The sequence below is a fragment of the Streptomyces sp. NPDC002935 genome, from assembly GCF_040611295.1.
In the GTDB taxonomy this organism is placed as follows: domain Bacteria; phylum Actinomycetota; class Actinomycetes; order Streptomycetales; family Streptomycetaceae; genus Streptomyces.
The window spans coordinates 1-170,228 of record NZ_JBEXNW010000020.1; the positions used below are offsets into that span (position 1 = coordinate 1).

At 69.5% G+C, this 170,228-nt stretch carries 164 protein-coding genes and 9 pseudogenes; 94 read left to right on the plus strand and 79 right to left on the minus strand.

The window, feature by feature from the left end:
- Both ABZX90_RS25555 and ABZX90_RS25560 read right to left on the minus strand, forming a co-directional pair.
- The coding region (locus tag ABZX90_RS25555; RefSeq protein WP_355208410.1) for a transposase at nt 1-272 on the minus strand (272 nt) is incomplete at its 3' end.
- A gap of 214 nt (nt 273-486) precedes the next feature.
- The gene (locus ABZX90_RS25560) at nt 487-1,140 is read right to left on the minus strand and encodes a nuclear transport factor 2 family protein (protein ID WP_355208413.1); all 654 of its coding nucleotides are present in this window, start codon (nt 1,138-1,140) and stop codon (nt 487-489) included.
- Between the two features lie 291 nt (nt 1,141-1,431).
- Between ABZX90_RS25560 and ABZX90_RS25565 the strand changes: the two genes are divergently transcribed.
- Both ABZX90_RS25565 and ABZX90_RS25570 read left to right on the plus strand, forming a co-directional pair.
- Nucleotides 1,432-2,070, plus strand: a complete 639-nt coding sequence (locus tag ABZX90_RS25565) for a TetR family transcriptional regulator (protein WP_351131382.1) — start codon at nt 1,432-1,434, stop codon at nt 2,068-2,070.
- Nucleotides 2,071-2,154: 84 nt separating this feature from the next.
- A pseudogene (locus tag ABZX90_RS25570) lies at nt 2,155-2,310 on the plus strand (transposase); the annotation flags it as partial.
- 268 nt (nt 2,311-2,578) lie between these two features.
- On the opposite strand, the gene ABZX90_RS25575 reads toward ABZX90_RS25570, so the two are convergent.
- From ABZX90_RS25575 to ABZX90_RS25605, 7 genes are read right to left on the minus strand one after another with little or no spacing between them, the layout of a single operon-like run.
- Complete coding sequence (locus tag ABZX90_RS25575) at nt 2,579-4,234, minus strand: thiamine pyrophosphate-dependent enzyme (RefSeq protein ID WP_351131380.1); 1,656 nt, start codon at nt 4,232-4,234, stop codon at nt 2,579-2,581.
- Between the two features lie 19 nt (nt 4,235-4,253).
- Nucleotides 4,254-5,081: an MBL fold metallo-hydrolase gene (locus ABZX90_RS25580; protein WP_351131379.1), complete on the minus strand. Its 828-nt coding sequence runs from the start codon at nt 5,079-5,081 to the stop codon at nt 4,254-4,256.
- 19 nt (nt 5,082-5,100) lie between these two features.
- A complete protein-coding gene (locus ABZX90_RS25585) occupies nt 5,101-6,096 on the minus strand; it encodes a sugar phosphate isomerase/epimerase family protein (RefSeq protein ID WP_355208418.1) in 996 nt (331 codons plus the stop codon).
- Nucleotides 6,097-6,098: 2 nt separating this feature from the next.
- Nucleotides 6,099-7,013, minus strand: coding sequence for a myo-inosose-2 dehydratase (iolE, locus tag ABZX90_RS25590; RefSeq protein ID WP_351131375.1), 915 nt, complete (start codon nt 7,011-7,013; stop codon nt 6,099-6,101).
- Nucleotides 7,010-7,534 carry a hypothetical protein gene (locus ABZX90_RS25595; RefSeq protein WP_351131374.1) on the minus strand — a complete coding sequence of 175 codons (525 nt, stop codon included), beginning with the start codon at nt 7,532-7,534 and terminating at the stop codon, nt 7,010-7,012. Before ABZX90_RS25595 ends, iolE begins: the two co-directional genes overlap by 4 nt.
- A complete protein-coding gene (locus ABZX90_RS25600) occupies nt 7,531-8,643 on the minus strand; it encodes a ferritin-like protein (protein ID WP_355208422.1) in 1,113 nt (370 codons plus the stop codon). Before ABZX90_RS25600 ends, ABZX90_RS25595 begins: the two co-directional genes overlap by 4 nt.
- Nucleotides 8,640-10,565, minus strand: a complete 1,926-nt coding sequence (locus tag ABZX90_RS25605; RefSeq protein ID WP_355208425.1) for a GMC family oxidoreductase — start codon at nt 10,563-10,565, stop codon at nt 8,640-8,642. The genes ABZX90_RS25600 and ABZX90_RS25605 overlap by 4 nt, the downstream gene beginning before the upstream one ends.
- Nucleotides 10,566-11,664: 1,099 nt before the next feature.
- On the opposite strand from ABZX90_RS25605, the gene ABZX90_RS25610 reads away from it, so the two are divergent.
- The 6 genes and pseudogenes from ABZX90_RS25610 to ABZX90_RS25635 all read left to right on the plus strand — a co-directional run bounded on the left by ABZX90_RS25610 (nt 11,665) and on the right by ABZX90_RS25635 (nt 19,614).
- Nucleotides 11,665-15,585 carry an ATP-binding protein gene (locus ABZX90_RS25610; RefSeq protein ID WP_355208428.1) on the plus strand — a complete coding sequence of 1,307 codons (3,921 nt, stop codon included), beginning with the start codon at nt 11,665-11,667 and terminating at the stop codon, nt 15,583-15,585.
- 120 nt (nt 15,586-15,705) lie between these two features.
- Nucleotides 15,706-17,544 (plus strand): glycoside hydrolase family 15 protein, encoded by a 1,839-nt coding sequence (locus tag ABZX90_RS25615; protein WP_351131366.1) that lies wholly within the window; start codon nt 15,706-15,708, stop codon nt 17,542-17,544.
- Between the two features lie 85 nt (nt 17,545-17,629).
- The gene (locus ABZX90_RS25620) at nt 17,630-17,983 is read left to right on the plus strand and encodes a TIGR04141 family sporadically distributed protein (protein WP_355208680.1); all 354 of its coding nucleotides are present in this window, start codon (nt 17,630-17,632) and stop codon (nt 17,981-17,983) included.
- Nucleotides 17,902-18,514: pseudogene (locus ABZX90_RS25625) on the plus strand (SigB/SigF/SigG family RNA polymerase sigma factor); the annotation flags it as partial. The gene ABZX90_RS25620 and the pseudogene ABZX90_RS25625, both read left to right, overlap by 82 nt.
- Before the next feature lie 125 nt (nt 18,515-18,639).
- Nucleotides 18,640-19,017, plus strand: a complete 378-nt coding sequence (locus ABZX90_RS25630; protein WP_189280303.1) for a nuclear transport factor 2 family protein — start codon at nt 18,640-18,642, stop codon at nt 19,015-19,017.
- Between the two features lie 75 nt (nt 19,018-19,092).
- Nucleotides 19,093-19,614 carry a transposase family protein gene (locus ABZX90_RS25635; RefSeq protein ID WP_351131363.1) on the plus strand — a complete coding sequence of 174 codons (522 nt, stop codon included), beginning with the start codon at nt 19,093-19,095 and terminating at the stop codon, nt 19,612-19,614.
- Here the strand turns inward: ABZX90_RS25635 and tnpA (ABZX90_RS25640) are convergent.
- The gene (tnpA, locus tag ABZX90_RS25640) at nt 19,577-20,005 is read right to left on the minus strand and encodes an IS200/IS605 family transposase (protein ID WP_351131362.1); all 429 of its coding nucleotides are present in this window, start codon (nt 20,003-20,005) and stop codon (nt 19,577-19,579) included. The genes ABZX90_RS25635 and tnpA (ABZX90_RS25640) overlap by 38 nt on opposite strands.
- A 23-nt stretch (nt 20,006-20,028) precedes the next feature.
- Here tnpA (ABZX90_RS25640) and ABZX90_RS25645 point away from each other — a divergent pair, with 23 nt between their 5' ends.
- Nucleotides 20,029-21,267: an RNA-guided endonuclease TnpB family protein gene (locus tag ABZX90_RS25645; protein ID WP_355208433.1), complete on the plus strand. Its 1,239-nt coding sequence runs from the start codon at nt 20,029-20,031 to the stop codon at nt 21,265-21,267.
- A 149-nt stretch (nt 21,268-21,416) separates the two neighbouring features.
- Nucleotides 21,417-21,734 carry a hypothetical protein gene (locus ABZX90_RS25650; RefSeq protein ID WP_355208683.1) on the plus strand — a complete coding sequence of 106 codons (318 nt, stop codon included), beginning with the start codon at nt 21,417-21,419 and terminating at the stop codon, nt 21,732-21,734.
- A gap of 172 nt (nt 21,735-21,906) precedes the next feature.
- Here the strand turns inward: ABZX90_RS25650 and ABZX90_RS25655 are convergent, their stop codons facing one another.
- Complete coding sequence (locus ABZX90_RS25655) at nt 21,907-22,578, minus strand: TetR/AcrR family transcriptional regulator (RefSeq protein ID WP_351131359.1); 672 nt, start codon at nt 22,576-22,578, stop codon at nt 21,907-21,909.
- 156 nt (nt 22,579-22,734) lie between these two features.
- On the opposite strand from ABZX90_RS25655, the gene ABZX90_RS25660 reads away from it, so the two are divergent.
- From ABZX90_RS25660 to ABZX90_RS25705, 10 genes are all read left to right on the plus strand, one after another.
- Entirely contained in the window at nt 22,735-23,688 is a 954-nt protein-coding gene (locus ABZX90_RS25660; protein WP_351131358.1) for a fumarylacetoacetate hydrolase family protein, read from the plus strand.
- Nucleotides 23,689-23,783: 95 nt separating this feature from the next.
- Entirely contained in the window at nt 23,784-25,700 is a 1,917-nt protein-coding gene (locus ABZX90_RS25665; RefSeq protein ID WP_355208437.1) for an acyl-CoA synthetase, read from the plus strand.
- A 70-nt stretch (nt 25,701-25,770) separates the two neighbouring features.
- The gene (locus ABZX90_RS25670; protein ID WP_351131356.1) at nt 25,771-26,121 is read left to right on the plus strand and encodes a DoxX family protein; all 351 of its coding nucleotides are present in this window, start codon (nt 25,771-25,773) and stop codon (nt 26,119-26,121) included.
- A 178-nt stretch (nt 26,122-26,299) separates the two neighbouring features.
- The gene (locus ABZX90_RS25675) at nt 26,300-28,066 is read left to right on the plus strand and encodes an FAD-dependent monooxygenase (protein WP_351131354.1); all 1,767 of its coding nucleotides are present in this window, start codon (nt 26,300-26,302) and stop codon (nt 28,064-28,066) included.
- A gap of 108 nt (nt 28,067-28,174) precedes the next feature.
- The gene (locus tag ABZX90_RS25680) at nt 28,175-29,320 is read left to right on the plus strand and encodes a VOC family protein (protein WP_351131353.1); all 1,146 of its coding nucleotides are present in this window, start codon (nt 28,175-28,177) and stop codon (nt 29,318-29,320) included.
- Nucleotides 29,317-30,996, plus strand: coding sequence for a bifunctional 3-(3-hydroxy-phenyl)propionate/3-hydroxycinnamic acid hydroxylase (locus ABZX90_RS25685; RefSeq protein WP_351131351.1), 1,680 nt, complete (start codon nt 29,317-29,319; stop codon nt 30,994-30,996). Before ABZX90_RS25680 ends, ABZX90_RS25685 begins: the two co-directional genes overlap by 4 nt.
- A gap of 387 nt (nt 30,997-31,383) precedes the next feature.
- Nucleotides 31,384-31,746: a YciI family protein gene (locus ABZX90_RS25690; protein WP_355208442.1), complete on the plus strand. Its 363-nt coding sequence runs from the start codon at nt 31,384-31,386 to the stop codon at nt 31,744-31,746.
- Between the two features lie 126 nt (nt 31,747-31,872).
- Entirely contained in the window at nt 31,873-33,009 is a 1,137-nt protein-coding gene (locus ABZX90_RS25695) for a DUF6596 domain-containing protein (RefSeq protein ID WP_355208445.1), read from the plus strand.
- A gap of 262 nt (nt 33,010-33,271) precedes the next feature.
- Nucleotides 33,272-33,916 (plus strand): GAP family protein, encoded by a 645-nt coding sequence (locus tag ABZX90_RS25700; RefSeq protein WP_351131348.1) that lies wholly within the window; start codon nt 33,272-33,274, stop codon nt 33,914-33,916.
- 234 nt (nt 33,917-34,150) lie between these two features.
- Entirely contained in the window at nt 34,151-34,744 is a 594-nt protein-coding gene (locus ABZX90_RS25705) for a hypothetical protein (RefSeq protein ID WP_351131346.1), read from the plus strand.
- 164 nt (nt 34,745-34,908) lie between these two features.
- On the opposite strand, the gene ABZX90_RS25710 is transcribed toward ABZX90_RS25705, so the two are convergent.
- Together ABZX90_RS25710 and ABZX90_RS25715 are read right to left on the minus strand one after the other, a co-directional pair.
- Nucleotides 34,909-35,718, minus strand: a complete 810-nt coding sequence (locus ABZX90_RS25710) for a hypothetical protein (protein ID WP_355208449.1) — start codon at nt 35,716-35,718, stop codon at nt 34,909-34,911.
- Between the two features lie 104 nt (nt 35,719-35,822).
- Complete coding sequence (locus ABZX90_RS25715; protein ID WP_351131343.1) at nt 35,823-36,989, minus strand: transposase; 1,167 nt, start codon at nt 36,987-36,989, stop codon at nt 35,823-35,825.
- A 17-nt stretch (nt 36,990-37,006) separates the two neighbouring features.
- Here ABZX90_RS25715 and tnpA (ABZX90_RS25720) point away from each other — a divergent pair, with 17 nt between their 5' ends.
- Nucleotides 37,007-37,435, plus strand: coding sequence for an IS200/IS605 family transposase (gene tnpA / locus ABZX90_RS25720; protein WP_355208452.1), 429 nt, complete (start codon nt 37,007-37,009; stop codon nt 37,433-37,435).
- 442 nt (nt 37,436-37,877) lie between these two features.
- On the opposite strand, the gene ABZX90_RS25725 is transcribed toward tnpA (ABZX90_RS25720), so the two are convergent.
- Both ABZX90_RS25725 and ABZX90_RS25730 read right to left on the minus strand, forming a co-directional pair.
- Nucleotides 37,878-38,741 (minus strand): HD domain-containing protein, encoded by an 864-nt coding sequence (locus ABZX90_RS25725; RefSeq protein WP_355208455.1) that lies wholly within the window; start codon nt 38,739-38,741, stop codon nt 37,878-37,880.
- Entirely contained in the window at nt 38,699-39,031 is a 333-nt protein-coding gene (locus ABZX90_RS25730; protein ID WP_355208458.1) for a PadR family transcriptional regulator, read from the minus strand. Before ABZX90_RS25730 ends, ABZX90_RS25725 begins: the two co-directional genes overlap by 43 nt.
- A 181-nt stretch (nt 39,032-39,212) precedes the next feature.
- Between ABZX90_RS25730 and ABZX90_RS25735 the strand changes: the two genes are divergently transcribed.
- On the plus strand, nt 39,213-40,439 hold the full coding sequence (locus tag ABZX90_RS25735; protein ID WP_355208460.1) for a hypothetical protein: 1,227 nt from the start codon (nt 39,213-39,215) through the stop codon (nt 40,437-40,439).
- A gap of 156 nt (nt 40,440-40,595) precedes the next feature.
- Here ABZX90_RS25735 and ABZX90_RS25740 read toward each other — a convergent pair whose 3' ends face one another.
- The gene (locus tag ABZX90_RS25740; protein ID WP_351131337.1) at nt 40,596-41,603 is read right to left on the minus strand and encodes a DUF2278 family protein; all 1,008 of its coding nucleotides are present in this window, start codon (nt 41,601-41,603) and stop codon (nt 40,596-40,598) included.
- A 503-nt stretch (nt 41,604-42,106) separates the two neighbouring features.
- Here ABZX90_RS25740 and ABZX90_RS25745 point away from each other — a divergent pair.
- The gene (locus tag ABZX90_RS25745; RefSeq protein ID WP_355208464.1) at nt 42,107-42,889 is read left to right on the plus strand and encodes a hypothetical protein; all 783 of its coding nucleotides are present in this window, start codon (nt 42,107-42,109) and stop codon (nt 42,887-42,889) included.
- A gap of 361 nt (nt 42,890-43,250) precedes the next feature.
- Here the strand turns inward: ABZX90_RS25745 and ABZX90_RS25750 are convergent, their stop codons facing one another.
- Both ABZX90_RS25750 and ABZX90_RS25755 read right to left on the minus strand, forming a co-directional pair.
- A complete protein-coding gene (locus ABZX90_RS25750; protein WP_355208467.1) occupies nt 43,251-44,219 on the minus strand; it encodes an alpha/beta hydrolase in 969 nt (322 codons plus the stop codon).
- Between the two features lie 98 nt (nt 44,220-44,317).
- Entirely contained in the window at nt 44,318-44,635 is a 318-nt protein-coding gene (locus ABZX90_RS25755; protein WP_351131333.1) for an antibiotic biosynthesis monooxygenase, read from the minus strand.
- A gap of 143 nt (nt 44,636-44,778) precedes the next feature.
- Here ABZX90_RS25755 and ABZX90_RS25760 point away from each other — a divergent pair, with 143 nt between their 5' ends.
- Both ABZX90_RS25760 and ABZX90_RS25765 read left to right on the plus strand, forming a co-directional pair.
- Nucleotides 44,779-45,684, plus strand: coding sequence for an AraC family transcriptional regulator (locus ABZX90_RS25760; RefSeq protein WP_351131332.1), 906 nt, complete (start codon nt 44,779-44,781; stop codon nt 45,682-45,684).
- Between the two features lie 153 nt (nt 45,685-45,837).
- Nucleotides 45,838-46,587: an SDR family oxidoreductase gene (locus ABZX90_RS25765; RefSeq protein WP_355208472.1), complete on the plus strand. Its 750-nt coding sequence runs from the start codon at nt 45,838-45,840 to the stop codon at nt 46,585-46,587.
- A gap of 75 nt (nt 46,588-46,662) precedes the next feature.
- On the opposite strand, the gene ABZX90_RS25770 is transcribed toward ABZX90_RS25765, so the two are convergent.
- The 3 genes from ABZX90_RS25770 to ABZX90_RS25780 all read right to left on the minus strand — a co-directional run bounded on the left by ABZX90_RS25770 (nt 46,663) and on the right by ABZX90_RS25780 (nt 48,588).
- Complete coding sequence (locus ABZX90_RS25770) at nt 46,663-47,244, minus strand: TetR/AcrR family transcriptional regulator (protein ID WP_351131330.1); 582 nt, start codon at nt 47,242-47,244, stop codon at nt 46,663-46,665.
- Nucleotides 47,245-47,370: 126 nt separating this feature from the next.
- Nucleotides 47,371-47,652, minus strand: coding sequence for an alpha/beta fold hydrolase (locus tag ABZX90_RS25775; RefSeq protein ID WP_355208474.1), 282 nt, complete (start codon nt 47,650-47,652; stop codon nt 47,371-47,373).
- Nucleotides 47,653-47,700: 48 nt separating this feature from the next.
- The gene (locus ABZX90_RS25780) at nt 47,701-48,588 is read right to left on the minus strand and encodes an SDR family NAD(P)-dependent oxidoreductase (protein ID WP_355208477.1); all 888 of its coding nucleotides are present in this window, start codon (nt 48,586-48,588) and stop codon (nt 47,701-47,703) included.
- A gap of 303 nt (nt 48,589-48,891) precedes the next feature.
- On the opposite strand from ABZX90_RS25780, the gene ABZX90_RS25785 reads away from it, so the two are divergent.
- Both ABZX90_RS25785 and ABZX90_RS25790 read left to right on the plus strand, forming a co-directional pair.
- The gene (locus tag ABZX90_RS25785) at nt 48,892-49,455 is read left to right on the plus strand and encodes a hypothetical protein (RefSeq protein ID WP_355208480.1); all 564 of its coding nucleotides are present in this window, start codon (nt 48,892-48,894) and stop codon (nt 49,453-49,455) included.
- A complete protein-coding gene (locus ABZX90_RS25790; RefSeq protein ID WP_355208483.1) occupies nt 49,452-50,387 on the plus strand; it encodes a hypothetical protein in 936 nt (311 codons plus the stop codon). The genes ABZX90_RS25785 and ABZX90_RS25790 overlap by 4 nt, the downstream gene beginning before the upstream one ends.
- A 307-nt stretch (nt 50,388-50,694) precedes the next feature.
- Here the strand turns inward: ABZX90_RS25790 and ABZX90_RS25795 are convergent, their stop codons facing one another.
- Nucleotides 50,695-51,354: a DUF1707 domain-containing protein gene (locus ABZX90_RS25795; RefSeq protein ID WP_351131324.1), complete on the minus strand. Its 660-nt coding sequence runs from the start codon at nt 51,352-51,354 to the stop codon at nt 50,695-50,697.
- 644 nt (nt 51,355-51,998) lie between these two features.
- Between ABZX90_RS25795 and ABZX90_RS25800 the strand changes: the two genes are divergently transcribed.
- A complete protein-coding gene (locus tag ABZX90_RS25800; protein WP_355208486.1) occupies nt 51,999-52,418 on the plus strand; it encodes a hypothetical protein in 420 nt (139 codons plus the stop codon).
- A 12-nt stretch (nt 52,419-52,430) separates the two neighbouring features.
- Here the strand turns inward: ABZX90_RS25800 and ABZX90_RS25805 are convergent, their stop codons facing one another.
- Nucleotides 52,431-54,605: a tetratricopeptide repeat protein gene (locus ABZX90_RS25805; RefSeq protein WP_351131322.1), complete on the minus strand. Its 2,175-nt coding sequence runs from the start codon at nt 54,603-54,605 to the stop codon at nt 52,431-52,433.
- Nucleotides 54,606-54,797: 192 nt separating this feature from the next.
- Between ABZX90_RS25805 and ABZX90_RS25810 the strand changes: the two genes are divergently transcribed.
- From ABZX90_RS25810 to ABZX90_RS25840, 7 genes are all read left to right on the plus strand, one after another.
- Nucleotides 54,798-55,346, plus strand: a complete 549-nt coding sequence (locus ABZX90_RS25810) for a GNAT family protein (RefSeq protein ID WP_351131321.1) — start codon at nt 54,798-54,800, stop codon at nt 55,344-55,346.
- Between the two features lie 186 nt (nt 55,347-55,532).
- Nucleotides 55,533-55,904 (plus strand): zinc ribbon domain-containing protein YjdM, encoded by a 372-nt coding sequence (locus ABZX90_RS25815; protein ID WP_355208490.1) that lies wholly within the window; start codon nt 55,533-55,535, stop codon nt 55,902-55,904.
- Between the two features lie 153 nt (nt 55,905-56,057).
- Nucleotides 56,058-56,399 carry a metalloregulator ArsR/SmtB family transcription factor gene (locus tag ABZX90_RS25820; protein ID WP_355208493.1) on the plus strand — a complete coding sequence of 114 codons (342 nt, stop codon included), beginning with the start codon at nt 56,058-56,060 and terminating at the stop codon, nt 56,397-56,399.
- A complete protein-coding gene (locus ABZX90_RS25825; RefSeq protein ID WP_355208496.1) occupies nt 56,396-58,123 on the plus strand; it encodes a SulP family inorganic anion transporter in 1,728 nt (575 codons plus the stop codon). Before ABZX90_RS25820 ends, ABZX90_RS25825 begins: the two co-directional genes overlap by 4 nt.
- Nucleotides 58,120-58,530 (plus strand): pyridoxamine 5'-phosphate oxidase family protein, encoded by a 411-nt coding sequence (locus ABZX90_RS25830; protein WP_351131316.1) that lies wholly within the window; start codon nt 58,120-58,122, stop codon nt 58,528-58,530. The genes ABZX90_RS25825 and ABZX90_RS25830 overlap by 4 nt, the downstream gene beginning before the upstream one ends.
- Entirely contained in the window at nt 58,530-58,955 is a 426-nt protein-coding gene (locus ABZX90_RS25835) for an ATP-binding protein (RefSeq protein WP_351131314.1), read from the plus strand. The genes ABZX90_RS25830 and ABZX90_RS25835 overlap by 1 nt, the downstream gene beginning before the upstream one ends.
- Nucleotides 58,956-59,014: 59 nt before the next feature.
- Nucleotides 59,015-59,407, plus strand: coding sequence for an STAS domain-containing protein (locus ABZX90_RS25840; protein WP_351131312.1), 393 nt, complete (start codon nt 59,015-59,017; stop codon nt 59,405-59,407).
- 230 nt (nt 59,408-59,637) lie between these two features.
- Here ABZX90_RS25840 and ABZX90_RS25845 read toward each other — a convergent pair whose 3' ends face one another.
- Together ABZX90_RS25845 and ABZX90_RS25850 are read right to left on the minus strand one after the other, a co-directional pair.
- Complete coding sequence (locus tag ABZX90_RS25845) at nt 59,638-60,459, minus strand: 2-phosphosulfolactate phosphatase (RefSeq protein ID WP_355208501.1); 822 nt, start codon at nt 60,457-60,459, stop codon at nt 59,638-59,640.
- A 12-nt stretch (nt 60,460-60,471) separates the two neighbouring features.
- Entirely contained in the window at nt 60,472-60,657 is a 186-nt protein-coding gene (locus ABZX90_RS25850; RefSeq protein ID WP_351131310.1) for a hypothetical protein, read from the minus strand.
- A 214-nt stretch (nt 60,658-60,871) separates the two neighbouring features.
- On the opposite strand from ABZX90_RS25850, the gene ABZX90_RS25855 reads away from it, so the two are divergent.
- Complete coding sequence (locus ABZX90_RS25855; RefSeq protein WP_351131385.1) at nt 60,872-61,222, plus strand: metalloregulator ArsR/SmtB family transcription factor; 351 nt, start codon at nt 60,872-60,874, stop codon at nt 61,220-61,222.
- A gap of 117 nt (nt 61,223-61,339) precedes the next feature.
- Here ABZX90_RS25855 and ABZX90_RS25860 read toward each other — a convergent pair.
- The 3 genes and pseudogenes from ABZX90_RS25860 to ABZX90_RS25870 all read right to left on the minus strand — a co-directional run bounded on the left by ABZX90_RS25860 (nt 61,340) and on the right by ABZX90_RS25870 (nt 65,098).
- Nucleotides 61,340-62,193 (minus strand): annotated as a pseudogene (locus ABZX90_RS25860) (IS5 family transposase).
- Nucleotides 62,194-63,383: 1,190 nt separating this feature from the next.
- A complete protein-coding gene (locus tag ABZX90_RS25865; RefSeq protein ID WP_351131306.1) occupies nt 63,384-63,758 on the minus strand; it encodes a hypothetical protein in 375 nt (124 codons plus the stop codon).
- 251 nt (nt 63,759-64,009) lie between these two features.
- Entirely contained in the window at nt 64,010-65,098 is a 1,089-nt protein-coding gene (locus ABZX90_RS25870) for a transposase (RefSeq protein WP_355208504.1), read from the minus strand.
- A gap of 55 nt (nt 65,099-65,153) precedes the next feature.
- Here ABZX90_RS25870 and ABZX90_RS25875 point away from each other — a divergent pair, with 55 nt between their 5' ends.
- Nucleotides 65,154-65,372, plus strand: a complete 219-nt coding sequence (locus ABZX90_RS25875) for a hypothetical protein (protein WP_355208507.1) — start codon at nt 65,154-65,156, stop codon at nt 65,370-65,372.
- Complete coding sequence (locus ABZX90_RS25880) at nt 65,369-66,976, plus strand: cation acetate symporter (RefSeq protein WP_355208510.1); 1,608 nt, start codon at nt 65,369-65,371, stop codon at nt 66,974-66,976. Before ABZX90_RS25875 ends, ABZX90_RS25880 begins: the two co-directional genes overlap by 4 nt.
- 175 nt (nt 66,977-67,151) lie before the next feature.
- On the opposite strand, the gene ABZX90_RS25885 is transcribed toward ABZX90_RS25880, so the two are convergent.
- The 5 genes from ABZX90_RS25885 to ABZX90_RS25905 form a co-directional block, all read right to left on the minus strand.
- Nucleotides 67,152-67,883 (minus strand): DUF6585 family protein, encoded by a 732-nt coding sequence (locus ABZX90_RS25885; RefSeq protein ID WP_355208513.1) that lies wholly within the window; start codon nt 67,881-67,883, stop codon nt 67,152-67,154.
- A gap of 321 nt (nt 67,884-68,204) precedes the next feature.
- Nucleotides 68,205-68,747 carry a hypothetical protein gene (locus tag ABZX90_RS25890; RefSeq protein ID WP_355208516.1) on the minus strand — a complete coding sequence of 181 codons (543 nt, stop codon included), beginning with the start codon at nt 68,745-68,747 and terminating at the stop codon, nt 68,205-68,207.
- 393 nt (nt 68,748-69,140) lie between these two features.
- Nucleotides 69,141-69,917: an ABC transporter permease gene (locus tag ABZX90_RS25895; RefSeq protein ID WP_355208519.1), complete on the minus strand. Its 777-nt coding sequence runs from the start codon at nt 69,915-69,917 to the stop codon at nt 69,141-69,143.
- Nucleotides 69,914-70,876 carry an ATP-binding cassette domain-containing protein gene (locus ABZX90_RS25900; RefSeq protein WP_355208522.1) on the minus strand — a complete coding sequence of 321 codons (963 nt, stop codon included), beginning with the start codon at nt 70,874-70,876 and terminating at the stop codon, nt 69,914-69,916. Before ABZX90_RS25900 ends, ABZX90_RS25895 begins: the two co-directional genes overlap by 4 nt.
- A 16-nt stretch (nt 70,877-70,892) precedes the next feature.
- Nucleotides 70,893-71,561 (minus strand): DUF4097 family beta strand repeat-containing protein, encoded by a 669-nt coding sequence (locus tag ABZX90_RS25905; RefSeq protein ID WP_355208525.1) that lies wholly within the window; start codon nt 71,559-71,561, stop codon nt 70,893-70,895.
- Between the two features lie 245 nt (nt 71,562-71,806).
- On the opposite strand from ABZX90_RS25905, the gene ABZX90_RS25910 reads away from it, so the two are divergent.
- Together ABZX90_RS25910 and ABZX90_RS25915 are read left to right on the plus strand one after the other, a co-directional pair.
- Nucleotides 71,807-72,541 carry a helix-turn-helix domain-containing protein gene (locus tag ABZX90_RS25910; protein WP_355208528.1) on the plus strand — a complete coding sequence of 245 codons (735 nt, stop codon included), beginning with the start codon at nt 71,807-71,809 and terminating at the stop codon, nt 72,539-72,541.
- A gap of 324 nt (nt 72,542-72,865) precedes the next feature.
- Nucleotides 72,866-73,327 carry a hypothetical protein gene (locus tag ABZX90_RS25915; RefSeq protein WP_351131299.1) on the plus strand — a complete coding sequence of 154 codons (462 nt, stop codon included), beginning with the start codon at nt 72,866-72,868 and terminating at the stop codon, nt 73,325-73,327.
- 214 nt (nt 73,328-73,541) lie between these two features.
- Here ABZX90_RS25915 and ABZX90_RS25920 read toward each other — a convergent pair whose 3' ends face one another.
- Complete coding sequence (locus ABZX90_RS25920) at nt 73,542-74,201, minus strand: hypothetical protein (RefSeq protein WP_355208531.1); 660 nt, start codon at nt 74,199-74,201, stop codon at nt 73,542-73,544.
- Between the two features lie 285 nt (nt 74,202-74,486).
- Nucleotides 74,487-75,524: a WYL domain-containing protein gene (locus ABZX90_RS25925; protein WP_355208534.1), complete on the minus strand. Its 1,038-nt coding sequence runs from the start codon at nt 75,522-75,524 to the stop codon at nt 74,487-74,489.
- 174 nt (nt 75,525-75,698) lie between these two features.
- Between ABZX90_RS25925 and ABZX90_RS25930 the strand changes: the two genes are divergently transcribed.
- The gene (locus ABZX90_RS25930) at nt 75,699-76,121 is read left to right on the plus strand and encodes a VOC family protein (protein WP_355208537.1); all 423 of its coding nucleotides are present in this window, start codon (nt 75,699-75,701) and stop codon (nt 76,119-76,121) included.
- 210 nt (nt 76,122-76,331) lie between these two features.
- Here the strand turns inward: ABZX90_RS25930 and ABZX90_RS25935 are convergent, their stop codons facing one another.
- On the minus strand, nt 76,332-76,847 hold the full coding sequence (locus ABZX90_RS25935) for a YceI family protein (RefSeq protein WP_351131290.1): 516 nt from the start codon (nt 76,845-76,847) through the stop codon (nt 76,332-76,334).
- Between the two features lie 155 nt (nt 76,848-77,002).
- Between ABZX90_RS25935 and ABZX90_RS25940 the strand changes: the two genes are divergently transcribed.
- From ABZX90_RS25940 to ABZX90_RS25965, 6 genes are all read left to right on the plus strand, one after another.
- Nucleotides 77,003-77,518 (plus strand): MarR family transcriptional regulator, encoded by a 516-nt coding sequence (locus tag ABZX90_RS25940; protein ID WP_351131288.1) that lies wholly within the window; start codon nt 77,003-77,005, stop codon nt 77,516-77,518.
- Between the two features lie 268 nt (nt 77,519-77,786).
- Nucleotides 77,787-77,957 (plus strand): hydrophobic protein, encoded by a 171-nt coding sequence (locus ABZX90_RS25945; protein ID WP_328557713.1) that lies wholly within the window; start codon nt 77,787-77,789, stop codon nt 77,955-77,957.
- A 332-nt stretch (nt 77,958-78,289) separates the two neighbouring features.
- Nucleotides 78,290-78,640, plus strand: coding sequence for a PRC-barrel domain-containing protein (locus tag ABZX90_RS25950; RefSeq protein ID WP_355208541.1), 351 nt, complete (start codon nt 78,290-78,292; stop codon nt 78,638-78,640).
- Nucleotides 78,641-78,942: 302 nt separating this feature from the next.
- Nucleotides 78,943-79,392, plus strand: a complete 450-nt coding sequence (locus ABZX90_RS25955) for a spore-associated protein (RefSeq protein WP_351134774.1) — start codon at nt 78,943-78,945, stop codon at nt 79,390-79,392.
- Between the two features lie 380 nt (nt 79,393-79,772).
- A complete protein-coding gene (locus ABZX90_RS25960; RefSeq protein WP_351134772.1) occupies nt 79,773-80,135 on the plus strand; it encodes a hypothetical protein in 363 nt (120 codons plus the stop codon).
- A gap of 459 nt (nt 80,136-80,594) precedes the next feature.
- On the plus strand, nt 80,595-81,491 hold the full coding sequence (locus ABZX90_RS25965; protein WP_351134771.1) for an NAD-dependent protein deacetylase: 897 nt from the start codon (nt 80,595-80,597) through the stop codon (nt 81,489-81,491).
- Between the two features lie 159 nt (nt 81,492-81,650).
- On the opposite strand, the gene ABZX90_RS25970 is transcribed toward ABZX90_RS25965, so the two are convergent.
- Entirely contained in the window at nt 81,651-82,649 is a 999-nt protein-coding gene (locus ABZX90_RS25970; RefSeq protein WP_355208546.1) for an Lrp/AsnC family transcriptional regulator, read from the minus strand.
- A gap of 274 nt (nt 82,650-82,923) precedes the next feature.
- Here ABZX90_RS25970 and ABZX90_RS25975 point away from each other — a divergent pair, with 274 nt between their 5' ends.
- Nucleotides 82,924-83,769: an alpha/beta fold hydrolase gene (locus tag ABZX90_RS25975; RefSeq protein ID WP_355208549.1), complete on the plus strand. Its 846-nt coding sequence runs from the start codon at nt 82,924-82,926 to the stop codon at nt 83,767-83,769.
- Nucleotides 83,770-83,923: 154 nt separating this feature from the next.
- Here ABZX90_RS25975 and ABZX90_RS25980 read toward each other — a convergent pair whose 3' ends face one another.
- Entirely contained in the window at nt 83,924-84,247 is a 324-nt protein-coding gene (locus ABZX90_RS25980; RefSeq protein ID WP_355208552.1) for a hypothetical protein, read from the minus strand.
- 847 nt (nt 84,248-85,094) lie between these two features.
- Here ABZX90_RS25980 and ABZX90_RS25985 point away from each other — a divergent pair.
- Nucleotides 85,095-86,600 (plus strand): FG-GAP repeat protein, encoded by a 1,506-nt coding sequence (locus ABZX90_RS25985; RefSeq protein WP_355208555.1) that lies wholly within the window; start codon nt 85,095-85,097, stop codon nt 86,598-86,600.
- A gap of 183 nt (nt 86,601-86,783) precedes the next feature.
- Nucleotides 86,784-87,350 carry a hypothetical protein gene (locus tag ABZX90_RS25990; RefSeq protein WP_351134761.1) on the plus strand — a complete coding sequence of 189 codons (567 nt, stop codon included), beginning with the start codon at nt 86,784-86,786 and terminating at the stop codon, nt 87,348-87,350.
- Between the two features lie 264 nt (nt 87,351-87,614).
- Here ABZX90_RS25990 and ABZX90_RS25995 read toward each other — a convergent pair whose 3' ends face one another.
- Complete coding sequence (locus ABZX90_RS25995; RefSeq protein ID WP_355208558.1) at nt 87,615-88,391, minus strand: hypothetical protein; 777 nt, start codon at nt 88,389-88,391, stop codon at nt 87,615-87,617.
- Nucleotides 88,392-88,858: 467 nt separating this feature from the next.
- On the opposite strand from ABZX90_RS25995, the gene ABZX90_RS26000 reads away from it, so the two are divergent.
- The 7 genes from ABZX90_RS26000 to ABZX90_RS26030 all read left to right on the plus strand — a co-directional run bounded on the left by ABZX90_RS26000 (nt 88,859) and on the right by ABZX90_RS26030 (nt 96,766).
- Complete coding sequence (locus ABZX90_RS26000; RefSeq protein WP_355208561.1) at nt 88,859-89,347, plus strand: sortase; 489 nt, start codon at nt 88,859-88,861, stop codon at nt 89,345-89,347.
- Between the two features lie 88 nt (nt 89,348-89,435).
- Complete coding sequence (locus ABZX90_RS26005; RefSeq protein WP_355208563.1) at nt 89,436-90,122, plus strand: class F sortase; 687 nt, start codon at nt 89,436-89,438, stop codon at nt 90,120-90,122.
- A gap of 190 nt (nt 90,123-90,312) precedes the next feature.
- The gene (locus ABZX90_RS26010) at nt 90,313-90,567 is read left to right on the plus strand and encodes a LapA family protein (RefSeq protein ID WP_355208566.1); all 255 of its coding nucleotides are present in this window, start codon (nt 90,313-90,315) and stop codon (nt 90,565-90,567) included.
- A 278-nt stretch (nt 90,568-90,845) separates the two neighbouring features.
- Nucleotides 90,846-90,983, plus strand: coding sequence for a hypothetical protein (locus ABZX90_RS26015; RefSeq protein WP_351134751.1), 138 nt, complete (start codon nt 90,846-90,848; stop codon nt 90,981-90,983).
- Nucleotides 90,984-91,032: 49 nt separating this feature from the next.
- Complete coding sequence (locus ABZX90_RS26020; RefSeq protein ID WP_351134749.1) at nt 91,033-92,769, plus strand: MOSC and FAD-binding oxidoreductase domain-containing protein; 1,737 nt, start codon at nt 91,033-91,035, stop codon at nt 92,767-92,769.
- A gap of 278 nt (nt 92,770-93,047) precedes the next feature.
- Nucleotides 93,048-95,198, plus strand: a complete 2,151-nt coding sequence (locus ABZX90_RS26025) for a DUF4139 domain-containing protein (protein WP_355208570.1) — start codon at nt 93,048-93,050, stop codon at nt 95,196-95,198.
- 8 nt (nt 95,199-95,206) lie between these two features.
- Complete coding sequence (locus ABZX90_RS26030; protein ID WP_355208573.1) at nt 95,207-96,766, plus strand: mucoidy inhibitor MuiA family protein; 1,560 nt, start codon at nt 95,207-95,209, stop codon at nt 96,764-96,766.
- 116 nt (nt 96,767-96,882) lie between these two features.
- Here the strand turns inward: ABZX90_RS26030 and ABZX90_RS26035 are convergent, their stop codons facing one another.
- On the minus strand, nt 96,883-97,410 hold the full coding sequence (locus ABZX90_RS26035; RefSeq protein WP_351134743.1) for a GNAT family N-acetyltransferase: 528 nt from the start codon (nt 97,408-97,410) through the stop codon (nt 96,883-96,885).
- Nucleotides 97,411-97,458: 48 nt separating this feature from the next.
- Nucleotides 97,459-98,217 (minus strand): DUF5995 family protein, encoded by a 759-nt coding sequence (locus ABZX90_RS26040; RefSeq protein ID WP_355208577.1) that lies wholly within the window; start codon nt 98,215-98,217, stop codon nt 97,459-97,461.
- Between the two features lie 168 nt (nt 98,218-98,385).
- Between ABZX90_RS26040 and ABZX90_RS26045 the strand changes: the two are divergent.
- The 3 genes and pseudogenes from ABZX90_RS26045 to ABZX90_RS26055 all read left to right on the plus strand — a co-directional run.
- Nucleotides 98,386-98,585, plus strand: a pseudogene (locus ABZX90_RS26045) (transposase); the annotation flags it as partial.
- Between the two features lie 55 nt (nt 98,586-98,640).
- On the plus strand, nt 98,641-99,201 hold the full coding sequence (locus ABZX90_RS26050) for a winged helix-turn-helix domain-containing protein (RefSeq protein WP_355208580.1): 561 nt from the start codon (nt 98,641-98,643) through the stop codon (nt 99,199-99,201).
- 23 nt (nt 99,202-99,224) lie between these two features.
- A complete protein-coding gene (locus ABZX90_RS26055; RefSeq protein ID WP_351131870.1) occupies nt 99,225-99,677 on the plus strand; it encodes a transposase family protein in 453 nt (150 codons plus the stop codon).
- Nucleotides 99,678-100,096: 419 nt separating this feature from the next.
- On the opposite strand, the gene ABZX90_RS26060 is transcribed toward ABZX90_RS26055, so the two are convergent.
- The 3 genes from ABZX90_RS26060 to ABZX90_RS26070 all read right to left on the minus strand — a co-directional run bounded on the left by ABZX90_RS26060 (nt 100,097) and on the right by ABZX90_RS26070 (nt 102,329).
- On the minus strand, nt 100,097-100,507 hold the full coding sequence (locus ABZX90_RS26060) for a hypothetical protein (protein ID WP_351131871.1): 411 nt from the start codon (nt 100,505-100,507) through the stop codon (nt 100,097-100,099).
- A 96-nt stretch (nt 100,508-100,603) separates the two neighbouring features.
- Nucleotides 100,604-101,149 carry a hypothetical protein gene (locus ABZX90_RS26065; RefSeq protein WP_351131873.1) on the minus strand — a complete coding sequence of 182 codons (546 nt, stop codon included), beginning with the start codon at nt 101,147-101,149 and terminating at the stop codon, nt 100,604-100,606.
- Nucleotides 101,150-101,339: 190 nt separating this feature from the next.
- Nucleotides 101,340-102,329: a YdcF family protein gene (locus ABZX90_RS26070; protein WP_351131874.1), complete on the minus strand. Its 990-nt coding sequence runs from the start codon at nt 102,327-102,329 to the stop codon at nt 101,340-101,342.
- A gap of 288 nt (nt 102,330-102,617) precedes the next feature.
- Between ABZX90_RS26070 and ABZX90_RS26075 the strand changes: the two are divergent.
- A pseudogene (locus ABZX90_RS26075) lies at nt 102,618-102,817 on the plus strand (hypothetical protein).
- Here ABZX90_RS26075 and ABZX90_RS26080 read toward each other — a convergent pair.
- The 7 genes from ABZX90_RS26080 to ABZX90_RS26110 form a co-directional block, all read right to left on the minus strand.
- Nucleotides 102,807-104,240, minus strand: a complete 1,434-nt coding sequence (locus ABZX90_RS26080) for an aminobutyraldehyde dehydrogenase (protein WP_351131875.1) — start codon at nt 104,238-104,240, stop codon at nt 102,807-102,809. The pseudogene ABZX90_RS26075 and the gene ABZX90_RS26080 overlap by 11 nt on opposite strands.
- Entirely contained in the window at nt 104,233-105,552 is a 1,320-nt protein-coding gene (locus ABZX90_RS26085; RefSeq protein WP_355208585.1) for an FAD-dependent oxidoreductase, read from the minus strand. Before ABZX90_RS26085 ends, ABZX90_RS26080 begins: the two co-directional genes overlap by 8 nt.
- 30 nt (nt 105,553-105,582) lie before the next feature.
- Nucleotides 105,583-106,653 carry an ABC transporter ATP-binding protein gene (locus ABZX90_RS26090; RefSeq protein WP_351131879.1) on the minus strand — a complete coding sequence of 357 codons (1,071 nt, stop codon included), beginning with the start codon at nt 106,651-106,653 and terminating at the stop codon, nt 105,583-105,585.
- 2 nt (nt 106,654-106,655) lie between these two features.
- Nucleotides 106,656-107,546 carry an ABC transporter permease gene (locus ABZX90_RS26095; RefSeq protein ID WP_351131880.1) on the minus strand — a complete coding sequence of 297 codons (891 nt, stop codon included), beginning with the start codon at nt 107,544-107,546 and terminating at the stop codon, nt 106,656-106,658.
- The gene (locus tag ABZX90_RS26100; RefSeq protein ID WP_351131882.1) at nt 107,543-108,439 is read right to left on the minus strand and encodes an ABC transporter permease; all 897 of its coding nucleotides are present in this window, start codon (nt 108,437-108,439) and stop codon (nt 107,543-107,545) included. The genes ABZX90_RS26095 and ABZX90_RS26100 overlap by 4 nt, the downstream gene beginning before the upstream one ends.
- 3 nt (nt 108,440-108,442) lie before the next feature.
- Nucleotides 108,443-109,567 (minus strand): spermidine/putrescine ABC transporter substrate-binding protein, encoded by a 1,125-nt coding sequence (locus tag ABZX90_RS26105; protein WP_355208590.1) that lies wholly within the window; start codon nt 109,565-109,567, stop codon nt 108,443-108,445.
- Nucleotides 109,568-109,759: 192 nt separating this feature from the next.
- Nucleotides 109,760-110,935 (minus strand): aromatic ring-hydroxylating dioxygenase subunit alpha, encoded by a 1,176-nt coding sequence (locus tag ABZX90_RS26110; protein ID WP_351131885.1) that lies wholly within the window; start codon nt 110,933-110,935, stop codon nt 109,760-109,762.
- A 426-nt stretch (nt 110,936-111,361) separates the two neighbouring features.
- On the opposite strand from ABZX90_RS26110, the gene ABZX90_RS26115 reads away from it, so the two are divergent.
- The 8 genes from ABZX90_RS26115 (at nt 111,362) to ABZX90_RS26150 (ending at nt 119,460) form a co-directional block, all read left to right on the plus strand.
- The gene (locus ABZX90_RS26115; protein WP_351131887.1) at nt 111,362-111,769 is read left to right on the plus strand and encodes a hypothetical protein; all 408 of its coding nucleotides are present in this window, start codon (nt 111,362-111,364) and stop codon (nt 111,767-111,769) included.
- Complete coding sequence (locus ABZX90_RS26120) at nt 111,766-113,016, plus strand: NADH-ubiquinone oxidoreductase-F iron-sulfur binding region domain-containing protein (protein WP_351131888.1); 1,251 nt, start codon at nt 111,766-111,768, stop codon at nt 113,014-113,016. The genes ABZX90_RS26115 and ABZX90_RS26120 overlap by 4 nt, the downstream gene beginning before the upstream one ends.
- Before the next feature lie 51 nt (nt 113,017-113,067).
- Nucleotides 113,068-113,259 (plus strand): ferredoxin, encoded by a 192-nt coding sequence (locus ABZX90_RS26125; protein WP_351131889.1) that lies wholly within the window; start codon nt 113,068-113,070, stop codon nt 113,257-113,259.
- A gap of 1 nt (nt 113,260) precedes the next feature.
- The gene (locus tag ABZX90_RS26130; RefSeq protein ID WP_351131890.1) at nt 113,261-115,315 is read left to right on the plus strand and encodes an acetate--CoA ligase family protein; all 2,055 of its coding nucleotides are present in this window, start codon (nt 113,261-113,263) and stop codon (nt 115,313-115,315) included.
- 90 nt (nt 115,316-115,405) lie between these two features.
- Nucleotides 115,406-116,578 carry an acyl-CoA dehydrogenase family protein gene (locus ABZX90_RS26135; RefSeq protein WP_351131891.1) on the plus strand — a complete coding sequence of 391 codons (1,173 nt, stop codon included), beginning with the start codon at nt 115,406-115,408 and terminating at the stop codon, nt 116,576-116,578.
- A 38-nt stretch (nt 116,579-116,616) separates the two neighbouring features.
- Nucleotides 116,617-117,792 carry an acyl-CoA dehydrogenase family protein gene (locus ABZX90_RS26140; protein ID WP_355208596.1) on the plus strand — a complete coding sequence of 392 codons (1,176 nt, stop codon included), beginning with the start codon at nt 116,617-116,619 and terminating at the stop codon, nt 117,790-117,792.
- Between the two features lie 106 nt (nt 117,793-117,898).
- Entirely contained in the window at nt 117,899-118,801 is a 903-nt protein-coding gene (locus ABZX90_RS26145) for a 3-hydroxybutyryl-CoA dehydrogenase (RefSeq protein ID WP_351131894.1), read from the plus strand.
- 47 nt (nt 118,802-118,848) lie between these two features.
- Nucleotides 118,849-119,460, plus strand: coding sequence for a TetR/AcrR family transcriptional regulator (locus ABZX90_RS26150; RefSeq protein WP_351131895.1), 612 nt, complete (start codon nt 118,849-118,851; stop codon nt 119,458-119,460).
- Between the two features lie 72 nt (nt 119,461-119,532).
- On the opposite strand, the pseudogene ABZX90_RS26155 reads toward ABZX90_RS26150, so the two are convergent.
- Nucleotides 119,533-119,666, minus strand: a pseudogene (locus tag ABZX90_RS26155) (VOC family protein); the annotation flags it as partial.
- 198 nt (nt 119,667-119,864) lie between these two features.
- On the opposite strand from ABZX90_RS26155, the pseudogene ABZX90_RS26160 reads away from it, so the two are divergent.
- A pseudogene (locus ABZX90_RS26160) lies at nt 119,865-120,374 on the plus strand (DDE-type integrase/transposase/recombinase); the annotation flags it as partial.
- 136 nt (nt 120,375-120,510) lie between these two features.
- Entirely contained in the window at nt 120,511-120,804 is a 294-nt protein-coding gene (locus ABZX90_RS26165; RefSeq protein WP_351131896.1) for a PRC-barrel domain-containing protein, read from the plus strand.
- Nucleotides 120,805-121,100: 296 nt separating this feature from the next.
- On the opposite strand, the gene ABZX90_RS26170 is transcribed toward ABZX90_RS26165, so the two are convergent.
- Nucleotides 121,101-121,994, minus strand: a complete 894-nt coding sequence (locus ABZX90_RS26170) for a PIG-L family deacetylase (RefSeq protein WP_351131898.1) — start codon at nt 121,992-121,994, stop codon at nt 121,101-121,103.
- A 196-nt stretch (nt 121,995-122,190) separates the two neighbouring features.
- Between ABZX90_RS26170 and ABZX90_RS26175 the strand changes: the two genes are divergently transcribed.
- Together ABZX90_RS26175 and ABZX90_RS26180 are read left to right on the plus strand one after the other, a co-directional pair.
- Nucleotides 122,191-124,497, plus strand: a complete 2,307-nt coding sequence (locus tag ABZX90_RS26175; RefSeq protein WP_355208601.1) for a helix-turn-helix domain-containing protein — start codon at nt 122,191-122,193, stop codon at nt 124,495-124,497.
- An 810-nt stretch (nt 124,498-125,307) separates the two neighbouring features.
- Nucleotides 125,308-126,312: a hypothetical protein gene (locus ABZX90_RS26180; protein ID WP_355208604.1), complete on the plus strand. Its 1,005-nt coding sequence runs from the start codon at nt 125,308-125,310 to the stop codon at nt 126,310-126,312.
- Here the strand turns inward: ABZX90_RS26180 and ABZX90_RS26185 are convergent.
- Nucleotides 126,309-126,434: a hypothetical protein gene (locus ABZX90_RS26185; protein WP_351131904.1), complete on the minus strand. Its 126-nt coding sequence runs from the start codon at nt 126,432-126,434 to the stop codon at nt 126,309-126,311. The two genes, ABZX90_RS26180 and ABZX90_RS26185, sit on opposite strands and share 4 nt — an antisense overlap.
- A gap of 407 nt (nt 126,435-126,841) precedes the next feature.
- On the opposite strand from ABZX90_RS26185, the gene ABZX90_RS26190 reads away from it, so the two are divergent.
- The 3 genes from ABZX90_RS26190 (at nt 126,842) to ABZX90_RS26200 (ending at nt 128,662) form a co-directional block, all read left to right on the plus strand.
- Nucleotides 126,842-127,699, plus strand: a complete 858-nt coding sequence (locus ABZX90_RS26190; RefSeq protein WP_355208607.1) for a hypothetical protein — start codon at nt 126,842-126,844, stop codon at nt 127,697-127,699.
- A 319-nt stretch (nt 127,700-128,018) separates the two neighbouring features.
- Nucleotides 128,019-128,246, plus strand: coding sequence for a hypothetical protein (locus tag ABZX90_RS26195; RefSeq protein ID WP_351131906.1), 228 nt, complete (start codon nt 128,019-128,021; stop codon nt 128,244-128,246).
- Nucleotides 128,246-128,662 (plus strand): hypothetical protein, encoded by a 417-nt coding sequence (locus tag ABZX90_RS26200; protein WP_351131908.1) that lies wholly within the window; start codon nt 128,246-128,248, stop codon nt 128,660-128,662. The genes ABZX90_RS26195 and ABZX90_RS26200 overlap by 1 nt, the downstream gene beginning before the upstream one ends.
- Before the next feature lie 42 nt (nt 128,663-128,704).
- Here the strand turns inward: ABZX90_RS26200 and ABZX90_RS26205 are convergent, their stop codons facing one another.
- From ABZX90_RS26205 to ABZX90_RS26215, 3 genes are all read right to left on the minus strand, one after another.
- Nucleotides 128,705-128,908 (minus strand): hypothetical protein, encoded by a 204-nt coding sequence (locus tag ABZX90_RS26205; RefSeq protein WP_355208611.1) that lies wholly within the window; start codon nt 128,906-128,908, stop codon nt 128,705-128,707.
- An 86-nt stretch (nt 128,909-128,994) separates the two neighbouring features.
- The gene (locus ABZX90_RS26210) at nt 128,995-129,255 is read right to left on the minus strand and encodes a hypothetical protein (RefSeq protein WP_351131911.1); all 261 of its coding nucleotides are present in this window, start codon (nt 129,253-129,255) and stop codon (nt 128,995-128,997) included.
- Between the two features lie 308 nt (nt 129,256-129,563).
- Nucleotides 129,564-129,797, minus strand: a complete 234-nt coding sequence (locus ABZX90_RS26215) for a DUF5302 domain-containing protein (protein ID WP_351131912.1) — start codon at nt 129,795-129,797, stop codon at nt 129,564-129,566.
- Nucleotides 129,798-130,757: 960 nt separating this feature from the next.
- Here ABZX90_RS26215 and rph point away from each other — a divergent pair.
- Nucleotides 130,758-133,373: a rifamycin-inactivating phosphotransferase gene (gene rph, locus ABZX90_RS26220; RefSeq protein WP_355208614.1), complete on the plus strand. Its 2,616-nt coding sequence runs from the start codon at nt 130,758-130,760 to the stop codon at nt 133,371-133,373.
- A gap of 228 nt (nt 133,374-133,601) precedes the next feature.
- Nucleotides 133,602-134,477, plus strand: a complete 876-nt coding sequence (locus tag ABZX90_RS26225) for a DUF817 domain-containing protein (protein ID WP_355208617.1) — start codon at nt 133,602-133,604, stop codon at nt 134,475-134,477.
- Between the two features lie 16 nt (nt 134,478-134,493).
- On the opposite strand, the gene ABZX90_RS26230 is transcribed toward ABZX90_RS26225, so the two are convergent.
- From ABZX90_RS26230 to ABZX90_RS26245, 4 genes and pseudogenes are all read right to left on the minus strand, one after another.
- Complete coding sequence (locus tag ABZX90_RS26230; protein ID WP_355208619.1) at nt 134,494-136,083, minus strand: PQQ-binding-like beta-propeller repeat protein; 1,590 nt, start codon at nt 136,081-136,083, stop codon at nt 134,494-134,496.
- A gap of 261 nt (nt 136,084-136,344) precedes the next feature.
- Nucleotides 136,345-136,860 carry a hypothetical protein gene (locus ABZX90_RS26235; protein WP_351131917.1) on the minus strand — a complete coding sequence of 172 codons (516 nt, stop codon included), beginning with the start codon at nt 136,858-136,860 and terminating at the stop codon, nt 136,345-136,347.
- Nucleotides 136,861-137,160: 300 nt separating this feature from the next.
- Nucleotides 137,161-137,487, minus strand: a complete 327-nt coding sequence (locus ABZX90_RS26240; protein ID WP_355208622.1) for a cupin domain-containing protein — start codon at nt 137,485-137,487, stop codon at nt 137,161-137,163.
- Nucleotides 137,488-137,656: 169 nt separating this feature from the next.
- A pseudogene (locus ABZX90_RS26245) lies at nt 137,657-137,995 on the minus strand (DUF742 domain-containing protein); the annotation flags it as partial.
- A 788-nt stretch (nt 137,996-138,783) separates the two neighbouring features.
- Between ABZX90_RS26245 and ABZX90_RS26250 the strand changes: the two are divergent.
- The gene (locus ABZX90_RS26250) at nt 138,784-139,236 is read left to right on the plus strand and encodes a hypothetical protein (RefSeq protein WP_355208625.1); all 453 of its coding nucleotides are present in this window, start codon (nt 138,784-138,786) and stop codon (nt 139,234-139,236) included.
- A 34-nt stretch (nt 139,237-139,270) separates the two neighbouring features.
- The gene (locus tag ABZX90_RS26255) at nt 139,271-139,837 is read left to right on the plus strand and encodes a hypothetical protein (protein WP_351131921.1); all 567 of its coding nucleotides are present in this window, start codon (nt 139,271-139,273) and stop codon (nt 139,835-139,837) included.
- A 42-nt stretch (nt 139,838-139,879) separates the two neighbouring features.
- On the opposite strand, the gene ABZX90_RS26260 is transcribed toward ABZX90_RS26255, so the two are convergent.
- Both ABZX90_RS26260 and ABZX90_RS26265 read right to left on the minus strand, forming a co-directional pair.
- On the minus strand, nt 139,880-140,050 hold the full coding sequence (locus ABZX90_RS26260) for a hypothetical protein (protein WP_351131923.1): 171 nt from the start codon (nt 140,048-140,050) through the stop codon (nt 139,880-139,882).
- 15 nt (nt 140,051-140,065) lie between these two features.
- Entirely contained in the window at nt 140,066-140,833 is a 768-nt protein-coding gene (locus ABZX90_RS26265) for a hypothetical protein (protein WP_355208629.1), read from the minus strand.
- A gap of 312 nt (nt 140,834-141,145) precedes the next feature.
- Between ABZX90_RS26265 and ABZX90_RS26270 the strand changes: the two genes are divergently transcribed.
- A complete protein-coding gene (locus tag ABZX90_RS26270; protein WP_351131926.1) occupies nt 141,146-141,691 on the plus strand; it encodes an AAA family ATPase in 546 nt (181 codons plus the stop codon).
- Between the two features lie 187 nt (nt 141,692-141,878).
- Here ABZX90_RS26270 and ABZX90_RS26275 read toward each other — a convergent pair whose 3' ends face one another.
- Nucleotides 141,879-142,814, minus strand: a complete 936-nt coding sequence (locus ABZX90_RS26275; RefSeq protein ID WP_355208632.1) for a LysR family transcriptional regulator — start codon at nt 142,812-142,814, stop codon at nt 141,879-141,881.
- A 133-nt stretch (nt 142,815-142,947) separates the two neighbouring features.
- Between ABZX90_RS26275 and ABZX90_RS26280 the strand changes: the two genes are divergently transcribed.
- From ABZX90_RS26280 to ABZX90_RS26295, 4 genes are all read left to right on the plus strand, one after another.
- A complete protein-coding gene (locus ABZX90_RS26280) occupies nt 142,948-144,228 on the plus strand; it encodes an MFS transporter (protein WP_351131930.1) in 1,281 nt (426 codons plus the stop codon).
- A gap of 211 nt (nt 144,229-144,439) precedes the next feature.
- Nucleotides 144,440-146,674 carry a helix-turn-helix domain-containing protein gene (locus ABZX90_RS26285; protein WP_355208635.1) on the plus strand — a complete coding sequence of 745 codons (2,235 nt, stop codon included), beginning with the start codon at nt 144,440-144,442 and terminating at the stop codon, nt 146,672-146,674.
- Nucleotides 146,675-146,776: 102 nt separating this feature from the next.
- Nucleotides 146,777-147,475 carry an alpha/beta hydrolase gene (locus ABZX90_RS26290; RefSeq protein WP_355208638.1) on the plus strand — a complete coding sequence of 233 codons (699 nt, stop codon included), beginning with the start codon at nt 146,777-146,779 and terminating at the stop codon, nt 147,473-147,475.
- Nucleotides 147,476-147,615: 140 nt separating this feature from the next.
- The gene (locus ABZX90_RS26295; protein ID WP_355208641.1) at nt 147,616-148,458 is read left to right on the plus strand and encodes an alpha/beta hydrolase; all 843 of its coding nucleotides are present in this window, start codon (nt 147,616-147,618) and stop codon (nt 148,456-148,458) included.
- Between the two features lie 153 nt (nt 148,459-148,611).
- Here ABZX90_RS26295 and ABZX90_RS26300 read toward each other — a convergent pair whose 3' ends face one another.
- From ABZX90_RS26300 to ABZX90_RS26310, 3 genes are all read right to left on the minus strand, one after another.
- The gene (locus tag ABZX90_RS26300) at nt 148,612-150,183 is read right to left on the minus strand and encodes an N-acetylmuramoyl-L-alanine amidase (protein WP_355208644.1); all 1,572 of its coding nucleotides are present in this window, start codon (nt 150,181-150,183) and stop codon (nt 148,612-148,614) included.
- Nucleotides 150,184-150,306: 123 nt separating this feature from the next.
- On the minus strand, nt 150,307-151,056 hold the full coding sequence (locus tag ABZX90_RS26305; protein WP_355208647.1) for a D-Ala-D-Ala carboxypeptidase family metallohydrolase: 750 nt from the start codon (nt 151,054-151,056) through the stop codon (nt 150,307-150,309).
- Between the two features lie 73 nt (nt 151,057-151,129).
- Nucleotides 151,130-151,528: a hypothetical protein gene (locus ABZX90_RS26310; protein ID WP_355208650.1), complete on the minus strand. Its 399-nt coding sequence runs from the start codon at nt 151,526-151,528 to the stop codon at nt 151,130-151,132.
- Between the two features lie 170 nt (nt 151,529-151,698).
- On the opposite strand from ABZX90_RS26310, the gene ABZX90_RS26315 reads away from it, so the two are divergent.
- Both ABZX90_RS26315 and ABZX90_RS26320 read left to right on the plus strand, forming a co-directional pair.
- Nucleotides 151,699-152,706, plus strand: coding sequence for a helix-turn-helix domain-containing protein (locus ABZX90_RS26315; RefSeq protein WP_355208686.1), 1,008 nt, complete (start codon nt 151,699-151,701; stop codon nt 152,704-152,706).
- Nucleotides 152,707-152,733: 27 nt separating this feature from the next.
- Nucleotides 152,734-153,072 carry a hypothetical protein gene (locus tag ABZX90_RS26320; protein WP_351131941.1) on the plus strand — a complete coding sequence of 113 codons (339 nt, stop codon included), beginning with the start codon at nt 152,734-152,736 and terminating at the stop codon, nt 153,070-153,072.
- A gap of 107 nt (nt 153,073-153,179) precedes the next feature.
- Here the strand turns inward: ABZX90_RS26320 and ABZX90_RS26325 are convergent, their stop codons facing one another.
- The gene (locus ABZX90_RS26325; RefSeq protein ID WP_355208654.1) at nt 153,180-154,292 is read right to left on the minus strand and encodes an ABC transporter substrate-binding protein; all 1,113 of its coding nucleotides are present in this window, start codon (nt 154,290-154,292) and stop codon (nt 153,180-153,182) included.
- A gap of 102 nt (nt 154,293-154,394) precedes the next feature.
- Complete coding sequence (locus ABZX90_RS26330; protein WP_351131945.1) at nt 154,395-155,120, minus strand: TetR/AcrR family transcriptional regulator C-terminal domain-containing protein; 726 nt, start codon at nt 155,118-155,120, stop codon at nt 154,395-154,397.
- A 158-nt stretch (nt 155,121-155,278) separates the two neighbouring features.
- On the opposite strand from ABZX90_RS26330, the gene ABZX90_RS26335 reads away from it, so the two are divergent.
- Complete coding sequence (locus tag ABZX90_RS26335; protein WP_355208657.1) at nt 155,279-156,397, plus strand: NAD(P)/FAD-dependent oxidoreductase; 1,119 nt, start codon at nt 155,279-155,281, stop codon at nt 156,395-156,397.
- Between the two features lie 291 nt (nt 156,398-156,688).
- Here ABZX90_RS26335 and ABZX90_RS26340 read toward each other — a convergent pair whose 3' ends face one another.
- The 3 genes from ABZX90_RS26340 to ABZX90_RS26350 form a co-directional block, all read right to left on the minus strand.
- Entirely contained in the window at nt 156,689-157,411 is a 723-nt protein-coding gene (locus tag ABZX90_RS26340) for an alpha/beta hydrolase (protein ID WP_351131947.1), read from the minus strand.
- Between the two features lie 670 nt (nt 157,412-158,081).
- Nucleotides 158,082-158,318, minus strand: coding sequence for a hypothetical protein (locus tag ABZX90_RS26345; RefSeq protein WP_355208660.1), 237 nt, complete (start codon nt 158,316-158,318; stop codon nt 158,082-158,084).
- 12 nt (nt 158,319-158,330) lie between these two features.
- On the minus strand, nt 158,331-158,720 hold the full coding sequence (locus ABZX90_RS26350) for a RidA family protein (protein ID WP_351131960.1): 390 nt from the start codon (nt 158,718-158,720) through the stop codon (nt 158,331-158,333).
- Between the two features lie 374 nt (nt 158,721-159,094).
- On the opposite strand from ABZX90_RS26350, the gene ABZX90_RS26355 reads away from it, so the two are divergent.
- Nucleotides 159,095-159,622, plus strand: coding sequence for a hypothetical protein (locus ABZX90_RS26355; RefSeq protein WP_351131948.1), 528 nt, complete (start codon nt 159,095-159,097; stop codon nt 159,620-159,622).
- 50 nt (nt 159,623-159,672) lie between these two features.
- Entirely contained in the window at nt 159,673-160,329 is a 657-nt protein-coding gene (locus ABZX90_RS26360) for a DNA alkylation repair protein (protein ID WP_355208689.1), read from the plus strand.
- A 253-nt stretch (nt 160,330-160,582) separates the two neighbouring features.
- On the opposite strand, the gene ABZX90_RS26365 is transcribed toward ABZX90_RS26360, so the two are convergent.
- From ABZX90_RS26365 to ABZX90_RS26380, 4 genes are all read right to left on the minus strand, one after another.
- Nucleotides 160,583-161,584, minus strand: a complete 1,002-nt coding sequence (locus ABZX90_RS26365) for a zinc-binding dehydrogenase (RefSeq protein ID WP_355208663.1) — start codon at nt 161,582-161,584, stop codon at nt 160,583-160,585.
- Between the two features lie 206 nt (nt 161,585-161,790).
- Nucleotides 161,791-162,240 carry an NUDIX hydrolase gene (locus ABZX90_RS26370; protein ID WP_355208665.1) on the minus strand — a complete coding sequence of 150 codons (450 nt, stop codon included), beginning with the start codon at nt 162,238-162,240 and terminating at the stop codon, nt 161,791-161,793.
- A gap of 210 nt (nt 162,241-162,450) precedes the next feature.
- Entirely contained in the window at nt 162,451-163,209 is a 759-nt protein-coding gene (locus tag ABZX90_RS26375; RefSeq protein WP_351131951.1) for a hypothetical protein, read from the minus strand.
- A gap of 417 nt (nt 163,210-163,626) precedes the next feature.
- Nucleotides 163,627-164,772: a serine hydrolase domain-containing protein gene (locus tag ABZX90_RS26380; RefSeq protein WP_355208668.1), complete on the minus strand. Its 1,146-nt coding sequence runs from the start codon at nt 164,770-164,772 to the stop codon at nt 163,627-163,629.
- A 174-nt stretch (nt 164,773-164,946) separates the two neighbouring features.
- Between ABZX90_RS26380 and ABZX90_RS26385 the strand changes: the two genes are divergently transcribed.
- Together ABZX90_RS26385 and ABZX90_RS26390 are read left to right on the plus strand one after the other, a co-directional pair.
- Nucleotides 164,947-165,549 (plus strand): helix-turn-helix transcriptional regulator, encoded by a 603-nt coding sequence (locus ABZX90_RS26385; RefSeq protein ID WP_351131953.1) that lies wholly within the window; start codon nt 164,947-164,949, stop codon nt 165,547-165,549.
- A gap of 43 nt (nt 165,550-165,592) precedes the next feature.
- Nucleotides 165,593-166,564 (plus strand): hypothetical protein, encoded by a 972-nt coding sequence (locus tag ABZX90_RS26390; RefSeq protein ID WP_355208692.1) that lies wholly within the window; start codon nt 165,593-165,595, stop codon nt 166,562-166,564.
- Here the strand turns inward: ABZX90_RS26390 and ABZX90_RS26395 are convergent.
- Complete coding sequence (locus ABZX90_RS26395) at nt 166,546-167,769, minus strand: transposase (protein ID WP_355208695.1); 1,224 nt, start codon at nt 167,767-167,769, stop codon at nt 166,546-166,548. The genes ABZX90_RS26390 and ABZX90_RS26395 overlap by 19 nt on opposite strands.
- Before the next feature lie 80 nt (nt 167,770-167,849).
- On the opposite strand from ABZX90_RS26395, the pseudogene tnpA (ABZX90_RS26400) reads away from it, so the two are divergent.
- Nucleotides 167,850-168,137: pseudogene (tnpA, locus tag ABZX90_RS26400) on the plus strand (IS200/IS605 family transposase); the annotation flags it as partial.
- Here the strand turns inward: tnpA (ABZX90_RS26400) and ABZX90_RS26405 are convergent.
- Nucleotides 168,082-168,525 carry a hypothetical protein gene (locus ABZX90_RS26405; RefSeq protein WP_355208671.1) on the minus strand — a complete coding sequence of 148 codons (444 nt, stop codon included), beginning with the start codon at nt 168,523-168,525 and terminating at the stop codon, nt 168,082-168,084. The pseudogene tnpA (ABZX90_RS26400) and the gene ABZX90_RS26405 sit on opposite strands and share 56 nt — an antisense overlap.
- Nucleotides 168,526-168,725: 200 nt before the next feature.
- A complete protein-coding gene (locus tag ABZX90_RS26410) occupies nt 168,726-169,106 on the minus strand; it encodes a VOC family protein (protein ID WP_355208674.1) in 381 nt (126 codons plus the stop codon).
- Between the two features lie 641 nt (nt 169,107-169,747).
- On the opposite strand from ABZX90_RS26410, the gene ABZX90_RS26415 reads away from it, so the two are divergent.
- Nucleotides 169,748-170,228, plus strand: a 481-nt coding sequence (locus tag ABZX90_RS26415; RefSeq protein ID WP_355208677.1) for a glycoside hydrolase family 19 protein, incomplete at its 3' end; no start/stop codon positions are given.

Below are 170,228 nucleotides of genomic sequence, written 5' to 3' on the forward strand. Positions count from 1 at the left end.
AAGTTCCGGTAAGCGGTGTCCAGGTCGCGCAGGGACTGCTGGAGGATCACCGCCGAGACCTCGCCGAGCCAGGCCCGTTCGGGCGTCTTCTTCGCAGCCGTGAGGTTCTTGGACAGTTCCGCCGAGGTGACGAACCCCAGCCCCGCCGCCCGGGCCTCCTCGCGGACGCGCAACGCATCGTTGAAGACGACCCGCGCACACCCGAACGCCCGCGCCAACGCCATGCGTTGACCGGCACTCGGGTACACGCGGAACGAGTACCGGAGCTGCACAGCGATCACCCTATCGCTGGCCTATGTCGCCACGACTCGCAGCAGAAGCGCCCGGACTGAGCGCGGGCATCCGCGGGCGCGGGTGGACAGTACGGACCCGTGCCCACCGCCGAGGTTAGAGCAGTCCAGAGATGCGATTCACCCCCGGCCTGAAGGCCGGGGCACTCTCGCAAGATCAGAGGTAGGAGTCGGGCTCACCCGCCAGTTGAGCGGGTCAGTGCTTGTTGACGGCCGAGGCCCAGTCGAAGTCCACGCCCATGTCGGAGTACATCTTCGAGTACCCGACGAAGCAGTTGAACTTCTCGACCTTGCCGTTCTTCAGGTACCAGAAGTCGGCAGTCGGCGCGTCGACCTTGTGGCCGTTCCCCTTGACGACGCCGCCCGTCGGCGACGGGAGTTGCCCATCGAACGTGCCCTGGATCGACAGCTCAATGCTGATCACGTCGCCGTTCACGGTGATGCGCTTGAGGTCACGGTGAACATTGGAGAAGAGGCCCTTCATGTAGGGCAGCACGTTACCGAGCGCCTTCCCCCGATAGGCCTGGCCGGCGACCATGTCGTTGAAGACGCCGTCCTTGGCGAAGCTGTTGACGAACGTCGGGACGTCGATGTGGCTGCCCTCCGCCACGTAGTAATCGCGCAGGACGACCGCGAGGTTGGCCTTCTCGTGCTTGGTCAGGTGGCGGTCGGTGAGCGGCAGCTTCGCCAGTTGGCGTGCGGTCAGGGTCGGGGCGGCCGTGTCGCTGTGGACCGCTGCCCCGTTGTGGGCGGGGCTTGCGGCCTGTGACGGCACAGCGGCGATGGAAAGACCACCCAGGACAGCTACCGCGGCCGCGGCGGTGATCGACTTCCGGCTGAGCAGCTTCATGTCGTGTTCCTCCAGGTTGGTACGCAGGATTCGAGATCCGTCGCAACGGTCTCTGTCGCGCTCTTAGTAATTCAAACGCTCGCTTAACATTATGAACGGCAGTGTGGACTGTCAAGCCATTGTTTGAATTCTGTGGTCGCGCAGCCACGGGGGTATGCGTACCCGACCGCGTCGCGGCTGGTCAGGCCGGGTCTGCGACAGTGATCCGGGCCGGTGCGGCGACCGACGTCCGGCCTCGATCCGCGAGGCGACTGTTGACAATGTACTCAAGCATACGCTTAAGTACATTGCATGATACGGGCGGAAAAGACGGACCTACGCCGGGAGGCCGGTCAGCGCACACGGGACGGCCTCCAGACGGCCGCCCTGGAGCTGCTCGCGCAGCGGGGCCAGGAGGGCGTGACACTCCGCGAGATCACAGATCGCGCCGGAGCCAACGTCGCTGCGGTGAGTTACCACTTCGGGTCGCTGAAGAAGCTGTGCGACACGGCGATCGAGCACGCATTGGAACGGTATCTGGACGACAAGATCCTGGAACTCGATGCCCTCGCCTCCACTGCGACACTCCATGAGGTGGCGGCGGCGTTCGCCCGGCCGATGGTGCGCGCACTGGCGGCCGGAGGGCAAGACCTGGACGTGATGCGGACGGTGGCGCGCGTCGGCATCGATCCGCCCCAGGGGTGGGATCGGCTGGACGGCAAGTTCGACCGGAGTCGCCGGGGGGTCGTCCGGGTGCTGGCCCCGAACCTTCCCGGAGTCGAGGAGGAGGAACTGATCTTCCGTACGCGATGCGCGGCCGGCCTGCTGAACTGGCTCGCGCTGGCACCCATCGGCACCGAGCTCGCCGCCCTGTCCGCCGAGCAGATCGAGCGGCAGCTGGTCCCCGTGGTGGCCGGGGCGTTCCGCGGGGACGCCGCCGTCGGCCGCTGACCAGGCCAAAGGCCACCGGAATCCAGACAACTCAAACGACTGGCTGCCAAGGAGGCGGGTGGCCCCTCCCTCGCCCAACTCCGTTGGCTGAACTGCATTGAGGCCCAGTTCACCGCCCTGCACTACTTCGCCCTCGACGGCACCGAGGGCAGCATGATCCGCCGCTACATCATCTGGCGGAACGAGCACGCCGCCGACGAACGGCTACGTGAAGTAGTCCACAGGGCGAACGTTGCCTGATGCGGCACTAGTGTCCTGCGCCGAAGGGGAGTACATCGAGAACCAGAAGCGCCCGCTGTAGACGGCTGAGGCCACGACAGTGCAGACCCATGCACGCGCCCGGGTCAGAGCAGTCCAGAGAAGCGCTTCCTCCCGGGCGTGAACGCCCGGGGTTCCGCGCTAGATCATGCTGAACCCTCATGATTCGGGCCTGTTGAGACGTCGCCAGCAGATGAGGCTGCAGGCCAGGGATACGAATGCGTCGTCATTCCTGCCCTTGTTCGTGCTGCTACTGGGCCTTCCAGTTCGCGTTGTCGGGGATCGTTTTTTGCGGCACTCGTACCTGGATGATGGACGGACCGCTCGAGTTCTGCAGTGCGCCCGTCACGGCCTCCCCCAGTTCGCCGTACGTGCCGACTTCCCACCCGCGGCAGCCGAAGACATCTGCCAGCATGCTGTAGTTCCACCGGTGCAGCTCGCAGGGCTTGTAGAACGGCTCGTCGGAGTGGAATACCGCTGCATCGGCGAGCCACTGCTCCACGGCGTAGACGCCGTTGTCGAGGACGAAGATGATCGGATCGAGCCCCAACCGGGTCTGGGTCGAGAGGCATTGGGCGGTCATCTGGAAGCCGCCGTCACCCGAGAAGACGATGACTCGTTGGTCGGGACGCTTTGCCAGGCAGATACCCGTCGCGGCCGGTGCGCTGTAGCCGATCGACGAGTAGGACGACTGGACGATGAACCCTCCGGGGCTGGGCACATCGAGCAGCAGGCTCCCGAAGTAGTTCATGCTCGCGTCGGCGCCGACGATGGTGTTCCTGTCGACGTACTGCTGGATGTAGTCGTAGAACCCCTGGTACGTGATGACGTCGGCCTTTTCCATGGTCGGTGCGCTGCGGGCCGGGATTTCCGGCAGCTTCCGCTGCTTGGGCGCGATCTTTTCCGCCAGGATGCCGTCGATGAGGTGCTCCAGCGCGACCTGTCCGCCGAAGTAGGTTCCGAGCTTGACCGCGTCGAACGACGCGAATGCGGTCTTGCCGTAGTCCGGGTCCCAGCCCAGCGAGTTGATGTCCGTCAGCCACACGCCGAGGGCCAGTACGAAGTCGGACGTGTCGGCCAGATCCGTCACGACCTTGGATGAGGCCTGGCCGTCGAGCACACCGGCGAACAGCGGGTCGTCTTCGGAGAGGACGGCCTTGCTGAGGAGTTCCGTGACGAACGGGACGTTGAGTTGCTGGATCAGGCTCATGGCCTTGTCCTGGAGGCCGAGTCGGTCGATCTCCACGCCGAGCCAGATGAGGGGGTTCTCGGCGTTTTCGAGCTTTGCGCAGATCTGTGCGACCGATTGTTCCAGGCTGGTCTCGTCCGACAGGACCCTGACCGGCTTGAGAACGCCCTCCGGCGGCGTGCACTCCAAGTCGACCATGTCCTGGAGGAGTTCGATGTAGATCGGGCGCCGTTCGCTGATGCACCGGGTCAGTGCGTAGTCGATCAGCGTGGGCGCGAGGTCGGGGTTGTCGATCCGTATGGCTGCCACCGTCAGGTGCTCGAACGACTGGAGATCTGTTTCGCGTCCGCTGATGAAGTGATGTGCGCTGAAGCCGGTCTGTTCGAAGGTGATGGTCTTCTTGACGCTCGGTGTGCCGTTGATCAGTACGAGCGGTACCTTCTCGACGTAGGCGCCGGCGACCGCGTTCACGGCGCACAGTGCGCCTGCGGAGTAGGTGACGCAGAGGGCGCCGATTCCCCTCAGTCTCGCGTATCCGTCTGCCGCGTAACCGGCGTTCACCTCGTTGACTTCCTCGATGATTTGCGTGCCGCTCGGCGCGACGTACCGGTTCAGCCATTCGATCGAGTAGTCTCCCGCGATGGCGAACAGGTGCTCCAGCCCCAGTTGGCGGAGCCGGTCCACCAGGTACTGTCCTACAGTGCAGCCCTCGTTCATGGTTGAAGCACCTCCGTGGTCAGTAGTCGCTCGCGCCGCCGAACAGCCGGGGCATGTATATGTCGAAGATCCCCGGGCACTTGCGTTCCGGATACCGCTGCAGCATGAAGCTCTTGAAGGCGTCGCCGGTCAGCCCGTCACCGATCGCCTGCCGGGCGGCGGAAAGGTACTCGATGTTGCGGGCGACTTCGTTCTTGTCGGCCGGCAGGCCGTGGCCCGGCATGAACAACTCGTAGTCCGACACCAGCATTTCCTGCAGTACCCGAGTCCAGTGGTCCATGTGTTTCGTCAGGTACAGATGGGTGCCGCTGTAGATCAGATCCTGAGTGAAGTACACGCCTATCTCAGGAAGCCTGATGGTGAGGTCGTAGTCGATCTCGGTATCCGTCACCCGGTCGAAGACGTACCTGACCCCGTCGATCTTCTCTTCGCCGGGACCGGCGACCTGTTCGGGAACGACTATGCGCTGCGGGGCGAGGTCACCGAGTTTCCAGTGGTCGCTTCTCGAGTCCTCACCGTGCTCCTGGATGAACGTCATGGTTTCGGGCAACGCGTAGACCGTGATGTCGCTGAACGCCGTCCCCAGACCGAACCAGTGGTCGGGGTGCCGGTGCGAGAGGTACAGCCTTTCGATCGGCTTGCCCAGGCTGTCCGCGTAGTCCCTGAACGCCCTCGCGTAGGGGGCGAGGAACTGCCCGTCGACGAGAACCAGTTGGTTCCTGGTTTCGATGATGTGTGTGGCGTTCGCGATGTTGCTGCCAGCGAAGGACGCGACGAAGGTGTGAATACGGACGTCGCCCGTCTGCTTCACGACCATGCTGATGGGATCCGACACCTGAGCGAGCACGGGAGTCCCCTTTCCGGGATTAGGCGGTCTTCTCTCGCAGCTCCTCCAACGCGGCCCTCGCGACGTCGTAGGCGCTGTCCCTGCCGGGCACCGGGTCGTCCTCGCCGGGTCGCCAGAAACGCCGGCGTGCCATGCGCATGGAACTGTCGAACGGCGGGATCGCGTTGAACACTTCGATCAGGTACGGCCCGCGATACACCGGCTCGATCTCGTTCGAGAGGATGTCCCACGGGATCCAGCTGTCCTTCACCGCCCCCCGGTCGGGTGCGGAGATGTGGACGTAGTAGAGCCGGTCCTGCCGTACCGCTCGCGCGACGTTCTCCTTGAGGACCGACGGGCCCTGGCTTTCCATCACGACCTGCGCGGTGTCGACCGTCACGCCGCCCTGCGGGTGCTCGAGGCCCTCGAGGAAGTCCAGTACCTCCGAGACCATGTTGGGCGGCGGGGTCTCCCAGCTCTTGACGGGCTCGACGGCGAGCTTCACCTCTCGCGCCGCGGCGTACTCCAGCAGCTCCTCGAAGACGGAACGCGCCGCGTCGTAGCGCGGCTTCATCCAGTCCTGCAGGGCGTCGCTCCAGATCGGCTCATCGGTGTCCGTGACCGGGAAGACCCCGTAGGGGTAGATGAACGGCCCGGACATGATCGAGTCGCCGCCCAGGACCTGTGTGATGTCGACGCGTGACTTGAGGTAGGACAGGGCCTGCCCGCGCTGCTCCTCGTAGGGTGACGTCGGGTCGAAGGTGCGCGTGGTCCCGACGTTGGTGGTGAACTTCACCTCCCCCAGCCCTGCCCGGTCGAATGCCTTCTTGAGGCCGGCGTAGCGGTCGACCTCGAGCTTGTGATCGACGGTCGTGGGCTGGGCGGCGATGTGCACGTCGAAGCCGTCGTAGCCCATGTCGGTCAGGGCCTTCAGGTGATCGATGAGCACCCGGCTGTACTGTGCGTCCTGTGGCCGCAGATCAGCCGTGAACATGAAGAAGCTGAAGAATACGTCTCGTCCGATTTTCGCGTTCATGGTCACCAGCCCAGGACGTCGGCGAGGTAGGCACGGGCCTTCTTGGCGTACTCGAGCGGGACGGCCTTGTTCGGATCCTGCTCCGCTTCCACGACCAGCCACCCCTGGTAATCTGCGGCGGCCAGCACGTCGAAGATGGGCCGGAAGTCGATCCCGCCGTCTCCGGGCACGGTGAAGACGCCGAGCTCGATGCCCTCCTGGAACGACAGGCCTTCTTCCCGCACCCGGTTCACGACCTCGGGCCGGACGCTCTTCAAGTGGACGTGGCCGATGCGGTCGGCGTAGGCCCGGGCCAGGTCCAGCGGATCGTCGCCGGCGAAGGCGATGTGGCCGGTGTCGAGCAGCAGGTGGACCAGCTCGGGATCGGTCGAAGCCATCAGCCGGTCGATGTCGGCCCGTGTCATGACGCCGGTGCCCATGTGGTGGTGGTAGCTGAGCTTCATCCCGGCCGCGCCGGCGATCTTGCCGAGCTTGTCCAGGCCCGAAGTCAGGGCGTCCCACTGGGAGTCGGTGAAGACCGGGCGGTTGGCGAACACGTCCACGGGAAGCAGGTGCGACGAAGCGCCGAACTCGGCCACGACCAGCTCGGTCCCGCCCAGGGCCTTGATGTGGGCCAGCGTCTCCTCGAAAGCGGTGATCGTCTTCTGCCGCATCTTGTCGATCGTGAAGTACGTGCTCGTCCAGGGCTCGGACACCCGCAGGCCGCGCAGATCGAGGGCGGCCTTGAGCTCGGCGGCGTCCGAGGGGTACTTGTGCCCGAGACTGCAGCCCTGGAAGCCGGCGAGCGCCATGTCGCTCACGGCCTGGCCGAAGGAGATGCCGGCGTCGATGGCGGGGAAGTCGTCGTTCCACCACAGGGTGCAGCAGACGCCGAGCTTCACCTTGTCCGGGCTGAGACGGTCGACTGTGTCGGTCATCTTGTCGCCCCTTTCAGGTAGCGGTCCGCGATGCGCGGTGGCTTGGCCCAGGAGCCGTATCCGGGTGCCTTGGCACCTGGAGGATTGGCCCCGATGGCCCGCCACAGCAGCCCTTCCTGGTAGGCGGCGGTGGTGACCGTGGAGGTTTCTGCCGCCGGTTGGGCCCCGTAGCGGTCGGTCCACTCGGATGGCAGCGCGTACCACATCCCGGCGTACCAGAGCTTGATCACGTTGCGGGCCACCGGGCCGAGCCGGTCGTCGCTGAAGATCCGGTGGCGCAGGGCCCGGTCGTACAGATCCCGGTCGAGTGGGGTCCGGGCATGGCTTGCGGCATCTCCGGCCGCGTCGGCCCGGGCTGCCCGGTGGGCGTCCAGGAGGGCGGTGACGACCTCGTCGCCGCAGGCGGCCCGCACTTTCGCCAGATAGTTGTGGGCCATGCCGGTGCCGAGCAGATCGGTCTCCTCGAAGGCGGTGAGGTCGACCGACAGGAGGAGGAACTTCTCGAACGACGGGGCGGTCATCGCGTCACCGTCCGGGTTGTCTCGTCGGCACCGGGTGAGCCTTGCGGATCGGGCCCGGCCGCGGCCGGAATCTCGAAGGTGGGACCGGCGTGCAGGCCGCGGCTGCCCGGCAGGGGGTGGCACACCAGCCGGTTGAACCCGTCGCGCAGGCGGAACATCTCGCAGACGCCGTCCTGCAAGGCGCCTGGCTGCCCGTTGAACGCCTTCGTGAGCAGGGCGAGAAAGGCCCCGTAGTCGGCGTTGAAGTCCCGGGCCACACGGGCGAGTTCCGATCCTGCCGGGTAATCGGCCAGCCGGACACTCGTCTTCACCTTGTACACATCGTCCCAGGAGATGCTCAGCGAAGGCCCCGTAGGTGCGTCGGGGTGGTCGCCCACCTGGTAGTAGCGCCCGAGCTGGAGCTGGCGGAACCGGTAGTAGTGGGCCAGCTCCCCGTCCGCGTCGTATATGCCTGAATCGAGGCCCTCGCCCTGGCCGGCGATGAAGCGGAGCGCCTGCTGGGCCGATTCCAGGTCGGAGACGGCGATCAGCGCCCCGCCGCCGGAGTAGAAGTACTCGGGCCCCATCTGACGGGCCGGATCCCCGCGGAAGAGCGCGGGGTCGTTGGCCGCCACCTTTTCGAGCCCTTCGATGATCTCCTCGTAGAACTCGCCGATGCTGTAGAAGCGCATCTTCTCGTCCGTGGGGCTGGAGACCAGGAACCGGGTCGTGCGGTCCGGTGTCTTCAGCAGCCGCGAGTCGGCGCTGGGGGCCTTGCCCGGCCGCTCGATCTTGCAGAATGTCTCCACCGCCTCGGGGGAGAAGGGCCGCAGGTCGACGGTGAAGTCGTCCTCCCCGTCCGGCAGATAGGCCGGATAGGACGGCACGAACCCGGGGCCGGTCAGGTCGGGCTCCCCGCCGATGGCGTTCAGGACGTTGGCGACGAGGGTCAGGTGCAGCATCTCCTCCACCGCGGTCACCCGGATGATGTGGGCGGCATCGGAGTTGGTGCTGGAGTGTATGGAGTAGTACGCGGTCAGGTACGGCGGGATGGTCGCGTGCTCGAGCGACATCGCCGCGTTCAGGTAGCTGACCAGGTCGTCACGGTTCTCGATGGTCGACGCGATCATGAGGCCGCCTCCCCTGAGGTCGGCGCTGCGTCGCGCCGGTCGGTGATGTTGATCGGTGCGGTCTCGGAGTCGAGCTGGGTCAGCATGGCCCGGACGCTGCGCAGGCACAGGGCAGCGAGGGTGAGCGTCACGTTCGAGGTGCCCACGGTGGGCATGCTTCCCCCGCCGACCATGTAGAGGTTCTCGTGGTCCCAGCACCGCTGATCCGCGTTGACCACGGAGGTCGACGGATCGCGGCCCATCACGTGGGTGCCGGCGAGGTGGTTGCCCCCGCGGATCTCGTACCCCTGGCCGTCGTGGGCGGCGTAGCCCCAGAAGTTCGGGTCGTACGCGGTATGGTCCTCGGCCCCCAGACGGGCGAAGATCCGTCTCGACAGCTGCCGGGCGTACGCCACCCCCCGCATCGTGTACTCGGGGACGTTGTAGGTGAGGACGGGCCGCATGTTCCCCAGCTTGTCGGTGAAGTCCGGGCTCACGGTGACCCGGTTGCTCGGGTCGGCGGGGACCTCGACCATGAACGCCAGCTGCAGCTGGCGGGACACCCGGTCCACCAGGCCCTGGCGCAGGGACTGGCCGTAGCGGCCATCGGAGTCCACCAGGCCGACCAGGTCGCTCATCGGCGCGCCCCGGGCCCAGCCCCAGCCGTCGTTGTGGATGTCGACGGTGAACGCCGCCTGGCGGCTGCGGAAGCTGCCCCCGCGCAGGTCGGTGATGCCGCCCGTGCAGATCGTGCCGCGGAAGGTGCCGGCCACCTCCGGCAGCAGGCCCCACGCCAGCAGATAGGCGTGGTCCATGAAGTTCCGCCCCATCAGGCCGTTCGAACCGCGCAGGCCGGAGGCCAGCATCAGCCGGGGGTTCTCCACCGCGTTGGCTGCCAGGACGAACAGCCGGCCGCGGGCTCTCATCGTGGTGAAGCCGGGGCTGTCGGGCCGGTCGTAGCGGCGGTACTCGATCTCGGTCACCCGGTGCGTGTCCTCGTCGACGTGCACCTTGTGGGCCACCGCCTGGGCCACCAGGTCGACCCGGCCGCTCTGCAGGGCCACGGCGAGGGTCTTGCCGGCGTTGTACTTGGCCTGCACCGGGCAGATGGGCACGCAGTTGTTGTTGCCCTGGCACCGCTCGCCGACCTCGACCTGGTACGCGCTCACCGCCCCTCGCGGCACATAGCCCTGCCCGCCGTCGTAGGCCGGGTTCGGTATCCCGTTCCGGCCCTGTGGGAACGGCCGGACCCGCAGCTTTCGCTGCTCCCCGTCGAGTTCGACCGGCATCCCGTCGACGTCCTTGGCGACCATCCGGTCCAGGTAGGACAGGGGCAGCCCCTTCATGGGGAAGACGTAGTCCTCATCGAAGGAGATCCCGAGGTAGGCCTGGTCCTCCACGTCGGCGGAGACGCCGATCTCGCGTTCGGCCTCGTTGTAGTACGGGGCGAGGTCCTCGTAGGTGAGCGGCCAGTCCGCTCCCTCGCCGTAGAGCGTCCGCATCCGGAAGTCCTCGGGCAGCATCCGCAGTGCCTTGCCCTCCCAGTGCATGGTGGTGCCGCCGAGGACCCGCGTATAGGTGGTGTCGGTGGCGAAGGGCCCGCTCTGGACGATGTAGGCCGAGGCGTCGGGCTCACCCGGGGTGATGCGCCGCGCGTCGGTGCCGCGGGGCATCGGGGCATTGGCGACGGCCGGGTAGGGGGCCTGGTTGTCCTTGCTGACAGCCGAGTAGAACCGGTCGAGGTAGCGCTCGTAGCCCCTCAGGGTGAGGTCTTCGGCCGGGCCCGCTTCGAGGAGCAGCACCCTCCTGCCGGCCTGGCTCAGTCGCAGGGCGACAAGGGCGCCGGAAATCCCGCCGCCGACGATGACGGCGTCGTAGAGAACCTCGCCCGCCGCCTCGGGGTCGGTGCGATTCGCCGCCCCCTTGGGAAACTTCGCGTACATGGGACGTCACTCCTCCGCTGCCAGGCGCTGCCGGGACCGGCGTGGCGGCCGGGGTTCGAGTCGGTCGGCCGCGCTCACACGGCCTCGGCCCGGGCGCGCATGGTGGACAAATGGGCGGCGTCCTCGTCGATGCCGGGGCTCAGGGCCGGGACGGACGGGGCCGCGGTGATGCAATCCGGTTTCGAGTTTGAACTCCGTTGACTTCCGAGCAAATCCATCGAATCCGGTCGTCGGTCGGCGTCCTGAATCACGCGGATGGAAAGGGTCAAAACCGAGTGCGTCCATGGGCTGCCGCCACGGGTATGTGTGGGATTCCTGCGCGAGCGAGCCGATAGCACCGGTGGCGATCGCAACGCGCTGAACGTCGTCCTTCTCAGGCAACACGGCGCAAGAGAGCGCAGATTGTTCATAGAGACTTCGATGGTCAGGCTGCGAGTCGGTGTCGCTGCTGGTGACACGGTGCGCAGACCACTGCCGCGTCACCAACGATACGCGGGAACCCCCAAGATCGCCGAGTGGGCCGCGGGCGACGCGTGGGGGCGACCTGAATGAGCATCAGAAATCCTTGTCTGTACACGAGTTCCTGCGCGGCGCGGTGTCACCACGGCGCCCTGCACGCCCAACACGCCCACACTGCCCACCTGGTGGAAGTCCGCCACGCCCACTGCCTGGTAACGATCAGAGGCAATCAGCCGGCTCTCGCCGCCCAACTGCGCCCCCCGCCCTGGAAAGACCGCCTCGTGCCGCACCGCGGCAAGGGCGAAGCGCTGCCGGCTCGGATGTCGGTCGCGCCCCTGCCCGGAGAAGGTCCCCGGCCCGTACGCCCGGGCTCCGCGGGAGGCCTCCTCCGCCCGGCCGGCGGCCGTGTTGCGGTCTCCCCCACCAGTGCTTTCATGGAATTGAAGGCATCTGTGCGGATATTCGCGAGGCACATGCCCCGATGCGGGGCGGCGATATCGCGCTGTAGCGGTGGGGAGCGGCGAACGCGCCTGTGATGCGTGCCGCCACGAGGACAGCTCTCTGGTTTCCATTGTGCGCCCACACTCGGCGCTCGTACGACGTCCCGCCCATGATGTGCAGCGCGGAGGGAGCTGACCTCATGCCCACCAAGGTGATCCGCCGTCCGGAAGGCAAGGAACGGCCGCACAACGCCCCCTGGTACACGTTGTATCCGAGACGGTGGTGGTCCCGGCTCTCGGGGGCAACGGGCAGAAGATGGCGCAGGTTCAGGACGGAAAGGGAGGCGCACAGGAGCATCGCCGCAGCTCGTAGCTGGCGCCCCGGGTTGTTTTCCCTCGGCCCCCTGCTGCGCATATACGCTTTCCTCGGGACGGCCCTGCTTTTCATTTGGGTGGGACTGTCCGTTTATGATTTCGTGGAGAATGATGAATCACAGTTCCATAGCGTGCTGGATTCCCTGTGGTTCGACGCCGTCAACCACATCGTGGGCCCTGTCCTGACGGGCTCCCTGCTGCTGACATTCTTCCTTCTCTACTGGTACCACAGGACCAAAAAGCCGCTCGTCGACAAGGCGCGTACGCGTCCACATGATCTGGTCCCCACGGCCGGAACCCTCGTCAACCGGATCGTCGGGCGCCACGAACTGTCCCAGGTGATAGCCCAGACACTCCGCAATCGGAAAACCCGGAAGCCTTATCTGCTCGTCGGCGGCGTGGGTGTCGGCAAGACAGCCGTTCTGGTGGAACTCACTCGGATGCTGGCACAGCAGTCCGCCGTTCCCGTGCCCATAAGTCTGCGCGACATGAAGGGCAACGGTGAACTCGACTTCGAGGAAATGGCACGGCGCCGCTTCGCGGAAGAAGCGGACCAAGGAGTGCTCGCCGGCAGCAACATCGACAAGACGTGGCGGCAGCTGAGACTCGACGGCAAGGTCGTCGTCATCGCCGACGGCCTGGAAGAGGCCCTTCTCGACGAGAAGTACCAGGAGGACCGCGACAACATCATCCGACGGGCGATAGAGCGAGCGGATCGCCAGAAGCTGCCCCTGGTCATCGCCTCGCGCCCGCACACACCGCTGGAGGGTACCCGGGCCGCGATCGCCGATATGGAACCGTTGAGCGAGGAAGCGGCCCTGGAATATCTGATAGGGGAACCCGGCGAGCTGGACGAACGCCGCCTCGACTGGGTGGTGGAGACCGCCCAGGTGGTGGATTCGCCGATCTATCTACGGATCGCCCGTCTGCTGCAACAGCGCGGACTGCTGGACCACCTCACCCTCCGTGACGAAAACGACCGCCTGGACACACGCAGCAACGACTGCTCCACTCTCCGGCTCGGGTTCCTCAACACCTACCGTCAGGCCATCGAAGACGGCCGCATATTCGACGATGTGGTGATGGACCGCGGGGAACGTCGGGAGACCATGTGGGTCATGTCGGCACTGGCCTGCCTGGGACTGTTGCAGGACAGTATCGAGGTGACGTTCGACGACTTCGTCAGCGCACACGTGGACGACCTCCGTAACCGCGCGCAGCCTCAGAGCAATCAGCAGGAACCGTCGGGCGGTGCCCACCAGCACGGGACCCGCCTTGCCCTCTCCCCCGCGCAACGCGACGCGATCTGGGACGTACTGAGTCGAAAGATCGGCGCATCATCGCCCTGGCTCAACACCCTGGACTACCCCAACGAGTGCCGGACCGAGTTGGCGAGACACACCGCCAACGGACAGCTCCTCGGACTGGTGTACGGCCGCCAGAACAAGGTTCGGTTCCCGCACAGCATCCTCCAGGCGTATCTGGGTTATCGCCTGCTGAGGGAGGTGCCGGACGACAAGATCGACGCGGTCGTCGAACCGGCGCTTCACAGCCCGGGTCCGTCCCGGGAACTGCTCATCGCTCTGGTGCTGCTCTCACGTCACCGGGCAGGTCCCCTCACCACCCGGCCGGCCACCGGGCCGCGCACCACTGCTCATGCCCAGAGCAGCAATGGAACGCCGCCCCAGAGCAGTAATGGAACGCCGCCCCGGAGCAGCAACGGAACGCCGCCGTCGAGACTGACCAAGGTGCTCAGCAATGCCGGCGGCGAACCGGCACGACGCAAAGAACCTCGACCTGGACGCCGCAGCCCTCTGGACCTGATCTCACGGCACCGGGCAGACCCCCTCACCACCCAGTCGGCCACCGGGCCGCGCACCACTCCCCGCGCCCAGAGCAGTAACGGAACGCCGCCCCGGAGCAGCAACGGAACGCCGCCAAGACTGGCCGAGCTGCTCAGCAATGCCGCTGCGAACCGGCACGACGCAAAGTACTTCGACCTGTACGCCGCAGCCCTGGAAATAGACGGCGTCGATCCGGCGCCGATACAGGACAAGCTGGCCCAGGACCTCGATGAACAATGGGCGAAACTCGATATCAGAGGCGAGCAGCGGACCATCGAGGGTGCGAAGCTGAGGTTGGTGCGGAACTTCGGAGCTGCTCTGCGGGAACGGGACCGTCGCAGAAAGGGGAGCAATCCCCGCTCAGGACGCTCAGGACAGGAGCCTGCACGACCAACTCTTCCCTACAAGCACCTCTTCCAGATCGGCACGCATGAGCCCTCTCATGCCGTCCGGATCGCGATCGCCCATCAAATTGCTGCCGGTGGCGATGCGGCCTTCCAGGATCTGCGCACGGAATTCCCCCTCGGATCCGATCCCATATCCCAGTACCTGGATAAGATCCGTGACGCCAAGCAGAAACTCGACCGCGACTACACCGCTTGGCTCAAGGAAGAGGATTCGGGCCCTGCTGCCGACCCGGGGGCGGCGCAAAAAAGACAGCGCAGGCATGACCGGATCGTGGAGGAGTACGAGCGGAGCCGCACCACATGGTGGCGCCACTTCACCCTCCGGGCCTGGCTCGTTCCCATGATCGTCGGGTCTGTCTCCGAAAAATACCGTGACGAGGCCAAGGAACGGCTGAGTATCTGGTTGCGCAACCTGACCACCGAAGCCGGACAGCAGAACCCGCCCATGCCACTGTCCTTGGAGAACGCTTTGGCCCAGGGCTTCAAGAACGCGGCGAACCGCAGGAGAAGGCACCCGGACGCCTACGAAGAGACCCGGGCCTACATGGTGAAGCAGGCGGAGAAGATGCTCACCTGCAGCCGCTACTGGTACACGCAGCTGAGTCTGCTTCATGCACTGTGCCTGTGGGAGCTTCCCGACACCATCGGACGCACCACCGGGTCCGGTGCGGCGAACCGGCGGCGGAACCAGCCCACATCACCGGCCGCCAACCTCACGACGAACGGCGACATGGCATCCAGCGGTCCCATGGAACCCATCAGGTCGGTCACCCGATGGCTCGCGATGGCGGGCAGTGCACACGAGAAGACCCCACCCCACATCGGCGCCGCACACGAACGCCATGCCGAAAAGGTCCTCCACCCGTTCATCGCCGAAGCCGGCGATCTGGTGACCCTGGCCCTGGAGACAGGACACCCCGAGCGGTTCATCTGGATCGACGAGAACGGAGCCAGCGACAACGTCGGTTCCACCCCGGCCGATCCGGAGCGCTACCGCAAGCACAACCTGTGGATCGCCCCGTCCGTCGGCTGGAGCAGCCTGCACCCTCGAGCGCAACGCCTTCTCGCCGACGTCCTGGTCATGCTCAACCTCACCGAGGGCACCGGGAGCCCGGACGACATCGAGGAACGTCTGGAACTCGCGAACAAGAACAACCTCCCGCACTGTCTCACCCACGACCGCAGCCTGCTCCACCCCGAACGCAGTGTCGGCCGGGCCGACAGGGACGCGTCTCACACCACCTGCATGTCCCCGTGCGAGTTCCGTCTGTGCCCCTATCCCCCCCAGGCCGGAAACGCACAGGCGGAGATGGCAGAGCTGTTCTGCCGACAGCAACAGTCGCTCCTGCACAGCCGCTTCCGCTGGCACCTGCCGGCCGTCAGCCGGCACACCGCACCCTGGGTCAGTGTCCCCGTCAGGAAGTTGCACGCCTTCTGGGAAGAAATGGCCAACCGGAACCGCAAGACCACCGACGGGGACGAACACCTTCTTTGACGAGCTGTTCGCCCGGCTCGGCCCGTCGCATCCCGGCCGACGAGCACCAGCGGGCCCCCACGGCTCAGGCTGATCGAGGAGGTACGGCCGGGTGAATCTCACACCGAAAGGGGCGCCCCGATGGACGGCTACCCACTGATCGAGAACCACGGTCTCATCGGCGATCTGCAGACCGCCGCACTGGTGACCACCGAGGGCGCGGTCGACTGGTTCTGCTCCCCACGGTTCGACTCACCGAGCGTCTTCGGGGCACTGCTGGACAAGGACAAGGGCGGTCACTGCACGGTCCGGCCGGCGCAACTGCCCCATGCGACCAAGCAGTTGTACCTGCCCGGCACGGCGGTCCTGGTGACCCGGTTCATGACCGAGGCGGGCGCCGGTGAGGTGGTCGACTTCATGCCCGTGACCGGTACGACGGTCACCTCCCGCCACCGGCTGGTGCGTCTGGTCCGCTGTGTGCGCGGCAGCATGACGTTCCAGGTGGAGATCGCCCCGCGGTTCGACTACGGACGCAGCAAGCACGAGGCGCACATCACCCAGCACGGAGCGGTCTTCGCCTCGGAGGACGGCACCGAACTCACCATGCACCCCATCCGTGAACCGGAGGACGAGCAACTCCTCGACGTCCTCACGGACCAGGACGGCGACCTGCACATGTCGGTGACACTGCAAGCCGGTCAACAGCGCGGGCTGGTCCTGGAGATGGACGCCGACGGGCCACCCACCGAGGTCCGCCTGGACGCATACCAACGGCTCTTCGACCAGACCGTGACGTTCTGGCGCTCCTGGCTGGCGCAGTCGCGCTACACCGGGCGCTGGCGCGAGATGGTGGAGCGTTCCGCGATCACGCTGAAGCTCATGACCTTCGCACCCAGCGGCGCCGTGGTGGCCGCCCCGACGACGGCTCTCCCGGAGCAACTGGGCGGCGAACGCAACTGGGACTACCGCTTCACCTGGATCCGCGACGCCTCCTTCTCCGTGTACGCCCTGCTGGGGCTGGGCTTCACCGAGGAGGCCCAGGCGTTCATCGCCTGGCTGAGCGACCGGGTCAAGGAACGGGCCGGCAACAGCGGGAACACGGGCCCGCTCAACGTCATGTACAAGGTCGACGGCTCGTCCGACCTGGAGGAACAGACCCTCGACCACTGGGAGGGCTATGCGGGCTCCGCGCCGGTACGGATCGGCAACGGCGCAGCCACGCAGCTCCAACTGGACATCTACGGCGAGGCCCTGGACAGCATGTACTTCGCGCACCAGCACGGATTCCAGATCGGGCACGCGGGATGGACCTCCATGCGCGAGGACCTGGACTGGCTGGCCGACCACTGGGACCAGCCGGAGGAGGGAATCTGGGAGACCCGCGGCGGGCGCCAGGACTTCACCTACGGCCGGGTCATGTCATGGGTGGCGTTCGACCGCGCCCTGCGCCTCGCCGAGTCGAAGGGCTGGCCGTCGGCGAACGGACGGTGGCGGACCGAGCGGGACGCCGCCTACGAACAGGTCATGGCCAAGGGGTGGAGCGAGGAACGGCAGGCCTTCATCCAGCACTACGGCAGTGACGTACTGGACTCCTCGCTGCTGCGCATGGGGACGGTCGGGTTCGTCAGCCCCGAGGATCCGATATGGGCCTCGACCCTGGACGCCATCGATCGGGAACTGGTCAGCGACAGCCTCGTCTACCGCTACAACCCGGAGGCGTCGCCCGACGGCCTGCGCGGCTCGGAGGGCACCTTCTCGCTGTGCACGTTCATGTACGTCGAGGCCCTCGTCCGGGCGGGCCGGACGGACCAGGCACGGCTGGTGTACGAGAAGATGATGGGGTACGCCAACCATCTGGGCCTGTACTCGGAGGAAGTCGACCTGACGGGCCGTCAACTCGGCAACTTCCCACAGGCGTTCACGCATCTCGCCCTCATCGACGCGACCCTCGCCCTCGACAAGGCGCTCGACGGACGGTAACCCGGGCCCGGTTCACCCGGCCGGCGACGCGGGCCCGAGGAGCGCGAGCGTGTCCTCCTGCCCGGCGGCGACCAGCTGCGCGTCGGTGACGGATTCCAGCCGCCCGTCGCGCATCGACCTGGAAGTCGAACCCAGGGCTCTGCTCTCCGACCTGCGGACCATCGCCAGGATCTGCCGGGAGGACATCCCGCAGCAGGTGCTGGAGTTCACTGACCACGCCGTGCCGGTCGGCGACGCGACGACCCTCGACGCGCTCGAGCGGGCTCTGGACGACCGGCTCGGCGGGCCCGCCGACGCGCGGATCGCCGTCAGCGTGCCCCCGGATGCCCGTCCGCCGCACGCCGAGGCCACCACTTCGTCCGGTACGCGGCGGCGCGCTTTCGCAGCCGCAGCCAGGACGAAATGGAGGACATCGTCCAGGTCGGCGCGATCGGGCTGATCAAGGCCATCGACCGGTTCGAGCTCACCCGCGAAGTGGAGTTCACTTCCTTCGCGGTCCCCTACATCGTCGGTGAGATCAAGCGCTTCTTCCGCGACACCTCGTGGGCCGTCCACGTCCCCAAGCCGCCTGCAGGAAGCCCGCGCTCGGCCGCATGCCCGCGGTTAAGGAACTCTCCCAACTGATGTGCCTGAGCGAGGAGGAGGTCACCGAAGCACGTTTCGCTTCCAACGGCTACAACTCCGCTTCTCTGGACGCCGCCATCAGCTCCAGCGACGACGGCGAAGCCGCCCTGGCGCACTTCATCGGCACCGACGACCACGCCCTCGAACTCGTCGAGGACTTCAACACGCCGGCCCCCATGATCGCTGAACTCGACGACCGCGAACGGCACATCATCCACATGCGGTTCGTCGACGAACTCACCCAGGCCCAGATCGGCGAACGCCTCGGCCTCTCCCAGATGCACGTATCCCGCCTCCTCAACCGCACCTCACCAAACTCCGCGAAGGCATGCTCACCACCGACTGACCTCGCTCGTTCACTGACGACATTGGGATCTATTAGCGGCAGAGCGGCTGCTTGAGGGGCGACGTGCCGGGTCGCCTCTGGGCTCCCAGGGCCGGGGTGTCAGTGGTTCATGCAAGGGTGCCCCCATGGAACCTTCGGGAGTGATTGAGGCATTGTGGGATCGGATCCAGGCGCGCGATTGGTCAGGTGTCGCCGACTTGGTCGCAGAGGACGTCGTGGTCGAGTGGCCGGTCAGCGCGGAGCGCATCGTCGGCAACAAGAACTTCGTCGCGGTGAACAGCGAATACCCGGGGGGCTGGTCGATTCGGGTGCTGCGGATCGTGGCTGACGGCAGCGAGGTGGTCTCCGAAGTCGAGGTGCCGCATGACGAGTTCGGCGTGTTCCGCGTGGCCTCGTTCTGGACCATCCAGCAGGGACGGATCGTGCGTGGCCGGGAGTACTGGACGAGTGTTGGGGCTGATCCGCGCCCGGAGTGGCGGGCGGCTCTGGTTGAGCCCATGTGAAGCGGTTGCCGCTCGCAGCGACGTTCCGGCTGATTTGGTCGTGCCGTAGCAAGGGCCATGCGGGTTGGGTGAGTTGTGAAGCTGACCTGGGCCCGCGCGGCCTGCTCCCATCCTGCCCTGTCTGGTGTCTCCCGCGCACACTTCGGCGAGTTGTTCGCCGAACTCGCCGCCCCGTGGGAGGCCGCGCGGCAGTCCGGACTTCGCGAAGCCCGAGGTGGGGAACGCCGCAGGGCGGCCGGCGCCGGGCGCAAGCCGAAGCCGGTCCTCTGCGACCGGCTGCTTCTTGCCCTGGTGCACCTGCGCCATCAACTGCCGCACGAGGTCCTGGCCGAGCTGTACGGCGTCGACCGCTCGACCGTCTCGACGGCGATTCGGCAGGTGCGGCCGTTGCTTGCGTCCCGGGGCTTCGCAGTGCCCGACCGGCCTGGAGTGCGGCTACCTCTGATCTTGCGAGAGTGCCCCGGCCTTCAGGCCGGGGGTGAATCGCATCTCTGGAATGCTCTGACCTCAGCCGTGGGCATGGATCCGCACTGCTGCCCGCGCCCATGGCTGCCTGTGCTCAGTCCGGGCGCTTCTGCTGCGCGATGTAGTCCTTGACCACTTGGAGTGGCGCGCCGCCGCATGAGCCCGCGAAGTACGAGGGTGACCAGAACCGGCCGTGCATGATGGCCCGGTTGACCCGGCCGGTGAACTCCGCGCGCAGCCGGCGGGAGGAGACGCCCTTGAGGCTGTTGACCAGGCTGGCGAGTGCGACCTTGGGCGGGTAGTGCACGAGCAGGTGGACGTGGTCCGTTTCGCCGTTGAACTCCTTCAGTTCCGCGTCGAAGTCCTCGCACACCTTGCGCATGACCTCTTCGCAGCGCGTCAGCATCTCCTCATCGAGGACGCCGCGCCGGTACTTCGTGACGAACACCAAGTGCGCGTGCAGGTTGTGGACGACTGTTCGGCCCCTGCGGATATCGGGGTTTGGTTCCCATCGTGGCGCCATAGGCCAAGGGTAAAGTGACCGCTATGCAGCTTCGGTACAGCTTCCGCCTGTACCCGAGCGCCGGTCAGCGCAGCGCGTTGGCGCGGGCGTTGGGGTGTGCGCGGGTCGTCTTCAACGACGCGTTGCGTGTCCGTGAGGAGGCCCGCGCGGCGGGGCTGGGGTTCGTCACCTCGGCGGAGCTGTCCAAGAACCTCACGGCTGCGAAGAAGACACTGGAACGGGCCTGGCTCGGCGAGGTGTCCTCGGTCGTGCTGCAGCAGTCGCTGCGTGACCTGGACGCCGCGTACCGGAACTTCTTCGACGGCCTCAAGGGCAAACGCCCGCGCATGGGCGCGCCACGTTTCAAGTCGAAGCGGGACAACCGGCAGTCGCTCCGGTTCACCGCGAACGCGGCCTGGCGGATCACGGTCGGTGGGAAGCTGCGGCTGCCGAAGATCGGCGACGTTCCGGTGAAATGGTCCCGCACCCTGCCCTCGGCCCCGTCGACAGTGACCGTGGTCAAGGACAGTGCGGGCCGATACTTCGCCTCCTTCGTGGTGGAGACCGACCCTGCCGCCGACCTCGACCACATGCCGGCCACCGACGCCGTGGTGGGCGTGGACCTCGGTCTCACGCATTTCGCGGTCCTGTCCGACGGCACGAAGGTCGACAGCCCGCAGTTCCTGCGCCGCGCCGAGAAGAAACTGAAGAAAGCCCAGCAGACGCTGTCCCGCAAGGAAAAGGGTTCCAGCAACCGGAACAAGGCCCGGCACAAGGTCGCCCGCGCACACGCCCGCGTGACCGACGCGCGCCGCGAGTTCCACCACCGGCTCTCCACCCGGCTGATCCGCGAGAACCAAGCGATCGCCGTCGAGGACCTGTGTGTCAAAGGACTCGCCCGCACCCGCCTCGCCAAGTCCGTCCACGACGCCGGCTGGTCGGCATTCGTGACCATGCTGGAGTACAAGGCCGCCCGGTACGGGCGGCAGTTCCACCGGATCGACCGCTTCGAGCCGACCTCCCAGGTGTGCTCCGTGTGCGGCGTGAAGGACGGTCCCAAGCCCCTCAACGTCCGCGCCTGGACGTGCGGAGCGTGTGGGGCCGTCCTGGACCGGGACATCAACGCGGCCGTCAACGTCGCCAAGGCCGCCGGACTGGCGGCAACAGCCTGTGGAGCGCAGGTAAGACGGGCACCCGTGCCCGCACAGCGCAGCGAAGCAGGAACCCACCCGAAGCAACCCACACGCCTTGTGCGGGAGCAGGCGGGAATCCCGGGCCTTTAGGCCCGGGAGGATGTCAAGGACACTGGAGGACGTCTTCGCCTACGCCGAGGCCGAGGACGGCTCGACGGCGCCGAGACCAGGTCAGACGCCCGCGGGCGGGCCGACCCGGGCGGCGGGCCTTCGTCTCGGGCAAGCGCCGACAGAACACGATCAAGACCACCACGTTCAGCGACAGGCAGGGCCGCATGCTGCTGTCCGGGGTGGTCCGGCCCGGCCGGATGCACGACCAGACGGCCCTGCGCACCGAGGGCTTCGCCGAACAGCTCCGACTCAACCCCTCGGTGATGTCCCAGGTCGACGCCGGGTACGCGGGGCTGGCCAAGGAGTTCCCCCGCCAGGTCACCGCCCCGCCCAAGAAGCCGAAGAACGACGCGTGCGACGGTGACAAGCGGGCCTGGCACGAGGCGCGGCGGCACCAGTCCTCAGCCCGGATCTGGTCTGCCGTGATGGACGTGCCCGCAGGGTGAGCCGGACCCCCGTGGGTGTGAAAGGAGCTCGCTCGTCGAGGTGATCATGCTTATGCGGCCGTATGCGGATCGGTGCCGGGGTGGTTGGCCCGGCAAGATGCGACAGACGCTGACGGCGCCGGCCGCAACCGTGCCGCGTCGGCCTTTCCCTCATCTATCACCGTCGCCCATCTCAGGTGGCGGCGGGTAGCGAGGGCAGGGGCCGGGTGGCGATCTCCTGTGCCTCGGCGCGCGTCATGCCGAACATGCACAGAAGACGGAAGGCCAGTTGGTCGGTGACGCACTCCGCATCGAGGTCGGGGCCGGCCTCCAGGAGGTGTAGCACGCCGAGCAGGGCGCCACCGGCCATGGCGACCGCAGTGTGTGCCTCGTCGATGTCCAGCCGTCCGTTGTCGGCGGCCGCCTGCAGGTCCCGCATGGCTCGCGGGGCCAGGCCGCTGTCGGAGGTCAGGTAGGCCATGCCGGTGCGCACGAGAATTCTGGCGATCTGCGGGTGGGTGCGCTGCAGGCGGCCGGTCAGCCGGACGCTGGCGGCGAAGATCTCCGCCGGGTCCTTCAGGCCGCCCACGACGGAGTCCAGAAGTGCGCCGTGTTGCTCCAAAGTGAGGGCGACTGCGGCGTCGAACAGCTCGTCCTTGCTGGTGAAGTGGTTGTAGAAGGAGCCGAAGCCGACGTCCGCCGCCTCGGTGATCTCCTGGATGCTCACGTCGGTCCGCCCCTGCGCGGCCAGAAACCGCTGCGCGGCGGCGACCAGCGCGGCTCGCGTGCGCGCCTTGCGCCGGTCCAGGCGATTTGGCGCGCGGGTGGGCGTCCTGTGGACCCCGCCCTGTCGGTCGGTACTCATCGCCCCACCTTACCCGGTAGATCAGTTCTGATTATTACATCAGAACTGATAGTGATTGACGATGATGTCATCTGGGCTGATTCTTTCATCACTAGTGACCGGAGGTTGCTCGCGGGAGCGATCCGGTCGATGCCTGTCCAGGACTCAGGAGAGCCGATGAGTATCCAGGTCGTCCGCACCACAGACGGCTGGTGGGTGGAGAGCAGCGAAGGACGGCTGCACCGCGTGGACACCGAAGCGGACACCACCGGCGGCCTGCTCGCCGACCGCTTGGCCGTGCAGGAGGCGGCCGCCCGCGCCGCGGCCGACCCCGACGCGGGGCTTTCCACTGGGGAAGCCGAGCTGCTGTCGCCCGTCACCACCCCCTGCCGAGTGGTGGCGCAGATGGTCAACTACCGTTCCCACGCGGTGGATTCCGGATTCGACCCGGACACCGTCCCCCCTGCCTTCTTCCGCAAGGCCTCCGGGTCCGTCAGCGGGCCCTACCAGGACATCGTGCGTCCGCAGCACGTGCGCTTCCTGGACTATGAGGTGGAGCTCGGGCTGGTGATGGGCACAAATCTCCCGGTCGGCACCGAGGTCACCGACTCCACCCTGGCGGAGTACGTCGCCGCGCTGGTCGTCGCCGACGACGTCAGCGCCCGCGACCTACAGCTGCCCAAGACCCAGTTCTACGAGTCCAAGTCCTACCCCACCTTTACCCCGCTGGGCCCTCGGCTGCTCCTGGTCGACGCCGACGACCTGGCCCGCCTGCCGGACCTGCGGCTCACGCTGAAGGTCAACGAGGCCACCCGGCAGGACCGCACCACCATGGACATGATCGTCCGGCCCGCGACGGCGCTCACCCTGCTGGCCCGCTTCCAGACCCTGCAGCCCGGTGACGTCCTGCTCACCGGAACGCCTGGCGGCACCGCGCTGAAGTCACCGGGGAAGCTCCTGGCCACGCTCGCCGCCCTGTTGCCCCCGCACAAGCGCTGGCAGAAGTTCTTCGCCCGCCAGCAGGCGAACCCCGACTACCTCAAGGACGGCGACATCGTCACAGCCCGCATTGCGAGCGACGACGGCGTCCTCGACCTCGGCGAGCAGCGCACGGTCGTGCGCGCCCGCTGAGACTCCCGGGACCCCCGCCCGGGCCGGCCGGGCCCGGCATCCCCGTACCGGGCCCGGCCACTTGACCCCATTCCTCACCCTGCAAAGGCGCACCGGTGACATTCACACCCACCGACCTGCTGTGGCCCCTCTGCGACAGCCCCGCAGACCTGACCGCCGTCGAGGCCGTCCCGCTGCGTGATCGCGGTCTTCCCGCCACCACCTACGATGCCCTGCTCCGCGCTGCCCGCCTGTGGCCCGACCGTCCGGCCATGGCGGTGCTCCCGGATGCCGCGCGCTTCCTGCGACCCGTCTGCGTGACCTTCGCGCAACTGCACGACCAGGTGCATCGCACCGCCAACCTGCTGCGCTCGCTCGGCGTCACCCGCCGCGCCGCCGTGGGTCTGCTCGCGCCGAACACCGTGGAACTCCCCGCCGCCCTGCTGGCCGCGCAGGCCGCGGGCATCGCCGCCCCGGTGAACCCGGGCCTGGCGTCCGAGCACGTCGAGCAGCTGTTGCGGCGCGGCGGGGTGCGCGTGCTCGTCGCCGCCGGTCCGGAACTGGACGCGCAGATGTGGGCCACGGCCCGGCAGGTCGCCGCCTCGCTGCGCCTGGACGCGCTGCTGGCCATGGCCCCCACCATGACCGACGGCCCTGCTCCCGCTCTGGAACCCATCGAGGGCATACGCGTGGGCTATCTCGCGGAGCTGGCCGCCTCCCACCCCGCCGACAAGCTGGTGGACATCGAGCCCCCGACTGCCGACGACCTGGCCGCCTACTTCCACACCGGCGGCACCACCGGGACTCCCAAGCTGGCCGCACACACGCACGCCAATGAAGTAGTCGACGCCTGGTCGGTGGCCGCCAGTATTCCTCTCGCCGAGGACTCGGTGATGTTCGCGGCGCTGCCGTTGTTCCACGTCAACGCCCTGATCGTCACCCTGCTCGGCCCGTTGCTGCGTGGTCAGCAGGTGGTGTGGGCCGGGCCGTTGGGCTACCGCGATCCCGAGCTGTACGGAGTGTTCTGGAAGCTGGTGGAGCACTACCGCATCGCCGCCATGTCGGCAGTGCCCACCGTGTACTCCGTCCTCGCTCGCGTCCCCGTCGACGCGGACATCTCCAGCATGCGGTTCGCCGCCGTCGGCGCCTCCCCGCTGCCGCCCGCCATACGGGAGTCCTTCGAGGAGCGCGCCGGCGTCCCGCTGTGCGAGGGCTACGGGCTGACCGAGGCGACCTGCGCCTCCGCTCTCGGCCTGCCCGGTCACACCCGGCCCGGCACCGTCGGCCGGCGCCTGCCCTACCAGCAGGTCAAGACTGTGCGGATCGACCCGGACACCGGCGAGTGGCACGACCTGCCGCCGGGCGCCACCGGGGTCCTCGCCGTCAGCGGCCCCGTGGTCTTCGCCGGCTACGTCGCCGAGCACACCGCCCACGGGCCACGACTGGAGACCGATGGGAAGATCCGCGCCGGCTGGCTGGACACGGGTGACCTGGCCCGCATCGACGCCGACGGCTTCATCCATCTCGCCGGCCGCGCCAAGGATCTGATCATCCGCGGGGGCCACAACATCGACCCCGCCGGGATCGAGGACGCCCTCCTGGCCCACCCCGAGGTCACCGCCGCCGCGGCGGTGGGCCGCCCCGACCCGCACGCCGGCGAGGTGCCCGTCGCCTACGTCACCCTCACCCCCGGCGCGCACGTCGACCCGGCCGAGCTGCTCACCTGGGCCACCGAACGGGCCCCGGAGCGCGCCGCCGCGCCACGGGAGGTGATCGTGATCGACGCCATCCCGCTCACCGCGGTCGGCAAGCCCTACAAGCTCGGCCTCCGCCTGGACGCCACCCGCCGCGCGGTCCTGGCCGAACTGGCCGCCCAGGGCGCGCCCTGCGACCCGGAACGGATCGTGTGCCGGCCGCACGACGGAGAGGTCCGCGTCACGGTACCCGCCCCTGCCGACGAGGGGGAGCGGCGCAACGTCACCGCAGCCCTCGACCGGTACGTCCTCAACTGGCAGTACGCCTCCGGCACATGACCTGACCTGGGCCGCAGCGACCCGCTTCCGGATCGCAGCACACCAACCCCCGCCCACAGAGAGAACCCCCATGAGCACCACTACCACCATCCTGGCCGTCGTCCTCGCCGCACTCTTCCTCCTGGTGGGGTCGGCCAAGCTCGCGGCAGTCCCCGCGATGCGGCAGGCCGCGGCCCACGTCGGCATGACCACCACCCACTACCGTGTGCTGGGCGCCTTGGAGGTGGCGGCCGCGGCCGGGCTGCTGGCCGGCCTGCGGAACTCCGGGTTCGGTGCCGCCGCCTCAGTGGGCCTGATCCTGCTCATGGCCGGCGCCGTCGTCGTACACCTGCGCAGCGGCGACCCGGCCGCCCGCTGCCTGCCGGCCGCCGTCGTGGGCGCTCTGACCGCAGCCCATCTCGTCCTGTTGGCCGGCGGCTAGCAGGCCCACACCCCGTGGCCGCGCCGTCAGCAAGCGCGGCCGGGACCGCCCGGCCGCAAGCGCCCTGTCCGGCAGCCACCACGCCGTCGACCGGACAACGCCCATGCGCTGTTCCCCCGCTTCTCCTGAGCCGTCCCCTGCCATTGGCCCCGAGCCGCGACACCTCACGGAGTCACCCATGAACGACATCGACGTGCCCGTCCTCATCGTCGGCGGAGGCGGTGCGGGACTCACCGCCTCCATGCTGCTCAGCCGTATCGGCGTCGAGTCCCTGCTGGTCACCGCCTGGCCCAGCACCTCTGTCCTGCCCAAGGCCCATGTCCTGAACCAGCGTGCCATGGAGGCCATGCGCGACGCCGGCGTGGCCGACACCATCTACGCCGCCTCCACCCCGGCCGAGCAGATGTCCCACACCGCCTGGTACGTCGGCCTGACCGGCGACCACGAGGACTACGGCCGCCGCGTCGCCAAGATGGAGGCATGGGGGGCCGGCGGGGACTCCGCCGAGTGGCTCGCGGCCAGCCCCGAGCGGCAGGCCAACCTGCCCCAGATCCGCCTGGAGCCGGTCCTGCGCGCCGGCGCCGAGGAACTCGCGCCCGCCCGGGTCCGGTTCCACCACGAGGTGACCGAACTCGCCCAGGACGACGAGGGCGTCACCGCCACCGTCACCGACCGCGACACCGGCGAGACCTACCGGGTGCGGGCCCGATACCTGCTGGGCTGCGACGGCGGCCGTACCGTCGGACCCGCCATGGGCATCGTGCAGGAGGGCGTGCGCGACCTCGCCCGCGTGGTCTCCTTCCACATCTCCGCCGACCTGTCCCAGGTGGCGACCGACCCCGACGTGCTGATCCGCTGGCTGTGGCTGCCCGACCTCGGCATCCCGGGCGTGCTCGTGCCCATGGGCCCCGACCACTGGGGCCCCGAGTCCGAGGAGTGGGTCTTCCACCTCAACTACGGGTCCGAGGACGGCCGCGCGCTGGACGACGAGTCCGTACTGTCCGACCTGCGCACGGCGCTGGGGCTGGACGAGGAGCAGCTGACGGTCCACATGATCTCCCGCTGGTCCCTGGAGGGCGTGGTCGCCGACCGCTACCGCGCCGGCCGCGTCCTGATCGCCGGGGACGCCGCCCACCGCCATCCGCCCACCGGCGGCCTCGGCCTGACCTCCGCCATGCACGACGTCCAGAACCTCACCTGGAAACTCGCCGCTGTCCTGAACGGCCATGCCGGCGACGCCCTGCTGGACACCTACGAGCCCGAGCGGCGCCCGGCGGACGCCGCCAACGTCCAGCGCTCGCTGGAAAACGCCATGAACCACATCGCGATCAACGCCCTCTTCGGCGGCGGGCCGCAGGCCGGCGAGGAGGAGAACTGGCGGGAAGCCCGCCGCCTGTGGAGCGAGGACCCCGCCGACACCGACTTCCGCCGCAGCTTCCTGGCCACCGTGGCCGCCCAGTCCATGGAGTTCAACGAACTGGGCGTCGAGTTCGGCTACATCTACGATTCCGCGGCCGTCGTCCCGGACGGCACTCCCGCATCCGTGAACCCCGACCCCGTCCGCATCTACCAGCCCGCCGCCCGCCCCGGGCACCCGCTGCCCCACGCGTGGCTGGAGGACCTCGACGGCCATCGCGTGGCCCTGGCCCGTCTGGTCCGTCCCGGTCGCTTCCTGCTGATCGCAGGAGAGGACGGTCAGGCCTGGTGCGAAGCCGCAGAGAAGATCGCCGCGGACAGCGGGCTGCCGCTGGACGCGATCCGGGTCGGCCATGTGCACGGCGACTACCGGGACCTGCGTTCCACCTGGACCGCCGCACGCGGGCACACCCCGCACGGCGCTGTCCTGGTGCGCCCGGACCGCTTCATCGGCTGGCGCGCCCATGGCACGGCCACCGACCCGGCCGCCGAACTCACCACGGCACTCGACACCCTGCTCGCACGGTAGGAACCGCTCACCTGCCGTGCCACCCGGCCCGCCGATCGCCGCCGCAGCCGGCGGGCCGGGTCCCACCCTCACCCCCAGAGGCCGTGGAGCCACAGGAAGGGAATCCCCATGAACGACCCGACATCCAGCCCCGTCCCCACCGCCGACGCCCACCAGGGACTGCACAGCGAACAGGGTGCCCTGCGCGGCGAGCACCCCGGCCGCGCGGCCCAGCCCGTCATCAAGGTGGCCGACCTGGCCTGGCTGGAGTTCACCAAGCCCGACCTGGACCGCGCCGAGACCTTCGCCCGCGACTTCGGGTTCTCCACCGCCGCCCGTACCGACGACACCCTCTATCTGCGCGGCGCCCTGGCCGGCCCCCACTGCCTGGTGATCCGCCGCGGCCCCACCTCCCGGTTCATCGGCCCCGCCTTCCAGGCCGCCGACGCCGCCGACCTCGACCGGCTGGCCCACGCCACCGGCCACAAGGTCCGGCCCCTCACCGAGTACGGCGGAGGCCGTGCCGTGGATCTGCTCGACCCCTCCGGCATCCCGGTCCGCGTCGTACACGGCGTCACCGAGGAGCCGGCACAGCCCCTGCAACAACCCCTCGTCCTCAACACGGGCACCGCCGCCGCCCGCATCAACGCCACCCAGCGTCCTCCTCGCCGGCCCTCCCAGGTGCAGCGCCTGGGGCATGTGGTGCTCTCCACCCGGGTCTTCCGGCGGGCCCTGGACTGGTACCTGCAGCACCTCGGTCTGATCGTCAGCGACTTCCTCTTTCTGGACGGGCAGCGCGACCGCGGCCCCACCATGGCCTTCATCCGCTGCGACCGCGGCAGCGAACCCGCCGACCACCACACCCTGGCCATGCACCTGAGCCCCGACACGGGCTATGTCCACTCCGCCTATCAGGTCGCCGACCTGGACACGCTGGCCGCCGGCGGCGAGTACCTGCGCGAACGCGGCTACCACCACTCCTGGGGCATCGGCCGGCACATCCAGGGCAGCCAGATCTTCGACTACTGGCGCGACCCCGACCGCTTCATGCTGGAGCACTTCGCCGACGGCGACGTCTTCGACGACTCCCTGGATCCCGGCTGGGCCGCCATGTCCGCCTCCGGCCTGGCCCAGTGGGGCCCGCCCGCCACCCGGGACTTCCTCGGCACCAGCCCGTCGCCGGGTGCGCTCCTGCAGGCGATCTCCGCGCTGCGCGAGGACAACGAAATCGACCGTGCCCGGCTGCTGGGCCTGATGAAAGCTTTGAGCAAGTGAGCGCCGACGCCGGTGAGCGTGTGCCCGTCGCAGTGATCGGTGCCGGGCCCACCGGGCTGACCGTCGCCACCCTGCTCGCCCGCCACGGCGTGCCGGCCCTGGTCCTGGAGCGCCACCGCGCCCCGTACTCGTTGCCGCGCGCGGTCCACCTGGACGACGAGGTGCACCGCATCCTCCAGGCCGTCGGCATCCATGAGCCGTTCAGCGCGATCGCCCGTCCCGCCCGCGGCATGCGCCTGCTGAGCGGCTCGCACCGAGTGCTGGCCGAGTTCCTCCGCGACAACCCCGACGGATGGCACGGCTTTCCCCAGGCCAACATGTTCGACCAGCCGGAACTCGAACAGCTGCTCAGGGACAACCTCGAGAAACACCCCCTGGTCACTCTGTGCGGAGGCGTCGAGGTCACCGCCGTGACCAAGCCCCCGCACAGCGGCGCCCCGGTGCAGGTGACCTTTCGGGACGAGGACACCGGAGTCTCCCGCACGATCCTGGCCGACGCCGTCCTGGGGTGCGACGGCGCCGGCAGCATGGTCCGCGCCTCCATCGGCTCTCGGATGCAGGACCTGGCCAGGCCCCAGCAGTGGCTGGTCGTAGACGTCCGCTGCAGCCTGCCGCTGCCCGCCTGGGACGGCGTCCACCAGATCTGCGACCCGCAACGGGCTGCCACCTACATGCGCGTCGGTGAGGACCGCTACCGCTGGGAGTTCCGGCTGCGCACCGGTGAGCAGCCGGAGGAGCTCACCGACCGCGAGCGTCTGCTCGCGCTGATCGCCCCCTGGACGCGAGGCATCCCCGCGGACGAACTGCACGTCCTGCGCACCGCCTCCTACACCTTCCGCGCCCAGGTCGCCGACCGTTGGCGCAGCGGCCGCGTGTTCCTGCTCGGTGACGCCGCCCACCTCACACCTCCCTTCATCGGACAAGGAATGGGCGCCGGTATGCGCGACGCCCACAACCTCGCCTGGAAACTCGCCCGAGTCCTCACCGGCCACGCAAGTGAGGCCCTGCTCGACACCTACCAGGTGGAACGCCATCACCACGCCCGGCAGTTGATCCGCACCGCTGTGGCCATCGGCGCTGTCATGACCGGCGGTGGAAAGGGCACCGCACTGGCCCGCACTGCCGTCCTGCCTGCCCTCTCCCGCCTGCCGGGCGCCTCCGGCCTCGTACTGTCCGCCGTCAGCCCGCCGCTGAGACCAGGCCCCCTGGTCGGCTCCCGCCGCCTCGGTCACCCGCGCCCCGGGACGCTGTGCCCCCAGCCCCTCGTCCCCGACTCGGACGGCATTCCCCGCCTGTTGGACGACCTGCTCGGCGAGGACTTCGCGCTCCTGGCCACCGCGCCGCCCGGTCCTGCCCTGGACGCGCTGGTACGAGCGCTGGACGCCCGCGTCATCCACCTGCACGACCCCCGGCGACAACAGCCCGGCACGGGCGGCGTCGCACACCGCGGCGATCCGGGCACCGGTGCTCTGGTGCGGTGGATGGGCGGCGCGGGGGCCGTCCTGCTCCGCCCCGACCGTGTCGTCCTCGGCACCGCGGCCCGGCCACGCCCCGGCAGCACGTGCGGAGACGACCTGGCGGCCGCCGCGGCGGCCTGGGCGCCCTTGCTGTGCAGCGGCGGCCGTGCGGCCCGAGGCGCCGCGATCGTGGCCACGGAATCTCGCGACGGCGGCTGAGTCCGCATCGCGCAGGAGCTCCCGGTCAGTACTGGACGTCCACTCGCCGGCCAGATCGGCAACGCGCAGAAGGCGTTCACCCGCCGGTACCGGCTGTTCATCGGGCCTGGGCAGGAATGCTCTGTCCGCACGGGAGGTCACCGCGCCGCAACCTCCGTCTCCCCCGGCGAAACCGGTCATCCGGTACAGGCCAGACGCTGTCCTCCTTGTGATACCAGTGGACCCGAGCGGGGCCGGCCGCAGCAACGGGGGGCGGATCCAAGCCCTCCGCGCAGATCGTCACGTTGCGGGGTACCGGCCGAAGAAGTTTTGACCAGGGTTGTCGAATCCGGGCCGGCCGTTCGACGTAAGGGCGTGAGGCAACAACCAGTCGGAAGGACAGCCGCCATGGCTCAGTACGCGATCCTCATCTACGCGAAGGACCCCGTCGACGAGACCGAGGTCGTTCCCGGGGCGCGGGAGGCCCATGACCGCCACTTCGAGGACATGGTCAAGTCCGGGACCCTGGTCGCGGCGTTCGCGCTGCAGCCCGCCGCCGACACCGCGACCTCGGTCCACGGCGACGTGGTGACGGACGGCCCCTTCATTGATGCCAAGGAGGTCATCGCCGGCTTCGCCGTCATCGAGGCGCCCGACCTGGACGCCGCGCTGAAGATCGCCCGGGCCAGTCCCGCCACCCAGCAGGGCGGCGGTGTCGAGGTGCGGCCCGTCGAAGGCGGCTTCATCTCGGATCGCCCCGCTACGGCATGACGCCTCCGGCAGACGTCGAAGCTGCGGTCGCGGACGCGCACCGACGCGGGTGGGCCCTGGTGCTCGCCGCGACGGCGCGCGTCGTGCGCGACCTGGACCTGGCCGAGGAATGCGTGCAGGAGGCGTATGCCGCGGCCCTGGCGGCCTGGGCCCGCGACGGGGATCCCGGACAACCCGGCGGCCTGGCTCACCACCGCGGCAAAGCGCCGCGCGACGGACGCAGTGCGGCGCGAGCGGACGTTGCGCTCGAAACTCCCGCTGCTGCTGGAGCCCGTGGAGGCGGAGGCCGAGGTGGCCCTCGACGAACCCGCCGTCGAGCCGCAGGACGTGGTACCGGACGAGCGGTTGCGGCTGATCTTCATGTGCTGCCATCCGGCGTTGGCGCAGGAGGCGCAGGAGGCGCTCACGCTGCGGCTGGTGTGCGGGGCGACGACCGCCGACATCGCCCGGGCGTTTCTGGTGGCGGAGCCGACGATGGCCGCCCGAATGACCCGGGCGAAGAAGAAGATCTCGGCTGCGCGGATCCCCCTCCGGCTCCCTGGAGCTGCTGAGCTGCCGGATCGGCTGCGCGCGGTGCTCGGCGTGGTCCATCTGCTGTTCACCGCCGGGCACACCGCGCCGTCCGGCGCGTCGCTGGTGCGTACGGACCTGGTGGATCAATCGCTGCGGCTGGCCCGGATGCTGCGGGAGCTGATGCCCGACGAGCGAGAGGTGCGAGGGCTGCTCGCCCTGCTGCTGGTCACCGACGCCCGGCGCGCCACCCGGGTCGATGTCGACGGTCGTCTGCTGCGTCTGGAGGACCAGGATCGATCGCTCTGGGACCGTTCGGCGATGGCCGAAGCACACGACCTGATCGTGGACGGGCTGCGCGGCGGGCGGCCGGGCCGCTATGTGCTGCAGGCGGCGATCGCCTCGCTCTACGCCGAGGCGCCGTCCTTCGGCCAGACGGACTGGCCGCAGATCGTGACGCTGTACGACGCGTTGCTGTCGGTGTGGCCCTCACCGGTGGTGGCGTTGAACCGCACGGTGGCGGTGTCGATGGTCTCCGGGCCGGCGCAGGCGCTGGAAGAGGTCGTGGAGTTGGAGATGGGCGGTCGACTCGCGAGATACCAGTACCTGCCTGCGATCAAGGCGGACCTGCTGCATCGGCTGGGCCGCTCGGAGGAGGCCTCGATCGCCTACCGCCAGGCGCTGGCGTTGACCGGGAACGACGCCGAGCGCGAGTTCCTGGCCGAGCGCCTCGCCGGTCCGCATCGGGCATAGGTACCAGGCTCTGGCAGAAGTACCGAGCTCTCGGCTGCCGGTCCTCGCCCGAGGCCGGTCGGAATCCGGAGGACCGGGAGCAGCGACTCGGCTGCTCATCGGCCTTGCTGTCGAGGTCGTGGGCGTGGCCTGCTTGACCGGCCGGTCCGCCCCCTGCAGGGTCGGGATGCGCAGCAGCGCAGCAGCGCCGCGCGATTCTGCCGACCTGCCCGCTCGTTCACAGGCGGCAGACGACCCCCGATACCCAGGAGCGACTGACCCGATGGTCCTCGACCTGCTCGTGATCGGCACGGCCATCACCCTGGGGCCTTTGCACAACAGCGCCTTCATCCTGCTGCTCTCCTCGCGGCGCGGCGTCCGCCAGGGCCTGGCGTTCCTGCTGTCGTGGCTGGCCAACCTGGTTGCGGTGATCGCCTGTGTGGTGCTGCTGACCGGCGGTCAGCCCCCGGCCCGTCACAGCGTGCCCTCGACCGCCTCGATCGCCGTGAAACTCGCCATCGGCGTGGTGCTGGTGCTGTACGGCGCGCACCGGCGCCGTCGGCCGCCCCGCCCGCACGGCCCGCCGCGCTGGACCGCCCGGATCGACAACGCCTCCCCGGCCACGGCAGCCGGCCTGGCATGGCTGCTGCAGCCCTGGGCGATGGTCGGCGCCGGCGCCGCGACCGCCGTCGACGCGGACCTCTCCACCCTCTCCGACTGGCTCGCCCTGACCGGCTACTGTCTGCTGGCCACGCTCAGCCTCATCGTCATGGAGATGTACACGGTCTGGGCGCCCGCGGCCGCCAACGCCCGGTTGAACGCCCTGCGCACCTGGCTGGAGCAGCACCAGGAGCAGCTGATCGTCACGCTCTCGCTGCTCGTCGGGCTGTGGCTGACGGCCCGGAGCATCTACGATCTGGTCGCCTGACACGGACGGGGAGACAGGCGTGCGGGTCGGCTCCGGGTTTCCTGAGGTCCGGGCCTGCCCTGCCGGGGCCGCCCGGCAGGATGCCGCTCGGGAAGGGACGCGCTGCCGGCCGGTGGTCCGCGCGGCCGGCCGGGTGCGGGCCATCCGGGCGAGGCGCCTGGCTCGTACGGCATGGTGCCCGGAACTGCGGATCCCCTCTGCGGATGCTGGTGCCTCCCCCCGCAGGAGAAGCCCGTGAGTGATCCCAGCCCCCGTGTGACCCCGAGGCCGGCATCCGTCGCGGCAGGCGATGACATTCCCGCTCCCGGGGTCATCGGCATCGGACTCGCCGCGGTGCTGACGTTCTCGCTCGCCCAGGGCTCCTGGCAGTGGTTCGCCACCTACATCGGGGTGACGCTCCTTGCGGTGATGATCGCCTTCCATCGACGGGCGCAGTGGACGCCGGACATCCGCTCGGCGTACATGCGCGGCCTGGTCGCGTACGCGCTGGTCGTCGGCTTGTGTGTGGCGATCGCGCTTGCGCCCTTGCTGCAGCGCCGGGCCTGGCTGTTCCCGATGCCGGACACGCGCAGCGGGTGCGAGCTGATGGGCAGGTACGAGGCCCTCCATGTGAGAGCCACGCTGGGGAACCTGGCCGGCAGTGACGGTGCCGCCCTGGCGTTCGCGCAGGAGGCCCGGGCCGGCAATACCGTTGCCGAGTGCCTGTCGGCCACGACGACTCTGTGGCTGCCCGCGTACGGGCTGGGGGTGGCGGTGCTGGTGGGGTCGGTTGCGTGGTTCCGTGACCGAGCCCGGGTGCGGGCCCGGCCCGGGCCCGTCGGCTACTGAGGTTTTCGGTTCTGGGTGATGTCGTGGCTGCGTCGCGGTGAGTCCGTCTCGGCGATGGAGCCGTCCGGCACGCCGGGCTGGTGCTGCGTGCGTTTCGAGCGGGTGGCGGCCGGTGCGTCGATGCCCGTCCGGTGTGCACGAGGCAGTGGGCTGCCTCGGCAAGTTCAGGCGCTCTCGCTCTCCCGGTAGTTCATGAACCAGTGGGTGTCGAAATAGCGGGCCATCGTGAACGGGTGGTGCGGGTCGATGAGGATGCGGCAGACGAACTCCGCGGCCTGGCAGTCGAAGGGGAAGTGCTCGCCGTCGAAGGACTGGACCACGACGGGCCAGCGGTCGGGGTCGTCGCCGTCGGCCCTCCAGCAGTACAGGTCCTCGTGCTCCGTGCCCGCCCAGATGAGCAGCCCGTCTTGCCTGAGATGCGTCCACGGCTCCTGGTTCAGGTCCAGGAAAGCGTCGAAGGCGCCCTGGCCGAATGTCTCGACCATGCGCTTGTAGTCGCTCGGCAGCGCGGTGCCCAGGCGCGACTCCATCTCCGCCCAGTCCACGTCCGGCCGCCGGGCGGGCTGCGTCCAGCCGGTGATCCCTCTGAGCCGCTCCATCCAGTCGACGTCCTCGTTCTCCTCCGGAGCGACCGCCAAGGGTTCTGGCACCTCCCTGTGAGCGACCGCCAGCACCGGCCGCTCGGCCCCCTCGGCGTCCCGCGCCGTACCCGTGCCGACCCACTGATCCCCGTACGCCCACGCCCGGATCTTCACGGCCCGGTCCTCGAAGGGGACGAGAAGAGCCGCGCCCCTGGACTCGTCGAGCGTCGGATCGGTGAAGCCGTCGAGGACGAGGGTGCGCGGGGCGCCGTACCTGTCGGCGAGCAGGTCGGTCAGGTCCTGCGGGTCCAGGTCGCCGGGCAGGTACGTGTAGCCGTCGCCCGGGCCGAGTTGGGCCAGCAGGTCGTTGACGGTCTCTTGCGTGAGCTCCATGGCGGACAGTGAAACGCACCGCAGTCAACTTGACCCGGCTGTATACGACCGGGCTTGGAGGTAGGGCACCACTGGTTGTGGTGTGGCCTCCTCCGTCCAGACACCTAGGAAGGTGCCGGGACGCGTGACTCACGCCCCGCAATCCACACAGCCTCACCGCGAGCGGCGATGTTGTGGGAAGCATTCCGGTCGGCGTGGGCAACGACCCCGCACTTCCGGCAGATGAAGAGGGCCTGGTCGACCCGGTTCTTCTTCTCGATGTGATGACACTCGGCGCATTCCTGGCTGGTGTACGCCGGATCGACGTACACCAGCGGGACGCCTGCCCGGCGTGCCTTGTACTCAACGAACTGCCCGAGCTGGTGGAAGGCCCAGGAGTGGAGCGTGACCCGTTGGGGCTTGCGGAGCCGTACCCTCTGCCGGATTCCGCCCAGGTCTTCCAGGGCGATGCCGGACGAGGTGCGTTCAGCCTCGGTCACGATCTGTTTCGCGATGGTGTGGTTGACGTTCGCGGCGTGCCGCGCTTCCTTGCGGCGCCGGTTCTTGAGCCGTCGCCGAGCGGACTTGGTGCCCTTGGCCTGCAACTTCTTCCGCAGGTCGAGCTGCCGGTCACGGTGCCGGTTCAGGCCGCGACCGGCCGCCCGGTATCCGGTGGACGTGGTGGCGATGTTGGTGATGCCCAGGTCCACACCGATGAACTGGTCGGGCTCGTACTGCTCGGCCTGGGGAACCTCGCACACGGCGATCAGATAGAAGACGCCGTCACGTTCGAGCAGGTCCGATTCGCCCTTGCGGTACTCCCGTAAAGTTTTGAGCGCGTCCGGGGAGCAGACGAACCGGACGTTCTTGAGCCGTCCGGCGGTGGTCCAGATCGAGACGGTCTGTGCGTCGTACTGCCAGGACAGGCACCGGTCGTCAAACGGGTGCGCGGCCTCGGGGCGGAAGGCGACCGGCTTGGACTCGGCCTTCTTCCGGCGCTTCGAGCCGGGCTTGCCGAGGTTCCCCGCCCGAAGGTTCGCCCGCAACGCGGTGTAGGCGTCCACGACTTTCTTGATCGTGTGCTGCGCGGCCTGTGCTCCGAGACCGGCCGCTTTCAGCTCGGCGTAGGTGTGCTTGCGCAGCTCGTACTCGCGCGGCACACCACGGGCGAAAGCCACCTCCGACACCCAGTTGGCCCGGTCGTTGACCGTGTGCAAGGTCGCGCCGACAGCGGATGCCTGCGCGGCATCCGGCACCAGTTTGACTTGCACGACGATCTTCACCTGGGCCATCGTACTACAGTTGATCTATGTCACCACGATGGGAACCAAACCCCAATATCCGTAGGGGTCGCACGGTCGTCCACACTCTCCATGCTCACTTGGTCTTCACTCCGAAGTACCGGCGCGGGCCGTTCACCGACGAGATCCTGCGACGCTGCGAGGAAGTCATGCGAGGCGTCTGCGCCGACTTCGAAACCGAACTGGTCGAGTTCAACGGCGAGAAGGATCACGTCCACCTGCTCGTGCACTACCCGCCCAAGGTCTCGGTCTCCAAGCTGGTCGGTTCCCTCAAAGGCGTCTCCGCCCGCAGACTCCGCCAGGAGTACCCCGACCACATCCGCAAGTACCTGTGGGGCGCGCACTTCTGGTCACCCTCGTACTTCGCGGCGAGCTGCGGCGGCGCCCCGCTCAGCATCATCAAGGAGTACATCGAGAACCAGAAGCGCCCGCTGTAGACAGCTGAGGCCACGACAGTGCAGACCCCTGCACGCGCCCGGGTCAGTCAGAGCACGGGTCAGACCCGCCAGCGGCGTCACCACGGACATCATCACTGTCAGAGCAATCCAGAGATGCGATTCACCCCGGGCGTGAACGCCCGGGGTTCCGCGCTAGATCATGCTGAAGGGGCCGCGTGTCACAGACCTTCTCCCTCCGGCGAAATCACGGACCTCGAGGGCTGTTCCGGCTGAGGCGGCCCGGCGCTCCTCCAAGCCTGGATCAGATGCGCCAGGCGTCGGGCGGGGGTGTCACTGGGCCAGAACAACACGGCCCCGGCCAGGGCGAGAAGCCCGGCGCACAGTGCCACGGTCATCCAGGCTGGCAGACCACCGCCGACGAAGGCCATCGCGCATGCGGCCGCCGCGGCTCCGAGCACGCTTCCAGCACGGGCGAGAACGCTCACCATGCTTGCTCCTTCCCGACGGGGCGCCGCAGCGTCACCGACAGGCGTGGTGTGTGCCACAGCACGCGGAGGGTGTAGCGGGCGCGAGTCCGCCGGGTGGGGTGGGCCGCCAGTTCGGCGGTCCATTCCTCTTGCCACCGGGAGCGCTGACGGGAAGGCAGCAGCAGCGCCAGGAGGGCCAGTGTCCGTCCGGTGACAGCGTAGGAGGCAACCGGGCTGCGAAGAACGGCGGAGGCCAGGTCGTGCAGTTCGCGGCTGACGTGGTCGAGGCCCGCTGCGTGTGCCAGCGGGGCGAATACGTCGACGGTTTCGCGGGCCTTGCGATGGCGGGTGGCCTGGGACAGGAACGCGATGGTGCGCATGTTGTGCAGCCGGTCGGCGAGTCGGATGGCCAGCACGGCGGCCTCGAACGATGGCGCACTGCCAGGTACTTCCCGGGTGGCGGCCGAGGGCGACAGGTCGAGCGGGGCGGCCGGAATCGCCCGCAGGAGGTCAGCGATGTACGGGCCGAACAGCTCGGCTATGCGTTCGGGCGGGCAGGCGGTGTCCTCGAGGTCGTGCAGCAGGGCGGCGCACACCACGTCGGGCGGCATGCCGCAGTTTGCAACGATGGCGGCGACGGTCACGCAGTGCGTGAGCACCGGGGCTCCGCTGCGGCGGAGATGGCCCTGGTGCCACCGAGCGGCCTCCGCATAGGCCCGCTGAAGCAGCACCGGATCTGCGGCGGGATGGTGGACTCGGACGCTCGCCAGCAGATCGTCACAGGACGGGCAACGATCCCCGCGCCTGCTGCGCCACGTCCGTAACCGCGCACCGTTCATGACACTCCCCCGTCCGTGGCCGGGCGGGCCGCCGCCCATCCCGGCAGCGGTTGCTTGCGGGACCGGTAGGCACGTGCCAGGGCGTCACGGGCCTGCTCGGCGCCGTCGTGTGTGATCCGGTAGAAGCGCCGCCGCGGCCGGCCCGCCTGCTCGTGCACCGCCGGGTCCTCCCAGGTGCTGTCCACCCAGCCGGCCTGTTCCAGACGGGCCAGGATCGGATAGATCGTGCCCGACGGCAGTCCCGCCAGCTCGCACAGCTCCAGGCCGTAGCGCTGCCTCGCGGGGTCCTCCAGCAAAGCCCGCAGGACCAGTTGGGTCTGCAGGGTCATCCGCAACGTCACCATACTCGTACTCTACATAGCCTATATATGGTCTGTCTAGAGACATGTGCAGGCTGTTGCAGCCGCCAACACGGATACCCAGAGACCCAGTCCAGGCACGCACTTCTTGACGTGCACCTGCTGGCTTTCCGTCCTACGCTGAGGAGGGGAGTCTTTACTGGAGGTCGGGATGACCAATGGGAAAGCTTTCAACGGTTCAGAAAGCACGAAAAAACCCAGAGGGAGCGTCGCTGTCTTCATTCTCCTGTGGGTCGCTTCGCTCATACTCAGGCGCACGCCGGCGCCAGGTCAACCGAAGCGCGATCACTTCTACGAGCCGACCCAACGAAAGAACGTGGCTCAGCTCCCCAAATTACCTAAGGAGCTGTTCAGGACTCATAGAACAGCCTGGCGCGAGCGAGCTGCCGCACGCATTCTCTACCTGGAACAGCAAGCAGATCGCGAGAAGTGTCGAGCAGTAGAGGACCGAGCTGAGCAATGTCAGCGGGAAAAGACACTGGAGGGGATCGCGCGGCAACTGGAAGAGGCAGGCAACGCCATCTCCGCGCGGCGCCGCCTCTTCTCGGGAGCCGCGGCTCTCGAGAGGACCTGGGCCAATGTACGTGCGACCGACGTGATGCTGCTCAGGCTGTGTTCGGAAGAAGACCTGCCCGGCCGAAGCGCCGACGTGCTGAGCCACGTTGAACACCATCTTCGCCCGGCCGACCCGCTTCGGGTGAAGGTGGAGGCGGTCACGGAGCGCATGGGGGCGAAAGGACCGCTGCCGGGAGACCGCGAGCTCCTCGTCCTCGCTCTGGGCGCCTCTTATAATGCGCTGGATGCCGAATACAGCAGAGTTCGCAGCCTCAGCCTGATTCTGCGGATTGCGACCTTCTTCGTTCTCCTCGGTGCGGGTGGGCTCGCAGCCTGGGGCTGGTACTGCCCCGATTCACTGAACATGTGCTTCCTCCCTGAGGGAAAGAAGTTCGCCGCATGCCCTTCCGGGGAGGTTCTCCTGAACCCGAAAAGCGTTCCGAGTGACTACGCCCAGCGAGTCGACGTTCTCGTCATCGAGGCGGCAGGACTGGCTGGTGCGGCTCTCACGGTCATTGCGTCTCTACGCCGGATTCAGGGGACGAGTACTCCTTATATGCTGCCGCTGTCGGCAGCCCTGTTGAAATTCCCCACCGGGGCTCTGACCGCGTTCATAGGAGTGCTGCTCATCAGGGGTGCGTTCATTCCCGGTCTGAGCGATCTGGATTCCAGCCCGCAGATAATGGCCTGGGCCGTCATTTTCGGCGCTTCCCAGCATCTCGTGACCCGCTTCGTCGACGCACGGGCCCGCGAGACGCTGTCGGACGTGGGACGCCCGCCCCCTGACCCGGAACCGGACGGCTCCAAGACCCCGAGGCCCTGAAGCCGTCAGGTCGTCCGCCGTGGCGTTATCGTCCGCGGACTGCCCCCGCGCCATAGAGACGTCCGGTGCGCCCTGGCCTGATGACCCTGGGCAGGGTGCCCCGCCGACCCAGGCCGACGGGGCGTACCGGTTGTGGATCCTTGCGGGTTGATGGTGTCAGAAGGTGATGGTTTGACCCTCGCGCTGGGCTTGTCGCGCGGTGTAGGAGACGCCGTGGACTTTGAGGCCGTCGGGGTCGAGGAGGGTGATGGTGCCGCCTCGGTTGCCGAGGTGGAATCCGTTGCTGGCAGGGACGGCAAGTGCGGCGCCGGGCGGGAGTGGGCTGGCGGGGAGGACGATGGCCTGTCGGTTCTGGTCAGTGAGCTGCCAGCCCTGGAGGTTGATGGGGGCAGGTGAGGTGTTGAGTACGGTGACGGTCTCGGCTTCGGGCGCCGGGCCAACGGGATTGACCAGTGCAGCCATGATCCGCAGCGGTTCCTCACGGCTGCTGGGGCGGGGCGGCGCGGTGTGGATGGGGTGACCGGTGGTGTCGTCTGTGTGCCAGGCCTGGGACTGGAAGGCCAGGAAGACGGCGACCCAGCGGTTTTCGGCGGGCAGGTGCAGGAGCAGGGCGCCGTCCTGCCAGACCCCGTTGTCGGATTTGAAGCGCCCGCTGCTGCCCTGGTTCATGTGGATGTCGTGGACGCCGTTGCCGGGCCGGAACCCGAACACCTTGTCGGCCTTGTCCGTCTCGGGACCCCATCGCTGCCCGAAGGCGTAGACGGCGGCGGTGGAATCGGCGATGACCCGCTGCACGTAGTGGTCGAGCAGGTCGGCCAGGTCGTTGTCGGCGCCCGGAAGATCGGGCGGGAGCGTCCGCATCGAGGCGGGATCGAAGAGGTTGCCGCGGATGAAGTCGACGCTTGCGGTGCCCGGCTGCGACGGCAGGGCGTTCCATCCGCTGCCGGCCGGTGGGAGCAGCTCCGTCAGGGGATGGTGGAAGTTGTCGTCGGCCAGGTAGAGCAGCTCTGAGGGGGCCTGCTGGGACTCGACGTTGACCGCGGCCCGGTAGTGGGTACCGGCGTCGTCGGTGAGGTGGATCTGGTAGTGCGGGGTGTCGCTGGATCCCTCCCGGCGCCGGTCGACGGCGCGAGCGGCCAGCACACCGTATTTGTTCAGCGGCATGGGTCATCCTCCGAATGTGATGGGAACGGCACGGCCCGGCGTGGGTCGTGCCAGTGGGAGCGGCTTGGTGCAGGATTTGCCCGCTGCGGTAGCGGAGCAGCGGGGCCTTGCCGACCGCCGTCCACTTTTGGCGTTATTCCCGGCCTTGCCCTGGTGGGACGGCCCATCGTCGATGTTCACCCGCCCGGTGTGCGGTTCGGAGCATGGCCATGGCGCCCAGCATCACGGCGGTGACCGGGGGCGGCCCGACGCGGCCGAACTGGAACGTCTCCCCCTCGCCGCCGTCGGCGACGGCCGGGCCGAGAGCCCGTCCCCGGTGTACCGGACGGATTTGAGTGCACCGTGACGGTGGACGACCGCACCGTCGAATTCGCCGACGCGGAGCGCGGCGCAGGACGAACTGGTCGGCCGCGTGCTCCGGGAGGGCGAATAGACGGCGCCACTCGTCGGCCGAACCGGTGACGCATAGTACAAGGCCCCATATGTCATGCGATAACAGCACCATGGCAGAGACCTCGACGGCCACGGCCGCGGAAATCAAGATCAGCTTTTTCGGGGACCAGGCCCGGGAGGCGAGCGCTGCGCTCGAGCTCCAGGACGGCGAGGGCCGCAGTCGCGCCATCTATTTCTGGGACAGCCCGAGGATGGGCAGCGACGGCATCTCGCTGCCCTTCCTCGACCGCGGGGTTATCTTCCGCCTGCGTCTGGACGACGGGGACCACGAGTCCAAGCGCGAAACGGACATGACCGTCAAGCTGCGGCCGTGCCCGCCGCTACCGCCCGACTGGCAGAAGAACCTCAAGGATGAGGACGAGGACTGGGAGTTCACGATCGAGGAGGACCGAACCGGTCCCGCCTTCACGCCCGTGCTGTCCGCGTCGCTGCAGGCCGACCGGAAGGTCGAAGCAGAACTTGTCGAGTCGGCGCTCAGGCCCGAGCGCGGGGCACTGGACCAGCTCCTCGCCAAGCCGCACCGCCACCTCCTGCACGATGCCGTCGGGCTGGAGAAGGGCGACCTCAAGGATCTGAGGGCGCTCGGCCCGGTGCGCGCTGTCAAGTGGAAGCAGGATTGGGACACTCTGCCCCGCTCCGTGGCCATCGAGGAGTGGACCACCAAGGACCTGCGCTTCCTCGAGGTCTCGGTGCGTACAAGCATCGCCGACGCGGCCGAGGCCGAGAAGCTGCTCGAACAGGCCCTGCGAAAGCGTAACGTCGGCCTGCCGCGAAGCGGCGAGACCAAGACCCGGGCCGTGATGACCGCCCTTGCCCACGGCCTGGCGCTCTGACGACGCCGCGCCGGGATTCCGTGACCAACTGCCACTTTCCCGAAACCCAGGTCAAAGCGGGCGGCTTTGAGTCGCTCCTCGAGGGTGCGCATGTTGGCCGTAAGGGCGTCTGGCCATGCCCGCGTCTGCGCAACGAGTCCGGGGCCGGTGACACCGCGGTCCTGGACAGCGAAGCCGACGACATCGACGCCGGGCAGACGCTGTCCGCGACGGCGGCCGCGCAGTCCCAGGCGGAGACCACCTCCGCGGAGGACGCTGACCCGCCCCCGTGCCGCCACGGCGCCCTCGTATCCGTACCGCGCGGGGCACCGTGGCGTGATCACTGTCGGGGCCTCGAGAACGGGCTGAGGCGCCGGCCGCGTCATGCGGTGCGGCTGGGGTGCAGAAGCCGTGCCAGCCAGTCGGTGCGGGTCCGGCGGGCTGTGGCGGAGATGGGTGCCTGCGGGTACAGGGCGTCGAAGCCGTGGAAGCCGCCTGCCCAGACGTGGAGTTCGGCCTGTCCGCCGGCCGCCCAGATACGGGTGGCGTAGTCGGTGTCCTCGTCGCGGAAGACTTCGGCGGAGCCGGTGTCGATGTAGGTGGTGGGCAGGCCCGAGAGGTCGTCGGCCAGCGCGGGCGAGACGTAGGGGGGTATCTCGTCGGGGGTGAGGTCGCCGAGGACGGCGCGCCATCCGAACGCGTTCATCTCGCCGGTCCAGACGCCGGGCACGCCGGAGTACTGGCGGCTGGAGACGCTGGTGTTGCGGTGGTCGAGCATGGGGCAGATCAGCACCTGCGCGGCGATCGCCGGGGCGTGGAGGTCGCGCGCCAGCAGGGTGAGGCCGGCGGCGAGGCCGCCGCCCGCGCTGGCGCCGGCGACGATGATCCGGGCGGGGTCGATGCCCAGTTCGGCGGCGTGTTCGGCGATCCAGAGCAGACCTTGGTAGCAGTCGTCGACCAGGGTGGTGCCGGTGACTTCCGGTGCGAGCCGGTAGTCCACGGAGACGACGACGGCGCCGAACTCGTCGAGCCACTCCAGCGGGATGTCGATCTGCGAGAAGCGGTCGCCCATGACCATCCCGCCGCCGTGGATCCAGTAGACGCAGGGCGCTGCGGCGGTGCGGCCGGGGTGCGCGGGGCTGAAGACCGACAGGCGGATCCGGGCCCCGTCCTTGGCCGGCACGGTGATCTCGCGCCGGTCGGCCTGCCGGTGTGCGAGGAGCGTGTCGACCGGTGCCGGGGGGAGCCGGCGCAGTTGCGCGAGCGTTTCCGGGGTGAGCTGGGACATGAGGGGCATGTCGGCCAGCAGCTCGCGGAGTTCGGGGTCCAGGGCGGGGCGTGCCGGGGTCATGGTCGTGGGCCTTTCGTGGGGTGGTGCCGGGGCGGTCGGGCGGGGCGGGGGTTTCGCGGGAGGCCGAGGCGGCGGGAGGGCGGGGGCCGGTGCGGGGTTCAGAAGGCGGCCTTGCCGCGGACCGGGACGTAGTCGGTGTACTCGGACTCCTTGGCCAGCAGCCCGTCGACCCGGGCCACGATGGCCTGGGCGGCGTCGCCGGCGAAGACCCGGTGGTGGTCCTCCTCGCTGGTCCACCCTTCGCTGACATGGACGACGTCGGGGTCGGACGCGGAACGGGAGACGAGGTAGAGGACGCAGTGTTCGCTCGCGCCGGGGCTGCCCTCGTCCAGACCGCTCAGCAGCAGGTCGACCAGCTGGTCGCCCCTTCCGGTCCTGGCGGTCAGGGTGGCGTTGAAGCCATAGGTGGCGATCATGGAATTCTTCTTCCTCGTGGTGGAGTGCGGTGATTCCATTGAATCGCTCTGACCTGCGGAAACGTTAGAACGATGCTCGCTCGTACTTGCATGATCCTCGCGGATCAGGGAGTGCAAGGGTGGTGGGGTGCTGCAATGGAGGCATGTGCCTCGAAGAGCTCCGCACCCTCCTGGCCCGGCACGCCCGGCCCGACTGGACCACCGCCATCGACGGCGTCCTCATCTCGAAGGTCGACCGGCCGGATCCGCCGGCGCCCTCCATGTCCGGCACGGTGCTGGCGGTCATCGCCCAGGGCGCCAAACGCCTCGCGCTGGGCGGGAGGGTCTACGAGTACGGCCCCGGCCAGTACCTGGTCGCCTCCGTCGACCTGCCCGTCACGGGGCAGTTCACCCAGGCCGATCCCGCGCAGCCGGCCCTCGGCTTCGGCCTCACTCTGGAGCCGTCCGCCGTCGCGGAAGTGCTGCTGCAGGCCGGGCCGGGCGACCTCTCCCGCGCCGGCGCGGGCACTCCGTCGGCAATCGCCGTCAGCGACGCTTCGGCCTCGCTGCTCGATGCGGTGGTCCGGCTGCTGCGCCTGCTCGACGAACCCCGCGACCGGGCCGTACTCGCGCCGCTGGTCAAGCGCGAGATCCTGTGGCGCCTGATCACCGGCGAGCAGGGTGCGACGGTACGCGAACTCGGCCTGGCCGACAGCGGCCTCAGCCATGTCTCCCGGGCCGTGCGCTGGATCCGCGAGCACCACGCGCAGTCCTTCCGCGTCGAGGACGTGGCACGCATGTCCGGCATGAGCGTCTCCGCCTTCTACCGCAACTTCCAGGCGGTGACCGCGATGAGCCCCATCCAGTTCCAGAAGCAGATCAGGCTGCAGGAGGCCCGGCTGCTGCTCGCCACCCACCCCGGCGACGTCACCGGCATCGGCCGGCGCGTGGGCTATGACAACCCCTCACAGTTCAGCCGGGAATACCGCCGCCAGTTCGGTGCGCCCCCGAGCCGGGACGCCGCCCGCCTGCGCGGCACCGCGCACACCCCCGCGGCCGTCCTGCCCTGAACAATCCGGCACACAGGGAGGATCGTGCAGGAAGAGGCGAGGATAGTTCTACTGTTTCAGCAGGTCAGAGCGATTCAATGGAATCACCGATTCCCCAGATGTGCAGGAAAATGCCTGTCCGGCCGGGGATCCCATCACATCGCGAGGATCACCATGAAGACCGTTCTGATCACTGGTACCTCGTCCGGATACGGACGAAAGACAGCCCTCCACTTCCACGCGCAGGGGTGGAACGTCATCGCCACGATGCGCACCCCGCGTCCGGACGTCCTGCCCTCCTCGGACCGGCTGCGCGTCGTCGGACTCGACGTGACCGAGCCCGAGAGCATCACCGCCGCGCTCGATGCGGCCGGCCCCGTCGACGTCCTGGTCAACAACGCGGGCGTCCCCTCGATCAGCGTGTTCGAGGGCACCCCCATGACCCGTGTCCGGGAGGTCTTCGAGACCAACACCTTCGGCGTGATGGCGACGACCCAGGCGGTGCTGCCCCAGTTCCGCGAGCGCGGCTCCGGCGTGGTGGTCAACGTGACCTCCAGCGTGGTGCTGGGCCACATGCCGCTCTCGGCCGTCTACAAGGCGAGCAAGATGGCCGTCGAGGGGTTCACCTCCTCCCTCGCGCTCGAACTAGCACCGTTCGGCGTGCTGGCCAAGACGGTCGAGCCGGGCGCCTGCCTGACGACGAACTTCGCCGCCACGGCGACGCGGGGCGCCCCGCTGGACGAACTGGTCCCGGCGCCCTACGCAGCGTGGGCGAAGAAGACCATGGGCGACTTCACGGACCAGGACCTGTTCACCGAGGAAAGCGACGTCGCCGAGGCGGTGTGGCGAGCCGTGCACGACACGACCGGCCAGCTCCGGTTCCCGGCAGGCCCCGACGCGGTCCGGCTCGCCCAGGCAAGGTGACGTGGGCGGAGCGGCGGTGCGGGTACCAGGCGGCGGAGCAGGACGCCGAGGATCATCCCCGTGGCGAGAGGCGTGTCATGTGTTCGACGGGACGGCTCGCAGACCGCCGAGCAGTGTGGCGAGGTAGCGGTGTGCTGTGCCGGTCCGGTCGGCAGGAGTGCCGCCGTGGACGTTGACGGCGTGGGCGATGCCGCACATCAGTGGGACGAGATCGGCGGCGGACAGGTCGGGACGGACCACTCCGGCCTCGCGGGCCCGGTTGAGGAGTTCGGTGCCGGTCGTTGTCAGCGACTGCCTGAGCTTCGTGGTGCGTGGGAGGGCGTCGGTCGGTGCGGCGGTGACCAGGGCCAGGGAGGCGTCGGTGATCTGCGCGTCGAGGGTCCGCGTCAGGAAGCCTTCGAGTGCGCGCCAGGGGTCCGTGTCGGCCAGCGCCTGTTCGCCGTGGGCGGCCAGGGCTTCCAGGCAGGGGGTGGCCACGGTCTCCAGCAGCGTCTCGGGGGTGGCGAAGTGCCGGTAGACGGTGCCGACTCCGAGTCCGGCGCGGCGGGCGACATCGTTGAGCTGCAGTGTGACGCCCTGGTCGACCAGGGTGCGGGCGATGGCGACGATCCGGTCCCAGTTGCGGGCAGCGTCCTTGCGTAGCTGTGGGGTCGTCATGTGTGGCCAGTCTCTGTCGCGTGTCCCGTCATGTATGTCTGGCGTTCGATCATACGCAGCCGCTCCCGGCTGGGAGGTCGGCGCTGTGGCGGGTGGGCCGTGCGGCCCACCCGCCCGCGAGGCCTGTCAGCCCCGGTCCTGCTGTCGGCCGAGGAAGCCGGTGATGATCTCCAGCCACTCCTTGGGCCGCTCCAGGAAAGGCAGGTGCCCGGTGTCGAGCTCGGCGGTCCGTGCGCCGGGGACGGCCTCAGACAGCTGGTGCTGGAGGGCAGCGGGTATCAGGTTGTCGGCGGTGGTGACGACGACGAGGGTCGGGGCGGTGATCAGGGCGAGGTCTGCGCGCACGTCAGCGCGGCGGCTCAGGTCGACGGCGCGGCCTGTTGGTTGTCGGTGATGCTGGGCTGGCATCGTGGGATCGAGGCGGGCCGGCCCAAGGTTGACTGGCGGGCGTAGCGCCTACCGGGCCGCGACGGGAGCGTGGGCTTCGCTGAGCCGGCGCACGGCCCTGGCGACGTGGCGGTCGGTGGCCGGGCGAAACGGGGCGACCGGACGCGCTTCGGGACCGATGACGACGCCGGTCCGGCCGGTCAGCGCGTCGTCGGTGGCGGCGACGATCGATGGCCTGGCTGCCGTGGACGCCGGGCCGGACGTGGACCGTTCGAACTTGCGGCGCACCAGCGGCCACAGCAGTCGCAGGGCGGGAGAGACGATCTTCGGGTCGGTCAGGGTGCCGTTGGTCATGTCGGTCGCGGCGCCTCCAGGGTCGGCGGCGAAGACCGATACGCCCGTGCCGTCCAGTCTCGCGGCAAGGTCGAGTGTGTAGGCGAGGTTGGCGAGCTTGGCGCGGCCGTACCAGTGGAAGCCGTAGTAGCCGCCGGGCGGCTCGACGGCGTCGAACACCCGCTTGGCGACCCCGACCGCACCCGAGGACACGTTCACGATCCTGCTCGGCGAACCGGCCGTCAGCGTAGGCAGGAGCAGTTCGGTCAGCAGGTACGGCGAGAGGTGGTTGACGACAAACGAGGCCTCGACACCGCCCAGCTCGCGCCGGTCGGGGAACATCGCCCCGACGTTGTTGACCAGCACCGTCAGCGGATCCCCTGAGGCCTCGTGCTCGGCTGCGATCCGGTCGGCCAGCGCGCGCACCTGGTCGAGCGAGGAGAGGTCGGCGGCCAGGAACCGGCCGGGCTGCGCCGGGCCCATGGCGTTGATCCGGTCCACCGCCTGAGCACCCCGGTCGGCGCTCCTTCCGACCACGGTGACCGCGAACCCGGCGGCGGCAAGCCCCAGTGCCGTCTCCAAACCGATGCCGGCCGTCCCGGCCGTGACCACAGCTGTCCTCATGTGTTCCTCCACCCCAACGGGAAAACGGATAGGTCATCCGATTACTGGAGGTGACGCTAGCACATATTCGGATTACCTATCCGGTTAGCTCGGAGTCGGCATGGCCGCTATGGAGCCCCCTGGGATCGCAAGCCCCTCGCGCCCACAGGGGGCACGGACGCTGCCCGGGCCGCGCGGCGCTCAACTACCCGCCAGAAAGGCCGGGTTGCGGACGGCTCTTCGGCAAACGAGCCACGCCCCAGTGACCTGGTCCGTAGGCTTTGCCCGGAATCACTGGAATCCACCTGCATGGGCTGAGACACCGTGGACACTGCGACTCTGCTGCTGCTCGGCGCCGCGGGCGGAGCCGTCCGCGGAATCACGCACGCCTACGACTGCATGACCGAATGGCTCAGCGGGCGTCAGCGGTACCGGCTCGCTCCCGACCCCGGCACTGAGGGGCCGCCCGCGTTCGGTGCGTTCTACGACGTCGGGGGCGAGTCGATCGCCGCCGTGGTGCACGCCGTCCTGGGAGCTCTGGTGGCCGGACTGCTGGAGACGTCGGGGCAGGTCAGCGGCGGCTTCGCAGTGTTCGCCGCCGGAGCCTCCGCGCCCCTGCTCCTCGTCCAGCTCAAAAACTCCCGCCTGGCCGAGGCGATTCTCGGGGAAGGCGCTGCTCCCGCAGCCGCGAGCGCCACGCAGCCGGCCGACGCAGCAAGCAACAGTCCGGGCCAGGTCCTGCACAGCACCCGGGACACCCCACCGGCGCAGCGCACCGCCACCGGCACACCGTTACCACCTGCGGCCGACGGCCCACCCCCGTCGCGTTCCTCCCCGCAGCCGGGCAGGGCACGCAGGCCGGCCGCGGACCAGGACGGCACCGGATGAGCCGGCCCAGCCTGCTGCGCCGTGCCGCCGCGGCCGCCCTCGGCACCACCGCGCATCCCACCCGGACCACCACCCTGACCCCCGCCCTTGAGCTCCGCCTCGCGCGCCGGGCCGCAGCCGCCGTCATCGGCATCCGCTCCTACTCCCACCCGTCGGCCGGGCGAGCGGCAGCAGCCGGTGCGTCCCACCCGGCCGGCAACTCCCCCACGGCCTCGAGGGTCTGGGAAATCCGCCGCCCAACCGACAGCACCTCACGCCGGTCCATCCGCACGGCCCCAGCACCGCAGGCCGAGGAGGGCACAGCCACCGGTCCTGGGCCCGCGCACCACGACATTCCCCGACCGGACCCATCGGACTGGCTCACCGTGGTCCTCGATCCCGCGTCACCCGTCGTGATCGGAACGAGCGACGCCCCTGCGCAGCGGCCCCGGCCGCGCCACACCCTCGCGCTGGCCGCGATGGCCGCCGTCCTCGCCATCGCCTTCACCGCATTCGGCTACCAGCTCCGCCCCTTCATCCACCGGCAGACCCCCTCACACTCCGTGGGCAGCAACACGCCCTCCCCCACTCCCGTCGTGAACGGAGACGTGCCAAACGGCTACCTCGGCAGCTGGACCACCACCATCACCAACGCCACCGGCGAAAACACCAGATCACTCGTCATCAAACAGGGCAACATCGGCGACGACGTACTGATCCTCGTCGCCGACGGCCCCACCGGCAACGACACCTACCACTGCGTGTTCACGGCCCCCCTGGCCGCCGTGCCGAGCGGGGGCGGCCGACTGGAACTCGGCCCGAGCACCGTCACCTCCGGCACCCCGGCCGCCTCCTGCTCGTCGGGGGGCACCTCAACCCTCACCCTCAAAAGCGACAACACCCTGCGCCGCACCAGCGACGGCGGAGACACCCTCACCTACACCCGCAACTGATGGGGGCGGGACTGCAAGAAGAACGGTGCAAAGAGCGCCGGGCATCAGCGCAGGGTTACGCCGACCAGTCCGACTGGCCATGTCTGCGTCTGCGCAACGGGTCCGGTGGCTCTGACGTTGTTCAGTCGGCACCGGCATGTCGGCTTCCGGCGGCCACCGTTGGAGAGGCACTCGGACGCGTTGAGGGTGGCGACGGAACGAAGTGGCCCCACCCCCGGCTCGTGCGGTGAGACGGCAGCGGCCGCAGCCGCAACACCCGAGGGTCGCCGAGTCGAGAAGACCTCAGCGACCGTTCACAGCGATGGAGTCAAGCGCCTGCAGAAGGAGGGGTGGGCCTGCGCAGCAGCCACTGCCCGAACGTCCGACGCGCGGGCCGCACCACCACGCGCCCGTGGACCTTCTGACCGACCAGCTCCACTCGCAGCGTGACCGGCGTATCCGGATTCGTCGGAGCCTGACGGTACTTGACCCCGCTGTGTACCAGCTGCAGGCCATCCGTATCGACCACGATGCCCGGCCTCGTGACCAGCGTCAGGGTCTTCCCCGTCATGCCCACGTCGATCCGCAAGGTGTCGTGCGTGATGACTGCTTCAGTGAAGTCAAGCCTCACCTCGCAGAACGTCACCGCGAGTTCCAGCCTCCGCGGTACCACCCAGCGCCCCACTCGCTCGACCGGGCCGCTGTGGACCTGTTCGATCCGAACTGTGTCCTTGGCCTCTGCTCCACTCCCGCCGACCGTAGCCGGTACCGGCGGCAGGTCAGCGGTGAGCGTGGTCAGTTCGCTCAGGGTCCGCGCCGACAGGGCAGCTTCCAGGCGCTCGTCCAGCTCGTCCGCGGTCAGCAGGCCGTCCCCCGCCGCGATACGCAGCACATCCACCGCCCGGTCCCGGTCCGCATGAGAGGCTCGCAGCTCGGGCGACGAGCCGGGGCCGGAGCGCTTCCCGGTAGGCGAAATCTCTCCCGACATGCTTCCGTCCTGGTCCTGTCGAACGTCGCGCGACGCAGGCAGCGGCGCGAGGAAAAGGCTAACGCCATATCGCGACATGGATCCCGGCCGGCCCCCTCACGGAGAGGCGGTGGGTCAGCGTCGATGCACGGCAGGCGGCATCCACCATGCCGAAGCCCGATCGCGACAACAACCGGATCCCGGGGGCCAGTTCACACCGCTCACCAAAGCGCAGACGGCGTGTGGCGCTGCGCCGGTGGGAGCCGGCCTCAGCGCTGGGGCTGCGCAGTCGGCAGCGTTGTGCGCAACCGGTCTGTCACGGCCGCTTCCCGGAGGCGACGCGCACCCTGATCCGTCGGCGGCCTCTCCTGGGGTCGCGCAGGCCGGATTCCCCGCCCCGGGCTTCCCCGCTGGCCGCCGCCGCTTCATAGACCCGCGCCGCCACGGCTCTCCTCCCGTCCCGGCTCGCCGCGAAGCCGGAACGTCGCCGACAGGACAACGACCAACCACCGCGACCAACTGCCGACCGGGGCATGGACACTCTGATGGAGCGCCGCTTTCCCGGGGCGACGTCCGACGGATCGTCAGTAGTCGACAACCCGGTCGCACCGCTCGTTTGACAGATCCTGTCTACTGGATGGAAGCGTCGGCGTGGAGGGGGCCCAGTGGATCCGGTATCGGTCGGGTTGTTGGTCGCATTGGCGGGCGGTGCCGGCGGGGAGGTCGGCCGGCAGGCCTGGGCCGGGCTGGGCGCCTTGGTCCGGCGTCCGCTGCGACGTGGCGAGGACAGTCCTGGCTCCTCCGTGGTCAGTTCAGGAGAAGCTGAGCTGGTTCGGCTGGGACAGGCCCCGGGCGACTCGAGCCGTGCGCAGGCTCTGAGCACGGCGCTCGCCGTACGGGCGGCCGTGGACGAGGACTTCCATGCGCGGCTTCGGCAGTGGTCCGAGGCGGCCGAGCTGGTGCGCACCGGTGACGGTGGCACGTACAACACCGTCTCCGGTGGCACCTTCAGCGGGCCGGTCATCCAAGGCCGAGACGTGTCCGGCAACTCCTTCGGCGTCCCGTCGGCCCCCTCGGACTCGTGACTTGGGGGTTCTTCACAGCCGGGGCAGCGGTGTCGCCGGAAGCTGGTCGGGGTGGGAGAGCTGCGCACGCAGACGGGCGGTGGCGTCGTCGTTCATGAGCCGTTCGTACAGGGCGAGCGCACCCAGCCATTTCTCCCGGGCGGTGTCCTTGTCGTCGGCCTGGTGCAGCGCGGTTCCCAGTGTCTCCAGAAACCACGCCTCTCCGGGCCGGTCCCCGATGTCGCGTGCGCTGTCCAGCCCCTGTCGAAGGAATCCGATCGCTTCCGGCAGTTCTTTCTGACGCATGTGGGCATAGGCCAGCCGGGACAGCGCGATGCTGAGGCCGAAGCGGTCGTTGATCTCGCGGAAGACCTCAATCGCCTGCCTGCAGTACGGTGCCGACTCCTTGAATTTCCCTAACTGCTGATATACGGCCCCCAGGCTCTGCAGCGCGAAACCCTCCGCACTTCGGTAGCCGGTCCGGCGTGCTGTCGCCAGCGCTTCCTGCAGATAGCTGAAAGCCTGGTCGTAGCGGCCGAGATTGGCGCAGGCACCGCCCAGGTTGACCAGAATCATTTCGCCCTCGCGCCCCAGGGAGCGATAGCAGTCCAGGGCCTGGCGTTGATGGGCCAAGGCTTCCTGGTACCGGCCCTGGTAGTAGTAGGCCCCGCCCAGGCCCCGGTGCAGCTCCGCTTCGGCCCGCACGTCGCCCACCGCCCGAGCCACTTCCAGCCCTGCGGTATGGGTGGCCGTCCAGGAGCCGAAGGGATTGCGGCGCTGGAAATACGGGTGCATCGCCACGGGCAGCCAGCACGCCACATCATGGCGTCCGTCCTGCCTGGCCTTCCTGACCACTGCCTCGAAGTTGTCGAGTTCGCCGTCGCACCACGCCAGCGTCTGCTGGGGGTCGGCGAACACGGGAACGGGAGCGGGTGGCGCGCCCAGGGTCGGCGGCAGGACGAACGGGGTGTCAGGACGCCCCGGCGTCAGGGCTGTCCTGGCTGCTGCCGCGGCGTGCATGTACCACAGGAGAACGCGATCCACGGCCTGCCTGCGGCTTTCCGGGCGCTCGTCCGCGGCAGCGCACTCCAGGGCGTAGACGCGCAGTAGATCATGGAAGCGGTAGCGGCCCTCGGTGGGTTCCGTGATGAGGTGGTTGGCGGTCAACCCGTCCAGGAGCCGGCGGGCGGCTGCGGGTGGTGTGTCGTTGAGCGCCGCGACGGCTTCCACGGACAGGTCGGAGCCGGGGTGCAGGCTCAACATCCTGAACTGGCGGGCCAGTTCGTCAGGCAGGGCGCGGTAGGACCACGAGAACACGGTGCGCACCGTCGTCAGCTCGTCCTCGCCGGTGGAGATGGCATCCAGTCGGCCGCTCTCGTCGGCGAGTGCCTGCGCGAGTTCGGACAGCGATCTGCGTGGGTGTGTCACTGCGTACTCTGCGATGATCCGCAGTGCCAGCGGCAGGTGGCCGCAGAACCGGGCGATACGAGCGGAGGCGTCGGGCTCGGCAGCGATGCGGTCCTCGCCAACGATCTTGCCTGTCAGTGTCTGTGCTTCCTCAGGGGACAGCATGTCCAGGACCACCCTGCGGGCGCCGTCGCGCGCGACGAGGCCGGGCAGCAGACTCCGGCTGGTGACCACCACCAGCGAGCCCGGTGAGTCGGGCAGCAAAGGCCTGACCTGCTCGGCCGTGTTGGCGTTGTCCAGGACGATGAGCACCCGGCGGCGGCTCAGCAGCGTTCGGTACAGAGCTGCTCGTGAATCGGCTTCGGGCGGGATCCGCTCGGGCGGTACGTCCAGGGCTCTCAGGAAGCCCTCAAGCACATGACCGGGCGTCAGCGGCGGGCCCGGCCCGTACCCCTGAAGATTGACATACAGGTCACCGTCCGGGAACCGATCCCTGACCCGGTGGGCCCAGTGCACGGCGAGCGCCGTTTTCCCCACGCCAGCCGTGCCCGCGAGCGCCGACACGATCAGGGCCTGCGACCCGGCCGTCTGGTCACCGAGCAGCGCGTCGAGCCGGTTCACGTCGTCGTGCCGGCCCGTGAAGTACACGACATCACGGGGCAGTTGCCGGGGGCCGGGGAGTTCCGTGCCGACACCGCGGAAGTGGAAGGTGTTGCCCTGGAAATCCCGTCCTTGCAGGACACCCCCGGCGACCTCGGCCGCCTGGTTGCGCGTCTCCTGACCCGGTAGCCAGTCCGCCATCAGCGCCCTCTCGCACGTTCTTCCCCGGAGCCTATGCCACGCGTCGCTCACGGCAGAAGGCCGCGTCCCCAGGCAGGGTGTGTGCGACAAACGGCCGTCCCTGTTCCGGTGCTGACGGAGGGTGAGACGGGCGACCGGGGCGCGAACACGTGCGCGTGGTCCGGCCCTCGCAGGTGGCGTACACTCCTCCCGGTGAATCTTGAACCTGATCGGGTATCACAGGTGACACTCCGGCCGGTTGCAGCCGATGACGAGGCAAGATTTCTCGAACTGGCCGGCCTCAGCGCCGGTCTCCATCATCCGTGGGTGGGACTGCCCCGTACGCCCAGCGCATTCTCGGCCTACCTGAAGAAGTCCGATCAGGTCACCGCCGCCTGCATGGTTCTTTGCCTCAAGGACCACGGCGATCTGGTGGGCATGATCAACATAAACGACATCGTGCGTGGGCCGTACCAGCGGGGCGTGCTCGGATATGCCGCGTTCCTTCCCTACGCGGGCCAGGGCTACATGTCGGCGGGTGTCGCGCTGGCGGTGCACTACGCCTTCGAACGACTTGACCTGAACCGTGTGGAAGCCGATATCCAGCCGGAGAACGAGGCCTCCCTGAGACTTGTTCGGCGACTCGGCTTCCGCAAGGAGGGCCTCTCGCCCGGGTTCATCAACATCGCTGGAGTCTGGCGCGACCACGAACGCTGGGCGATCACCCGGGACATGGAACGCCCTGTCGTCCCCCGGGAGTGAGGGTCGCCGTCGACTGGTTCGGGTGCCTGATCCACCGGCCCTTGGGCTGTCTCGCGGACGACCACATCCCTGGCGGGCACCCTCCGACAGCGCCGAAGCCGGCCGCGCAAGATCGTCGATGCGGCCGGAAGCCGGCAGGCTGGAGCCACGGGCCGCCCGAGGACGAGGGCCGGATATTCTGACGGAATGATCGAAAATCTTCCTCCCTGTCCGACGTGCTCGTGCGAGTACACCTACGAGATGAACGCCCTTGTGGTGTGCCCGGAGTGCGGCCACGAATGGGTTCCTGCCGAGAGCGGTGCCGAGAGCGGTGCGGAGGGCGGGGCCAGTGCCGGGGAGCGGGTCGTCAAGGACGCTGTCGGCAATGTGCTGCAGGACGGCGACAGCGTGGTTGTCGTCAAGGCGCTCAAGGTCAAGGGGAGCCCCTCGGGGATCAAGGCCGGCACCAAGGTGCGCGGTATCCGGCTGGTCGACGGCGTCGACGGCCATGACATCGACTGCAAGGTCGACGGTTTCGGGGCGATGCAGCTCAAGTCCAGCGTGGTCAAGAAGGCCTGATCCGTGACTCGCGGGTGGCCGGGGCGGCAGTGTCTTGCTGAATTGCAAAATTTAGCAATTGGTTAGATGCTGTCTTCGCTGTACCTGCAGGTAGTCGCGGGCACAGCCCTTGTCTGCCCCGGGTGGGGCGCCGTCCGGGGAAGTCGAGGGGCCGTGTCCGTTCCGCTGTACCAGGCCAAGGCCGAGTTCTTCCGGATGCTCGGGCATCCCGTACGGATACGGGTGCTGGAGCTGCTCCAGGACGGCCCGCGGCCGGTGCGGGAACTGCTCGGGGAGATCGAGGTGGAGCCGTCCGGCCTGTCGCAGCAGCTGGCGGTGCTGCGCCGGTCCGGGATCGTCACCGCCACGCGGGACGGCTCGACGGTCGTCTATGCGCTGGCCGGCGGGGACGTGGCGGATCTGCTGGAGGCCGCGCGCCGGATCCTGACCCAGATGCTGTCCGGGCGCAGCGAACTGCTGGCTGAGCTGATGGAGACCGAGGTCGGCGCGCGATGATCTCGGGGATCAGCCTGGTCCGGGCCCGCATCGCCTCGCTGCTGCCCGCCCGCAGTGACCTGGCGGAGATGGGACGCAATCCCCGCCGGGACCTGCTCGCCGGGCTGACGGTGGCGATCGTCGCCCTGCCGCTCGCCCTCGGCTTCGGCGTCTCCTCCGGGCTCGGCGCCGAGGCGGGCCTGGCCACCGCCGTCGTTGCGGGCGCCCTCGCCGCGGTGTTCGGCGGATCGAATCTGCAGGTGTCGGGGCCGACGGGCGCCATGACGGTGGTGCTGGTGCCGATCGTGGGCCGGTACGGTCCGACAGGCGTCCTCACGGTCGGCGTGATGGCTGGAGTGATGCTCGTCGGCCTCGCCGTGCTCAAGGCCGGGCGGTACATGCGGTACGTGCCCGCGCCGGTCGTCGAGGGCTTCACGCTGGGCATCGCGTGCGTGATCGGGCTGCAGCAGGTTCCGGCCGTGCTCGGCGTACCCGAACCGGAGGGCGACCGGGTACTGGTGGTGACCTGGCGGGCCTTCGAGGAGTTCGTGCGGCACCCGAACTGGACGGCCGTCGCCGTCGCCGTCGCGGTGGCGGCAGTGATGCTCGTCGGGGCCCGGTGGCGTCCGACCGTGCCGTTCTCCGTCGTCGCGGTGATCGCCGCCACGGTCACGGCACAGGCCGCCGGGCTGACCGGGGCGAACCCGATCGGTGAACTGCCCTCGGGGCTGCCCGCGCCCTCGCTGTCCTTTCTTGACATGGGCGCGGCGGGCTCCTTGCTGGCCCCCGCGGTGGCGGTCGCGGCGCTGGCCGCGCTGGAGTCGCTGTTGTCGGCCTCGGTCGCCGACGGCATGACCGTGGGCCAGCAGCACGACCCGGATCGGGAGCTGTTCGGCCAGGGCCTTGCCAACATCGCCGCCCCGCTGTTCGGCGGCGTGCCGGCGACCGGAGCGATCGCGCGCACCGCGGTCAACGTGCGCACCGGTGCGAGCTCCCGGCTCGCCGCGCTCACCCACGCCGCGATCCTCGCGGTGATCGTCTTCGCGGCCGCGCCCCTCGTCTCGAAGATCCCGCTGGCCGCCCTCGCCGGTGTCCTGCTGGCCACCGCGATCCGTATGGTCGAGGTCGGCTCGCTACGGGCGCTGGCGAAGGCCACCCGCTCGGACGCGCTGATCCTCGCCCTGACCGCCGTCGCGACGCTGGCCCTGGATCTCGTGTACGCCGTCATCATCGGCCTGGTCGTCGCGGGCGCCCTCGCGTTGCGTGCCGTTGCCCAGCAGACCCGCTTCGACCAGGTGCCTCTCGACCGCGGCGACCACACCGCCGAGGAACATGCCCTGCTCGCCGAGCACATCGTTGCCTACCGCGTCGACGGGCCCTTGTTCTTCGCCGCCGCGCACCGCTTCCTGCTGGAGATGACCGAGGTCGCCGACGTACGTGTGGTGATCCTTCGCATGTCGCGGGTGTCGACGATGGACGCGACCGGGGCACTGGTGCTCAAGGACGCGGTCCAGAAGCTGAACCGGCGCGGAATCGTCGTCCTGACCTCCGGGATCAGGCCGGGGCAGCGCCGAGTCCTCGACTCCGTCGGTGTGTCGGACCTCCTGCGGCTGGAGGGCCGCGAGTACGCCACTACCCCCGAAGCGATCCGCGGGGCCCGCGACCACCTGGAGAGGGCCGGGGTTCTCGCCGCCCGGAAGTCCGCCCGCAGCGTCACCGAGATGAGAGAGGAACCACCCCGATGAGCACCGCTCCCGCCACCCTGCGCATGGTCGAGGTCTCCGGCGCGGAGGCACTGTGGCTGCTGGAGGGGGCCGCGTTGGGCCGCCTCGTCCTCGTGCAGCGGGATCTGACGGTGGTCCGCCCGGCCCGGCACGTGTGGGAGTTCGGGCGGCTGACGGTGCGCACCCCGGTGCAGGCCGCTGCGGTCCGGCTGGCTGCGACGTACCACGTGGACGAGGTCCGGGCCGCGACCGGCACCGGCTGGACGGTGACCGTCGCCGGGCCCGCCGAGGTGGTCACCGACCCGAACGAGGCCGCCCACTACCGGCGGACGCTCGCCGGCTGGAGCCACGGCCCGCACGATGCGGTCATCCGCATCCGCCCCCAGACGGTGTCCGGCTTCCGGCTGGCCCGGGGGACGGAGAGCTGATGTCCAGGCTGTTCGAAGCCCTGCCCTACCGGCACGTTCTCACCCTGCCCACCGAGCCGTCCGCCGTCCGGCTGTGCCGCCAGACCGCTGAACAGGCCCTGACCGAATGGGGGATCAGCCTGCGCCACCCCACCGTCGACCCGGCGCTGCTGATCCTCAGCGAACTGGTCACCAACAGCGTCCGGCACGCTGTGACGCTCTCCCCCCAGCTCACCGTCATCTATGCGGCCGGCTCCGACTGCCTGGCTTTTGCCGTCCACGACCGCCACCCCCACCAGCCGGCGCTGTACGGGGCCGCGATCGGCACGGGGGCCGGTGGTCTGAGCACCGTCATGGAACTCACCCTCGGCCTGGGCGGCACCGCCGTCGTCCGCGGTGACGCCGACGGAAACGGCAAAAGCATCTGGATCACCCTGCCCCTGTGATCCGAGCCGGTCCAGGAAGGCGAGCCGAACAGGCAACACCCACAAGAAGGTTCATCATCATGACCATCGAATGGCACTACACCGCCGGGGAGGATTTCAGTCTTCTCTCCCTCTCCGGGCACCTCGGGCCCGAGGGCGCGCATCGCTTCGCCGGTGCCATCGGCTGGGTCCTGGCCCGCGGCACCGGTCCGGTCGTCGTCGACATGAGCGGGCTGCGCAGCTGGTCCGTCGACGGCCGGCTCGCCGTCATCGAGGCAGCACGCCGGCTCGGCGCGCACGGACGCGGCCTGGAACTGGCCGCCATCCCCGCCGACGGCTCCCTCGTCCCGTACGGCGACTGCCCGCCCATCACCATCCACAGCGACCTTGCGGCGGCCGTCGCGGAACATGACGCCCACGGCCAGGGCGCTGATGGTCAGCAGCAGGGGCGTACCAGCGGCTGGTCCGCCTGATTGCCGGCCGGTGTCGTTCGCCTGGCCTGCTCGACTCGGAGAAGAGGGAGCGGCAGTGTTTGAGCCCTGGCGTAAGGACCGTCTTTGAGACTCAGCGGGCTCCGGCGCTTTCGCGCCTCCGGGCCGGGGATCGCATTCCTGTCCGGTCCGAAGGCCGGGATTCCGTGCGAAGAACAGGGGATGGCCCACCGCTGACGGAGCCCGGTCGGCACCTCTGTGGCCGGCGGGTGTCACCGTGCCCGGGCGAAGGCGCCGTCGCCGTCCAGGACCGGTACAGCCGTGCAGGTGTCTTCCTCGGTGGCGATCGCCACGTCCTCGGCGAAGCCCGTCGTTTCCAGCTCCCGGCCGGAGACACTGACGGTGATCGCGTGGGGGATGTCTGCCGTGCATTCGCCGCACGCGCGGGCGGCCGCGGCCTCCGCGGAGAGCGGGCCTGCCCCTTGAGCGTGCAGGTCGGAGATGAGAACGCCGGCGCCCAGGAGGTCTTCCAACGCCGGGCGCAGGCTGCCGTCCGGCCACTGTTCGCCCGCGGCGATCACGGCGACGGGGCGCTCGGGTGTGCCGTAGCCGTGGGAGGTGATCCAGCTGCCGACCGCGGTGATGTTGCGCAGACAGGCCGCGATGACCGGTACGCCGGGCCGTGCGACAGCGGTGATGGTGCTGCAGTCCGGGGACGGCAGCACCAGGCGGTCGGTGAAGGGAGCCTTGCGCAGCTGAGCCGGGGACAGGGACCACGGGGCATCGGGTGTGATGGTGCTGTGGGCGACGGCCAGCCGCGCACCCGACTGCCGGGCGTAGATCGCGGCGGCCATCTCGGCACCGGCCCGCTCGGCAGCGCCGGCAGTAGCAGCCGGTAGCCAGAACGGCAGTACTTTGCTGCCCGCCTGGACGGCGACGCTCACCGCTGTCGTGAACGACAGCACGTCCACAACCACCAGACAAGCAGCCTCGACAGCCAGGCGTCTCGCCCCGGTCTGCCCCCACTCGAAACGGATCCCGCTGCCGGACTGCGCCGCCCAGTCGGCCATCCCCCACCCTTTCTCCCCTGTCATGGCGAAAATCCGTCAGCCGCGGCTCGCGTCCGCGGCTGGGTCCTTGGCCCGGCCACCGAAGGACAGCCTCAGCATGCGGGCCTGACCGCAGCGCGGGCACTGCCCGTCCGGGCCGACGGCGCCGGGGCGGCATTTGAGGCGGCACGCGGGGCACTTGAGCCAGACGACGCCCAGACCGTGCAGTGGGGTGATTCTCACCCGGCCTCCTCACGTAACCTATCGACTTGCTAATATTAGCAAGTCAAGAGATCGCCGCTGCTTGATTCGGGTGGACGGGGTCCTCGCACGCGGATTCGGCGCGGCCGACTTCGCGGGCGAAGATGGGCGCCATGTTGTTGACGAGTGGGCGGATGCGATGCACCAAGGACTGGCCGGCTCGGCCGGACTGCTGTTCAGGGGAGGCGACGGCACGATGAGCACCCCGCTGTACCAGCTGAAGGCCGAGTTCTTCAAAACACTCGGACACCCTGCCCGCATCCGCGTCCTGGAACTGCTCAGCGAACGCGAACACGCCGTCGCGGAGATGCTGCCCGAGGTGGGCATCGAACCCGCACACCTGTCACAACAGCTGGCCGTGCTGCGCCGCGCGAACCTGGTGGTGACGCGCAAGGAGGGCTCGACGGTGTACTACTCCCTGACCAGCCCGTACGTGGCGGAGCTGCTCAGGGTCGCGCGGACCATCCTGTCCGGGGTGTTGACCGGTCAGGCCGAGCTGCTCGCCGACCTGAAGGCCGCTCAGCAGGAGGCGAAACCGCCGTCGTAGCGACGGCCCTCGATCGCGGCCGCCTCCTGGGAATTGGACAGCACTCTGGGTACCGGGAGGCGGCCGCTCCTCTCGGCCGGGACATGCCTCGGCAACAAGGTTCTGTCTCTTTGGTCGTTAGCGGCGTGTCCAGATGAAGATGGCGGCAAGGTGGAGAGCGGCTTGTTGACATCCTCCCGGGCCTACGTGTGGCCAGGCCACGCCACTGCTTGAGGCGCTTGATGCACCGCTCGACGGTGTTGCGCTGTTTATAGGTGTCCTTGTCGAAGCCGGGTGGTCGGCCTCCTCTGCGGCCTCGCCGCAGGCGGTGGCCGATCTGGTCGGAAGGCTGCGGGATAACCGCACGGATTGCGCGGCGGCTCAGGTGGGCGCGGATCGAACGGGATGAATAGGCGCGATCGGCCAGGACCATGACGGGGCGGGTCCGGGGCCGTCCGGGACCGCTCCTCGGCACACGGATGCGGGCCATGACCGTCTCGAAGGCGGGCGCCTCACCGGCCTGGCCCGCGGTGACGGTCAGAGCCAGAGGCCGTGCATGGCTGTCCGCAGCCAGGTGGATCTTGGTGCTCAGCCCGCCGCGTGAACGCCCCAGCGCGTGGCCGTCCGGCTCGTTGCGGCAGGCTGCCCCCTTTTGAGGGCTCCGGCGGCGTGTTGGTGGGCCCGGACAACGGTGGAGTCGACTGACGCGGTCCAGCTGATGTCGGCGTCGGCATCGGCCGCTGCCAGGACCGCGGCGAGAATCTTCTCCCAGGTGCCGTCGACTGCCCTCCTGATCAGCCGTTTGTGAGCGGTCTGGAAGGAGCCCAGTTCCGCGGGCAGGTCCCGCCAGGGCGAGCAGGTGCGGTACTTCCACGCGATGGCTTCCAGCGTGCGGCGGTGGTCGGCCCACCGTCGGCCCCGGGGCGGATCAACGGCATGAGCGGCTCGATCCGGTGCCACATCACATCACTGATCACTCGTCGGACGGACATGTCCGGTCAACGGTCCAGCTCACGGGAGAGACACGCGCCCCTCATGGCTTCCGCGACAGCACCCGCTTGCCTGTTCGCCTGGCCTGACGAGTAGCTTTGCAGCAGCCGAACTTGGGGGGAACGATGGCCTTCGGTGAACTCTTGACGCTTAGCCTCATTGCCATGGGAGTTCTGGGGGCGACTGGTGCAGGGCTCGGTATTTACACCCTGACCTGTAACCGGGTGCCTGGACGATGGCTCAGCAAAACAGTACGCAACCCCAGGCTATGGGGAACCGGCCTGCTGTTCATGGTCTCCAGCTTGGCCTTCGTCTCCTGGACGCCCTTCATCATCGGACTCGGGATCACTGTCGTCGGACACGCCGTCAAGCCCACCGGCTGACCCAGGCTTGTCAGACCCGCGAAGGCACCGACACCGCCAAGGGCGGGTCAAAGAGACAAGCCCAAGGCGGCTCAGCGCTGGAAGGTGTCGTAACTGCATTCGCGGGAAGGCCTGTTGGCCCCCTGGGGACAAGTCCTCACCGTGGCAGGAGGGTTCATGGACCTGCTGCGCAAGATCCGCGGGATCGGGCGGGTGGCCGAGCCGCCGCCCCCGGTGCCCGATCGTGATGTCCTGCCGTCCGCCCGGGAGTTCGGCGATTCTGCGTGCCCCACCACCTGGGAGCCCGCTGCAGCACGAGCGTCACCGGCCCGGTGACAGCCGCCCGGCCCCGCTGAACCCACGCGGGCATTCCGTCACCTCACGAGCCGCACTTCGTCGGTGCCCCCACCCTTCCAGCAGGGTGAGCGTCGGCATGGTGAGATCGGGATGTCCCACGACAGCGATCACTCGGGTGGACCTTTCCCGGTTTGTGCTCACTCCGCAGTCGCCTGGCCGCGGGCCGGGCCCTCCCTCCCTTGGGCCGCTGGGCCGCTGGGCGTAGATGCCTCCAGAGGACCGGGGCGTCCCCCGTGCTCGCCCAGGTAGAACAGCAGCCACACAAACCCGGCGAACAGATCCGCCCTGACCGGTGGCCAGTTGCTCGCCACGGTGCGGCGACGCCTGGGAGGGCGCCGCCGCAGGATGTGTCCGCCGGGTACCGGTCCTCCTCGCCCATGGCCACGCGCATTCACTGTTGAGATCATGCCGATATGGCGACTTGAAGAAGTCTTCATATCGTGGGCACAGGTCAACCCAGGGCTCCGGCCGGTCTAAATCTCCAACTGCCCCTCGACGCGCTTGAGGTGGTGGCGGGCCATCGCCAGGTTCGAACGCACCCTGTCGAGCACGAGGTACAGGAACAGGCCGTTGCCGCTGCGCCCGGCAACCGGCCGGATGAGGTGGTACTGGTTTCCAAGGGTGATCAGGATGTCCTCGATCTGGCTCTTGAGACCCAGCTGCTCCATGGCGCGCACTTTCGCGCGGACGACATCCGTATTGCCGGCGGCGGCGACCGTCATGTCCAGATCCTTGCTCCCTCCCAGGGTGCCCAGGGCCATGCCACTGGTGTAGTCGACGACGGCCGCCCCCAGTGCTCCCTCGGCCTCAGTCATCATTTCCTTCAGCGACACTTCCACACTCGCCATAGCGTCTCCCCTTGGTTGTCGGTCACGTGGCAGAACCGGCACTGCCGGTCCTGCCACGTGACCGCACCGTATGCGCATGCCCGAGCCGCCAACGGAGCATCTCCGAGGCTGACATCCAGTGACCGGGCGTGAGCACAAAAGAGCCGCTTACCGACTGCTCCTGCCGAAATCGAGCACCAGGAGCGCACTCAGAGCTCGCCCGGCACGCGCTCCTGAGCGCCCCCGGCCTCGAACGGTGCGGCACGCACGCCTCACTTCGCCTCTGACTGCTTCCCCAGTGGCCCCAAGACAGCGCCGTATCCGAAGCCGCCGGCGCCCGGCGCTCGGGCGGGGAGAACCAATGGCGGACGCACAACCGCCGCGCGATGGCCGGCACGGCGCGGACCGCCACACACCCGCAGGGCACGACGGACAAGGCGGCCTACGGCCCAAGCGGCCGAGCTGGATTCGCACTTGGACCCGAGAAGCCGCATGCCTCCCTCTAGATACGTTACTGCTAGTTCCGTTATTGTCCCCGTCACGCCGGAGCGGCACTGGCCTCTGACCCGAACGGGCCGCGCCGCAGCCTTGCCACCGCCGCGATCGACCCACTCTGAAGGAACCGCTATGCGCAGGCTCGACCGCCAGAACAACGTCCCCGTCCTCGTCCGCGGAGACGGCGAGAACCGTTTCCGCCCCGGCTGGATCGCCTCTGCCAACGCCACGCCGGGCGAAGCGGAGAAGGCCGACGGGCCGCATGCCCCGGCGACCACCGACACGGGGACGGCCTGCATCGGGGCCAGGAAGACACCGGTGAGCACATCACGAAGCCAATCGACCAGCCGTACCCGCTCAGCGGCCGGTCCGGTGCGGTGTGCGGTCGGCAACGACAGATCAGCGATCAGCGGGGCCGGGACGTCAACCGTGCCGAAGTCCCGCCGGTGACAGGTGGCTTCGGCAATGACGTAAGCACCGCGGGCGTCGGCGTCGGCCTCGCTCCGGTAGGCGCCGGACATGCGGTTGACCGTGCGGCCGGGCACGTAGCCGGGCTCTGGGCCGTGGGCTGCACGCAGGGCCCAACGCAGCACGGACGCGGGGCCGGACGTCAACGGCCCCATGGACACATCGGCCAAGTCCAGGAGCTCGCCGAGCGCGGTCAGGATCTCTGACGCGTCGTTGTGGATCTTCCTGACCGCACGGTCGCGCCGGCCTCGCCGGCCACCGCCGCCCGGTGGCGCCTTGCCCGCAGCCAGGGCGCCCCGAAAAGCCGGGCCGCCACTCCTGCCGAGTCGCACAAGACAAGCCGCCATCAGCCACATCCGGCCCTCTTGGACCGCCCAACAACGTACGGAGACCGTCATGACCCACCCGCACGCCCCCCGCCTTCATCATCGTCCACGGCCTCACCGCCCAGGTGTGTCCTTCGCCCTGGTCAACGGATCGGCCTTCGCCGTGCACGTGCTGCTCGCCTGCTCCGCAGCCGAGTTGATGGCCACCCGTGTCTGGGGAGAGGCCAGCATCGGCGTGCTGGCCCTGCTCCTCCAGGGCTCCCTGCTGGTGTGGACGGCGGCGCGGTACGACCGCCTCGCGAACCGGCGACCGGCTCCTCAGGAGATCTTGGAGGAGAGCAGATGAGTCAGCGGATCCTGCTCGCCGCGCCCGGCGTCCTGGACAGTGACACGCACGCCTTCGTCCTGCTGGGCTTTCTGGCCTTCATCGTCCCCATCCTGTTCATCTGCGTTCTCAGCGGCCCCGAGAGGGACCGGGTCAACGAGTTCTACACAGCGGGCCGCAGGCTGAAGCCCCTGCGCGGGGCCCTCGTCCTGTCCGGCGTCTACCTGCCCACGGCCGCGGTGCTCGGCAACACGGGAAGTGTCGCGGTCTTCGGCTACGACGGTCTGTTCATGACCCTGTGCACCGCGCTGTCCCTCGGCGTCCTCCTCCTGCTGGCGCGCCCCCTGCGCGAGCGCGCCGGTTACACCCTGGGCGACACGTTCGCCCTGCGGGCTCCAGGGCCAGGGGCGAGAATCGCTACCGCCCTCGTGACCTTGAGCGTGTGTGTCCCCGTCATGGTCGTGCAGCTCTCCGGCGCGGGCGTGACCACCACGATGCTGCTGGGAATGACCGGGTCCGGTGCCGAGAAGACAGCCATCGTCATGATCGGCGCACTGGTCGTCTGCGCCACGGCGTTCGGCGGCATGCGCGGCACGGTCGTCATCCAGGCGATCAAAACGGTGGTGCTGCTCGGCGCGGCCCTGACGGTGGCGGCTGTGCTGCTCCATCGTTTTCACTGGAACACCGATGCCCTGATCGACGCCGCCGGACAGGGCAGCGGCCGACCCGCCGGCTATGCGCGTCCCGGCCTCCGCTACGCCGGCAGCAGCGGCTGGCAGGGCACGCTCGACTTCATCGGCCTGATGATCACCATCGTGCTGGGTGTGGCGTGCCTGCCGCACGTCGCCTTGCAACTGAGCACCGCACCCGACGCGGCCACCGCACGCCGTACGGTGCGCCATACGATCGGCATCGTCACCTCTTTCTGCCTCATGACAGCCCTGATGGGCTTCGCGGCCGCCGCGTTGATCGGCGCACCCGCGATCGTTGCCGCCGATCCCGGAGGCAACAGCGCCCTGCTGCTGCTCACCGGCGAACTGGCAGGCGGCGCGTCCGCCGACGCGAACGGGGCGCTTCTCGTCGCCCTGGTCTCCTCCGCGGTGTTCCTCACCACGCTGGCCGCGGTGGCGAGCATCACCCTGGCCGCCGCAGGGGCGATCGCCCACGACCTGTACACGAAGGCGCTGCGTCATGGGCGCACGACCGAGGGCCGGGAGGTGGCCGCCGCCCGCCTGGCGTCCGCCGGGGTCGGTGCGCTGTGCATCGTGCTGGCAGTCTGGGTCCAGGGATGGAACGTCCTGTTCCTGTCAGCGATGTCCCTGGCGGTGGCGGCCTCCTGCCTGCTTCCGGCGCTGGTGTACTCCGTCTTCTGGAGCGGCTACACCCGGGCCGGGCTCCTCTGCACGCTGTACGGCGGCCTGCTCTGCGCCGTCGGACTGCAGATCTGCAGCCCCGTCTTCTCCGGCACCCCCTTGGCGCTCTTCCCTGCGTGGCACATCGACTGGTTCCCCCTGCAGACCGTCGTCCTCGTGTCGCTTCCCGCCGGCTTCCTGTTCGGCTGGCTGGGCAGCATCGCGCGAAGGCACGATGCTGCCCAGCCGGCGCCACCAGGTCGCCGGGCGTGATGCCAGACCGCCAAAGGCCCAGGTCAGCGGGAATCTCCCGGAGACCTGGGCCTTGATCAATCGGGCACGTCGGGCTGTAGGGCTGCCGGTGTGCCCGAAGGGATGGGATCAGGGTGTCAGGGCCTGACCAGGACGTGTTCGGCGTGGGGGCCGGACAGGTCGAGGTCGGGGGAGGTCAGCGGACGGCCGCTGAGTGGCGGAGGTGGTCCACCAGGGCGAGGAAGAGGAGGAAGTTGGGGATGTCCTTCACCGGCTTGCTCGACCAGGAAAGCCACTTGCCGGACTTCCGCAGTGCCAGTACGCCGTTGTCGACGCGCACGTCCTCGATCTCCGTCCAGGTCACGGCACCGCGCTTGCGCGTCGCGACGCCATGACGGTTGAGGGAGATGTCGCCGAAGGTGAGCTGCTGACCCTCCTGCAGTATCCGGAGCATGCCCGGCAGTTGCGCTCCGGCGATCTCCTGCTGGATGAACGGCCCCCACCGCTCGGGCTCGGCGTAGAAGTTGGTGACCTTCCGGACCGTGCCGTCCTGCTTGTGCAGGGTGTACCGGTATCCCGTGCCGACGTAGATGCCGTTGACGTACGACTCGGTGATCTCCTGCAGCGCCGTCATCGAGTCCCAGCGGAACGCGACCGGCCGCCCCTTGCGGTCGGTCTCGATCAGCCCGTGCTCGAAGAAGTGCAGCCGCCGGGCGGCGGCCTTGCGGGAGAAGTTGGGGGTCTGCATCGCCATCCAGACGAACCAGATCGCGGGCAGCACGAAGCAGAACAGCCCGACGACGATGAGGAAGACGAAGTTGCAGATCATCAGCGCGCTCTGCCGTTTCGGCAGGACCGTGCCGCGGTGCTCGCCGAGGCCCTCGGCCGCGGCGAGGCCCGCTATGTCATCGGGGGTGGGGTCGTTCATGGTGTCGCTTCGCTCTCAAAGGGGACGGGGCGGGTACGGGCCCTGTCGTTGCCGGGCTCGCGCAGCGTAACGGACGGGGTCAGCCGCCGAGTTTGCCGGTATCCAGGACGTCGCCGGGGCCGGGCCTTGCCGTCCACCGGCTGTTCGAAGTCGGTGGACAGCAGCGTGCCGGGCTCCCTTTGTTTCGCGAGCGGCGTCCGAATACGGGACGGTCGGCACCGTCTTGCGGGGCCGGCGCAACCGTCAACACGGCTGCGCAGAAGCCCACTTCAGATACTCCAGATGGGCCGTTGTCGACCGGCAGTCCAGAGGCGGAGGCGGTCAGGCGGCGCGGCAGAGGGTCGCCGGGGCGGCCGGTGTCGCGGTCTGGGTCACGGTCGCGTGGACGGGTCGGGCGGTGTGGACGGGCTGGGTGGTGTGGTCGGTGGCTGCGGGCTGCGAGCGGTTGCGTGCGAAGACGACGAGGCGCAGGACTGCGAACCGCGCGAGGCCGGCGAGTGCGGAGGCGGACAGGTAGACGATCTGTTCGAGCATCGCGCCGGGTGCTGCCACCAGTTGGTGCAGGACAAGTATCGCCATGCAGGTCAGTGCGAACGCGGCGGCCGCGGAGCCGGCCGACTGTGCGTGCTGGCGCCAGGTCGCGCGTGCGCCTGCGCCGAAGGAGAAGCGGGCGTGCAGTTCGGTGGCCAGGAGCGTGGAGACCGTGGTGATCAGGGCGTTGGCCAGGCTCCAGGGAATCCGTGTGGCGAGGGCCGCTACAGCCAGGCTGGACGCCAGCCCTACCGCGCCGCCGAAGAGTACGAAGCGGGCGAAGGCGGTGAGGGCGCCGGGTGCGGGCTGCTGCCGGCGCTGCGTTGTCTCCATGGTCCGACCCCCTTGATCGCTCGCTCGTGAACGCGTACCTGTCGGCCCGTAAGATCCCCGAGCGTTGTTTCCAATGACAGAAACGCTACGTTGCATTCGTGGATCTGACAACACATTTATTGCGGATAACTTCCGTTCCTGCAGGCCACATTCGGGAAATGTGTTGCAATGACTTCGGGGTAATGCAACGTCCCGCATCCTGGCTATTGCAATGAGTTGAAGGTGAACGCTCTGCCGGAGACAGGCGGGGAGAGGCGCCGCGCATGTCCGCCGGCTGCGGGGCGCTACGGGCGGCGCCCCTGACGCGCGGGGCGGCGTACTCCGACGGGGTGTCGGGGTGCGCCGCCCTGGGGTGGAACGGGTGTGCGGGTGAGCCCGCGTTGTCATGTCGGGTTATTTGGGGTCGCGGTTGAACTGTGCCTTCGACCAGCGGTGGCCGAGGACGCTCAGGCCCAGGCACCAGGCGAGGGCGATCCATCCGTTGTTGCCGATCCCGGTGCCGAGGAGGAGTCCGCGCAGGGTTTCGATGGCGGGGGTGAAGGGCTGGTACTCGGCGATCGGCTGGAACCAGCCGGGCATGGAGTCGAGGGGGACGAAGGCGCTGGAGATGAGGGGCAGGAGGATCAGCGGCATGGCGTTGTTGCTGGCCGCCTCGGCGTTGGGGCTGCCCATGCCCATGCCGACCGCGATCCAGGTGAAGGCCAGGGCGAAGAGTGCGAGCAGTCCGAATGCCGCCAGCCATTCCAGGGCGGTGGCGTCCGTGGAGCGAAATCCCATGGCGACGCCGACGGCGCCGACGAGGACGACGCTGATGGTCGCCTGCAGCACGCTGCCGACGACGTGTCCGAACAGGACGGAGCCGCGGTGGATGGCCATGGTGCGGAAGCGGGCGATGATGCCCTCGTTCATGTCGGTGGCGACGGACACGGCGGTGCCGACGACGGTGGAGCCGATCGTCATGAGCAGGATGCCGGGGACGATGTAGGCGATGTAGGCGGAGCGGCCCGCGCCGCCGCTCATGGTGTTGCCGAAGATGTAGACGAACAGCAGCAACAGCATCACGGGGGTGAGCAGCAGGTTCAGGGTGAGCGACGGGTAGCGGCGGGCGTGCAGGAGGTTGCGGCGCAGCATCGTGGACGAGTCGCGCACGGCGAGGGAGAAGGAGCTCATCGGACAGCCTCCTTGGGCTGGTTGGGCACGGTGGTGGTGCCGGTCAGGGCGAAGAAGACGTCGTCGAGGTCGGGGGTGTGCACGGTCAGTTCGTCGGCCTCGATGCCGGCCGAGTCGAGTCGGTCGAGGATGGTGCGCAGGTCGCGCTGGCTGCCGTCGCTGGGGAGTTGCAGGGCGAGGGCTTCGTCGTCGCGGGAGGCCTCGCGCAGTGCGGAGGCGGCGGACCGGTAGGCGGCCGGGTCGGTGAAGCGCAGGCGGACGTGTCCGCCGGGGATGAGGCGCTTGAGTTCTTCCGCGGTGCCCTCGGCGGCGATCCTGCCGTCGTTCAGCACCGCGATGCGGTCGGCGAGTTCGTCGGCCTCCTCCAGGTACTGGGTGGTGAGGAAGACCGTGGTGCCGCCGGTGACGAGTTCGCGGATGATGCCCCACATGTTGTGCCGCGAACGCGGGTCCAGGCCGGTGGTCGGCTCGTCGAGGAAGATGATCCGCGGGCTGCCGACCAGGGTCATGGCGATGTCCAGGCGGCGCTTCATGCCGCCGGAGTAGGTGGAGGCGGGCTTCTTCGCGGCCTCGGTGAGGTCGAAGCGCTCCAGGAGTTCGGCGGTGACGCGCCGCCCCTCGCTCTTGGAGAGGTGGTGCAGGTCCGCCATCAGGAGCATGTTCTCCTCGCCGGTGATCAGGCCGTCGACGGCGGAGAACTGGCCGGTGACGCCGATCGCGGCTCGTGCGGCCTGCGCCTCGGTGGCCAGGTCGTGGCCGCCGACGTGGATCCGGCCGGAGCCGGGGTCCGGGGAGATGAGCGTGGAGAGGATCTTGACGGCGGTGGTCTTGCCGGCGCCGTTCGGGCCGAGCAGGGAGAAGACCGTTCCTTCGGGGACCGTCAGGTCGATGCCGTCGAGGACGGTCTTGTCACCGTAGGACTTGCGCAGCCCGTGCGCCGCGATGGCCAGGTTGGTCATGGGAGGTGCTCCTTCTTCAGAGGCTGCGGGCGGTGATGTCGCCGTGGGCGGTGGTCGCGTGGATGGTCAGGCCGGGGGCGGGGTCGGTGTTCTTGAGGGTGTTGTCGATCCGGCCGTAGGTGGTGCCGGCGTCCAGGGAGGCGGAGACCCCGCGGGCGGCGCCGACGGTGATGTCGCCCTTCTGGGTGCTCAGCGTGAGCGTGCCGCGTACGGCCTCGGTGATGTTCAGGTCGCCCTTGTGGGTGCTGATGTCGCCGGGGCCGTTCAGGCGGCCGACCGTGATGTCGGCGTCGAGGCCGGTGAGGCGGGCGCTGTCGGCCTCGTCGAGCTTGACCGAGCCGTGCGCGCCGTCGAAGGCGACGTCGCCGAGGCGTCCCACGCCGCGGAGTTCGGCGGCGGCCGCCTTCGCCTCGATGCGGGAGCCGACGGGCAGTTGGACGGTGACCTCGACGGACCCGGAAGCGCCGAGGATCCGGTTCTTCGCCTCCGGGGCCTCGATGCGCAGGACACCGTCGTCGTAGGTGATCCGGATCTGCTCGGCGGCCTTCACGTCGCGGCTCTTGGAGGCGTTTGCGGGCAGGACCTCGACGGTGGTGTCGGTGCGGTCGGCGGCGATGAACTGGATGCGTCCCGCGGGGATGTCGAGGACGGCCGAGACGGGGGCGGGGGTGTCGAACTTCTGCATCGTGCTCTCCTTCTCCGGTGTCGCGCGCCCTTCCGGCCCGCTGTTTCCGATGACAGAAACGCTACGTTGCATTCATAGACCTGACAACACTGTTGTTGCATCAAATCGCCATCGCTGCAGGCAGATAGCCGAAAGTTGTTGCAATGGCCTAGCGCCTAACGCAACACTCTCGCGCGAGACTCGTTGCAATGAATTGCGAGTGAACGCTATAGTGGAGACATCACAGACCGACGAAGGAGACCGCGATGCCGGGCGGCAGACTCACCCAGCAGGAACGCCAGCAGATCGCGCTGGGACTGGCCGACGGACTCGCCTACGCCGAGATCGCCAGACGCCTGGACCGTCCGACCTCGACCGTCACACGCGAGGTCATGCGCAACGGCGGCCCCACCGCCTACCGCGCCGAAATGGCCCACCGCGCCACCGAACGCCGCGCCCACCGGCGCAAACAGGCCGCACCCCGGGCAGCGGAAGCACTCCCGCAGCCCCACGGACGCGACGCCGAAGCGGTGCGCGCGTACGAGGAGGTGTTCACCAACGTCATCATGGCCACCGGCGCGCCCACGATGATGGCCCGGGTGATGGCCTGCCTCACCCTCACCGACACCGGCAGCCTCACCGCGTCCGAACTCGTCCAGCGCCTCCAGGTCAGCCCGGCGTCCATCTCCAAAGCGATCGCGTTCCTGGACAGCCAGGGCCTGGTGCGCCGGGAGCGCGACGAACGCCGCCGCGAGCGCTACGTCGTCGACGACGACGTCTGGTACGAGTCGATGATGGCCAGCGCCCGCTCCACCGCCCAACTCGTCGAAACCGCACGGCAGGGCGTCGGCGTCCTCGGCCCCGACACCCCGGCCGGCACCCGCCTCGAGAACATCGCCCGCTTCCTCGACTTCGTCGCCGAAAGCACCGCCCGCGCCGCGGAACAAGCCCGCGAGATCCTCCACACCAAGCCTGAAACCACTCCGGACAGCACCGCCTGAGCCACGTTCAGATCCCGCCGGCAGACAGCCCCGTACGCGCCCGCCGGACAACCCCGCCCGGAGCCGCAGCGCATGGGATCCGGTGAGCAACACGGCCTGGATGCACGCATGGTGTGTGGTCTTACGCGAGCTCGCCGCGCACGTGGACGTGCGTGGACGTGCGTGGCGCCGTGTACCAAGGGCCCGGTCCGGAACGAGCCGGCACCGGTTGTCATGCGCATCGTATGATCATGTGGACCGGGGGGTTGCGTTGCATCAGTTGGCGGCCCCCGACCCCGGGCCCCTCTGACCAAGGCGCCCTTCATCACGGGAGATTCTCAAAAAGTGCGGAACTTCAAGCGATTCCTGGGCACCGCTGTCGCCGTGGCCAGCCTGACGGGTGGCGCAGTCATTTCGGGAGCCGGAAATGCTTCCGCCGCCGACCCGAACTTCACGTTCAGCGTGGACAGGGACGGCAAGAACTACAGCATCGAGGTCTACAACAACCACGTGCGCGCGGGCTTCGCGGACTGGAACGCCGACCCCGACAACTCGGTCACCCCGGCCATCCCGGGGGACGCCCTCGAGGTCCGCGACATCCTGGCCGACGGCTGGGGCATCGAGGCCGAAGCGGCGGCGCAGTCCAACGCGGCCGGATACCGCAAGGCGACCACGCGTGGCCACGCCGCGTACTACAACTCCGGCTGGAAGACCGGCAACATCGCGGAGGGGACCCCGATCGTCGTCAATGTCTGCGCCGTGAAGGGCGACAAGGAGCAGTGCGGTTCCGCATACGGTCTGGCCTAGCCAGAGCTCCTTGCGGAGTGCTCGGCAGGCTGCCGTCCCCGCGCGCCCGCCGGCGAGCGCCTGCGGCATCCAGTGAGCGTCCGCGCCGTGTTTGACGGCCTGCAGCACTACGGTGCCTGGCGAGGGGCCCGACCGGTTCATGGTCGGGCCCCTCGCTGCTCTGCCGGGCCACGCCGGGATCAGACAGGTGCACAGGTGTGGTGCAGACACCCTTTCAGGAGGGTGGGGCGGCGGCTTCGCTGATGTCCTGGTGCATGTGGTCCATGAGTTCGCCCATCTCACGGAGGTCGGCGCTCGGGGTGTCGGCGTTCCGCGCCGCACGGCGCAGCCAGTCGGCGGTCGTCAGGGCGAGTGCGGTGGCGTCCTGTTCGCGGTTGTCGCCGAGGAGTTCCTCGATCCGGAAGGCGAGACCGCCCAGGGTCTCGTCGTTGGTCTCCGGCGTCAGATAGCCGCGCAGGCCGACGGGGTACGGGTCCTGGGCTCTGGCGTGCCGCACGGCGGCAAGTACCGCGGGGTCCTCGCTGTACTGGTCGAGATGGCCCAGGAGGACGTAGATCCGCGCGATCAGCCGTGGCCGCCCGGGGTGGCGGTCCAGCCAGGCCATCAGCTCCTGCTGGCCACCGAGGTGGTCGACGAGCGGGGTCAGCGCCTCCACCGACTTGGTGGGCAGATCCCAGTGGTGGGGAAGGAGCTGGGCCACTTCGTCGGCGAGCCTCGCCTCGTCCTCGGGGCCGAGCGTGCCGGCGGTGAACCCGGCGACCGTCATGGCGTCCAGGGCGAACCCGTCCGGCGCCGCCTGCCGGGTGCGGTGTGAGGAGCCGTGCCGTCGGCGCAGCAGTTCGCCGATGCTCTTGAGGAGCGGCTTGTCGTGCACGAAACCTCCTGCATGGGTGCTCTCAAGGGCCCCTCGTCCGGGACGGGGGCAGCGGACGATGCCGTGGTCCGGGCGGCGGTGCCGATCGGTGCTCCGCGGCGTCGGCACCACCACCCTGCCGCCCGGTCGTGGTGTCCGCGCGCCCGGTGACCCGGATGAGTGCGGAGTGCGGAGTACGGGGTACGGGGTACGGGGTACGGAGTACGGGGCGCCCGGGCGTCACAGGAGGGTGGCGTGTGAGCGGCAGCGTGATGCGGCGAGGTACGCCGTCGGTCTGACGGGGCCTCAGCGCGAGGTTTCGGCGCCTGGGGCCGGGGCCGATGAGGTCGCGGCGTTGGCGCAGCGCGCGGCGAGTTCGGCGAACGCACGGGTCAGTTGTGGTGGACCGACGACTTGGATGTCGGTGTCGAAGCGGCCGATCGTGGCGGCAAGGCCGGTCCACGACCACGAGCCCAGGGTGAGGCGACAGCGGTCGGGGCCGAGTTCGTCGACGATTCCGTCCCGTACGAAGGGGGCCACAGCCTGCACCGGGAGGTCGAGGATGACTTCGCCGCGGCAGGGCCAGTCGGCGGTCGAGCCGTCGGTTCCCCGGAATCGGCCGGTGACGAACGCGGCCACGTGGTCGCCGGGGAGATCCCGTGGGGTGAAGCGCGGGCCGGTCGGGGTGCGGGGGCGTACGCGGTCGACGCGGAAGGTGCGCCAGTCGTCCCGGTCGAGGTCCCAGGCGATCAGGTACCAGTGGCCGCGCCAGGTGACAAGGTGGTGGGGCTGTGTCCGGCGGGGTTGTTCGGCGGGATGGGGCTGTGTCCGGCGGGATTGTTCGGCGGGGGCAGTGGCGTCGTGCCCGTAATCGAAGCGCAGCTCCTCACGGGCGCGGATCACGCGGCCCAGCTCCGTGAGGAGCTGCGGGCCGACCGGGGAGGCGTTGCCGCTCTCAGGTGAGGGGACGGCAGTGACCTGCAGCATGTCGATGCGCTGACGCAGCCGGGACGGCATGACCTGGCGAATGGTGGCCAGGGCCCGTGCGGCGTCTTCGCCGACAACGGTGCCGGCGGCCGCGGACTGCAGGGCGACGGCCAGGGCGACGGCCTGGCCGTCGTCGAACAGCAGCGGCGGCAGTTGCGAGCCGGCATCCAGGCGGTAGCCACCGGCGGGCCCCTTGAAAGCGCGGATCGGGTAGCCCAGTTCCCGCAGGCGGTCGATGTCGCGGCGCACCGTGCGCGGGGTGATGTCGAGCCGCTCGGCGAGGTCGTCACCGGACCAGTCGCGATGCGTCTGGAGCAGCGAGAGCAGCGCAAGCAGCCGCGAGGACGTCTTTTGCATGCTCACCATCCTGCCCGCAATGCAGGACACAACCTGTCCGCTACCCGTGGAACGGTGAACATCGAGATCCGCCAGAGAGGCCACAGCCTCTGGCCACGAGGTTGCCGCTTGCCACCCGCAGGGCTTTGACGCTGCGGCGGCGCACCTCGCCGAACCACGAGCAAGGAGAAGGCCATGTCCGTCACGACCACCACCCACCTGAACTTCCAGGGCGACGCACGGGCCGCGCTGGACCACTACCGGTCCGTCTTCGGCGGGCGCGTCACCGCCGTCGCGTACAAGGACATGGGCGACGCGCAGAACGAGAACGAGGCGGACTGGATCGTGTGGGGCGAGGTGGCGGGCGACCAGGGCTTCCATGTCATGGCCTACGACGTGCCCTCCCACCTGCCCTGGGACCAGGGCAGCAACCCGTTCTTCGTCTCCGTGCGCGGTGACGACACCGACGAGATCAGTGCCCTGTGGCAGAAGCTGGCCGAGGGCTCGACGGTGACACAGCCCCTGGGACCGTCGCAGTGGGCACCGCTGTACGGCATGCTCACCGACCGCTTCGGCGTGACCTGGGTCCTGGACGTAGCGGCCCCGTACAGCGGCTGATCCGGCGGCTGATCCGCATCCGGCGGGACACCGCCGGTGCGGGCACGAGCAGTCACGCCGGTTCCCCGGGGGCGGTGGAGGCGGCCGGGCACCTGGGGTGCGCCGGCCCGGCCCCAGGCTCCGTGCCCGGCTCCGCCCGGACGGCCCGGGCCTTGGCGGCGCGCATGCGCTGTTCAGGTGTCCGGGTCAGGGGGTGAGCACGTCGGCTCTTCAGACGACCGCACGGGCGAAGGTGAGCGTCGCGGTGACAGTGGTCAGGCCGCGGATCATACCCAGCTGATTCCAGCTCATCCCGAACTGCTCCCGGTCCACGGTGAACTCCGTGGTGAGGCTGATCGCGTCGTCACTCGATGCGGTGACGTGGGCGGTGACGGTCTGCGGGCTGCCGGCACCCCGGACGGTCAGCTGGCCGGTGATCTCGGCGGTGTCGCCCTGGGGCACCGCCGCGCCCTGGACGGTGAAAGTGAGAGTCGGGTGGTTCTCGGTGTCGAAGAAGTCGCTGCCGCGCAGGTGCTCGTCCCGCTTCGCGTTCCTGGTGTCCAGGGACGCCGCGTCCACGCTGACAACACCGTGGACGCTCCCGTCGGGCTTGATCTCGCCCTCGCCCGTGACGTTGCCGAACGTGCCCTTCACCGTGACCAGGCCCCATATCGTCCGATGCGCGATGGCCACGGTGGAGCGGGCGGGATCCAGCTGCCACAGGCCGGTTTCGATGACGACGGTCATGGGAGTTCTCCAGAAAAGTCGAGGAAAGGAAGGACCAAGGAACGGGGAAGCCGCATCCGCGACCTGAGTGCCGGGACCGCGACCAGTAGTCCAAATTTGGATGACTCTACGCTAGCGGGTTATCCAAAAATGGACAACCGTTAGACTGTGACACCATGGCTGACTCTCCCGCCCCCGCCGACCAGCCCGAACGCGAGCCGTCGGACGACATCGGGCTCCTGCCCGCCGAACTGCGCTCCTGGATGCAGCTGTTGGCCGCGGCCGGCACGATCGAGCAGCAGCTCCGCTCACGGGTGAAGGACGCAACGGGGATCTCGCACGACGAGTTCCTGCTGCTGTGCCTGCTCGCCGATCAGCCCGGCTCCAGCCTGCGGATGACACGGATCGCGGAACTGCTGGGCCGCCCCAAGACGCGGCTCACCTACCAGGTGGCCTGCCTGCAGCACGCGGGACTGATCACCAAGAACTCCGCGTGCGGCGACCGGCGCGGCGTCGAGGTGGCACTCACCGACAAGGCCCGCACCCTGCTGAGCGAATCGTCCCGCACCCTCGCCGACGCGGTCGCCGAGGCCATCGCGCGAACGGCCTGCGCCCAGCGGTACACACAGTTGCAGTACCTGCTGCCGACGAGCCAGGGCTCCGGGGAGCACACCACCGAGCAGAACAACTGACGCCCGCCGGCGCCGGACAGCACAGATCCCGGCGGGAGGCGGGAGGCGGAGGCGGGAGGCGGCCGAGCCTTCTCGTCCGCAGCCACAACGACTCGCACCCCGTCCTGCCCGAGAGTCCGGCTCTGGACAATTCCCGCCCTCTCGGGTCACCCCGTATTCCATTCCTAAACCAGAATTCCTCACCGCTCCGGGCACCGTAAGAAGGGGCGAGATCCGTGGGAATGGAGATCGTCCCGCAGGGCACACGAGGGACCGGAGGTTGATAACCATGGTTCCTGTTCTTCTCGTTCTTCTGCTCGCCCTGATCCTCTTCGGTGCCGGTTTCGCACTCAAGGCCCTGTGGTGGATCGCTGTCATCGTGCTGGTGGTGTGGGTCCTCGGATTCGTGATCCGCCCTGCGGCGAGCGGCGGCAAGCGGGGCCGCTGGTACCGCTGGTAGACAGACCGCGGCAACACATCGGCACAGGTGGGCCCCGACGCCACGGCGTCGGGGCCCACCTGTGCCATCTCCCTGATGCCGGTGGGACGAAAGTGGTGATTCTTCCGATTTCGGGGTAGTCAGGAACTGTGGCCGGAGGTCCGTGACGCCGGAAACCATGGCCTCCAGCACGGCGCCTCCGGCCCTCCGCATTTCCTGCCGGCACACATGTGTGAGGTGCGGAGGGCAGGGCACCCGGCGGCCCGAGGAAGCGTCGCGAAATCTTGCGATGTCTGTTCGGACTCCGCATTTCCGCGGCGGGCAGTAAAGAATTCTGATGAGGGAGCCGTTTTATGAGTGACAGCATCTGGGGCTACCAGCCGACCACCGGCCACATCGCGGGAACCGATCTGACCGGGTACAAGGTCGAGGCGACCGACGGCAGCATCGGGAAGGTCGACAAGCACTCGGACGACGTCAGCTCCTCGTACCTCGTCGTCGACACCGGCGTGTGGATCTTCGGCAAGCATGTCCTGCTGCCGGCCGGCACCGTGCAGAGGGTCGACCAGTCCGAGCAGAAGATCTACGTCGCCCTCACCAAGGACCAGATCAAGGACTCCCCCGAGTTCGACAGGGACAAGCACGTCGGCGACGCCGTCTATCACGAGCAGGTCGGCGGCTACTACGACAACCACCGCGCCTGACCTCACAGCGCCCTGCGAGAAGTGGGGCCGCCCGGAGACGTTCCGGGCGGCCCCACTTCCCATGTGTCCTGCGGCAACCGAAGCTCCCGTGCGGCTCACGAGGCCGATCACGTGGCTCCGGTCCCCTTGTTGCCCCGTTCATTCCCGCTCGGCGTGAACACGTAGGACTCCTGGAATGCGGACACCCCCGTACGAACGATGCTCAGGCCGCACATATTTTTCGGCCGCTGCACAACCGTTCCGGCGTCCCGCGGGTCACACCAGGCAGGAGCAACCGTCTCCAAAGGTCACAAGGGGGAAATATGAGATTACACCGTTCTGTCCTGACAGCGACCGCCTTCGCCGCCCTGGCGGTGGGGGCCACGACCGCTCTGGCGGTGCCCGCCTCGGCCGCACCCAACACCACGCCGCAGAAGGTCTGCGGAAGTGCCTACAAGACCGTGAACTCGGCTCCCGTCGGCTCACTGGGCACCATCTACCTGACGTACAACGCCTCCAACGGCAAGAACTGCGTCGCGACCATCCGCCAGAACCCGGGCACCGCCGTGGACATGTCCACATGGATCTACGTCCCGGACACCGACGAGGGCGACCAGGACTACGGGCGGTACACCTCGTACGCGGGACCGGCCTACGTGTACGGCAAGGGCCACTGCGTCGACTGGGGCGGCCACATCAACAACGTGTACACCCAGGTGTCCGGCTCCAACTGCGCCTCCCTCAAGGAGAACCGAGTCACCTTCACCCGCTGACCCGCCGCTTCTCCCGGCCACCACGCTCCCGCGCCGACCTCGATGAGTTCGAGGCCGGAGAGCCGACTGTCATCGGGCCGGCGACCACAACCCGATGACCGCGCGGGAACGCACTGGCCCGACTCGCCCTGGCAGACTCACCGAGTTCTGCCAGGGCGAGCGCGTCAACGAGACGTGCCCCACGACCTCAGCCAGATCACCCGCGCCGTAAGCGCAAGCTCAAGATGCTGCGATACCGACCGGAGGTCATCGACGGCTGCCTCGTCGGCGTCGGCATCCGCCGGGTCCTGGAGACGCGAACACGCCGCCGACCGAGCGGCAACGGGCGTCGGGCATCGGGCATTCGACGCCAAAATCTGCTGGTCAGATACCGTGCCGGGATGACCGAGAACCTGCCCGCCGACGTAGCCGACGTACTCGCGGCAGTCCTGAACGCGGACAGTCCCGTTCATGCCGCGCTCCGAAGGCAGGTCCCGCACCTCAGCGTGCGAGCACGCTGTTCGTGCGAGTGCGGTACCGCCTACTTCGAACTCGACACCAGCGAGGTGGAGCCCGCACCCACCGGCCCCGGCACTGTCGTGGCGGCCGAAGCGCAGCTCGTCACCGCGGCCGGCGAGTACCCCGGTGAGGTCCTGGTCTTTACGCAGGCCGGCTACCTGTCGTGGCTGGAAGTCTGTTCTTGGAGCGACGACATCGAGGTGACGCTGGCCGCCGCACGTCACTGGCTGCAGCCACGTTCCTGATCCCGAACGGCCGGCGTCCAACAGGCTCCGATCTGCACGACCCCGTGATCCGACCGACACGCCAGTTGTCCGAACAGGGCCCCTGGCTCAAGGCGTTCGAGGATTCCGTCCGCCGTCTTCGCCCACACGTACGGCTTCGCGTCGGTGTTCCACTCGGCGATCCAGGTGCGATGCGGTCGGCCGGGTACGGTTCGGCCCGTGGATGGGGAAAGGTGGGAGTCGGGGCACCAGGTCGCGTACGGGTGTGGGGCGTGGGAGCGGGCCTGTCACCAGGCGCGTCTTTTGGTCGCGTGGCACGAAGAGCGCGATCTCGGCTTTGGCACACCGGCGGCCCGGCGGTTCTCCGCGGATCCCGGTCTGCGTGTGAAGTGGCCGCGGAGGTCCACGGTCCGCCGGCGGAGGAGACCGGCGTGAGGCCGGGACCCGCGCATCGTGTCATCGTGTCCGTACCCTGGCGACATGCGCATGCGTCCCACTCTGAACTGGACCCCTGCCGAGGACCTGCCGCCGGGCACCACGGACCTGGAGCCGGTCGCCGACGCGCTCGGCGCCGGCGGTGTGCTGGTTCTCAGCGGGGCGGGCATCTCCACGGAGTCGGGCATCCCCGACTATCGGAGCGAGGGCGGGAGCCTGAGCCGGCACACCCCGATGACCTACCAGGACTTCACCGCAAGCGCCCAAGCCCGCCGGCGGTACTGGGCGCGCAGCCACCTCGGCTGGCGAACCTTCGGCCGCGCCCGCCCCAACGACGGGCACCGGGCCGTGGCCGCGTTCGGACGGCACGGCCTGCTCTCCGGGGTGATCACCCAGAACGTCGACGGTCTGCACCAGTCCGTCGGAACCGGGGGCATCGTGGAACTCCACGGAAGCCTGGCCCGGGTCGTCTGCCTTTCCTGCGGCGCCTCCTGCTCGCGCCGCGAACTCGCCCAGCGCCTGGAGGAGGTCAATCCGGGCTTCGGCCTGGTGACCGCGGCGATCAACCCGGACGGTGACGCCGACCTCACCGATGAGCAGGTCGGCGACTTCCACGTGGTGCCCTGCACGGTCTGCGGCGGCATCCTCAAACCGGACGTGGTGTTCTTCGGCGAAGCCGTTCCGCCCTCGCGGGTCGAGCACTGCCGCCGACTGGTCCGTGAGGCGACTTCGCTGCTGGTCCTCGGCTCCTCACTCACGGTGATGTCCGGGCTCCGGTTCGTCCGCCAGGCCGCCGAGGCCGGGAAGCCGGTGCTGATCGTCAACCGGGACCCGACCCGGGGCGACCGGCACGCCCTCACCCGGGTAGCGCTCCCCTTGGGAACAGCCCTCACCACCGTGGCCGACCGGCTCGGCATCCGCCTCGATGAAACGGTGGAGTGAAGGCGTCCTCCGGGACGGCACGTGCAAGGGCTTCGGGCGCCGCGTATCGCCGCCGTACGCTGCCAGGCGCGGGTCAGAGTTGGCGTCTGACCGTGATGACGATGCACCCGGCGGCGACTTTGGCCGGGACGTCGTCGATCGGTGCGGCGCCGGAGCCGGTCAGGCATCCGTGCCGCGCCCTTTGGCGGCGCGGCCGACGATGGCCGTCTCGACACGGGTGATCCCCAGGCCGACCAGGTCGCGGGAGAGGAAGTCGTAGAGGGCGGTCAGGTCGCTGAAGTACGCGGCCGCGTGAAGGTTCGAGGGGCCCGTGGTCGCGAACGCCCCATGCACCGAGGGATGGTCGGCCAGCGCCTTCCCCGCGGCTGCCAGATGGTCGGGGGCCACGTGCAACAGGAGTTTGGCCTCGATGGGCAGCCCGAGACGGCGCGTGTCCACCAGGACCTGGGTGACCAGACGGCCCTGTGCCGCCAGCCGGGCGATGCGCCTGCGCACGGTGCTCTCCGCTTGTCCCGTCCGCACGGCCAGCGCCGCGGCGGAGAGGCGCGCGTCGGGAGCGAGCGCGTCGATGAGCGACTGTTCCAGGGGATCGGTGTCGACGCCGTACGGGCCCGAGGATCCGGAAGATGTCTGCCCGGCGACCGGCTCGGCCGGGCTCAGGGCCGCACGTTCAGGCGCCGTCAGGACGTGGTGACGCCACTCGGACGTGAGCCGGAAGGCATGCAGCACCGTGGCGCTCTCCAGTGACGTGACGGCCTGGGTGGAGGGCAGCTGGCGGAAGACCAACGGGTCGCGCGAACCCGGCTCGGTACGGGCTACCGCGAAGATCTCCTCACCCGAGGTGCTGACGTCGATGAACGGGATGTCATCGCGCGCGGCGAGCGCGGCCACGATCGTGTCCAGCCTTCCTCGCAGGACCCGGATGCGCAGGAACAGCGCCCCGGCAGAGCCTCCGTTGCGCGGCCGGGCGACCGGTGAGATCACCACGCGCACGGTGCCGTCGGCGCTCAGCGTCTGCAGACGGCGGCGCACGGTCGTAGGGCTGAGACCCAGTACCTGGGCCGCCCGTTCCGCGGCGATACGGCCATCGCACTGCAGAGCGGCCACCAGCCGCTGATCCGTGAGGCTCAGGACGGAATCCGCCGATACGCGCGCCATGGAGACAAGTTTCGCTCATTCCGTCCCGCTGCGACGCCTGTCTCGGTAACCACGCCCGACGATGGATGTCATCCGCACCACTCATTCCCTGACGTGCGTCGCCGGACCCGAGCCAGGAGCGCCCTCAGGAACCACGGAAACCACCACGGAGGTCCATGTGCCCGCCTTCACGGAACGGGAAAAACTACGCTTCGCCAGCGGCGACACCACGTGCGCCGCCTGGCACTACCCAGGGACCAACGGCGGCTGCGTGATCATGGCCGGCGGAACCGCAGTGACGAAGGAGCCGGCCTCGGACCGCTTCGCGCAGCGATTCAACGACGCCGGTTTCGCCGTCCTGGCCTTCGACCACCGACGGTTCGGGGAGAGCGGGGGCGCGCCGCGCCAGGTCGTCCGCTTCGATGAACAACGGGCCGACTGGCACGCCGCGATCGACTGCGCAGCGGACCTGCCCGACGTGGATCCCGACAAGATCGCGCTCTGGGGTTTCTCCCTCGCCGGCGGCCACATCCTCCACGTCGCGGCGGAAAATCCGCGACCGGCCGCCGCCATCGCCCAGTCACCGCTGGTCGACGGCCGTGCACTCGCTCCGCACGCGCTGCGTTCCATGACACCTCTCGCATTCCTCCGCCTTTTCGGCCGAGGCATCTCGGACGCGCTCGGCGGCCTCCTCGGGCGGCCGCCCTTGCTCGTCCCCACCGCCGGAGTACGCGGAGCCGTCGCCTCGCTCACCACAGCCGACGCCATGGACGGGGACCGGGCACTGGATCCCGACCACCGCTACCCGGACTGGGAGCAGACGGTCGCCGCACGGATCGCACTACAGCTGGGCGGGTACCGGCCCGGCCGCCACGCCTCTCGCATCCGGTGCCCCCTGTTGGTGGTCGTGTGCGACCAGGACCAGAGCACGCTTCCCGGCCCCGCCGTCCGGGCGGCTCACAACGCACCGGACTCCGAGGTACTTCACCTCCCAGGCCGTCATTACGCTCCCTTCCTCGAGGCACACGAGCAGGCCGTCGAGGCGGAGATCGCGTTCCTGGAGAAGCACCTGCGACGATCGAGCCCGGCGCTCGGCCGGACCAGCCCACGCCCACGCCCCGGCCCCCGCCTCCCGGAGTAGCAGGGGGCGGACGACCGCTTCGCAGCAGCCCGCCGCGGGCCGGGACGGACGTTTCGGGATGGATTCGGAGAACCCGGTGGCTCCGGGTACGGCCGTTCCCGCTGAACCGCCAGACGAACTACGGGACTTGGCCACCGGAGCCTCCGTGAGCCCGTTACGTCGCCGGGCGGCCCTTCAACTCCCGCCGCTTGGCGGCCAACGCCCTCGCCAACACCTTCGCCCGGTAGGGGTTCGAGGCGCCCAGGGCGCTCGCCACCGCCACCGCCTCGTCCAACAGAGCAAGCCGTTGCTCAGGCAACTCCCGCACCAAGGGCGAGTCGCTGGCCTCCACCAGGACGTACGCCAGCTTCGACCCGTACGCCTCCGGCTCGACCTGCGTCAGAAGCCGGTAGATCCACAACCCCTCGGTGCCGCGCACCACCCGCCGATTGGCACTCAGCAGCAAGACCCTCGCCCGCAAAACCATGTCCTGATCCACCGAACCCCCTTCGCTCCACCACCCCCGGCCCGAAACCGCCGCACGACGCGACAGCACAATGAACGCGCCGGCAGCCCAGAGGGGATGCCGGCACGAACGCCGGAGAGTGGATGACGACGAGTCTGCGGGCGGATCACCACCTGCGACAAGCCCGAACGGACGTGCGCTCCGTCCTACCGCAAACCACGTCCGAGCAGGCATGATGGACCTGACACTCACCAACGCCCGCCCCACGGCCCCGGCCCGGTCGGCGCAACGCGCGAACCCGCCTGCGGCTGTCCCGCTCCGGGGTGGCGATTCCCGGTCCGGGACCTGCTGTTCCGTCGCCGACGAGCACCCCTGGACGCAGGCCCCGCGCGGCGCAGGCACATCGGCTCTGCACTGGCCGCCCTGTCCATTGGACCCAACGTCCTTGGCCTGGTGGCAGATCCCTCTCCCCCACCGACGGGTGACCCGGCATCACAGCCCCGTGACAGTCGGGTAAGTCGGGTACGCCAGCGACGGGTTCCGTCCGCATGGGCGGCCTTGCACGCGACGACTGTCGGCGCGCTCACTACAACCCTGCACGAACTTGGGGTGTCTTCTGGGTGAGCGCAAGGAGGCGTTGCCCTCACCGCACTGTCCCACGGAGGAGGCCACGCATGACTTCATATCGCTTCTTGGCGGGCGCGGTGGTGTTGCGGCCCTCCCCGGGCACCTGCCCAAGCCCCTCTCCCCCTGCCCTGCTGCCCTGCTCTGCGCTTCGCCGTCAGCCGGGGAGACCGTGCACCTGCGCCGCCCCCGCACAAGGCAGCGCGGCTCAGCGGGACACCGTATGGCAATCCAGAAGCGAAGGAGATTCTCTCCGGTGCGTCACATCAACAGCGCGGCCCTGACGGCCGCGGCACTGCTCACCCTGGGCGGCAGCGCGATCATCGCGGCTCCCGCGGCGCAGGCCGTTGTGGCCTTTCCGTCCATCGGCTGGCAGCAGCACAACTGCGACTACGACGGCAACGGGTTCGACGATGTACTGATCGGCGCCCCGGGCGCCACAGTCAGCGGCGCCGAGGCCGCCGGGTACATCACCGTGCAGTACAGCTCATCAAGCGGCCTCAGCACCACCAAGAAGACCGTCCTCCACCAGAACACCTCGGGCGTCCCGGGCGCCGCCGAGGCCGGCGACGGCTTCGGCAGAGCCGTGGCCTCCGGTGACCTGGACAACGACGGCTACGACGACGCGATCGTCGGCATCCCCGGCGAAGACCTGGCCGGACTGTCCGACGCGGGCGGTTCCCTCGTCTTCTGGGGCTCGCCGAGCGGGCTGCACGGGAACGACAACACCTGGCTGCAGGACCCCACCCAGCTGCGGGCCGGCGCGAACTTCGGTCTGGCCGTCGAAGCGGCCCGGTACTTCGCCCCGGACCCGGCGGCCCCGGACGCCAACCTGCGCGACAGCATCGCCTTCCTGGAGAACGACACGCTGCTGTTCTTCACCGCCTCGCCAGAGGTGGCGGCCCGGCATCTGAAGGCGGTGGACACGGGTGTCCGGGCTCGGGACGTGAACCCGCTGAAGACCGGCGGCTTCGCCTTCCGGAGCCTCAGCCACGGCAACTACAACGAGGACTCATGGGCTGACCTGGCGATCTCCGGAGTGACCACCGGCGACCAGCCGGGTATCGGCGCCACCCAGGTGCTGCACGGCGCGCCCAGCGTCGAGGCACTGGGTGACGGCGGCGCGTTCGAAGGCGGTCCCGCGGTCGTCTCCAGCGACTTCAACCATGACGGCCAGGACGACCTGGCCATCGGCGACACGGGCGTCGGCTCGCCCGTCGGTGGATCGGTCTCCGTCTACCTGGGCCAGGGCGACCTCTCCGGCCTGGACCCGACCCCGGCGCAGACGTGGACGCAGGACTCCCCCGGCGTCCCCGGCACTGCCGAGGCCGGCGACCGGTGGGGCGCCGAGCTGTCATCCGGTGACACCAACGGCGACGGTCGCCCGGACCTCGCGATCGGCGCGCCCGGGGAGGACGTGGGCTCCGTGGCCGACGCGGGTGCGGTGTGGACGCTGCGCGGCGCACCGGGCGGGCTGACGGCGACCGGGGCACGCAGCTTCGACCAGAACTCCGCCGGCATTCCCGGCGCGGCGGAGCCCTCGGACCACTGGGGCGGCCAGGTGCGGCTGATCGACGCCGACAAGGACGGTCTGTTCGGCCTGCTGGCTGCGGCGCCGGGTGAGAACACCAACGACGGCTTCGTATGGGTCATTCCTGCCTCGTCGTCGGGGTTGATCGCCAAGGGTTCGTGGACCTACGACGGGGCGAGCCTCGGTGCACCGGTGGCCGACGGCCAGTTCGGCGCGGCGATCGACGAGTAGCGGAATCCTCAAGGGGGACTGGGAGTTCACCGAAGTTCGTCACAACTCCCAGTCCTGTAAGCCCTTGGGGAGGCTTGGCTCGAGCGCTTGAGCCGCCGGCCAATTCCGGGGCGGCCGTACAACCAAATCCGTGACCGGCATGTCGTACATGGCAGGGAAAGAGCCGCAAAACAAGGGGAAACGATGCGTACAAGACGATACGGGGCGGTGCTGGCCGCCCTGACGATGGCCGGTGTGGGCGTGGGAGTGGCAGCGCCCACGACGGCGGGCGCGGCCACGACGGCTGTCGCATGCGCGACCGGCTGGGGCAGCCTTCCGAAAACCGCGGCGGACTCCGCCGTCGCGTCGCTGACCGACATCAGGACCGGCGAGCACGACTGCTACGACCGCATGGTCTTCGACGTACCCACGGCGGGCACCGAGCCGATCGGGTACACCGTGCAGTACGTCGACGCCTTCTACCAGGATCCGTCCGGCGTGCGCATCCCGATCTCCGGCGGGGCGATCATCGAGATCAGGGTGTCCGCCCCCGCCTACGACCCGGAGACTCACTCCGCGACCTACCCGGGCCGGGGCGGCCGACCGCTTCCGGGTGTCGACCTGACCGGCTACCGAACCTTCCGGGACGCGAAGTTCGGGGCCAGCTTCGAGGGAGTCACCCAGGTGGGGCTCGGTGTGCGGGCCCGGCTGCCGTTCCGGGTGTCCCAGCTCTCCGACCGTCTGGTGGTCGACGTCGCTCACACCTGGTGACACAGTCGCCCTCAGCCGCATCCTGCATCCTGCATCCTGCCGGAGGACATGGCGCGAGGTCATGGCCGCCGCCGCTCCCCGTCTCATGGTGGGGTCGCGCGCGGCACTACCGCTTGGACTCGGACAGCCTCGGCGCGGCACGCGGCGGGCGTTTCGAGCCGAGACATGGCGTCGTGTTCGGCCGGGTCCGGCCAGGAAGCAGGATGTGGCTGGGTTGCGCGCAACCCAGCCACATCGCCTCACAGAGGGCTACGGATCAATCTGCTAGGCCAACGAAACGTTGTCCCCGGCGGACACGACCCGCATGGTCGTAGTCGTTCCGGGGAAGTACCAGCGCCATGATCCCGCCGCAGTCGCGGTGACCGTTGTGCTCAGTCCACCTGTGCTGTTCGTCTTCACCGTTTTGACCGTGCTGTACGAGGACGACCCGGCCTTCTTGAACTGGAGCTTGACCTCCTGGCCCGAGAAGCCGTGGTATTTGCGGTCTTCCCAGTTCGCGCGGCTCAACTGCCCCTTCACCGTGAGCTTGGCGCCCTTGACGACCGGCTCAGGCGAGGCGTCCGTCGTGAGTGTGGCGGCACGCTTCACCTTGTACTGGGCGATGTTGTCGGAGATCCAGTAGTCACCGTCCTTTGCCTTCACCGTGGCATTGACCTGCCAGACTCCGGCGACCTTGTTGGTGTCGATGTCGTCGCTGTCCGCGATCCAGCTCGGGTCGATCGTCATCGTCGCGGTGCACACCGAGGTCGTGGCGCTCTGTGTCACGCACGTCGAGCCGGTCCAGTCGGCGAACCCGTAAGCGTTCGACCGGTTGAAGGTGCTCACATCGGTGAGTCCCTTGACACCCGAGTCGTCCTTGATGGTGATCGCGATCGGGAACGTCACCACCTTCGAGGTGCCCACGATCACGTTCGTGCCGCCGTCGACCACAGTCTTGACGACCCGAATGTCGCCCCGCCCCTCGGCGTGGGCGGCGGGCGCCACCATCACGGCCAGGACCACTGCTCCCGCCGCGGCCGACCACAGCGCTTCCTTGCGCATGTCCCTCCCCTGGAACTCTGCGCCCGCAGCCTGACCACGGGCACAACTCAAGCGCGCAAAGGCTACAAGATCTTGCTCCGAGCCTCGGAGGACCGGTTCGGGCCGGGAATGGACCGCCGCGGAGCCACGCGGCCGTGGGTGTGCCTCTCGAAGTCTTCCACCGCGCCACAGGCGGGAACTGAGGGTGTATCACGGCACGTCTGCGCGGACGACCGTGCGCGAGGAGCCACTCGGGGATGACGATGATTCGCCCATCCGCACCCCTCCGCGAAAACTTCCAGTGTGCGGGTCCAGGCGTCGGCGACCTGCGGAAATGCTCTTGCGGAAGCGGTCACTACGCCTGCCCGAGTGACGGACCCGCCGATGGCTCCTGTTGCGGACCTGACGGAGTGTCGGTTTTCTCGTCGATGGAGCACCACACGGGCACCGCGACAACTCGTCGACCACAGCTTTGATGGAGGATTCCCTTGCGAAACACACACGTTGGCGTCGGTATCGGCCTGATCTTCGGTGTCCTGGCTTTCGGAGGTTCGGCCTCCGCCGACGTCGGTGACTCAGAGCTCCGCATCAACCCGGGCAACGCCTCACCGGGCTCTACGGTCACGGTCACCACCACGGCCTGCGGCGCGGAGACCTACGGCAAGGGCGAATCGGAGGCGGGCGGGAAGTTCCACCTTTTCGCAGGCGACCGCAAGGGCGAGCTCACCGGCGAGTTCCAGGTCCCGGTGGACGGATCGCTCGGCACCGACACCGTCACTGTGAAGTGCCCTCCCCGGATCAAGATCACGGATACCTACGAGATCAGCGCCCGGCAACCGAACGGCGCCGTCCAAGCCGGCTTCGGAGACGTCCAGGACACCGACACCCAAGTCGCCGTGGGCGCCGCACTGCTCGCCGCGGCCGCCGGAGGCTCTCTCGTCAGGATGCGTCGCCGCACGCTCGCCGACCGGACCTGACCGCCCCGCTCCCGCCGCCCCGGCACCGCATGCGCCCCGAGGCTCGCGGGAATGAACCCCCACCCTGCTGCAGGCAAGAGGCTCAACCGTGACGGAACCCCGGCACAAGGCCAGCGCGCCCCCACACGCAGTCGTCCCCCCGGTCACGTATCTGCTCCTGGCCCTGGCCGCGGGCTGCCTGCTGTTGATCAGTGGGATCGGCGACGGGCGGCCACCTCAGCCTACGGCCGACCAGGCCTTCTCCCGGGGTTCCGCCGACCCCACCGCCTCAGCGACACACCCCGCCGTCCAGCCACTGCCCCCCGCACAGCCCGTCCGGCTTCGCATCCCCGCCATCGATGTGAACGCCCCCATGGCAAGGCTTGACCTCGACAGGGCGGGGGCTCTGCAGCCCCCGCCTGCCGAGAGGCCTGACCTTGCCGGCTGGTACGGCGGGGGCCCGACACCAGGTTCGCCAGGCACAGCCCTGACCACAGGGCATGTGGACACACGAGGCGGCAGCCGCGGCGTCTTCTACGAACTCGGCGCCCTCACCAAGGGCGAAACGATCGAAATCAGCCGGACAGACGGCCGCACAGCCATCTTCACCGTCGACGCCGTGGAGGTCTACGACAAGGACAAATTCCCCGTCAACCGGGTCTACGGCAGCTCCGACCGGCCCGAACTACGAGTGATCACCTGCGGTGGCCGCGTCGACGACACCGGATACCTGGGCAACATCGTGGTCTACGCGACGCTCACGGCGGTGAAACAGCCGAACGGCCACGGCAGGTGAACGGCACGGGAACGGCCGTCAGCGCTCCCTGCGCCGTGAGCGGTGAGTCGTGAGCCCTGACCCCCTGAGCCCTGAGCCCCGAGCCCCGAGCCCCGAGCCGAGGCTTCCCGGCGAATGGGTCATGCCTCGAGCGGGCAACCCGGCACCCAACCGAGTCGCCCGCTCGGGTGAACCACCTGATACTGGAGTCATGGCCCAGAAGACCGCGAAGACACATGGGCCGTCCACCGTGACGGTCAAGGGGCGGGACGTGCGGCTGCGTACCATCGGCGGCTCCGTGCTCGCAGCCCTGACCATTTGGTTCATCGCCGCCAACACCGGCTCTGTCACCATCCGGCTCTGGATTCCCGAGGTCACCCTCCCGCTGTGGATCGTCCTGACCGTCACCCTCATCGTCGGCATCCTCCTGGGGCTGGTGATCGCCTACCGCCGCGGCCGCCGGTAGGCCCGCCTCAGGACGACCGCTCCAGTGCCCTCGATGGTCTTCAGCGGCCTCTGGACCTCCTCAGCGCCGGGCCTCCGGAGCCTGCCCGGACTGCCGACTGCATGGACGGGTCCGGGCCAAGGCACCGGCGCCGTCAGCTCTGCGCGCGGCGCCCAAGCGGTGCACGCAAAACGGGGGTCATGGCGGCTTGGGGGCGTGGGCGGACAGAGCCGCCGTCGGGGAAAGGGGCCGCCCTGTCACCTCGCTCGCCCGTGCACTACCCACCGCCGCCGCAGGTGATGACCTGGCCGCGCCTCGACGGTGTTCGGCAGAGCTTGGAACCCGGGCAGAACGTCATCTCGTACGGAGTGGATCGCAACGTCGGCCTCGGCCTCGATCTCGACCTCGACGAAGCGCTCCCCGGCCAACCGGCCTGACCACTGCCGCCGTATCCGTAGAAGAGCCACCGCGGGAGGTAGGACCCCGATGCCGTCTTTGCTTTCGGTGAACGTCGGTATGCCGAAGAATGTGCCTTGGCGGGGCCGGACGGTCTTCACCGGTGTGTGGAAGTACCCGGTGGATGGACCGGTGATGGTGCGGCGACTCAACATCGACGGCGACGGGCAGGGCGACACGGCCGGCCACGGCGGCGAGCAGCGGGCCGTGCTGGTCTACCAGATCGAGTCGTACCGGCACTGGAGACAGCACTTCGGGCGCGACGACCTCGAACACGGTCAGTTCGGGGAGAACCTCACCGTCGACGGCCTTTCGGACGACGAGGTGTGCATCGGTGACCGGTACCGCATCGGGGAGGCCGAGTTCGAGGTGACCCAACCGCGGGTCACCTGCTACCGCGTGGGTCTGCGCTTCGGCGAACCCGAGCTGCCTGCTCTTCTGGTCAGCCATCACCGTCCCGGCTTCTACATGCGGGTCCTGCGGGAAGGCCACATCCAGGCCGGGGACGAGATCGTCACCATCGGGTCCGGGCCCGGCTCGCTGAGCGTGGCCGAGACCGACGCACTCCTCTACCTCCCTGACCGGAACCCCGAGCAGCTGCGCCTGGCAGTGAACATCCCTGCTCTGAGCCCCGGTTGGCAGGGCTCGTTCCGTGAATTGCTCCAGGCCGCAGAGGATTCGGGCGCTGCCGCCGCAGGCGTCGGGGCGTCGGCTTGGGACGGTTTCAGGGCTCTGCGCGTAGCCGAAGTGACTCCGGAGAGCGCAACGGTCTCCTCCATCCTCCTCGCCGCCCCGGACGGTTCCCGGCTCCCGCCTGCCCGCGCGGGCCAGTACCTGACACTGCGCGTGCCCGGGGCGGGGCAACCTGCCCCCGTGCGCAGCTACTCGCTGTCCTCGGCATCCGAAGGCGGTCGCTATCGGATCAGCGTCAAACACGAACCGCGCGGCGCCGTCAGCGCGTATCTGACCACGAAGCTGCGGCCGGGCGCGACGCTCGATGCCGCGGCGCCACGAGGCGACTTCGTCCTCCAGGAGGGCACCGGCCCGGTTCTCCTCATCTCCGCCGGCATCGGCCTGACTCCGGTGCTGGCCATGCTGCACGAGCTTGCGGCCTCGCCCGACGGCCGCGAGGTCTGGTGGATCCACGGTGCCCGCAGCCCGCAGGAACACCCTCTGGCCGCGGAGGCACGCACACTCCTCACCGCGCTGCCGCACGCCCGCGAGCACGTGTTCTACAGCGCCGCCCAGCCCGGCGAGTACAGCCGCGACAGCGCCAGGCCAGGGCGCCTCACCAAGGACAACTTGCTCGCTCTCGGTGTCCCGGCAGACGCGACCGCTTACGTCTGCGGGCCGGCCTCGTTCATGACCGACATCAAAGACGCACTTACCACGGCCGGGGTCGAGCCCGGCGCCATCCATTCCGAACTGTTCGGCGCGCTGCCCTCCATCACCCCCGGTCTGACCGGGCAGAGCGGTCCGCAGCCGCACCAACCGCCGGGCCCGCCCGGGACCGGCCCGATGGTGACCTTCGCCCGCAGTGGCATCTCCACACCGTTCCCCGACGGGCGAAGCAGCCTCCTGGAACTCGCCGAGGCATGCGACGTTCCCGTCCGCTGGAGCTGCCGCACCGGGGTGTGCCACACCTGCGTCACGCCTCTCCTGTCCGGCGAGATCGCGTACACCTCACCCCCGCTCGAGGCTCCCGCCGCGGGACAGGCACTGATCTGCTGCGCTCGCCCCGACACCGATGTCGTCCTCGACATGTAAGGGCGGCGCAGGTCATGATTGGCTCGCTCGCGCGCGCCGCTGACCTGACCTGGTCCGCTTCCGTCCCGCAGTGGTCACAGCGGACGGCAACGGCTACCTCGACCATCGCGACTGACACCCCACCAACATGCCCCGTCCCGCCGGGTCTTGGTGGAGCGGCGAGTCGGCTGCGCCCCCAGTAGGCGAAACATCGGGTTCTCCAGATCATATTCTTCGGGAAGCACGGACCGCCGGGACGTAGGCTTCGCTCAGCACGGACACGGCGGGGGACGGAGCGTATGACGGCTGAGGCAGCACACAGGTGGGATTCGGCCCTCGATTCGGTCGTGGTGTACGCGCAGGGCGCGATCTGCCGTCGCCTGGCCCGGGGCAGCGTGCCGCCGGGCGGTCGCGTCCGGGTGACGGGGCTGCCCCGCTCAATGGACCCGGGGTCCTTGCGGGCTCGTATCACGGGCACCTCCGCGGTACGCGTCATCGAGGCACGAGTGGAGGTCGACGCCGAGCCGCTCGGCGCCGTCGTGCCCGACGCGCTGCAACGCGAGCTGGAGCGGCTGAGCGAGGAGTATGCAGCGGCGCAGCAGCGCCGCGACCGCCAGCTGATTCTGATCGGGGAGGTCAGCTCACTGCGCCCGGTCCCGCCGGCCCGCAGGCGCGATGACCCGCACCGCCGTACCCCGGTCGATGCGTGGCTGGAGCTCGCCGACTTCGTCGACGAGCGGCTGACCAGGCTGCACGCCCGTCTCGTCGAACTGGAGGAGGCACTGGGCCACGTCGAGCACGAGCTCCGCTTCGCCGCCGACCGCCTGGCCCGCGCCTCCACCGACGTGTCGTCCGCGCACGTGGAGACCACGGTCTCGGCGGTTGTGACCTTCGACGGCACCGGTGACGCGGAAGTGGAGCTGGAGTACGGGGTGCCCGGCGCGGTCTGGGTGCCCGCCTACCGCCTCACCCACCGTCAGGGCGACAGCAGTGGCCGTCTGGTGCTACGCGCCTCCATCGCCCAGCGCACCGGCGAGGACTGGACCGGCGTACATGTCGCCCTGGCCACCGCCGACCTGCGGCGCCGTACCGACCTGCCAAGGCTGCGCTCTCTGCGGATCGGGCGCCGTCAGCCCTCCCCCACCCCTTCCGGCTGGCGTGAGCCGCCGACGGGCTTGGCCGACCTGTTCGCCGGGTACGACGGAGCGGGCCCTCGCCCTGCCACGACCACCGCTTCCCTCTCTGCCGAGGGCGGCCCCGTGGCTGTGGCGGGCGGCTTCGCGTCCGCTCCTGTTCCGCCACCGCAGCCGACGCTGCAAGGCTACGGCCAGCCGCTCGCCGCGGCGTCGCCACCTCAGGGTTACGGCGCACCGCCCCCTGTGCCCGCGCCCGGCAGCGCGTACCCAGAGGTGTTCGGCGGCGGGACGGACGCCTTCGCGCAGTCAGTCCCGTCCCGACCGGACAGCAGGCCGCGTGCCGGCGGCCGGTCGCTTCAGGCTCCGGCCGCCATGGCACCCATGGCCTCTGGCCAGGCCGCGCCGCCGCCTCCCCCAGCACCCGCGGCCCCCGGCTGGGCCGCACCGCCGCCCGCAGCAGCGGCGCCGGCGTCCGGTCCGCCGCAGCCAAGCGGCGCCGAACTCGACTACACCGCCCTCGTCCTGAACGGTCCCGACGAGCAGGACGGTCGCCGAGGTCGGCTGTTTCCCGACTCCGCCTTCGACCCGGTGGCGACCGAGTACCGCCGCCGCGCCGAATCGGTGGCATCACTGCCGCTGCCCGGCCACGCCGTTCGGCCCCGCGAATCGGCTGGTTCCTTCGACCACCGCTTCGACGCGCTCGCCCGCGCAGACGTGCCCTCGGACGGCACCTGGCACACCGTCACCATCGGTGAGATCCCGGTCGAACTGCGCACCGAGTACCTCTGCGTGCCGTCCGTGGAGCAAACCGTGTATGCGACGCTGGCGCTTGCCAACGCCACCGGCCAGGCTCTGCTGGCCGGACCGGTGGAGGTCACCGTCGACGACGACTTCCTGCTGACCACGGCACTGCCCACGCTCGCCCCGGGTGGTGTCTGCCGGGTGGGGCTCGGCCCGGCAGAGGGCATCCGGGTCACCCGTCGTACGAACCTGCACGAGTCGACCTCGGGGCTCCGCAACACCACCACCGTCCTCGACCACCGCGTCCACGTGGAGCTGGCAAGCCAACTCGCCGGGCCTGTCACCGTCGAGGTCCTTGAGCGGGTCCCGGTCACCTCCGACGCGGACGTCCGGATCGAGGAGCGGGCCGACTGGTCCACGCCCCAGGACGACGCCGGAGGGGAACCCTATGCCCCCGGGACACGCATGTGGCGGGTGGACCTGCCCGCCGGCGCCACCACCGCCCTCGACGGCGGCTACGAGATCCGCATCCCGTCCGCCAAGGCCCTGGCCGGCGGCAACCGCAGGAGCTGACACACCCCATGTCCACGGCACCGGAGCCGATCCCCCTCCCCGTCACCGCCGTCACCTGCCTGGAGGACCGCGCCCACGTCGAGCGCGCCACCGTGCTCGACCTCGAGGCCGGAGTCCAGCGGCTGCGTCTGGGGCCCGTCAGCGCGCTGGCCGTCGACCGTACGCTCCACGCCGAACTGACAGCCGAAGACCCGGCGACCGTGCTCGACGTACGGATCGTCCGCAGCTGGACGCCGCGCGGGCCCCGGCCCACCGACCAGGACTCCGCCCTGCGCCACCGCGTGCACGCTCTCGAAGAGGACCTGCTCGCCCTGAGCCGGAAGCGCGACCGGCTCCACGCCCGGCGCGACGCACTCGGCCGTCTCGCCGCCGATCTGCTGCGGGAGATCGCCGAAGGCGCCGGCTCCGGAGAGATGGAAGGGCCACGCTGGACCGACGAACTGAACCGTGTGGACGAGGAGCGCGACTCCTACGGCGAGCAACTACGCGCCGTGGAAGCCCGCCTGACCTCCCAGACAACCGAACTCGCCACAACCCAGCTGTCCTTGAACCTCGCCGAGGAGGAGCCCGCCGAGCTGACCGGCCACATCGAACTGACCGTGGAGGCCGCGACCGCCGGGCCGGCCGAACTACGCCTGAGCCACCTCATCGCGTGCGCGCTGTGGCGGCCCGCGTACCGGGCCGTACTCGACGGGGACCGCCTCACGCTCGAGACGGACGCGACGGTCTGGCAGCGCACCGGCGAGGACTGGTCCGACGTACGGTTGACGCTGTCGACGGCGCGCTCGGCACTGGCCACCGATCCGCCCCTGCTGAGCGAGGACCGACTCACGCTCCAGGACCGCTCCTCCACGGAGCGCCGGACCGTCGACGTCGAACTGCGCGAGGAGGAGATCGCAGACCTCGGCCCCGCCTCCGTGCTCGGCCTGCCGGGAGTGGACGACGGCGGCGAGGTACGGGTGCTGCACTCCCCCACACCGGTCACGGTGCCCTCGGACGGCCGCGCCCACCGCGTGCCGCTCTCCGCCTTCACCACGACCGCGAGCAGCGAGTACGCCTGCGCACCCGAGCTGTCCCCGCTGGTGACCCAAGTGGTGCGGTTCGACAACCTGTCCGGCCACGCCCTGCTCGCCGGCCCCGTCGACCTCATCCTCGGCAGCCAGTTCAGCGGCCGCGGCACACTGGACTTCACCGCCCCCGGCGCCCCCGTCGAACTCGCCTACGGCAGCCGCGACGACCACCGCGTCACCCGGCACACCGACGAGACGCGCGACACCGCCGCCATCACTCAGCGCACCGTGCTCACCCGCACCGTCCGGCTCCACCTGTCCCGGTTCTCCACCCCCGACGAACAAGGCGAACGGATGATCGTCCTCCGCGAACGGATCCCGGTCTCCGAAATCTCGGCGGTACAGACACGCGTGCGCGAAGAATCCTGCTCCCCCGCCCCCGACACCATCGACGCCGACGGCATCGCCCGCTGGAACCTCGCCCTCCCACCCGGCGGCCAACGCACCGTCACCCTTGTCTACGAACTGACGGCGAACGCCAAAGTCACCGGTCTCTGAACTCTGGTGGCGCTTGGTGAATGCAGCACTGCCGCGGAGTTGGGTGTGGCTCAGCCGCTGGGGGGTCTCTGGAGTCGCACCACATCCAACGCGTATGACGCATGAGCACGAACTGATCACGGGCCGATCCGGTACAGCACACACCGGCGCAGTGGCCCTTCGGGCACGCTGGGGTCGTCGAAGTCGTCAGAAGGATCACGCGTCATGCCGAGCCGGCGCATCACCGCCTGGGAACGAACGTTGGTGACGGTTGTCGACGCAACAATTTCGGGCAGTCCGAGGGACTCGAAACCGAAGGCCAGGCCGGCCTGGGCGGCCTCGGTGGCGTACCCGTGTCCCCACGCCGAGCGGGCCAGCCGCCAACCGACGTCCACCCCCGTGAACGGCAGGCTCTCGTCCACCTCGTCCAAGCCGACGCGGCCGATGAACGCGCCAGTCTCCAGCGTCTCGATCGCCCACCACCCGTAACCCCGCTTGTCGAACTCGGCCTGCATGAGCGCCACCGAGACATCGCTCTGTTCCGGCGTCAGCAGGTCCCCCAGGTACTCCCGGACCTCGGGATCGGCGTTCATCGCCGCCCACGGTTCGAGGTCCGACTCCCGCCATCGACGGAGCAGCAGGCGATCGGTACGCAGTTCGAGCATGCCGCCAAACTAACGTGACCAAGATCAGAGAGTCGATCAGATTTGTCGTCAATTCATGGCGTTGTTCAGATGGGTGATGACGGCCGGCAGGTCATTGCTTTCGGTTCTCCGGATCAGCTGCAGGGCCGGCCGGACGACGCCGCCGGGTCGGGTTACCAACCGTGCGAGCACGGCGGCCCTGATGTCGAGTCGCTCGATGGTGGCCTCGCGCTCCTCTTCGTTCTGGCCGGCGAGCAGGACGGCGTTGTGCCACGCCTCTTCGCGGGACCGACGGACACTGAAGTCGAGGATCCGCTCGTCGGTGCGGCCTCCGACCTGGTCCAGCAGCGACATGAGTGGTGACAGGGCACCGATGGAGTCCTGCACCACCAGCACCACCCGCGCGAGGATGTCGTTGATGAGCAGAAAGTCGCGCCGTAACGCTTGGATGGCCTCGCCCGGGCTGGTCCGCGCGGCGGCGATGGCCAGGTCGAGGTTGATATGCGCGTTCACGCCGAGTATCAGGTGCTGGACGATGACGGTGTCGGCGTCGTCGAGCAGCCGGAACGCCTCACGCCAACAACGCGGCCCGCTATGGTCACGACGCCAGGCGTCGTACGCGTCGAAGTAGCGGTTGCCGAAGAACGTGTCGAAACGGTCCATTCGGGCACCGTCGTCGAACCGCCCGCCGTGAATGGCCGTGCGGACCTCGACGGTCACCTGTCGGTACAGCGCCGCGAAGTACCCGACCCGGTCACCGGCGCGGCCGGCCTCCCGCACGATCCTTGCAAGCCTGTCCACGACATCGTCGATGTTCTCTGCCGCCATGCCCAACTCCCTCTCGCGGTGCCCTCGTTCGGCCCGCACGCTGGCTACTGTCCGCAGTGCCGTTCACAGCCTGTCCTACCACCGCGCCGAGGGGAGGGTCCCCGCCCTACAGGAACTGGGACGGGAGCCCGCTCATCTCCCCGCCACCGCCAAGGGCCGCGGCACGCACCGGAGATCGCTGAACGAGGCCCACCACACGGCTCGGCCTGGCCATCCTCCGCTGGGTCGTCGAGCTCACCATCTCCTGGCTCCACGGCTTTCGACGCTTACGCATCCGCTGGGAACGACGCGACGGCATCCACGAGGCCTTCCTCGGCCTCGCCACCTGCCTCATCACCCACCGACACGTCCAACGGCCTTGTTACTGACCATTCCGTTGAGTTGTCGGGTGACTTTCCTTGATCCCTGCGGTAGTTCGGGGTCATGAGGTATGCCCAGGGCGGTGGGCTCACTCCGCAGGGACAGGCCGCGCGTGAGCAGGTGCGTATGCGCGCCGCCGACGGCTTTGCGCGGGGCGAGAAGAACGTTGAGATAGCCAAACGGCTGCGGGTCAGTGCGCGGTCGGTGGAACGGTGGCGCCGGTCCTGGCGTGAGGGAGGCCGGCAGGCCCTGTGCATTTCGGGTCCTGCCAAGCGGCCGAAGGTCGGCGACAGCAACTTCGCCGAGCTCGAGCCGCTCCTGCTGAACGGTGCGATAGCCCAGGGCTGGACGGACGAACGATGGACGCTCTCGAGAGTGCGTGTGCTGATCGCGGAACGGCTCGGCGTGTCACTGTCGGTCCGAGGAGTGTGGGAGCTGCTGCGACGGCACGGCTGGTCGTGCCGACAGCCCGCGCGGCGGGCGGTCGAACGGGACGAGGCGGCGGTGGCTGGCTGGGTGAAGGAGACCTGGCCCCAGGCAAAGCCACCGCGGCGGCGCTCGGGGCATGGCTGGTCTTCGAGGACGAGGCCGCCGTCTCGATGGGCTCAGTCAAGATTTCCGTGACGGGGTGACGCAGCGTCATCTTGGTGGCATGGTCTGCAGTGTGTGACGACTGGCTCGGCATTGTGTTTCCACACCTCGAGAAGGTGCTGGTGGAACGGGTGCGGGTGGAGGACGGCGTGGTGCGGGTCGAGGCCCGCACTCGAGACGATGTGCTGCCGTGTCCGGCCTGCGGTGTTCCCTCGCGCCGGGTCCACAGCTGGTATCAGCGGTGTCTGGCCGATGCCGCCGTGGGCGGGCGTGCGGTGGTCATCGACCTGACTGTGCGGCGGCTGTTCTGCGATGTTGCCGATTGTGCGCGTCGCACTTTTGTCGAGCAGGTCGAGGGGCTGACGATCCCGTACGGACGCCGCACCGTTGGGCTGCTGGGCATCGTGCAGGCGATTGCTCTGGCACTGGCCGGCCGAGCCGGCGCCGCATCAAGAAAATCAAGAGGCAGCTCTACGGACGTGCCGGATTCGATCTACTCCGCAAGATGATTTTGCTTCAGTGACCCTCCGTGACCCGTTCTCTACGGCAGACCCTGCGGCAGACCCGAGTATCCAGCCGTGGCGCGGCTCTTCTATGCCGTGAACGCGGCAATCGAGGCCGACCACGACCAGCCGCCGTCAAGGTGAAAGGCCGGTGCCCTTCGGGATACAAGCGACCCTAACCAATGCCTGTTCACGCGCTGGGGGCCGCGCGTGGCACTGGGCACACCGGCGCACAGGCTTTCTCGTCACCCTCCAGAGTCCCGCTCGGAGTCCTCGGGTGCACAGCGGACATTCCACGTCGGGGCATTGGCTTCGCCTCCCCGGGAAGGCGAAGCCAAGCAACCCGCGGTCCCGCCTGGCAATGGCTCTGTCGTCAGCGTCGGGAAGGCGGGACACTGGCGGTGCCCGAACGAACGGGGCGAGGTTCAGCGAATGTCGGCGCAGGTCGGATCGCTGGTAGGCAGTGCAGCGGCGACGTTCATCAGGCAGATGCGGACCATCTGGCTCAAGCGGGCCAGGTGCAGGGCCGATGCGTCGTCGTAGATGAGCACCCGAAGAGCGCCGACGTGAAGCTGGTCGGCCTCCCCGATGCGCGGCAAACCGGCGAGGAGCTCGTGCGAGGGGCGCGCGGTCGCTGTGGCTTCGATGTCTGCGAGCCGAAGCCGTTGCACCAGGGTCTCGGTGCCGGCTTCTCCTTGGGCGACCGCGTCCAGGACGAGGGCGTGGATGCTCAAGGTGAGCAGCTTCTTCAGCAGTGCCTCGGCGGTGGCCGGGGCCATCGACCAGGTCCGGAACCGCTCGAGGCGGTCGACGCGTTCCCCGGGGATGCGGTCCACGGCCTCCAGGATCCGCTCGCTCCACGTCACACACGCCGTCCAGACGTCCACGGGTCGGTCTCGCCTTCGTCGATCGGATTGAGGGTGGGGCGGGGGCTAGAGGCGGCGGGCCTTCAGGACGGCTCCGCTCACGTCCGCGTTCGCGGTCTCTCGTAGTAGATGGAGCCGATCACGCGTGTGCGGTAGCTGTACAGCGGATCCGAACTCCGGTACTCGCAGGTGAAGGAAGCCGTGGTCGTCCGGTACGGCGCCGGGCAGGCGTACGGGCGGTTGGACTGCGCCACGGTGAGCCGGGCCGGGGTTGTACCACTCGATCTCCGACTCGCTGTTGCACGAGAACGGCGCATGAGGAGTGCAGTTCTTGATCCCACCCACCCCGGTCATCTTGTTGGCGCTGCAATTCGGCTTCTCCGCGCGATAGGTGCAGAAGACCGTGTCGCTCGCCGCGGCTGCGCCGTCCAGTGACGCCGACACCTCTTGCTCGACGGGGCCCGAGTCTGGCTCATCGGCGGCGCTGACGGCGGTGGGCCGGAGTGCTATGAGCGCCGCCGACCCGGCAAGGGCGATTCGTTGTATCCGGCCTCTTCGGAGCAAGGAGTCCTCCCGGACAGACATCACGAGCTGCACTTGATCGCGGTTCACGCTAGGAGTGGACCCGTGCCTTCAGAGGTGGGTTCCAGTCAGTTGGTGATCTAGTCGGGTGTGGGAGGACCGGGCCTGAAGGCGGCCAGCGTGTTGTTGATCGGAGCCGGTCAACCGTTCGGCGCGGGCGCGGGTTGCCGGCGAAGCCAGGCCGACCCTGCTGCCCGGGGCGGCACGCACGACGGGTGCCTCAGTACTGGAAGACCGCTGTCGCCACGGGCACCGCCAGCAGCAGGCTGAGCCCGATCAGGGGCAGCCGGTCCAGCCACAAAACGGCGGCGAACTCGCGCAGGGTCGCGGAAAGCCAGTACGCGGGGGAGGTCGGCGCGCCCACGACGTGGACAAGAACGCCGGCGCGACGGGCCAGCAGGGCCGTGCGGTAGACATGGAAGCCGCTGGTGACCACCGTGGCACGGTGCCCGGAAGCGGTGCGGTCCATGAGGGCCGCGCTGAAGCGGAGGTTCTGCCCGGTGTTCACGGAGCGGTCCTCCCGCACGATCCGTTCGGCGGCCACCCCGCGTGCGCGCAGGTAGTCGGCCATGGCGTCCGCCTCGGAGCGCACCTCGTCGCCACCCTGGCCGCCCGAGACGACGAACACCACACCGTCTGCGTCCGGTGCGCCGGCGGCCTCGACCGCGAGGGCCCGCTCCAGCCTGCGGCGCAGCAGCGGACCGGGCCGATCGCCCTTGAGCCCGGCGCCCAGGACGACGACATGGGTGCTCCCCGGCGGCGGGGTGCTGCGGCCCCGGACGAACACGTAGACGGTGAAGACGAGGAAGAGCAGGCTGAGGTATCCGGCAGCCGCGTTCACCGCCACCATGAGGGCACTGGCCACCTTGCCCCCGGCTGTCTGGACGACCGCGTCGAGGCCGAGCACCGCCAGCAGGGCGCAGCCGGCGGCGCCGGTGGCCAGCAAGGCCGCCTGCGGTCCGTAGCGCCGGACCAGGACGATGCCGTCGACCAGCAGGAGCAGGCCCAGCGCGAGCGTCATGAGCAGGGCGGCGACGGCGAGCACGGTCACGACGGCGGGGTGGGTCTCCGCACTGCGGGCGGCCGCGCCGAGCCCGACCGACGTCACCGCGAGGCTGAACAGGACAGCGGTGGAGAACCGGTGCGGCGCCAGCACAGCATGGACGACGCCGCCCACGGCGAACACCGCCGCGGCAAGGTACTCCGGCACGTCCCCCACCACTCCGCTCTCCCGCCCGCCGGGCCCGATCCTGTCGCCGCCTGCGCATTCCCGGACCCCCGCAGCGCTGCGGGGCCCGGTGCGGACGGCCGCCGAACATCCTCGCAGACTCGTCCGGGCCCGCCGTACGCAGGCGGGCCCCGACGCGATCCAGGGGTGTTCCGTCCCGCCTGCGCGTGGCCGACGGGAAGGAACGCAGCGTGCGTCTGACCGAAGTTCCCAGCGGTGTGCAGGACGACGAGGCCGGCGAACTGCGGCTGAGGCACCTCGCTCGTTGTACTGCTGCTCGGTGTGCTGGCACTCGTCGTGGGCGTATGTGTCTGTGTCTTCTGGGCCGCGCGCGGCGGACCGCGCTGGGCCCGCGTCGTGGCAACCGTGACGCTCACCCGGGCGAGCTGCTGGACACCGCCGGCAAGAGCCGGCGGCGCCACGCGAACCGGTCGGGCGACGACGGGCGAGGGCGGCCCGTCACAGCATGACGTGCTTGACCTGCATGTAGTCGAGCAGCCCGGTGAGCGACAGATCGCTGCCGTGACCGGAGTGCCGTACGCCTCCGTGCGGCATCTCCGACACCGTGGTGCCGTGGGTATTAACCCAGACGATCCCGGTGCTCAGGGCGCGGCTCGCGCGCATGGCCCGGTCGTGATCGCGTGTCCAGACGCTGGCGGCGAGTCCCTGCGGTACGGCGTTGGCCAGTTCGAAGGCCTCGGACTCGTCGGTGAAGGGCTGGACCGTCACGACCGGACCGAACACCTCGCTCTGCACGATCTCGTCGTCCTGGCGCACCCCCGCGACCACCGTGGCCTGGTGGAAGTACCCGGGCCGGTCCAGCTGCACGCCTCCCGTGACGACCTCGGCATGGTCGGGCAGGGTCTCCAGCAGACGGTGTACGGAGGCGAGCTGGGCCGCGTTGTTGAGCGGGCCGAAGTCGGCGTCCGGGTCGTCGGGGCCGCCGGGGACCTGCTGGGCGGCCCGTTCGGCGAAGGCGTCGAGGAAGGCGTCGTGGATCCGGTGGTGGACCAGGAATCTGGTGGCGGCGGTGCAGTCCTGGCCGGCGTTGTAGAAGGCCAGCGACGACAGCTGTCCTACGGCGTCGTCCAGGTCGGCGTCCTCGTGGATCAGCACGGGCGCGTTGCCGCCGAGCTCCAGGTGGAGCCGTTTGAGGTCGGCGGCCGCGGCCGCGGCGATCTGCTGTCCGGCGCGGACGCTCCCGGTGAGGGCGACGAGCCGCACGGCGGGATGGGCGACCAGCAGGCGGCCGGTGTCACGGTCGCCGCAGACGACGTTGAGCACGCCGGGCGGCAGGTGCTCGGCGGCCAGCCGGGCCAGGAGCGTGGCGGAGGATGGCGTGCTGTCGGACGGTTTGAGGACGACGGTGTTGCCGGCGGCGAGCGCGGGGGCGATCTTCCACACGGCCATCATCAGTGGGTAGTTCCACGGGGTGATCTGCGCGCAGACGCCGATGGGTTCCCGGCGCAGCACGGAGGTGCGGCCCAGGGTGTACTCGGCGGCCGCGGCGCCGGGCAGGTTGCGCGCGGCGCCGGCGAAGTAGCGCAGCACGTCGGCGATCGCGGGCAGTTCGTCGGCGAGGAAGAGGGCACGGGGTTTGCCGGTGTCGGCGATCTCGGCGCTCGCCACGGCGTCGGCGTTCCGCTCCAGCGCGTCGGCGATGCGCAGCAGCGCGCCCTGGCGCTGCTGCGGGGTGGTGGCCGACCACACGTGCTGGGCGTTCTCGGCCGCGCGGCAGGCGTTGTCGACGTCGTCGGTGCCGGAGAGCGGAGCGGTGCCGTGGAGGCGTCCGGTGGCCGGGTCGATCAGGCGCAGGGTGGCGCCCGATGCGGCGGGTGTCTCCTTGCCGCCGATGTGGTTGAGGACGGTTGCCGGGCGGGCGTTGTCATCCACGGAGCAGTGCCTCCTTCGCTGCGGCGCGGCCGGTGCGGACGGCGCCTTCCATGTATCCGGCGACCCACTGGTCGGATCCGCAGACGTAGAACGGGGGTTCGTGGGTGCCGTGCGACGGCCCCACGGCCATCACCTCGCCCGGCGGCCACTGGGTGACGTAGCCCTGTGTCCAGGGGTCGCTGCCCCACAGCCGCAGGTAGCAGGCGAGCGGTCGGCGGGCCTCGTCGCCGTACAGGCCGGCGATCTCGGCGAGCAGTTCGGGGGTGCGCAGCTGGGGTGGGGTGCCCAGCAGGACGCCGTAGCGCTCCGGCGGGACCAGTGCGGACAGGATGCCTTCGTTCTGGGGCCAGGTGCTGCCGAGGACGCCCTCGGACTCGGAGAGGCCGTTCAGATCGTCCGCGCGCCAGAAGGGATGGTCGTAGACGGCGGCGAACTTGGCCGCCGTCGCCTGCCGTTGCCGGTGCAGGGAGGCGAGGCGCGCCTCGCTCACGCCGCTGACGGCGACGGTCCGCAGCGGTCCCACGGGCAGGGCGCTCACCACGGCCCCGGCGGTGAGGACCTCGCCTGTGACGAGGCGGACGGTGCAGCGGCCGGGGCGTACGTCGAGGGCGGCGACGGGTGAGCCGAGGCGGACGCGCGGGCCGAGTTCGCGGCCCATCACCTCGGCCAGGGTCGCCGAGCCCTCGGCGAGCCGCAGCCCTTCCCAGTCGTCGTAGTCGTAGTCGCCCGGGCCGGACGCGGGGACGGCGGCGCTCTTGCGCAGTGCGGCCAGCAGGGAGATTCGCTCGTAGGAGCCTGCGGCGAGGGCCAGCTGGCCGATCTCCCACAGGCGGACGACGGCGGGGGTGGCGTGCCGGGAGCGCAGCCAGGCGCCCACGGACAGCCGGTCCAGGGCGGCCGCGTCCGGGTGCGACCAGGGGTCGCCGGGGTCGACGGTGGCGGCCAGGGCGGCGAACTCGGCGCCGAGCCGGGTGTGGAGGGCCGCGTCGCCGTCGCCGAACCAGTGCGGCGGTTCACCGGCGGAGCTGCCCTCCGGCGTGGCGCGGACCATCCGGCCGGGCTCGGCCACGTAGCTGGGCACCAGCTTCAGTCCCAGTTCCGCGGCGAGGTCGAGGTAGGCGGTGTGGGCGCGGCCGACGACCTCGCCGCCGAGCTGGACGGTACGGCCGTCGGGGAGGCGGGCCTGTTCGACCCGGCCGCCGACCCGGTCCCTGGCCTCCAGGACGAGTACGTCGGTGCCGGCGGCGGCCAGGTCCCGGGCGGCGGCGAGCCCGGCCAGCCCGGCACCGAGAACGATCACGTCGTGATGCATCGGTTTCGCTTTCAGATCGGGTGGGGGCGGTCAGGCGAGGACGAGGCAGTGCTCGGGCCGCCAGCCGAACTCGACCGTCTCGCCGCCGCTCCAGCGGTCCTCCATGCGGGCGCGCGCCGTGTTCTGCTCCAGCACGGACAGGGTGACGCCGGGCGCGAGTTCGATCAGATAGGTGGTGGTGGGGCCGCAGTAGACGGTCTCGCGGATGACTCCGCGCAGCACCGACATGCCCGGTTCGAAGTCGGACAGCCAGACCTTCTCGGGGCGTACGGAGACACTGACCGAGGTGCCGTCGGCGATGGCGGATCGGGGGCCGACGGGCAGGGCGGGTCCCTGGTCGAGGGTGACCTCGCCGCCGCGGTAGGTGCCGGTCATCAGGTTGGAGGTGCCCATGAAGGAGGCGACGAAGCGGCTGGCGGGGTGCTCGTACACGTCCTCGGGGGTGCCGCACTGCTCGACGCGGCCCTCGTTCATGACACAGATCCGGTCCGACATGGTCAGTGCCTCGTCCTGGTCGTGGGTGACGAAGACGAAGGTGATGCCGACCTCGCGCTGGATCTGCTTGAGTTCCACCTGCATCTGGCGGCGCAGCTTGAGGTCGAGGGCTGCGAGGGGTTCGTCGAGCAGGAGGACGGCCGGCCGGTTGACCAGGGCGCGGGCGAGGGCGACGCGCTGGCGCTGGCCGCCGGAGAGGGTGCGGGGCTTGCGCCCGGCGAAGCCGTCGAGCTGGACCAGTTCCAGCATCTCGCCGACGCGGCGCCGGATCTCCGCCTTCTCGACGCCTTTGCGCTTGAGGCCGAAGGCGACGTTGTCGGCGATGCTGAGGTGGTCGAACAGGGCGTAGCTCTGGAAGACGGTGTTGACGTTGCGTTTGTTCGGCGGCAGCGCGGTCACGTCTTCGCCGGCGAGCAGCACCGATCCCTCCGTGGGGTCGGTGAAGCCGCCGATCATGCGCAGTGAGGTGGTCTTGCCGCAGCCGGAGGGGCCGAGCAGGGAGAAGAAGAGGCCGGCCTCGATGTCGAGGTTCAGGTCGCGGACGGCGTAGGTGTCCGCGAACCGCTTGGAGACGCCGGTGAGGCGGACGGCGTGGGTCTCGTCCATGGTCAGCTCCCGGAGAGGATGTCGAGGCCGCCGCGGCGGCCGAACAGGCGCGGAATGAAGAGGGCCAGGGCGATCAGGCCGATGGATCCGGCGAGCATCAGCGTGCCGACGGCGTTGATGGTGGGCTGCACCCCGAAGCGGATCGCCGAGTAGATCCGCACCGACAGCGGCTGGGGGTCGACGCCGGTGGTGAAGTAGGCGAGGACGAAGTCGTCGAAGACGAGCGCGAAGATCAGTACGGCGCTGGCGAGCACCGCGGGCAGCAGGGCGGGCAGGGTAACCAGGCGGACCGCCTGCCAGCGGGTGGCCCCGAGGTCCATCGCGGCCTCCTCCACCTCGGGGTTCAGGGCCGCGACCCGGGAGCGGAGGATCACGGTGACGTAGGAGATGGAGAAGGTGATCTCCGAGATCATCACCGTGCCGGTGGACAGGGTCACGCCCAGGCCCTTGAACAGGAGCATCGACGCGACGCCGGTGACGATCTCGGGGGTGATGAGCGGTACGAGCATGACCAGGCCGGCCAGTGAGCCGAGCCGGGTGCGGCAGCGGACCAGTCCGATTGCCAGGGCGACGCCGAGGACGATCGAGCCAGCCGTCGCCACCAGGGAGATGCGCAGGCTCGTGCCCAGCGAGGAGATCAGGACGTCGTCGTGGACGAAGGCGCGGTACCAGCGCAGGCTGAACCCGCTGAAGACGGTGAGGGACTTCTGGGAGTTGAAGGAGAACAGCGTCACCACGGCGATGGGCAGGTAGAGCAGCGCGAAGAAGAGGGCGGTGACGGCGATGAGGACGCGGGGCTTGCGGTCGGCGCGGCCGCGCCGGGTGCGGGTGCGCGCGGCGGGCCGGTCGGGTGCGGGGGCCGCGGTGGTGGCGGGCGGGCTGAGCTGGGTCATCGGCGGGCCTCCGCCTCGTCCTTGCGGGTGCGCCTGAGGTAGCCGAGCATCCCGACCAGCAGGACGAGCATGAGCAGCATGGTGAGCGCGGATCCGAGCGGCCAGTTCTGGCCCTGGAAGAACTTGTCCTGGATGAGGTTGCCGATCATGATCTGGTCCGGTCCGCCCATCAGTTGCGCGCTGACGAAGTCGCCCATGGCGGGCAGGAAGACGAGGACCAGTCCGGCCGCCGCGCCCTGCCGGGTGGCGGGCAGGGTGACGTGGAGGAAGGTCCGCACGGGGCCGCCGTAGAGGTCGCGGCCGGCCTCGATGAGGGAGACGTCGAGCCGCTCCAGGGCCGCGTACAGCGGGATGATCATGAAGACGACGAATCCGTAGACGAGTCCCGCGATCACGCCGACGCCGGTGTTGAGGATCTTCGTGTCGCCGTCGGCCAGTCCCACGGCGCGCAGGGCCCGCAGCAGCGGTCCGTCGTCGGACAGGACCACCGACCAGCCGTACATGCGCACGAGGTAGTTGGCGAAGAACGGCACGACGATCGCGGCGATGAGCGCGTGTTTCCAGCGGCCGCCGTGCAGGGCGATGGTGTACGCCACCGGGTAGGCGATCAGCAGGCAGATCACGCAGGTCAGCAGAGCGTAGCCGAGGGAGCGTGCCAGTACCTCGGTGTAGGCGGGGTCGGCCAGGGCGCGGATGCTGGAGAGGTCGAACCCGAAGCGGGGGTTGCCGAGTTCGTCGGTGGTGCCGACGGTGAGGACGGCGACCAGCACCAGGGAGGCGATCAGGAACCCGGTCATCCACAGGGTGCCGGGGAGCATGAACCAGGTCCACATGCGGGTGCCGGTGGCGTCCGGGCCGCGGCGGGGGCGCGAGGGGGGAGGCGTCGGTGTCATGTCTCAGCCCGCCTTCACATGGGTCCAGGCGGTGTCGCGCGCGTCCTCGGCCGCGTTGCTGCCGTTGCGGAAGAACAGGTCGGCCTTGAGGTCGGCCTCGGTGACGAGGCACTCGGGGAAGGGTTTGACGAGTTCGGCGTAGATCTTCTCGGAGCCGGCCACCGGCATGGGGTAGCCGATGTACTCGATGTTCTTCTTCACGGTCTCCGGCCGGAGCATGTAGTCGATGAACAGCATCGCGGTGCCGGGGTGCGGGGCGTTCCAGGGGATGGCGTAGCAGTCGGAGTTGATCGGTGTCCCCTCCTTGGGCGCCTGGAAGCCGAACACGGAGGGGTCCTTGGCCTGGTTGAGCATGGCGGCCATGTCGCCGCTCCAGGCCTGGGTGATGACGGCGTTTCCGTTGAGCAGGTTGTTGTAGCTGTCGCTGGAGAAGCCGCGCAGCCGTGGGCGCAGGGTGCTCAGCAGGTCGGTGATGCGGTCGAGGTCGCCCGGGTCGCCGGTGCTGACGTCGAGGCCGAGTTCCAGGGCTCCCATGCCGAGGACCTCGTCACGGTCGTCCAGCAGGAAGACCTTGCCCCTGGCCCTCTGACTCCACAGGTCCTTCCAGGATCCGGTCAGCTCGCCGATCCGGTCGCGCCGCCAGCCGATGCCGGTCTTGTAGGCGGTGAAGGGGACGGTGTGCGCGGAGCTGGGGTCGTACCAGGGGTCGGCGAAGTAGGAGTGGGCGCCGAACACGTCCTTGGCGTGGCTGAGCTGTGTGTGGTCGATCCGGCGCAGCCGGCCGCCGCGGGCGAGGCGCTGGGCCCATTTGGCGCTGGGGAAGATGATGTCGTAGCGGTTGCCCGCGTTGAGCTTGGCGGCCATGCCTTCCATCGAGTCGAAGTTCGACTGGACGACGCTGACGCCGTACTCCTTCTCGAACCCCTTGAAGACGGACGGGTCGACGTAGTCGGCCCAGTTGAAGTAGACGAGATCGCCGTCGACGCGTGCGCGGACCGGGGCCAGGTCCTTGTCGTCGGGTGTTCTGGCGGGCATGAACCCGCAGCCTGCGACCGCGGCGCCCAGCAGGCCGCCGGCGCCTGCCCGCAGCAGGGCGCGTCGGGTCGGTGGTGGTACCTCGGGGGACATGGAGTGTCCTCTCCGTCGAGGAACGGCACGGCAGTCCAGGGCGGGACCGGCTGGTCGGCTCACGGAGGCCCTGTGACTCCGTAGTGAGGACCGGTCTGGAAAGGGGTACGGACGTGCGTCAGCGGTGCCGGGGTAAGCCGGCCGGGAGGAGTGCGACGCGCCGGTGGGGCCCGGCCGCGGGACGGCGGGGCGTCATCGGCCGTCCTCCTCGAGGTCGCGGCGGATCCGGCGGGCGAACCAGCCGACTGCGGCCTCGCGGTGCGAGAGCGGGCCGGGCTCGAACCCGGGCGTGGACAGGCCGGCCTGTACGCGTTCGACCAGCTCGGCGTCCTCGTCGTTGGTGACCCAGCCGATGTGGATGTTGAGCCGCCGGGCGATCCTGGTGCGCAGGCTCTCCCCGTGCCGGGTGTAGAAGGCGCCCGGGATCGCCGCCCGGTCCTGGGCGGTGGGGAGGGCGGTCCACGCGAGCACGTGGTCAGGGTAGAAGTCGATGAGCGTGTTGGGGTAGATCACGGCGTAGCGCCAGACCCGCCGGTCGGCCTCGGTCAGCCCCGGCATCGGGGTGGCGAGCCGCTGGTAGAGGCGTTCCGTCCAGTTCGAGGAGGGCTTGTCCCGCAGCGGTGACTCGAACAGGACGTAGTGCTCCTGGACGTCCACCGTGTACGCCTGGTAGTCGAGCAGTCGCATCAGCGCGGGGTGGGCGACGGGGACGTGGTAGCCCTCCAGGTAGTTGTCGACGATCACCTTCCAGTTGGCGTTCTGCTGTTCGCCGGCGGTGACGTCGTGGATGCGGTGCTTGCCGACCGGTGTGAGGCCGGGTCCCGCGTAGTGGCCGACGGCCTCGGCGAGCCCGGCGCAGGTCTCGGCGAGCGGGGTGGCCTCCAGGTCGAGGTTGACGAAGACGAAGCCGAGGAAGGACTCCACGTTGACCGGGTGCAGTCCGAGCCGGGGCTTGTCCAGGCAGGGGATCCGGCGCGCCTCGGGGGCGCCGACGAGGCGTCCGTCGAGTTTGTAGGTCCAGCCGTGGTACGGGCAGCGGATCGCCTTGCCCTCCGGCTCCGGGCCGGTGACCAGGCGGGTTCCGCGGTGGCGGCAGACGTTGAGGTGGGCGGCGAGGCCGCCGTCCTCGGTGCGCACGACCAGGACCTCCCGGCCGGCGGCGGTGGCGGTCAGCCGGGCGCCCGGGCCGGGGAGGTCGGACTCGTGGCAGACGAGCTGCCAAGACTTGGCGAAGACGCGTTCGGTCTCCGCGGCCGCGACGGCCGGATCCGTGTAGTAACGGGCAGGCAGAGCCTCGCCGGGGTGATCGGGGGTCTCGCTCGGCGGACCGGGCGGCGCGGTGGCCGTCCGGGTGGTCGAGGGGTTCATGTTGAAGTCCTCCTCCGCGCCGCGCGGGGCGGCGATGGGCGGTGAGGCTGTGACCGGGATGGGCCGCGGGTTCCCCATGGGGATCCGCGGAATCCGGCTGACTAATTGGTTAGTCAGACTGGGACCGGCGCGGTGGCAAGTCAAGGCTTGTGGGCTGACTAATTAGTTAGTTAGTCTCGCTGCGGGCGGACGGGCCGACCCCGCAAGGACATCGGTGGGTCGTCCCGGCCGCCCGCGAACCACCGATCCGCGCAGCCCAGCCCTCCCGATCAGGACAGCCGCACGTCACGCGGTACACGGCCCCCGGCCGGTACTCCGCACGGCTCCCCGCCACGCACAGCGAGCGGCGGAGCATCCCCCGTCACGCCGTCGCCGCGCCACCCCGCTCCCCCGCCGGGAGCGGGGAGCGCCCCCGGAGGCACGCACATGAGCGCTCGCCGACATCTGGCATGGCTCGGTCTCACACCGGAGCCCGAACAGGAACTGCCCTCGGCCGTGGCCGCCCTGCGGGCCCCGGCGGCCGGCCGGCCCCCGTCGGCCCTCGCGGCCGAGGAGAGACGGCACGTCGAGCGGCTGGTGCTACGCGGCACGCAGCGAAGCTGGCTGCGCTACCTGGGCGAGGTGACCGACCTGGTGGTGGCCGCCGCCGAGGAGCCGGGGCCGGCCGGCCCCGGACCGGCGCTGCTGGCCGGTGAGGTAGTCCTCGACCACCACCGGATGCTGATCGGCCTGCCCGGCTCCGGCTACGACCGGACCACAGCCCAGCGGCAGGCCCTGGAACACGCGGTGGACCGCCTGAGATCCCGCCGCGGCGAGCACCGGAGCACCATATGACCGGCGTATTCTCCCTACTCCCCGAAGGGCGGCACGGGCTGCTCGCCCCCCCGCCCGGCAGCGCCGCGGGCCCTTCCTCGTACGAGGACTCCTCCCGCTACCTCGCCGCCGGCGGGTACGCGCCAATGTCCGCTCCCGGCACGCTGCTCGACCGGATCGGCGCGGCGGGGCTGCGCGGCCGGGGTGGCGCCGGATTCCCCGCGGCCGTCAAGCTGCGCGCCGTCCGCGACGCTCCCGGCACGCCTGTCGTCGTGGCCAACGGCGAGGAGGGCGAGCCGGGCTCCGTGAAGGACCGCTGGCTGCTGCGATACCGGCCGCACCTGGTGCTGGACGGCCTGCGCCTGGCGGCCGCCGTGACCGGTGCCGGGCGCGGCATCGTCTACCTCTCCGACGCCCGGGCCGAGCAGGCCGTGCTGCGGGCCCTCGCCGAGCGGCCCGCCGGCCTGCGGGTGGACGTCGTACGCACGCCCCACTCCTACGTCGCCGGGGAGGAGAGCGCGGTCGTACGGCGGATCGACGGCGGTCCGGCGCTGCCTACGGCCAAACCCCCGCGCCCCTTCGAACGCGGCGTCGGCGGGGCACCGACCCTGGTCGCCAACGTGGAGACACTGGCCCGCGTCGCACTGCTGCACTCCCGGCCCGAGGCCGCCGCCGAGGTCGCCGGCGCCCATCTGGTCACCCTGTCCGGGTCCGACGGCCGATCGGCCCTGGCCGAGGTCCCCGCCGGTACCCGCCTGGACACCCTCGCCGACGCCTGGGGGCACGGCAAGGCCGAGGCCGTTCTGCTGGGGGGACTGTTCGGCGGACTGCACGGCGCGGGCTGGGCGGACCTGCCGCTCGACCTGGAGGGGCTGCGCGCCGCCGGTGGCGCACTCGGCTGCGGGGCCCTGTACTTCCTGCACCCCGGGGACTGTCCGGTCGGCGTCGCGAGCGAGGCGACCGCCTATCTCGCCGCCCAGAGCGCCCGGCAGTGCGGGGTGTGCGTCTCCGGCACCGGGGCGCTCGCCGGGGGCCTGTCCTCCGTCGCCCGCGGCACGGCCGACCCGGGCACCGCGGACAGGCTGCGGCGCTGGTCCGGGCAGCTGCCCGGACGCGGGGCCTGCGGGCTCCTGGACGCCGCCGCGCGGATCGCCGCCAGCCTCCTCACTCATTTCCCCGACCGTCTCGACGAACACCGCGACTGTCCCGGCTGCGCCGGCGCGGCGGCCCCCGAGGACGGACGCCGATTCCTGGTGGCCGTGCCCTGACACACCCTCCCCCGCCCCCCTCGCTCCGCTCCCCTCCCAGAAAGGGCCGCAATGAAACTGCTGCTGGACGCCACTCTCTGCCAGGGCTACGGCCTGTGCCGCGAACCCGCGCCCGAGCTGATCGACCTCGACGACTTCGGTTACGCGCAACTGATCGAGACGTCCGTGCCGCCGGGCGGCGAGGACGCCGCCGTGGCCGCCGTCGCCGCCTGCCCCAACTCCGCGCTGCGGCTGGTGAAGTGACATGGGACGTGACCTCTCGGCCCTCTTCGACCCGGTCTCCGTCGCCGTGGTCGGCGCCAGCGACGACCCCGCCAAGTACGGCCACGCCATAGCCGCCCAGGCCGTCCGCGCGAACGGTCGCCGTCCCGTCCATCTGGTCAACCGACGGGGCGCTACGGTGCTCGGCCGCACCGCCGCACCGAGCCTGAGCGCGATCGGCGAACCGGTCGACCTGGCCGTGGTCTGCGTGCCCGCCGCCGGGTTCGAGGCGGCCGTCGACGAGGCCCTGGAGTGCGGGGCACGCGCGATCGTCGCGATCACCGCCGGCTTCGCGGAGACCGGCGCCGCCGGCCGCGCACGCCAGCAGGCCGTCGCCGAACGGGTGCGGGCCGCGGGAGCCGTCATGGTCGGCCCCAACTGCCTGGGGATCGCCGACAACACGACGGACCTCTTCCTGGCCTCCGACACCTTCACGCCCGGCGGCGTGGCGCTCCTGAGCCAGAGCGGCAACCTCGCCCTCGAACTCCAGCTGCGCTTCGCCCCGCACGGCCTCGGCTTCTCCCGGTTCGTGTCGCTGGGCAACCAGGCCGACGTCACCCTCGTCGACCTGCTCGCGGACTGCGCCCGGCACGAGGACACCCGGGCGATCGCGGTCTATGCCGAGGACTTCGCGGACGGACGTGCCTTCGCCGAGGCGGCGGCCGTGGCCGGCAAGCCGGTGGTGCTGCTCACCGCCGGGCGCGGCGACGCCTCGGCGCGCAGCGCGCAGTCCCACACCGGGGCGCTGACCACCTCGGCCGACGTGGTGACGGCGGCCTGCCGGGACGCCGGGGTGGAACTGGTCGCCACCCCGCGCGAACTCACCGTCGTGCTCGCCGCGTCGGCCGGACCGCGCCGCGGTGCCGGCCGCCGGGTCGCCGTCCTCACCGACGGCGGGGGCCACGGCGTGATCGCCGCCGACGCCGTGGAGGCCGCGGGACTCTCGGTGCCGGAGTTCGGCGCGCCGGCCCGGGAGCGGCTGCGCGAGGTGCTGTGGGAGCAGTCGGCCGTCGCCAACCCCGTGGACCTGGCGGGCATGGGCGAGCAGGACCCCGGTTCGTACGCGGCGACCGTCGAGGCGCTGCTCGCGGCCGAGGAGGTCGACGCCGTGCTGATGACCGGCTACTTCGGCGGCTACGCGGCCTCCGAGGGCGGTCTCGGCGGCGGCGGTACGGCGCTGGCGGACGGGGAGCGGGAGGCGGCACGGCTCATCGCCGCCCGGCACAGCGCCACCGCCAAACCGCTGGTGGTGCAGTCGATGTATCCCGGCTCCCCCAGCTGCCGCACCCTCGCGGCCGCCGGCATCCCCGTCTTCGACGCTACCGAGGACGCCGCGCGTGCCCTCGCCGCCACGGTGGCCGGCCGTACCGCGCCCGGCATCGTCCCCCTCCCCCTGCCCGCCGCGCCGATGGAGGAGACCGGGTACACGCGGATCCGCGCGGCCCTCGAAGCGGCCGGCCTCGCCTTCCCCACCGCCCGGGAGGTCCACGACGAGTCAGAACTGCTCGCCGCCGTCGCCGGGTTCCCCGGCCCGTACGTGCTCAAGGCCCTGCACCTGCTGCACAAGTCGGACGCGGGCGGTGTGGCCCTCGGTCTGGCCGGGACCGACGAGGTGCTGGCCGCCTTCCGCGAGATGCACGCCCGGCTCGGCGCGCCCGCCTACTCCGTGGAGGCCATGGCGGACCTGTCCGACGGCATCGAGCTGATCGTCGGCGTCAACCGCGATCCGCGGTTCGGCCCGGTCGCCATGGTGGGCCTGGGCGGGGTGCTCGCCGAGTCGCTGCGCGACGTCGCCTTCACCCTGGCGCCGGTGACCGCCGGCCGCGCACTGGACCTGCTGCGCGCACTGCGCACCGCCGCACTGCTCGACGGGGTGCGCGGCCGGCCCCCCGTCGACGTCGCCGCGGCCGCCGCGGCCATCGAGACGATCACCGCGTTCGCCGCCGCCCACCCGGAGATCGCCGAGCTGGAGGTGAACCCGCTCCTCGTCGGCCCCCGTGGTGCGCTCGCCCTGGACTCGCGCGCCGTCCTCGACTGAGCGACACCCCCCGTACCCGCCCGCGCGACACCCGTACCGCCCGGGCGCCCCGCCCACCCCCGCCCTCCCCCGACCGAAGAGGTGGTCACCATGGACATGCGCTACACACCCGAACAGTCCGACCTGAAGCGGCGCGCGGCCGACTACGCCCGGCTGCTGATGCGCTACGAGGACCAGTCCGAGCAGGCCGGCGGTCCCCTGCCGCAGGAGCTGGTCACCGAACTGACCCGGGCCGCGATGGACGCCGGCGTCTACGCCATCAACATGCCCGCCGCATGGGGCGGCGCCGGGCTCAGCCTGCTCGACCAGGTCATCGTCGAGGAGGAGTTCGGCAAGGCCACCAACTGCCTGTGGGACATTCCCTGGCGGCCTGCGAACGTCCTGGCCCAGGGCGACGAACGGCAGCGCGAGAAGTACCTGCTGCCCGTGATCCGCGGGGAGAGGTTCGACGCGTTCGCCGTCACCGAGCCGGGCGCCGGATCCGACCCGTCCTCCGGCACCTCCACGGCCACGCGCACCGAGGGCGGCTGGCTGCTGAACGGCGAGAAGTGGTTCGTCACCTGCGGCGACATCGCCGACTTCCTGCTGGTGCAGGCGGACGCGGGCCCCGAGCGGCTGCCCACGCTGTTCTTCGTGGACAAGGCCGCTCCCGGCGTCGAGATGACCCGCGTGCCGCGTTTCATGCACTCCGCCGTCAACGGGCATCCCGAGTTCACCTTCACCGACGTCTTCGTGGCCGACGAGGACGTGCTCGGCGGCGTCGGCAACGGCTACGAACTGACCAAGGAGTGGTTCACCGACGAGCGCCTGATGATCGCGGCACGCACCGTCGGCGCCGCGGAGCGGGCCCTCCAGCTGGCCCGTGACTGGGCCGTGGAGCGCGAGCAGTTCGGCGCCCCCATCGCCGGTTACCAGCTGATCCAGGGCATGCTCGCGGACTGCGCCGTGGACATCGCCGTCAACCGCGCCTACACCCACCAGGTCGCCTGGGAGGCCGACCAGCCGCACACCGACCGCAAGACCCTGCACGCCAAAGCCTCCACCGCCAAGCTCGCCGCCAGCGAGGCGGCCGGCCGGGTCGCCGACCGGTGCCTGCAGATCTTCGGCGGCCGCGGCTACGACCGCTCCTACCCCGTCGAGCGCATCTACCGGGAGCTGCGCGTCGACCGGATCTGGGAGGGCACCTCCGAGATCCAGCGGCTGATCATCGCCAACGAGCTCATCAAGCGCGGCACCGGCGCGCTGGCTCTCCCCAGGCACTGACCCCGCCCACGCCAGACCACCACACAGCGAGGACTTCCATGGACTTCCGCCTCACCCCGCGCCAGGCACAGCTCAAGGCCGACGCGCGTGCCCTCACCGACTTCATCGCCGCCTACGAGAACCGGTGCGAGGAGGACAACGGGCTGCCCGCGAGCGCGCACACCGAGATCCGCGACGCGGTCCTGGACGCGGGCCTCCAGGCCGTCAACATGCCTGCCGAATGGGGCGGCGCGGGCCTCACCATCGCCGAACAGGTCACCGTCCAGGAGGAGTTGGGCCGACTGACAGGCGCCCTGTGGGACATGGTGTGGCGGCCCGCGAACGCGCTGCAGTTCTGCACGCCCGAGCAGCGCGAGCGTTTCCTGGTCCCGGTCATCAGGGGTGAGCGCCGGGACTGCTACGCGGTCACCGAGCGCGGCGCCGGGTCGGACCCGCAGAACATCGCCACCTCGGCGACGAAGAACGACCGGGGGTGGGTGCTCAACGGGGAGAAGTGGTTCGTGACGGTCGGCGACCACGCCGACTTCATGATCGTCCTCGCGGCGACGGGTCCGGAGCGCGCACCGACGCTGTTTCTGGTCGACAAGGACACCCCGGGCATCGAGATGACGCGCGTGCCGCGCTTCATGCACACCTTCGTCTACGAGCACCCCGAGTTCACCTTCACCGACGTCCAGGTCGACGAGGACGCCGTGCTCGGCGGCATCGGCGAGGGATACGACATCACCCGCTCCTGGTTCACCGAGGAGCGCCTGATGATCGCGGCCCGTACCACCGGCGCGGCCGAGCGGGCCCTGGAACTGTCCCGTGACTGGGCCGTGGAGCGCGAGCAGTTCGGCGCGCCGATCGCCACGTACCAGCTGGTCCAGGGCATGCTCGCGGACTGCGCCGTGGACATCGCCGTCAACCGCGCCTACACCCACCAGGTGGCCTGGGAGGTGGATCAGGCGGGTGCGGAGGACCGCAAGACCCTGCACGCCAAGGCCTCCATCGCCAAGCTCGCCGCCAGCGAGGCCTCGGGCCGGGTGATCGACCGGTGCCTGCAGATACACGGCGGGCGGGGCTACGACCGTGCGTACGCCGTGGAGCGGCTCTACCGGGAGCTGCGCGTGGACCGGATCTGGGAGGGCACCTCCGAGATCCAGCGGCTGATCATCGCCAACGAGCTCATCAAGCGCGGCCCGGGGGTGCTGGACCTGCCCGTCGCCCGATGACACCGGCAGGGGCGGCCGCCCGCCCCTGCCCCCACGGACCGTGATGCGTCCCCGGCTTCCCCGATGCCGGGGACGCCGGGGACCTTCGACGCAGAGAGGACAACGGATGACCGACATCGAACGCGTGGGGGTCGTCGGCTGCGGCCTGATGGGGGCCGGCATCGCCGAGGTCTGCGCGCGCGCCGGCCTGCCGGTAACGGTCGTGGAACGCGACGCCGAAGCGGCCCGCGCGGGCCTGCGGCGCATCGGCCACTCCCTCGACAAGGCCGTCGCGCACGGCAGGCTCACGGCCGAACGGCGCGAGGCCGCCGCCGTGCTGATCACCGTGGCCGACCAGTTCGAGGCCCTGCACGACCGGGATCTGGTGATCGAGGCGGTGGCGGAGGACGAGCGGCTCAAGCTCGACGTGTTCACCCGGCTCGATACGGTCGTCACCGGCGAACGCGCCGTCCTCGCGACCAACACCTCGTCGATCCCGGTCGTGCAGCTCGCCGCGGCGACGGGCCGGCCCGAGCGGGTCCTCGGCGTCCACTTCTTCAACCCGGTGCCGGTGCTGCGGCTGGTCGAACTCGTCCCGTCGCTGCTCACCTCGGCCGACACCGCGGACCGGGCCGAGGCCTTCGTGACGGGCACGCTCGGCAAGGAAGTCATCCGCACCCGGGACCGGGCGGGCTTCGTGGTGAACGCGCTGCTCGTCCCGTACCTGCTGGCCGCGATCCGCATGGTCGAGTCGGGCGTCGCGAGCGTCGAGGACGTCGACCGCGGCATGGTCCTCGGCTGTGCGCACCCCCTCGGGCCGCTGGCGCTGACAGACCTCATCGGTCTGGACACCACCCGGGCCATCGCCGAGTCGCTCTACACCGAGTTCCGGGACCCCACGTACTCCCCGCCCCCGCTGCTGTCCCGGATGGTGGAGGCCGGTCTATTGGGCCGCAAGTCGGGCCGCGGCTTCCACGCGTACGAGGCGCGATCCGCTCACGAGGCGGCGGCGCGGGCCGAGCGGACGTGAGGGACAATGGCGGCGGTGTACGACCGCCGGACGAGGGGAGTCGCAGAGTGTCCAGCAAAGTGCGCACGGCGGACACGCGCGAGCGCATCCTGACCGCGGCGTGCGAGGCCATCGCCGAGATCGGCTTCGAGAAGATCCGCATGCGCATGGTCGCGGAGCAGGCCGGTGTGTCGACCGCGCTGCTGCACTACCACTTTGACACGCGCGAGAAGCTGTTCACGGAAGCGATGGCCCACTCCTTCGCCAGCACGGCCGTGGACCTGGAGCGCGACGCGGAGACGGCACCGGCGGCGGTCGTCCTGGCGCGCATCCTGCGCAGCCTGCTGCCGACCGACCCCGTGTTGCACCAGGACTGGCGGCTGTGGCAGGAGCTGTGGGTCCGGGCGCTGCGCGACGAGTCGACCCGGGTGTTCGCCGTGGACCTGTACGCCGAGCTGCACGCGTGGGTGAGCGGCGCGGTGCGGCGGGGCATCGAGTCGGGTGAGTTCACGCCGACCGACGTGGACGAACTCGCCACGCTCGTACTGTCCCTGAGCGACGGTTACGGCATTCGCCTGATGCTGCGCGATCCCATGGTCACCCTGGAGGGGGCGCTCGCGTCCGTGTGGCGTCACGCCGCCACCTCGCTCGGTCTGCCAGAAGCGGTCCCGGCCGGGTGAGCCGCCCGGCCGAGACCGCCCCCCCGTCCGCCAGGGCCGGACGTAAGGCCGGGTCATGATCTCCATGTGCGACTGGATCGGCTTGTCCCGCTTCTCGTAGTAGTCGAACGTGACCCCGTTGCCGAGGTCGACGAGCAGGTGGGGCCCGAACAGCGCGCCGCGTCGGCCTCCGCCCTGAGGAACGCGGCGATGAACTCGGCGGACAGGCGCTGGTCGGTGGCGTAGACGGCTGTGTGGTAAGGGCCGCTTCAGCGGCGTCGAGCCGATCTGCCGGGTCCTGACCGACCACGACTGCAAGATCGCCCCCTCCACCTACTACGCCCATCACAAACGCCAGGCCGCACCCGCAGCCCGTACCGTCCGCGACGCCGAGTCGAAGACCCTGATCCAACCAAGCTTATGAGACCAACTACCGCGTCTACGGCGCCCGGAAAATCTGGCGGCACCTGAACCGCCAGGAGGTCACGGTGGCCCGCTGCACCGTCGAACACCTCACGCGTGAGCTCGGCACCACCGGCGCGGTCCGCGGCAAGAAGGTGATCACCACGATCTCCGACGCGAGAGCTCAGCGGGCCCCCGACCTCGTGGACCGCGACTTCGTCGCCCCGGCTCCCAACCGCTGTTGGGTCGCCGACTTCACCCACGTCGCCACCTTCGCCGGCGTCGTCTGCGTCGCCTTCGCGGTGGACACCTTCTCCCACCGCATCGTCGGCTGGTCAGCAGCCACCTCGAAGGAGACCCGCCTTGTCCCGGACGCCCTGGAGATGGCCCCGTGGCAGCGCGACCGAGACCAACACCCGCGCCAGAAAGGCAAGTTGATACAACACAGCGATGCCGGGTCGCAGTACACGTCGTTCGCGCTCGCCGAGCACCTCGACCGGGCGGGCATCGCCGCGTCGATCGGATCGATCCGCGACGCCTACGACAACTCCCTGATGGAGTCCACGATCGGCCTGTTCAAGACCGAGCTGAACCCGCCGCGGCCCCGACACCGAGCACGAGGCCTGCTACAGCGTCCCCCAGCTGCAGGACCTCCTCGACGAATGGCTGGTGCACTACCACCACCGGCCCCACGAAGGCCTGCGCCACCCACTGATGCCCAAGAAGGCCGACGTCAACTCCGCCTACCTCGTCGTCGACACCGGCGTATGGATCTTCGGCAAGCACGTCCTGCTCCCCGCCGGCACGGTGGCCAGGGTCGACCAGGAGGAGCAGAAGATCTACGTCGACCTCACCAAGGAACAGATCAAGGACTCCCCCGAGTTCGACAAGGACAAGCACACCGGCGACGCCGGCTACCACGAGCAGATCAGCGGCTACTACCAGAGCCACCGCTCTATGTAACTTCAGCAGCAATCAGACGTGGGGCCCGCGGACAACGCTCCGCGGGCCCCACTTCTCGTGAACCCGCGATGCTGACGGCACAGGTCCTTCGATGCCAGGGTTCATGGTGGCGTGTCACACCCACCATGATCCGTTACGTTGAAGATGAACCCCAAAGCCGAACCCCAGCGCGCAGCACGCTCTCACGGCGGCGGCCCCATCCCTGGGACCGCCGCCGCGGCGTACCCCGGCAGCCACACGACCCCCGCGCGCGACCCCGGCCGGAAGGTGCCGGCCGCGCCCCGGGGTACGGCCGGTCAGTCGATCTTGCCCGGCCGGTAGTCGGACGGCAGCGTGCACACGAACTCGCGGGGATCGTTGTGCGCGTTCTCCAGCCAGTCCGGGACGCTGTGGTAGCCGAGGGCGTACAGATTCCGGCTGGGAGCCCAGGTGTTGTAGGCGTAGATCGAGTTCCGCTTGATCGCCATGTGGGAGCCGGGGATGTTCAGCACGTACGAAGCGCCGTCCGCGCGCTCGTCCCGGGGGAGGACGTAGGCGTAGATGTGGTTGAAACGGACGTCGGAGATCGTGCCGTCGTTCATCAGCCGGTAGGCCGCGTCGCTGGAGGCCTTGTGGGCGGCCGTGCGGTCAAGCCACCCGGCGGAGAACTTGTGCGAAGCGCCCGGGTACTGCTCCGCGAGGGACTTCACCTTGGTCGTGATGCGGCTCACGAGCCTGTTGTAGCCCCCGACGGAGCCATCGTCGGGGATCTTGAAGTTGATGACCTTGTCCACGCCCAGTGCCTTGGCGGAGGCCATGAACTCGGCCGTCCGGGCGGCGACGATCTTGCTGGTTCCGTCGGTCGGCCAGGACAGGCCGTGGTGTCCGCCTGCCGCGCAGGGGTGCGGACTGCTCCACGTGGTCAGCGGGCACGGGTCGGCGTTCATCCGTTGGGCCAGATCGGGGTTGGCGCCATCGGTCACCAGGACAAGGTAGACGGGCCGGCCGGCCGCCTTGTGCTCCAGGATCGACCCGGCCAGACCGATCGCATCGTCGTCCTGGTGGGGCGCGTAGAAAATGGCGGGCTTGGCGGCGGCCGAGGCGGCGGGCGCCCACCTGGTCTGGCTCGCAACGGTCGCGGCGGTCAGTGCCCCCGCCGCCAGGACGGTGCGCCTGGAGACGGCGGCGGACTGCTGGTTGGTGTCGGTCATGTGGGATTCCCCGATGGTCGGTGGTTCGCGCACGGCCGCGGCGGTGCGCGAAGAGAGGGGTGGTCGGTCCCTCGCCTGCCTCGAGTGGACCACTCGCCGCATCGGCGGCCCAGGCGGTTCCTCCGGCAGAAGTGGCGTCCGCGATACTTCTGCCGGAGGCTCGCACCCGGACGAGCCGATAGCGGGGGCATCGACCGTGGTCAGTGACACGCCCGCCGCAGACGATTTCGGGCAGCAGTTACGCGCGCTGCGGACCGGTGCCGGGCTCAGCCAGGAGGCGCTCGCCCACGCCTGTGGGGTGAGCGTGCGCGCGCTCGCGGACATGGAGCGGGGCAGGACGCGCGGCCCGCAGCGCCGCACCGTGCAGGCACTGGCCGCGGGGCTCGCGCTGGACGAGGCCGCCGCCCTGCGGCTGGAGAGGGCCGCCGCGCTGGGTCGGCCACGCCCCCGGACGGCCTCCGCAGCCGCCGCCCCCCACGCCCTCGCCCTGCCGCGCGACATCCAGGACTTCACCGCCCGCGGCCCGGCCCTGGCCCGGCTGCGCGACCTCGCCGACCGGCCCGGCCCCGCCCGTGCGGTGGTGAGCGTCGTCGTGGGCCAGGCGGGGCTCGGCAAGACCGCGTTGGCGGTGCACGCCGCCCACCGGCTCGTGCCGCGTTTCCCCGACGGGCAGTTCGCCGTCGACCTGCACGGCATGGATCCCGAGCCCGTAGCGCCGTACGACGTCCTGGGCAGGCTGCTGCGGGCGGCGGGTGTCGCCGACGGTGCCATCCCGGTCAGCACGGACGACCGGTCCGGCCTGTGGCGGTCCGTGCTCCGTGACCGGCGGGTGCTCCTGCTGCTCGACAACGCGGCCGACGAGTCGCAGGTCCGCCCCCTGCTCCCCGGCACCGGGCCGTCGCTGACGGTCGTCACCAGCCGGCACGCCCTGGCGGGCCTGGAGTCGGTCCACCGCGTCGACCTGGCCCTGCTGCGCCGTGAGGAAGCCGTCGAGCTCCTGTCCCGGATCGTCGGGCCGGAGCGGGTCCGGGCCGAGGCGCAGGCCGCCCGGGACCTGGCCGAGCTGTGCGGACACCTGCCGCTCGCCCTGCGGATCGTGGGCCAGCGGCTGCTGAGCAGGCCGCACGAGCGCCTCGGCAAGCTCGTCGGCCGACTCGCCGCCGAGGGCCGCCGTCTGGACACCCTGCGGGCCGGGAGCCTCGGGGTGCGCGCCGCCTTCGCCCTGTCGTACGCCCAACTCCGCCCCGAGGCGCGCGCGTTCCTGCGCCGGGCCTCGCTCGCCGCCGGACCCGATTTCAGCCCCGCGACCGGTGGGCTCCTGGCCGGTCTGTCCTGCGCCGACGCGGCCGTCTGCGCGGAGGAACTGACCGACGCCGGGCTGCTGCACAGCGACCCCGTCGGCGAGCGCTACCGGTTCCACGACCTGCTCAGGCTCTACGCCGCCGAGCGGCTGGCGGCGGAGGACGGACCCGAGGTCCGCGAGGCGGCGCTGGACCGGGCCGACCGGTGGGTGCTACGCCGGGCCACCGCGGCCGCACTGCGCTTCGACGTGGAGCACCACCAGGACGCCCCGCGCGGCGACCCCGCCCCCGACGGGGCGCCCGCCGACCGACAGGAGGCTCGGGCCTGGCTGGAGGCCGAACGCTTCCAGTGGCTGGCCGCGCTGCGCCGCGCCCACGAGACCGGGCTGCACCGGCAGGTCGTGGACACCGCCGAGGCGATGCACTGGTTCTCCGACCTCAACCAGCACTGGGAGCAGTGGGTGGAGGTGTTCCGCCGCTCCGCCGACGCGGCCCGCGCGCTGGGCAGCAGGCGGCTGGAGGCGGTCCACCTGAACTACCTGGCCTGGGCGTACAACCTCTGCGCGCACGATCCCCGGGCCGCCCTGGAGACCGCCGACGCCGCGCTCGCCGCGGCCCGTGACGGCGAGGACGGGCTCCAGACGGGCTGGGCCCTGGGGTACGGCGCGGGGGCCCTGCACCGGCTGGGCCGGGTGGAGGAGGCCCTCGCGCGCATGCGTGAGGCCGTCCGCAGCTTCGGGGCGCAGGACTCCCCGCAGGCCCGCCCGGCCGAGCTGTCCCTCCTCAACGCCCTCGGCGGCTACCTGCGGCAGGCCGGGCGGCCGGCGGAGGCCCTCGGCATCCACCGCCGCTGCGAGCGGATCTGCGACGCCGGGCCTCCGGGGCTGCCCGACGAGCTGATCGCGACGTACCGCGCCGTCGCCCGGCAGCAGATCGGCAATGACCTGGCCGCCCTGGGCCGTCGGCACGAGGCGGAAGCGCCGCTGCGCAGCGCCCTGGCCCATTTCCAGGCCCTGCGCATGCCCGCCTGGGCCGAGCCGACGCGGCTCGACCTGGGCCTCGTCCTCGGCGCGCTGCGCCACGCGGAGGCCCGTGAAACGCTGCTCGCCGCCCGCGACGCCCTGGCCGCGCTGGGAAACCCACGCCAGGCGGAGGCCGTCACCGCCCTCGCGGCCCTCGACGAACCGGTCGCCGGGGCCTGAACCGCCACGGGCCCGGACACTCGGGTCCTCGGGGCCCGGGTCCTCGGCGCCGCCGTGTACGCGCCCCAGCCCTCCGGTGCGGCGGGAGCCGGGACGGTCGGTCTACCTCGTTCCACGCCTGGCCTCCGCACCGCCACCCTATGCACGGCCCCAAGTCGGCCGGGGACATGAGCCACAAGTCGTTCACGGTCGGCCGCCCGCTTCCCATACGGAGCCTTCATCAATCCTGACGCCGCTCACGCTTGGCGTTGTCGAGAGCTTCCCGCCGCTCCCTGCGCTGGCGCCGGCGGTCGTTCCAGCCGTTCAGTTGGGTCGCTACGCCTCCGAGTACGAAAGCCACGACTCCCCACCAGAACTGCGCCCCTTCCACAGGCGGAGTCTAGGCAGCGGATGATCACGAGCAGGGGTTGAAGGCTCACCAGCGAGTCGGGTCAGACCGCGGCCCATGAATCAGCTTTGCAGAACAGAGCGGCCCTCAGCCTTGAGGGACACGGTCCCCAAATCAGCGATGATTCCTCCAGTTGCTGGCGCCAAGCACGGTGAAGCGCTGTGCTGGACGGTGCGGCCTGGCCTTGCGCACCGCCAACTGCCGTTGATACCCGGAATTGGGACTCAGGGGATCGTGACCTGCAGTGCTCTCGATGGTGGTGCTGTCCGACAGTCCGAGCCGGACGGGCAGGCCGGTGTTCTCGCTCTGTACGCTCTCCCTCTTCGGAATCAGAATGAGTCCGGTGCACGACAAACAGCAGGCACCGGGTATCCGGCGGACGCCATAATTCCGGGCGGCCGCCCGACAGAGGGGGAGGCCTGATGGCCGGCAGGACCCAGCCCGCGGACGGCGACAGCCAGCGGCCGGACCTGAGCTATCCCCTAATCGCCAACGGCCTGGACTACCTCGTCGACGTAGTCGACCAGTTGGCGACCTTGCCGGGCCAGTTACCAAACGCTCGCGCCCTGAAGTACGCCGTCCTGCATCTTCAGGCTGCCACCGAGGTCCTCCTCAAGGCCCGCCTGCAGCGTGAACACTGGACCCTGGTCTTCAGGAAGCCGGAGACGGCGACCCGGTCCGCATTCGACAGCGCGGACTTCGACAGCTGCAGCACCGACGAAGCTTTCGCCCGGCTAACCCGGATCACCGGCCTCGCCCTGCCGGACAAGGCCGTCACCGCAGTGAAGAAGCTAGCCCGTGACCGCAACGCCCTCCAGCACTACGGCTTGACCGCCCAGGCCGCCGCCGTCGAGGCCCGGACCGCCGACGTGCTCAACTTCCTGCTGCCCTTCATCTCTGGCCACCTCGTCCCCGGCCTCGACCAAAGCCAGAAGGCCGACGTGGAGGGGACCCTCGATCTGGTGCGCGGCCAACTGCAACGCATCGAGTCCTTCCTCACCAAGCGCATGAACGAGGTGCGCGCCGGACTCCAGGACGTACAGGAGCGCACGGTCGCCTGCCCCGAATGCGCGCAGCTGGCCCTGGTCCTGGGCAGCCTGCCCTCATGCCGCTTCTGCCTCAAGACCTGGGACGATCCGGGCGACGCCGCTGCCGAATACGTCTGGCAGAAGCGGGGCAAAGATCCCTTCGTGTCCGCTGGCGACGCGACCGCTGTCCATGAATGCCCCGACTGCGACGCCGAAGCGCTGGTCATCGCACTCACCGCCGTCAGCCCGGACACGCCACGGCGCTTGTGCTTCTCCTGCGTCATCGACTTTACCGACATCGCCCTTACCTCCTGCGAGGGCGGCTGCGGACGCCCCCTGCGCGCGGACGCCAACGACCCAACTTGCCTGACCTGTTCCCTGTTCAGCGAGAAGTCCTAACGATGCGCCACCGCAACCGGCTTGACCACATTGAGCCGCCCGTCGCGGCCCTCGGCGTCCGGGACGACCAGCAGGCGCAGCTCACGGTAGATGCGCACGTCGCGGACGATCGGCGCGAACATCTCGTCGTCGGTCGTGGACAGTACAGCCCGGCTCGGGTCGCCGGGGATCCCGGCGGTCGCCAGCGTGATGACCGCCCGGCGCGTACTACTTACCGCCGACGCCGCCCCGCGCAGAACGGCGACGGCACTGTCTCCAAGCTGCCTCTCGATGACCTCCGCGCTCAGGGGCGGCCACGATTCGACGCAGGCCCTGGGCTCGCGATGTGAGGAGGCTACGCAGGACCGCCCCTTGGCCGCCGTCGAGCGCGGGCCACCCAGTCCAGACTCTCGGCCATGCACGCCACTCCGCCCGTCTGCCGAGCCTGACACGATCGTGCTCGCGCGTCGTACGGTGGCGGCGGGTTCGCCGTGGCGGTGCGCGGCAATCCCGCCCCCAACTACTCAGCCGGGACAGGAGCGAGATCGGCGTGGAGGAGCACGAGGCGTTGCAGGGCATCCGGCGACGGTCGGCGGCATCGCTGCTGCAGGAGGCGGCGCACACGAATGCCCTTGAGGATGAAGCGTGGGAGCAGGTCCGGCAGGCGTTGCGGGCCCGCTCCTGCGGAGTGCTGCCCAGCTTGCTGCCGCCGTCCAGCGAGGCGTTCCTGGTCGTGTTTCCCCTCGATCGCTCGGAGTTCGGCCCGATCCTGGAGGCGGCGCGTCAAGTGATGGAGACTGGCACGCAGCAGACAGCGCAGGAACTGGCCCAGGCTGCACGCTCGGTGGGTGCCCTGACCACGGTGCCTCGCCTGCGCCACTACCGTGCTGGCCCGCCGGGCGCCTCGCCCCGGTCCCGGCTGGATCACCGCGTCGGCGTCGAGGGAGGCGGCTTCCTGGCCATGCCGGCCGTCGAGGCGCTCGACGCGCTGGAGCTGGGCGGGCGGGCCCCCCGGCCGCGTGACGGGGTGTTTCCGCTCCCGCAGGGCGCGGCGCCTGGGTCCTGGGTGGTGGTCCGCCACGGTGTTCATTCCGCGCCCGGCCTTGTCCTGACCGGCGTTCAGGCCGCCTATGACGATCGGGCTGGGGGCGGCGCTGAGCAGCTCATGAGCTATCTCCGGACAGCGGCCGCTGCGCTGCGTCCGGCGCCCGCCCGGATCGAGTGGGGGACTGACTACCCCGCGGTCGTGGTAGCAGCAGCCTTCCTACGAGGACCGTATGCCGACGCAGGACGGGGCGATCGTTTTCCCGGCTCTTCCTCAGCGGCATTGCACTGTGCGGGAGCTCGCACCGTGGCGTGGTGCTCAGCGGAGGTCGGCGGCCAGGGTGTCGTGACGGCGCCGGCGTGAGTGAGCACTGCGGCGCCCCTGGGCGCCCAGGGGCGCCACAGGACGGCGGGAAGGGTTGCACCATCAAAGCGGGCGAGCCAGGGGGCTTGCTGCTGCCCAACGACGCCTGCCGCCGTATCCCGGCCGGGCGCCGCTACAACCTCTACGGCTCGACGGTGCAGCAAGTGGACAGACTGACGAGCCGTCGTCTGTTTGGACGCTCATGAAACTAGAAAATAACTTCCATGTCGTTGCCGAACTGGGCTTATGACTCCTACGGTGTTCGTGTAGCCGAGCCGACTCGACCCGCGACACCGCGAGTGAATCCCAGGGGGAATTCATGAGCACCAGCGCCTACACCTATGGCGGCGAGAGCAACCGCTACATCAACCACTCGGTCGGCAACCTCCACCAAACCGTTCCGGTACCTCCACGTCCAGGCCGGGAAGAGCAGGCGCACCTGGTCAACGTCTCACCGGCCAACACCGACCCCGTGCTGACGCTGGGCCCCGACTGGGTCGCGGGCACCACAAGCAGCTCAAGCAGGCCGGCGTCGGCATCCCCCTGATGGGCGGCGACGGCATCTTCGACCAGCAGTTCCTCACGTCCGGCCCGAAGGCCGACGGCGACCTCGCCGTCAACATCGGCGTGCCTGCCGAACAGCAGGCGGGCGGGGTGGACTTCCTCGCCCGGTACCGCAAGGCGGGGTACCCGGAGGCGGGCGGCTGGTACGGACCGTACGCCTACGACGCGACCTGGAGCTTCATCGAGGCCGTGAAGTCCCTTGTGACGGCCAACGGCGGCACCCTCCCCCGGGATGCCCGCGCGAAAATGCCAAAGGCCGTGGCCCGGCTCCCCTTCGACGGGGTCACGGGCCACGTCGCCTTCGACGGGTACGGCGACACCCGCAACCGGCGCCTGAAGGTGTACTCGGTGGCCGCCGGCCAATGGACCACCGTCACCAGCGGCCCCGCCACTCCTTGACGCACCACTTCCCGGCCCATCTGTGGAACCGAAGCTGTCAAGTCACACGGCGCGCTTGTGGAGGACGTCGAGGTAGAACCGATCGCGGTGCGGCACGTCGTTGTTCCTCCCCGGCAGGCTGAAAACCGCGCAGACATCAGCGGGCTCGGTACGAAGGCTCGACTGCTCACCGAAGGTGAGAACGCTGTTGATCCGGTGTCGGCACCCCGCGGTGTCGAGGGCGGCGACGAATTCCTCCCGAGGCACGGTCGCCGAGAACGACTCAGCCCCTGCCGGAACCGGGGACGGCAGCTTGATTGTTGAGCCTGGCCAGAGCCGGATCCAGATCCCGCTCACATGCCGCTGGGTGACGACGAGGTCCAGCCACCCCAAGAATATGGATAGCCATCGATGTCCGGGCCGCTCATCTGGATGGCTGGATGCGGACGCCCGGGGCCAAGGAGGTCCTCGGCCTCGGCCAGGGGCATCCCGCAGTGAAGAGGCCCGATCTGACCGGTTGAGGCGAAGTCGACGAGCATGTCTGTCAAGGTCACGACCGTGGCTGTCGCATCTTCCGCGGCTGATCCGCACGTCGATATCAGGGTGGCGTCCATCAGTGCCGCCCTTCCTGACACCTCCTCCGTGCTGGTTCCAGAGGTGGAGGTGTCAGGCCTGTTCGGCCGGCGAGTCGGGTCCCCGATGGGCTGCCTCGCATCTGGCGGATCGACCCTTGAATCTCGAACCTCCCGACCGCGCCCCGCGCCGCGGATGCGGCCATCGCCTGGGCCGGCTTCCTGACAGCCCGGCGACGACACCTCGCTCACCTTCCAGCAACTGCTCGCCGCCGACCGATGGGCAAGGGCGACAGCGGAGCGGACGACGCGGGACGTCGACCGACCCGGCGTACGGCTGCGCTTAGGACTCAGCCGCCGCTCTTTCGACGGAACGACCGCTGACTCGCGGCCGGGCCGTGCGCGCCGTGGATCTTCGACGTCTTGGTGCTCGCGGTGAGCTCAGCAGCCGCCTGCACACCACGCTTGCGCGCCAGAGCCTCCCGGAACTTGCGCTTCAAGTCGTTCTGGCCGTCATCGTCGGGCGAGAGGGAACTGCTCTCGCCGTCAATCGGCTCTTCGGGCGATGGAGACTCTGCAGCCATGGTGACCTCCTGGGACTGAGCACTGGAAAGCACAGCTTGTCATGGCAGGCACCGCTCGACGCACCCGCCGCCGACATCGCCTGACCTCAACACGGTGGCACCGTGGTGCTGGGATCGTGTTCCGAGTGCCGGGAAGCATCAACGGCGCTTGCGGATCTCCTGATAGCGCCGCTCTACGTCGGGCCTGAACCATCCGGGCACTTCACCGGCTGTCACCGTTCGTCGGTCACATTCGGGATTGATCCAGCCCCTGCCACACGTCCCCCTGCTGAAGTGGTGGATCAGCTGATCCACCTCGAGGCAGGAGCATAGGCCAAGCTCTCAAGCGACCGCCCGGCAATTCGGCCCTCGCTGTCAGCGACAGCCCGCCCGGGGCCGTAGCCGGCTGGTCAGCTGAAGTTCGGCTGGGCCTGAAGCTGGTCCATGGCCTCGGTGATCACGCTGGTCCAAGGCCATCGGGTGGTGAAGCGGAGCCACGCGGGCGCGACGACCTCAGGGAGATGGCGGCGCGCTCGACGGCGTTCGGGCCTTGCAGACCAGGGAAAGGACAAAAGGCAAAGGCAAGGAGAGCTCTCTCCTTGCCATGCTCAAGGTATAGCGCGCTGGGGGGCTTGCGGCAAGACCCGGGTCACGGCGCAGAATCATCGGTCGATGCCACAACCTGCGGAAATGAGGGCACGACGTGCGGGTGTTGTTGTCGACGTACGGGGGACGCGGTGACGTCGAACCAGTGGTGGGACCGGCAGTGCGGCTGCCGCTGCGGGTGCTCGGCACGGAGGTGCGGGCGTACGCGTCGGCCGGCTGGGCGGAGCGGCCGGCCGGCTGGGCGGAGGGAAGGCAACCACAGGTGAGGACACCCCCGGCAAGCGGTTCGACAAGCGGTTCGACAGAGTTGGAGGTGCCGGTGATTCGATCGGCCGGTGCGGTGCGACGGAGCACGGCTGCCTCGGAGGTGTCGCAGTGATTGAGCAGTACGTGTTGGGTCTTCAAGACGTTGACGAGATGCAGGTCGCGGTCGTCGGCGGCAAGGCCGCGCACCTGGGCGGGCTGTCGCGGATCGAAGGCATCCGCGTGCCGGGTGGTTTTTGCGTGACGACGGACGCCTTCCGGCGGATCATGGCGGAAGCGCCGTCGATCGACGATCGGCTCGATCAGTTGTCGCGCTTGAACCCGGACGACCGGGAGGCGATCCGCACGCTCAGCGCGCAGATTCGTCGGACCATCGAAGGGACTGCCATCCCGGGCGACGTCGCGGCGGCGATCATCCGCGCGCTCACCCCGCTCGGCGAGCAAGCCGCCTACGCCGTCCGATCCAGCGCGACGGCAGAGGATCTTCCGACGGCCTCCTTCGCCGGCCAGCAGGACACGTACCTGAACGTCGTGGGGCCGACGGCGATCCTCCAGCACGTCAGCCGGTGCTGGGCCTCGCTGTTCACCGAGCGGGCCGTGACCTACCGTCAGCGCAACGGCATCGACCACCGTACGGTCCAGATGGCCGTGGTTGTGCAGCGGATGGTCTTCCCGCATGCGGCCGGCATCCTGTTCACGGCCGACCCCGTCACGGGCAACCGGAAGGTCGCCACCGTGGACGCCGGCTTCGGCCTCGGCGAGGCCCTGGTCTCCGGCCTGGTGAACCCGGACGTCTTCAAGGTGCGGCACGGCGAAATCGTCGCCAAGGCGATCGCCGCCAAACATCGTGCCGTTCACGCCCTGCCGACGGGCGGTACGCAGGAGGTGGCGATCGACTCGCAGCGGCAGGAGCAGCCGGCGCTGACGGATGCGCAGGTCGTGCGGCTCGTGCAGCTCGGGCGCCGGATCGAAGCCCACTTCGGCCGCCCGCAGGACATCGAATGGTGCCTGGTCGATGACGGCTTCCAGATCGTTCAGAGTCGGCCGATCACGACGCTGTTCCCCGTCCCCGAGACCGACGACCAGGAGAATCACGTCTACGTCTCCGTCGGTCATGGGCAGATGATGACCGACCCCATGAAGCCTCTGGGGTTCTCCATGTGGCAGCTGACGGCCATGGTGCCGATGCACGAGGCCGGCGGGAGGCTGTTCGTCGACGTCACCCGGCGCCTGGCCTCGCCCGCCAGCCGCGCCGCCCTCCTGGACATCATGGGGAAAGGGGATCCGTTGGTCAGGGACGCTCTGGAGACCGTCCTCGACCACGACGATTTCGTCCCGTCGCTCCCGGACGCAGGTCCCGGCGGGCCGCCGGTCGGCCGTGCTCCCGCCCCGATCGAGACCGATCCGGCCATCGTCACCGAGCTGATCGAGCGTAGTCAGGCGTCCATCGCCGCCCTGGAGCGCGACATCCGGACGAAGTCCGGACCGGCGCTGTTCGACTTCCTGCTGGAGGCCTTCCAGGAGCACAAGCGAGTCCTCAGTGATCCGCTGAGCATGCAGGCGATCATGGCGGGGATGGAGGCCACGTGGTGGCTCAACGACAAGCTGCAGGAGTGGCTGGGCGAGAAGAACGCGGCTGACACGCTCACGCTGTCCGCCCCCGACAACGTCACGTCAGAGATGGGACTGGCGCTGCTGGATGTCGCGGACGTGATCCGCGCGCAGCCGGAGGTGGTGGCGTTCCTGCAGGGCGTCCAGTACGTCGAGTACGTCGAGGAAAAGGGCTTCCTGGACGAGCTGGCGAAGCTCACAGGCGGGGCCGAAGCGCGCGACGCCATCGAGGCCTACCTCGACCGGTACGGCATGCGTTGCGTCGGCGAGATCGACATCACGAGGCCGCGTTGGGGCGAGCGCCCCACCACGCTCGTGCCCGTGATCCTCGACAACGTCCGGAACTTCGAGCCGGGCGCCGCCGAGCGGCGCTTCGAGCAAGGGCGGCAGAAAGCTCAGAAGAAGGAACAGGACGTGCTGGCACGCCTGCGGGCCCTGCCGGACGGGGATCAGAAAGCCGACGAGACCAAGCGGATGATCGACCGGGTCCGCACCTTCATCGGGTACCGGGAGTACCCGAAGTACGGCATCATCAGGCGCTATTTCGTGTACAAGCAGGCCCTGCTGGAGGAGGCCGAGCGCCTCGTGCAGGCAGGCGTGCTTCCTGAGAAGGAGGACATCTTCTACCTCACGTTCCAGGAACTGCACGCCGCCGTGCGCTCGAACAAAGTGGATGACCACCTCATCCAGCAGCGCAAGGACGCGTTCCAGTCGTACCACGCCCTCACACCGCCCCGGGTGCTCACCTCGGATGGTGAGGCCGTCACCGGGGCGTACCGGCGCGACGACGTGCCAGCCGGCGCCCTGATCGGCCTGGCGGTCTCCGCCGGGACCATCGAGGGAAGGGCTCGCGTCATCCTTGACATGGCGGAGGCCGATCTCGAAGCGGGCGACATCCTGGTCACGACCTTCACGGACCCCAGCTGGTCGCCGCTGTTCGTCGGAATCGCGGGCCTGGTGACGGAGGTGGGCGGCCTGATGACCCATGGCGCGGTGATCGCCCGGGAGTACGGCTTGCCGGCCGTCGTGGGCGTGGAGCGGGCCACTCGGCTGATCCGGGACGGGCAGCGGATCCGCGTGCACGGAACCGAGGGGTACGTCGAGATCCTGCCTTGACCGCCCACACCGAGAAGCCTCGTCCATAGTACCGACTGAGCGACGCCAAGCAGTTGATGGCGCTGGGCTTCCTGCCGGGCGATGGGTTCTTCGAGCGTGACCGCCCCTTCAGCTCCGTGGAGCGGCCGCACCACATCGACGCCATGAAGGAGCGTGACGGTCTGAACGGTCGGGAGCAGCCTGTGGCAGACGAGGAACCACCGCCTTCACCTGCACGTCCCTCCCTTCATGACCGTGATCGTCGCCCCGGTCCAGCAGCTGCTGGTCTTCGCCCGGCTCCAGACGCGCTCCTGCGCGTTCGCTGTCGCGCTGTTCTCGGGCATGGCCCTCTCGACCCTGGCACCGCAGTTGCCCGTAGCCAGATACGACCTGCTGCTGGTGTACGGGCTGCTGCTCACGCTGGTCTTCCGCCTGCGCGGGTGGGAGACCGGGCGGGATGTCGCGGTCATCGCCGTGTGCCACGCGATCGGGCTGGCTTTCGAGCTGGTGAAGGTCGCTCACGGTTCCTGGAGTTATCCGGAATCCGCGGCGCTCAAGGTCGCAGGCGTGCCCTTGTACGGGGGGTTCCTCTATGCCGCGGTTGGCAGCTATGTCTGCCGGGCATGGCGGCTCATGGAGCTGGAGCTCGTGTGCTACCGACCTTGGGCCACCGCGACCGTGGCCGGCGCCATCTACGTGAACTTCTTCACCCACCACTGGCTGCCCGATGTGCGCTGGCCACTCGCCGCACTGCTCGTCGTGGTCACCGCTGGTACGTCGGTGCGGTTCAGTGTGGGAAACGCGCGCTACCGCATGCCGCTGGTGGTGTCGTTCGCGCTGATCGGATTCTTCCTGTGGCTGGCCGAGAACATCGCCACCTACCTGGGCGCATGGCGTTACCCGTACCAGCTCCAGGAATGGCAGCCGGTTTCCTTCGACAAGTTCGGTGCCTGGTCGCTCCTGATCAGCGTCACCTTCGTCCTCGTTGCAGCGACCAGACGGCGAGCGGATCGCACGGGAGAGTCGAGGGACGACAACCGTGTCTGCCGCCCTGCCGTCCTGCCGGCTCCGGCGGAGGCCGTTCGATCCACCGACAGATCACACGGCCACCAACAGGACCAGTGAGATGGGCCCTTCAGGATCACGGTCGAACCGAGCACTCCAGAATCCGGCCGTCGACGGTCCCGATCAGCAGGTGCCCTTGCGGTGCTACAGCCAGAGAAAGCGCCGTGGTCGGTGTTCCGTCGATGTCGAGTTCGGTGTGCCAGCGCACCGAGCCGTTGTCGGCGTCCAGTGCGGTCAGGGCACCGGAGTTGTAGGCCACGTAGACCGTGTCTTCGTCGGCGTCGAGTGCGGTGGCCGGATGATCGGTGCGGTGCTGCCAGGCCACGGCACCGTCGAGGGATCGTCGTACTACGTAGGCGCCACCGGGCTGAAGCCCCTGACTGTCGTGGACCGTGCCGGCGTACACCAGCGACTGCCCGATCTCGACGGCCGGACCTCCGAAGTGGTGTTCGTGCGGCACCCAGGAGTGCGGGAAGAGCCGCCGCGATGTCCCGTCCGCGCCCAGGGCCACGATCCACTTGTCCCTGTGCGGTGCGTCCGCTCGCGTACCCACCAGGACATACGGACGGCTTGCGCGCCTGACCGCGAACCCGTGATTGAACAGGTCGAAGCGGCTGACCTCCGGACCGTCCACCCGGCCGTCGAGGTCGAACATCATCAACCGCTCGGGACGCTTGCCAGGGCGGCCCATCGGCCTCATGACGACCCTTCGGCCGCCGGCGACGAGAACCCCGCCGACGTCCGGGCTCAGCGTCTCCAGCACCTGCCCTGTGGCGACGGCTATCCGCGCGATCCGGGGCGCGTCTCCCTCCCACCCTCTGCCTCGCCAGTGACCGCGGCGTTCGGCATTGGCCCACACCGCTGTTCCGTCGGCGGCGGCGACCAGCTGACGGCCGCCCTCGTCGTCCTCGACCACCCACTCCCGGTCCCCTGACGGCAGCCACGATTCCGCCAGGACCCCGTCCAGGGCCGCCAGAACGCGGCCGTCCTCCCTGCCTTCGACGGCCCACACCCGTCGCCGAGGTGACCATTGCCGACCGGCGGCTGCCGCGAGGTCCGTGAGAAGACGGCGCGTCCGCGCTCCGCGATCCGACCGAGCGGCCGGCTCCGCGGGAGCGGACAGTTCCTCGTTGCCGATCGTCCGCTCCCCCACCGCGTCCCACTCCGCGCGAGCGACGACGACCGTGTGCCCCTGCTCGTGCGCCTCCGGGTTCTCCCAGTCGTCACAGGGCGCCAGTACAAGGCGCAGCTCCCTCTCACTGAGCCACGCGACATCGAGGACCTCCCGCGCGTACGGCAGTGCGGACACCACGGTGCCGGAGCCCAGGTGGACCAACAGCAGTTCGCCTTCGAAGAAGTAGCCGCCGTCGTAGCGCCCGGTGCCGACGGCCAGCAGGGGAAGGGTGGGGTGGAAGGCGAGCGACCGGACGGGATACCTGGACTTCACCAGGCGCTTGCAGCGCAGACCCTCGCGGTCGTAGACGCCGATCCGGTGCCCCGTCCATCGGGAGTCCGCGGTCCCGCTGCCGCTCCACTGCACCGCCCCGAGGTCCCCACCCACAGCGACCGTCCGCGAGCGATCGTCGACGACGGCCAGGGTCGGCTCTCCGATCTCGGCGAAGGGCCCGTTGCCGAGCACGCGGCGGACGATCGGCAAAGGGGTCATACAGAGTTCCTCCCGGGCAGCAGATGAACGATGGCCGCCCCTCGCACGGAACGGCGGTCGTTCATCGTCGCGTCGAGCGTCCTAGCGCACCACTGGATTTCCGCCGGACAGCGGCGCGTTCCGCGTCCGTCGTACGTCCCCTGCCCGAAGCCACCCAGCACACGGTGCTCCTGGCCCGCACCGCCTACACGCTCTACGGCTCCCCGCAGTCCGTGCCGGCCGCCCCAGAGGGGCAGCCGGCTGCTTGGTGCCGGCCGGCACTCACCCGCACCGGTTGGCGTGGGCGAAGTCCAGGACCACTCGCTCGGGGCCGTGCAGCTTGAAGACCTTGTATGCGGGCTTGGTCTGGAACGCGCTTCCGAAGGAGACCACCCCTTCGAAGTCTCCGGTCAGGGCGAGACCCTTCAGCTTGGGCAACTGGATCTTCACCAGTCGGGGGCCCTTGTACACCGAGTTGCCCGCGTCGTCGTGGGCGACCGCGGGAGAGAGCCTGATCTCCAGGAAGTACTTCCCCGCAAGGGGGACCTTCTTTCCGGATGCCTCGTAGCGAAGTGTCCTGACCGGCTTCACACCGACGGTCGGGGCGCTGCCCCGGACGTCGATGACGAGCCGGTCGTAGGTGCAGTGCCCGGCCCACCGGGCGTTCACGATGCGCGCGGGCGGCGAAGGCTTCGCGGATGCCTCCGGCTGCATGGCCGCGGAGGCGGGGATCGTGGCGCCGACGGCGGTGAGAAGGACCCCCGCGACAATGGCTGCACGGGATCGGTGATGTTGCATGACGCCCCCAGATGCTCCTGGTGAAGGGGACAGACGATTTCACTAGGGGAGACATGCTCGGGGTCCCATTGGTTGCACTGTCAGAGCCCTGTTCTCCCGCCGCGCCGGATCGTGCCGCCTCCGGCGGTGCTGGTGAGCCGCGACCATGCCGCCATGAGCGCTCGGACGGGGTCGGCGACGAGGCGACGTGGGGGACGACGGATGCTGCGGACGTGGCCGTCGGAGGAAATTGCCGGTGCCGCCGGTACCGGTCCGCCGCGTCGGTCATGCGGCGCCGGGCACCCCGCGTCGACGCGTCCCCTACTGGCGACCGCCCTGAACCGGTGGCGCGACGGGCGCGGTGTGCTTGAGTTCGATCTCCACGAAGGCAAGAGGGGCGTCGCCGATGTTGACGACGTCGTGGGCGCCGCCGACCGGGCGGGCGTAGGACTGGCCCGCTTTCAGTACGGAATCGGTGCCGCCCCCGTCGAGGGTGAGCGCGCGGACGCGACCGTCGGTCACGGGGACGACCACGTAGTCGTGTGAGTGGAGGTGGTGGCCGGTGGCGGTGCCGGGCTCGAAGTCCCAGCGGGTGACGCGAACCTGCGCGTCCTCGTACTGAAGGGTCGGCTGCGCGGCGGTCGGCATGGAAGTACCTCGTCCCTGCTGTGTGGTTCCTTCATCCGCGATCAAGCGGCCGACCGGTGTGGGCGGCGGCCCGCATCAGGCGTCCGTGTGGTTGATCACCCTTGCGAGCCAGACCCTACGGGCCAGGAAGCAGCTCGGCGGCGGGCACGAGCAACTGCCGCGAGTCCTTCTAGAGTCTCCGCAGGCCGCTGAGCACCTTCTCGAGCAGGGTCACATGGGGCCTTCCCCCGTTCGCGTCGTCCCCGTCCGGCTGTTGCACGGTGACGAGCCCCGCCTCCGCGAGGTCCGCAACGAGGATCCGGGCGACTCCAAGGGGGATCGCCAGGTGCGCGGAAATCTCCGCGACCGACTTGACCTCTTGGCAGAGGAGGCAGATCCGATACGCCTCCGGCGGCTGGGCGAGCAACTGCGAGAGGTCTGCTTGGGTGCTGACCAGTGCCTCGATGGCTAGCTGGTAGCTCGGGCGAGTGCGGCCACCGGTCATTGCGTACGGTCGGACGAGCGCGGAGGGCTTCGCGCGGCCTCCCCCTGCTGGGTGGGGTTGAGGACCCTGTGCCGTGGACGGCGGAGGACCGGATGTCCTGTATGCATCGCCGCCGGGGGGCGTCGTCACGGTTCCTGCTCCATTCGAGTAGCGCGCCCGAGCATGTCGGGCGCCGGAAACGGCCAGTGCCTGTGTCAGCGGAATGCGCGCCTTCGTGAACCACACGAACGTGCGTGTTCGTGAACCACACGGTCGGACCCTGACCCGCACAGCCTGACCCGACCCGCGCAAGACAGAGCTAGAGCGAGGCACCTCGGGCGTAATCGATTACTAGGCGATTCACAACGAAGGACAGTAGCCGTCGCAGCGGCCTCACGGCGGATCTTGGCCTACTTCGTAACCCGCCATGGAAATCGGCATATGCCCCTACGGGGTTCCCCGTTCATACGAAAGACCGGCTCGGCTCGCGTCCGCGGCAGACCGCGACGTGGCTGAGGAGAGGCCCGCCGACCACCGCACAAGGCTGCCGCACAGCGCGACTGACACCGCCGCGATGCCCGCCCATGCGGTGCTTCGACCGGCCCCAAACACTCCTTGGTCGCCCCAAACGGCTGCGCCGGGTTGCCGGTTGACGGAGTTGACGGCTGACGTCAACCCCGGGCAGCGCGCAGCCACTTGACTGTGTGCCGGCAGTGGCTCGACCGCGGCGGTAACCGCTTCCTGACACTCGGGCCGGCGGAACCGTTTCACCAGGCGCCGTGTCCTCATTCGCGGAAGGTGGTTCCACGCCGCGGGGCCACCTGTGAAGGGGGATGGCCATGGGGCAGGTACGCGAGGGGGCACGGTTAGGGGCTTGGGCCGTCGGCGGGGTCATCGGCCTGGCGGTGTTGTACGTGATCGGGGTGTTCGCCTTCGGCGGCGCGGGGTGGATCACCGCGCCGTTCCGCGGTGAGGCGGACAAGCGCGAGAACACCGTCGGCTCGGGCGAGTTCCGGCAGACCACGTACGAGGAGTTCTTCGATCTGTGCGAGGCCGTGCAGAACGCCGAAGGGACGATCCAGGTGCTCCAGGAGGAGCGGAAGACCGCTTCGGAGACTCGCACGACGCAGATCAACCAGTCGATCACCGCGCTGAAGGCCACGCGGATCGAGTCGGTCAACGCCTACAACTCGAAGGCCGCGCAGGAGCACCGCGCGCCCTTCCGTGACAAGGATCTGCCGTACCGGCTGGATGCCACCGCCAAGCGCACGACGTGCACCAACTGATCCCCATCTCATCCCGGGAAGAGGGCGGCACCGCATGAAGAAGTTCGCACGCATGGCCCTGGCCACCGTCATCGCGCTCGTTGTGGGCCTGGCTCTGACGTCCTGCACCGGGGACTCCAGCCAGGACAAGGAGAACAAGCGCAAGCAGGACACCTACGACCACCTCGTGGCCCAGCAGCCGGCGGGCCGCATGGAGTACTCGCCGACCCGCGAGGCGATCAACCAGTGGATCAAGACGTGGGGGAAGCGGGGCAAACTCTCGTACGTCTACATCCAGAACGCCAACGGCGAGTACGGGTACTTCATCATGAAGGGCCTGCCCGTGCCGCGCTGCAAGATGCTCACCCCGACGGAGAGGGTGGAGGCCTACTCCAACGGCGTCGCGGTCGTCTCGCAGCCCGGCATGGACGGCACGTACACGTCGGGTTCCACCTGCAACGCCTACTACGGTTTCGACGCCACGACGGGCGCGTACATGGAGTTCACAGTCGGCACAAACCAGTCGTTCTTCCTGTTCGACAAGCCCATGACGATGCCGGAGTACGCCAGCGCCAAGCAGTTGGGGCCGACGTCGGTGAAGGACGTCGCGAAGCAACCTTGAGCGGTCGAGGGCCGGTTGGAAGAGTCCGGCACCCGTGTCCCGTCAAGCGGCGGCTACGGCGCCGGTGATCCTGCGGGTCATCTCCGCCAGGACCGGACCGGGCCCGCCCTTGCCGGCCTGGGCCGCCGCTTCGACGGCGACCAGGACGGTGCCGCGGAAGTTGTCGGCCTCGCCCGGGTCCTGCTCCTTCAGCAGGCTCCTCGCCGCCGTCATGGCCGGCAGCACCGGTCAGTAGCGATGGCCGGGCCAGTGCGGATCCGTCCAGCGGTCCAACTCGGTGAGACCGAGCAGCCGTATCCGGTGCTGCAGATCCGCGGATGCACCCGACTCGCGGAGCCGCCCCGCAGCGTGTTCGAGGAGCCACGCGACAAGGTCGGCGCGCATCTCCTCCTCATCATGCTCGTACCAACTCACTCTCCACGGCAGGCTGTCCCCCAGCAGCTCGTACTCCCATTCCGCCGCCGCCTCGGCGAGACGTCGGTCGCTGAGGTAACCGGTCTGCTTCTCCCATTCGGCTAGCCAGGGGCCGAGCGTCCCGGACGCCTCCGCACACACCACGAAGACCTCGTGCGGCGGAACGATCGCATCCGGGTCAGTAAGGCTCTGCACCCACCAGGCACGCAGAAACTCGCGTACCGGACCGGCGTGATCGTCTGGCCACTGCTGCCAGCGGCCGCGGGCGAAGCAGTACCCGGCCTCTTCCAGTCCGAACAGGGGCTCCACGCGACCGGCGGCCAGCGCTGTGGCGAACTGCGGCAGTATCCGGCGCAGCACGGCCGCGTGATCGGTCCAGTCGATGGCCTGCCAGGTCCGGCGCAGGAGATCCGGCTCCAGCTCCACGTCCGGCGTCTTCAGAAGGGAGAGCTCCTCCGAACTACCCCAGTGGCAGGTGCAGTTGTGCTCGTCCGGATGTGCGGTCATACCGCGGAACGTGGCGGCGACGTCGTCCAGCGCGGCGCTGAGGCGGCGGCGTGCGGGATGGTCGGTCAGATGCATGATGTGCCCGGGCTTCAGGACTCCGTACGGCTTCCGCCGACCGAAGATCGCCACCTTACCGGGCGCGCGCCACACACGTGGGTGAGTTCTGCTGACTCTCCTCTTGTCATCGCGCCAAAGCTGCGGCGGGCGTCGACGGACCGCCGGCTTCGACCGCCTGAGCCGGCCCCGCATGTCAGTGGGTTTCGGCCCCAGTTGGCGCTCGCTCGGGCATGATCTGTCGGTGTGAATGGGCCCCACACGCCGTGGCGGGGTGCTTTGGACACGCCGTGCCCAGGACACGGGCCGCCGGCTATGAGGTGGGAGAAGCGTGTGATCGTCTGGGTGAACGGTGCGTTCGGCAGCGGGAAGAGCACGCTGGTGGATGAGCTGCGTCCACGTTGGCCCGAGGCGCTGGTCTATGACCCGGAGATGGTCGGGTATGTGCTGCGCGAGATCGTCGAGGTGCCGACCGGCGATTTCCAGGATCTGCGATTGTGGCGGCGGCAGGTCGTTCAGCTGGCCATGGGTCTGGTCCAGGAGTATCAACGCCCCGTCCTGGTCCCCATGACGCTGGTCAATCCCCGGTATGTCGCCGAGATCTTCGGTGCGCTGAAGGACGCCGGCATCGTGGCCCACCACTTCTTCCTCAAAGTCTCGCCGGAAGTCTTGGCGCAGCGGATCGACGGACGGAGCTTCACCCCCGACGATCCCGCCAAGGACGAGCGGGTCCGCCAGTGGTGCAAGGACAGGATCGAACGATGCACGGCCGCAGCCGATACCTTGCCCGGCGACACCGTGTTCCTGGACGGCGAGCTGACCCCGCGGGAACTGGCCGACAGCGTGCTCGTCCGCGTCAGTGCCGGCCCGAAGGGGTAATCGGTCCGGCGCGTCGAACAGCTCGCCGGCTCTTCAGGTCAACCGCTCCCCTGCTGCGCGTTGGTGTGGGCGACGCGGTGGGAGTCTGCCGGACTCGATGATGTCGCCGCCGCGGGTCAGCCGGTCGACGAGGGCCGCTTTAAAGGAAGGGGATCTGGCCGGCCGGGATGAGAAGGCGCGGCGGCGTTCAGCGCGGAATCACCCAGCCCGGAACCCAGGTCCCGGCGGCGTCGAGGCCCGTCGCTGTGGCGGCGAGGTGGGTGCGGAGGGCGGCCAGCGCCGGGTGGGGGTTGTCGCGGTGCCAGAGGAGCGAGTGCGGGTAGACGGGCGTCGGGTCGGTCACCGGAATGCGGCGCAGGCCGTGGCCGGCGGGCCAGACGAGGCGGGTCTGCCCGCCCATGAAGGTGTCCAGGGCCGGGGTGTCGGCGACCGTGTCGAGGAGCGCGTCGGAGCCGAAGTTGGGGCCGGTCGCCTCGATGGTGAGACCGAACTGGGCGACGAGGTCGTCGTAATAGACCGCCCACTCGGTACCGGGGACGATGCCGGGCATCCAGATCCGGTGCCCGGCGAGCTGAGCGAGGGCCACCGACCGGGCGCCCGCCAGCGCGTGGGCGGGGCCGGTGAGGAGCTGAAGCGGCTCGTCCAGCACCCGTACGGACTCGACATCCTCGGGAAGGGGCCGGCCGGGCACGGCGACGGCGCGGAAGGACGCGTCGATCTCACCGGACCGGATGGCGGCGACAGCCCTCTCGATGTCGAACAGCCACACCACGTCGAGCTCGATCTCGGGGTGCGCGCGATGGAAGCCGCGCATCAGGCCCGACGCCGCACCCCGCGAAGCGATCACGTCGACGCGCAGCGGACGGCGGCCGGTACGCACGGACGTGACCGCGCGCTCGGCGACGCGCAGCAGCTCGCGCGCGTGGGGCAGGAACGCCTGCCCGTCGATGGTGAGCTCGGCGCCGCGCGCGGTACGGGTGAACAGCCGCACGCCCAGGTTGCGCTCCAGCGCGGCGATGCGCTTGGAGACGGCCTGCTGGGTGACCGCCAGCTCGGCGGCGGCCTCCTGGAACTGCCCCGCGTCGGCGGCGACGACGAAGGTCCGGACGGTGTCGAGGTCCATGTCGACACTCTAGGGGCACAACCATTGGTTGTGGCTGGGCGGTGCTGCGGTTGTTTGACCCCCAGGTACGGAGCTCGCTTTGATGCTTCCGGTCGCGGATCGGTTGTACGGGTGAGGGGCGAGGGGGTCTGGCATGAAGAGCGGGCACCGGCTGGGACGGCTGCGCGGGCGCCGACTGAGACAGCGGCGCGGGCATCGGCTGGGGCGGCCGTTCGGGTGGCTCTGGGGAGCGTACGGGACCAGCGCGCTCGGCACGTGGCTCGCCTTCGGCTCGTTCCCGCTGATCGCCATCCAGGTGCTGAACTGCGGACCGGCCGAGGTCGCCGCACTCTCCTCGGTGGGGGCCGCGGTGGGCGCGGCCGTGGCGGTGCCGCTCGGCCCCTGGGTGGAGTTCCGCCGCAAGCGGCAGACGCTGATCGCGATGGACCTGGTGCGGTTCGCGGCGCTGCTGACGATCCCCGCCGCGTTCACGCTCGGCGTGCTCACCTTCCTTCAGCTGCTGCTGGTCTCGGTCGTCGTCGCGGCGGCCGACATCACCTTCCGAGCCGCCTCCGGCGCGTACCTCAAGTCGCTGCTGCCGGCCGAGGACCTGCTCGTCGCCAACGCCCGGTTCGAGTCCACGGCCTGGACGACCACGATCATCGGGCCGCCGCTGGGCGGCGCGGCGATCGGGCTTCTCGGTCCGGTGGCGACGGTGGTGGCCGACGCGGTCAGCTACCTGCTCTCGGCCCTGGGCATCCGCGCGACAGGCGGGCACGAACCGCCGCCCGAGCGCCGAGAGGCCCCGCGCCTGCGGGCCGGGGACCTGCTCGACGGTTGGCGGTACATCCTCGCCGACACGACGCTGCGTCCACTGTTCTTCAACACGGCCTTGTTCAACGGCCTGGTGATGGCCGCCCAGCCGCTGCTGGCCGTCCTGATGCTCGGCCGACTCGGGTTCACACCGTGGGAATACGGCCTCGCCTTCGCCGCCCCCTCCATCGGCGGGCTGCTCGGTTCACGGCTGGCCCGGCCGCTCGTCACCCGGTTCGGGCAGCACCAGGTCCTGGTCGTGGCCGGGGCACTGCGCGCGCTCTGGCCCGTCGGCCTGGCGTTCCTCGGACCGGGCACAGGCGGGCTGCTGCTGGTGATGGGCATCGAGCTCGGGCTCATTTTCTGCTGCGGGGTCTTCAACCCCGTCTACGCCACCCACCGCCTCGAACGCACCGAGACCGACCGGGTCACCCGCACACTGTCCGCCTGGGCCGTGACGACCAAGGCCTCGACCGCGCTCCTGACGGCCCTCTGGGGCGTACTGGGCGCCCTGCTCGGTCCGCGTACAGCCATCGGGCTGGCCGGCGTGCTGTTGCTGGCGACCCCTCTGCTGCTCCCCTCGCCGTTGCTCCCCCGCCGCGCTGCGGCGCAGCTGCCGTGACGAGGCGGTGGTGCGGCACTGATGGCGACGACAAGCGGAACTGGTGCCCCCTGTCCGTGTGGACTGTCGACATGTTCCCCGACAGAGCCTGACGTGATAAAACATGCGCGATCAGGGATGGTCTGCGTAGGTTCGCGGGCTCTACCGGCGGCCGACCTTCGCGACAGAGAGGGAGTGTGGCTCCATCACTGGGCATCTCGGGTTCGGGGAGGTGTTGCGCGGTCATCGGCGCGCGGCACGTTTGACGTTGGAACAGTTGGCCGAGGTGTCGGGGGTCAGCGCTCGGACTCTGTCGGACATGGAGCGCGGGCGGAGCAAGGGGCCTCAGCATCGGACCGTGACGGCGTTGGCGGATGCGCTCGCGCTGGCGGAGGAGGCTCGCAAGGAGTTACTCGAGCTGGCGCGAGACGGCCGGCTGCGGGATCACTGGATGCGTCCGAGTGGTCTTTGTGAACTGCCCCGGTCGGTCGACGACTTCACCGGCCGGGCGGCGGAACTGGTCTGGGTGAGCGAGCTGGTGTACGCCGAGAGCGCGCCGGGTGTCGGTGTGGTGGGGCTCGTCACCGGCTCCGCGGGCCTGGGGAAGACGACGTTCGCCGTCCGTGCCGCTCATTCCGTGCGGCCGAGTTTTCCCGACGGGGTGCTCTTCCTCGACCTGTTCGGCATGTCCCAGCGGCCCCTGGACGCCGGCGACGCTCTGCGGTTGCTCCTTCGCGCGCTCGGTATCTCGGACCAGCACATACCGGGTGATGTCCAGGAGCGCGCCTCCTTGTACCGCTCTCTGTTGCGGGACAAGCGGGTCCTGGTCGTCCTCGACAACGCCGCGTCGGAGGAACAGGTGCGCCCGCTGCTGCCGGGTGGCGGTGCGGGCAGGGCGCTGATCACCACCCGGCGGTTGCTGTCGGGCCTGGAGGGTGTCCGCAGGCTCGTCCTCGGGCCCCTGCCGTTGCCGGAGTCCACGCGACTGCTGACCGGCATCCTGGGCGATCGGTCCGCGTCCGACGGGGAACCGGCCCTCACCAGACTCTCCGAGTTGTGCGGCGGTCTGCCTCTGGCGCTGCGGATCATCGGGAACCGCCTGGTCAGCCGGCCCGGATGGGGCGCCGGTGAACTCGCCGCCCGGCTGGCGGACGAGGAGCGCAGGCTGGACCAGTTCACGGCCGGCGATCTCAAGATCGCCAACGCGTTCGGGATGTCGTACGAACAACTCGCCGATTCCGCGCGGCGGATGTTCCGTCGGCTCGCCGTGGTGCCGGGACAGGACTTCGACGCCGCCCTGGCGGCCGTCGCCGGAGGGGTGTCGATCGCGGATGCCTGGGAGGCGCTGGACGACCTGGTCGACCTCGGCCTGCTGTACGACAGCATCGCGGGGCGCTACCGATTCCACGACCTGGTCCGGCTGTTCGCCCGCGACCGGCTCCATGAGGAGGAGTCCGCAGTCGAGCGCGAGGCGCTGGCGAAGCGGGTGACGTCGTGGCTGCTGCGGATGGCCACGCTGTGCGGGCAGTGGTTCGAGCCCGGCTACGGCCGTCCCGACCGGCCCGATGTCGATCTCGCGGTTGTCTCGTCCTCGGAGGAGGCCGACCGGTGGCTGAGGGTGAATGTGGACAACTGGCTGGGGGCGATGCGGGCTGCGCCAGACGGCGGCCGGTACTCCCTCGTCCTCGACTGCGCGGAATCGATGCACTGGTTCTCCGACCGGTGGGCGCACAGCCCGAACTGGCAGGAGGTCTTCACCCGGGGAGCGGAAGCCGCCGCCGCCCTCGGAGACCCGGTCCAGCAGGCGACCCAGCTGAACTATCTGGCCTGGGTCCATTCAGTGCCGCCCAGCAACCCGAAGGCCGTGCTGCGGCATGTGGCCGATGCACTGCAGTTGGCCACCCGGGCTGGCGCGACCGCGCAGATCGCCTGGGCCCACGAGTACACCGCTTCGGCACAGCTCCTGCTCGGTCGGCCCGATGAGGCGATCGCTTCGTCTACCCGGGCAGCAGAGATGTTCAAGGTCATCGGTGACATCGACTCCTACGTCCAGAGCAACGCCGCGATCACGAAGTGCCTGTTCGACGAAGGGCGCTACGCCGAAGCGTTGGAGCGATACCGCGAACTGCTCGCTGTCTTGGACGACCCCGAGTCGGGGATGACGCCGAGCGTCGCAACGCACAGTCGGCCATTGGCTCTGATCTGCATCGGCCAATGCCTCAGACACCTCGGCCGCCGTTCGGAGGCGATCATCACGCTGAGCGAGGGAATCGATCTCCTGGACACGCTCCGAGCGTCTGACTATCGGCAGGCTGGCGCCCTGGAAGCCCTGGCTGACCTGCTGGCCGAGGAAGACCGGACCGACGAGAGCCTCCGCTCCTACGCGCGGGCGGCGCAGGTCTTCGAAGCGATCGGCGACACCGAGGCGAGTAGCCGCTGCCACGCCTTGGCGACCCCAACTCCCTGACTTCTGCGTGCTGTTCTGCGTGGTCCGGCCGCCTGGCCACGACTTGACTTGGGTGCACCGGGACAGCCGTCAAGGCGCTGTCCCTCCAGGTCGGGAGTGGCCATGGCAGCCATCAGGAACATCGTGCTCGTACACGGCGGCTTCGTGGACGGATCGGGCTGGCAGGGGGTCTACGACCACCTGACCGCCGACGGCTACCGGGTGGCCGTCGTACAGAACCCGACCCTTACGCTGGCCGGCGACGTCGCCGCCACCCACCAGGTGCTCGACAGCCTGGACGGCCCGGCCGTGCTGGTCGGCCACTCCTACGGCGGTGTCGTCATCACCGAGGCCGGCAGCCACCCCAGCGTCGCCGCGCTCGCCTACATCGCCGCGTTCGCACCGGACAAGGGCGAATCCGTCAGCTCCCTGATCGCCGACCCGCCGCCCGGCGCGCCGGTTCCGCCGATCCTGCCGCCCAAGGACGGGTTCCTGTTCCTGGACCGGGACAGGTTCGCGGCCGCCTTCGCCGCCGACGTCCCCGGAAAGCAGGCGTCGTTCATGGCCGACTCCCAGGTCCCCTGGGGCGTCGGGGCCCTCGAAGGGGCGGTCTCCGAACCGGCCTGGCAGACCAAGCCCTCCTGGTATCTGGTCGCCACCGACGACCACATGATCCCGCCGCCCGCCCAGCGCGCCATGTCCGAGCGCGCCGGAGCGATCGTCACCGAGACCCCCGGCAGCCACGCCGTCTACGTCTCCCGCCCGGCCGTCGTGGCCGCCGTCATCGCCCAGGCCGCCCAGGGGCTCAACGGCCAGTCCTAGAAGCGGGCGGCCGCGCCGCCACACCCGGGCGGGCGAACAGGCCATCGGCGTCCGCCAGAACGTCCGGGCCGCTGCGCCAGAACTTCTCGCCCCGGCCCTGTAGCCGGGCGCGACCCCGTTCCGATCACGTAAGGAATCCCATGGACCCTGAGCCCACCCGCCGCCACGTGCTCGCCACCGGCGCAGCCGCCGCGGGCGCCGCAGCACTGCTGGGGCCACTCTCCTCGGCCGCCTCCGCCGCCGAACGCTCCGCAGCCGGAACCCCGGCCAAACCGACCATCGTGCTCGTGCACGGCGGATTCGCCGACGCCTCCTGCTGGAACCCTGTCATCTCGCGGCTCCAGCGCGCCGGGTACGAGACCATCGCCCCCGCCAACCCGCTGCGCGGCCTGCCCACCGACGCCGCCTACATCGCCAGCGTCGTCGAGTCGATCAACGGCCCGGGCGTGCTGGTCGGTCACTCCTACGGGGGCGCTGTCATCACCAACGCCGCCGTCGGCGCCACCAACGTCAAGGCGCTGGTGTACATCGCCGCGTTCGTGCCCGACATGGGCGAGCAACTCGCCGTACTGATCAACAAGTACCCCGGCAGCATCATCCAGGCCGCCACGCGGCCGGTGCCCTACCCGGGGCCCGACGGCACCACCGGTACCGACCTGTATCTTCAGGCCGACAAGTTCCGGGCCGCGTTCGCCGCCGACCTGCCCGTCGCGACCACCCGTCTCATGCAGGCCACCCAGCGGCCGTTCAGCGCCACCTGCTTCACCGACGTCACCACCGCTGCCGCCTGGCACACCATCCCCTCCTGGGGCCTGGTCGCCGCATCCGACAAGGCCATTCCGGCCGCCCTGGAACGCTTCTTCTACCAGCGCGCGGGCGCCCGCGCCGTCGTCGAGGTACCGGGCGCGTCCCACGTCGCCATGATCAGCCACCCGGACATCACCGCCCACCTCATCCAGGACGCCGCCAAGACCACCACCTGACCACCTGCAGCCCAAGTGCCCCGGCCCGGACAACTACCGAGCCGGGGCACACGCTGGGCCTTCGCCGCATCATGGGGGATGGGCGGAGTCGGAGCACGCGCCGGCCGGACCGGAGATCCTGGAGAGGCCCCGGGCCCGGCTGCCGCCCGCCCCTCAGCGACCGGCTTGCAGGGCGCTCCAGGTGGCGGGGCCGACCGTACCGTCGACGCTCAGCGCACGACTGCTCTGGTAGTCCCGGACTGCCTGGTCGGTCCCTGATCCGAAGTCGCCGTCCGCGGAGACGGTGCGTCCCAGAGCGGCCGTGAGAGCCCTCTGAAGGCGCTGGACATCGGAGCCCGTGCTGCCCTGCCGGAGCACCGGCACGCCGCCGGCCGAGAGGAGCGCGGTCCAGGTGTGCGCGCCGACGACCCCATCGGCGCTGAGCCCGCGGGCCTGCTGGAAGGCGGTGACGGCTGCGGTGGTCTTCGAGCCGAAGCTGCCGTCCACGGTGCCCGCGTCGAATCCCTGCTGGTTGAGGAGTGACTGAGCGGCCGACACCTGAGGCCCGGAGGAACCGGCGCGAAGGGTGTCGTAGGACGGGAAGGTCAACTGGACGTCGCCTCCGCCGCCTGTGCTGCCACCCACCAGTTGCATGTAGTACGCCCAGTTCCAGTTCGGTCCCGGATCGGTGTGATCGTTGCCTGGCACTTCGGAGTGTCCGACGATGTGGGCTCGGTCCTTGGGGATGCCGTAGCGATTGCAGAGATAGGCGGTCAGGGCCGCGGAGGAGCGGTACATGGCGTCGGTGAACCAGGTCGGGTTGTCGATGTACCCCTCGTGTTCGATGCCGATCCCGGACGCGTTGCCCGAACGGGCGTGCCAGGCGGTGTCCTTGTCTCGAACCATCTGGGTGATCTGACCGTCGGAGGAGCGCACCACGTAATGGGCGCTGACCTGGGCCGCGGGATCCTGGAACCAGCTGATCGTCCCCGCGTAGGAGCCTTGGGTGACGTGGATGACGACCTTGCTGATCGAGGCCGTGCGGCCGACGGCGTAGTTGGCGGTGCTGGCCGCGACCCATTGCGCCGATGGGTAGTCCGGGCTCTGCGCCACCGGCGCCGCGGCGGCCTCGTAGCGGCCGCGTTCGGGTGCCACGGAGCGGGCGGCAACGGTCAGCACCTCTCCGTCCGACGTGCGGGCTGTCACGCCGTCGGCCAGGAGGGTGTAGACGGTGTCGGCGTAGCGGCGCGCGCCGGAGAGATCGGTCGCGCCGCCGTACCGGGCGACCAGCGGATACCAGGCGTCGGCGTCATGCCGTTCGGTTCGGCTGAGGCCGGCTTCGTCGGCGTAGGCGCGCAGGACGGCCGCTCCACCGCGGATGTTCGCCGCGGTGTCCTCGCGGAGTTCGCGGGGTGCCTCACCGGTGAGCCGGGACGCCAGTTCCAGGGTGTGCCGGTCAGGGTTGCTCACCAGGTGCATCACCCCGTAGCCGCCGGCCTGGCTCGGCAGGCCGGCGTGGTCGTCGAGGTGGGTCTCCCCGTATCCGAGGGCGACCAGGACATCGCGCGGCACGTCGAACTCGGCCGCCGCCCGAGTGAAGGCGCGGCTGACGGGGCCCGGGGCCGTGGGGCCCGCGGATCGGGGCGCGGCGCCGGCGGGCTGCACGGCGGCGACCAGCACGGTCAGGGTTCCAAGGACGGACAGGGCTGCGCGCCGCAGGAGTGGGCGCGGCGGTCTGCGGTACATGGGTGTGCCTCCGGAGGGGACTGTGGCTTCGGGCGCGCAAGGGCAGAGGCCGGGTGCATCGGGGGTGGGTGGCCGAATGTCTGGGACGCCGGACCACTGGGGCGGGTGGGCTGGTGTCGGGCTTCAGATGGTGCCGTTCTCCCACCACCAGGCCCGGCCGAGGTCCGCGCGGCTGTCGACGTGCTGGTGATCGACGGTGTACGTCTCCAGGCCGGAGAACCCGCAGGTCTCCGCCTTCTGGTACACCGTGCGGTTGCTGACGCCGGGTACGTTGAGGTCGGCCGCGGTGCCGTAGAGGTGCATGCTGTCGCTGGCCCCGCCGATCTCGGCGTTGTGCGCGATGCTGCGGAAGCCCGAGTTGACGGTGATGGGCGTGTTGCCGAGCTTCATGCGCAGGGCCTCCAGCTTGTACATGGCGCGGCGGGCGTTTTCCCGTACGGTGGCCGCGCTCACCTTGCCGCCGTCGAAGGTGCCACTGGACCGGTCGGTGAACTCGCTCCAGTTGAAGTGGGCCGTCGAACCGTCCGACTGCTCCAGGGCGTTGAGCTGAGCCTGGGTGGCGGGGCCGGCGCTGCCGTCGACGGCCAGGCCATGAGCCGCCTGGAACCTGCGGACCGCGGCGGCTGTGCCCGGGCCGAAGTCGCCGTCGATGCTCACCCGGGACTGGCTGGCCGAGTCCGCGGCCCAGCCGGCGATCCGGATCTGCAATTCCGTCACATCAGCTCCGTTGGCCCCCTGGTTCAGGGTGCGTGACCAGCTGTAGGCGTGTGCTGAGCCCGACAGGAACAAGGGGCCGGCGAGGGCGCCCACGGTCGCGGCGAAGGTTCCACGCAGGATCGCGCGGCGCTTCAGGGGGCGCAGAGGTGAGCTCATCGTGATTCCTTAGGGGCGTGCGCGGGTGCGGGGGGTGTCAGTACGCGAGCGGGGCGGGCGTGAACGGTGGTGGTCAGTAGGCGATCTGGACCCGGGCGGTGGCGCCTTCCAGGTCCACGCCGAGGGGAACGGTGAATCTGCTGCCGTCGAGGACGTCGGTGGCGATGGTCTTCCAGCCCCAGCCGACGTTGGTCCAGTAGTTGCACTGGCCGTAACGGACGAACTTCACGCAGGCGTTCACCGAGTCGGCATCGCCGCCGACGATGCGGACGTTGATGTCGTTGCACCGGGCCGACGACGTGTAGGGCCCGAATTCGAGGGAGTCGTCGGTGGACACCGTGACAGCGCCGCCGTAGCAACTGGTGGCCGCCGTGGTGGCGGGAGCCGCCGACGCGTGGGCGGGAGCGGGGACTGTGACAGCGAGGGCGACGAGCAGCGCCGCCGCGGCCGGGCGGGCGAAAGTATTCGCCATCGGATTCCTTCTCCGTTCGGGGCAGGCTGGAGGGGCGGGAGGGACGCGGGAAACCGCACGTGGTGTCGCGGGGCTCGTGCGACGGGGCGAGTTCATGCTCCGGCCTGTGCTTCCACCTGTCATGCTCATTCGAAGGTGCTGAAATATCGCAGGTGGGAAGGGTGATGGCAGTGCTTCGTTTCCACTTCTCTGCCGAGGATCTGGCCAGGACCCGGGTCGCTGCCGCCCCGCACCCGCTCTGGGAGATCGCCTCCAGCCTGCACCGCTTCCAAACCCCAGCGGGCCGCTGGGCGTATGCGCACTGGTACGGGCCCGCACGTGAACGGCTTCGGGAAGCGGGCCTCGAGGACGTCGTGCGGCGGGTCTTGCTGCCCCTCTTCCCGCGCGCGTCCTACTTCCCCGACTTCCTCACCCCGCTGGAAGGCACGGCCGGGCTGGAGGCCGGGCTGGAGGCGATCCTCCGCACGCCGTCGGACCAGGTCGCGGCGGAACTCGCGGCCCTCGCCCGGGTCACCCGGGTGCCGGCCTGGTTCGGCCGGCTGACAGAGACGGAGACCCGTGGCGAGCTGGTGGACATTCTGCGCGCCTACCACCGGACCGTCATCGCACCCCACGAGGAGTGGGTGTACGAAAGCCTGCACACCGAGCGGATCCGGCTGGCCCGTCACCTGCTCGACGGGGGCACGGAAGGCCTGCTCGAAGAGCTCGGGCCGACCGTCCGGTGGAGGCACCCGCGCCTTGAGATCAACACGTATCCGACGGAACATGACATCCACTTGAAGGGCCGCGGGCTGCTGCTCATTCCGTCGTACTTCTGCTGGAAGGGACCGATCTCTCTCGCGAATCCGGGGTTACCCCCCGTCCTCATCTACTCCCTGCACCACGAGGTGCCCACCGGGCCGTCCAAGACGGCAGCCGAGAGCGCCGGTTCGCCGCCGTTACAGGTGTTGCTGGGCCGGGCCCACGCCGCCGTCCTGCAGGCCACGGCCGCCGGGGTGACCACCACCGAAGCCGCCCAACGGGCCGGAGTCACACCGGCCACCGCGACCCATCACACGACAGCGCTGCGCGATGCCGGACTGATTACCAGCCACCGCCACGGCAACACTGTGATCCACACATTGACCCTGATGGGAGCAACCATGCTGAGCAAGAACCAGCGGGATCCCACGGGGTGACACGTCGTCAAGATCTAGGCTCTGCGCATGACCGACGAAGAAGTGATGGCGCGTGTCGTCGCGATCCTCACCAAGACACGTGAGTACGTGGGGGAAGACGCCCCCGAGCCCGACAGCGAGAGCGATGTCCTTCTGAACGAACTGGTGAAGGACATCTTCCCGAGAAGCATCGACATCGACGACGACGCCACCCCGCAAGAAGTGGCGAACGCCATCGCCCAGGCAATGAGCGGCCCGATCTTCACCGCATTCGGAGCGTTCGCCGCCGCCTTCCACCAACTCGCCGCGGAACACGATCGCGACAACCCCGAGGTCTCCTCCGCCCAGGTGCTACGAGACCTCGCCCTGCGCGCCAGCCGCGAGTGACGCGTGCTCTGCGGCCCCGCCCGCAGGGGCCGCGCGTCTCCCTCCCGCACCGCGTGTGGGTGGAGGTTCCCGGGATGCCGGCCGACCGCTCGGACCTCCGTGCTCCCTCAGCCGGTGTGCAGGATCCGAAAGCGATCGGGTTCCGCCGGATCTCGATCAACGACCTGAACCGGCGCCCAAGCCCATTGCCAGACACTGATGCCTGGTGTGCGGGAGAACTGGATCTGCCCGCGGGTGCCTTCGACTGCGACGCGCGACCAGGATGCGGCCGTGCGCGCCCGGTCCGTGCCGTGAGAACGCAGCACATCGGCGAGGACGGTGACCGCGTCGTAGCCCTCGAAGGCGACAAAGGAGGGCGCTTCGGCCAGCCGCTCGCTGAGGGCCCTCTCGACTCGTGCACCGAGTGGGCTGAGGCGCTCGGGCAGGTAACGCAAGAACGGGATCGCGGCACTGTCGTCGCCCAGCAACGTCGCCCATTCGGCGAACTCCGGTTGCCCGGCAGGAGCACCCATCATGAGCCCGGCGAGGCGCCGGTCGCGGCGGACGGACTTGACGATCGACACCGCCGGCTCCGGGTGACCGACCAGAAGCAGGAGAGCTGTCGCGCGATGGTCGACGAGTTCGTCGCACACGGCCGCGGGAGAGAGCACACGCATGTCGAGTTCGATGACCGTGCCGCCGCGGGGAGCGAGGTAGTCCCGCAGAATGCGGGCCCCCGAGGCCCAGTAGACACTCGGCTCGGCTGCTACGGCGATTCGACTGTGGCTCGCGCCGAGGAGGAAGTCCGCGTAGATCTGCCAGCCGTGGGACTGCGCCGGGGCAAGGCGACCGACCCACTCCGTCGGCTGTTCGGTGAGCGCGTCGAGCACCGCTGACGAGCAGAGGAACGGAAGGCCGAGGGCATCGGCCCTGGCGGCGGCGGCGCGGGCGACGACGCTGTGATACTCCCCCGCCAAGGCAGCCACGCCCAGGCGAGCCAATTCGTCCACGGCCGCCACGGCCCTGCGTGGATCAGCCGCGGTGTCTCGGACCACCAGCTCGAGTGGCCTTCCGACGATCCCGCCGGCGTCATTCACTTCGCGAACGGCCAGTTCCAGTCCGGCGAGCAAGTGTCGGCCGGCCTCGACCCAGCCAGGCCGCGTCAGCGGAACGAGAGCGCCGATCCGGACGGATGATCCGTCAGTCCGCTCCGCCCCAGGCGGCGATGATGGCGTATTCATGCGTTGGCGTCTCCCCTGTGACGAGTCGGTTGCGGCTTGCCGGGAAAACGGAGTGGCAATGCCGGGTCGTACGCCGGCGCCGGCGCCGGATCCCTGCCCGGCTCAGGTGGCGGGTGGGGTGTTCGTCTGTCCACCGGGCAGGTGGAGCGTGGTGATGCCGGTGAGGACGAAGTCGATCCCCGCGAGGAACTGTTCGCGGTCGTCGTGCTCGCGCACCTGGTCCGCGACGGCCCGGGTGAACGGGTAGTCGTCGGGGTCGAGCTCTTCCCACGCCGTCGATACGGCGTCGAGGAACTCGGCGCGGTCCACGTGGAGCCCGGCGGCCCGGGCGTTGGCGGCGTTCTGGCCGGCGGCGCCCAGGATGTAGTGAACCAGGGCCGAGGTCGCCGTGAACCAGCTGCCCTCGGGCACGCCCAGCGCCCGGACCCGCCGGCCGATGCTTTCGAAGATCCGCGGCGTCACCGACCCCCAGGGGCTGCGAGAGAGCTGCATGGCGAGCTGCGTGGCGAGCCACGGATGGTCGTCGATCGCCTCGAACAGGCCGAGCGCGACGGCGCGGATCTCCTCCTGCGGCGAGTCCGAAGGCTCAGCGGACTCGATGGCCAGTGCGGCGGCGACGACGGCGTCGGTCGCGGCGGCGAGCAGCTCGCCCTTGTTCGCCACATGCCAATAGATCGCGCCGGGCCCGGTGGCGAGGGCCTCGGCCAGTGCTCGGAACGTGAGCCCGCTCTCGCCGGCCGCGTCGAGCAGCTCGACGGCAGTCTCGACGATGCGCTCCCGGGAGAGTGCCTCCGTGCGCCGCTGCGACCGGCGCGTTCGTGTTGCCATGTCCCCATCCTAGACACCCTGGAACACCGTTCCAGCTTGACAAGGTATGGAACATCGTTCCATTCTGGGTCTGCTGGAACAACGTTCCATACGTGATCCGCCGGGTGTGCGTGTCTGTCGGTCCAGCGGTCCAGGTTCAGGTTCAGGAAGGAAGCACCATGACCACTCCGGTCACGATCATCGGCGCCGGACTCGGCGGCCTCACGCTCGCCCGCGTCCTGCACGTCCACGGAATCCCGGCCACGATCTACGAGGCGGAGGCTTCTCCGACGGCGCGATCACAGGGCGGGATGCTCGACATCCACGAAGACAACGGCCAACCGGCCCTCCGGGCGGCAGACCTGATGGACGAGTTCCGAGCCATCATCCTGGAGGGCCGCGAGGCAACCCGGGTCCTCGCCCCGGACGGGACCGTTCTGTTTGACGACGACAGCACCCGTGGACGCCCCGAGGTGCTGCGCGGCGAGCTGCGACGGATCCTGCTCGAATCGCTCCCGGCGGGCACCGTCCGGTGGGGTCACAAGGTCAGCGACGTCCGTGCCCTCGGCCGGGGTCGCCACGAGGTGACCTTCGCCGACAGCACCACTGTCGTCACGAATCTGCTGGTCGGCGCGGACGGCGCGTGGTCGCGGGTCCGGCCGCTGCTTTCGGACGCGACACCCGAGTACATCGGCAGATCGTTCATCGAGACCTATCTGTTCGACGGCGACACGCAGCACCCGGCCAGCGCGAAGGCGGTCGGCGGCGGGGCACTGTTGGCGCTCGCGCCGGGGAAGGGGATCCAGGCCCACCGGGAGAGCGGCGGGACCCTCCACACCTACGTGGCACTCTCCAAGCCGCGGGACTGGTTCGCCGACATCGATTTCGGCGATTCCGCCGCGGCCACCGCGCGGATCGCGCAGGAGTTCGACGGCTGGGCGCCGGAACTCACCGCGCTCATCACCGACGGGGAGACCGCACCGGTCCTGCGCACCCTCAGTGCCCTGCCCGTCGAGCACCGATGGGACCGGGTGCCGGGGGTGACCCTGATCGGCGACGCCGCCCACCTCTCGGCCCCGAACGGCGAAGGCGCCAACCTTGCCATGTACGACGGCTCCGAACTCGCCAAGGCCATCGCCGCCCACTCCGATGACATCGAAGCCGCGCTCACCGCATACGAACGGGCACTGTTCCCCCGTAGCGCCGCGGCCGCCACCGATGGCGACCACCTCCACGAGCTTCTCTTCGGCGAAGACGCGCCCCAGGGCCTGATCGCCATGTTCACAGGACACGAGTGAGACCGCGTCCTACGCCCGGCCGGGCCCTGGCGTTGGTGGTCGATTCGGTCGCCTGCCCGGCGATCGGCGAGGTACGGGCCAAGTGCCTCACGGCGTGGGCCCGGCTGATGGAGGCGCTGGTGGCCGAGCGCCGCCCCGACCGGCCGGTACCGCCGATGGCCGGTACCGCCGCGATCGGGGCGGTCGTGCATCTGCCGGCCACCGCCATCAAGGAGGGCCGGGACCTGACTTCGATGAGCGGCGTCCTGGCCGACGCCGCTTACCGTCTGCTGCCGGCCCGCCGGCCGGGCCTCACTTCAGGTGCCGGCCGAAGAACCGGCCCCCGTCCTCCACCTCGAACCACGGGGTGCCGGTGTGCCCGCCCAGATTGGCGTGCAGCGTCTTCTCCTTGGTGCCGAAGGCGTCGAACAGGTCCAGGGCCCGCTGCCGGGGGTTCCCTTCGTCGTCCCACTGCAGCAGGAACAGCAGCGGAATGGTGATCTGCCGGGCCTCCTCGCGTTGGGCGCGAGGCACGTAACCCCCGGCGAAGAAGCCGGCGGCCGCGATGCGCGGCTCGACCACCGCCAGCCGAATGCCGACGGCGGTCCACCCCGAGTACCCGACCGGGCCGCCGATCTCGGGCAGCGAAAGGAGGGCGTCCAGGGTGGTCCGCCATTCCGGGACCGCCCCTTCGACCAGCGGGCCGATGAAGGACTCGAAGATCTCATCGACCGGCTCGCCGGCCTGCATCGCCCGGCGGAGGTCGGCGCGCGCCTGCTCGGCGGCGGCGGAACGGGGACGGTCACCGCACTCGGCGGCGTCGATGGTGGCCACCGCGTAGCCGCGCGCAGCGGTGTACCGGGCCCGGGCCACCAGCCGGGGTTCCGCCTTGGGCAGGCCGTTGTTGTGAGCCATCAGGACCAGCGGGGCCGGTGCGGCGGATTCTGGCGTCCACAGGGTGCCGGGGATCTCGCCGAGGGTGAATTCGCGCTCGAGGACACCGTCGTCGAGGCGCTGTTCAGAAGTGAAGTGCATGGTCGTGCCTTTCGGGAGAGCTCGTAAACGGCGCTCCCGGACGACCTATCGTCCGACCGTGGCCCCGGAGGGGAGCACCCATGTCGATACTGCGTTCACGGGTACCACCTCCTCGTTCTCTCGCACGGCCTCCGGAAAAGTAGCAGTGGTCGCCGTGATCCGCCAACGGGTTTTCGCGGAGGCTGCGCGGCCGGTTGCCGCCTCACCACATAGGACGCGCCCAGGGCCCACCACCACCCGGCGAGGCACTGCGGTGACAACCCGGCGGCACCGCCCGCTTCGGGGAGGAGCGGGCCCACGCAAGTCGAGGTGTTCTCGAACGCCGAGACCCATGCTGCAACGATCGTGACCCTCGTGCGGCCCAGACGCTCAGTGAGCCGAGCCTGGCCACGACCGACGGCGACACCTCCACCATGTGCACCGACCTAGCCGAGACCGGCAGCTCCGGGGCCACCCCGATGATCGCGGGCACCGTGCCTGGTATGGGCGCCCATCATGGCTGTGTGGTCGCTGGTCTTCTCACCGGACCGGCTCATCAAAGGGCGTACGGCAGTTATTGGGAGCGGCGCCACAGGGTCCTGCTGTGGCGAGGGCTTGTTCCGGAACAACCCCTGGGAATGGGTCAGTACCTCTATTCATCGGTACGGCCGCCCAGCTGAGGAGCCTCTCCTCACCCGACCGCCGAGTCCCCAGCCTCCTCCTGCGACTGGGCCAGGAGCCGCAGGGCGCCGATGTCTCCGAAGTCGGCGGCCTTCCGGTACAGCGCTTCGGCAGCCTGCCCGTCTCCAGCCGCTCCCCGCACTTCGGCCAGACCCCGCAGGACGTGCGTGTCTCCAAAATCGGCGGCCTCCTGAGCCAGGGCTTCGGCGCCCCACAACCTGGCACCAGCAAGGCCCCGGTCAGCCACAGGCTTGCCGAGTCACCAGGGGATTATGGCGAGGGCTTCGACCTCCAGCATGAGCTCTGGCCGGTACAGCGCGGCGACCTGCACTGCGGTACTGGCAGGCGGACGCGAGGTGTCGATGTGCGCGTCGCGGACGGCCCGTATCTCCGGCAGTACGGCGACGTCGGTGACGTAGAAGGTGAACTTGGCGACCTCGGCGAACGTTGCGCCGCCTGCCGCCAGGCAGCGCCGCAGGTTCTCGAAGACCTGACGGGCCTGGGCGGCGGCGTCGCCTTTCCCGACCACGTTTCCCTGTTCGTCCAGTGCGACCTGCCCGGAGATGACGACCAGTCGACCTTCGCCCACAACCACATGGCTGTAGCCGTTCCCTGGGGCGACCCCGTCTGGCGGAATGTGGGTGAGCATGGTCTCTTCTGACTCATCTGACACCAGTGACCTCCTCGAACGACACGTGACGAAGCAACGGTATACCGCACCAACTCTGCCCATCCCGGCGCACGTTGGGCCGTGGGCCGAACGCGCGCCCCGTCTCAGCTGCCTGCATCGGTGGAAACCCCGGTACGGGGTGATTTCGCGCGAAGCCCGGGCGGCGCCGCAGCTCGGGGGTGGGCACGCGACATCACGCGTCGAATCTCAGTAAGCCCCCTCGGAACCGGCGAACACGCCTGTTGAGACGCCACGCACTGCGGACGAATGCCGGTCGCCGTCACTCTGCGTAGACCACCGAGAGACGGGGTGCGGAGGCTCGCGCTGAAGGCGAGAGTGGCATGATCCGGGCCATGGATCAGCTCTCGTACTCGGCCGCATGGCTGTCACGGTGGCGTGACGAGATGACGGGTGCGGTGAGCTCCATGATCTCGACGTTCGAGGAGACGTACGGCTACGAGCCGGGCACGAATGAGGTCCGGGTCGCCGACGAAGAGGACCTTCTGGCTGCCCGAGACTACGCTCGGGAGTCTCTGGGATTCGAGGATCTGCTGACGTTCTACGAGTCGATCGGGGAGGTCGTGCTGCCTGACGTGGGTAACGGCTACTTCGTCCACTCGGCACGCGACGTCCTGCGCAGGCTCGCGGAGGAAGGGCCGGTGTTCATTCCGGAAGCCGATGACCCTCTCGGCATGGTCATCGCCTCGGACGGCGGGGGCGTCCTCTACGTCGCCGACTGGGGTGGCGCGATCCACCGGTCACGGACCGCCTCCCTGGACGATGCGGAGTTCGACAAGGTCGCCGACGACCTGCCGCAGTTCCTTCATCACATCCGTCGCTGTGTCGTCCGTTTCTCGGAGACGGGCACCCCGGAGACCTGAGACCTGTAGCGATCACCAACAATGGGCAGGAGGCCGAGGTGGCCGAGACGATGGTGGCCGAGGTGATGGCCGAGCTGGCCGAGCTCGAGGACCCCAAGGCACGCGCGGTGAACGAGAAGCACGGTGACGATCACGGTGTGAACCTCGGCAAGCTGCGCGCGCTCGCGAAGCGGCTGAAGACTCAGCAGCAACTCGCATGCGGGCTCTGGGCGACGGATGACACCGCGGCGAGGCTGCTGGCGATCCTGATCTGCCGCCCGAAGGCGTTCGAGCGTGACGAGTTGGACTCCATAGTCCGCGAGGCACGCACACCGAAGGTGCACGACTGGCTCGTGAACTACGTGGTCAAGAAGAACCAGCACTCCGAGGAGCTACGCCTGGCCTGGTCCACCGATCCGGATCCGGTGGTCGCCAGTGCCGGCTGGGCGTTGACCACCGAACGCGTGACGAAGAAGCCCGAGAGCCTCGACCTCTCAGGACTGCTCGACGTCATCGAAGCGGAGATGAAGGACGCCCCGGATCGCCTGCAGTGGGCGATGAACCACTGCCTGGCTCAGATCGGGAGCGACCACGCCGAGCACCGCGCCCGTGCCATCGACATCGGTGAGCGCCTGGAGGTGCTCAAGGACTATCCGACCTCCCCCGGCTGCACGTCTCCGTTCGCACCCGTCTGGATCACCGAGATGGTGCGCCGACAGGACGATTGAGGCCTGGCTCGACTGAAGCCGTGGCCGATGGTCACCCGGTGAACGCTTCGATGAGTGTCCAGATCGCCAGCGCGATCATGCAGCCCCAAGTCGTAGTTGGAATCCGGCCCCTACTCATGAGACGCACTGGCCGAGCGTTCACGAAGCGACCGCGGCGCGCGGTGTCGCGCTTGGGCAGGCATGACCAGCCAGCAAGCGAAGAAGGCCCCTTGCCCCGTACGATCCCCGCCGGTTCCCCGTGGGAAAGCAGGCCCTAATGCCGGACCCGGACTACGAGTTTGCCGGTGGCGCGGTCGTGCTCCATGTCGTCATGGGCCTGCGGAACCTGTTCCAGGCCGTCGTAGACGCGATCCACGGGGAAGGCCAGCCGGCCGTCCGCGACTGCGTCGAGGATCTCCTGAAAGGCTTCCCGAGGCAGGTCGGCGGCGTCGCCGAAATAGCCTGCCAGGCGCACACCCTTCGGCAGGTACTCGTTCGGTGAGAAGTCGCGCACCGTCCATTGGTTGGAGAGACTCCCGCCGAAGCAGGCCGTGCCGTGCACGCGGACGGCTCGCAGGGTGTCGGGCAGGGTCGGTGTGCCGACGAGATCAAGGGCGGCGTCGACGCCGTCCGGGTACAGCTCGCGCACGGTGGGCGCGACCTCGCCGGTGTCGAGCAGGGGGTGGTCGACACCGTGCTCCTTCAGCAACGGGAGACGGTCGGCCCGTCGGGTGGTGGACAGCACTGTGGCGCCGCGCCATGTGGCGAGCGCGGCGGCTGCCAGGCCCACCGAGGAGGTGCCGCCACGGATCAGCACGGACTGACCGGCTTTCAGGTCCAGGCCGATGGTGAGCGAGCCGTAGGCGGTCTGCACCATCTCCGGCAGGGCGCCCAGCACCTCCCAGGGCAATGCGGTGTCGATGGGGATGACCTGGGACAACGGCACCGACGTGTACTCCGCATAGCCGCCGTCGTAGGTGCGCCCCATGTCCCCCATCATCGCGACGACCTTCTGCCCGGGAGCCAGCCCGCTGCCGGCCGGGGCCGCGTCGACGGTGCCGGCGGCCTCGATACCGGGCACCCGGGGAAAGGTGACGCCGACGCTCAGACCCAGCCGAAGCTTCAACTCCGAGCGGTTGAGGCCGAACGCCTCGACGCGGATGCGCACCCAGCCGTCCCTCTCGGGCGGGAGCGGGAGCGTGGTCAGCCGCAGGTTGTCCACGGGGCCGGGGCCGGAGAGCCGGACGGCGCGCATGGTGGTCGACGAGGACGTCATGGGCCTGCCTTCTTCCCAGAGGTAGGAGAGTCGGTCGGCGATGGTCAACACCCATCCGCCGCCGCTTCATTCCTGACGCGCCCGGATTTCGTCCTGGGAGACGTCGAGCCGACCCGGCAACCACCGCCGGACCACCACGGCGTGGCGAACCACTGCCTGGACCGCTGCCGCGAGGCCGGGAGCGTGAGGTGGAGTGCAGGCGGTCGTCAGGCTCTGTCCAAGTCAGCCTGCAACTGCGGCCATGTGGCCGCGAATCCGGGGTGGAGACGGAGCGCGTCGATCTCGACGGGAGTGCACCACCGATGGGCGACGCCTTCGCCATCGCCGCGGTGCGGGGAGAAGGGTCCCGCGAGGTCCGTCACGACGGTGTGGTACGCCCATCCGCCGTGATCGTCCACGAAGGTGCGGACGTGACGCAGTGCCGGAACAGTGCCGAGTTCCTCCGCGAACTCCCGGCGTGCCCCGTCCCATGCGCTTTCACCGGAATTCAAGGCGCCGCCGGGGATGCTCCAGCAGCGTCCATGGTGGACCCGCCAGGAGCGGCGTTGGAGCAAGAACCTGCTGTCATGGCGCAGGAGCAGGCCTGCCGCGCCGTACGGGCCCCAATGGCGGCATCCGCGCCGGTCCCTGACGTATCCGCTGCTGCTGTTGGCCACGATCCCTCCTGTGTGGAGTGTGCCGGCCCGGGCGGGCAGGCGGAGCAAGGACCTGGGCGGTCTGATCCTTGACTACATGGCATCCGCCACGGACCACATCAGTGAGCTGGTGGGCCCGCACGATCGTGGAGTCCACCGACACGGCCCAGGCCAGGTGCGCCGACCATCGGGACGACCGTACGCCGGGCCACCGCACCGCTGCCTCGGGCGTCAGGAGCGTGTGGCGGGGGCGGTGCGCGGGGCGGGGGCCTGGGAGAAGTTGGCGGCGGCCACCACCTCGGGCGGGCGTACGTAGCCGCCGACGCTCTCCACGCGAACGACGAGCGCCAGAGGTGACCTCGTGTCGTACGCCTTGGCCAGCCTCCGGATCTCACCGCGCGCGAAGATCTGCGTCGCACCCGAGGTCGCCAGAAGAGCGCAGCCCGCGATCATCACCAGGCGGCTCCCGGCCGCGAAGGGATTGCGGGCCAGCACGACGATGGCGTGATCCACGAGTGTCGACCCGTCGACATCCGACTCGCCGTACTCCTCTCCGCTCTCCACACAGACAATTCGATACTCCGTGGGGAACTGCCGGAACACGTACGGGGCGTTGAGCCGGTCGGCCATCAACTGCCAGACGGCGTTGTGCACCGGCCCGCCGATCACGACCAGGTTCTCCTCGGCGTCCGACGCCATGGCGAACGCCCTGGCCCTGACCGTTGCCGCCTCGTGCAGACGCAGGTCCTGGGAGAGGAACTGCCGCAGGTTCATGGCCGCCAGGGCATCGGTCTCCGGGATCTTCGGATACGCGGACGACGTTCCACCCGACTCTCCGACGACCATCACCACGCGCCGGTCGCGGTCCAGCCGCCACACACGCCCCGCCGGCATCCTGGTCCGGTAGTAGTGCACAAGTGCGCGGCCGAGCCAGCCCACACCGAACGCCAGCAGCGAGGCCACGAGGTTGACCATCAGATCCTGCCGCACGACCGGCTCCCCCCGCCCTCGTCAGCACGTCAACGAGCAGTGTGCACCACGGGATTGGCCGCCGAGAAGTGTCCTGGGACGCCAGCAGGGCATCGGCGTGCCGTCCGCTCCGCTCATCGTCCTCACCGTAGCCCGCTTGGAGGGCTGCCTCCGGCCGCTTCCCGGGGCACGGCCAAGGCCAGGCGCACAGCGCGCCGTCCGCCAGGACGACACAGAGCGCCAACTGGACCGTGCCGAGGGCCCGTTCGGAGGTGGCGGAGCGCGGGCTGGGCGTCGATCACGGCGGGGCGACGGCGGCCGTCCCCCGAGCACCCGTGAACCGTCAGGCTGCGGCGCCGGGCCGATCCGGCGTTGAGCGAACGAGGGAAGGCGCCTTCCAACTGCTGCGCGGAACGGACAAGTTGATCCGTACACTCCTCACCGCGCGGTGACGCGCCAGAAGTCTCGCATCAGCGGCGTGGGCGTCGGATTCGCCATGGCGACCTGGGTGAGCAGGAGGGTTACCGTGCCGGTGGACGGAACGAGGTGGCCGGACGTTCCGGTGCCGCCGATCCAGCCGTACCGGCCGGGCACATTCCAGGGGTCGGCAGGGGTGATGTCGACCTGGGCGCCGTAGCCCCAGCCCTGGCCCTCCAGGAACAGAGCGCCGATGTCACGCTGGGGTCGGGTGAGGTGGTTGGTGGTCATCCGCCGAACGGAGGCCGGGGACAGCAGGACGCGGTCGCCCGCCGTGCCGTCGGCGAGCAGCATCCGGGCGAAGGCGAGCCAGTCGTCGGCGGTGGAGACCAGCCCGCCCGCGCCGGACGGGAACGCCGGCACGGTGCTCCAGCCTCCGTCGGGGGCGTCGGCCCGAGTGAGCCCGCCGCCGTCGGGGCCTGGCCGGTAGTACGTGGTGAAGCGGTCCCGCTTGCCCGCCGGCACCTCGAACCCGGTGTCCGCCATGCCGAGCGGCTCGAAGACGCGCTCGGCGAGGAACTCCGGCAGCTGACGGCCCGTGACCCGGGAGATCAGGACGCCCTGGAGGTCGGAGCAGGTGTTGTACAGCCAGGCCTCGCCCGGCTGGTACAGCAGCGGAACCCGGGCGAGGTCCGCCAGCCACAAGTCGGGGGACGCGAGAGCCCCCGGGTCCCGGCCGTCCGGCTGTACGGCGAACAGCGCCTGGACCTGTGGCAGCGTGAAGTCGGAGGGGAATCCCCAGCCCGCCCGGGAGGAGAGCAGGTCGGCGACCGTGACCGGCCGCGTCGCCGCGACCACGTCGTCGACCGGGGCGGCCGGTGTCCGGACGACCACCGGCTTCGCCAACTCGGGCAGCCACGCGTCGACCGGGTCGTCCAGGGTGAACGCGCCGTCGTCGACCAGCATCATCACGGCCGCCGCAGTGACCGGTTTGGTGATCGAGGCGATCCGGAAGATCGAGTCCCGGGCCATCGGGGCGCTGCCCTCGACGTCGACGGATCCGACGGTCTCTACGTCGACCCGGCCGCCGCGGGCCACCAGTCCCACCGCGCCCGGCACCGTGCCGTCGTCGACGTACGCCTGGAGCAGGTCGTGCAGGCTGTTCATCGGTTGACACCTTCCGTACGGGGGTCCAGGGAGCGCGCCTCCTGCAGTGAGACTCCCGCAGGGCGGGGAATTCATCGCTCTGGCACGCGGACGTGAAGGGAGATGAGTGGCCGGACCAAGCCGGCTCCCTGGGCCACTCCGGCAATAGTCTATTTAGACTGATAGAGTTCGACTATGCCACGTCGTGCTCTCGACAACCCGATCGTTCTCGCGGTGCTGGGCCTCCTGCTCGAACAGCCCTCGCACCCGCATCAGATGCTTGCCGAGCTGCGAAAGCGCAGCGACAACCACGCGGCCTTGGTCACGCGAGGCACGCTCTACAACACGGTTGCCGCTCTGACCGATGCGGGATGGCTTGCGTCGCAAGGCCAGCAGCGCTCGGGCAACCGACCGGAGAGAACCGTCTACGCCCTCACACGGGCGGGCTATGACGAGCTCGTACGACGCTTGGACTCCCAGATCCGCAACCCGGAGCGAGAGTTCTCGCAGTTCCTGGGTGCGGTCACCTACGTCGGCGCCCTCGGGCCGAACGGGGCGGCGGAAGCCCTGACCGAGCGCGCCCTGCGCCTCCAAGAGCGGACGTCCGCCGATGAGGAGCGCCTCTCCGACGCTCTGGCGGCCGGTGTGCCCCGCCTGCACGTCATCGAGGCCGAATACGCGTTGTGCCTCGCCCGCGCCGAGATGGCATGGATCGCTTCCGTCATCGACGACATCCGGACCGGCTCACTGACCTGGCCGGACGCGGCGGCGACAACGCCCACACCCCAGGACCACTGAAGCGAGAGGAACCGAGCACGTGACGCTGACAGCGGATGACGGCATGCTCTTCGGGATCTACCCGGGCGGAGTCACCGGTGACGACACCGGAGGCCTGGCCGACGGCCCGCCCGACGACCCGGCCCTCATATCGAACGCGCTCGACCGCCTCCAGGGCCGGCCGGGCCGCCCGTTTCTGGTGCGCGCCTACATAAGCTTCGACGACGCCACCGGACTCGGCGCGCCACACGCGACCGCGACGCCGACTGCCGCAGCCCAATTCGCCATCCGTGGGCGCCGCTTGGACCTGGTGGCGCAATATCAGTCCGTCGGCGGGGACGTCGAAGGCTACTGCGCCTTCCTGCGCGAGCTGGTCGAGCAGTACGGCGCAGTCACGAGCACGTTGCAAGTGGCGGAAGAGCCCAACATCACGTCGAACCCGACGCTGGACGGCTACTACCCCGGCGTGAACGAGGCGATCGTCCGTGGCGTGTCCGTCGTCAAGGCGCGAGCCCTCGAACTCGGGCACAGGCACCTGCGGGTGGGGTTCAACACCACCCCCCTCTTCGGGCCGACCGCATCCTTCGTCGCCGACCTGACCAAGCACGGAGGTGAAGACTTCGTCGCCGATCTCGACTACGTGGGCCTGGACTTCTTTCCAGACGTCTTTCGACCCGTTGCCGCCGCCGACTTCGAGGAGGCCGTCGAGGGACTGCTACGCCATCACCGTGACTCGGTGTTGACCCCCGCTGGTCTGGGATCCCTGCCGCTGCACATCACCGAGCACGGCTGGCCGACCGGACCCGACCGGCCCGCGCGCCGGCAGGCCGACGTCGTCGAGACCGTTGTACGGGTCATCGCCGCCCGATCGAAGCAACTCCATCTGAGCGGCTACACACACTTCGCGCTGCGCGACGCCGACAGTTCGAAGGCAGGGTTGTTCCACCAATTCGGGCTCACCAACGATGACTACACTCCCAAGCCCGCCTTCGACACCATGAAAATGCTCGTCGAACGCTACAGCGCGTCAAGTTGACCCGGTCCTGAAGGACCGGGCTTGGAGGTAGTGCCCGGCTGGCTGCTGGGAGGACTCCTCCGTCCAGACACCCCTTCCGAGGTGGCAGGGACGCGTGACTCACGCCCCGCATTCCACACCACGGCGCCGCGCTGGGCGATGTTGTGGGAAGCGTTCCGGTCCGCGTGGGCAACGACCCCGCAGTTCCGACAGATGAAGAGGGCCTGGTCGACCCGGTTCTTCTTGTCGACGTGCCCGCACTCGCAGCACATCTGCGAGGTGTAGGCAGGGTCGACGTGGACCACAGGCACGCCTGCGCGGCGTGCCTTGCACGCGATGAACTCTCCGAGCTGAGCGAAGGCCCAGGAGTGGAGCGTGGCCCGTTGGGGCTTGCGGAGCCGTACCCTCTGCCGGATACCGCCCAGGTCTTCCAGGGAGATTCCGGCCGAGGTGCGTTCAGCCTCGGTCACGATCGTCTTCGCGATGATGTGGTTGGTGTTGGAGACATGGCGCCGCTCGCGCCGGTTGCGCTCCTCCAACAGCCGCTTGGCGGACTTGGTGCCCTTGCGTTGGAGCTTGGTGCGTAGATCGCCGTGGCGTTTGCGGTGCCGGTTCAGGTCGCGCCCGGCGGCCTGGTAGCCGGTCGATGTGGTGGCGATGTTGACGAGGCCGAGGTCGACGCCGATGAACCCGTCGGGCTCGTAACTCTTCTCCTCAGGAACCTCGCAGGTGGCGATCAGGTAGAAAACGCCGTCGCGTTCCACCAGATCCGATTCGCCCTGCCGGTGCTCGCGCAGCATCTTCAGGCCGTCGGCGGAGCAGGCGAACCGTACACCCCGGACGCGTCCGGCGGTGGTCCAGATGGACACCGCCTGCGCGTCGTACTGCCAGCTCAGGCACCGGTCGTCGTACGGCTGGGCTGCCTCGGGCCGAAAGGCAATGGGTTTGGACTCGGCCTTCCCGCGCCGCTTCGAGCCCGGTTTGCCGAGGTTCCCGACCTTGATGTTGGCCTTGAGCGTCGTGTAGGCGTCGCGGACCTTCTTGATGGTGTGCTGGGCTGCTTGGGCCCCCAGCCCCCGCGACTTCAACTCCGCGTAGGTGTGCTTGCGCAACTCGTACTCGCGCGGCACACCCTGCTCGTACGCCACCGCCGATACCCAGTTCGCGGCCTCGTTGACCGTGCGCAGGGTGGCGAGAAGCGCGGCGGCCTGCTCGGCCCCCGTCATCAGCTTCACCTGTACAACGAGTTTCACCGGTGTGATCCTATCGTTGATCTAGGTCACCACGCTGGGAACCAAACCCCCATATTCGCAGGCGTAGAACAGTCGTCTACACCCTCCACGCGCATTTGGTCTTCACACCCAAGTATCGGCGCGGCCCGTTCACCGATGAGATTCTTCGGCGCTGCGAGGAGGTCATGCCTGACGTATGCACGGACTTCAACACCGAGTTGGTGGAGTTCAACGGGGAGAGGGACCACGTCCACCTGCTCGTGCACTACCCGCCCAAAGTCGCCTTGTCCCGGCTGGTCGGCTCTCTCAAGGGCGTCTTCGCCCGGCGACTCCGTCAGGAGTTCCCAGCCCTCCGTAGGTACCCCAACTGGTCCTGGCCTCCGCGCTGGCCAGCGTTGCAGGCCGGTAGAAGCGAGTCAGCAGCGTCTTGTCCAGCAGTGCGGGATGCCGGTTCACGAAGGAGCCGAAGTCGGCGGCGCCCGACTGATCCGCATGGTGGCCCACCAGTTCGACCCACGCCCGGCTGACGGTGGCGTCGTACTTCTGCGGGGCACCGGCATAGCGGGCGGTGCCCCGGATGCCGTCGCTGACCAGATCCACGGCTTCAGCCGTTCCGTAGCGCCGGACGGCCAACCAGGTCAGGTGAACGTGCTGGCGGTGCCCGAAACGCTCGGCGGCGGCCATCGCCTCCCCCATCAACTCCGCGAACGGTGAGGGCTCTTCGTTCGCGTCGCGGTCGTGAGCCGTCATCACCCCTCCTTGATCAGCGCATCCAGGACGGCGTAGAAGCCGGCGACCGCCTCGCGGGGCAGGGCCGTCCAGCGCGCGCTTCTCGAGATCGTTCAGTGTCTGCTTGAAGAACTCCCGCAAGACCGATCCATCGCTTCCGGGGCTGATCACAAGCCAGGTGGATCTCCGTGGTCAGCCCCGCCGGAGCGTCGCAGCGTGCATCAGAGTGGGTTGAGGCGGGCCTTGAGCAGACAGAACTCATTGCCTTCGGGGTCGGCCAGGACATGCCACGGCTCCTCCCCTGTCTGGCCGATGTCGGCCGGGCGAGCACCGAGTTTGAGAAGGCGTTCGAGCTCGGCGTCCTGATCGCGGTCGGTGGCGTTGACGTCGATGTGCAGCCGGGATTTCCCCTTCTCCGGCTCATCCCTGCGACTGAGGAAGAGCGTCGGCTGCGGACCGCCGAACCCTTCGCGCGGCCCGATCTCGACCGAGCCGTCGTCCTCACGACCGAGCACGACGAAGTCCAGGACCTCGCACCAGAACCGCGCCAGCATCTCAGGGTCGCGGCAACCGAGCACAAGCTCACCGATACGACAAGCCATTGACGAAACCTACTCTCAGCCTGGGGGCTGCCGGGGAGGCCACACGCGCGCCTGATGGAACCCGGCAGCGAAAACAATCCCGCGACCGTACCGGACGAGGCGAGCCCGGGCGAAATGACTTCTTCGCCGCCTTCACGATGGCCGGAATTGGGCCGTCAAACCCCGTCCCTACCTGGCGAGTTGAGACGGTCCCGACGGGACGAACGCCACACCTCCGGGAAAACTTTTCAGCAGACCCTTGTCGAGGCGATCAGCCAGGCGCCGTCACCTCAACTGCCCTGTCGCGCGCCGCGAACGCTGCGTCCAGCGCTCACTGACCTGCCCCGTCAGAGGGAAATCGGTGCGCACGCGATGTTGCAGGACTCCGATGCCACGTTCGTAGCGCTGACAGATGGAAGCGCAAGACGGTTGCTGTCGGCGGTGCGGAGAGCGGGCGGGCCGCTGAACGAACCGGCACCGATGGACTGTTGGCCAAATTGGTCTACACCCTTGACTGGTACAGACCAAAGCGGTTGAGTGTGGCTCCACACCCCCCACCGCGATCGCCCCGGACGCCATGGCGCCGACCTGTCGTCGGCGCGTGAGCACAAGGTTCCGCCCTTGCCTCCGGTGCGGCCTTGCTCCGCAAAGGACTTGATCCCGTGTCACGACGTCACGTCTCTTCCCTCTTGGCCGCGGTTCTGATCGGAACCGCCGCACCGGTGCTGCTGCCGGCCGCCAGCGCTTCCGCCGCATCCTGTTCGAGCTATCCCAGTTGGGTGGCCGGCAGGTCGTACGTCACCGGAAACATCGTCCGGTACACCGACGGCAAGGCCTACATCGCCGAGCACGACAACCCGGGCTACGACCCGACCATCAGCACCTGGTTCTGGGAGCCCTACGCCTGCGACGGCGGGTCGACGAACCCCTCCGACGGATTCGTGGTCTCCGAGGCGCAGTTCAACCAGATGTTCCCGAGCCGGAACTCCTTCTACTCCTACAACGGCCTCAAGGCCGCGCTGAGTTCCTACCCCGGCTTCGCCAACAGCGGCAGCGACACGGTCAAGAAGCAGGAGGCCGCCGCGTTCCTCGCCAACGTCAACCACGAGACCGGCGGTCTGGTCTACGTGGTCGAGCAGAACA

Bases quoted from the DNA above. Each gene is read 5' to 3' on its own strand.
- ABZX90_RS25560 (WP_355208413.1), bottom strand. From the start codon at position 1,140: ATGAAGCTGCTCAGCCGGAAGTCGATCACCGCCGCGGCCGCGGTAGCT.
- ABZX90_RS25565 (WP_351131382.1), top strand. From the start codon at position 1,432: ATGATACGGGCGGAAAAGACGGACCTACGCCGGGAGGCCGGTCAGCGC.
- ABZX90_RS25575 (WP_351131380.1), bottom strand. From the start codon at position 4,234: ATGAACGAGGGCTGCACTGTAGGACAGTACCTGGTGGACCGGCTCCGC.
- ABZX90_RS25585 (WP_355208418.1), bottom strand. From the start codon at position 6,096: ATGAACGCGAAAATCGGACGAGACGTATTCTTCAGCTTCTTCATGTTC.
- iolE (WP_351131375.1), bottom strand. From the start codon at position 7,013: ATGACCGACACAGTCGACCGTCTCAGCCCGGACAAGGTGAAGCTCGGC.
- ABZX90_RS25595 (WP_351131374.1), bottom strand. From the start codon at position 7,534: ATGACCGCCCCGTCGTTCGAGAAGTTCCTCCTCCTGTCGGTCGACCTC.
- ABZX90_RS25600 (WP_355208422.1), bottom strand. From the start codon at position 8,643: ATGATCGCGTCGACCATCGAGAACCGTGACGACCTGGTCAGCTACCTG.
- ABZX90_RS25605 (WP_355208425.1), bottom strand. From the start codon at position 10,565: ATGTACGCGAAGTTTCCCAAGGGGGCGGCGAATCGCACCGACCCCGAG.
- ABZX90_RS25610 (WP_355208428.1), top strand. From the start codon at position 11,665: ATGCCCACCAAGGTGATCCGCCGTCCGGAAGGCAAGGAACGGCCGCAC.
- ABZX90_RS25615 (WP_351131366.1), top strand. From the start codon at position 15,706: ATGGACGGCTACCCACTGATCGAGAACCACGGTCTCATCGGCGATCTG.
- ABZX90_RS25630 (WP_189280303.1), top strand. From the start codon at position 18,640: ATGGAACCTTCGGGAGTGATTGAGGCATTGTGGGATCGGATCCAGGCG.
- tnpA (WP_351131362.1), bottom strand. From the start codon at position 20,005: ATGGCGCCACGATGGGAACCAAACCCCGATATCCGCAGGGGCCGAACA.
- ABZX90_RS25645 (WP_355208433.1), top strand. From the start codon at position 20,029: ATGCAGCTTCGGTACAGCTTCCGCCTGTACCCGAGCGCCGGTCAGCGC.
- ABZX90_RS25655 (WP_351131359.1), bottom strand. From the start codon at position 22,578: ATGAGTACCGACCGACAGGGCGGGGTCCACAGGACGCCCACCCGCGCG.
- ABZX90_RS25660 (WP_351131358.1), top strand. From the start codon at position 22,735: ATGAGTATCCAGGTCGTCCGCACCACAGACGGCTGGTGGGTGGAGAGC.
- ABZX90_RS25670 (WP_351131356.1), top strand. From the start codon at position 25,771: ATGAGCACCACTACCACCATCCTGGCCGTCGTCCTCGCCGCACTCTTC.
- ABZX90_RS25675 (WP_351131354.1), top strand. From the start codon at position 26,300: ATGAACGACATCGACGTGCCCGTCCTCATCGTCGGCGGAGGCGGTGCG.
- ABZX90_RS25680 (WP_351131353.1), top strand. From the start codon at position 28,175: ATGAACGACCCGACATCCAGCCCCGTCCCCACCGCCGACGCCCACCAG.
- ABZX90_RS25690 (WP_355208442.1), top strand. From the start codon at position 31,384: ATGGCTCAGTACGCGATCCTCATCTACGCGAAGGACCCCGTCGACGAG.
- ABZX90_RS25695 (WP_355208445.1), top strand. From the start codon at position 31,873: ATGCCGCGGCCCTGGCGGCCTGGGCCCGCGACGGGGATCCCGGACAAC.
- ABZX90_RS25700 (WP_351131348.1), top strand. From the start codon at position 33,272: ATGGTCCTCGACCTGCTCGTGATCGGCACGGCCATCACCCTGGGGCCT.
- ABZX90_RS25710 (WP_355208449.1), bottom strand. From the start codon at position 35,718: ATGGAGCTCACGCAAGAGACCGTCAACGACCTGCTGGCCCAACTCGGC.
- ABZX90_RS25715 (WP_351131343.1), bottom strand. From the start codon at position 36,989: ATGGCCCAGGTGAAGATCGTCGTGCAAGTCAAACTGGTGCCGGATGCC.
- tnpA (WP_355208452.1), top strand. From the start codon at position 37,007: ATGTCACCACGATGGGAACCAAACCCCAATATCCGTAGGGGTCGCACG.
- ABZX90_RS25725 (WP_355208455.1), bottom strand. From the start codon at position 38,741: ATGGGCGGCGGCCCGCCCGGCCACGGACGGGGGAGTGTCATGAACGGT.
- ABZX90_RS25730 (WP_355208458.1), bottom strand. From the start codon at position 39,031: ATGACCCTGCAGACCCAACTGGTCCTGCGGGCTTTGCTGGAGGACCCC.
- ABZX90_RS25735 (WP_355208460.1), top strand. From the start codon at position 39,213: ATGACCAATGGGAAAGCTTTCAACGGTTCAGAAAGCACGAAAAAACCC.
- ABZX90_RS25740 (WP_351131337.1), bottom strand. From the start codon at position 41,603: ATGCCGCTGAACAAATACGGTGTGCTGGCCGCTCGCGCCGTCGACCGG.
- ABZX90_RS25745 (WP_355208464.1), top strand. From the start codon at position 42,107: ATGGCAGAGACCTCGACGGCCACGGCCGCGGAAATCAAGATCAGCTTT.
- ABZX90_RS25750 (WP_355208467.1), bottom strand. From the start codon at position 44,219: ATGACCCCGGCACGCCCCGCCCTGGACCCCGAACTCCGCGAGCTGCTG.
- ABZX90_RS25755 (WP_351131333.1), bottom strand. From the start codon at position 44,635: ATGATCGCCACCTATGGCTTCAACGCCACCCTGACCGCCAGGACCGGA.
- ABZX90_RS25760 (WP_351131332.1), top strand. From the start codon at position 44,779: ATGTGCCTCGAAGAGCTCCGCACCCTCCTGGCCCGGCACGCCCGGCCC.
- ABZX90_RS25765 (WP_355208472.1), top strand. From the start codon at position 45,838: ATGAAGACCGTTCTGATCACTGGTACCTCGTCCGGATACGGACGAAAG.
- ABZX90_RS25770 (WP_351131330.1), bottom strand. From the start codon at position 47,244: ATGACGACCCCACAGCTACGCAAGGACGCTGCCCGCAACTGGGACCGG.
- ABZX90_RS25775 (WP_355208474.1), bottom strand. From the start codon at position 47,652: ATGCCAGCCCAGCATCACCGACAACCAACAGGCCGCGCCGTCGACCTG.
- ABZX90_RS25780 (WP_355208477.1), bottom strand. From the start codon at position 48,588: ATGAGGACAGCTGTGGTCACGGCCGGGACGGCCGGCATCGGTTTGGAG.
- ABZX90_RS25790 (WP_355208483.1), top strand. From the start codon at position 49,452: ATGAGCCGGCCCAGCCTGCTGCGCCGTGCCGCCGCGGCCGCCCTCGGC.
- ABZX90_RS25795 (WP_351131324.1), bottom strand. From the start codon at position 51,354: ATGTCGGGAGAGATTTCGCCTACCGGGAAGCGCTCCGGCCCCGGCTCG.
- ABZX90_RS25805 (WP_351131322.1), bottom strand. From the start codon at position 54,605: ATGGCGGACTGGCTACCGGGTCAGGAGACGCGCAACCAGGCGGCCGAG.
- ABZX90_RS25815 (WP_355208490.1), top strand. From the start codon at position 55,533: ATGATCGAAAATCTTCCTCCCTGTCCGACGTGCTCGTGCGAGTACACC.
- ABZX90_RS25825 (WP_355208496.1), top strand. From the start codon at position 56,396: ATGATCTCGGGGATCAGCCTGGTCCGGGCCCGCATCGCCTCGCTGCTG.
- ABZX90_RS25830 (WP_351131316.1), top strand. From the start codon at position 58,120: ATGAGCACCGCTCCCGCCACCCTGCGCATGGTCGAGGTCTCCGGCGCG.
- ABZX90_RS25835 (WP_351131314.1), top strand. From the start codon at position 58,530: ATGTCCAGGCTGTTCGAAGCCCTGCCCTACCGGCACGTTCTCACCCTG.
- ABZX90_RS25840 (WP_351131312.1), top strand. From the start codon at position 59,015: ATGACCATCGAATGGCACTACACCGCCGGGGAGGATTTCAGTCTTCTC.
- ABZX90_RS25845 (WP_355208501.1), bottom strand. From the start codon at position 60,459: ATGACAGGGGAGAAAGGGTGGGGGATGGCCGACTGGGCGGCGCAGTCC.
- ABZX90_RS25855 (WP_351131385.1), top strand. From the start codon at position 60,872: ATGAGCACCCCGCTGTACCAGCTGAAGGCCGAGTTCTTCAAAACACTC.
- ABZX90_RS25865 (WP_351131306.1), bottom strand. From the start codon at position 63,758: ATGGCGAGTGTGGAAGTGTCGCTGAAGGAAATGATGACTGAGGCCGAG.
- ABZX90_RS25870 (WP_355208504.1), bottom strand. From the start codon at position 65,098: ATGACGGTCTCCGTACGTTGTTGGGCGGTCCAAGAGGGCCGGATGTGG.
- ABZX90_RS25880 (WP_355208510.1), top strand. From the start codon at position 65,369: ATGAGTCAGCGGATCCTGCTCGCCGCGCCCGGCGTCCTGGACAGTGAC.
- ABZX90_RS25885 (WP_355208513.1), bottom strand. From the start codon at position 67,883: ATGAACGACCCCACCCCCGATGACATAGCGGGCCTCGCCGCGGCCGAG.
- ABZX90_RS25890 (WP_355208516.1), bottom strand. From the start codon at position 68,747: ATGGAGACAACGCAGCGCCGGCAGCAGCCCGCACCCGGCGCCCTCACC.
- ABZX90_RS25895 (WP_355208519.1), bottom strand. From the start codon at position 69,917: ATGAGCTCCTTCTCCCTCGCCGTGCGCGACTCGTCCACGATGCTGCGC.
- ABZX90_RS25900 (WP_355208522.1), bottom strand. From the start codon at position 70,876: ATGACCAACCTGGCCATCGCGGCGCACGGGCTGCGCAAGTCCTACGGT.
- ABZX90_RS25905 (WP_355208525.1), bottom strand. From the start codon at position 71,561: ATGCAGAAGTTCGACACCCCCGCCCCCGTCTCGGCCGTCCTCGACATC.
- ABZX90_RS25910 (WP_355208528.1), top strand. From the start codon at position 71,807: ATGCCGGGCGGCAGACTCACCCAGCAGGAACGCCAGCAGATCGCGCTG.
- ABZX90_RS25925 (WP_355208534.1), bottom strand. From the start codon at position 75,524: ATGCAAAAGACGTCCTCGCGGCTGCTTGCGCTGCTCTCGCTGCTCCAG.
- ABZX90_RS25930 (WP_355208537.1), top strand. From the start codon at position 75,699: ATGTCCGTCACGACCACCACCCACCTGAACTTCCAGGGCGACGCACGG.
- ABZX90_RS25935 (WP_351131290.1), bottom strand. From the start codon at position 76,847: ATGACCGTCGTCATCGAAACCGGCCTGTGGCAGCTGGATCCCGCCCGC.
- ABZX90_RS25940 (WP_351131288.1), top strand. From the start codon at position 77,003: ATGGCTGACTCTCCCGCCCCCGCCGACCAGCCCGAACGCGAGCCGTCG.
- ABZX90_RS25945 (WP_328557713.1), top strand. From the start codon at position 77,787: ATGGTTCCTGTTCTTCTCGTTCTTCTGCTCGCCCTGATCCTCTTCGGT.
- ABZX90_RS25950 (WP_355208541.1), top strand. From the start codon at position 78,290: ATGAGTGACAGCATCTGGGGCTACCAGCCGACCACCGGCCACATCGCG.
- ABZX90_RS25955 (WP_351134774.1), top strand. From the start codon at position 78,943: ATGAGATTACACCGTTCTGTCCTGACAGCGACCGCCTTCGCCGCCCTG.
- ABZX90_RS25960 (WP_351134772.1), top strand. From the start codon at position 79,773: ATGACCGAGAACCTGCCCGCCGACGTAGCCGACGTACTCGCGGCAGTC.
- ABZX90_RS25965 (WP_351134771.1), top strand. From the start codon at position 80,595: ATGCGCATGCGTCCCACTCTGAACTGGACCCCTGCCGAGGACCTGCCG.
- ABZX90_RS25970 (WP_355208546.1), bottom strand. From the start codon at position 82,649: ATGGCGCGCGTATCGGCGGATTCCGTCCTGAGCCTCACGGATCAGCGG.
- ABZX90_RS25990 (WP_351134761.1), top strand. From the start codon at position 86,784: ATGCGTACAAGACGATACGGGGCGGTGCTGGCCGCCCTGACGATGGCC.
- ABZX90_RS25995 (WP_355208558.1), bottom strand. From the start codon at position 88,391: ATGCGCAAGGAAGCGCTGTGGTCGGCCGCGGCGGGAGCAGTGGTCCTG.
- ABZX90_RS26010 (WP_355208566.1), top strand. From the start codon at position 90,313: ATGGCCCAGAAGACCGCGAAGACACATGGGCCGTCCACCGTGACGGTC.
- ABZX90_RS26015 (WP_351134751.1), top strand. From the start codon at position 90,846: ATGACCTGGCCGCGCCTCGACGGTGTTCGGCAGAGCTTGGAACCCGGG.
- ABZX90_RS26020 (WP_351134749.1), top strand. From the start codon at position 91,033: ATGCCGTCTTTGCTTTCGGTGAACGTCGGTATGCCGAAGAATGTGCCT.
- ABZX90_RS26025 (WP_355208570.1), top strand. From the start codon at position 93,048: ATGACGGCTGAGGCAGCACACAGGTGGGATTCGGCCCTCGATTCGGTC.
- ABZX90_RS26030 (WP_355208573.1), top strand. From the start codon at position 95,207: ATGTCCACGGCACCGGAGCCGATCCCCCTCCCCGTCACCGCCGTCACC.
- ABZX90_RS26035 (WP_351134743.1), bottom strand. From the start codon at position 97,410: ATGCTCGAACTGCGTACCGATCGCCTGCTGCTCCGTCGATGGCGGGAG.
- ABZX90_RS26040 (WP_355208577.1), bottom strand. From the start codon at position 98,217: ATGGCGGCAGAGAACATCGACGATGTCGTGGACAGGCTTGCAAGGATC.
- ABZX90_RS26050 (WP_355208580.1), top strand. From the start codon at position 98,641: ATGAGGTATGCCCAGGGCGGTGGGCTCACTCCGCAGGGACAGGCCGCG.
- ABZX90_RS26085 (WP_355208585.1), bottom strand. From the start codon at position 105,552: ATGCATCACGACGTGATCGTTCTCGGTGCCGGGCTGGCCGGGCTCGCC.
- ABZX90_RS26090 (WP_351131879.1), bottom strand. From the start codon at position 106,653: ATGGACGAGACCCACGCCGTCCGCCTCACCGGCGTCTCCAAGCGGTTC.
- ABZX90_RS26095 (WP_351131880.1), bottom strand. From the start codon at position 107,546: ATGACCCAGCTCAGCCCGCCCGCCACCACCGCGGCCCCCGCACCCGAC.
- ABZX90_RS26100 (WP_351131882.1), bottom strand. From the start codon at position 108,439: ATGACACCGACGCCTCCCCCCTCGCGCCCCCGCCGCGGCCCGGACGCC.
- ABZX90_RS26105 (WP_355208590.1), bottom strand. From the start codon at position 109,567: ATGTCCCCCGAGGTACCACCACCGACCCGACGCGCCCTGCTGCGGGCA.
- ABZX90_RS26110 (WP_351131885.1), bottom strand. From the start codon at position 110,935: ATGAACCCCTCGACCACCCGGACGGCCACCGCGCCGCCCGGTCCGCCG.
- ABZX90_RS26115 (WP_351131887.1), top strand. From the start codon at position 111,362: ATGAGCGCTCGCCGACATCTGGCATGGCTCGGTCTCACACCGGAGCCC.
- ABZX90_RS26120 (WP_351131888.1), top strand. From the start codon at position 111,766: ATGACCGGCGTATTCTCCCTACTCCCCGAAGGGCGGCACGGGCTGCTC.
- ABZX90_RS26125 (WP_351131889.1), top strand. From the start codon at position 113,068: ATGAAACTGCTGCTGGACGCCACTCTCTGCCAGGGCTACGGCCTGTGC.
- ABZX90_RS26130 (WP_351131890.1), top strand. From the start codon at position 113,261: ATGGGACGTGACCTCTCGGCCCTCTTCGACCCGGTCTCCGTCGCCGTG.
- ABZX90_RS26135 (WP_351131891.1), top strand. From the start codon at position 115,406: ATGGACATGCGCTACACACCCGAACAGTCCGACCTGAAGCGGCGCGCG.
- ABZX90_RS26140 (WP_355208596.1), top strand. From the start codon at position 116,617: ATGGACTTCCGCCTCACCCCGCGCCAGGCACAGCTCAAGGCCGACGCG.
- ABZX90_RS26145 (WP_351131894.1), top strand. From the start codon at position 117,899: ATGACCGACATCGAACGCGTGGGGGTCGTCGGCTGCGGCCTGATGGGG.
- ABZX90_RS26170 (WP_351131898.1), bottom strand. From the start codon at position 121,994: ATGACCGACACCAACCAGCAGTCCGCCGCCGTCTCCAGGCGCACCGTC.
- ABZX90_RS26180 (WP_355208604.1), top strand. From the start codon at position 125,308: ATGGCCGGCAGGACCCAGCCCGCGGACGGCGACAGCCAGCGGCCGGAC.
- ABZX90_RS26185 (WP_351131904.1), bottom strand. From the start codon at position 126,434: ATGTTCGCGCCGATCGTCCGCGACGTGCGCATCTACCGTGAGCTGCGC.
- ABZX90_RS26195 (WP_351131906.1), top strand. From the start codon at position 128,019: ATGAGCACCAGCGCCTACACCTATGGCGGCGAGAGCAACCGCTACATC.
- ABZX90_RS26200 (WP_351131908.1), top strand. From the start codon at position 128,246: ATGGGCGGCGACGGCATCTTCGACCAGCAGTTCCTCACGTCCGGCCCG.
- ABZX90_RS26210 (WP_351131911.1), bottom strand. From the start codon at position 129,255: ATGGACGCCACCCTGATATCGACGTGCGGATCAGCCGCGGAAGATGCG.
- ABZX90_RS26215 (WP_351131912.1), bottom strand. From the start codon at position 129,797: ATGGCTGCAGAGTCTCCATCGCCCGAAGAGCCGATTGACGGCGAGAGC.
- ABZX90_RS26225 (WP_355208617.1), top strand. From the start codon at position 133,602: ATGACCGTGATCGTCGCCCCGGTCCAGCAGCTGCTGGTCTTCGCCCGG.
- ABZX90_RS26230 (WP_355208619.1), bottom strand. From the start codon at position 136,083: ATGACCCCTTTGCCGATCGTCCGCCGCGTGCTCGGCAACGGGCCCTTC.
- ABZX90_RS26235 (WP_351131917.1), bottom strand. From the start codon at position 136,860: ATGCAACATCACCGATCCCGTGCAGCCATTGTCGCGGGGGTCCTTCTC.
- ABZX90_RS26240 (WP_355208622.1), bottom strand. From the start codon at position 137,487: ATGCCGACCGCCGCGCAGCCGACCCTTCAGTACGAGGACGCGCAGGTT.
- ABZX90_RS26250 (WP_355208625.1), top strand. From the start codon at position 138,784: ATGGCCATGGGGCAGGTACGCGAGGGGGCACGGTTAGGGGCTTGGGCC.
- ABZX90_RS26255 (WP_351131921.1), top strand. From the start codon at position 139,271: ATGAAGAAGTTCGCACGCATGGCCCTGGCCACCGTCATCGCGCTCGTT.
- ABZX90_RS26260 (WP_351131923.1), bottom strand. From the start codon at position 140,050: ATGACGGCGGCGAGGAGCCTGCTGAAGGAGCAGGACCCGGGCGAGGCC.
- ABZX90_RS26265 (WP_355208629.1), bottom strand. From the start codon at position 140,833: ATGCATCTGACCGACCATCCCGCACGCCGCCGCCTCAGCGCCGCGCTG.
- ABZX90_RS26275 (WP_355208632.1), bottom strand. From the start codon at position 142,814: ATGGACCTCGACACCGTCCGGACCTTCGTCGTCGCCGCCGACGCGGGG.
- ABZX90_RS26280 (WP_351131930.1), top strand. From the start codon at position 142,948: ATGAAGAGCGGGCACCGGCTGGGACGGCTGCGCGGGCGCCGACTGAGA.
- ABZX90_RS26290 (WP_355208638.1), top strand. From the start codon at position 146,777: ATGGCAGCCATCAGGAACATCGTGCTCGTACACGGCGGCTTCGTGGAC.
- ABZX90_RS26295 (WP_355208641.1), top strand. From the start codon at position 147,616: ATGGACCCTGAGCCCACCCGCCGCCACGTGCTCGCCACCGGCGCAGCC.
- ABZX90_RS26300 (WP_355208644.1), bottom strand. From the start codon at position 150,183: ATGTACCGCAGACCGCCGCGCCCACTCCTGCGGCGCGCAGCCCTGTCC.
- ABZX90_RS26305 (WP_355208647.1), bottom strand. From the start codon at position 151,056: ATGAGCTCACCTCTGCGCCCCCTGAAGCGCCGCGCGATCCTGCGTGGA.
- ABZX90_RS26310 (WP_355208650.1), bottom strand. From the start codon at position 151,528: ATGGCGAATACTTTCGCCCGCCCGGCCGCGGCGGCGCTGCTCGTCGCC.
- ABZX90_RS26320 (WP_351131941.1), top strand. From the start codon at position 152,734: ATGACCGACGAAGAAGTGATGGCGCGTGTCGTCGCGATCCTCACCAAG.
- ABZX90_RS26325 (WP_355208654.1), bottom strand. From the start codon at position 154,292: ATGAATACGCCATCATCGCCGCCTGGGGCGGAGCGGACTGACGGATCA.
- ABZX90_RS26330 (WP_351131945.1), bottom strand. From the start codon at position 155,120: ATGGCAACACGAACGCGCCGGTCGCAGCGGCGCACGGAGGCACTCTCC.
- ABZX90_RS26335 (WP_355208657.1), top strand. From the start codon at position 155,279: ATGACCACTCCGGTCACGATCATCGGCGCCGGACTCGGCGGCCTCACG.
- ABZX90_RS26340 (WP_351131947.1), bottom strand. From the start codon at position 157,411: ATGCACTTCACTTCTGAACAGCGCCTCGACGACGGTGTCCTCGAGCGC.
- ABZX90_RS26350 (WP_351131960.1), bottom strand. From the start codon at position 158,720: ATGCTCACCCACATTCCGCCAGACGGGGTCGCCCCAGGGAACGGCTAC.
- ABZX90_RS26355 (WP_351131948.1), top strand. From the start codon at position 159,095: ATGGATCAGCTCTCGTACTCGGCCGCATGGCTGTCACGGTGGCGTGAC.
- ABZX90_RS26360 (WP_355208689.1), top strand. From the start codon at position 159,673: ATGGTGGCCGAGGTGATGGCCGAGCTGGCCGAGCTCGAGGACCCCAAG.
- ABZX90_RS26365 (WP_355208663.1), bottom strand. From the start codon at position 161,584: ATGACGTCCTCGTCGACCACCATGCGCGCCGTCCGGCTCTCCGGCCCC.
- ABZX90_RS26380 (WP_355208668.1), bottom strand. From the start codon at position 164,772: ATGAACAGCCTGCACGACCTGCTCCAGGCGTACGTCGACGACGGCACG.
- ABZX90_RS26385 (WP_351131953.1), top strand. From the start codon at position 164,947: ATGCCACGTCGTGCTCTCGACAACCCGATCGTTCTCGCGGTGCTGGGC.
- ABZX90_RS26390 (WP_355208692.1), top strand. From the start codon at position 165,593: ATGCTCTTCGGGATCTACCCGGGCGGAGTCACCGGTGACGACACCGGA.
- ABZX90_RS26395 (WP_355208695.1), bottom strand. From the start codon at position 167,769: ATGACGGGGGCCGAGCAGGCCGCCGCGCTTCTCGCCACCCTGCGCACG.
- ABZX90_RS26405 (WP_355208671.1), bottom strand. From the start codon at position 168,525: ATGACGGCTCACGACCGCGACGCGAACGAAGAGCCCTCACCGTTCGCG.
- ABZX90_RS26410 (WP_355208674.1), bottom strand. From the start codon at position 169,106: ATGGCTTGTCGTATCGGTGAGCTTGTGCTCGGTTGCCGCGACCCTGAG.